The organism is Azospirillum brasilense, from assembly GCF_022023855.1.
GTDB classification, from domain to species: Bacteria; Pseudomonadota; Alphaproteobacteria; order Azospirillales; family Azospirillaceae; genus Azospirillum; species Azospirillum brasilense_F.
In genome coordinates, this window is sequence record NZ_CP059452.1 from 175172 (window position 1) to 405857 (window position 230686).

A 230686-nucleotide genomic window follows, 5' to 3' on the forward strand; every position below is an offset into this window, starting at 1 on the left:
CGACAGGGCGCCGCTCCACACCGCGAACCGCTCCGGCCGCGACCAGACGATCTTGCCGGCCGCCGCGTCCCAGGCGATGAAGTTGCCCATGCCACCGTGCGAGTTCGGCGTCGGGTACATCGACACGGTCGAGCCGACATAGGCCTGACCGGCCGTGTAGGAGACGGAGAACGGCTCGTAGTCCATGCAGATGTGGTTGGTCGGGACGTAGAACAGCCCGGTGTCCGGCGAGAAGGAGGCCGGCTGCTGGTCCTTGGTGCCGAGAGCCGCCGGGCACACGGCCGCGGTGTTCTTGTCCTCGCCGTTGGCGAAGGTGCTGTATTTGTCGACGACGTTCGGCCGTCCGGTCTTCATGTCGACGTCGGTCGCCCAGTTGACCGTCGGGTCGTATTTCTGCGCGACGAGCAGCTCGCCGGTCGCCCGGTCCAGCGTGTAGGCGAAGCCGTTGCGGTCGAAGTTGACCAGGACCTTGCGCTGCTGGCCGTTCATGTTGATGTCGGCCAGGATGTTCTCATTGACGCCGTCGAAGTCCCACTCGTCGAAGGGCGTCTTCTGGTAGACCCACTTCGCCTCCCCGGTGTCGGGATCGCGGGCGAAGATGGTCATCGACCATTTGTTGTCGCTCTTGGCCCGGTCCTTGTCGACGGCCCGCTGCGTCGGGTTCCAGGTACCAGGGTTGCCGGTGCCGTAATAGATCAGGTTGAGCGCCGGATCGTAGGTATACCATCCCCAGGTCGTCCCGCCGCCGCGCTTCCATTCCTCGCCCGGCCAAGTCGAGACGCCGAGGTCTTTCTGCCCGATCGGCTTGCCCATCATCATCGTCTTCGACGGATCGATCTTCACGTCGGCATCGGGACCGGTCGAGAAGGCCCGCCACACCATCTTGCCGCTGTTCGTGTCGTATGCCGTCAGATGCCCGCGCACCCCGAACTCGCCGCCGCTGATGCCGACGAAGACCTTGTCCTTGACCACCAGCGGGGCCGCCGTCAGGGTCTCGCCCTTGGTGTGGTCGCCGTTCTTGGCCTTCCACATCTCCTTGCCGGTCTTGGCGTCGAGTGCCACCAGCGTGTTGTCCGCCTGGGCCAGGAAGACCTTGCCGTCGGCGACGGCGACGCCGCGGTTGACGGTGTCGCAGCACATCACCGGGATGACGGTCGGGTCCTGGACCGATTCATATTTCCAGATGACCCGCCCCGGGTTGTTGAGGTCCAGCGCGAAGACCTTGTTGGGGAACGGCGTGTGAATGTACATCACGTCGCCGACGACGATCGGCCCGCCTTCATGGCCGCGCAGAACTCCGGTCGAGAACGACCACGCGACCTGGAGATTCTTGACGTTGTTGGTGGTGATCTGGTCGAGGGGGCTGTACCGCTGCCCGGCATAATTGCCGAGCTGGGACGCCCAGTTGTTGGGGTTCGCTTCATTCTTGAGAATACTGTCGTTCGCAGAAACCGAGCCGGCGGCGACGACAGCGACAGACGCCAGAAGCCAGCGAGACAACACCTTCATGACGATCCCTCCCGTTGTAGCGCTTATTGTTACCCAAAAACCAATGGGCTTCTTGCTTATGGGCGCGACACTGATTGCAAAAGGGCGTTGTCGCGCGGATGTTGTTGCGCGGTATGTTCGGTTCTGAATTCAATATTCAGAAAAGCTGACGCCAAATTGGTACTTAATGCTATATTGGGACCATCTTCTCGTCAAGGCTCTGCCGAATAGAAAAAACCAAACAATCGCCCTATGCCAGATTTATCCAGGAACGACCACAAATTGGGAGTAAGTGGATAATCCTTCAAAACATGATTTTGTAATTTATTTATTTGCAGTTTCGAGCGCTAATTTTGTGCAGAGCAGCAATGTTTGCTGCAAAGCAGCGCGGCCCGATTCGTGACGTCGGCTGTTGATGCATGCGTTCCGGCCTTCGTCCGCCTTGGCGGAAGCGCCGAAGGTGCCGGCTCATCGAGCTTTCGCACAGGAAACGCGAACCATGTTTGAACTGGTTCTGGTGATCTGTCTGGCCGTGCGGCCGGACCACTGCGCCATCGAGCGTCCACTCTCCTTCGAACGGTATCCGACCGCGGTGGAATGCACGCACAACAGCTACGTCCACGTCGTGCATTGGCTCTTGGAACATCCCAATTGGAACGTTCGCCAATGGCGGTGCGAGCAGCCCGGGGCCTGACGTCAGCGCAGGTTGCTTCAAGGACAGGAAACACTTCACTCAACGTTCCGTTGACCTGCGGCGCGCCGACTCCAGACTTGCGCGAAGGCTCCTCTGGACCTTGCGGCCCGTTCCGCTTCATCCGTTGCATCAACGGCTTCGGAAACTCCTAACGTTTAGGCATTGGTTAACCTTCGATGCCTAATGATTCGGCGCCCTGTGGCTTGGCTCATTTCCGAGCAGCCGGAATCCCGCAATCCTGTCCTCGTCCTGGGCATGGCATGCGGCTTGCTCTCGCTGATCCACACGATGTTGGCACAGCCGTGCCGTTGCGTTTTGGAGCGCCCGATGTTTGTTACCCTGTCGATGATCTTCTGCCTGGCGTCCGACCCGACCCAGTGCCGGACCATCAACCCGATGGTTCCCGACACCGAACCCCTGACCATGTCGAGCTGCCCGATCGCCGGCCAGATCGAGAGCGCCAAGTGGATCAATGACCACCCGAAGTACGAGCTTCAGCGCATCCAGTGCACGGTGGGCAAGCGGTTCAAGCAGCAGGGCGCGTGAGGGATTGACGGGGACGGCTCGGTGCCGTCTCACGCCAGCGCCGCGGCTCGCCGCAGGTCGGCCACGAACGCCGCCTGCGCCCGCCGCCGTTCCTCCTCCCCCGGAAGCCTCAGCAGGTAGGACGGGTGGACGGTGACGAAGCCGTTCCACCCGTCGAAGGCCATCGGTCCGCGCTCGCGCAGCACCGCAACGGGCCGGCCGGTCATCGCCAGGGCCGCGGTGGCTCCCAGCGCGACGACGAGGCGGGGACGGACGAAGCCAAGCTCCGTCATCAGCCACCAGCGGTAATGCTTGACCTCGCCGGCGGTGGGCGACTGGTGGATGCGCCGCTTGCCGCGCTGGGTGAACTTGAAGTGCTTGACGGCGTTGGTCAGGTAGAGGCCGCCGCGGTCGATCCCGGCCTCCTCCAGCGCGGCGGTCAGCAACTGGCCGGCGGGGCCGACGAAGGGGCGGCCCTCGCGGTCCTCCTGGTCGCCCGGCTGCTCGCCGACGATGGCGATGGCCGCACCTTCCGGCCCCTCGCCCAGCACCGCCTGCGTCGCCCCCGGCACCAGCGGTTCGGAGCGTTGGATCAGGCGGTTCAGGTCGGCGAGGCTGTCCGGGGCTTGCCGGGCCATCGCCGCCACGGCCTTCTCGGGCATGCGGCGGCGCGGGACGGCGGCCTCCGCCTCCAGCATCGCCTGAACGCGGGCGGGGGCGGAGCGGACCATGGCCGGGATGGCCGCCGTCTCCGGCATGTTGGCCCAGTATTTCCGCGGCATCTCCGCCCGCATGGCCGTCGGGTTGACCCGCGCCGGGTTGAAGGTGCTCTCGTAATAGCGTTGCCAGCCCTCGGCGAAGCGGTCATCGACAAGACGGTCATGGGCCGGCGCGTCCGGACGCTCGGCGGGCGGGCCGCTCATCAGGCGCCGGCGGTCCCAGTGCAGCGAGCCCTTCGGGGTGAGGATCGTCCACGCCATGCTTTCGAAGCGCTCGACGAAGAAGGGGGCGACGGCTTCGACGATGTGATGGTCGGGTTCGAACCACGCGACGTAACGCTCCTCCCCATCCGGGCCGGGCAGGGCGCGGAAGCGCAGGAAGGCGTGCATCTTGTGGATGTCCCGGCGAACCGCCTTGTCGAGCCGTTCCAGCAGGTGCACCAGCGGGTCGGCGTGCTGGTCGAGCAGAGCCCGCTCACCGTTCAGCACGCGCCAGACCAGCCGGTAGAGCAGGGCGTAGCGTTCCGGATCGCTGTGGCAGACGACGGTTTCGATCAGCCGACCGACCGCCTGGGGCAGGAAGACCCGGGCGCCGTCTTCGGACGGCGGGGCGTCATCACCAAACAGCGACGGCGCGCCGACGCTCCACAGCACTTCGTCGGGCGCCGTCCGGGCGGCGGCGAGCCGGCGCACCGCTTGGCGGAAGCCGTCGAGATCCGCCCCTTCCCGCAAGGTGATCGTGTGCATCGTCAGAACAGGCTCAGTTGGCTGGACGGCGTGACCAAGCGCTGGCGCAGGTCCAGCCGGTCGGTCAGCCCGCCCGCGGGGTGGTAATCGGCGGCGATCAGGAAGGGGCGGGCGCGCCGCAGCCCGCTCGACAACCGCCCCAGATCCTCCATGCGCAGGCGGGTGTGGCGGCGCGCCGACAAGATCTTGTCCACGGCGCGCGCGCCCAGCCCCGGCACCCGCAGCAGCATCTCGCGGTCGGCGCGGTTGACGTCCACCGGGAAGCGCTCGCGGTTCTTCAGCGCCCAGGCCAGCTTGGGGTCAATGCCGAGGTCGAGCATCCCGCCTTCGCCGCCGGACGCGATCTCCTCCACGGTGAAGCCGTAATAGCGCAGCAGCCAGTCGGCCTGATACAGCCGGCTCTCCCGCTGCAAAGGCGGCGGCTTGACCGGCAGCACAGAGCTGGCCTCCGGGATCGGGCTGAAGGCGGAGTAGTAGACGCGGCGCAGCCCGTAGCGCTGGTAGAGCGTGCCGCTGGTCTCCAGGACGGAACGGTCGGTGGCGTCGTCGGCCCCGACGATCAACTGGGTGCTCTGGCCGGCGGGGGAGAAGCGGCGCCGCTCCTCCTTGGCCTCGACGATGCGCTCGTTGACCTGCCCCATCACCGCCTTGATGGTGCCGCCGTTCTTCTCCGGCGCGAAGGCCTTCAGGCTGTGGTCGGAAGGCAGTTCGAGGTTGATCGACAGGCGGTCCGCCCACAGCCCGGCCTGCTCGATCAGCCAGGGGCTGGCTTCGGGGATGGTCTTCAGGTGGATGTAGCCGGCAAAGCCGTGGTCGCGCCGCAGGGTCCGCGCCACCAGCATCATCTGCTCCATCGTGTGATCCGGCGAGCGGATGATGCCGGAGGACAGGAACAGCCCCTCGATGCAATTGCGCTTGTAGAAGCCGAGGGTCAGTTCCACCACCTCCTCCACCGTGAAGCGGGCGCGGCGGACGTTGGAGGAGCGCCGGTTGATGCAGTACATGCAGTCGAACAGGCAGTGGTTGGTCAGCAGGATCTTCAGGAGCGAGACGCAGCGCCCGTCTGGCGTGTAGGCATGGCAGATGCCGGCGCCGGTGGTCGAGCCCAGCCCCTCCTTGCCGCCGCGCCGCGGCTTGGCGCCGGACGAGGCGCAGGAGGCGTCGTATTTCGCCGCGTCGGCCAGAATGCCGAGCTTCTCGATCAAGGCGTCGTCCATCATCCCATCCCACGCTGCTTGCATGTTCTTAATATGTTCTCACGGGGTGGGGAGGCAAGCGGCGTGTGCGGCGCCGGGTGGGACAAAGTCCGATCAGGGCCTCTCGGGCAATCTTGGATGGCAGCGACGCGGGACCACATATCCGGGATGACCTCGAACTCGCCGTTGCGGCTCGGCCGCCGCACCGTCCTTGCCGCCGTCGCTGCCGCGTCCCTCGGCGGCCTGATGCGCCCGCTGCTTGCCGCCCACCCGGCGGCTGGGGCCGCGTTCGATCCGGTGCTGCTGGACCGCGCGATCAAGCGGGCGGCCGGACTCGACCAGATCCATGCGTTGGTCATCGGGCGGAACGGCGAGGTGGTGTCGGCGGAGGCTTTCCGCGGACCGGCGGTGAACCGCGCTGTGAACGTGAAGTCGGTGTCCAAGACCATTGCCGCCTCGCTCGCCGGAATTGCCATCGACCGCGGGGTCCTGCGCGGCGTCGATGTCACCCTCGCCGAGGCGGCGCCGGGACTGGTTCCGGCGGGCGTCGATCCACGGGTGCGCCGGATCACCATCGCTGACCTTCTGACCATGCAGGCCGGTCTGGAGCCGACCTCCGGGCCGGGCTACGGCCGCTGGATCAACAGCCGCAATTGGATCGCCGACGCGCTGCGCCGTCCCTTCGTCACCGAGCCGGGCGCCCGCATGCTCTATTCGACCGGGAGCTACCATTTGCTGGGCGCGGCGCTGTCCAGCGCGTCGGGGCGCAGCCTGCTGTCCCTGGCGCGGGACTGGCTGGGCGAGCCGCTGGGGATCGAGGTGCCGTCCTGGACGCGCGACCCGCAGGGCTTCTATCTCGGCGGGAACAACATGGCGCTGTCGCCGCTCGACCTGTTCCGCTTCGGCGAGCTGTGGCGGCTGGGCGGCCTGTGGAACGGGCAGCCGGTCATCAGCACCGCCTGGGTGGAGGCGTCGTGGGTGCCGCGCACGCGCTCCCCCTTCTCCGGCGACGACTACGGGTACGGCTGGTTCCTTGCCGAGGCGAAGGGGCACCGCATCGCCTACGCGCGCGGCTATGGCGGGCAGATGCTTTATCTGGTGCCCAGCCTGGGGCTGACGGTCGTCGTCACCTCCGACCCCACCCGCCCGGCGCGGTCGGATGGCCATGTCGGCCTGCTCAACGCCCTGCTGACCGACGACATCATCCCGGCGGCGGAAATGGCCTGACCGACCGGCGGGTCAGGCGGACAGCGCATCGCCGCGCAACCGCTGCATCACGTTCCGTCGCGGCAGCCAAGCCACCAGCACGGCCCCGACCGCCGCCATCGCGGCGATGGTGCCGAGAAAGGCGGCCAGGGGAACAGCGCCTCCGGGGAGGGGAGCGCCCTCGGCAAGGCCGGCGACCACCGCCGCGCCGCCGACCCAGCCGAGCGGCACCGCGACCGCGGCGACGGCGGCGCCCAGGAGGACGAACTCCAGCACCACCGCCTGGACCATCGAACGCCGCCCGACCCCGAGGGCGTGCAAGATCGCCATTTCCTGAAGCCGCCGCCGGGCGCTGCTGGCGATGGCGCCGAGAAGGACCACGGCCGCCGCGCCGAGAGCGACGGCGGACAGGCCGTCGAGAAGCCCGCGCACGGTCTGGACGGTCGAGCCGAGCGTCTCCAGCACCTCCGCCACGCGGATCGTGGGGGCTTGCGGGATCGCCTGCACCACGGCCGCCTCCACCGCGGGAACCGCTTCGGGCGGCGACCAGACGGCGGCGACAAGGCTGTGCGGCGGCGGTTCGGGGAAGGGGGAGAGGAGAACCGGGAAGTCCAGGTCGAGCCGCGTCCAGTCGATGCGCCGGAGGTTGGCGACCGTCGCGGTCACCGGGCCGCTTGCCAGGGCCAGCGTGAGGCGGTCCCCCACCGACAGCCCCAGCCGGCGGGCGACCTGCGCGTCCAGCGAGGCGAGCGGCGGGCCGGTATAGCTCTCGGGCCACCAGCTCCCCGCGACGATCCGGTCAGTGGGGGCTGGGCGCGCGCGCCAGGACAGGCCGCGGTCGCCGCGCACCGCCCAGCCGACGGAGCGCGGGGCGTCCGCCTCGGTGATGGCGACGCCGTTGAGGCGGCTGATCCGGGCGTGCAGGAACGGCGCCGTCTCGACCCGTTCGACGCCCGGGAGGGCGTACAGGTGTTCGCTCAGGCGCTTTCCGTCCGGCGGGTGAATGTTCAGAACGACGACGGAAGGCGTCTGCGCCGGCAGCGTCGCCGCGACATGGCCGGTCGCCGACCGTCCGACCACGCCGACCGCCACCAGCAGGGTCAGGCCGATGCCCAGCGCGACCGCCACCGGGACCGTCGGCGCGCCGGGCCGACCGAGGTTGGCGACGGCCAGCCGGACCACCGGTCGCCGTCCGCGCGCCAGCCGGCGGGCCATCCCCGCGAGTCCCCGCCCCAGCAGCGCGAAGCCCGCCGCCACCAGCCCGGCGACAAGGAGGAAACCGGCGACCGCGAGCGGCATCCCCGTCCAGGCGGCGAGAAGGCCGGCGAGCCCCAGCCCGAGCAGCGCGACGGCGCCACGGGTCCGCCAGCCCACGGAACGCGTCCGGTCGTCCACTACCCCCCGCCAGATCGCCGCGGGGCTGGTTCCGGCGGCGCGGGCCAGCGGCGGCACGGCGCAGAGCAGGGCCGCCAGCAGCCCGACCGCCCCCGCCAACAGCAGGGCTGCCGGATCGACGGCGCCGCCCGTCTCCGGCATCCAGTCGAGCGGCAGCGCGTTCACGGCCATGGCGGCCAGCAGGGCGCCGGTGCCCAGGCCGATCAGCAGCGCCACGCCGACCACCGCCAGCGTCTGGATCAGGAAGGCGGTGAAGAGAAGGCGTGGCGGACCGCCCAGCGCCTTCAGCGTGGCCAGGACCGGCAGCCGCCGGGCGAGGTGCGCCGACAGCGCCCGGCTGACGCCGACACCGCCGATCAGCAGGATCGACAGCGACCCGAGAAGGAACAGCGCGCGGGCGAGATGCACGGTGCGGTCCACACCCGGAATGCCGTGGGCGGCGTCGACGATCCGCCATCCGGCGTCGGGGAAGCGGCGCTCCAGATCGCGCAGGACGGCGTCAGAGCGGGCCGTTTCCGGCAGGAGGAGGCGATAATACCAGTAGACGGGCATCCCCGGCTCGGCGAGGCCCGTCGCGTTCAGCGCCCGGCGATCAATGACGACGCGCGGGCCGAGGGAGAAGGCGCGGAAGGTCCGGTCCGGCTCATGTTCCAGAACGGCGCGGATCGCGACCTCGGCGGCACCGAGCCGCAGCCGGTCGCCGACGCCCAGCGCCAGCGCGTCGAGGAGGTCGGCGGACACCGCCGCTCCCCATCGCCCGTCCCGATGGGCCAGCGCCTCGGCGAGGGAAGCGGCGCCGGACACCGCCGCCGTGCCAACCAGCGGGTAGCTTTCCTCGACCGCCTTCAGCTCGACCAGGGCGTGGGCGTCGCCGCTCACGGTCGAGGCAACGGGTCGCAGTTCCGCGGTCTCGCCGACCCTGCCCATCGTGTCGAGGATGGCCCGCTGCTCCGGCGTCGCCGGGGCGTGGAACAGGCGCAGGGAGAGATCGCCGCCGACCGCCTCGCGCGCGGTGGCCCGCATTCCGTCCAGCACGCCGCCGCTGAGCGAGCCGACGGCGGCCATCATGGCGGTCCCCAGGGCCACGCCAAGGACAACGATCCAAAGTCCGGCGACGCCGCCCCGCAGGTCCCGCCAAGCCAGCCGCAACGCGATGCGCAGATGAGTCATGGCGGACATATCGTGAAGGTCCCGCCGGCCGGCAACCGTTTTGGCCGCCTCGCTGTCGCGTTTGAAGTTCCCCTCTCCCCTCCGGGGAGAGGGTCATAAAGGCGATTGCGGGCGCTGCTATCCCCGGATGTGCAGCCGCCGCCGGTGGCGGGGCGGCAGGGGATGGGCGGACTGGACCGCCGCCAGGGCGCGCAGGCGCTCCGCAAGCGTCGGCGGAAAGGGCGTCACCTTGCGGGTTCCCAGATCGACGTGGATCGAGAGTTGTTCCATGGTCGCCGCGACCGTGCCGTCGTCGGCCCGGCGGATCTCCAGCAGGCTCAGCAGCCGCTTGTCGTCGGCGTCGAGCAGCCGCAGGGCCACCTGCAAGGGCGTTCCGGCGCGCAGCTCCCGCCGGTAATGCACCGCCACGTCGACAACGAACAGGCCGAGCCCCTTATCCCGCGTGTAGGTCTCGCCCAGCCCCCATTGCTCCATCAGGGCGTAGCCGACCTCGTCGAACAGGGCGACGTAGCGCACCATGTTCATGTGGCCGTAAAGGTCGATCCAGCTCTCGTCGACGGTGTGCACGCCGGACAGCAGGATGTCGGACGGCAAGTTGTCCGGCGGCAGGGCGTGGTCCTGGGTCATGTAAGTGCCTTACAGGGTGGAGGTCTGGTCCGGCGGGAACACGCCGCGCAGCCATTGCCGGATGGCCGAGATCACCGGCGTGTTCCAGCGGTGGACCGGGGCGATGAAGTAATAGCCGCCGATGGTGACGTTGCTGTCCACCATCTCCACCAACTCGCCGTTGGCCAGCGGCTCGGTCACCAGCAGGTCGCTGACCAGCGCCACCCCGCGTCCCAGCCGGGCCGCCTCGATGGTCAGGTGCGCCTGCCACAGCCGAGGGCCGCGCAGCCGGGGGATGTCGGCGATGCCGGCCTCCTCCAGCCAGGCTTCCCACATGCCGGTGGACTGCTCGTGGATCAGCGGCAGGCCGACGAGGTCGGCGGGCGTGCGCACGTCGGGGTAGCGCGCCTTGAACTCCGGGCTGGCGATGGCGAGGATGCGCGGCCGCGCGAACATCTCCGAGCGCAGCCCGTCGGCGACGGAACCGCCGTCCTCCAGATACATGATTTCCGCGTCGGCCTCCTCCCGGCTGAAGTCGGGGCGGGTCGAGGTCGGCTGAAGGATCACCTCCCGCCCGGTCAGCGCCTCCTCCAGCTCGGGCAGGCGGGCGAGCAGGCAGCGCGACGCCAGCCCGGCGAGGCAACAGATGTGCACCGCCTCCATCCCGCCGTTGCGCAGCTCGTTGCTCGCCTCGCCGATCAGGTCGAAGGCGCGGCGGAGCTGGGCGGCGTAGCGGATGCCCTCGCGGGTCAGGGACAGGCCGCGCCCCGACTTCGCCACCAGCTTCACCCCCACCGCCTGCTCCAGATTCTGGATGTGGCGCGACACCACCGTGTGGGACACCGCCAGCTCGTCGGCGGCGGCCCGCACCGTGCCCTGCCGGGCGAAGATGTCGAAGGCGCGGAGGGCGAGAAGGGGCGGAAGGCGGCGCGCCATGCGGACCTTTGGGCTGTGGACGGAAGCCGGGGCGAGATTGGGGGCGATCCCGGCGGCAGTATGAAACATTTCCGCCAGCACCGCACGCGCCCCTTCGCCGCCCGCCGCCCGCCGCTCTCCCCCCGCGCCGCCGGCCATCACACCACCGCGTCGCGACGGAAGGCGCCGATCTCGTCGGGGCTGAAGCCGAGATCCGCCAGGATGGCGTCGGTGTGCTCGCCCAGCCGCGGCGCCGGGCTTTCGGCGGGCAGCGGGGCCTCCGGCATGGTGATCGGCACGGCGGCGAAGCGCTTGCCCGAGCCCTCCGGCACCTCCACGACCATCTTGCGGTGGACCACCTGGGGATCGTTCAGCGCGTCCGGCACGCTGTTGATCGGGCTGGCCGGCACGTCGGCGTCCTCCATCGCGTCCAGCCAGGCGTCGCGCCCGCGGGTGAGGAAGACCTCGCGGAGCAGCGGCTCCAGCTCCGCATGGTTGGCGTTGCGGGCCGAGCCGGTGGGGAAGCGCGGGTCGGACAGCAGATGCTCCAGCCCCATGGCGCGGCACATCCGGTCCCACTGCTCGTTGGTGTCGACGCAGATGGCGATGGGCTTGTCGGCGGTGGGGAAGGCCTGGAAGGGGGCGATCAGCGGGTGGCGGCTGCCCAGCGCCCGCGGCGTCTCCCCGGCGTTCAGGAAACGGGCGATGGCGTTCTCCATCAGGGCGAGCTGGCAATCGAGCATCGCCACGTCGATGAAGCTACCCTCGCCGGTGCTCGCCCGCTTCTGAAGGGCGGCGAGGATGCCGACGGCGGCGAACAGGCTGGACCCGATGTCGCCGATCGACGCGCCGACCCGGCAGGGATCGCCGCCCGGCTCGCCGGTGATGCTCATCATGCCGGACATCGCCTGGGCCACCACGTCGAAGCAGGGCCGATGGCGGTAGGGGCCGTCCTGCCCGAAGCCGGAGATCGAGGCGTAGACCAGCCGCGGATTGACCGCCTTCAGGTCGGTGTAGCCCAGCCCCAGCCGGTCCATCGCCCCGGCCCGGTTGTTCTCCACCAGCACGTCGCAGGTGGCGACGATTTTCTTGAAAATCTCCTTCCCCTTTTCCTCCTTCAAGTTGAGCGTCAGACTCCGCTTGTTGCGGTTGACGCTGAGGAAGTAAATGCTTTCCTCCTCGCTGAAGGGGGCAATGATACGGGTGAAATCGCCCTTGCCGGGACGCTCGATCTTGATGACCTCCGCTCCCAGCGCGCCGAGCAGCCACGTGCTGTAGGGGCCGGCCAACATGTGCGTGAGATCGACCACGCGCACGCCGGCCAGGGGGCCTTCGCGGCGTTGCGTATCGGTGTTGAGCATGCATGATCCTTCGGATGGCCGGGCGCCGCGCAGGCGGTCCGGGCGGGGCCGCGCGCCCGGCTGGAAACCGGTCCGGCCCAGGGCGGCGGCGGGAATGCGATACCCAAAGGCTTGCGCCACGGCGGCCGGAAAACAATCGCTTAGTTTGGCCCAATCCGGTGCATGGAAGGCACCGTTCCGCGGATTCGTTGGGCGCAGCATTGGTGCGTTCCGTGCACCGGACCGCATCGTTTTTTCTGCTTGTGACACGAACTGTGTCCGGTAGTCTTGATCTTGCCGGGAGCGGATCGGCCTGATCGAAAACTCTGCCGGCCATCGGATAGTCTTCATGATTTCCGAGGCGGGCGGCCTCTTTACTCTCATCGCCTGTCCACTGAAGCCGCTCGGCGCGCGTCGCGGCAGCGATGCGCGGCCTTCCACAACCAGGAAAGGACAACCCGCGCGTGATCGATCTTTCGGGAAAGGCGGCCATCGCCGGCGTTTTTGAATCGCCCCGCCGGGATGCGCCGCGCGTCCACCCCTTCGCCCTTCAGATGGAATGCATTCTCGGCGCGCTGGATGACGCCGGGCTGACGCTGAAGGACGTGGACGGGCTGTGCGCGGCCTCCGGCGACTGGGCCGAGGGCGGCAGCACCATGGATGTGGTCGAACTGGCCGAATACATCGGGATCGCGCCGACCTACGTGAACAGCACCGACGTCGGCGGCTGCTCCTACATCCTCCAGGCCGGGCAGGCGGCGGCGGCCATCGCCACCGGGCTGGCCGAGGTGGTGGTCATCAGCTACGCCGCCTGCCCGCGCTGGTGGCCGCTGAGCAGCCCGTCCTTCGACCCCTTCGTCTTCCCCGCCGGCCCTGGCCAGTACGAAATTCCCTACGCGCCGACGCTGATTTCAACCTACGGCCTGTTCGCCCGTCGCCATATGGATCTCTACGGCACCACGCCGGAACAGCTTGCCCAGGTGGCCGTGACCTTCCGCGAGCACGCCGCGAAGAACCCCGACGCCCGGCTGCGCAAGCCGATCACGGTGGACGACGTGCTGGCCTCGCCGATGATCGCGTCGCCGCTGCATCGGCTGGACTGCTGCGTGGTGACCGACGGCGGCGGCGCCGTGGTGATGACCAGCCGGGAGCGGGCGCGCGACCTGAAGAAGCCGCCGGTCCATCTGGTCGGCTACGGGGCTGCCGTGGCGCGCACCCAGAACAGTCAGATTCCCGACGATCTGACCACCCCGGCGGCGCTGTCCGGCCCGCGCGCCTTCGCCATGGCCGGGGTGACCCCCGGCGAGATCGACGTGGCGCAGATCTACGACGCCTTCACCATCACGCCGATGCTGGCGCTGGAGGATCTGGGCTTCTGCGGGCGGGGCGAGAGCGGCGCCTTCGTCGCGGACGGCAACCTGACGCTGGGCGGCAGCCTGCCGACCAACACCGACGGCGGCGGCCTGTCGTCCAACCACCCCGGCAAGCGCGGCATCTTCACGCTGATCGAGAGTGTCCGCCAGCTTCGTGGCGAGGGGCCGGGCGTCCAGGTGTCCGACGCGCGCATCGCCCTGGCCCATGGGCTGGGCGGCACCTTCTGCTCCGCCGCCACCGCCATCCTTGCCCGGTAAGGTGCCCCGATGACCGCCCCAACGACCAGCATGACCATCCCGCCCGTCCAGGACGAGACCTCCGCCCCCTTCTGGGAGGCGGCGCGCGAGGGGCGCTTCCTGATCCAGCGCTGCCCGGAGACCGGGCGGTTCCAGTGGTACCCGCGCGCCCATTCCATCCACGCCCCGCACGCCCGCCCGGAATGGGTCGAGGCCAGCGGGTGCGGCGAACTGCTGACCTATTCGGTCGTCCATCGCGGCAACCAGCGCGGCGATCCCTACGTCTGCGCCCTGATCCGGCTGGAGGAGGGCGTCACCGTCTTCTCCCGCGTCGAGGGGGTGGCGGAGGCCGATCTGCGGGCCGGCCTGCCGCTCGCCGTGGCCTTCCACCAACTCGACGAGGCGACCAGCCTCCCCGTGTTCCGCCCGCGGACTTCCGACTGAGGGTGCCTTGACATGACCGCCATCCATCTCGACGACATCAAGCCGGGCGACCGGACGCGCTCCTCGCGCGTCACCGTCACCGAGGCGCACATCGTCTGGTTCGCCGGGCTGACCGGCGACTTCAACCCGCTGCACATGGACGCCGAGGCGGCCAAGGCCAACGGCTTCGGGCGGACCATCGCCCACGGCATGCTGACCCACTCGCTCAGCACCGGGCTGCGCTCCGCCATCGACGACTGGGCGATCCTCGCCTTCCTGGAGACGCGCCGCCGCTTCGTCGGTCCGGTCTTCGCCGGCGACACCGTGCATTACGAGGCCGAGGTGGCGGAGGTCCGTCCCAGCGCCTCCAAGCCCGACCGCGGCATCGTCCGCGTCGCCATCACCGTGAAGAACCAGCGCGGCGAGACCGTGCAGGAGGGCGAGGACGTGCTCTCCATCGCCCGCAAGGAGGCGCAGGCATGAGTGCCGCCACCCATTATCCCCGCCGCCTCGCCGGCCGTGTCGCCTTCGTCACCGGCGGCGGCGGCGGCATCGGGCGCGCCGTCTGCGAGCGGCTGGCCGCGGAAGGGGCGGCGGTCGTCGTCGCCGACATCGGGGCGGAGGCCGCCGAGAGTGTCGCCGCCGCGCTGCGCGCCGAAGGAGCTCAGGCCCACGCCACCGCGCTGAACGTCGCCGACCGGGAAAGCTGGGGCGCCGCCGTTACCGGCTTGCCCGAGGCTTTCCAGGGCGTGGACATCATGGTCAACGTCGCCGGCATCGTCCGCGACCGCTCGCTGCCCAAGATGACCGACGCGGAATGGAGCGCCGTCATCGACGTGAACCTGCGCGGCACGTGGCTGGGATGCCAGACGGCTTTCCGGCTGGTCGGCGACCGCGGCTGGGGGCGCATCGTCAACATCGCCTCCACGGCGATCCTCGGGACCTTCGGGCAGGCCAACTACTCCGCCTCCAAGGCCGGGGTGGTCGGGCTGACCCGCACCGCTGCCCTGGAAGGCGCGCGCCGCGGCATCCTGGTCAACGCCGTAGCTCCGGGGGTCGTGGAAACCGCCATCGTCGAGGGCGTGCCCGACGCGGTGCGCTCGCAATGGCTGGAGAAGACGCCCATCGGGCGCCTGGGCAAGCCGGCGGAGATCGCCGCCGTCGTCGCCTTCCTGGCGTCCGACGACGCGGCCTACGTCACCGGCCAGACCATCGTCGCCGACGGTGGGGCGACCACCGGCGACTACTGATTTCCGCTCAAGAACGAAGAACGACGCCGAAACGGCGGTACCGCAACAACAAGACAGGGATTGGCAACATGATGGAATTCTCGCGCCGCCGCCTTCTCCAGACCGGCGGACTCGTCGGCACCGCCCTGGTGACCGGCGGGCTGGCCGGCACCGCCTTCTCGCGCATCGCGTCGGCGGCGGACGACCCGCTCTACGCCGCCGCGAAGAAGGAAGGCGCCCTAACCCTCTACTGGGGCTCCTACGAGCAGCAGACGATGGAGGCGATCCGCGACGCCTTCAAGGCCAAGTATCCGGGCATCGAGGTGAACCTGCTCCGCCAGGCCTCGCAGACCGTCTACACCCGCCTGCGCATGGAGCTGCAGAGCGGCGTCCACGAGTGCGACTCCCTCGGCACCACCAACATGCTGCACTACACGGAGCTGAAGAAGATCGGCGCGCTGGCGCCCTTCGAGCCGGTGGACGGGGTGCACATTCCGGACGCCTTCCGCACCCTCGACCCCGACAAGATGTTCCATGTCGGCGCCATCAGCCTGACCAGCATCAACTACGCGCCGGGCAAGGTCCAGACCCCGCCGGCCAGCTGGCAGGCGCTGCTGGAGGACCAGTGGCAGGGCAAGATCACCACCGGCAGCCCGGCCTTCTCCGGCGACGTGGCGAACTGGGTGGTTGCCATCCGCCGCAAGTACGGCGACGACTTCCTGCGCGCCTTCGGCAAGCAGAAGCCGAAGGTCGGCCAGTCCAACGTCGACACCGTGACCGACATCCTGGCGGGTGAGCGGGTCGTCGGCTCCGGCGCGCCCTTCAGCTACACGCTGACCCAGAAGGCCGCCGGCAATCCCATCGACGTGGTGGCGCCGGCCGACGACGCCATCCTGAACCTGGGCGTCACCGGCATCCTGGCGAAGGCCCCGCACCCGAACGCCGCCCGGCTGTTCACCAACTTCCTCTACTCCACGGAGGTGTCGATGATCCTCCAGAAGAACTACTGGCCGACGCTGCGCAAGGACGTGCCCTGGGCGGAGGGGCGGTCGCTGGACCAGTTGAAGTGGACCCGCAACACCGGCGACGACCTCGGCCCGGAGGTCGCGGAAGGCATCGCCAAGTGGAAGGAACTGGTGCGCTGACATCATATCCCCTCTCCCCCCTGGGGAGAGGGTTAGGGTGAGGGGGTTGCGCTTGTGCCGGACGTGCCGCCACGCGCAACCCCCTCACCCGGCGCCTTTGGCGCCACCCTCTCCCCGGAGGGGCGAGGGATAGTACGGACAATGGAGGCGGACCCTATGGGGGTCATTTCAACGGACAGCCCAGACAGCGCAGCCGCGGCGATCGCGCGCCCGGCGATGGCCCGCGTGCCGCTCGCCAGGACCGTGGTCTTCGGCGCCGTCGCCCTACTTCTCTTCCTGCTGGTGGTCCTGCCCTTCGGCTGGGTTCTCAACAACAGCTTCCACGACGACCTGACCGGCGCCTGGACGCTCGGCAACTACGCGCGGATCTTCCAGTCGGCGGAGCTTCTGGAACCGCTGTTCAATTCGCTGGTCCTCGCCGTGGCGACGGCGGTGATCGCGGTCGGCATCGGCGTGCCGCTGGCCTGGCTGGTGTCGCGGACCGACCTGCCGTTCCGCCGCACCATCCGTGTGCTGACGCTGACCGCCTTCGTCACCCCGTCCTTCATCGGGGCGACCGGCTGGATTCTGCTGGCGGCCCCCAATTCCGGCTGGTTGAACACGCTGTGGCGCTCGCTCGCCGGGGCGGAGGCGGGGCCGCTGCTGAACATCTACTCGATGACCGGGGCGATCTTCATCTGCGGCATCTACACCGTCCCCTACAGCTTCACCATGGTATCGAGCGCGCTTGACGAGATGGCCGTGGAGCTTGAGGACGCCGCCGCCACGCTGGGCTCCGGCACGCTGCGCACCATGCTCAGCATCACCATCCCGCTGGTCACCCCGGCGGTGATCGCCAGCTTCATCCTGTCCTTCATCCAGGGGCTGACGCTGTTCGGCGTCCCGGCCTTCCTGCTGACGCCGACCGGCATCCCGGTGGTGACGACCAAGCTGGCCGAGTTCTACCAGCTCTTCCCGCCAGAAATTTATATGGCCGCTGCCTACTGCATGCCGCTGCTGCTGGTCACCGCCATGCTGTTCTGGATGCGCCGCCGCATCCTGGGCCGCAAGCAGTTCGTCACCATCTCCGGCAAGAGCCGAGCGGGGCGGCGGATCGCGCTGGGTGCCGCCCGCTGGCCGGCCTTCGGCGCCGCCCTGCTGCTGCCGCTGGTCTCGGTCTTCCTGCCCTATGCGGCGCTGCTGCTGGTGTCGCTGACCCGCGCCTGGGGCCAGGGCCTGTCGTGGGAGAACCTGTCGCTGCACTGGTACTGGTGGGCGCTGTTCGGCAATTCGGAGACGCACACCGCCATCGTCAACTCGCTGCTGTTCTCGACGCTCGCCGCGACGCTGTGCGTGATGCTCGGCACCGTGGTCGCCTACATCGTGGAGCGGCGGATGGTGTTCGGCGCCAGCCTGTTCGGCGCGGTGACGACCGTTCCCATCATCATCCCCGGCATCGTCATGTCGGTCGGCTTTTTCGCCGCCTACACGCGGGCGCCGCTGAATCTCTACGGCACGCCGCTTCTGCTGGTGGCGGCCTTCGCGGCGACCTTCCTGCCCATCGCCTACGCCCATGGCGGGTCGATCCTCAAGGGCATCGGGCCGGAGCTGGAGCGCGCCGCCCGCAGCCTGGGCGCCGGAGAGGGGCGGACCTTCCTGTCGATCACCATCCCGCTGATGGGTGGCGGGCTGCTGTCGGGCTGGTTCCTGGTCTTCATCCCGATCATCCGCGAGCTATCGGTGGCGGTCTTCCTCATCACGCCCAAGACCAACGTGATGACCACCCTGATCTACAACGCCAAGGACGGCGGCAATTACGAGGCCGTCTGCGCCATGAGCGTCCTTCTCCTCCTCATCACGCTGGCGCTGGTGGCCGCCGCCGGTCCCCTGACGCGCCTGACCACCGTGCGCCGCACGTCCCGCAAAACCGGCCGTAAAACCGCCCCGGCGGAAGGAGTTCTCCCCACATGAGCGGGATCCGCATCAAGAACCTCCGCAAGTCCTTCGGCACCTACACCGCGCTGCACGGCATCGACCTGCAGGTCCCCAACGGCACGCTGCTGGCCCTGCTCGGCCCGTCGGGCTGCGGCAAGTCGACCACGCTCCAGCTCCTCGCCGGGTTCGAGGCGCCGACGGAGGGCGAGATCTGGGCCGACGACGTGCTGCTGTCCTCGGCGCGCGGGGTGTTGCCGCCGGAAAAGCGCGGCATCTCCCTGGTCTTCCAGAACTACGCGGTGTGGCCGCACAAGACAGTGGCGGAGAATGTGGCCTTCGGCCTCGCCATCCGCCGCCTGCCCAAGGCGGAGATCGCCGAGCGGCTGGACCGCACGCTGCGCACCGTCCGGTTGGAGGCGTTGCGCGACCGCTACCCGTCGGAGCTGTCGGGCGGCCAGCAGCAGCGCGTGGCGCTGGCCCGCGCGCTGGCGGTGGAGCCGCGCATCCTCCTGCTCGACGAGCCGCTGTCCAACCTCGACGCCCATCTGCGCGAGGAGATGCGGTTCGAGATCCGGCAGGTCCATGACCTGCTGGGCCTGACCACCGTCTACGTCACCCACGACCAGTCGGAGGCGCTGGTCACCGCCGACCGCATCGCCGTCATGAAGTCCGGCCACCTCCAGCAACTCGGCTCGCCGGAGGACATCTTCGAGCGGCCGTCCAACGCCTTCGTCGCCACCTTCATCGGCGCCAACAACGAGCTGGCCGGGACCAGCGAGGGCAGCGGCGCCATCCGCGTCGGCGGCCATGTGCTGACCGCGCCGGACCGTAGCGGGGCGGCGCACGGGGGGGCGGTGTCGCTGTGCGTGCGGCCCTCCCAGGTCCGGCTGTTCGGCGCCGAGGAGACGGGGGTGCCCACCGAGGGCTGCAACGTGCTGTCCGGCACGGTCCAGCGCTCCGCCTATCTGGGCGAGTACCGCGACGTGCTGGTGGATCTGGGGGGCGGCCGGACGCTGCGCGCCTTCATTCCGCCCGCGCAGAGCTTCGCTCCGGGCAGCGTGGTGACGGCGCTTCTTCCCATCGGATCCTGTCAGATCCTCGGGCCGGCGGCCTGAACGCCGCCTGAACCAAAGAGAGTTCCGAACGATGACCATCGCCACGACCGGCGAGGCCGGCGCCTTGCCTGAAATCCTGACCGAGCGGCGCGGCGCCGTCCAGTGGGTGATCTTCAACCGGCCCAAGGCGCGCAACGCCATCACCCCCTGGATGGAGGACCGGCTGATCGAAATCTGCCGGGAGGTCGACGCAGACCCGGCGGTGAAGGCACTGGTGCTGACCGGTGCGGCCGGCGACAAGCCCGCCTTCATGGCCGGCGCCGACCTGTCCTGCCTGCAGAGCGTCAAGACGCCGGAGGATTACACGATCCTGGAGGACCGTGCGGAAACCGCGGCGATGGCGCTGGAGGCGGTGCGCGTTCCCACCATCGCCGCCCTGGCCGGCGCCTGCGTGGGGGAGGGGGCGCTGCTCGCCGCCTGCTGCGACGTGCGCATCGCCACGCCGTCGGTGCGCTTCGGCTTTCCCATCGCCCGCACGGTCGGCAACTGCCTGAGCATCAAGAACCTCGCCCGGCTGGCCGCCATCCTCGGCACCGCGCGGACCAAGGAGATGATCTTCAGCGCCCGCCTGCTGAGCGCCGACGAGTTGGCCGGCGCCGGTGCCCTGCGCGGCGTCGTACCGGACGATGACCTTACCGACCGCACCCAGGAGCTGGCCGAGGAACTGGCGGGCCTCGCCCCGCTGACCCTGTGGACGACGCGCGAGGCGTTGCGGCGCTGGCGCGACCATGGGCTGCCGGCGGACGGCGACGCCGACTTGCTGCGCCTTTGCTACCTCTCCGCCGACTATCAGGAGGGCATCGCGGCCTTCCTGGAGAAGCGCCGCCCGGTCTGGGTGGGGCGGTAGGGGCGTCAAAGCCATCGCATTTCGCCTTCATAACCCTCTCCCCTCTGGGGAGAGGGTGGCCCGCAGGGCCTCTCGCGCTGGCCAGAGGCCAGCGCTGACGGCGGCAGGCGGATGCCTCTGGCATCCGCTGAGAGCCGGTGAGGGGGATGTGCCTGGCGACACGTCCGGCAAAAGCGCAACCCACTCACCCTAAACCCTCTCCCCTGAGGGGAGAGGGGATGCCCTTGCCGCCATCCACACCCTTCACTATCCTGGCGCCGCACCACGCGCCCATGCGGGCGTTCAGCCGCCATGGGACTCGCCTGTCATGCCGACCTCGCCCGACGACCTTCCGAGCGGCGCTCCCGACGTTGTGGCGCTGGAGCGGCGGTTGCGGGCCGCCCCCGACGATCTCGCGGCGACACAGGAGCTGGCCGGGCGGCTGTTCCAGACCGGCCGCGCGGCCGACGCCGAGCCTCACGCCCGCAACGCGGTCCGGCTGGCGCCGGAGGATGCGCGCTCCCACACGCTGATGGCGCTGGTGCTGGCCGACACCCACCGGCCCCAGGCCGCCGAGTTCCATTACCGCCGGGCGTTGGCCCTGGCGCCGCCGGACGCCGCGACGGTCGCTAATCTCGCCTGGAGCCTGACCCGGCAAGGCCGGCTGGAGGAGGCGCGACGGATCTACCGACGGGCCGCGGCGCTGCACCCGTCCATCGCCCTGACCTGGCACGGCTGGGCGCAGACCGAGGACGCCGCCCGCGATCTATCCGCCGCGCAACGGCTGGTGGAGCGCGCCCGGCGGCTCGACCCCGGCCACCGTGGCGCCGACACCTTCGCGGCGGCCCTGCTGGCCCGGCAAGGGGACGGCGAACGGGCGCTTGCCGTCCTGGACGCCTCGGCGGCCCGTCATGGCGGCCCCGACCCCGACGCGCTGTTGGAGACGGGGCGCATCCTGGACCGGCTGGGCCGTCACGATGAGGCCTTCGCCGCCTTCGCCGCCGGCAAGGCCCTGCTGCGGCAGGCCGGGCGCCGCTACGGCGAGGAGGAGGCGGTGGACCTCATCGCGCGCCTCGCCACCTTCTTCGTGGCGCCGCGCCTGCGCCTGGTGCCGCGGCCCGCCGCTCCCGTCGCCGGAGCGCAGCCGGTCTTCATCGTCGGCGCCCCGCGGTCCGGCACCACGCTGGTCGAGCAGATCCTGTCCTGCCATCCCGCCATCGCCGCGGGGGACGAGCTGCCCTCGCTCGGCGCGGTGGTGCGGGCTCTGCCGCAGACGCTGGGCAGCCCGCTCGGCTATCCCGAAGCGCTGTCGGAGCTGTGGATGGGTGACCAGCGCGACGGGCTGGAGCGGCTGCGCGACGCCTATCTGCGCCACGCCCGCAAGCTGGTTCCGGCCAAGCCCGGCCACACGCTGTTCACCGACAAGATGCCCTTCAACGAGACGCATCTCGGTTTGATCGCGCTGATGTTCCCCTCAGCGCCGGTGGTTCATGTGCTGCGCCACCCCCTGGACGTCGTGCTGTCGATGATGGGCACCAACCTGACCCACGGCTTCCACTGCGCCAACGCTGTCGAAACGGCGGCCCGCCACGTCCTGCGGGTGTTCGATCTGGTCGAGCATTACCGGCGGGAAATGCCGCTGCGCTACCTGCCGTTGCGCTACGAGGATCTGGTGCGGGAGCCGGAACCGGCGGTGCGGCGGTTGCTGGGCTTCCTCGGGCTGGGCTTCGACCGGCGCTGCCTGCGCTTCGAGGAGAACCGGCGCCACGCCCGCACGCCCAGCCACGCCCAGGTCGCGGAAAAGCTCTACAGCCGCTCCGTCGGCCGCTACCGCGCCTATATGGACCAGCTGAAGCCGGTGGTTCCGATCCTGGAGCCGGTCATTCTCGGCCTGGGCTACAGCCTTTAGCCGCGATGCCGAAAACGCCATCCGACAGCGACCTGTGCGAGATCCGCCGCCGCGACGGCCGGCTGGACGAGGCCGCCGCCCATGGCCGCCGCGCCGTCACCATCGATCCTTCCGATCCGGCGGGCTGGTACAATCTGGGCTTGGCTCTCTACGACCGGCTGGAGGTCGAGGCGTCCATCGCCTGCGAGCGGCGGGCCGTCCGCCTCCGCCCGGACTGGCCGGGGGCGCATTTCGAATTGGCGGAGGGGCTGCTGCTCTCCGGGCAATGGGAGGAAGGCTGGCGGGAGTATGAATGGCGCTGGCGCCTTCCCGGCGTGCCGCCGCCGGTCCCGCCGGCCATTCTGAAGCGGTTTGGGGACGCCATCCCGAAACCCTGGGACGGCAGCGTCTTGCCCGGTGGCACTCTGCTGCTGGTCGCCGACCAGGGCTTCGGCGACACCATCCAATTCGCGCGCTACCTGCCGATGGCGGCGGCGCTCTGCCCGAATCTCGTGGTGGCGTGCAGCCCGGACATGCTTCCGGTGATCCGCGCTCTTCCCGGCGGGCACCGGACCGTCACCGCCTGGGAGGAGGCGCCGCCCTTCGCCGCCCACGCCGCGCTGTCCAGCCTGCCGGGGCTGTTCGGAACGAGGCCCGACAGCGTTCCGCCGCCGTTTCCCGGCCTGCGGGCCGAGCCGGAGCGGGTGGAGCGCTGGACGCATCGCCTGGACGGGCTGCTCCCCCACGGCTACCACCGCGTCGGGCTGGTCTGGGCGGGGCGCCCGACCCATGGCAACGACCGCAACCGCTCCCTGCCTCTCGCGCGGCTGGCGCCGTTCTTCGCTCTGGAAAAAACGGTTCTGGTGTCGCTCCAGAAGGGGCCGGCGCAGGCCGAGGCCGCCCGCTACTACGGGGCGGCGCCGCTGGTCGATCTGGGGCCGGAGCTGGAGAGTTTCGCCGACACCATGGCGGTGCTGGCGCAGCTCGACCACGTGGTCTGCGTGGACACGGCCGTCGCCCATCTGGCCGGGGCGATGGGGCGTCCGACCGCGGTGCTGCTGCCCTGCGCGCCGGATTGGCGTTGGCTGCTCGGCCGTAGCGGCACGCCCTGGTATCCCACCGTCACGCTGCACCGGCAGCCGGCGCCCGGATGGTGGGACCCCGGACAATGGGATGAGGCCATCCGCGGCGCCGTCGCCGCCGTGACCGGAGGCAAACTCAGGGCTTCAGGGCGGCCAGCCCGTCGGTGATGCCCTTGGTGGAGATCGGGAAGGCCACCGCCTGAGTTCCGCCATAGGGACGGACGGCGATCTGCGCCCCCTTGGAGCGGCGCAGCGCGGTCAGTGTCGCCTCGTCCATCGGGGCGTTGGCGAGGCAGCCGTCCTGGATGCATTGCTGGTAGGTCAGCGGCAGCGGCTTGCCGTCGTCGATGGTCAGCGCCGCCCCGGCGCGCAGATCGACGCCCAGCGGCAGGATGACGACCATCACCCCCTTGCCGTCCGGGGCGAAATAGCCCACCGACGCCTTGAGGATGCGGGTCGCCTGCTTGGCCTCCTTGTTCTCCATCACGCGGGTCTGCGACAGGAAGCAGCGCGGCTTGCCGTCGGGGGGCGTCTCGCATTCGGTCTGCCAGTCGCCGAAGGTCTTGCCCGGCTCCACCGCACCGGCGGGCACCCCGCCTGTAAGGAGGAGGGGGAGCGCCGCCAGAGCCCCCATGATGATCGCCTTGCGCATCGCCGTTCCAGTCCTCACAGCTTCCATTTCAGGCCGGCGGTCGCCGACACCGTATTCTCGCGGGCGCGGATCGCGTCCTGGACGCCGATGGTGGCGGTCAGCCGGTCGTCCAGCGCCACGCCCAGCCCGGCACCGATCACCAGGGCGTCGCGGCCCGGCTTGCTGGCGTCGGCGGTGAAGGCCACCCCGCCCAGACGGTTGGTGGTGGAGGCCGTGGCGTCGGCGAAGTCATGCTCCCACGCCAGGGCGGCGTTCGGCAGCAGGCGCCAGCCGCCCACGGTCACGCTGGTGCCGGCGCGCACACCGACCGCGCTGCGCAGGCTGGTCCAGCCCGCCGCCTCGACGTCCAGCGCCACGCCGCCGCCGGACTCGCGGAACGCCTCGCGGGTGAAGCGGTCGAAGCGCAGGCCGGCCCGCGGCTCGATCCAGGCGCTCTCCGACCCGGCGAAGGCCATGCGGTGCCCGGCGGCGATCTCCACGGAGAAATCATGACCATCCGCGCTGCCGCTGGCGCCCTGGCCCAACGTGCCGAAGGCGATCCCGCGCGAGGCGTCGTAGTTGGCGTAGCCGTAACCGATGGCGCCCTCGACAAAGGGGCTGTCCGCCGTGCCGCGCAGGCTCCAGGAGCCGTAGAGCGTCGCCTGATAGCTGTCCACGTCGGCCTTGCCCAGCCCGTCGCGCGAGGTGACGCGGTTGCGCAGGTAGCCGAGCGCCACGCCGCCGCTCACGCCGTTCTCGTAGCTGTGGTCGGCGCCGAGCAGGAAGCCGCCGATCCGCTCGGTGGTGCCGGCGGCGTTGCCGTCCGAGCCGGTCCGGCTGTAGGCCGCCAGCGGCTGGCCCCACACGCCGCCCGACCCACGGGTTTCGCCCGTCTCGCCGACGGCGCGCGTGCCGTTGCCGCCACCGGCCAGCCGGACGCCGGACAAGGATGCCGCGCCGCCGCGCAGTGCCGAGAGGCGGCCCTCCACCGCGCTGCCGAACAGGCGGCGGCTGGTGCGGTCGGCGGCCAGCGTGTCGGCGTGCAGCTTGCCCGAGAGCTGGTCGAGCGCCCCGGCGATGCCGCTGCCCGGCAGGCCGTAGAGGCCGCTGAACAGCGGGGCGGCGACGCCCTCCAGCCGCGCCCCGGCGGCCGGGCGCAGCGCGTCCACCGCCGCGCCGGCGGCCTGCTGATTGCGCGTGCCGCCGCGGACCGCGTAGTTGGTCGGCGTGACCACCAGCCGGACGGTGGTGGCGTCGTACAGCGTGTCGAAGCGGGTGCCAGCCTCCAGCCCCGCCGCCGGCTGCGTCACGGCGGCGAAGCCGCCGGTCACGCCGCCGACCGCCTGGACGATGGTGAAGCTCTGGCCCAGCGTGGCGGTGTAGGCGTTGGTGGCGTCGCCGCTGATGCCGCGCAGCAGCGGAGCCAGCGTGCCGGCGGCCGTGAAGGACGCCCCCTGCACCCGGATCTGGTCGTGGTTGCCGGCGCCGAAGCCGGCGGTCGGGCCGTCGATCTCGGCGTTCAGGACGCTGGTGCCGGTCAGGGTCACCGCGGACTGGAAGGTTAGCACGCCGGGGGAGTTGCCCGGCGAAACGGTGCCGGCCAGCGTGGCCGGGCCGCGGACGGTGCCGCCGCCGCTGAAGGTCGAGCCGGCGCTGGTGGTCAGCGAGCCGGAGACCACGCCGTTCACGGTCGCCGAACCGCCATTCCCCACATCGACCGCGCCGGTGATGCCGGTGGCAGCCACGGTGACGGTGCCGTCGCCCACCGTGACCGGGGCCATGACGGCGCCGGCCAGGGTGGCGCTGCCGCCGGACGTCACGGTGACCGCGCCGTTGACCGCGCCATAGGCGGCGACGGTCAGGGTGCCGCCCTGCACCGCCAGGGTGCCGCCGACGCCACCGCCCTCGACGACGGTCATGGCGCCGCCGCGGGCCACCGTCACCGGGACGGCCACGACGCCGCCGACCGTGGCGCTGCCGCCGTTGTTCAGGGCCAGCGTGCCGCCCGCGACCACGCCGCTCTTGGCGATGGTCAGCGCCGCGCCGTCGCCGACCGACAGGCCGCCGGCGTTGGCGAGCTGGCCGGAGACGACCACCGCGCCGGAGCCGGACGCGGCCAGCGCGCCGCTGCCGCCGACAGCGCCGGCCAGGGTGACGGTGCTGCCGTTGGGGGCGATGGTGCCGCCCTGGCTGGTCACGGTGACCGACTGTCCGACGGTCAGCGGCGACGCCGGGCGCAACGTGCCGCCGTCGAAGGTGACCGAGTTGCCCTGGACCGCGCCGTCGCTGTTGGTGAAGCTGGGGCGGCTGGTGTCGATCACGCCGGTCGCCGGAGGCGTCGGCGTCGGCGTCGGAGTGGGCGTGGGATTGGGGTTCGGCGTCGGGCTGGGATCGGGGTTGGGATTCGGGTTAGGGTTCGGATTGGGCTCCGGCTCAGGTTCGGGCTCGGGCTGCGGCGTCACCTTGGTCAGGGTGAGCTGAATCCGGTTGTTCGCCGTGTCGAAGGTGGCCGTCGGGGTCAGCGTCGCGTCGCTGCCGGTGATCGCGGTGAAGGCGCCGGACACACCACCCGTCGCGGTCACGATGGTGTAGGTCGTGCTGTCGCCGTAGCCGCCGCCGGTGGAGGTGACGGACAGGTCGCCGCCGACCGTGGCGGTGCCGGTGACGGCCAGCTTGCTGGCTGCGGAGGAGGTTGTCCGGATCGCCAGCGTGCTGCCGCTCTGCTGCGTGTAGTTGCCGCTGACCGTCAGGGTGCCGAGCGCACCGGAGCCGCCGGGGGTCACGGTCGTCCCGGACGGGCTGGTCACGTTGCCGACGACCGTTCCGGTGCCCGTCAGCGTCGTGCCGCTGCCGAGTTGCAACCCGGTGGTGAGGGAGCCATTGACGCGCAGCGTGCCGGCCTGAAGGTTCGTGGTGGTGGCGGTGCTCACGCCGCCCAGCGTCCACTCCGTTCCGTTGACGTTGAGGGTTGTCAGGCCGGAGACCGGCCCGGACAGGGTGCCGCCGCCCTCCAGAAGAAGGACTTGGTTTTGTCCCCCGGCCTGGATGCCACCGACCAGCACGCTGCCGTCCTTCAGGTTGATGAAGCTGCCCGCCCCGATGCCGAAGGTCTTGATCGCGCTGAAACCGCTTCCGGCAGCGATGGTGCCGTGGTTGACGATGGTCGACGGGCCGGTGACAGACAGCACGTCGCCGGTGCCGATGATCGTGCCGTAGTTGGTGACGGTGGACTGCTTGGAAATGGAGGCGGCTGAGACCGCCGCATAATCCGTCTGCATGGGGTCCGTCGTCGGCCGCACGTTTTTGATCAGCGCGGCGCTGTTGGACGGGGACCCGTTGGTGAGGGTGAGGGCGTGGGAGCTTTCGATGGCGGACCAATTGCCGATGATCGTTCCGGTGTTTTCGATGACCGACGTCAGCGAACCCGCCGAGTTCGCCAAGAGGATGCCGTGGTAGGTCTTCGGCACCGAGATCAATCCGGAATTGATGATGGTGCCGTAGGTTTGAGCGTAGATGCCGTCGGCCTGATAGAAGTTGGTGTCGACCGAAATCTTGATCGTGCCCTGGTTGGTCAGGGTCCATCCGCCGGACGACTGGACCCACACACCGGTGGTCAGGTCGGTGTACTGGTTGCCGGTGCCACTGTCGACCACACCGCCGGTGCTGGTGATGAGGATGTTGCCGGCGGTTGGATAAAAGGTCTGGTTCTGGACCGTCGACAGCGTGTCCATCGGCGCCGCGTTCGCGGCCAGCGACACGCCGAGCGCGATGGGGGCGGCGACCATCGCCGGCAGGCGCCCGCCCGACATCAGACTTTGGCGGAGCGACTCGAGGGGAGACGGCGACGGCGGCATGGGCGATTCACCTTGCAAGCGGGGTGTAAGCGTTACGACCAATGGTTTACACCGTTCGATCATAACGGGTGCGCCGCTTTGTCGCCAAGACAAAATATACAAATGCATAAAAATTTGAGATTTGATTTTTACCCAATCTTGTAAATTATGCAGGAAAAGAGCTGGTTAATTTATGTATACTTGCATAGTGAAGGTTGAAATGTGGTCTCGTCCGTTGGGGAGTGGGCAGGTTTAGTCAGGTTTTGCGGAATGTTGGCGTGTTCTCAATTAACGATTTCAAGAATGGGCTGATTTGAAAATGCAGAAAATTGTCAAAAACCGTATTCACATCGGACCGCAGCCCCGCTTCGGCCGTGTCGATGTGGCAAATTCCCACACCGGAGGTTAATGGGTGGAGCGGTGCCGGCCCGGCGGTCGCTGCGCCTTCGCAGGCCGCCGGTCCGGATGCGATCAGAGGAGCCGGGCGTTCAGGGTGATCTCCGTTCCGGTCAGCGCCTTGGACACCGGGCAGTTCTTCTTCGCCCCTTCGGCCTGCTGGCGGAAGGTCTCGGCGTCGATGCCGGGAATCTCGGCCTCGCAGTCCAGTTCGATCTTCGTGATGGCGAACCCATCGCCGGCTTTGTCGAGGTGGACGCGGGCGGTGGTGTGCACACGCGTCGGCGTGTGCCCGGCCTTGGACAGGCCGGCGGACAGCGCCATGGAGAAGCAGCCGGCATGGGCGGCGGCGATCAGCTCCTCCGGGTTGGTGCCGGTGCCGTTCTCGAAGCGCGACGGAAAGGAGTAGGCGCCTTCGAACGCGCCGCTGCCCAGCCGCATGGTGCCCGAGCCCTGGGCGAGGTTGCCGCGCCATTCCGCATCCGATTGCCGCACAGCCATGGTGATCTCCCGATCCTGTGATTGTTGGACGAACCACCGCTCAAGTTAGAGCCAACCGGAGGAACGGCAATCGCCACAGGAGTTAAGCAAGAGGAGCGTTTGGCATCCGAAAAGCACCCAGGGCATACGGAAAAGCAGAGGAAGGCGCAGAACAATTAAGGTTTTGTGGCGTTGTCCCGGCACTGGGAAAGCCAGAGGTTGAATGGGGGTAGGAGGAATGAGCATGCGCCAACCGGATTGGCAGATCGCGGCTGGAACAGCGCCACGGGGCGGCGATGCCCCGGTGGTCAGCGCCGCCGACATCCGGGCGCTTCTGGCCGACAGCGGCTGGCTGGCCACCGACGCCTCCACCCTGTCCGACGAGGATGATCTCTACTCCGCCGGATTGACCTCCCACGGGTCAGTGAACCTGATGCTGGCGCTGGAGGAGCGCTACGGCGTCGAATTCCCGGAACATCTGCTGCGCCGCCGCACCTTCGAGAGCATCGCGGCGATCCGTTCCGCGGTCGCTGGCCTGCTGGACGGCGCGCCGGGCGGGATGGGGGCCGGATGAAGGCTCCCGCGCCGGACAGCCTGCCTGCCATGGCGGCCGAGGCTGCCGCCGGAGCCGCGTCCGAGGCCGCCGCCATCGCCGGGCGCCATGCCGACAGTGTGGACCGCGAGGCGCGCTTTCCCGCTGAAGCCTTCGCCGCTTTGCGCGATGCACGGCTGCTCGGCCTGATGGTGCCGCGGGCCTTCGGTGGCGGCGGTGGCGGTCTGACCGACGCCGCGGCGGTGGCCCACGCGCTGGCCCAGACATGCCCGTCCACCGGGCTGATCTACGCCATGCACCAGATCCAAGTGGCCTGCCTCGTGCGCCATGGGCAGGGCAGCGACTGGCATCGTGGCTTCCTGGAGCGGTTGGCCGGGGAGCAGCTTCTTCTCGCCTCCGCGACGACCGAGGCCGGGATCGGCGGGGACGTACGCTCCAGCGCCTGCGCGGTGACCGGCACGGTGGAGGGCGAGACAGGCGGTGCCTTCCGGCTGGAAAAGCAGGCGACGGTCATATCCTACGGGATGGAGGCCGATGCGATCCTGGTGACGGCGCGGCGAACGGCGGACTCGCCGCCCTCCGATCAGGTCATCGTTCCGGTGCTGCGCGGGCAGACCCACTTGGAGGAGATCGGCGGCTGGGACACGCTGGGCATGCGGGGCACCCGCAGCGTCGGCTACCGGCTGGTGGCGGAGGCGGAGCGGGCGCAGATCCTGCCGCTGCCCTACGCCGACATCTCAGCCCGCACCATGCTACCGGTGACCCACATCCTATGGAGCAGCGTCTGGCTGGGCATCGCGACGGATGCGGTGGCGCGGGCCGCCGCCTTCATCCGGGCGGAGGCGCGCAAGCGTCCCGGCACCCCGCCGCCGGGGGCGCGGCGGCTGGCCGAGGCGACCGCCGGGCTCCAGGCCATGCGCGGCATGGTGCGCGGTGCGCTCGCCCGGTTCGAGGAGGCGGCGGACAATCCCGACCGCCTCACCTCCCTGGGCTTCGCGGTCGCCATGAACACGCTGAAGACCGAAGCGGCGGAGATGGTGGTGCGGATCGTGGGGCAGGCGATGCTGGCCGGCGGCTTGGCCGCCTACCGCAACGACAGCCCCCACAGCCTGGGCCGCCACCTGCGCGACGCCCACTCGGCGCCGCTGATGATCAACAACGACCGGATCCTGGGCAACACGGCGAACCTGCTGCTGGCGCACAGGGACAACGGTTCTCTCTTCGGCTGAGGCTTTCTCGGAACGGAATGCGGCGGATGGACATGCGGGCAGAGGGCACACCGGTGGAGAATGGGCAAGCGGCGTTCCGCGACGCGCTGATTGCGGTCGGGCTGCTGATCCCCACGGGGGTCGATGGGCTTTATGGCCGCAGCGGCGTCTTCGAGGACGTCGTGGAGCGCTTCAACGACCTGATCACCACCTGGGGCGGCGAAGACGGGGCGGACGTCATGCGCTTCCCTCCGGGAGTTGCCCGCCATCAGTTCGAACAGAGCGGCTATCTGAAGAGCTTTCCGCATCTGGCCGGTACCGTCCACGCCTTCAAGGGCGATGAGCGCGCCCATCAATCCCTGTTGCGCCGGCTGGAGGAGGGGGAGGAGTGGACCGACGCCCAGATGGCGACCAACGTCGTCCTGACCCCCGCCGCCTGTTACCCCGTCTACCCCACCATCGCGGAGCGCGGGCCGCTGCCCGCCGATGGCGCGTTGGTCGACGTCTATTCCTACTGCTTCCGCCATGAACCGTCGCTGGACCCGGCGCGGATGCAGATGTTCCGGATGCGCGAATATGTGTGCGTCGGCACGCCGGAGCAGGTGATGGGCTTCCGGCAAAGCTGGGTGGAGCGGGGGCGGGCGCTGATGGAATCGCTGGCCCTGCCGGTGGCCGTCGATCTGGCGAACGACCCCTTCTTCGGGCGGGCCGGGCGGATGCTGGCGGCCAGCCAGCGCGACCAGGGCCTGAAATTCGAACTGCTGATCCCCATCGCGTCGGCGGAGCAGCCCACCGCCTGCCTCAGCTTCAATTACCACCAGGATCATTTCGGGCTGCTGTGGGATCTTCGCACCCCGGACGGCGCGGTCGCCCATACGGCCTGTGTCGGCTTCGGGATGGAGCGGGTCGCGCTGGCGCTGTTCCGCCATCATGGCTTCGACGTGAAAGCGTGGCCCGCCGCCGTGCGCGCCGCTCTCTGGGGTTGAGCGGGCAGGGGAGGCCGGGCATGGCGCATCCGCTCGACAGGCCGGACCGCGACTGGGCGGAGACCAACTGCTACACCGACCTGTGGATCGGGCTGCTGCGGGCGTTGGGGATGGAGCCGATGGCCTCCCTGGCCTTCACCGTCGCCCAGGATTTCGAAGGCGACCAGTTCACCTTCTTCAAGGTGCCGCCGGAAGACCTGCGCCGCCTCTACGGGCTGGAGGTGCAGGAACTCGCCCTCTACGACCGGGTGGAGGCTCACGCGGCGGTGCAGGTGGCGCGCGGGCGTCCCGTGCTGGTCGAGGTGGACGGCTATCACCTCCCGGACACCCGTGGAACGTCGTATCGCGCGCAGCACGTCAAGACGACCATCGCGATCCTCGGCATCGACGCGGGTGTGCGGCGGCTGGACTACATCCACAATGCCGGGCGCTTCATGCTGGAAGGGGAGGACTACGACGGCCTGTTCGCCCCCGCTCCACTGTTCCCCTACGTGGAGTTCGTGAAGCGCAGCGGCCCGGCCTTGGAGGGGGAGGTCCTGATGGGCGCGTCCCGCGGGCTGCTGTCCCTCCATCTGCGCCGTCGCCCGGCGGGAAACCCCATCACCGCCTTCCGAGCCGCGCTGCCGGAGCATCTGGAGGTTCTGGCCGCCCGGCCGATGGACTATTTCCACCTCTACGCCTTCAACACGCTGCGGCAGGTCGGGGCGAATTTCGAGCTTCTGGGGATGTATGCGCGCTGGATCGGCGGGCCGGCGGACGCGGCGGAGGCCTGCGCCACCCTTTCCGCGACCGCCAAGGCGCTCCAGTTCCAGCTCGCGCGCGGCGTGCACCGGCGGCGGTTCGGCGATCACTCGGAGCCGCTGGAGGCGATGGAGCGCGCCTACGACCGCGCGCTCGGCGCGCTGGCCCGTAGCTGTGGGTGACGGAGGATGGCGCGCCTCCACGCCGTGACGGGCCGCAGCGTGACGCCCCTGTCCGCGGGGTGGGAGCTGTGCGTGACCGAGCCGGGGATGGTGCCCAGCGGCGACTGGCTGCCCGCCCCAGTGCCGGGCACCGTCGCCCAGGCGCTGCGCGCTGCTGGGCTCTTTCGGCTGGGCGATCCGCTCCCCCTGCACGACCGTGACGTCTGGTACCGGTTGCGGCTGACCGGTGAGGGGGCCTGCACGCTGCGCTTCCACGGCCTTGCCACCGTCGCGGAGGTCTGGCTGGACGGAAAGCGCATCCTGTCCAGCGACAGCATGTTCCAGAGCCACGACGTTCCGGTGACGCTGCGCGGGACGCACGCGCTGCGCCTCGTCTTCCGCGCCCTGAACCCGGTGCTGAAGGCGCGAAAGGGGCGCGGGCGCTGGCCGGTCCGGCTGGCCGAGCCGGCAGGACTGCGCGCGGTGCGGACGACGCTGCTGGGGCACATGCCCGGCTGGTGCCCGCCCGTGCCGGCGGTCGGCCCATGGCGCCCGGTGGAGCTGATCACAGAGGATGGACCGTTGCGCGTCCGCTCGGCGGATCTGCGGGCCACGCTGGAGGGGCGGGACGGGCGCCTGTCCCTGACGATGGCGGCGGATTGGGGCGGCTCCGCTCGGCCGCCGGGCTGGCTGGAGGTGGGGGAGGCGCGCGCTCCGCTCCGCTGGACCGGGCCGGAGGAGCTGAGCGGTGAACTCCGTCTGCCGGAGATCGAGCCCTGGTGGCCGCACAGCCACGGCAAGCCGGCGCTCCACACCGTGCGCGCGGCGATCGGCGACGAGAGCATCGAATTGGGCCGCACCGGCTTCCGCCGCATCGAGCGCGAGCCCGGCGACGGCTTCGCCCTGCGCGTCAACGGCGAGCGGGTCTTCTGCCGCGGCGCCTGCTGGAGCAGCCCCGACATCGTGGGCCTGCCGGGGACGCGGGACGCCTACACCCCCTGGCTGGAAACGGCGCGGCAAGCCGGCATGACCATGCTGCGGGTGCCGGGCATCGCCGTATACGAGGCCGACGCCTTCTTCGACCTGTGCGATGAGATGGGGGTTCTCGTCTGGCAGGACTTCATGTTCGCCAACTTCGACTATCCGGCCGACGAGCCGTTCCTCGACGGTGCCCGACGGGAAGCGGCGCAATTGCTCGACCGGGTGCAGGCCTCGCCGTCGCTGGCCGTGCTGTGCGGCGGCAGCGAGGCGGAGCAGCAGGCGGCCATGCTCGGCCTGCCGCGCGAGCGTTGGAGCCAGCCGGTGTTCGACACCGTCCTGCGGGACGAGGCGGAACGGTGGCGGCCCGACGTGCCCTACGTGACCAACTCCCCAACCGGCGGGCCGCTGCCCTTCGCCGCCGACGCCGGCGTGACCCACTATTACGGCGTCGGGGCCTATCTCCGCCCGCTGGAGGACGCGCGCCGGGCGAATGTCCGTTTCGCCTCCGAATGCCTCGCCTTCGCCAACATGCCGGCGGCCGGGGCGCTGCCCGGCGTGCCGGCGGTCCACGACCCGCGCTGGAAGACGCGCGTGCCGCGCGACCCTGGCGCTCCGTGGGATTTCGAGGATGTGCGGGACCATTACCTGCGGACGCTGCACGGCGTCGATCCCATGCTTCTGCGTTACGAGGACCCTGACCGCTACGCGCGGCTGTCGCGCGCCGTGACGGGTGAGGTGATGGAGGCCGTCTTCGCGGAATGGCGTCGGGTCGGCTCTCCTTGCGCGGGCGGGCTGATCTGGATGTTCCAGGACGTCTGGCCGGGGGCCGGCTGGGGCGTGGTCGATTCCGCGGGTGTGCCGAAGGCGGCGTGGCACGCCTTGCGCCGCGCCTTTCGGCCCGTGCAGGTCCTGCTGACCGACGAGGGGGTGAACGGGCTGTCGATCCATCTGCTGAACGAGACGGCGGAGCCGGTGGAGGCGGAGCTGATCCTGACCGCCCTGCGGCGGGGCGGGGTCCCGGTGGTGCGGGCCGAGCGGGCGGTCACCCTGCCACCGCGCAGCGCACAGGCGGTTCCGGCGGCGTCTCTGCCCGATCGCTTTGTCGACCTGACCGGCGCCTATCGCTTCGGTCCGCCGGTGCACGACGCCGTGGTGGCGGCGCTGTCCGACCCGCGGTCCGGCGCGCTGCTGGCGGATGCCTTCCATTTTGCCCGGGGCGGCCTGATGGAGCGCGCTGAGCTGGGCCTCGGCGCCCGCGTGGAGCGAACGGACGAGGGCTGGGCGCTGATCCTGTCGAGCCGGCGCCTCGCTCGTTCCGTTCACATCGAGGATGACGGGTTCCGGGGGGAGGAAGAGTGGTTCCATCTGCCGCCGGGAGCCGAGCGTCGGTTGCGGTTGATCCAACGCCATCCCGGCGCCGCGGTGCCCGATGGCGAGGTCCATGCGTTGAACGGTTTGGACCCGACGCGCTACCGGTGGACCGCATGACGCCCGATAGGCTCACATCCGACGCTGCCGCACCCGTTCTGTTCGAGGGCTGTTTCGGCTGGCTGCACCCAGCTGACGGGCGGCGCGGCGTCGTGCTGTGCGCGCCCTATGGCGGGGAGGCGCTGGCCACCCATCGGCCATGGCGCGGCTTTGCGCAGGCTCTGGCCGCGGCGGGGCTGCCGGTTCTGCGCTTCGATTATCCCGGCACCGGAAACAGCACCGGTGACGAGGACGATCCGGCCCGGCTGGAGGCGTGGCTCGACGGCATCCGCGTCGCCGCCGCCCACCTGCGCGCCGTCGCGGGGGTGGAGGAGGTGGCCCTGGTGGGGTTGCGGCTTGGCGGGCTGCTCGCCGCGGTGGCGGCGCGCCGGGCGGCGGCGGACGCCTTGGTCCTGCTCTCTCCCTTCCCTTCGGGCCGCGCCTTCCTGCAGGAATTGCGGGCGGTGGCGCTGCTTGCCGATCGGCCGGCGGGCGCCCCGCCGGCGGTGGGGCCGGAGGGGATCGACAGCGCCGGCTTCCGCCTGACCCTGGAGACGGCGGAGGCGTTGCGTGGGCTCGACCTCGCGCGGCTGACCGAGGCCCCGGCGCCGCGCGTGCTGATCCTCGACCGACCGGAGGGCCGCGCCGCCGCCGTGGCGGAGCGGTTCCGCGCGCTTGGCGCCGCCGTGGAGGAGGCGCCCTTCCCGGATCACGCGCGGCTGATGACCAGCGTCCAGCACGCCGCTTCGGACTGTTCGGCCTTCGCGCGGGCGGCGGCTTGGCTGTCGTCGGATCCGCCGCCCGCCGGAACGGCCTCCACCGCGCAACCGACCGAACGCCGTTTGCGCCTTGCCGGCGCGGTGGAGCGCCCGCTCCGCTTCGGTGCCGGCGCTGGTCTGTTCGGCATCCTCTGCGAACCCGACACCGCGACCGCCGCCGAGCGGCCCGCCGTGCTTCTGCTGAACAGCGGCGCCACGCCGCACAGCGGTACCGGGCGCATGTCGGTGCGGCTGGCCCGCCGGCTGGCGGCGCGGGGGATCGCGTCGCTGCGGATGGACCTGGGCGGGCTGGGGGACAGCGCGTCGAAACCGGGGCGCCGCGACGGGCTGATCTATTGCCGCGACATGGTGGAGGACGCGCAGGCCGGGTTGGACGCGCTGGCGGCGGTGGGGCATGATGGCACCGCCGTGGCCGTGGGGCTGTGCGCCGGAGCGGCGGTGGCGCTGCACGTCGCGCTGGCCGACCCGCGGATCGTCGGGCTGGCGCTGGTCAATCCGGGCCGCTTCGTTCTGGGAGACGGGGTGACGCAGGAGGAGGCCATCGGCAGCGCGGTGAAGCCGGCCGCTGCCTATCTTCCCCGGCTGACCGAGGCGGCGGTGTGGCGGGCCATCCTGTGCCAGGATCGCAAGGCATCGCGCGTCGCCCGTGGCCTGTCGGAGCGCGCGGCCCGCCGCCTGCGCATCGGGGCCGGGCGGTTGCGCGCCGGGCTGACGGGGCGTGGCTACGCCCGCGACGATGTGCTTCACGCCTTCCAGGAGCTGACCGACCGCGGAGTCCGCACGCTGATGGTGCACAGCGCGGGCGACGTGACGCTGGGCGAGTTGGAAGCCCAGGCCGGGACGGACGGCGGACGGCTGCGCCGGATGGGCGGGCTGTGGATGGAGCGCCTCGCCGGGGCCGACCACAGCCTGATGGAGCGTGCCGCGCGTGAGCGCTTCGCCGACCTGCTGGATGAACTGCTGGACCGCCTGGGCACGGGCGCGACGGGCAGCATGCGCGGGAAGGGCCCCGGCCCACCGGAAGGGACCGGGGCTCTCCGCGTCAATCACGCGACGGGAAATAGCCCAGCATGAAGATGAAGAAGAACAGCGACTGGTAGGGTTGCAGGTTGTTGATGGCGACCGGACTGGAGACGACGCCGCCACCCGGGCTCACCGCCACGGTGGCGCCCGTGGGACCGCCGCTGACCGTGCCTTGCGTGGAGAGCGCGCCCGACAGCGAGCTTCCGGTGGGCGGCGTCGGCAGGCTCGAAGCCGGGATGTAAGGGCCGTCGAGGACAACGTCGTAGCTGGGGTCGATGAACTGTCCACCCAGCACCGCGGGAATGGCGGACGGGATGTTGGTGGTGCCGACGGCGGGGTTCAGCGGGACGGTGACCGTCGCGTTGAACGGCACGGTGCCGCCCGCGCTGCCGCCCTGGAAGGCGGCGCCGTGGGTGTGCGCCGGCAGATTGGTGCCGATGATCGTCGTGAACTGCGTGCCGCCCGCATTGCCGGTGTTGATCGTGCTGCTGGTGTAGGGGCTGGTCCCCGGCCCCACCATCACGCGGCCGCGCAGGTCCGGCAGGTTGAACGTCGCATTGTTCGGCCCGCTGCCGAAGGCCCCGGCCGTGATCGCCCACAGGGCTTGGAACTGGGCCGAGTTGACCGCTTGTCCCAGGCATTGCTGTGTGTTCACGGGGGCGAAGTTGCCGGCGAATGGAAAGACGGACCCTATATAGAAATCCATGGCGAAATCTCCGGTGGTATCGATGCGCTGGGACGGACGGTGCGCGGTGCCGTGCGATGGCGTTGGACGGCCGGGGCTCAGTTCAGGATCAGCTCGAAGCAGCCCCGCTCGGGATCGCGCGGAATGACCCGCACGATGTAGAAGGGGCCCAGCGGTCCCATCGTCGGATGGTCGATCTGGAAATAGCCGTTCCACAGCTGGCTGGGGCCGTAGGTTTCGAACAGAGCCGAAAAGGACGTGCGTTTCGCCCAGCGCGGCGTGCATTCCGGACGCGGCGTCAGTTTCGTCAGCTCGACGTCCATGATCACGGACCCGTCCTCCGGGGCCACGAAACGGAACGTCTGGCCGAGGTGCGGGGCGAACATCTCGTGGGAGATGGTTGCGATGTCGATGGTCATCTCAAAGGTCCGGGCTCAAGTTCTGAAAGTGCGGCTGGCGTTCCGGGCATGCAAAGCCAACGCGCCGCATCCGTCCATCCGGTGTTCAACGATCAGGGGAGTTCCCCCGGATCAGTCGCGCATCGGGAAGATGCCGCTGGTGACGATCAGCATGGTCAGCGCCAGATAGGGCTGCATGTTGTTCACCGGAGTCGGGTTGGTGACGCCGCCGCCCGCCGAAATGCTGACCGTGCCCGTCAGTCCGCCCAGCGTGACGGTTCCGGAGGCCGAACCGACCAGAGCCGAACCGCTCGGCGCGGTGCCGGAACTGTAGGGGCCGTCCATGGTGACGCCAACGCCGCCGGGATCGCCGAGCTGGAACGCGCCGAGATAGTTGTTGCCGCCCACCGGGGTGCTGCTGGCGCCGACGACGGTGCTCACCGGGATGGCCGCGGCGGCGGTGACGGTCGCGCTGGTGCTGCTGCCGGACGGCGTGAAGGTCGCGGCGTGCGTGTGCGCCGGGAGATTCTGCAGGGTGATCGCGTTGTTCGCGACGCCGCCGAAGTTCCCCGGATTGAGCGTCAGGTTGTTGAGGTAGGGGCTGGTGCCCGAACCGATCATCACACGGCCGCGCAGGTCCGGCAGGTTGAAATTGGTCGTGCCGTTGCCGCCGTACATCGCGCCGGTGACCGCGAACAGGGCTTGGTTCTGGCCCACCTGCATCTGCTGCCCCAGACACTGGGCGGTGTATTGGGGGGCGTAGGCGCCGGTGAACGGGAAAATCAGGCCGAGGTAGACTTCCATGGCGAAACCTCCTGTGTATGAAACCGGTTGCGGCGGCCTGTGGCCAGCGTCCCTCTAAGGACGTGCCACGCCGCCGAATGTGATAGAAAGCATACCGACATATTCTCCTGAACGGCTAGAGCCTGAGCAATAGACGATACAAAAAGTTACTTTTTTTGATTGTTATCTTTGCATTGCGACCCTGTGGTTGCATATTCATGTATGTGTTTGGCTGCAGCCGGATCGCCGCCGATGCGTCCGCTCGGTCGTCCGCGGTTATGGCTGCCCCGCACCGGACCGGCGCAGAAGCGGACGACTCGAACGGCACCCTCCGCCGTGATGGTCCGCAGCGGCGATTCTTGCGTCGTGCCCGCATCTTCGGCTATTCAAGGCGCACGCTTGTGCTACCGGAGGGAGTGTGGCCGATGGCCGTTCTGAATGGGTCGCTGCCGCTGCTCGGCGGGTTGACGGTGCGGTTTCCCCGCCCTTCGGACGACGACTTCCTGATGGGCCTCTTCATGGACGCGCGCCCCTGGCTGGCCAAGGCGCATCATGACCGCGACTTCATCCGGACGCTCTACGAACAGCAGTACGGCGCGCGGCGGATGGGGCAGGAAAGCCGTTATCCGGAGCATCTGGATTTCGTCGTCGAGAAGACGGGGCAGCCGGTGGGGCGGATCGTCATGGATCTGGGGCGCTACGACTGGCGGGTGTCGGAGGTGGAGATCCATCGTCTGGCCCGCGGCAAGGGCATCGGCACCGATCTGCTGCGCAGCTTCCAGGGGACCGCGGCGCAAATGCGCATTCCAATCACCTTGTCGGTGGCCGAGGTCGACACGCGCGTTCATTGGTTCTATCACCGGTTGGGCTTCGATCTTCTGGCGAAAACATCGCCGTCCCTTGAGCTGATCTGGCTGCCGCCCGGTCATCCGGGGATTCAGCACTTGCCGCCGCAGATCCTGCCGGCCCAGATGCAGCAGGGCGGCGCGTCCTGACGCTGGTCTCTTGGTGACGCGGTCGGGCGGTCCGCTTCATCTGTGGCGAGTACTGGGACGGTCGTGGCGTTCCGGACCTGTGACATCGGTGCGCGGTGTTTTGCACGCAAATGTTTGACTTCGCCACACCGTTCGCTCTCCAGGAGCGAAATCGCTGCGTGAAAAGCATACCAATATATGCGCTCATTTCAGGAATGAAATAAAGCGCACAGCACAGAAACAAATGCGTCAAATTATGACGCGCTGTTCTCCTTGATGATGCGAATCGGCGCAAAACAGGCGTCTCTTTTGCTGTCTTTATAGACGCATGCGCTGTCAACCACTGCGAAAAGGTGGTATTCTCCCGCAAGCTATTCACTTTTTGGTGACCGCTTTGGACGTAGGGTCGGGCGGTGTCGCGTATGGCGGGAGACGGATGATGGCGCGCAAGCGTGGTTCGAACGGCAACGGTGTGACTGGGCGGTCCGGCAAGACGCACAAGCCGTCCTCATCGATGTTCGCGATGGCTCTCGAACCACGCTTCATGTTCGACGCGGCAGGCGCCGTCACGGTTGCCGAGGTCCATCACCAACCCGATCAGCCCGCGCCGGGCGACAAGGGCGCCAGCAAAGCCACCGATACCGACAAGCTCGTCGATTGGGTCATTAAGGAGTCGACCGTTCCCGCCGCGTCGTCGTCCCCAGCCGCCTCCACTCCATCACCCACCGAACCTGCGGCGGTGACGGCGCGGCTCGCCGGGCTCCAGGGAGTGGCCCGGTCGGTGGTGTTCGTCGACACCAGCGTGTCCGATTACCAGACGCTGCTCAAGGACATCGCGCCCGACGCCAAGGTCGTCCTGCTCGACTCCCAGCAGGAGGCGCTCGGCCAGATGGCGAAGGCACTGTCCGGGATGTCCGGCCTGGATTCCGTCCAGATCGTCAGCCACGGCAACGAAGGCCATCTCTACATCGCCGGCCGTGCCTATTGGGCGGACGGGCTGGCGAATCGCGCGCAGGATCTCCAGGCGATCGGCACCGCGCTGAAGCCCGGCGGCGACATTCTTTTCTACGCCTGCAACGTCGGCGCCGGACAGGCGGGGCAGGAGTTCGTTCAGACGATCCATCGGCTCACCGGAGCCGACGTGGCGGTGTCCAGTGACGAGACCGGCAACGCCGCCGGGCAGAACTGGACGCTGGAGGTGCGGAGCGGGGCCATCGAGGCGGCGATTCCCTTCGCTCGCGCGTCCATGGAGACCTTCAGCGGCCGGTTGGGAACCGTCGTCGTCACCTCGGCGACCGGGACAGCGGCCGGATCGCTGAACGATGCAATCAAGAATGCGACCCAAGCGACCATTATCGAGTTCAGCCCGACGCTGGCGTCCGGCACGGTTTCCCTGGGTGTCACGACGGCCCTTCTGTCGGCGGCGGCTCAGGACTTGACGATCAATGGCGACGTGAATGGCGACGGTATTGCCGATATCACGATCTCTGGTGACGGAGATGCCAGCAACACGACCACGACGGCGGACTACCGGGGCATCGCCTTCAACGCAGCAAGCAAGACGCTGACGATCAAAAATTTGATTTTCGAACGTTTTTACACGTTAAGCGCCGCTCAAGGCGTTCTGACGCTGCAGAACGGGTCGCTTGAAGTGGATGGTGTGACCTTCAGGAACAATTTGAGCAACGTCATCGCTACATTGAATACAGCGACATCCTTGACGATTAAAAATTCCGTTTTTCGTGAAAACACGAGCGCCGTGGCTGGCACGGCAGCTTTTTCGGTCATCAAATCGCAGGTGGCAGGAACGTTCACTGTTGAGAACAGTGTCTTTGTAGACAACAACTACGTCATGAACGCAGGCTCGAATTCGTCTGACTATCCGGGCGGCATCATCATGCATCAGAGCATTGTGTCGGCTTTTACAACAAATATTCGCAACGTCACCATTGCCAACAACAGCTATATAAACAACGATGCTGCGGCTGCGGGTATAAAGACGGCGGCGATCGGCCTCTTTTTCGACCCGAAAGTAACGGGCACATCCACGGCAAACGTTTATAACACGATCATTGCGGGAAATACGGGAAAGCTTGGCACCACAAACTTTTCTGATCCGAACGCCATCATTTACAACAGCGCCAAAATCACCCTGAATGCGGGCAACAATTATCAGAATGCCATCACCGGCACCGCAACGTTCGTCGACTCCAGCAACGCCACCGTCAGCCTGCGCGACTATCGTCCGGCATCGTCCGCGACAACCTTCATCAACACCGGCGACAGCAGCAACGCGAACCGCTACGGCGGGAGCTACGACATCCGCGGCATCGACCGCATCCGTGACGGTGCGCTCGACCTCGGTGCGTACGAGGTTCACTGGAACGCCGGAGCGCCGACCGTCGACCTGAACGGGGCGGGAGGTGGAAGCGACGAGTCCGTCAGCAGCGGGACTCCCAGTTCCGGCGTGCTTATAGCGCCCAGCGCCACCGTGGCGCAGACCGACAGCGACACCCGTCTGCTCGGCGCCACCGTTGCCTTGAGCGGCGTGGTCGATACCGGAAACGAAACGCTGACCCTCTCCACGGCGGATATCAGCACCGCCAAGATGTACGGCATTGCGGTGCTCGCCAACGACGGCGCCACGATCACCCTGAGCGGTGCGGCGTCCGTGGCGAACTATCAGGCGGTGATCCGTCTGATCCAGTACAAGAACACCGCCGGCAGCTTCACCGCGGGCGCCCGCACCGCCACGGTCACCGTCAACGACGGCGAAACGACCAGCACCGCGCGGACCAGCACCATCACCCTCGGCACCGTCGTCGACACCACGCCGCCGACCGTCTCCAGCATCGCGGTGTCCGGAACGCCAGCGGCCAACGCGTCCTCGGTCAGCTACACCGTGACTTTCAGCGAAGGCGTGTCCGGCGTGGACGCTGCCGATTTCACCCTGGCGACGACCGGCACGGCCTCCGGCACGATCGGCACCGTCACCCAGGTGTCGGCCAGCGTCTACACGGTTTCGATCACCGGTATCTCCGGTGCCGGCACGCTGGGGCTGAACCTGAAGGGCACCGGCACCGGCATCAAGGACACGGCGAACAACGACATCGCCGCGGGCTTCACCGGTAGCACCCACACGGTGGACCAGGTGGCGCCAACCTTCGACGTCGCTGCCGCCACATCCAGCATCACCAACACCGGCTTTACCCTGTCCGCCAGTCTCAACGAGGCGGGGACCATTTACTATGTCCTGGTTCCCCGCAATGCGACCGCCCCGACCGCCGCGGAAGTGGAAGCGGGCACGGCTTCCGGCGGCGGAACGGCGCTGAAGTCCGGCAGCCTGAGCGCTTCGTCGTCCCCGTTCGATGGCAGCGGATCGATCACCGGGCTGACCGCCGGTACCAACTACGACCTCTATGTCGTAGCGAAGGACAGCGCCGGGAATCTTATGAGTGCGCCAGTCAAGATCAATGTCTCAACGACGGGGGGATCTTCGAACGGCGCGCCGGTGAACAGCACGGTTCCGACGGTGTCGGGGACGGCGACGGTGGGCAACGCGCTGACCGGAGCGATCGGCACTTGGAGCGATCCGGACGGCGACCCGCTGGGCTACACCTACCAATGGTACCGGGCGGACGACAGCAACGGGACCAACGCCGCCTCGATCAGCGGGGCGACGAGCTCCAGCTACACGCTGACCACGTCGGACGCGCACAAATACCTGCGCGTGGCTGTGATCGCGAACGACGGCAACTCCAACACGACGACCGCCTACTCCGCCTACACGGCGATCCTGAACAGCGCACCGGTGAACAGCGCGGTGCCGAACGTGACGGGCACGGCGACGGTGGGCAATGCTCTGTCGACGACCAACGGCACCTGGAGCGATGCGGACGGCGACGGCCGGAGCTTCAGCTACCAATGGTACCGGGCCGACGACAGCAACGGGACCAACGCCGCCTCGATCAGCGGCGCGACGAGTTCGAACTACACGCTGACCACGTCGGACGCCCACAAGTACCTGCGCGTGGTGGTGACGGCCAATGACGGGAAGGGCGGCACGCAGACGGCGACCTCCGCCTACACGGCGATCCTGAACAGCGCGCCGGTGAACAGCGCGGTGCCGAACGTGACCGGCACGGCGACGGTGGGCAACGCGCTGTCGACGACCAACGGCACCTGGAGCGATGCGGACGGCGACGGCCGGAGCTTCAGCTACCAGTGGTACCGGGCCGACGACAGCAACGGGACCAACGCCGCCTCGATCAGCGGCGCGACGAGCTCCAGCTACACGCTGGCGGCGGGCGATCTGAACAAGTACCTGCGCGTGGTGGTGACGGCCAACGACGGGAAGGGCGGCACGCAGGCGGCCACGTCGGCTTACTCATCGCAAGTGGCGGCGGCGGGCAACGGCGCGCCGGTGAACAGCACGGTTCCGACGGTGTCGGGGACGGCGACGGTGGGCAATGCGCTGACCGGAGCGATCGGCACTTGGAGCGATCCGGACGGCGACCCGCTGGGCTACACCTACCAATGGTACCGGGCGGACGACAGCAACGGGACCAACGCCGCCTCGATCAGCGGGGCGACGAGCTCCAGCTACACGCTGACCACGTCGGACGCGCACAAATACCTGCGCGTGGCTGTGATCGCGAACGACGGCAACTCCAACACGACGACCGCCTACTCCGCCTACACGGCGATCCTGAACAGCGCACCGGTGAACAGCGCGGTGCCGAACGTGACGGGCACGGCGACGGTGGGCAATGCTCTGTCGACGACCAACGGCACCTGGAGCGATGCGGACGGCGACGGCCGGAGCTTCAGCTACCAATGGTACCGGGCCGACGACAGCAACGGGACCAACGCCGCCTCGATCAGCGGCGCGACGAGCTCCAGCTACACGCTGGCGGCGGGCGATCTGAACAAGTACCTGCGCGTGGTGGTGACGGCCAACGACGGGAAGGGCGGCACGCAGGCGGCCACGTCGGCTTACTCATCGCAAGTGGCGGCGGCGGGCAACGGCGCGCCGGTGAACAGCACGGTTCCGACGGTGTCGGGGACGGCGACGGTGGGCAACGCGCTGACCGGAGCGATCGGCACTTGGAGCGATCCGGACGGCGACCCGCTGGGCTACACCTACCAATGGTACCGGGCGGACGACAGCAACGGGACCAACGCCGCCTCGATCAGCGGGGCGACGAGCTCCAGCTACACGCTGACCACGTCGGACGCGCACAAATACCTGCGCGTGGCTGTGATCGCGAACGACGGCAACTCCAACACGACGACCGCCTACTCCGCCTACACGGCGATCCTGAACAGCGCACCGGTGAACAGCGCGGTGCCGAACGTGACGGGCACGGCGACGGTGGGCAATGCTCTGTCGACGACCAACGGCACCTGGAGCGATGCGGACGGCGACGGCCGGAGCTTCAGCTACCAATGGTACCGGGCCGACGACAGCAACGGGACCAACGCCGCCTCGATCAGCGGCGCGACGAGTTCGAACTACACGCTGACCACGTCGGACGCCCACAAGTACCTGCGCGTGGTGGTGACGGCCAATGACGGGAAGGGCGGCACGCAGACGGCGACCTCCGCCTACACGGCGATCCTGAACAGCGCGCCGGTGAACAGCGCGGTGCCGAACGTGACCGGCACGGCGACGGTGGGCAACGCGCTGTCGACGACCAACGGCACCTGGAGCGATGCGGACGGCGACGGCCGGAGCTTCAGCTACCAGTGGTACCGGGCCGACGACAGCAACGGGACCAACGCCGCCTCGATCAGCGGCGCGACGAGCTCCAGCTACACGCTGGCGGCGGGCGATCTGAACAAGTACCTGCGCGTGGTGGTGACGGCCAACGACGGGAAGGGCGGCACGCAGGCGGCCACGTCGGCTTACTCATCGCAAGTGGCGGCGGCGGGCAACGGCGCGCCGGTGAACAGCACGGTTCCGACGGTGTCGGGGACGGCGACGGTGGGCAATGCGCTGACCGGAGCGATCGGCACTTGGAGCGATCCGGACGGCGACCCGCTGGGCTACACCTACCAATGGTACCGGGCGGACGACAGCAACGGGACCAACGCCGCCTCGATCAGCGGGGCGACGAGCTCCAGCTACACGCTGACCACGTCGGACGCGCACAAATACCTGCGCGTGGCTGTGATCGCGAACGACGGCAACTCCAACACGACGACCGCCTACTCCGCCTACACGGCGATCCTGAACAGCGCACCGGTGAACAGCGCGGTGCCGAACGTGACGGGCACGGCGACGGTGGGCAACGCGCTGTCGACGACCAACGGCACCTGGAGCGATGCGGACGGCGACGGCCGGAGCTTCAGCTACCAATGGTACCGGGCCGACGACAGCAACGGGACCAACGCCGCCTCGATCAGCGGGGCGACGAGCTCCAGCTACACGCTGACCACGTCAGACGCTCACAAGTACCTGCGTGTCGTGGTGACGGCCAATGACGGGAAGGGCGGCACGCAGACGGCGACCTCCGCCTACACGGCAATCACCAACAGCGCGCCGGTGCTGAGCACGGACGCGCGCAGCCTGACCGCCATCGACGAGGACGCCACCAGCAACAACGGCGACACCGTGGCGGCTATCCTGGCCTCCGCCGGCACGGCCACCGATGTCGACGGCAACGCGCTGGGCATTGCGATCACCGCGATCGACAGCAGCAACGGCACATGGCAGTACAAGACCGGGGCCGGGACCTGGACCACCATCTCCGGGGTCTCGAGTGGGTCGGCCCTGTTGCTCGCCGGCACCGACCGTGTGCGCTTCGTCCCGAACGCCGATTACAACGGATCGGTCGTCAACGGCATCACCTTCAAGGCGTGGGATCAGACCTCCGGCACGGCTGGCACGACGGTCGGCAACGACACCACCGCGAACGGAGGGTTGGGCGCCGGCGGCCAGTTCAGCGCCGCCAGCGCGACGGCGGACATCGCCGTGACCGCAGTTAATGACGCTCCTGTGCTGACCGACACCGTCCTGACCCTTCCAAGCGTCGCCCAGGCGGCAGGCGCGCCGAATGGCGCCGTCGGCGTTGCCGTCTCGTCCCTGGTTGCGCTCGGCGGAAACGTGTCCGATGTGGACAGCGGCGCCGTCACCGGCATCGCGCTGGTCGGCATCGACGTCTCGGAAGGCGGGACCTGGTACTACAGCACCGACGGCGGCACCAGTTGGACCGCGGTCGGCACGGTGAACGACAGCGGAAGCGCGCTGCTGCTGCGCACCACGGACCGGCTCTACTACCGGCCGACGGGGGCCAACGCCGGCGTCCTCAGCGCCGCGATCACCTTCCGTGCCTGGGATCAGACCAGCGGTACCGCGGGGGCCAAGGTGGCGACCGCGGGCGGTGGAGGGATTTCCGCCTTCTCCGCGGCGACGGACACCGCCAGCCTCTCGATCACCCCGGCTGCCCTGGGGAGCGCCGTGACCCTCGCGCCCGCGTCGGACACGGGCAACAGCAACACGGACAACATCACCAAGGCGAGCAGCGTCACCTTCAACGGCAGCGGCGCCAACGCCAACGCCAACGCCAACACGACGGTGCGGCTCTACGCCAACGGCTCGCTCGTGGCGACGACCACGGCCGACGCGTCGGGCGCCTACAGCTTCGCCGGCGTCGATGTGTCCGGCCTCAGTGGTGCGGTCGATTTCACCGTCCGTCAGGTCATCGCCGGGATGGAGAGCGCCGACTCCGCCATCCGGACCGTCACCTTCGACCGCACGGCGCCGACGGTCGCGATCACCACGGTGACGGGCGACAATGTGCTGAACGCGGCGGAAAGCGCCGTGGCCCAGACAGTGGCCGGAACCACCACGGGTGTCGAGGACGGCCAGACGGTCACGGTGACCCTGAACGGCAAGACCTACAGCGCGACGGTGACCAACAACGCGTGGAGCCTGTCCATTCCCCCCGCCGATCTGCAGGGGCTGACGGACGGGGGCCATTATGCCATCACGGCCGACCTGACGGATGTGGCGGGCAACGCGGCGGTCCAGGCGACGCGCGGCGTCTCGGTCGACCGCACGCCGCCGACCCTCGCCATCGCCACGGTGGCGGGCGACAACGTGCTGAACGCCGCGGACAGCGCGGTGGGACAGACGGTGTCGGGCGTCACCAACGGTGTCGAGGACGGCCAGACGATCACGGTGACGCTGAACGGCAAGACCTACAGCACGACGGTGACCAACAACCGCTGGGGCCTGACGGTCCCCTCCACCGACCTGTTGGCGCTGACCGACGGCACCAGCTACACCGTCACCGCCAGCCTCACCGACGCGGCGGGCAACCCCACCCAGGCGACCCGAAACGTATCGGTGGACCGCACGCCGCCGTCGGTGGTCAGCGTCACGCCTCCCCCGGCGCGGACGTATCTGCCGGGCGAGACGGTCAGCTTCTTCGTGCAGCTCAGCGAAGCGTCCATCATCAACGGCGGCAATCCGGTTCTGGAACTGGCGGTTGGAAGCGAGATCCGGAACGCCGTCTACAACGCGGCCGGCAGCACCGGCACGCTGCTGCGGTTCGACTATGTCGTCCCGGTCGGCGACCGCGCGCCGCAGGGCATCGCGGTCCTGGGGCTGGCGCTGAACGGTTCGATCGTGACCGACGCGGCCCAGGGGCCGCTGGTGACGACCCTGAAGGGTGTCGGCGACACCAGCCAAGTGCGCATCGACACCCCGATCCCGGCGAAGCCGGTCGGGACGGCGCTGAGCGGCCTGTCCGACTCCGGCGTGTCGGCGACGGACCGGCTGACCAACGTGACGAGGCCGACGCTGTCCGGCACCGCGGAGGCGAACGCCACCGTGACCGTGCTGGTGGACGGCAAGGCGGTGGGGACCACTGTGGCTGATGAGAACGGCTTCTGGGTCCATCGCCTCCAGACGGCGCTGACCGACGGGACGCACAGCATCACGACCACGGCGACCAACCGGTTCGGCATCGTCAGCGATCCGTCCGACGCGTTGGCCGTGGTGATCGACACCGCGGTGCCGGTGGCGCCGGCACCCTTGGTGACCAGCGCCACCGTCGCCGGTGCGACGGGAGGCGAGCGGATCTCCGGGATCGCCACGCCGTCCCTTGCCGGGACGACGGAGGCCGGCAGCACGGTGAACGTTCTGGTCGACGGCAAGGTCGCCGGAACGGCGGTCGCCGACGCCAACGGCGCATGGACCTTCCAGTTCACGGCGGCGCTGGCCGACGGCACCCACAGCGTCCAGGTGCAGGCCACCGACAGGGCCGGCAACGTCAGCAGCCTGTCGGCGGTCACCACCCTGACCATCGACACCACGCCGCCGCTCGCCCCGACGGTGACGCTGAACACCACCGCCGGCAACACGCCGGTCGTGCAGGGCACCGCCGAGGCGAACAGTCTGGTCACCGTGACGGTCAACGGGCAGGCCGTCGGCACGGCGCGCGCCAGCGCGTCCGGCGCTTGGCAATTGGCCCTGGCCTCTGACCTGAGCGTCGGCAGCTATGTGATCGCGGCAAAGGCGAGCGATGCCGTGGGCAACACCGGCAACGCCGGCACGACCACCTACTCGGTGGCCCCGCCGCCCCCGCCGCCGGCCGTGGTGGCGGCGGCCTCCACAGGGAACACGACGACGGCGGCGTCCTCGTCCAACTCCGCGGTCGCAACGGCCGCCGGGACCGGGACCGCGCAGACGACCGGGCCGACGCTGGGCACAGCGCCGACCCTGCCCGGGTTGCAGACGAGCAGCGACGCGGGCCGTGTCATCACCAGCTCGTCGATCGGCAACGGGAGCGGTGCGGGCAACGGGAACAGCAGCACGGATGCCGGGCGCTCGATCACCATCGGCAACATAGGCAACTCGACCAGCAGCGACGCCGGGCGCTCGATCACGATCTCCGCCATGGGCGGTGCGCCGTCCGGCGGCGGCACGGCCAGCTCGTCGAGCGGGGTTCTGGGCGGCGGTACCGGTGGGTCCAGTGGCTCCGGGTTGAGCGGCGTCGTCAGCGGCGGCAGCGGCCTGGGCAGCGGCGGCCTTGGTGGGGGTGGTCTCGGCGGCGGCGTCGGCGGCGGTTCCGGCTTGGGTGGCTCCGCTTCGGGCGGAATCGGCGCCGGATTGGGTGCCACGGGCGCCGGAGCCGGTATTGGTGGCGGTCCAGGCGTTGGCCTCGGCGCCGGCGGACCAGCGATGGGCGGACCGGCGACGGGTGGGCCGGCCACCGGTGGACCGGCGACAGGCGCCGGAGCGGGCAATGGCGGCCTGAATGGTGGCGTCGGCGGCCCGGTCGGCGCGCCCGGCACGGCGTCCGGTGGCACGCCGGGCGGCAGCACGGCCCCAGGGGGCGCCGGCACCGCCGCCGGCGGGCTTGGTGGCGCACCGGGCAACCGGCCCGGCGGCGCGACGGGGCCCGGTTCGACGATCGAGAACGCGCCGACCAACCGACCGGCTGGCCAGGGGGGAGCGCAAGGTCGGCCCCAAGGGCAAGGACAGCCGCCGGCAGGCGACGCGCCGGCGGGTGGCGATCCGAGCAACGCTCCGGCCGCGCCGGACGGTTCGGGGCAGGCCCCCGGCCCGCGGGCCGACCTCGACGGGTCTTCGCCGGCCCGGCCGGCCTTCTCCCGCCAAGTGGCTCAAATCCATGGCGCCGCCGACGCCCAGACGGCGGCACTGCTCGCCGCACTCACCTCGCATGTCCCGCCGGGAAGTCGGGCGGCTTAGCGCCTCCCGCGCCTCCCACCGCCTTCATCTCCGCCTAAGCTTTTCTTTTCAAATGGATTGCCGACGAGAATGACCCGGTTCGCTTCCTCCCTCCGGCCGCGGGGCCACAAGGTCCGCGCGTCCTTCGCCCTGGCCACCGCCGCGCTCCTCGCCAGCGGATGTTCCATCAGCCCGAAGCCTCTGACCGATGATGAGAATGTGTCCCGTCTGCGCGAGGACATGTCGGTTATCATGGCGCCGCAGGAGCCGATCGCCGGCCCGGTGTCGATGCACGAGGCGATGGCGCGGGCCATCAAGTACAACCTCGACGAACGCGTGAAGCTGATGGAGATGGCGGTCGCCAACCAGCAGCTCGACCTGTCGCGGTTCGACATGCTGCCGCGTCTCGTGGCGGGGGCCGGCTACACCGGGCGCAACAACGAATCCGGGTCGGAAAGCCTCAATCTCGCCACCGGCCGCCGCACCGGCGAGAGCACCACGGCCACGGACCGGCACCGCCGGACCGCCGACTTGGGCTTCACCTGGAACATTCTCGATTTCGGCGTCAGCTACCTGCGCGCCCGCCAGAACTCCAACCTCGTCCTGATCGCCGACGAGCGCCGCCGCCGCGTCGTCCAGGGCATCCTCCAGGACGTGCGCACCTCCTACTGGCGCGCCGTCGCCGCGGAGCGGTTGCTGAAGCGGATCGAGCCGCTGGAGAAGCGCATCGAGGCGGCGCGCAAGAACGCGAACGACCTGGAGGCCCAGCGCGTCCAGGCTCCGTTGCAGACCCTGTCCTACCAGCGCGCGCTGGTCGACACGCTGCGCCAGCTCCAGACCCTGCGGCGCGAGCTGGTTGCCTCCAAGTCGCAGCTTGGCGCCTTGATGGGCCTGCCGCCGGGCGAGAACTTCACCCTTCAGATGCCGCCGGACGTCACCGGCAAGGACGTGCCGGCGATCACGGCGTCGGTCGAATCCCTGGAAACCTACGCGCTCCTCAACCGTCCGGAGCTGCTGGAGGAGTCCTACAATGCCCGCATCACCGCCGACGAGACGCACCGCGCCCTGCTGAAGCTGCTGCCGGGCATCGACCTGAACGCCGGCCTGCATTTCGACAGCAACAGCTTCCTGCTGAACCAGCGCTGGGCCGATTACGGGGCGCGGGTGTCGTGGAACATCCTGTCCCTGGCCTCGGCCCCGGACACCCACGCCTTCTCCAAGGCGCAGGAGGAACTGGTCGCCTTCCGCCGTCAGGCTTTGAGCGTGGCGGTGCTGAGCCAGGTGCGCGTGGCGATGGTGCAGTTCCGCGAGCTGTCGCAGGAGTTCTCGCTCAACGCCGACCAGGCGTCAATCGACCGCCGCATCCGGCAGCAGTACGTCAACAGCAGCACGGTCGGCCAGCAGGGCGACATGAGCGTCATCCAGGCCGAGGTGTCGGAACTCGTCTCCGATCTGCGGCGCGATCTCGTCTACGCCGACCTGCAGAACGCCTACGCCCGCGTCATGGTGTCGGCGGGCGTCGATCCCATGCCGGAGGCCGTCCCGTCCCAGGATCTGACGACGCTGCGTCAGGCCGTGTCCGACGGGTTGGGCGCCTGGCAGCAGAAGGCAGGCGGCACGGCGCGGCTCCAGGATCTGCTGGTTCCCGCTGCCACGACCTCCGAAAAGGCACCGACGGAGAAGGCTCCGATTGAAAAGGCGGCCGAGCCGCAGACCGAACCGAAGACCGCTCCGCTTGCCGCGCGCAACGACGAGCCGGCGGAGCGCAAGGCTGCGGTGCCGGAGCGCGTGACGGTGGCCGAGCTGCCGCAGGCCGCCTCCATGGCCGCGCCGATGACGGTGTCCTACAGCCCGTCCTCACGGTCGGAGCCGGCGAAGGTCTATTCGGTGCCGTTGAGCGCGCTGGCCCCGATGGGGCGTGCCTCCGCGCGTTGATGCCGACGGGGTGGCGCACCGGCGCCGCCCCCCTTCGGCTGTGCCGGTGCACTGGTGCTGAAACAAATAAGCGTACAGGACCGCTTGCCGATCCTGGATCGTTGCGCTTCCGGAGCAAAGGGTGCAGAAAATCTCTGCCATGATGTGCCGCTTTCGCCCCTCACGCTTCCTCGCTGCGCTGTCTATCGCGCTGCTTTCCCTGCCGCTTGCCGCCGCGGATCCGGCGCCGGCCCCCGAAGGCGGCGTACGCGCGTTGATCGAGGCGCGGCAGCACGCCGTCCTTTCCAGCGAGATCGCCGGGCGCATCGGGCGGATCACCGTGGAGGCGGGCCAGTCCTTCAAGGCGGGGCAGACGCTCATCGCCTTCGATTGCAGCCATTATCAGGCGGCGGTCGACGCGGCCCGCGCCAACCTGCGCGCCGCCGACGTCACGGTGCGGCAGAGCCGCCGGCTGGAGCAGCTGAAATCCATCGGCGGGGCCGAGGTCGAGATGGCCGAGGTCAAGGCCGAGGCCGCCCGCGCCGATCTGCGCAAGGCCGAGATCGAGGTCCGTCGTTGCGACGTGAAGGCCCCCTTCGACGGCAAGGTGGTGGAGCAGCGGATCCGTGAGCATGAGTCGGTGCCCGCCGGCACGGCCCTGCTCGAAGTGCTGTCCGACCGCGATCTGCGGGTCGAACTGATCGTCCCGTCCTCCTGGCTGGTCTGGCTGAAGCCCGGGCAGCGGTTCGAGCTGCGCATCGACGAGACGGGCGAGGCTCTTGACGGCGAAGTCACCCTGATCGGCGCCCGCGTCGACCCGGTCAGCCAGTCGTTGAAGGTCACGGGCAAGCTGCTGACGGACAAGCAGGGCAATGCCCCGAATCTGGTCGCCGGCATGAGCGGAACCGCCCGCTTCAACCCGGCGGAGGAGGCCAAAGGTGCCCGATGACGTCACATCCGTCCGGATGGAAGCGGCCAACCCGCTGAACAGCCTCCTGCTCCTCCTGAATTTGCAACAGGAGGCCCGGCAGGCCCAGAACCCGGAAGCGCTGCGCTTCCTCATGGTGAACCAGACGCGGCGGATGATCGCCTACCAGCAGGCGATCTTCCTGACCGTCGCGCCGTCGGGCAAGGCGCGGCTTGAGGCGGTGTCCAACGTCGCCGTTCCGGAGCGCGATGCCCCCTTCACCCGCTGGCTGGAGGCCGCGGCGTCGGCCATCGCCGCGGGAGCGGAGGCGCGCAGCCTGCACGGCATCGCCCCCACGGAGGTGCCGCCCGCGCTGGCCCGCGACTGGGGCCAGTGGGGACCGGCGCAGGCGCTGTGGGTGCCTCTCCCGGGTCCGGACGGCACCTTGACGGCGGTGTTGTGGCTCGCCCGCGACGATGCGTGGACGGAAGGGGAAAAGGTGCTGCTCGGGCAGCTTTCCGGCGGCTATGGACACGCCTGGTGGGCTTTGACCCAGGCTGGGCGCCGCTCCGGAGTGCGGGCGCGCAAGGGAATTTGGGCGCTGGCGGTGGTGGCGACCCTGGGGGCCGTTCTGGCCATTCCGGTTCCGCAATCGACGCTGGCACCGGCGGAGGTGGCGCCGCGCGACCCGCTGATCGTCAGCGCGCCGCTGGAGGGCGTCATCGAACGCTTCCACGTCCAGCCGAACGAGCCGGTGACCAACGGTCAGCCTCTGTTCACGTTCGAAGCAACGGTTTTGAAGAGTCGTCTGGAAGTCGCGCGCAAGGCCCTGGCTTCGGCGGAGGCGGAGTTGCTGACCGCCTCCCAGGGGGCCTTCACCGACCCGCAGAGCAAGGCCCGCATCGCCCAGTTGAAGACCCAGGTGGAACTGCGCCGGGCGGAGATGGATTTCGCCCGCGACCTGATGGATCGCGTCACCGTTAAGGCGGAGCGGACGGGCATCGCCGTCTTCACCGACGCCAACGATTGGCTGGGCAAGCCAGTGGCGGTTGGCGAGCGCATCCTGACCCTGGCCGACCCGCAGGCTGCCGAGGTTGACGTGCATGTCCCGGTCAACGACGCGATCGTGCTTCAGGAGGGGGCCGAGGTCAGCCTCTATCTGAACGTCGATCCTCTGCGCCCGCTGCACGCGACCGTCTCGCACGCCAGCTACGAGCCGGGGCTGACGCCGGGCGGTGTCCTGGCCTACCGCGTCCGCGCCGATCTGGTGCCGGACCAACCGACCCCGCGCATCGGGCTGCGCGGCACCGCCAAGATCCAGGGCGAGCGGGTGCCGCTGGCCTTCTACCTGTTCCGCCGCCCGCTGGCGTCGCTGCGCCAGACCGTGGGGCTCTGAGCCATGGGCGCCGCCGCCATCGGCATGGCGACGGGGCCGGCGGCGGTCACGCCGGTGGACCCGCTGGACAGCGTGCGGCTGCCGCCGTTGCGCGAAGAGTTGCAACTGCTGCCGGCTCCACCGGCCGTGGACGGATCGCCCTGCTGGACGATCCACGATCCGGTGCGCAATCGCTATTTCCGCATCGGCCATGGCGCCTTCGAGGTCATCGCTCGCTGGCATCACGGGTCGCCCCGTGCCATCGCCGCCGCAGTGGCCGCCGAAACGGTCCTGGAGCCGGAGGCGGAGGATATCGTCGGCCTCTACAAATTCCTGGCCGGCAGCAACCTGACCCAGGGCGCCGACGTCGATTTTCTGGCGAAGCAGACGGCGGCGCGGCGCACGTCCTGGTGGACGTGGCTGTTGCACAACTACCTGTTCTTCCGCATCCCGCTGGTCCGCCCCGACGCCTTCCTGAACGCCACGGTGCGCTACGTCGCGCCCTTCTACAGCCGTGCCTGGTTGTGGACGGTGATCGGTGCGGGAATTCTGGGCCTCATCCTGGCGATGCGCCAGTGGGACAGCTTCGCTCACACCTTCCTGCACTTCTTCACGCTGGAGGGCATGGCGCTCTACGGCCTGACCCTGCTGGTGACGAAGACGCTGCACGAGCTGGGGCACGCCTACACCGCGAAACGCTTCGGCTGCCAGGTGCCGACCATGGGGGCCGCCTTCCTGGTGATGTGGCCGGTGCTCTACACCGACACCAGCGACGCGTGGCGGCTGGTTTCCCGCCGCGCCCGGCTGCACATCGCCGCGGCGGGCATGCTGACGGAACTGGCGCTGGCCGCCTTCGCCACGCTGGCCTGGAGCTTCCTGCCCGACGGGCCGCTGCGCAGCGCCGCCTTCTTCGTGGCGACGGTGAGCTGGGTGACGACCCTGACCATTAATCTCAGCCCCTTCATGCGGTTCGACGGCTATTACCTGCTGGCCGACGCGCTGGATGTGCCGAACCTTCAGGACCGAGCCTTCGCGCTGGCCCGCTGGCGGCTGCGGGAATGGCTGTTCGGGCTGGGCGACGAGGTGCCGGAGCGGTTCGATCCGTGGCTGCACCGGGTGATGCTGGCCTACGCCTTCGCCACCTGGGTCTACCGGCTGGTGCTGTTCATCGGCATCGCGGTCCTGGTCTATCACGTTTTCATCAAGGTGCTGGGAATCGTGCTGTTCGCGGTGGAAGTCGGCTGGTTCATCCTGCGCCCGCTGGTCAACGAGGCGAAGGAATGGTGGGAGCGGCGGGGCAGCCTGCGGCCCAACCGGAACCTCCTGATGACTCTGGGCGGCCTGAGCGCGCTGGTCTGGCTGGCCTTCGTCCCGGTCACCGGCACCATCGCCGTACCGTCGGTGTGGCGGGCGGAGGGTTTCTCAACCCTGTTCGCCCCGGTCCCGTCGCGCATCGCGGAGGTGCTGGTCCAGCCCGGCCAGCGCGTGGCGGCGGGCGACCTGCTGTTCCGCCTCGAAGCGCCGGAACTGACCAGCAAGCTGCAGCAGTCGGAACTGCGCATCGCGCTGGCCCAGGACCGCATCGACCGCATGCTGGCCGCCCGCGACGGACTGGACCGGGTGCGGGTGATGGAGGAGGATCTGGCCGCAGGCTTGGCCGACCGGCAGGGTCTGCTGGACGGTCTGGCGCGTCTGGAAATCCGTGCGCCCATCGCCGGAACGGTGGTTGATGTCGCCGACGCGCTGCGCCCCGGGCGCTGGGTGGGACCATCGCTGGCGCTCGGCCAGATCGTCGCTGATGGCGGTGGGGAACTGGTCGGTTATGTGGCCGAGAATGACCTCACCCGCGTCTCTGTGGGGGCAGATGCGGTGTTCCTCGCTGACGATCCGTTGCGTCCCCGCATGGAAGCGCGGGTGGCGGTGGTGGACCGGGTGAGCGTGAAGGGGCTGGACGTTCCCGCCTTGGCCTCGATCCACGGCGGTCCGATTGCCGTAGAAAGTCAGACCGGCCCAGCGATGGGACGCACGAACGCCGAGGCTGCGCGCTCCAACCTGAAGCCGGTGGAGGCCGTCTACCGGGTGACCCTGGCGCCGCTGGACCGGACGCAGGCGGGACCCGCCCACCAGATGCGCGGCGTGGCCCGCGTGGAGGGCGAGGCGCGCAGTCTGGCCGACCGCTTCTGGCGCACCGCGCTGGCCGTGCTGATCCGCGAAACCGGGTTCTGACGAGAAGATTGCCCGTCAGGGAGCGATTGCCCACCGCCCGTTGGCCATCTTGCAAAAGGTCAGTCTGTAGGGCTGGACGGTCCGCCGGATGAAGTTGGCCTGAACATCCCCGCAGGGCGCACCGTCGCGCTCGTGGATCTTCTCCACGACCACATCGCCGCGCACCCCGGTCTTCGGATTGTTCCATTCGGTGCGCCGACCCGCTTCCATCGGGGTCAGGGCGTCGCTGAGCGCCTTGCGGAACAGGTCCCAATCCTCGTCCGTCAAATCCACCCCGCCGCGTCCGCCCAGGAAAAGGCCGAACTGTGCCTGCGCCGGGGCGGCGACGGCCAGCGTCGCGACCAGCGCGGCGGCGTGGAGCCCAAAGGCAAAGGACGGGATGGGTAACAGGCGCATGCGGCGGCTCCTTACGACCGTTTTCGAATCCGGGCATTTTAAGAACGATTGATGATGGCCGCATGTGAAGGCAGGTCACGAACCGGGGTGTTACGGTAACATACGTGTCGCTGCTTGGCGCGCCGCGGACTCCGGCCTTTCCGATGTTCCGAAACCTTTCCAAGTCCGGGCCATGGCCTGCTATTCGCTGCACGGCCGTCCGGTGGGCAACGGTAACGCACTGGCTTCCCGACCAGGGGGCGGACGAGCGTTTCTGATCGCCGGTCAAACCCTTCGGCGCGGACATTTCCGCCCGATGGGCACCGCTCCATCGCTCTCCGGCAGGATGGCCCCGCAGAATGGCCCCTATGAACGAAGATTTGGGGACGCGCCGCACGTTGGCCCGGTGGCCGGTCCTTGCCTTGCTTGCCGCCCTGCTGTTTGCGGCCTTGCCGTCCGGATGGGCCGTGGCACAGACGCCCGATGCCCATACCTCCACGCCCGGAGGACCGGCGACGGCGCTGGAGGTGTATGCCGCGCGTCTGGAGGCGGTCGCCGCCACCTATCCACAGCTTCCCACCATCCTGTCGGACGCCTTTGCCCGCCCCAACGGGCGGGAGGCGGCGGTGCACCCGCTGCGCCTGCTGCGCGGCTTGGTGATCCTCTTCGCGGCGGGGACGGCGGCGTTGCTGCTGACGGGCCGGGTCCTGGCGGGGCCGCTCCGCAAGCTGGAGGCGGACGGCGGAGCGCCGCTGCTGACCGGCGCGTTGCGCTTCGTGCTGGGGCTGGTGCCGGTGGGCGCCTTCGCGCTTGGCGTGCTGGTCGTCTACGCGATCGTGCGGCCGCCGCATCCCGCGGCTCCAGCGGTCCTGCTCGCGGTGCTCCAGGCGGCGCTGACCGTGCTGCTGACGGACCGGCTGATCCGCTTCCTCTGCGCACCGAGGCGCCCCAGGCTGCGCCTGATCCCGCTGGAGGACGCCGACGCGCGCGCTCTGCACCGCACGGGCGTGGTCACCGTGACGTTGGCCGCTACGGTGCTCGGGCTGATCGATCTTCTGCTGGCGCTGGGGGTCGGCGGGAACGCCATCGTCGCGATCGGCCTGCCGCTGAGCACCGTGCCCTTCCTGTATCTGCTTTACCGTGTGTGGCGCGGACGTGCTCCGGTGGCACGGGCAATCGCCCGCCCATTGGGCGTCGAGGTGAAGGACCACCCCACGCTTGGGCTGTGGGCGGTGGCGGCATCGGTCTATCTCGTCGTCTTGTGGCTGGTCGTCGCGGCGGCGGCGGTGCGGCTGGAGCCGGCGACGGGGCCGCGGATGCTTGCCAGCCTGCTGGTGGCGCTGGCCGTGCCGGCCATCGCGCTGATGGCCCAGCGCCCGCTCGCCCGCTTCTACCGGGGGGAGGAGACGGATGCGGGGAAGGCCGCGGTGGCGCGGGTGATGCGGGCGTTGTGGTCGGCCCTGTTCGTCGTCGGTGTCTTCGCCACCGCAGCCATCTGGGGATTTCGGGTGGAGCAGGCGACCGGAGCGACCGGCATCGCCCTGCGACTGCTGTTCAACGTGACGGTCGTGCTTCTGCTGGGCTACGTCGCCTGGACGATGGTGGTGCGGATGATCGATCGGACGCTGGAGGAGGCCCGGCACGACGGGGCGTCGTCGCGCGGGCAGCGGTTGGCGACGCTGCTGCCGCTGTTGCGGAAGTTCCTTCAGGTCGTGCTGGTCGCCATCGTCGTCATGATCGTCCTCTCCTCGCTGGGCATCGAGATCGGGCCGCTGCTCGCCGGCGCGGGGGTGGTCGGCATCGCCATCGGCCTCGGCGCGCAATCGACCATCGCCGACATCCTGGCCGGCGTCTTCTTCCTGCTGGAGGACGCCTTCCACATGGGCGACTATGTCGAGGTCGGCAACCTGCGCGGCACGGTGGAGGGCATCTCCCTGCGCTCGCTGAAGCTGCGCCACCACCGCGGCGCGGTGCACACGCTGCCCTTCGGCCAGATCAAGGCGTTGACCAACTACAGCCGCGACTGGGCGTTGATGCGTCTGGAGTTCCGCGTCCCGCCGGAGACCGATATGGGGCTGGTCAAAAAACTGGTGAAGGACGTCGGCAAGGAGCTGTCCGCCGACCCGGAGATGGGGCCGAGCTTCATCGAACCGCTGAAGTCCCAGGGCGTGCGGCGGGTGGAGGACGACGCGGCGATCATCGGCGTCAAGTTCATCACCAAGCCCAACGAGCAGTTCGTCATCCGGCGCGAGGCCTACCACCGCCTGATCCGCGCCTTCCAGGATCACGACATCCATCTGGTCGGGCGCGGCGTGGTGGTGCGGGTGGACGATCCGGAGGCGGCCAACCGGATCATCGGCTTCGCCGCCGCCCAGGCCATGAACGGCACCGGCAAGGAGAGCGGAGCGGCGGAGTGACGCCCGTCACGCCGCCGGCGTAACCGACAGCCAGGCCGCGATGACGAAGGCGGGCAGGCGGCCGAGCGCAGCGTCGTCCCGGCCGGTCTCTTCCTGCCACGTCCGGTGACGGTCCAGCGCGGTCCGCAGGACGGTCGCTCGCTCCGCCGCGGGGACGGCGGACAGGGCGGTGTCCAGGCTGGTCAGATAGGGCGGGAACTCGGCGTTGGGACCGGCGAGGCCGCGCTCTGTCCCCTCGGGGTCGAACCACACCTCGGCGGCGGCGGTGTCGGCACTGGGCGGGACGACCATGCCGCCGACATAGCCGGTGGGCTGGACCACCTTCCATCCCTTGCGGCTCGGCCCGGTGGTCCAGCCGAGCGCGCGGGCGACCTCCATCGTCGCGGAGCGAGTGGGCGCCTGCCGGGTGATGCGGTCCAGAAGGTCGGTCAGGTCGGCGGCATGCATCGGGGCGCTCCTTCGATAAACCTCTAGGCGATGAACCCTCAGGCGAAAAACCCTTCGGCCATGAACCAGCCGGATGGTCCTCAACGTACAACATCGGTGGCGGGCAGGGCGATGACAGCCTATCTGGGAAACGGCCCATCAGGCGAGAGGGAGCGGTGCGGAAAAGAATGACGGCCACCATCCTGGTGATTTTGATGACGCTGGTCCTGCTGCTGGCCGGTCCGGCCTTCGTGATCGCGTCGGGAACGGCGACGCTGGGGGTCGACTGGAGCCGGGCGGACCGCAAGTCGGTCGGCCTCGCCCCCGATCCCGCCACGACGCAGGAGGCGGTGGTGCAGGTCTACGCCGCCCGCGCCCTGTCCTGGCGCGGCGCCTTCGGCACGCACCCGTGGTTCGCGGTGAAGCCGGCGGGGGCGTCGGCCTACACCGTTTATGAGGTGATCGGCTGGCGGGTCTACCGCGGCCTGCCGGCGGTGGCGGTCAGCAAACGCGATCCGGACGGGCGCTGGTTCGGTTCGGCCCCCGCCGTGCTGGCCGAGCTGCGCGGCCCCGCCGCCGAGGCCGCCATTCCCAAGATCGCCGAGGCCGCCCAGAGCTACCCCTACGCCGGGGAATACCGAATCTGGCCCGGCCCGAACAGCAACACCTTCGCCGCCTGGGTGGGGCGGGCGGTGCCGGAACTGCGGCTCGACCTGCCCTCCACCGCCCTGGGCAAGGACTATCTGGGCACCGGCCTGATCGCGCGGGCGCCCAGCGGCACGGGCTGGCAGGTCAGCCTGTTCGGCCTTGCCGGCCTCCTCCTGGCCCAGGAGGAAGGGTTCGAGGTGAACCTGCTGGGCATGACCTTCGGGGTCGATCCCTTCGATCTCGCGGTCAAGATCCCGGGCGTCGGGCGGTTGGCACTGAACGCCCCCGCCCCGACGGCCCCGGCCGCTGAAAGCCCGCCGCCGGGCTGAGCCTCAGTTCTCCTCGGCCGCCGACATGCCGGTGCCGGCGGGGCCGAGCGGCGGGTTGCCGCGCTTGAGGCCGAGCCGGGTCATGCAGTCCCACGCCTCCTCCGCCGTGTCGGCGATGTCGAACAGTTCCAGGTCGCCGGCGCTGATCATGCCGTGGTCGGCCAGGGCGCGGAAATTCACCACCTCGTTCCAATAGTCGCGCCCGACGAAGACGATGGGCAGGCGGGAGGCCTTGTTGGTGTTGCGCAGGTTCAGGATCTCGAACGCTTCGTCGAAGGTGCCGAAACCGCCGGGGAAGATCGCCAGCCCGTTGGCGCGCATCGCCAGATGCATTTTCCGGATGGCGAAATAATGGAAGCGGAAGGTCAGTTCCGGCGTGCTGTAGGGGTTGGGGTGCGGTTCCTGCGGCAGGCTGATGTTGAAGCCGATGCTCGGCGCCCCGACCTCCTGCGCGCCGCGGTTGGCGGCCTCCATCAGGCCGGGACCGCCGCCGGTGGCGATCACGTTGTCCCGCTGCCCGTCCTCGGTCGGCGCCAGGGCGCCGCCGCGCTCCGACACGATGCGCCCGAAGGCCCGCGCCTCCTCGTACCAGGCCGCCTGCTTGGCCCGCCGTTCGGCCTGTTGCCGCTCCTCCAGCGTCCGGGCGTCGCGGAGAAGCTGCTCCGCCCGCTCGGGCGAAGGCACCCGCGCGCTGCCGTAGACCACGATGGTGGAGCGGATGCCCCAGGCCTTCAGCTCCGATTCCGGCTTGGCGTATTCGAGCATGAAACGCACCCCGCGCATCGGCTCGCTCAACAGGAAATCGCGGTCCTCGAAGGCGATGCGGTAGGCGGCGGATTCGTGGTTCGGCCTGCTGTCCTTCATGCTGTGCTCCGGGTGGGGACGGGGAACGGCTTCTGGTCATGTGGGGTCGCGGGCGATCCATTGCCCGGACTCAAAAGATTTGCATTCGAAGCAATTGTGCCGCAGACCGGAGGGAGGCGGAAGGGAAAGCGGTTCCGCGTCTTTCCATAAGCCTTGGCCCTGCCCACATCATGGTTCAGGGGCGTCTGCGCCCGACCTTCAGCGTCTTATCCGCGTCTTGTTCGTAAGGGGTGACGTTGAGCAGCATCGAGCCGCCATGGCCATCGGATGAGCGCGCCCGGATGGACCGGCTGAAGAGCTACGGCGTGCTGGACACGCCGCCGGAGGCGTCCTTCGACCGTCTGGCCCGGCTCGGCGCTCGCCATTTCCGCATGCCCATCGTGATGGTCAATCTGGTGGACGAGACGCGGCAGTGGTCCAAGGCCGGCTATGGGCTGGATACGATGGTCATTGAGCGGCGACTGTCCTTCTGCGCCCACACCATCCTCCATGACTCGGTTCTGGTCGTGCGCGATGTGCTAGAGGACGAGCGCTTCGCCGACCATGAGTTGGTCGCCGGGCCGCCGCACCTGCGTTTCTACGCGGGGGCGCCGCTGATCACGCCGGACGGGCTGCGCATCGGAACCTTCTCCCTGCTCGATCACAAGCCCCATCCGGAGTTCAGCGCGGAGGACGAGCGGGATCTGGAGGAGTTCGCCCGCCTCGCCATGCACGAGTTGGAAACCCAGGCCGCCCATCGCGCTGCCCTGGCGGCCGAGGCGCTGCTGCGGGACAAGAACGCCCTGCTGGAAAGCCTTCTGGAGAGCGTCACCGACCCGATCTTCGCCAAGGACCGCGAGCGCCGCTTCACCCTGGTCAACTCCGCGACCGCGCGCCTGTTCGGACGGGCGCGGGAGGAGGTAGCGGGCCTGACGGACGAGGATCTGTTCCCGCCGGAGGAGGCCGCACGGCTCGACGACCTGTGCGGGCGAGTGATCGCCACCGGACGGGAGGAGACGGTGGAGGAGGAGTTGCCCTTCCCGACGGAGGAGGGGAAACGCGTTCTGATGATCAGCGTCATGCCCCTGCGCGACGTCTGGGGTGCGGCCATCGGCGTCGTCGGGGTGGCCCGCGACATCACCGCCCGCAAGCGCGCGGAGGAGGCGCTGCGGTCGAGCGAGGCGCGGTTCCGCACGCTGGTCGACAACACGCCACTGCTCATGTGGATCAACCGCTCGGACGGCACCCCCGAATACTACAACGAGGAATTGCGCGCCTACACCGGTCAGGACCCGGACGCCATGTCCGCCTGGAAGGGATTTCATCCGGACGACCGCCCCGCCTATCTGGAACTGAGGACGCGCTCGATCGCTGCGGGCACGCCCTATCAGAGCAACATCCGGATGCGGCGCGCCGACGGGGCATGGCGTTGGCACCAGTGCCGCGTGGTGCCGGTGCAGGAAAGGGGCGCCATCGTCTCCTGGATCGGCACCGCGGTGGACATCCACGACATCCGGCGCGCCCAGCAGGCGGCGGAGGAGGCCGATCGCTCGAAGGGCCGCTTCCTGGCGGCGGCCAGCCACGACCTGCGCCAGCCCATGCAATCAATCCTGCTGTTCGCCGGCGCGCTGGGCCCCCATGTCACCGGCGAGGCCGGGCAGCGGGCGCTCGACCGGCTCCAGCAGGGGCTGGACACGCTGAAGGATCTGCTGGACAGCCTGCTCGACGTGTCGCGCCTCGATGCCGGGGTGGTGGCGCCGCAGATTGAGGACTTTCCGGTCGCCGACCTGCTCGGCCCACTGTCCGCCGCCTATGCCCCGCTGGCCGAGGCCAAGGGGCTGGATTGGCGGGTCGTGCCCTTCACCGGGACGGTGCGCAGCGACCGCGTCCTGTTGGGGCGAATGCTGCGCAATCTGGTCGACAACGCCATCCGCTACACCGACCGGGGCCGCGTCATGGTCGATTGCCGGCCCCAGGGAACGCGCCTGTGCATCGAGGTGCACGACACTGGCCAGGGCATCCCGCCCGACCAGCGGGAGCGCATCTTCGAGGAGTTCCACCAGATCGGCAACCCGGAGCGCGACCGCGACCAGGGCCTCGGCCTCGGTCTCGCCATCGTGCGCCGGCTGTCGCGTCTGCTCGACCATCCAGTGGATCTGGTGTCGCGTCCGGAGCGCGGCTCGATCTTCTCGGTCAGCGTGCCGCTGGTCCGCCACGACGAGCCGCGTCTTCCGCCCCCCGCCACCCGGATGGCGCGGACCGACGCCATGACGGCGACCGGGGACGGGCGGCTGGCCGTGGTCGTGGAGGACGACGCCATCGTTCTGATGGGGCTGGCGGTGATGCTCGGCGAATGGGGGTTCGAGGTGCTGACCGCCGGGAGCACCGGCGAAGCGCTGGAGCGCCTGCGCGGCGGGCGGCGGCCCGACATCGTGCTGGCCGATTACCGGTTGCGCCAGGGCCGCGTCGGCACTGAGGCTATTCTGCGCATCCGCGACCTGTTCGGCGCCGACGTGCCGGGCCTCATCGTCACCGGGGAGATCGGGCCGGAACCGCAGCGCGACGCCGCCCGGCACGGTCTCGGCCTGATGCACAAGCCGGTGACGCCGCGCCTTCTCGAAGCCGTGCTCGCACGCCATCTTGGAGCCATCGGGCCGGCTTGAGCGTTGCTATCACCAGCGGCGCCGACGGCGCCGCGCCGTGCGAAGGTTATGGAGGAGACAACAGAGTGCCATCCCTGTCGAAAGGCCTTGCCATGGTCGCCGTCGCGGCGGCGCTCGCCGGGTGCCAGTTTCCCGGCTTCCCGTCGCCGCAGCAGACGGCCACCCTGCCGCCCCCGACCGTGCCGAAGCCGCCGCCCGAGGAGCGCGGGATCTGGATCGTCGGCAGCCCGTCCATGCGGGGGGCGGTCGGCACCGCGGCCAGCCGATTCAACAGCACGCCCGACACCCAGCCGCGCCTCGTCGCCGAGGGCACCAACAGCGGATTCCGCAGCTTCTGCGCCGGGGTGGGGCTGGAGCATCCCGACATGGTGGTCTCCGACCGCCGCATCGGGGCCGAGGAGCAGAAGCGCTGCCGGGCCAAGGGCATCACCATGATGGAGTACGAGCTTGGTCCCAAGCAGTTCGTCTACGTCAAGGACGCCCACATGATGACCATCCCCGGCGTGCGCGACTTCACGGACAGCTGGGGCGTGAAGGGCAAGCCGGTGCGCGGGGCCTGATCAGCGGCCTGCGGCGGCGTCGGCAGCGGCCTGCTTGCGGAAGAAATCCACCCCCATCTGGATGCTGCGCCCGATGTTGGCCGCGCGGTCCTCGAAGAAGGCGGCGGCCTCGGGCGTGCAGACCTCGGCCGTCGTCTCGCGGAACAGCTCCAGCCAGCGCTCGAAATGCGCCGGCCCGATGTCGAAGCGGACATGGGCGGGCAGGGGGCGCCCGTCGTAGCGGTGGGTCAGCAGGGCGACCGAGGACCAGAAGTCGATCATCTTCTGGAGATGCGGCTCCCAGTCGGTGATCGCCGCGCCGAACACCGGGCCGAGCAGGGCGTCGTCGCGGATCTTGCCATAGAAGGTGCGGACGAGGGCTTCGATCATCGCCTCGTCGATGCCGGTCTTGGCGACCCGCTCGGCGATGGTGGCGGATTGGGGGGTGGGTGCGGTCTGGTCCAAGGCGGTGGCGTCCCGAAAAAACATGAGGCGAACAAGACCCCGCACCATACCCGTCCCGGCGGCACACCGCCACCCGTGCAGGGCATTGAACTCCCTCTCCCCTGAGGGGAGAGGGTTATGAACGTCGAACGCGCTCTCCGCACCCTTACCGGATGATAACCACCACCAGCCGCTTCGGCCCGTGGACGCCGTAGGCCAGCGTCTGCTCGATGTCCGCCGTCTTCGACGGGCCGGAGATCAGCAAGGCGTTGGTCGGCATGCCGTCGGCCCAGCGGTTCTCGGTCATCGCCTGCCAGAAGGTGTCGTACAGCGCGTCGGCGCGCAGCAGCGCCAAGTGCATGTGCGGCACCAGCGACATCAGCCGCGGCTCCTCCGGCGTCGGCCAGACGATCAGGCTGCCGGTGTCGGCGATGGCGCCCAGCGTCGTGGTGATGCCGGCGTCGATGCCGTCGAACAGCCGCTCCTTGAAGGTCTCGACCCGGTCGGCGTAAGGGATCAGCTCCGGACCGCCCGCCATCCCGGACGCCGTCCATTCGGCTGACAGGCGCGCCCCGGCCTCGGTCGCCGGACCGAAGAGCAGGTTGCGGGTACCCTGCGCCTTGAGGAAGGCCTGGACGTCGGTGGGCCAGTCGGCCTCCGTCGTCTCCAGGAATTCCGTATGGACGGCTTCCATCATGCGCTTGATGCGCTCCAGCCGTTCCGCGCCGTCCCAGCGCTTGTTGCGCAGGACGGCGAAGTCGGACTCCGGCGGGGGCAGCGGGTGGGCGTCGCGCCCGGCGCGCAGCTTGCCCAGGATCGCATTTCTGGACTCAGACATCGGGAATCCCCTTCTCGCGGGCGAGGGCATGGAGCGTGCGGCTGGCGAAGCGCGGCTTGGACCGCACGTTCGTCCACTCCTTCAGCAGCGGCAGGCTGGCGGGGGCGGCGTTGCCCAGCTTGGCCAGCAGCGCCGTCGCGAACTGGTAGGCGAGCGGCGAGGCGTAGGTCATCGACCAGCCCTTCCACACCATCGCCTCCGCCTTGCTGGCGTGCGACCCGGCGCCCTTCACGGCGTCGCCGGGATGCACGGCCTCCGACCGCAGGCGGCCCATAATCTCCACGATGGGGATCTTGACCGGGCAGATCTCGACGCAGGCGTTGCACATGGTGCAGGCGTGCGGCAGCTCGCCCCGCTTCTCCAGTCCTTCCACCTGTGGCATCAGGATCGAGCCGATCGGGCCGGGGTAAGGCGCCTGATAGGCGTGGCCGCCGACCTTGGTGTAGACCGGGCAATGGTTCATGCAGGCGCCGCAGCGGATGCAGCGCAGCGTGTTGCGCAGCTCCTCGTCGGCGTAGATGCCTGACCGCCCGTTGTCGAGGATCACCAGATGGATCTCGTTCGGGCCGTCCTTCTCACCCTCCTTGCGGGGGCTGGAGATCATGTTGACGTAGGTGGTGATCGGCTGGGCGGTGGCGGAGCGGGTCAGCAGGCTGATGACCGGCGGCACGTCCTCCAGCTTCTCGACGACCTTCTCCAGGCCCATGACGGCGATGTGGACGGGCGGCACTGTGGTGCTCATGCGCCCGTTGCCCTCGTTCTCCACCAGACAGAGTGTGCCCGTCTCCGCCACCGCCATGTTGACGCCGGAAATGCCGACGTCGGCGGTCGCGAACTTCTTGCGCAGGACGCGGCGGGCGAGGTCGGTGAGCTGGGCCACGTCCTCGGTGTATTCCGCTTCCTTGATCTTCTGCTTGAACAGGTGGGCGATCTGTTTGGTGTTCATGTGGATCGCCGGCATGATGATGTGCGAGGGCATCGCCTCATCAAGCTGGACGATGTATTCGCCGAGGTCGCTTTCCAGGCTTTCGATGCCGTGCTTTTCCAGGAAGGCGTTGAGGTGCATCTCCTCCGACACCATCGACTTGCCCTTGACCACCAGCTTCGCGTTCACGCGCTGCATGATGGACAGGACGATGGCGTTGGCCTCGTCGGTGGTCGACGCCCAATGGACCTGGATGCCGTTCTTCGTGCAGTTGGCTTCCAGCTTCTCCAGCAGTTCCGGCAGCTTGGACAGGGCGCGCAGCCGGACCGAGGCGCCGAGCGTCCGCACCCCGTTCCACTCGGCGGTGTCGGCGAACTGCACCGCGCGCTTGGACATCAGCCCGTCCATGGCGCGGCGGAAGTTGCCGCGAAGCTGCTGGTCCTGAAGCGCCGCGCTGGAGGCCTTGGCAAAATTGATGCTGGTCTCACCCATGGGTGCGCTCCTTCAGGAACTGGGCGATGTGGACGCCGCGGACCGGCTTCTTGCCGCCTTCCAGCGCGCCGGAGATGTTCATCAGGCAGCCGCAGTCGCCGGACACCACGGCCTTGGCCCCGGTGTTCTCGATGTCCGCCACCTTGTCGCCGACCATGGCGGCGGAAATCTCCGGATGGCGCACCGCGAAGGTGCCGCCGAAGCCGCAGCATTCCTTCTCCCGCTGCAGTTCGACCAGTTCGACGTTGGCGAGCTGGCGCAGCAGGGCCTTCGGCTCGTCGGTCACGCCCATTTCGCGCTGGGCGTGGCAGGAGGCGTGCCACGTGATCTTCACCGGCGGCCCCTGGTCCTCGAATTTGACCTTGAGAACCTGGACGAGGAATTGGGTCAGCTCCCACACGCGGGACGCCACCTGACAAGCGCGGGCCTCGTCCGGCTCGCCCTTGAACAGGTCGGGCCAGTGCTTGCTCATCATGCCGGCGCAGGAGCCCGACGGCACGACGATGGGCCAGTCGCCGGGGAAGTAGTCGAGCTGCGCGCGCGCGACCTTCAGCGCCTCCTCCCGGTAGCCGGAGTTGTAGGCGGGCTGGCCGCAGCAGCTCTGCCCCTGCGGGAAGACGACGCGGACGCCCTGCGCCTTCAGCAGCTCCATGCCGGCCATGCCGGCTTCCGGGTAGAACAGGTCGACCAGACAGGTGCCGAAGAAATAAACGCTGTCAGGGCGTTCGATGGCGGGCCGTTCGATGTCGGTCCGGCTTATGGTGCCGTCGTGGCTCATGATTTTCCTCCCTCCCGCCTCAGAACGCGGGTTCCGACGCGCGCGTGGAGGCCGTGGCGGAAGCCTTCGGCGTCGAGCAGGCATCGACCAGATAGACGATGGAACGGTACGGCAAGCCGGAGTGGTCGGACAGGCCGATTTCGCAGGTCCGGCTGTTCGAATAGCCGGCCTTGGCCCCGGCGGGGATGTCCTTGGACAGGTGGCGCAGGGCGTGGGCGTTCAGCTCCGGCGTGGTGAAGCCCTTGTCGCCGGCGAAGCCGCAGCAGCCGACATCCTCCGGCACCACCACCTGGGTGGCGCAGGCGGCGGCCACCGCCTTCATCTTGGCATCCAGCCCCATGCGGCGGGTGGAGCAGGTCAGGTGCAGCACCACCGGCTCCGTCTGCTTGGTGAAATTCAGGCGATCCAGCAGATGGTCGTGGATGAACTCCACCAGATCCAGGACCTGGAGCCCGGCGTCCTTCAGGTGCTTCTTCAGCCGGAAGGAGCAGGGGCTGGTGTCGAGGACCACCGGGGCCATGCCGTTGGCGCTGGCCGCCCAGATGGCGCGGACCATTTCCTCCGCCTTGGCGTCGGCCTGGGCGGCGAGGCCCTTGCTCTCCAGCGGCATGCCGCAGCACAGCGAGGACAGCTGCTCCGGGTAGGCGACGCGGTAGCCGGCCTTCTGGAACAGCGCCTCCACTTTCACCGGCAGCGGGGTCTTCTCCGGATCGTTGGCGGCGGGACCCATGCTGCGGCTGGTGCAACTCGGCACATAGACGACGGTCGGCGCGTCAGCGGACGCCTTGGCCTGGGGCAGCGGCGTGAAGTTGGTCGGGGTGGGCAGGGCGCGCGGCAGATGCGGCAGGCGCTGGCCGGTGACGGTGCGCAGCTTCTCGAACAGCCCATTCGCCGTGTCGTCGCCCAGCGTTCGCTTGGCCAGATCGGCGAGCTTCAGGCCGGCGCGGGCGACGCTCAACGCCCCGGCGGTGTGGCCGGCGACGTAGGTGCCGAACCCCTGGGCCACCGCCCCTCGACGGTCGCCGCGGATCGCCTTGATGAGCAGCCCCGTCTCGATCCCCACCGGGCAGGCGGTGGAACAGAGTCCGCAGGCCGCGCAGGTGTCGATGCCCTGGTAGTCGTAAGCCTCGTGCAGCGCGCCGAGCCGAGCCGCGTCTGCGCCCGTGGCCTCAAGACGCGAAATCTCGCGCCAACCGACGATGCGCTGGCGGGGGGAGAGCGTCATCTTGTGCGACGGGCAGGTCGGCTCGCAGAAGCCGCACTCGATGCAGGTGTCCACCAGCGGATGGGCGGCGGGCATCGCCTTCAGGTTCTTGAGATGCGCCTCGGGGTCGTCGTTCAGGATGACGCCGGGGTTCAGCAGGCCCTGCGGGTCGAGCAGCGCCTTGATTTCCTTCATCAGGCCATAGGCCTGCGGACCCCACTCCATCTCCACGAAGGGGGCCATGTTGCGGCCCGTGCCGTGCTCCGCCTTCAGCGAGCCGTCGTACTTGCGCACCACCTGATCGCACACCGCGTCCATGAAGCGGCGGTAGCGGTCCACCTCCTCGTCGGTGTCGAAGGCCTGGGTGAAGACGAAGTGCAGGTTCCCTTCCAGCGCGTGGCCGAAGATGATCGCCTCGGTGTAGCCGAATTTCAGGAACATCGCCTGAAGCTCGACCGTCGCCTCGGCCAGCCGGTCGAGCGGGTAGGCCACGTCCTCGATGATGACCGTGGTGCCGACCTTGCGCATGGCGCCGACCGCCGGGAACAGGCCCTTGCGGATCTTCCAGTAGCTTTCGCCCAGCTTGGCGTCGGTGGTGAAGGTGGGCGGGAACAGGGTCTGGGTCTGGGCGATCACCGCGCCGACGGCGGCGATGTTGGCGTCCAGCGCCGCCGCATCCTCGCCGCGGATCTCCACGAGCAGGGCGGAGGCGTCCGGCCCCAGCCCGCCGATGAAGTCCGGCATGCCCGGCTTGCCCTCGACCGAGCGCAGCGAGGCGCGGTCCATCAGCTCCACCGCCGAAACCGGCGTCGGCTTCATCAGCGCGACGGCGCGGCAGGCCTCCCCGATGTCCGGGTACATCAACAGCGCGTTCGCCTTGTGGGCGTGTTCCGGCACCGTGTTGTAGGTGATCTCGGACAGGAAGCCGAGCGTGCCCTCCGACCCGATCATCAGGTGCTGGAGGATCTCGACCGGCTCCTCGAAGTCCACCAGGGCGTTGAGGCTGTAGCCGGGTGGTGTTCTTGATGCGGAACTTATTGCGGATGCGCCCCGCCAGCTTGTCGTCGGCGCGGGTGCGGGCGGCCAGATCGGACAGGCCGGACAGCAGCGCGCCGTGGCTGACAGCGAAGGCGGCGCGGCTGGCGGCGTCGCCGGTGTCCAGCAGCGTGCCGTCGGCCAGCACCAGCCGCATGGAGGCTAGCGTGCGGTAGCTGTTCTGGGCGGTGCCGCAGCACATGCCGCTGGCGTTGTTGGCCGCGATGCCGCCGATCTTGGCGGTGGCGATGGAGGCCGGGTCCGGACCGATCTTGCGCCCGAAGGGAGCGAGCTTGCGGTTCGCCTCCGCCCCCGATGACACCGGGCTGGAGGGTCACCGTCGCCGCACCCGGTGGGATGGTGCAGCCGCGCCAGCTGTCGCCCAGCAGGACCAGGACGGAATCGGTGACCGCTTGGCCTGACAGGCTGGTGCCGGCGGCGCGGAAGGTCACCGGGGTCTTCAACTCCCGGCAGAGGTTGAGCAGCCGCACCACCTCGCCCTCGGCCTCGACGATGGCGACGATCTTCGGGATCAGGCGGTAGAAGCTGCCGTCGGTCCCGTAGGCCAGCGTGCGCAGCGGGTCGGTGACGAGGCGTTCGTCCGGCATGAACTCCCGGAGGGCCGCGTGCAGGCGGTCATAGGGCGCGGGCAGCATCGGTTCTCGGGGCCTCCGGATCAGGGACCGCGCGACGACTCCTCCGTGATCGCCGGTCCGGGTTGCGGGTGCTGGGGCGACGTTTGTTTCCGCCCGTCGGACGGACGGCTTGTTGTGTGCCACAGTCAGTACGTCGGATAATCGATTTGCTGGGTGGCCGCAATGGTAAAATGAATTGACCAAACGCAGCGCTGCGCTGCTGCAATGCACAAAGAAAGCGGCGCCTCCCGACCGGATGGAAGGCCGAGCGGCGCCGTAGGGAATAAAGCTCGGCAGTGGATGACGCCCCTTCTCCCCGGGGGGAGGAGAAGGGGGTCGGACTTCGACGCTTACGGGATCATCCAGGGCAGGATGTAGGCCTGGATCATGGTGATGACGCCGATGATCGCGACGAAGAACAGGCTGTGCTTCACGGTGAAGCGGAACAACTCGGACTCGCGGCCGACCAGACCCACCGCGGCGCAGGCCACGGCGATCGACTGAGGGGAGATCATCTTGCCGGTGACGCCGCCGGTCGTGTTGGCCGCGACCATCAGCACGTCGGACACGCCCACCTGCTGCGCCGTGGTGGCCTGCAGGCCGCAGAACAGCGCGTTGCTCGACGTGTCGGACCCGGTCAGGAACACGCCCAGCCAGCCCAGGATCGGCGAGAAGAACGGGAACAGGAAGCCCGTGCCGGCCAGCAGCAAGGCTAGGGTCGAGGACAGGCCCGAGTAGTTGGCGATGAAGGCGAAGGCCAGGACCATGCCGATCGAGTAGATCGGGCGCTTCAGCTCGCTGACCGTCTCGACGAAGGTCTTCACGCCGTCGGCCGGGCGCATCTTCAGCATGACCATCGTGATGATCGCGGAGATCAGGATGGCCGTGCCGATGGCCGCCAGCAGGTCGAGCTTGTAGACGGCGTCGATGGGCTTCGGCGAGGCGACGATCGGGGCGGCCTTCAGGACCAGCTTGTCCAGACCGGCAATCGGGAAGTACAGCACCGTGTCGGCCAGCGCGCCGCCCTTGGCGAACAGGGCCTTGAAGGGCTTCAGGCTCCAGATCGTGACGATCACGGTCAGGATCAGGAAGGGCGACCAAGCCTTGGCGATCTCACCGGCGCTGTAGCCGCGCTGGGCGTTGAACTCGCTCGACGCCATGGCGCCGACCGACTGCGGCACCGGACCCGACGCCAGCGGCGAGTTGGCGAAGCGGAAGATCGCCTTCGGCTTCCAGAACTTCAGGAAGACAGTAATGCTGACGAGGCTGACCAGGGCGGAGGTGATGTCCGGCAGCTCCGGCCCGATGAAGTTGGCGGTAAAGTACTGGGTGACGGCGAAGGTGCCGCCGGCGACCAGGATGGCGGGCCAGGTCTCGCGCACGCCCTTCCAGCCGTCCATGATCATGATGATCCAGAAGGGCACGAAGACGGACAGCAGCGGAAGCTGGCGGCCGGCCATGGCGCCGATCTTGAACGGGTCGAGCGAGGTGACCTGACCGGCGACGATGATCGGAATGCCCATGGCGCCGAAGGCCACCGGGGCGGTGTTGGCGATCAGGCAGAGACCGGCGGCGTAGAGCGGGTTGAACCCCAGCCCGACCAGCAGCGCCGCGGTGATGGCGACCGGCGCGCCGAAGCCCGCCGCACCTTCCAGGAAGGCGCCGAAGGAGAAGCCGACCATCAGCATCTGAAGCCGCTGGTCCTCGGTGATTGACACCACCGACGAGCGGATGATCTCGAACTGACCGGTCTTGACCGTGATCTTGTAGAGGAACACGGCCGCCACGATGATCCAGGCGATGGGCCACAGGCCGTAAAGGAAGCCGTATCCGGCGGACGCCAGCGCCATGCCGACCGGCATCTTGTAGAACAGGATGGCGACGGCCAGCGAGATGGCGACGGTGATGGTGCCCGCGATGTGGCCCTTCATGCGCAGAACGGTCAGCGCGATGAAGAAGAAGATGATCGGCAACGCGGCCACAAGTGCCGAAAGCCAAAGGTTACCCGCGGGATCGTAGACTTGTGTCCAGGGCTGCATGTTTCCTACCTATGCCGCAGATTCTCGGTTCTGCGCTTTGGCCTGCGACCGTGAGTGGAGCCCGGACCCGCGCGTCTTATCCGGACGCGCGCCGCCTGTCATTCCACGGCCGATCGGTCGTGGAGATCAGTTTTTTCTTGGGTTGGGCTCCGGTCAAAACTTATGACCAAAGGCTCAGAACGGATACATTGGGTCGCAATGGTTGGCAATAGGGAAAATTCAATTTACCGTCAGCGTGGCGAGGGACTTTTTCTTGCCCGTGGTATTACCACCTGAACCCTTCGATAGCGCTGCGATCGGGAAACGGTGCCATGGGTGCGGTTGGGCTGGACGCGCGAAAGCCGTGACGATATCTAACCTTCGGGACCGGATGGGATTTCTGCGGATGCAGGGCAAGGGGCAGGGCAAGGGAATGATAAAGCCGGCCAAATTGGCGGACGCCATCGCGGATCATCTGGAGACGCTGATCCGGGAGGGCGTGCTGCGTCCGGGGGAGAAGCTGCTGCCGGAACGGGACCTGGCGCTCAAGCTGGACGTCTCGCGCCCGTCGCTGCGCGATGCCCTGGAGAAGCTGGAGGAGCGCGGGCTGCTCGTCTCCGGGCGCAACGGCACGCACATCGCACAGTTCCTGGCGCCCATCGCCGCCCCGCTGGCGGCGCTGCTGCAATCCGATCCGGACGCGCCCTTCCATTATCTGGAGTTCCGCAGCTCCATCGAGGCCGCCGCCGCCAAGCTGGCCGCGCAGCGGGCGACCGACCTCGACCGCAAGGCGATCCGCGCCCTGGCCCAGCGCATGCGCGACGCCCATGGGAAGGATGATCCGTCGGAAGAGGCCGATGTGGACGCACAGCTTCACCTCGCCTTCTACGAGGCGGCGCACAACACGGTGATGTTGCACATCATGGGCGCGCTGTCGGAGATGCTGCGCAACGACGTGTTCTACAACCGCGATCGGCTCTACACCCGGCCCGGTGTGCGCGATCTGCTGCTGGACCAGCATCTGGCCATCGTCGACGCGGTGCTGGCCGGCGATGCCGAGGCCGCCCATGCGGCGGCGGAGGCGCACGTGATGTTCACGCTGCACACCCTGCGGGAAATCCGCGAGGACGACACGCGGCTCGAGGCCTCCCTGCGCCGCATCGGGCGCACCGACCTGATCGAACCCGCCGAACGGACCTGAGTCCCGTCCGGTCGTCCCTCATTCGGGAACCCGAGGGCCATTCTTGGTTTTACACGGCTGTAGGCCAAGGGAGGTCCAGCCGTGCCCACCGCAACGCCACTCGTCGAAACGCTGCCGTCCATCATTCCCTATTGCGGCGCTCCGCCGGTGCCGGACGGGTTCTGGAGCGCCTGGAACGGCGACCCGGTCCTGCTGTCCGTCTTTGCCCTGGCCGCCGTGGGATACGCGGCACTGGCAAAGCGGCATGGGGCGGCCATGGAGCGGCACCAGCCCTGGTCCTTCGCCGCCGGGTGGCTGGTGCTGTTCGCCGCCTTCGTGTCGCCGCTGTGCAACCTGACCTCCGCCCTGTTCTCGGCGCGGGTGGTCCAGCATCTTCTGACCATCCAGGTCGCGGCGCCCCTGCTGGTCCTGTCCTGGCCGATGGGCGCGGTGCGCTGGCCCAGTTGGGCGCGGACCCTGGCGTCACCCCTGGCCGTTCCGGAAATCGCCTGGGGTCTGTTCGGGCTGTTCCTCTGGGTGTGGCACCTGCCGGGCCCCTACATGGCGGCGCTTCGCTTCGACGCGGTGCTGTGGGTCATGCACGCCAGCCTGCTCGTCGGCGCGGTTGCCGCGTGGCGGACGGTGCTGGCCCCGGACGGCCCGGCGATGCGGGGGAGGGGCTTGCTGTCGGCCTTCGGCACCTCGGTCCATCTCGCCATCCTGGCGGCGCTGCTGATTTTCGCCCCGCAGCCGCTGTTCTTCTACCATCTGGACACGACGGCGCCCTGGGGCCTGTCCGCCCTGGCCGACCAGCAACTCGGCGGCCTCATCATGGGGGTGGTCGGGGCGGCGGTCTATGTGGCGATCAACCTCTACGCCCTGGCGCGCTGGCTGATGGTGCCCGAGCGGCAGCGCACCTGACGTGACGCTGCCGTTGCCGCCGCAACCCTCACGGACGCGCGGACACCGCCCCCGCGGTTCGCAGGCTTAGGGCGTCGTGCAGCGAGGCGGCCAGGGTGCGGGCCACGCAGTCGTAGCCGAAGTCGTTCTGATGGATGCCGTCCGGTCCGACCAGATCGTGCATGGCGGCCTGCCGGGTTTCCACCCACTGGCGCATCACCGCGTAGCGGTGGAACAGGCCAATCCCTTCCTCCGCCGCGACGCGGGCGATGCGGGCCTCCATCTCCTCGTGCCGGAGCTTCGCCAGCATGGCCGGGGCGTATTGCAGGTCCATCAGCACGACGTCCAGACCGGCGCCCTTCAGCGTCCGCACGCCGCTGCGGATCACCTGTTCCGCCGCGTCGGGATCGTCGCCGCGCAGGACGGTGTTGGCCGCAACCTGCCAGATCACCAGATCGGGCGTTTCGTCCAGAACGTCGCGCTGGAACCGCTTCAGCATGTCGGGTCCGGTCTCCCCGTTGGCGCCCTTGTTGAGGACGGTCAGGGCGAGCCCGGGATAACGCGCGCCCAGATGCTCGGCGAGCCGCGCCGGATAGCTGTGCTCCGCTTTGCTGGCTCCGGCCCCGGCGGTGGAGGACGAGCCGATGGCGACGATGCGCAGCGGCCCGCCGGCGGCCAGCGCCCGCGCGCTGCGCGGCAGCGGAACGGCAAGGTCGGCGGTCTGCACGGACACGGCGCAAGCCGCTGCCCTTGCCGGCTCGGGCTTGGCCGTCAAGCCGGCGAGGAAAGGGACCAGGGACAGCAGGGCGGCTGAGAGGACGGCGGCCCTCCGGCCACGAGTCCGGGGGGCGGGCGTGCCTGTCACGGAGCGGGTCTCCCGGCGCGGTCGATCATGGTGGACACGGTGTCGGCCAGGATGCGGCCGAGGCAGCGGTGAACGAACTGGTAGGCCTGCAGCTTTTCCTCCTTGGAGTCGGGGGTGAAGCCGACGCGACCCTCCTCGAACCAATGCCGCATCATCTCGAAACGGGGGAAATGGACCACGTCGCTGTCCTGCGACACCCACTCCACATAGTCCAGGTAAGGCTGGAAGGTGATGAGCTGCGTCGTCTGCGGGCTGTACTGCATGTCCATCAGGATCACGTCGGCGCCGCGCCCCTGGGCCGCCGCGATGCCTTGGCCCAGCGCCTCCCCGAAGCTGTCGGGTCCGATGTTCCGCATGGCGTCCGCCGTCCCCACCTGCCAGACCAGCAGGGAGGCGGAGGAAGAGGCCAGTTCCCGGTTCAGGATGGGCAGCATCTCCTGTGCGGTCGCCCCCGGCGCGTTGCGGACGGTCACGCTGACCTTGCGGTCGGGCATCCGGGCCGCCAGTTCCTTCTCCAGCTGGGCCGGATAGGCGGTGTCGGGTCGCGAACCCGCCGAGTTCAGCACCAGGATGGGCAACGCGCCGCCGCGCTTCAGCCGTTCCCAGGCGCGCGGCAGGGCGCCGTCGATGGTGTAGACGGTTTCCGGAACAGCGCAGGGATCGCTGGGGGCCTCCGACGCCGCCTGCGCGACGCCCATGCCGATGGTGGCGGTCAGTCCCGCGAGGACGGCCAGGGTCAAGACGGTCGCGCGCTTCATGCGCTCGGGTCCTTGGCTGGGGCCATTGGGGCGTCAGGGACCAATGGGGCGGCGGGTGCCGCGGGCGGGGCGGATGCCGATTGGCGTGGCGGCCGTCCCACGGACTGATACCAGGTCAGCACCCGCGCGGAGGCCACCATCACGGCGATTCCGGCGAGTGTGACCGAAAACTGGGCCAAAAGCGAGGCGGACCAGTGGTTCAGCACCGTCTGGCCGGCGAAGGACAGGAAGATGCCCAGGCAGAAGACCTGAAGCGACTGGCGCCCGCACAGGATCACCGGCGCCAGTGCCGGCCAGCGCAGCCACGCGCTGTCGAACCGCGCGATCTGAAGAACGACGTAGGCCAGCGCGCAGAAATGCGCGAGCCGCAACAGGTCGAGGTCGGTCTTGCTGATCGGGTAGAGGATCTCCGCCAGCCACACCGGCATCAGCGCGGCCATCGGCGCGACCTGCCAGGAGATCACCAGCAGCAACGAGGCGAACAGATACCCTCCCGCCAGCCACAGCAGCGCCGTCCGCCGCGTCGTCAGGGCGGCCGCCACCCCGGGCAACCGCTGCATGGTGGCCCCCAGCACGAACAGGAGCTGCCAGGCGAAGGGGTTGAAGAACCAGACGCCGCCGTCCGGATAGGTCGGCAGGTTCCAGTCCAGGATGCGCGCCACCGTGTAGAGCGTGACCGACCCGGCCAGCAGGACCAGCGGCCAGCGCCGCAGCACCGGCAGCACCACCGGAAGGGACAGCAGCAGCACGATGTAGAGCGGCAGGATGTCCAGGTTGGCCGGCCGGAACTTGAGCGCCAGCGCCTGCACCAGCGACACCGCGGGATCGGCGAAGAAACCGGCGATGCCCATTTCCTCGGTGAACAGGGGGTTGTCGAAGACCCGCGCGGTGTAGGCGACCTGCGCCGTGAAGGCGATGAACAGGAAAAGATAGGCGATGTAGAGCGTCCAGCAGCGGTCCAGCACCTTGGCCGCCGCGAACCGCCAGCCGTGCTTGTCCAGTATCCGTGAATAGACCAGCGACGATGTGTAGCCGGAGATGAAGACGAACACCTCGGTCGCATCGCTGAGGCCAAAGTTGCGCATCGTCACCCAGGCGATCTGATTGCCCGGGATATGGTCCACGAAGATGAACCACAGGGCCAGCCCGCGGAAAAAGTCCAATCGAAGATCGCGTATCCCGCCCGACGCCACCGCCTTGTCCCGCTCTGGTTTCGTGTGCGGTGCACCGTGGCACGGCGCCCCGGTCTTGGCAATCGGCGTCCTGCAGAGGGCCACAGCGGCCGCATTTGGGCTTTACCGGCCCCGGCGAGAAGAGGGAGGGGTCAAATTCAAGCGTCGGCGTCGGCCTTGCGCACCCGCACATGGCTGTCGTGGAAGGCGGCGCCGCCGAAGGGCGCAACCGGGTCGGCGCCGGTCAGGCTGTTGATGCCGCGTCCGCCCTCGTGCGCCGCGTTGGGCCAGATCGATTCGGCGATCACCACGCCCCGCCGCACCCCGTCGAACAGCCGAGCGTGCAGGAGCACCGCGCCGCGACCGTTGGCGGCCTCCACCCGGTCGCCCTCCGCGATGCCCAGCGTCGCCGCGTCCTCGGGGTGCAGCATCAGGCTCGGGCGGCGCTCCCGCCCCGCGGAGGTCGGGGTCTCTGTGAAGCTGCTGTTCAGGAAGTTGCGGGCCGGTGCGGTGACCAGCCGGAAGGGATGCTTGTCGTCCGCCTCCTCCGTCACCGCCCAATGGTCGGGGAAGGTCGGCATGGCATCGACCGGGCCGAAGGTGGACGGGGCGGCGTAGGGGACCTTGGGCCAGTCCGGCTTCAGGCGGAACTTGCCGTCGGGCCAGCGGAAGCCCTTCACGAAATGCGCCGTCTCGAAGTCCGGCTGCACGTCGAGGAAGCGTTGGGATTCCAGCGCCTCCAGCGTGCCGTGGCCGGACGCCCGCAACGTGGCGTCGATCAGCTCCCGCTCGGTCATGGCGAAGCCGGGGTGGGAGTCGCTGCCCAACCGCCGCGCCAGTTCCCCGATGACGGCGTGGTTGGGCCGGCAGTCGCCGGGCGGATCGACCAGCTTGGGCCCGAGCAGGATGTGCTGGTTGCCGCCCGCCTGATAGAGGTCGTCGTGCTCCAGGAACATGGTGGCGGGCAGCACGATGTCGGCCATGCGCGCCGTCTCGGTCATGAACTGCTCATGCACGCAGACGAACAGGTCGTCGCGGGCGAAACCGCGGCGCACACGGGCCTGATCGGGGGCGATGGTCACCGGGTTGGTGTTCTGGATCAGCAGCGCCGTCACCGGCGGGCCGCCGGTCAGTGCCTCCGGGTCGCCCTCCAGGATCGGACCGATGCGCGACTGGTCGAGCATGCGCACGGTTGGGTCGCGCAGGTCCAGCCCCTCGATCAGCGTCTTGTTCCAGCCGTAGATGCCGCTGTTGGAATGGAAGGCGCCGCCGCCCTCCACTTTCCAGGCGCCGCTGACCACCGGGATGCAGGAGGCCGCGTGCATGTTCACCGCCCCGTTGCGCGAGCGGGTGAAGCCGTAGCCCAGCCGGAAATAGCTGCGCGGCGTCCGCCCGACCAGCCGGGCGAAGGCCTCGATCTCCGCCGCCGGCAGGCCGGTGATGGCCTCCGCCCACTCGGGCGTCCGGCTGGCGAGATGCGCTTCCAGCCCGGCGGGGTCGTCGGCGTGGCTGGCGAGATAGCCGCGGTCGGCCAGCCCGTCGCGGAACAGCACGTGCATCACCGCGCAGGCCAGCGCCCCGTCGCTGCCCGGACGGATCAGCAGGGGGATGTCCGCCTGCTCCATGGTCGGGGTGCGGTAGACGTCGACCACGGCGATCTTCGCCCCGCGCTCCTTGCGGGCGCGGACGGCGTGGGTCATCACATTGACCTGGGTGGACACGGCGTTGGTGCCCCAGATCACCACAAGGTCGGATTTGGCCATCTCGCGCGGGTCGGCCCCGGCCAGCTTGCCGGTGCCGGCCAGCCAGCCGGCCCAGGCCGGGTTGGTGCAGATGGTGGCGAAGAAGCCCGACCAGCGCCGGGCGTGGCGCAGCCGGTTGATGCCGTCGCGCTGCACCAGTCCCATGGTGCCCGCGTAGTAGTAGGGCCACACCGTCTCCGGCCCGTGCCGGCGCTCCGCCTCCAGGAATTGGTCGGCGACGATGTCCAGCGCCTCGTCCCAGGAAATCGGCTCGAACTGGCCGGAGCCCTTGGGGCCGGTGCGGCGCAGCGGCTGGGTCAGCCGGTCGGGATGGTGCACCCGCTCGGCGTAACGGGCGACCTTCGCGCAGATCACCCCAGCGGTGTAGCTGTTGTCGGCGGCGCCGCGGATGCGCCCGATGCGGCGCTCGTCCAGCACTTCGACCTCCAGCGCGCAGGTGGACGGGCAATCGTGCGGGCAGGCCGAGGCGTGGAGGCGGGGGGCGGGGCGGTTGGACATAATTCTACAAATGGGTGCGGGACGGGATCAGGGAAGGGCGGCGGTGCTGTGCAGCGTCACGCGCAGGCCGCCGTGCGAAACCGACGGGCCGGCCGGCTGGAAGGGGAGGCCGGTGGCCTGGGCCAGCGACGCCTCGTTGGTGACGAGACCGACCCGCCAGCCGGAGAAGCGCGACAGCAACGTCTGCCCCAGCGCGCCGTAGAGGGCGAACAGCGGCTTCTTCTCGCCGATCCGCGCGCCGTAGGGCGGGTTGACGATGACGAGGCCCGGCGGACCCTCCGGCGGCATCAGGTCGCTGACCGCGTGCTTCTGGAAGTCCGTCAGGGCGGCGACGCCCGCGCGCTCGGCGTTGGCGCGGCTCATGGCGATGGCCCCGCCGTCGCGGTCGCTGCCGTAGAAGCGGACGGCGGGCGCAGCGCCCGTGCCGCCCGCCGAACGCATCGCCTGCCACGCCGCGTCGTCGAAGGAGGCGAGCTGTTCGAAGGCGAAGCGGCGGCTGCGGCCGGGGTGAAGGCCGGCGGCGATCTCCGCCGCCTCGATGACGAAGGTGCCGGAGCCGCACATGGGGTCGACCACCGGCTCGGTGCCGTCGAATCCGCAATGGTGCAGGAACAGGGCGGCCAGCGTCTCGCGCAGCGGGGCCTTGTGGATCTCCTCCTTGTGGCCGCGCTTGTGCAGGGACTCGCCCGACGTATCGACGCTGATGGTGCAGAGGTCGTCGTCGATGCGGGCCTTGATGGAGACCTCGGCCTCGGCGGAGATGGGGGCGCCCAGCTCTTCGGTGATGGCGCGCTCGATGCGCTGGGCGGTCGCCCCGGCGTGGTAGATGCGCGAGCCCTTGCAGGACGCCTCGACGCGGACCGGCACGTCGGGGCGCAGGAACTCGGCCCAGGGCACCCGGCGCGCCCGCTTGTCGAGCTGGGCGAGGTGGAAGGCGCGGAAGGAGGCGACGCGGGCCAGCACGCGGGTCGCCCCGCGCAGCTCCAGGTTCGCCCGCCAGACCTCCGGCCAGCCGCCGCGGACGGTGACGCCGCCCTTGATGGCGGTGGCGTCGCGGAAACCCTTGGCCTTCACCTCCGCGCAGAGCACGGATTCCAGGCCCGGCGCGGTGACGATGAAGATCTCGAAATCGGTGCCGGTACGGTCGGCGGCGGTGTCGCTGGTCATGGCCCCTAGATATCCCGAAGCCCCGCCGCCTTCGACATCTTTCTGGCAACTGGCCCCCTAACAACTGGCCTTGCCGATGGCGGCGGTCAGCCGCTCGTAGCCGGCGCGGGTCAGATGCACCGGATCTTTGTAGAGCGGGCAGGCGCCCTCCGCCGGGCAGGCGTCGCGCAGCGGGGTGTCGGCGTCCACCACGCGCAGGCCGGGAGCGGCGAGGGCGGTCAGCCGCCGGTTCACTTCGGCGACGCGTTCGGCGAAGATGGCGTTGCCGTCGCGCCGCGGCAGCAGGGTGAGAAGCGTGACGCAAGCGCCGGGCGCGGACCGCTTCACCTCCGCCGCGATGGTCCCGATGGTGCCGGCGATCTCCGCGGCGGAGCGGTTCGGCAGGTCGTTCGTCCCGACCAGGATCAGCGCGGACCTCAGCCCCATACCTGGCCCGAAGGACTGCCGCACCCGCCACAGCAGGTTTCCCGTGGTGTCGCCCCCGGCCCCGAAATTCATCGGCTCCGTGTCGAACAGCCGGCGGGCGAGGTCGGGCGGCCAGCCGGCGATCAGGGAATCCCCCAGCAGCATCGCCTTCGGGTCCTGCCGCCGCAGCGTTTCCATGCGCGTCACCAGCCAGTCCGGGTAGGGCGGCTGCGTGCGCGGCCCGACAGTCGTTTCGCCGTGCGCCGGGACGGCCAGGACCACCAGCAGTGTGGCGATTCCGGCCCATCCCGCTTGGGTGATCCGACTCACGCCGCCTTCGCCGGAAGAGCGACGGCCGGGACCTGCTCAGGATGCAGGGCGGGCGGCGAGAGGTCCAGCACGGCGCGCTCCCCCTCGGTCAGCGGGCGCACGGCGTTCACGATCAACGCGACGGTCAGCGGACCCTTCGTGGCGGGGGCGTCCAGCACGAGGTCGGTGGCCCGGCCGGGATGCACCTCGAACCGCTCCTCGGCCAGAGTCGTGCCGCCCTCCGTGGCGATGGAAACCGCGACGCGGAGCGGGACGGAGTCCCGAAGGGGGCAGCGCAGGGTGGCGCCGAGATGGAAGGGACCGGGTGCGTGCACGCCGGTCCAGCGCAGCGTGGTGCCGGGTCGCTCCGGATCGGGGCCGTGCAGGCGGAACAGGCCCTCGTAAGGGCGGCACCAGCTGTTTCCGTTCAGCAGGTGGGCGGTTCCGGCGCGCAGGTCGCCCGTGATGGGCTTGCTCATGTCCTGATCGGGGCCGAGGGGGAAGCGGAGTTGCACCAGCGTGTCCGGCGTGCCGATGCGCAGGGCGGCGTGGCGCTGCGTCCAGTCGTGGCAGGGGAACAGGCGCAGCGCGCCCTGGACGATGGAGAACCACGCCGCGGCGTCGATGTCGTCCGCCTGATGATAGGGGGCGAAGCGGGTGACGTAGCCGCGCATCAGACCGGGCCGCTGCCAATCCACGCGGCCGATGCGGGTGGGATCGTCCGTTGCCTGAACCTCCAGCAGGGCGAAGTCGTCGTGGCCCGCAAGGGCGGCCAGCGCGTCATGCAGCCCATCGATGGTGGCGGGGGCGATGCCGGGATTCGACTTCACGACGAAGATCACCCCGCCCAGCGCCGCCCGCGCGGTGAACTTGGCCTGAAGATACTGGATCTTGCGCGTTTCCCGGCGGTGCAGGGCGCGCCGTGTCGCCTCGTCGTCGCGGAACGCCAAGCGCCCGCCGGTCATGTCGGACTTCATGTCGCTGTGCCAGCCGATGCCATAGGCGGAATCCAGCACCATGCCGGTGCGCAGCGGCGACAGGTTCTCGAAGCGGTACATGCCCTCAAAGTTGGCGCGCAGCTTGGCGAGAAGCTGGTCCGGCTTCATCGAGGCCCAACGGAACAGGCTCCCCGCCTCGCAGGACAACCGGCGCAGGACGAAGCCAAATTCGCAATTGTCGCCGAGACTTTCGAAGCGCAGAAGGTCGTCCGCGCCGACGCCGATGGTCATGCCGATGGTCATGCTGCTGTCCCGTTTCGCTGCCAAGCCGTGGGTTTCGGCAAGCCTAGCGCGAGCCGGTCGGGACGCGTCAACGGGTGGTGGCGATGGCGCCGAAAAGATCACCGCGAATTCGAGGTAATTCCTAAACCGTCCGGGTGACCTTGAGCAGATGGCGGGGCCGGTCGGGGTTGAAGCCGCGCGCCACCGCCAGCCGGGCCATGAAGGGGTAGAAGGCCTGGATCGCCGCGATGGGATCCAGCACCGGGTGCAGCGGCGGCGGCAGGGGCAAGGGCGTGTCGGCCAGAGCGAGCGCCTGCCCCTCGGCGGAGGCGACCAGCAGATGGGCGCCGGCCTCCTTCAATGCGCGGGCGGTGTCCAGCACGCCGTCCAGCGTCTCGTCCCGCACCGCCACCACCAGCACGGGGAAGCCCGGCTCGACCAGCGCCATCGGGCCGTGCATCACCTCCGCCGCGCTGAAGGGTTCGGCGTGGGCGGCGGCGGTTTCCTTGAACTTCAGCGCCATTTCCTGGGCGATGGGATAGCTGCGGCCCCGCGCGACGATCAGCAGGCTGGATACAGATTCCAGCACCGGCTGCGCCGCCGACCAGTCCGCGGCACCGGCCCGTTCCAGTTCTTGGGGGCAGCCGTGAAAGAGCGTCGAGAAGCGTCCGGTCATCCGTCCAGACGGCGGTCAGCCGGGCGATGGCCGCGAGGCTGGCGACGAAGCTCTTGGTCGCGGCGACGCTGCGTTCCGGCCCGGCGTGCAAGGGCAGGGGATGGGCGACCCGCTCCGCCAGCGGCGAGTCCCCGGCGTTGACCAACGCCGCCGTCAGCGCGCCGCCGGCCCTCGCCATTTCCGCGACGCGCAGCAGGTCGGGGCTCTGGCCCGATTGGGAGATGGCCAGAACGAAGGCGTCCTTCACCCGAAGACCGGCGCCATAGGCCGTGACGACCGACGGCGCCGCCGAGGCGGTGACCAGCCCCAGCGCCGTTTCGAACAGGTAGCGGGCGTAACCGGCGGCGTGGTCGCTGCTGCCCCGCGCGATGGTCATCGCGAAGGGCGGCGGCACGGCCCGCAGCCGATCTGCGAGGGCCGCCACCGCTTTGACGTCGGAGTCCAGCAGGCGCCGAACCGCCGCGGGGGCGGCTGCGGCTTCCTGCATCATCAGGGGAGTGCTGGTCATGGGTCGGCCTCCGTTCCAGGCCGATCATAACACGGTCTTCCGGCCAACCTCACGCCGGGCCGGACGGTGCCTTCGCCAGAACGGCGGCGTCGGAGGTGTCCACGTCCTCGACAGGGGCGGGCTCGGCCTGGGGCGGTTTCCAGTTGCGCAACCGGCTCACCATCGCGCCGGCCTGGGTCTTCCAGCGGTCGGCCTGGGCGCGCATCGATTCGCCGCCCTGGACCAGCAGGCGGCTGGGCAGCGGGCCGGGCGTCTCGAAGGTGCCGATGTGAAGCGTCTCGACCGGATGCTTGCCGGCGAGACCGCGCTTGAACTGGTAGACGCCGGGGTTGGTCTGGGCGTTCACCCCGTGCAGGTCGTAGCGCAGCCCGCCGTTCGCCTTGATCCACAGCATCGCCCGCCATTGCAGCAGGTAGGCGGCGTTGACCCGCAGCCCGGCCTCCAGCGTGGCGGAGTTCTGCATCTGCCCGGTGGTGCCGAACAGCGACACGACGACCCCGGCCACCGGCCGCCCCTCGTGCATGGCGAGGAAGGCGCGCATCTTCTGGCGCGGCGGCAGCGCCTCGTTGATGCGGGTGAAGGTGCGGCTGTCGTAGGCCTTGAAGCCTTTGCGGCGCTGCGTCTCGACGAAGATGTCGTCGATGGTTTCCAGCAGTTCGGTATGGGAGCCTTCGACGACCTCGATCCCCATCCGCTCGGCCTTGTTCAGCCCGCGCCGCCAGTGGTGGGACACATTGGAGCGCAGGCCCGCTTCGTCCGGCGTCAGGTCGGTGATGAAGGTGCGGTAGGGGGCCTTCTCCTCCCGGAACCGCATCCCCAGCGAGGCCAGGGCCTCCGTCACCGTCTCCCCGTCCGCCTGGGAGACATGGGGCAGCAGGCGCAGCAGCAGGCCGCGCCGGTCGGTGTATTCCGCCTTCAGCGCGTGCAGCGCGGTCATCAGGGCGGCGTGGTCCGGTCCCTGGCCGCGCGGGTGCCACATCGGCCCCCACATGACCAGCGCCAGGCCGCCGATGCCTGGGACGCGGCGCAGCAGCACCTGCACCGCGGCCACCGGGCGCCCGTCGCGCCGCACGACGAGGTGGCTCAACTCCCGCCCGGCGTGGGCGATGCGGCCATAATCCCAGGTCTGGAAGATGTTGGCGTCGTCGAAGCCATCGAGAATGGCGTACCAGCCGCTGCGGTCGACCCGGTCGATCTCGATGGAGGACGCGGGGCACAGGACATCGCCACCAAGCGCGTCGGTGTACATTCAGGTTTCTCCCCTGGAATTCACGGCGATCGTTTCTTGTGGAAGCGTTTGGTAACGGTAGGGCTGTTGGTCACACGGTTCCGCCGGAGCGGTAGAAGGTGCTGAAGGCGGGGCGGGCCGAGAAGGCCGCCTGCGGGATGTCGAGCAGGCGGCGCAGCCGGTCGCGCACCGCCGGTTCCAGGACCGCGGCGACCAGCAGGGCCACGGCGATGGACAGGGCGCCGCCCGTCACCGCGCCGGCCATGGAGGAGACCCCGGCCTGCATCGCCAGCGCCTTGGCCGAGCCGCCGATCACCTCGTGCAGCAGGTAGAGCGGGTAGGTGGCCAACCCGACCACGCGCAGCAGGGCCAGCAGGGACGGCGGCAGCGTGGCGATCTCCGCCCGCCAGCGCGCCGAGGCGGCGATGGCGAGGAGCGACGCTCCCCAGATCAGCAGCGGGTTCATCCACAGATCGGCGAGGTTCAGCGGGACGGGGGAGCGCTCCACGAACTCCAGCGACCGGGCGGTGATCTCCAGCGGTGCGGCGATCAGGGCCAGCAGGGCGCCGGCCATGCCCGTCCGGGTCAGCTTGCCGCAGGACCACAGCCACAGGAAGATCCCTAGCGCGAAGAACACGCCGTGGCGCAGCAGCGTCATGTTCAGCATGCCGTATTCGAACTCCAGGAACGGCAGGCTGACGACGCTGAAGACGTGCAGGCTGTAGACGCCGAGATAGGCCGAACTGGCGGCGGTCAGCGCGAGGGCGAACTGGGGCAGCCGATGGAAGTTACCGCTGAACAGCAGCAGGAAGACCGCGGCGTAGAAGGCGATCTCGACCGGCAGCGTCCAATAGGCCGACGCGATGTAGGGGCCGGCGGGCGCCAGCGAGAAGGAGGCGATGAAGCGCCGCGCCAGATCCGGGTCTGCACCGGGCATGAGTACAAGGGCGACGAGGCACAGGATGGAGCAGACCCAGGCCGCCGGATAGAGACGCAGCAGACGCGACCGGATGAAGGCGATCGGTGTGGCGTTGTTGGCCGAATTGGCGATGACAAAGCCCGACACCACGAAGAAGACCTGCACTCCGGCCCAGCCGGACCACATGACGTCGGCGACCGCGGGGTCGCGCCAGGTCAGGTGGAAGCCGGTGACCAGCAAAGCCGCGGCGAAGCGGACCATGTCGATCCCATAAACGTAATCGGCCCCGGACCTGTGACGGGCAGACCCGTCTCCCGGCAGAGTTTGCATGATCGGCGATTCAGGCACGATTCCTCCCTTCCTGCATGGGACGTGCCCATGTGCAGGTTCTCGACGTCTGTTGATTCCGGAAGACGGGCGTAGTGCGGCCTCAGGACGCAACTTGCGTGCTGCTGGGGAGCATACTCGCTGGTGGGCGCGGAAACAGAGGCCCGAACGGATTCAACAGGAAATCTGCGGGAGTATACTGTTCAGATGACCGGTCGTTACCGAAGCCATGGCACAATGGGGTGGTGCAGAGCGCGAACGGTCCACCCGATCCCGGGCGTTTTACTTTGAAGGGATGCTCCGAAGAGCGAAAGGCACACGGCCCGCCCCCGGTCAGGCCGGGAACGGGCCGTGTGCTTACCGGCTGGGCGGTTTGCCGCCAGTGCCGGACGGCGGGTGCCTTACTGGTAGTTCAGGCCGCCGTTGATGTTCAGGGTCGAGCCGGTGACGTAGCCGGCAATCTCCGACGCGAGGTAGGACACCGCGCCGCCGATCTCGTCCGGACGGCCCAGGCGCTTCATCGGAACGCTGTCGGTGATGGCCTGGCGGATGTCCTCACGGATGGCCATGACCATATCGGTGCCAATGTAGCCCGGGGCGATGGCGTTGACGGTGACGCCCTTGGTCGCCAGCTCGGCGGCCAGCGCCTTGGTGAAGCCGATCACGCCGGCCTTGGCGGCCGAGTAGTTGGTCTGGCCAGCCTGGCCCTTCACGCCGTTCACCGAGGAGATGTTGATGATACGGCCCCAGCCGCGCTCGGCCATCTTCGGCGACACCTGCTGGGTGACGTTGAACAGGCTGCTCAGGTTGGTGGCGATGACCGCATCCCACTGGGCCTTGTCCATCTTCGCGAAAAACTTGTCGCGGGTGATGCCGGCGTTGTTCACCAGGATGTCCACCGGGCCCAGGTCGGCCTCGATCTTGGCGACCATCGCCTTGCAGCTTTCGAAGTCGGAAACGTCGCCTTCCGCCACGTAGAACTTGAAGCCGAGGGCTTCCTGCTGGCCCAGCCAGGCGGCGGCCGGCTCGAAGTTCGGCAGGCAGTTCGCCGCCACGATGTAGCCGTCCTTGGCCAGGGCCTGGCAGATGGCGGTGCCGAGACCGCCCATGGCACCGGTGACGAGCGCGATCTTCTGAGACATTACAATCGCTCCAGTAATAGAAACGGCCAGCTCCTGGTGAGGCAAGCCCGCTGGTGAACCGCAGAAGCAAAGGGGTTGCTTCTTGTTACGGATGCTGTCGTGCCGATGGTCCTTAAGGAGGAGCCATCAACCGCGGCGGCAGGCATAACATAGAACAAGTCCGGCTCCGGGCCAATGCGCTGCAACATCGCAGATGCGAGCGGGTGCGATTTTTCACAGGAATGTCAATAAGAAATGAATTTTCAGAGCCTTACTGCACCGCACCAAGTGGTGTGACCAGTTGGATTCGGCTCAAATCTGTACGATTCGTTCGCCGGCCTTGAGCGCGAGCGGAAACAGCTTGGGCGCCACCGCCCCGAGAAGCCAAGGCCGCAGCTTCGCCAGAGCGGCCGGCGCCGCCAGCAGCACGAGCGTCGCGCCGCTGTGCGCCCATTGGCCGGCGGTCATCCGCTCGAACCCGTTCCACAGCAGGACCGCGCCGCTGCACAGCCCGGCGACGGCAGTGACGGCTTCCCCCAGCGCCTGGAGCGCGTCGATTCCCCACAGCGGGTTCGTCGTGGTGACCCGCTCCACCAGACGGCGCAGTTGAGCGGTCAGGCGCGCCGCGGACGCGGCGTCGAACCTTCCATTCTCGACCGCGGCCCGGGGCAGGGCGACCAGGACGTCGCCGTCGGGCTGGATCGACACACGGACCGGAATGGTGCGCAAGCCGGCACCATTGTCGGGTGACGGCGTGGCGACCGGCACGCGCAGCCCGATCGTCCGTCCACCCTGGGCGAAGAACTGAAGAGTCAGCGCAATGCCATGCCCGCGCCGGGGAATCAGGCCGGCCTTGCCCCGGCGCAACCGCCCGACCATCTCGGTCAGGGCGTCACGCCGCCAGGCGAAGCCATGCGGGAGGTCGCTGAGGAAGCGCCGGCGCAGCGGGCTACCCCGTGTCTCCCACCAGGGTGTTCACGGCCTTCCCGGCGAACCGGCCCAGAGCGTCGATCAGGAAGCTCCAATAGCGGAAGGAGACGTCCACCGCGTCCTTGTGGACGCCGATCATGACGCTGCTGCCGGCGTTGTCCCGGCCCTTCAGCAGGCGGGTGACCACGTCGCCGTCGATCTGGATCGTCGACTGCATGACCACCAGCTCGGTCCCGACGTCCCACGCCTTGCGGATGGTCACCGCGTCCGCCGTCTTCAGCGCCGGCATGCGGCGGACCTCCTCGGCCATGCCGCGCAGATAGCTGACGGTGTCCAGTCCGCGCCGCCGCAGCACGTCGTTGATCTGGTCGGAGTTGCGCTGGATGCGCATCAGGATCGGCGGCGCGTCCCCGTCGATCATCGCGGCGGCGGACACCACGTCGGCGGTGGCGCCGGGCTGCCGGGCGGCGTCCAGGGCGCGGTCGGTCATCTCGCGCAGCCAGCTCGCCACCTCGCGCAGGTCGTCGAAGACCTTCAGCGTGGTGCCGCGGGCGGGGTCGTTGCCCGGCAGGTCGCGGCTGAAGAAGAACGGGTCGTAGCGGTCGGGCCGGGCGGTGTCGGATGGCGGGGCGAACGGGGCCAGCCCCCAATGGAACGTCTCCGAGATCCGGCCGGCCCAGGGGGCGAGGATCGCCGTCTCGCGGCTGCCGAAGGTGTCCAACTGCTCGCACAGGAAGACATAGTATTCCTGCGCCAGATCGATCAGCGCATCCCCCGCCAGCGGCATCTTTTCCGCCGAGATGCCGGTTTTCAGCACAGTATTGATTTCGAGCGCGAGAAGGTTGCGCGCCAGATCGACGAACTGGGACATCGGCCACCTTGCTGGGTTGGGGGGAGGGCGTCGGGGAGGTGGCTGCGGTGCGGCGACGTCCCGCCGCCCGGAAGGCGGGTCAGCCGGTGCGGCCGGAGATCTGGACGGCCAGATCGCGGATCGCCTTCAGGTTGGTGCTGACGATGTCGCTGCTCTTGGTCACCTGGGCGAGATGAAATTCGGTCAGGCTGTGGTAGGCGGTGTTGGTCGCGAAATCACGGCTGACCAGGTTCTCGATGTCGCCGGTGACCAGGTTGACCTGGGTCTGGAACGCCTCGATGGTCGTGCCGGCTTTTGGACGGCAGGTGAAGCCGACCTGGTTGGGATCGTCCTGGACAACGTCGATGTCGGCGATCGCGGTCACCACCGTCAGCGTCACCAGCCGTTCCAGCTTGTCCGCGATGGTGTTCAGCAGGGAGTTCGCCTTGCCCTGCTCGTTCTGGATGACCGCGGCGCCGCTCGGCGGCGCTGCGGACGGCGCTGCGGGCGCCTGAACCGCCGGCAACTGAATGGTCGAAGCGGTCGGTTCGGCGACGGCGGTATCGGACATGGCTGCACCCTTCTGGGGATGGATGGCGTAACATTACCAAGCATCGCGCAAGAGTCGAGTTCTGTCCAATGACCACCATCGCCACGAAAGTGTGACGAAAAATTTCTAATTCACGGATTTTCGTGAGGCGCTCACTCGTGAAGCAGCGCGTCGATGGCGTCGCGCAGGTCGCGCAGCTCCCGCCGCTGATCCTCGGCCAGCGCATGGCCGGACGCGCGCAGGTTGTGGATCTTGTTCACATTGCTGCGCAGCGCACGCAAGGCGGGGGCCGCGGACGGGGTGGCCGGGAGGGCCGCCTTGCGCTCCTGCTTGGCGTTTCGCACGTCCTTGACGGTCAACCCGTCGCCGGCCCGCTTCCAGAGCGCGAGTTGGATCGCCTCGTCGGGCAGCTCGGCCAGCTCCATGAGGAGGGAGACGGAGACGGCGGTCCGGTCCGGAGCCTCCTCCAGGATGCGGGCGGGCAGGCGCAGGATGCCCAGGAGGCGGGCCACATACTCCTGCGACTTGCCGATCAGGACGGCGGCCTGCTCCTGCGTTAGCCCCTTGTCGCCGATCAGCCTGGCGAGAGTCAGTGCAAGGTCGATGGGGTGCAGGTCGACGCGCTGGGCGTTCTCGATCAGGGCCAGTGCCTGAACGTCGTCGGTGTCGATGACCAGCGCCGGGATGGTCTCCCGCTCCAGGACGCGGAAGGCCCAGTAGCGCCGTTCCCCGGCCACGATCTGGAAGCGGTCGGGGGCGACCTCCCGCACGTTGATCGGCTGCAGCAGGCCCCGCTCGCCGATCGAGGCAGCCAGCGCCGCGATGTCGGCCCCGCGGGCGTTGCGCCGCGGCTGGTCGGGGTTGGGCTCCACCTGATCCAGTGGGATTTCGCGGTGGCGCATCTTGCCGGACAGGCCGAACAGGGCGGCGTTGCTGCCCCCGCCGCTGCCGGTGCGGCTGAGCGCCCGCTTGAACAGGCCGGCGTTGGAGGTGTCGAGCTTACGCGCCATGGCGCATCTCCTCCCCGGCGAGCGCCAGCAGGGCGTCGGCGATCTCGCGGTAACTCTCCGCGCCCGCGGAGTTCGGGTTGTAGGCAAGGCCGGGGCGCCCGGCCATCACGCTCTTGGAATAGTCGGCGGCCCGCTTGACCGGGGAGAACAGGTGGAGCTGCTCCGCAGCGGCAAGCTCGCGCAGCTCCTTCATCACCGTCTCGTCCTGGAGGCGGCGCGGGCTGTACATGGTCGGCAGGATGCCGAGAATCTGCAGGCGCGGGTTCACCAGCTCGCGTACGCCGGCGATGGTCTCGAACAGCTGCGGGATGCCCATCATCGACAGCATCTCCGTCTGGGTCGGAATCAGCAGCTGGTCGGCGGCGTTCAGCACCGAGACGGTCAGTTCGCCCAGGTGCGGCGGGCAGTCCAGCACCACGAAGTCGTACTGGCCGGCAAGCTGCGCGATCTTGGCGCGCAGGATCAGCGTGCCGTTGGGCTGGCGCAGCAGCTCCCGATCGGTCGCCGCCAGCGAGATGGAGGAGGGCAGCAGATCGAAGGCGCTGTCGCAGACCGGGGTCATGAACTCCCGCATCGGGCGGCTGGCCTTCAGCGCGTGGGTCAGGGTCGCCTTGGCCAGTTCCCGCTCGTGCGGATCGACGCCCAGATGCACCGTGGCGTTGGCCTGTGGGTCGCAGTCGATCAGCAACACGCGCCGCCCCGATTGGGCGAGCAACCACGCGACGTTGACGCAGGTGGTCGTCTTGGCGACTCCGCCCTTCTGGTTGGCGGCGCAGAACACCACCGGGGCTGCCCGCACCGCCGCCGCAGGGATGCCCACCGGCTCCGTCACGCTCTTCAGGGCGCCCGCGACGATCTGCGGAATCCGCTCCGCCCCGGTTTCCCAGCGGGAGATCTTGGCGCGGTCGTAGCGCCGATTCAGCCGTTCGTTCAGCCAGCCGACCAGAGCCTGCTGGTTCATGCCGCGCTGTTCGCGGTAGCGGCGCAGCTCCTCGCCGCTCATCTCGTGGGCCACGGGGGCATCCCTTATTTGGGGTGATCGCACGGGCACCATGAGTCATGTTGATGGTGGTGTCAACATCCGTGCCGCACATGTGATGACGATCCGAAGCGGAAACAGAACTGCGGCTCGGAGTGGAACAAGGGGGGCGTGCTGCGGCTTTCCTGTGCTGCGAAAGGCCGCTATGGTCGCGGCCGAAAATCCTGCGCCAGGAATCGTGAGGGAAACCCAATGGACGCCGACTCCATCCGCGCCGCCTACCGGCGCTACGCGCGCTTCTACGACCCCGTCTTCGGGAACCTGCTGGCATCCGGCCGGCACGCCGCCGTGAAGTGGATCAACCGGCGGGGCGGCTTGCGCGTTCTGGAGGTGGGTGTGGGCACAGGCATCTCCCTGTCCGACTACCGCAAGGACAACCGCGTGGTCGGCATCGACCTGTCGTCGGACATGCTGCGCGTCGCCCAGGACCGGGTTGACCGCGAGCGGCTGGAAAATGTGGAGGGGCTGCTGGAGATGGACGCGGGCACGCTGGCCTTCGCCGACGGCAGCTTCGACCTCGTCGTCGCCATGTATGTGATGACGGTGGTCCCCGACCCGCAGGGCACGATGAACGAGCTGGAGCGCGTCTGCCGTCCCGGCGGCGACATCCTGATCGTCAACCACTTCGCCGCCGACAAGCCGGGCATCCGCCGCTCGGTCGAGAACTGGATGGCGCCCTTCTCCAAGAAGCTGGGCTGGCGGCCCGACTTTACCCTCGACACGCTGATGTCCGGTTCCCGCCTGAAGGTGGAGGAGTTGCAGACCGTTCCGCCCTTCGGCCTGTTCAGCCTCCTGCACTGCCGCCGCGAGGCCGCCACCCCCGCCTGATGTGGCACACCCGTGCAGGGAACTCGACCGCGGCCATTGCAGTTTCCCTTCCGGACCTGGATCGACCGGGAATGGAAGGGGCTCCATGGCGCGGCGGTGCGCGTTGCTCTTGGCAGGGGTGTTGACGGCCCTCTCGGCGCTGCCCGCCGCCGGGGCGACGGTGACTCTCGCCTGCAGCGGGCTCGGCATCAGCTTCGACCTGTGCCGCGACGGCGCGCAGGAATGGGCACGGCGCAGCGGCAACGAGGTGCGCTTCGTCTCCCCGCCCAAGGGGGCGAGCGAGCAGCTGGCGCTCTACCAGCAGCTTCTCGCCGCCGGGTCGCCGGACATCGATGTGTTCCAGATCGACGTGGTCTGGCCGGGCATCCTCGGCACCTACTTCATCGACCTGAAGGACCGTGCCGGGCCGGACACCGTCGGCCGGCATCTTCCGGCGATGATCGAGGCCGCGACGGTCAAGGGGCGGCTGGTCGCGATGCCCTGGTTCGCCGACGCCGGGGTCCTCTACGCCCGCAAGGACCTGCTGGAGGCCCACGGGCGCCCGGTGCCGGAAACTTGGGAGGAGCTTCAGGACACCGCCGCCCTGATCCAGCGGGCGGAACGCGCCGCCGGGCGTGACCGGATGTGGGGCTATGTCTGGCAGGGCCGCGCCTATGAAGGGCTGACCGTCAACGCGCTGGAATGGATCGCCAGCCGCAACGGCGGCACCATCGTCGCCCCCGACGGCGCCATCACCATCGACAACCCGCAGGCCGCCGCGGCGCTGGCCATGGCCCGCGGCTGGGTCGGCTCGATCAGCCCGCCCGGAGTCCTCAACTACATGGAGGAGGAGGCCCGCGGCGTCTTCCAATCCGGCAACGCCGTGTTCATGCGCAACTGGCCCTACGCCTGGACGCTGGTCAACGCGGCGGACAGCGCGGTCGGCGGCAAGGTCGCCGTGGTGCCGCTGCCCAAGGGCGGACCGGAGGGACGTCACGCGTCCACGCTGGGCGGGCAGATGCTGGCGGTCAGCAAATACTCCGCCCATGCGGACGAGGCCGCGGACCTGGCGCTGTATCTGACCGGTTTGGACGAGCAGAAGCGCCGGGCCATCCACGGCGCCTCCAACCCGACCATCCCGGCGCTCTACGAGGACGCGGAGGTGGTGGCCGCCAACCCCTTCTTCGCGGAGCTGGCCGAGTCCATCACGAACGCGGTCAACCGCCCGGCCCAGGCGACGGGCATGCGCTACAACCAGGTGTCGGCGGAGTTCTACGCCAACGTCCACGAGGTGCTGACCGGGCGCCGCGACGCCAAGGCGATGCTGCCGGACCTTGAGCAGGCGCTGGTCCGCGTCAGCCGGGGAGGGCGCTGGTGAGCGGTGTGCCGCAATCCAGTCTGGAGCGGCAGAGGCGCCGCGCGGCGTGGCTGTTCCTGTTGCCGATGCTGGTCGTTCTGGCGGGGGTGGCCGGCTGGCCCTTGTTCCGCACCGTCTTCTTCTCCTTCACCGACGCGACGCTCGCCACGCTGGACGGCTTCCAGGGGGTGGGGCTGGACAATTACCTGTGGCTGATGCGCGACCCCGTCTGGTGGCGGGCGGTGTGGAACACGCTGGTCTTCACCGTGGTGTCGGTGGGGATCGAGACGGCGCTGGGGCTGGGCATCGCGCTGATCCTGAACGCGCATCTGCCGGGGCGCGGGCTGCTGCGCGCCGCCGTGCTGATCCCCTGGGCGATCCCCACCGTGGTGTCGGCCCAGATGTGGGGCTGGATGTTCCACGACCTCTACGGCGTGGTGAACGCGATCCTGATGGGGCTGGGGCTGATCGCCGAGCCGCGGGCCTGGACCGCCGATCCCGATCTGGCCTTGCCGGTGGTGATCGCGGTCGATGTCTGGAAGTCCACGCCCTTCATGGCGCTGCTGATCCTGGCCGCCCTCCAGATGCTCCCCCGCGACCTCTACGAGGCGGCGCGGGTGGACGGGGTGCATCCGGTGAGGGTGTTCGTCCGCATCACCCTGCCGCTGATCCGTCCGGCGTTGATGGTGGCGGTGCTGTTCCGCACGCTGGACGCGCTGCGCGTGTTCGACCTGATGTATGTGCTGACCGGCAACAGCCGCTCCACCATGTCGATGTCGGTCTACGCCCGGCAATATCTGATCGACTTCCAGGACGTGGGCTACGGCTCCGCCGCGGCGACTGTGCTGGTCCTGGTGCTGGCGGTAGCGACGGTGCTGGCGGTGACGCTGGGCCGCGTGCGCGTCGATGCGGGGAGGTGAGGGGATGGGCCTGAGACGCATCGCCTTTGCTCTTGTGGTTCTGGGGATCGTCGTCTGGGCGGTGTTTCCCTTCGCCTGGGCCATCGTCACCTCGCTGAAGGCCGGCAGCGCACTGTTCACGGCGGAGGCTTGGCCGTCGCAGCCCTCGCTGGCGAATTACGGAGCGATCTTCCGGGAGCAGCCCTTCGGGCGGAACATCCTGAACTCCCTGCTGGCCGCCTCGGCGGTGGTGGCGCTGTCGCTGGGGCTGGCGGTGCTCGCCGCCTACGCGCTGGGGCGGGTGCGCTTCCGCGGGCGGGGGCTTCTGCTGTTCGTGGTCCTGGGCGTCTCGATGTTTCCGCAGGTCGCCGTGCTGTCGGGCCTGTTCGAGCTGGTGCGCTGGCTCGGCCTCTACAACCGGATCGGGTCGCTGGTGCTGTCCTACCTGATCTTCACGCTGCCCTTCACCGTCTGGGTGCTGACCACCTTCATGCGCGAGCTGCCGAAGGAGCTGGAGGAGGCCGCCATGGTGGACGGCGCCGGCCCCTTCGTGATCGTGACGCGGGTGTTCCTGCCGCTGATGGGGCCGGCGCTGGCGGCGACCGGGCTGCTCGCCTTCATCGCCGCCTGGAACGAGTTCCTGTTCGCCCTGACCTTCACCCTGACCGACGACGCGCGCACCGTGCCGGTGGCGATCGCGCTGATGTCGGGGGCCAGCCAGTATGAGCTGCCCTGGGGCCAGATCATGGCGGCGTCGGTGGTGGTGACGGTGCCGCTGATCGGGCTGGTGCTGCTGTTCCAGCGGCGGATCGTCTCCGGCCTGACCGCCGGCGCTGTGAAGGGGTAGGGCGATGGCGGGCGTCACGCTGCGCGGGGTGCGCAAGAGATTCGGGCGGATCGAGGTCATCCACGGCGTCGACCTGGAGGTCGCGGATGGCGAGTTCGTCGCCTTCGTCGGCCCGTCCGGCTGCGGCAAGTCCACCCTGTTGCGCCTGATCGCCGGGCTGGAGGAGCCGAGCGGCGGGGACCTGTCCATCGGCGGGCAGCGGGTGAACGACCGGCCTCCGGCGGCGCGCGGCATCGCCATGGTCTTCCAGTCCTACGCGCTCTACCCTCACATGACGGCCTACGAGAACATGGCCTTCGGCCTGACGCTGTCGCGGACCGACAAGGGGACCATCGCGGAGCGGGTGCGCGACGCCGCCCGGCTCTTGCAGATCGAGGAGCTGCTCGACCGCAAGCCGCGCGACCTGTCCGGCGGGCAGCGCCAGCGCGTCGCCATCGGGCGGGCCATCGTGCGCGAGCCGCAGGTTTTCCTGTTCGACGAGCCGCTGTCCAACCTCGACGCCGGCCTGCGCGTCCAGATGCGCCTGGAGATCGCCAAGCTGAAGGCCGATCTGCGCGCCACCATGATCTACGTGACCCACGATCAGGTGGAGGCGATGACGCTGGCCGACCGCATCGTCGTGCTGAACGCCGGGAGGGTGGAGCAGGCCGGCACGCCGCTGGAACTGTACCACCGCCCGCGCAACCGCTTCGTCGCCGGCTTCATCGGCTCGCCGGCCATGAACTTCCTGGATGTGGTGTCGGAGGGGCGGGCGGACGGGTCGGTGCGGGTGTGGCTGCCCGGCGGGGTGCCGCTGGATGTCGCCGTGGATGGTTCAGCGCCGGCGGCGGGCACGCCGCTGACCCTGGGTGTGCGGCCGGAGCATGTCGGTCTGGCCGACGGCGGGGCCGGGCTGGTCGCCACCATTCTGGCCGTGGAGCGGCTGGGCGGCGAGACGCATTGCCACGCCGCGCTGGAGGACCGGCAAAGGCTTCTGGTCCGCCTCGACGGCGACCGGCCGGTGGCGGCGGGCGAGCGCTTGCGCTTGAACCTGCGGGGCGAAACCGCGCATCTCTTCGGTCTGGACGGGCAGAGGCTCTGAGTGCGGAGGCGGGGAGAGCCGCCTCGCTTTCGAATGAACTTGCGGGCGAAGCTGCGGTCGGCTTGAATGCCGCCATGGACATCATGACTCCCCGGCAGACCGACATCCTGGCGCTCGCCCGCACGCAGGGGCGCGTGCTGGTCGACGATCTGGCCGCCCGCTTCAACGTCACGCCTCAGACCATCCGCAAGGACCTGAACGAGCTGTGCGACCGCCGCCTGCTCCAGCGGGTCCACGGCGGCGCCGTCGCAGGGTCGGGGGTCGAGAATCTCGGCTACGAGGCGCGGCGGCTGATCGCCCAGGACGAGAAGCGCGCCATCGGACGCCGCGCCGCGGAGCTGGTGCCCGACAGTTCCTCCCTCTTCATCAACATCGGCACGACGACGGAGGAGGTTGCCCGCGCCCTCCAAGGGCGCAGCGGGCTGGTGGTCATCACCAACAACATCAACGTCGCCAACCTGCTGCGCCCCGAGCCGCACATCGAGGTGATCGTGGCCGGCGGCGTGGTGCGGCGGTCGGACGGCGGCATCGTCGGCGAGGCCGCCATCGACTTCTTCAACCAGTTCATGGCCGACTTCGCGGTGATCGGCGCCTCGGCCATCGACGAGAGCGGGGCGCTGCTCGACTTCGACTACCGCGAGGTGCGGGTGTCGCAGGCGATCATGGCGAACGCCCGCCACGTCATCCTGGTCGCCGACCGCGGCAAGCTGGAGCGCACCGCCCCAGTGCGCATCGGCCACATCTCGCAGGTCCACACCTTCGTCACCGACGCCCTGCCCTCCGACCGGCTGGCCCGCATCTGCCGGGAAGCGGGCGTGCGGGTGGAGGAACTGTTCCCCGACCGCGCAGCGGAGCCGGAACCCCAGGACTGATGCCTACACCAGCCAGACCCAGGCGGTGACGACGGCGAGCAGCGACGCCGTGGAGGCGACGCCGATGGGCAGCGCCAGCCGATAGATCGCGGACTCCGCCTTGGTCAGCCCCAGGAGGCTGGAGGCCAGAACGATCCGGCCCGGCGTCAGCAGCGTGCAGACGCTGCCGGCCACCACCTGGATCGCGGCGGCGGCGATCAGCGGCAGGCCGCTGCCCGACGCCAGATTGACCTGGATGTGCATCATCAGGGCGTTCGACGCCGTGTTGGAACCGGTCAGCATCCCCGTCGCCGCCCCCAGCACCGGCACGGCCAGAACGGCGGCGGAGCCCGCCACCGCCTGCCACGCCTGCCCGAAGGCCGCCGCCCCGCCGGAGGCGGCCATGAAGGCGGCCAGCTCCACGAAGACCAGGGTCGCCGCCATCGGCACCAGCGCCGCGCGCAGGGCGGGACCCGCCACCGCCAAGGCGCGCCCGCGCGGCAGGCCCGCCAGCATGACCAGGGCAATGGCGACCAGCCACGTCGAGGGGTGGCGCAGCAGGGGCATCGGCGCCAGCCCGCCGAAGGGATCGAGCACCAGCCAGTTGGCCGTCCAGTCGGACAGCGGCGGCACCAGCCGGGTCGCCATCAGCCCGCCGACCAGAACCACATAGGGCCACAGCAGGGCCAGCAGCCGCGACAGGCCGGCGGCGTCGCGCGGCAGCCGCCGCGCCTCCACCGCCAGCAGAAGCACCGCTGTCGCCAGCCCGCCGCCCAGCTCCGGCGCCACGAAGCGGTTGGTCAGCCAGAGCAGCCCGGCCAGCGCCAGCATCAGGGCGACGTCCCTGGCCCGGTCGGTCAGGCTGGAGGTCAGGCCGGCGCCGTGGATCAGCCGCCAGAACACCAGCAGCAGGCTGGGCAGCACGACCACCATCAGCGCCGCGCTGGCGGTGCCCAGTTCGGTGAAGGACACGCCGATCAGCTCCGCCCCGACCCGCGTGCCGACTCCCAGCGCGCCCCAGGGGGCGAGCATCTGGCTGAACAAGCCCAACGCCGCGGCGTGGGCCGGCGGCAGGTTCAGCGGGCGCAGCATGGCGAGCGCCACCACCAGCCCGACGCCGAACCCCGTCACCGATTCGGCGAAGGGACCGGCGAGCAGGCAGGCGACGAAGACGGCGCGGCGGCGCTCGGCCGGTGTCTTTGCCTCGACCTGCGCCTCGGCCTTGACGGCGCGGGCCTCAAAGGCGCGGTGGAACAGCAAACCTGCCGCAATGATCGACATGGCGTGCCACGCCAGCCACGCTCCCTCGCCGGCCTTCAGCGCCACGGCGGGGAGCAGGCCCGGCAGTTGGGCCAGCCAATCCGGAGCGGTGGTGCCGCTCGGCTGCGCCACCATCAGGGCCGCCATGAGGACCCCGGCGGCCAGCGCCATGCCCGCGGTCCCGGCGGTCAGCATGCTGACACGCCGCGACACGAGCAGGGCGACGGTGGCGGCGAGCGGCAGGAGATGGAGGGTCAGGGGCATGATCGACACTGGGGGCCGTGGTTGAAGCGTGCTGATATACTAATATCGGCACGCTTGGGCCAGCCCCATCGGTCTTTGCGCGGCTGCCCCGCGCGCCCGGCCCGTCCTCCTGGCGGTTCAGGTGCCCTTGGCGCCGCGCAGCAGGGCGACTTCCGCCAGCAGGTCGTCGATGGCGGCGAGTGCGAAGTCCAGCGCGGCTTGGTCGGTCAGCCGGCCGTCCTTGATCTTCTCGTGAACCGTGCCGATGACCACCTGCGGGCGGGCGATGACCCGACCCATCATGCCGGACAGTGTCTCGCGCATTTCGTGCTGGGCGCGCACGCCGCCGGTGAAGGCGGGGGAGGCGGTCATGATGAGGATCGGCTTGCCCCGCACCGGCGATTTCATGGCCGGGCGCGACGCCCAGTCCAGCGCGTTCTTCAGAACGCCCGACATGCCGTAATTGTATTCCGGGGAGATGATCACCAGACCGTCGGCCGAGGCGATGGCGTCGCGGAGCGCAGTGGCCGCGGCGGGGGTGTTCTCCGCGTCCAGATCGGGATCGTAAAGTGGGATGTCGTTCAGGGGGAACAGCGCCATCTCCGCCTTGCTGCCCGCCTTGTCGCCCAGCGAGTCGGCGATCGTGCTCAGCACCGCGGTGCAGTGGGAGTGACGGCGGATGCTGCCGGAAAGGCCGAGAAGGCGGACGGGCTTGGCGGTGTCGGTCATCGTGGCTGTCCTGTCGCGGTTTGAGGTGGGTGCCCGTTCCAACGGTGCGCACGGAGGATGGTGCCGTCCCCGTCCCCGCGCCGCAACCCGCGGGATCAGGGGCCGGACCACGCCTCCGCTCCGGATCGGGGCGGACTCAGTAGAATCCACAATAGGGGAAAGCAGCGCTGCGAATACGCCTAAAATGCAAGATAAATCGCTGCTTTTTCCAGCGCTTGCAAGGCACTAGCGGGTGGGATGCGGCTCAAGCGAGGCTGGTGACGGGCTGAGACGGTGCGACAATATGGTGATGTTTTTCGGCCATTAATACAGTAGAAGTAGCACTTAAGTAGTGTTTGTGCGTGTTCTCCGCGACGGGGTGCTGGCTTATGCGCGACAATGGACCGGTTACGAACCGCGAAATCGAAATGGCCGACGACATGCTGCTTGTGTCGCGGACCGACACCCGCGGCAAGATCACGTTCGTCAATAAAGCATTTGTTGATATTAGCGGTTTCTCAGAAACGGAATTACTCGGCTCGCCTCATAATCTTGTGCGCCATCCGGACATGCCACCGGCGGCCTTTGCCAACCTGTGGGAAACCATCAAGGACGGCAGGCCGTGGGAAGGGCTGGTCAAGAACCGGTCCAAAAGCGGCGACCATTATTGGGTCAAGGCGAACGTCACCCCGATCACCGAGAAGGGCGTGGTGACGGAGTACATCTCCATCCGGTCCAAGCCGAACCGGGAAGCGGTGGCGGAGGCGGAGCGCATCTACGCGGAGATCCGCGCCGGGCGCGGCCAGCAGTATGGCCTGCTGGACGGCCAGATCGTCCGCCGCGGTTTCGGCGTCTGGCTGGGTGACTTGGCGTCGAGCATCGCCGGGCGCATCGTGGCAACCACCGGTCTTCTGTTGCTGACCGTCATGGTCCTCGGCTGGCTGAGCCTGACCGGCAGCGACAGCGTTGAGGTTTTCGCCGGGCTGATGCTGTTCGGTCTGCTGGTGGCCGGCGTCGGGACGCTCAGCGTTCTGGGCACGGTGCGGCGCCCGCTCGGGCTGGTGGAAACCCATCTCGACGCCATCGCCCGCGGCGACCTGATGACCAACGTCCCCAGCTCCGGCGTGGCGGAGTTCGCCCGCATCCGGTCGCAGATCCGCGCCGTGAAGGCGAAGCTGAACTATTCGACCCAAGAGCGCGCGGAGCGCCAGCGCCAAGCGGAGGAGGAGCGCATCACCGCTCTCCAGTCCATGGCAGAGACGGTGGAGCGCGAGGCCAGCCATGCGGTGGAGCAGGTGGCCCTGCGCACCGGCGGCATGGCCCAGGACGCCGACGCCATGGCGACCTCCGCCGAGCGGGTCAGCATCAACGCGCAGAACGTCGCCGCGGCGGCGGAGGAAGCGCTGGCCAACGCCCAGACGGTGGCGGCGGCGACGGAGGAACTGGCGGCCTCGATCCGCGAAATCTCCGCGCAGATCGCCCATTCCAGCGCGGTCACCCGCCGCGCTGTGGAGAACGGCCAGCGCACCCAGGGCACCATCCAATCGCTGTCCGAGGCGGTGGGCCGCATCGACGAGGTGGTCAAGCTGATCACCGACATCGCCAGCCAGACCAACCTGCTGGCGCTCAACGCCACCATCGAGGCGGCGCGCGCGGGTGAGGCCGGCAAGGGTTTCGCCGTAGTGGCCCAGGAGGTGAAGAACCTCGCCAACCAGACCGCCCGCTCCACCGAGGAGATCACCCGCCTGATCGCGGAGATCCAGGGTGTGACCAGCACCGCCGTGGGTGCGGTGGCGGAGATCGGCGACACCATCGGCGAGATCGACCAGATCTCCAGCGCCATCGCCGCCGCGATGGAGGAGCAGGCCGCCGCCACCCAGGAAATCAGCCGCAACGTGGTGGAGACCTCCAACGCCGCGCAGGAGGTGTCGGTGCGCATCGCCGCCGTCTCCAGCGACGCCGACCAGACCGGTTCGCAGGCCTCGGGCGTGCGGGCCGGCTCGGACGAGGTAGCGACCAGCATCGACGAGTTGCGCCGCGTGCTGGTGCGCGTCGTCCGCACCTCCACCAGCGACGCCGACCGCCGCCGCAGCCCGCGCTACCGGGTGAACGAGGCCTGCGGCGTCGTGGTGCAGGGGCGTGACCAGTCCGGCACCCTGACCGACCTGTCGAACGGCGGCGCCATGCTGAGCGGAATCGGCGGTCTCGGCGTCGGCGACCGCGGCACCCTGCGGCTCGACCGCTTCGGTTTGACCGTCGCCTTCGAGGTGCGGGCCATCGATAAGACGGCGATCCATGTCCGCTTCGCCGAAAGCGACGTCGCCCTGCCGCGCTTCCGCGACACCTTCGCCCAGTTGACCCGCGGGCTTCAGCCGGTGGCGACGGCGGCGGCCTGACGAAGGGCGGCCCGACCAGCGGCAGGCTTGCCTGAAAAAACAACGGCCCGGCGTTCCGCACGCCGGGCCGTTGTCGTTTCGGGCCTTCCTCGTCAGCCTTCTGGCTTGTCCACGCTGTAGCGGAAGTCGCAATGGCTCGCGCCCTGCATGATCGTCTGCGTCCGCTCCATCTTGATCGACGGGTCGTAGCCCGTGCAGAAGGCGGCGTCGCGGTTGCAGGACAGCAGGTGGCCGATGTGGCCCAGCCCCATTTCCCGGTACATCTCGGCGTAGCGGCAGCGGGTGACGTTGTAGTCGAACCGCGTCTCGTCCTGGTGCAGCACCTCCAGCCGCAGCGCGTCGTCCTTCGTCCACAGGGGCTGGAGGTCGGCGAAGCTCGTCAGGCTGGTGCCGTTCGGCTCGGTGGCGGCGAAGGCCGCGGCGGATTCGACGGCGGCGCGGGTGATGGCGGCGCCCAGGATCTCCTGCGCCACTGCCTCACCCAGTCGGGCGGCCATTTCCTCGTAGACCGGCTTCAGGATCGCCGCCTCGATCCCGCGGCGTTCCAACATGCCCATCACGGGCTTGGCCGGGGGCGTGTCGGTCGGTTCGGTCATCACTGTCTCCGTCAATGCGCGTGCCCGCCGAGATAGGCTTCGGCGATGCGGGGATCGTCACGCAGTTGGGCGGCCGGTCCGGCCAGCACGATGCGCCCGTCCTCCATCACCGCCGCGTGGTCGGCGACCCGCAGGGCGGCGCGTGCGTTCTGCTCCACGAGCAGGATCGACACGCCCTCCGTCCGGATGCGCTGCACCAGATCGAAGATCTGCGCGACCACCATCGGGGCCAGCCCCAGCGACGGCTCGTCGAGCAGAAGCAGGGCCGGGCGGCGCATCAGGGCGCGAGCGATGCACAGCATCTGCTGCTCGCCGCCCGACAGCGACCCGGCGTTCTGGCGCAGGCGCTCCCGCAGGACCGGGAACATGTCGAGCATCCGGTCCAGTTCGCCCAGCCCGATGTCGCCGCCGCCGAGCACCAGATTCTCCCGCACGCTCATGTTGGAGAAGATCTGGCGGCCCTCCGGCGCCTGCGACAGGCCGAGCTTGACGATGCGGTGGGCGGGCAGGTTGGCGATGGCCTCGCCGCGGAAGGTGATGCTGCCCCGGCTCGCCCGGTAGACGCCCGAGATCGCCCGCATCAGCGTCGTCTTGCCGACGCCGTTGGAGCCCAGCACGGCGACGATGGCGCCCTGCGCCACGGTCAGGTCGATGCCGTGCAGGATCTCCTGCGGCCCCATGGTGACGTGCAGGTTCTCGATCGTGAGAATCGGGCCGTTGGATTGCGGCTGGGTCATGCGTCCACCCCCAGATAAGCTTCCAGGACCGCCGGATCGCGGCGGATGGCGTCGGGCGGGCCGTCGGCGATCTTGCGGCCGGAGGCGAGCACGAGGATGCGCTGGCAGATGCTCATGACCAGGGTCATGTCGTGCTCCACCAGCATGATGGTCAGGCCGGTGCCGTGCAGCCGCTTGATGAAGTCGGCCAGCGCGCGGGTCTCGGTGTCGTTGAGGCCGGCGGCCGGCTCGTCGAGGATCAGGAAGCGCGGCTGCATCGCCAGCGCGCGGGCGATCTCCAGATACTTGCGCTGGCCGTAGGGCAGGTTGGCCGCCAGTTCGCCCGCCACATGGGTCAGGCCGACCGCCTCCAGCGCCTCCCAGGTGCGGCGGCTGATCTCGGCGGAGCGGGCGCCGCCCCCGGCGAGGGAGCCGAACAGGGCGCCGAGCGCCCCCTGCGGAAGCGCGCCCACCGCGCCCACCGACACGTTGTCGAAGACCGACATGTTCGGGAAGACGCGCAGGTTCTGGAAGGTGCGGCTGATGCCCAGCCGGGCCACCTGGTTGGTCTTCAGCCCGCTGATGGTCCTGCCGTCGAAGGCGACGGTGCCCGACGACAGCGGCGTGAAGCCGGAGATCAGGTTGAACAGGGTGGTCTTGCCGGCGCCGTTCGGGCCGATCAGCCCGACCAGCTCGCCCTCGTCCACATGACCGGTCACGTCGTTCACCGCCAGCACGCCGCCGAAGCGGCGGCTGACGTTGCGGATGTCGAGAAGATGGGTCATCGCCAGCCGATCCCTTCGCCCTTCACGGTGTTGCGCCACGCCGCGCCCAGCTGGCGCCGCGCGAGCTGGAGCGCGGAGACCTCGCCCAGCAGGCCCTTCGGCAGCAGGAGGATCGACAGGAACATCACCAGACCGACCATGATGTTGCGGAAGTCGCCGAAGGCGCGCAGCCCCTCCGGCAGCAGGATCAGCAGAAGCGCGCCGATCACCGCTCCGGGCAGGCTGCCCAGGCCGCCCACCACCACCATTGCCAGGATCAGGATGGATTCGGAGAACTTGAAGTCGCCCGGCGAGATGTAGCCGGTCATGTGCGCCCACAGGCTGCCCGCCACCCCGGCGAAGAAGGCCGACAGGGTGAAAGCCTCCATCTTCAGCCGCGCCGTGCTGACGCCCATGGCGTCGGCGCACTGATCGTCCTCGCGGATCGAGCGCAGCGCGTTGCCGTAGTAGGAGTGGCTGAGCCGCCCGATCGCCAGCACGCACAGCGCCACCACCGTCGCCACCGTGTAGTAGGTGGCGAGCCGGCCCGACAGGCTGAAGCCGAACAGTTCCAGACCCTTGGTGACGATGATGCCGTTGGGACCCTTGGTGAACTCCACCCAGTTCAGCATGACCAGATAGAGCATCTGCCCGATGGCCAGCGTCGCCACGGCGAAATAGATGCTGACCAGCCGCATGGTCGGCAGCGCCACCAGGAAGGCGATCAGCGCCGCCACCAGACCGGACAGCGGCAGGGTCACCGTGAAGCCCAGCCCGAACTTGGTCGAGAGCAGGGCGGCGGTGTAGGCGCCGACCCCGTAGAAGGCGGCGTGCCCGAGATGCAGCAGCCCGGCCACCCCGGTGACCAGATGCATGGAGGCGGACAACAGGATGAAGATCAGCGCCAGATTGGCGATCTGGTAGAAATAGCCGCGGTCGAAGCCGGCCAGCATGGCCGGCAGCCCCACGAAGACCAGCAGGGCGAGGAGGAGCGGTATCAGCAACCCCCGCCCGCGCGGCGGCGCCGACAGGTCAGACACGTTCACGGCGTGCTCCGAACAATCCGTTGGGGAAGAAGATCAGGGTCAGGATCAGGAAGCCGTAGGCGACCATGTCCGACCAGCCCGACGACACGAAGGTCGTCGCCATGCTCTCCGAGATGCCCAGGATCAGGGCGCAGATCACCGCACCTGGGATCGAGGACAGCCCGCCCATCACCATGGCGACAAAGGCCTTGATGCCGGGCACGAAGCCCATGGCGGGGAAAATTGCCCCGTAATAGAGCCCCGTCAGGATGCCCGCCGCCGCCCCCATCATCGAGCCGACGACGAAGGTCATGATGATGGTGCGGTCGGTGTCGATGCCGACATACTTAGCGCCCAGCGGGTTGTTCGACACCGCCCGGATCGACAGGCCGATGCGGGTGCGGGTCAGCAGATACTGGAGACCGATCAGCATGGCCGCGGCCACGCCGAAGATGATGAAGTCGCCGGTCACCAGGATCACCGGCCCGATGCGCACCGGAGTGTTGATCAGATACTCGAACGGGACGGAGCGCATCTGCGACCCGAACACGATCTCCAGCGCCTCGCGGACCACGATGGACACGGCGAGCGAGGAGAGCAGGGTGGATTCGCGCATCGCCCGCGACTTCAGCGACGCCTCGTCGGTGAAGCGGCGGAAGGGTTTGAAGGCGATCCGCTCCAGCGAGAATCCGGCCATGGCGCCGATCGCCAGGGCGATGAAGATCACCGCGAAGATCGGCGGGGCCGTCGCGGAAATCAGCACCAGCCCGGCGAAGGCGCCCAGCGTGTAGACCTCGCCATGGGCGAAGTTGACGACGTTCAGCACGCCGAAGATCAGCGTGAAGCCGATCGCCATCAGCGCGTAGGTCATCCCCAGCGACAGCCCGATGGCGAGCTGCTGGAGGTAATATGGGTCGATCATGCGGGCCGTTCGCTGGAGATCGTTAAAGCGGGTTGGAAACCGCTTTGGACCGCGACGGCGGTCCCGGTCGCATGTGCGACCGGAGCCCACCGGCGAATGAGGTGATATGAGCCTAAAGCGAACGGAAGTTCGCTTTAGGCCATCGGGTCGGAAGGAGGGCGCCGGTCAGTCGGCGACCGGCACGAAGGCGCCGCCCTTGACCTCGACCTTCACCAGCTCCTTCTCGGCCTCGCGGTCGGCGCTGAAGCTGGTCTTGCCGGTCACGCCGGCGAAGTCCTTGGTCTGGGCCAGGGCGTCGCGCACCTTCTCGCGGGTCGGGTTCGGGTAGGCCTTCTCGACCGCGGCCAGCATGATGCGCACGGCGTCATAGGCCTGGGCCGGGAACTGGCCCGGAACCGCGCCGTTGGAGGCGGCCTTCCACTCCGTCACGAAATGCTGGATGTGCGGGGCCGGGTCGGTCGGCAGGAAGTTGGAGGTCAGGTGCACGCCCTCCGCGGCTTCGCCGGCCAGCTCGATCAGCTTCGGGCTGTAGGCGGCCGAGGTGGAGTAGACCGGGGTCTTGATGCCGAGCTGCTGCACCTGACGCAGGAACTGCGCGCCGTCCTCGTAGAAGAAGCCGGTGTAGATGGCGTCCGGCTTTGCGCGCTCCAACTTGCTGATCAGCGAGCGGTAGTCCTTCAGGCCGCGGTTGAAGAACTCGGAGAAGACCACCGTGCCGCCGTTGGCCTTCACGCCGTCGGTGAAGCCGGAGACGACGGACTGGCCCCAGTCGGTCTGCTCGGCGATGACGGCGATGTTCTTGTAGCCCTTGGACAGCATCCACTTGGCGTTGTAGGGGCCTTCCTGCGCCTGGGTGGCGATGTTGCGGAACTGGTACTTGGAGATCTTGGTGTAGTCGGGGTGCGAGGCCGTCTGCGAGAGCTGCGGCATCCCGGCGTCCTTGTAGACCTGCGCCGAGGCCATCGACACGCCCGAGGTGAAGTCGCCCAGCACGCCGACGATCTCCTTGTCGTCCACGAACTTGCGGGCGATGTTGGTGCCCTCCTTGGCGTCGGAGCGGCTGTCCTCGAAGACGATCTCCGCCTTGAAGGGCTTGCCGGACGCGTTGAACTCGGTCAGCGCGATCTCGGCGGCCTTGCGGAAGTCCTGGCCGTACTGGGCAGTCTCGCCGGTCAGCGGCAGCTGGTAGCCGATCTTCACGGTGTCGGCGGCCAGGGCGGTGCCGGCAAGCGCACCGGTCATCAGGGCGGCGAGGGAGGCGGTCTTCAGGGCGGTCATCGCGGGTGAACCTTTCTTGTGAAGGCCGGCTTCGAGGCCGGTGTTGGGCAGCGTCGTACGGTTGGGTGGCTTACTCGGCGGATCAGGCGGCCTTGGGGCCGGGCAGGACCTTCAGGCGGCAACAGCCCTCGTCGCCGGGCTTCCAGGTCTCGCCACGGAAGACGAAGCCGGCCGCCTCGAACAGGCCGCCGTCGATGGCGCCGGCCATGTTGCAGAGCAGCTCCAGATCCTCGTCGGACTTGCCCTGGGCCTGCCAGGCCTCCTTCAGGGGGCAGCGGTGGAAATGGATCTCCAGCGCGTCGCCGTCGCAGCGCTTGATCTCCGGCGCGAACATGGAATCGCGGTTGGGAATGCCGTCGAGGAAGGCGTGGCACAGGCCGGCCAGGTCGTCGGGGCCGTGCGCCGCGTACTTCACGCCCATCGCCTCGCCCAGGCGGCGGGTCGCCTCGCGCCCGATGTCCAGCGCCGTGTCGGTGCCATAGCGCTCGCGCAGCACGTCGAACATGTGGGCATAGGACGCGGCCCGCATCGCGTAGGCGTTGCGGAGCTGCGTGGCGTGGTCCGGGGCGGCGGGCGGCTTGGTGTCTTCAGTCATCGTCAGATTTCCCGGATGTCGTTCCAGCGGTATTGCAGGAGTTTGAACGGACCGATGCGTTGCAGCAGGTCGTTGAAGGGCAGGGGGCGCGGCTCGGTCAGCGGCAGCGCCAGCTCTGCCGGATCGCGGCCCAGCGCAGCGTAGGCCAGCTCCCGCCCCAGCGAGACGGACAGGGCGACGCCGCGCCCGTTGCAGCCCGCCCAGGTGAAGGCGTTGGGGCCGAGCTGGTGGACCCGCGGGGTGTAATCGGTGGTCATGGCGATCCGCCCGTTCCACACATGGTCGAACCGCAGGCCGCGCAGGGTGGGGAACATTGAGGCCAGCCGGAGCCCGACGATGCGCCGCAGCCGGTCCGCCCCGTCGATGGGAACCAGCAGCGCGCCGCCGCTGACCAGCCGGTGGTCGGCGGTGTAGCGCATGAAGCGCAGGTCGCCGTGGGTGTCCGACATGGCCTGACGGCCCGGCAGGATGCTGCGCCGCTGCGCCTCGTCCAGCGGCTGGGTGGCCATCTGCCAGGACAGGACGGGCACGACCTCCGTCCGAATCTCCGGGAAGACGGCGGCGGCATAGCCGTTGGTGCCCAGCACCAGGGCATGGGCGGTCACCGAGCCGTCCGGCGTGCGGGCGACCCAGCGGTCGCCGCGCCGCTCCACCGACAGGACGGGTGAGTTGATATAGACCGACGCGCCGCCCTCGACCGCCTTGCCGGCCAGCCCGCGGGCCAGCGCCAGCGGGTTGACGTGGCCGCCGCTGCGGTTCATCCAGCCGCCGTAATAGGCGTCGGTGCCCAGCAGATCCGAAATGCCGGCGCGGTCGAGAAGCTCCACCGGGGCGCCGCGGCTGCCCCACTGCCTCGCCCGCCGTTCGGCGATGGCGATGCGGCCCGGCGAATGGACCGGCTGCACCCAGCCGGTCTGCTCGGCCGCGCAGTCGATGCCCAGACGGCGAATCAGGGCGAAGAGGGTCTCGGCGCTGTCGCGGATCAGCGCGACGAAGCGTTCGCCCCGCTCCGGCCCGAACTTGGCGACGAGGTCTTCGGGGTCGGGGCGGGTCAGGGTCGGGATGACCTGCCCGTTGTTGCGCCCGGACGCGCCGCGCCCGATCTCCGACGCCTCCAGGACGACGGCACGCTTGCCCGATTCGGCGGCGTGCAGGGCCGCCGACAGGCCGGTGAAGCCGCCGCCGATCACCAGCAGGTCGGCTTCCACCGCGTCTTTGAGCGCCGGAAGGGCCGGCGGCGGCGGGGCCGTGGCCTCCCACAGGGAGTCGGGCCGCTGCCAGATGCCGCCGGTTCCAGGAACACCGGTCTTGTTCTCTATCGCCTTCACCGTGCCTTGTCCCACGTCTGTCGGGTGAAATCGGCCCGATCATGGGACAAATTGCATACTCGGGCAATTACCATGGACGGGGCGCGGTAATTTTCCTGTTTCATACACAAACCATAGGGAGATAGGAATGGTTTGTACAAGCTGGCCCGCAGTGTTCGCCTTGAGCATTTGTAACCCTTTCCCCTTTGGGGAGAGGGTGGCCCGTAGGGCCGGTGAAGGGGCTGCGCGTGGCGGAACGTTCGGCACAAGCGCAACCCCCTCACCCTAGCCCTCTCCCCAGAGGGGAGAGGGGACTCTCGCTTGCCGTCACGCCGCGCGCGGCAGCACCGTTTCGGCCAGACGCACCCAATAGCTGAGGCCGATGGGCAGGACCGCGTCGTTGAAGTCGTAATGCGGGCTGTGCAGGTTGCGCCCGCCGTCCGACGACCCGGCGCCGACCCAGACGTAGCAGCCGGGCCGCTGCTGCAGCATGAAGGCGAAATCCTCAGCACCCATGCTGGGCATCGGGTCCAGGTCCAGCCCCGATTCGCCGACGACTCCGGCGGCGGCGCGGCGGGCCAGTTCGGTCGCCCCGGTCTCGTTCACCGTGGAGGGGTAGCGGCGCTCGTAGCGCAGCTCCGCCTCGACCCCGAAGCCGCTGGCGATGGCCTTGGCCAGTTCGCCCATGCGCCGCTCTACCATGTCCTGCACCTCCTTGCGGAAGGTGCGGGTCGTTCCACGCAGGACGGCGGTGGCGGGAAGGACATTCCACGTATCGCCGGCGTGGAACTGCGTGACGCTGACCACGGCGGAATCGACGGGATGCACGCTGCGGCTGGCGATGGTCTGCCAGGCGTTGACGATCTGGGTGCCGGCCAGGATCGTGTCGGTGCCCAGATGGGGCATGGCGGCGTGGGTGCCCTTGCCGGTCAGGGTCAGTTCGAAGATGTCGTAGGCGGCCATGATCGGGCCGGGGCGCAGCGCGATCTTGCCGACCTCCAGGCCCGGCCAGTTGTGCATGCCGTAGACCTGATCGACGGGGAATTTCTCGAATAGCCCGTCCTCGACCATCACGCGCCCGCCGCCCTCGTTCTCCTCCGCGGGCTGGAAGACGAAGGCGATGGTGCCCTGGAAGTTCGGATGCGCCGACAGGTGGCGCGCCGCGCCCAGCAGCATCGCCGTGTGCCCGTCGTGCCCACAGGCGTGCATCCGCCCCGGATTGCGGGAGGCGTGGGGCAGGTTGGTCTGCTCGTGGATGTGCAGGGCGTCCATGTCGGCGCGGAAGGCGACCGCCGGCCCCTCGCCGTTGCGCAGCACGCCGACCACGCCGGTCTTGGCGAGGCCGCGGTGAACCTCCAGCCCGAAGGAGGCCAGCTTCTCCGCGACGAAATCGCTGGTCCGCTCCTCCTCGAAGGCCGTTTCCGGGTGGGCGTGCAGGTCGCGCCGCCACGCGGTCATGTCGGCCGTCAGCGCCTCCGTCCCGTCGATCGTCCTCACCATGTCCCTGGTTCCCTGTGTTTCATGAGTGTGTGCGAATGATCTTGCCCAAAAAAGCACCCGCCGTGCAAAGCGTGTGACGATGCGGTGCCGTCACATCACCCTTGCAGGACCGCGCCGTTCCGTGCAGGATGTGAGTGAACATTCACTCATGATGCCCGCCGCCAACGGGAACGCCATGTCCAAAGATGTCCGCAACGATGCCCGCCACAAGGTCCGGGACGCCGCCATCGCGCTGTTCGCCCAGAAGGGGGTGAAGGCGACCACCATCAAGGACATCGCCCGCGCCGCCGGGGTGTCGGAGGGGGCGCTGTACCGCCATTGGGCCAGCAAGGAGGATCTTGCCGCCGCCCTGTTCGCCGCCGAATACACCGCCCTGTCGCATGACCTGCGCGCGGCGGCGGGGAGCGGGCCGGCGCCGCAGCGGCTGCGCCGCGTCATCGTCTGGGCCTTCGGGCTGGCCGAGGCGGCGCCGGACCGCGCGCGCTTCCTCCTGCTGTCGCAGCACGACGCACTGCCGTTGGTTCCCGAAGGCTTGGAAACGCCGGTGGACGTGGTCTGCGCCATCGTCGGCGACGGCATCGCGGAGGGAAGCATCGTCGATGCCGACCGCGAGGCCCTGGCTCACACCGTCATCGGCGCCATCGTCCTCAACATCCAGTCGCACGTTTACGGACGGCAGACGGTCCCGCTCGGCACGCTGGCCGACACGGTCGCCGACGCGCTGCTGCGCGGCCTGTCCATCGGAAAGGGAGCCTGACGCATGAGCGAACTCGGCCTTCTCGCCACGCGGCGCTTCCTGCCGCTGTTCGTGACGCAGTTCCTCGGCGCATTCGGCGACAACGTGCTGCGCGGCGCCATCGCGGTCCTGGCCGTCTATGGCATGGCGGGGACGGCGGGCGACGGCGCGCTGATCTCGACGCTCGCCGCGGCGGCCTTCACCGTGCCCTTCCTGCTCTTCTCGGCGACCGCCGGCCAACTGGCCGACCGCTTCGACCGCACGCTGATCGCCCGCGCCGTGAAGGTGGCGGAGATCGGCCTGATGGCGATCGCCGCCTGGGGCATCATGCGCGCCGACCTCGGCGTGCTGATCGCCGCGCTGGTCGGCATGGGCGCCCACTCCACCGTCTTCGGGCCGGTCAAGTATGGCCTGCTCCCCGATTTGCTGAAGCCGGAGGAGCTGACCGCCGGCAACGGTCTGGTGGAGGCCGGGACCTTCGTGGCGATCCTGCTGGGCACCATCGCCGGCGGTTCGCTCGCTCTGGCCCACCCGCTGGCGCTTCCGGGACTGCTCGGGGCAACGGCGCTGGGCGGGCTGGCGGCGTCGCTGCTGATTCCGCGGGCCGGCAACGCCGACCGGACGGTGCGCGTCGGGCTGAACCCGGTGTCGGTCACCCTGCGCGTGCTGCGCGCCACCGCGCAGGACCGCGTGTCGATGCGGGCCATCTATGGCATCTCCGTCTTCTGGGGCGTCGGCGCGGTCGTCATGGCGCAGTTCCCGGCCATCGCGCGGGAGACGCTGGGGACGGACAGCGAGGGGGCGACCCTGCTGCTGGCGGTCTTCGCTGTCGGCGTGGCGGTCGGCTCGGTCTATGCCGGGCTGGGGCACCGGGTGCCGTCGCGCTCCGACGCGCGCCGCGCCGCCCTGGCGGGCCTCGTCGCGGCTGTGGCCGGGGCGGCGCTGCCTTTCCTGACGCCCGACGTTCCGTCGGCGGCGCCGCTGTCGGCGCTGGCGCTGCTGGCCCAGCCCTGGGCGATGCCGCTGCTGGCCGACCTGTTCCTGATCGCCGCGGCGGGCGGCGCCTTCGCCGTGCCGCTCTACGCGCTGATCCAGCATCGCGCGGCGGCCTCGGCCCGCGCCCGGGTGATCGCGGCGGCCAACGTGGTCAACGCGCTGTTCATGGTGGTCGGCTCGGGCATCGCGGCGGCCATGTTGGCGCTGGGCATCACGCCGTTGACCGTCGCCGCCTGGGGCGGAGCGAGCATGCTGGCCGCCGTCGTCCTGGCGCTCGCCATCGACGCGGTGGGCCTGGGACGGGCGCTGGCCCGCGCCTTCTTCCGGCTGGCCTTCCGCGTCGAACTGCGCGGAGCCGAGCATCTGGAGCGGCTGGAGGGGGCGGCGGTCGTCACGCCGAACCACCAGTCCTTCCTGGACGGCGCCCTGCTGGCCGCCTTCCTGCCGGGGATGCGCTTCGCCGTGGACAGCTTCATCGCGCAGCAGGCCTGGGCCAAGCCCTTCCTGGCGCTGGCCGACCATGTGACCATCGACCCGACCAAGCCGATGGGCACACGCCTGCTCGCCCGCACCCTGGCCGAGGGCCACAAGATCTGCATCTTCCCGGAGGGGCGGATCACCGTCACCGGCTCGCTGATGAAGATCAACGGCGGTCCCGGCATGCTGGCCGACAAGGCGGGCTGCCCCATCGTGCCGGTCTGCATCGAGGGGGCGCAGCGCTCCATCCTGTCGCGGATGCACGGGCGGCTGCGGCTGGGGCTGTTCCCGCGGATCACCATCACGGTCATGCCGCCGGTCGCCACCCCGGACGTGACCGGGCTGGCCGGCAAGAAGCGGCGGGCGGCGCTGAAGTCCTGGCTGTCGCGCGTCATGACGGAAACCGTCTTCGCCGCCGGGCAGCGGCCCGACACGCTGGCGCTCGCCCTGCTGGAGGCCGGGCGGAAGACCGGCTGGGGCAAGGCGGCGGTGCAGGACGGCGACTTCACCACACTGTCCTACCGCGCCCTGACCGCGCGTTCCCTGGTGCTCGGCCGCATCCTGGCCCGCGGAACCGAACCGGGGGAGGCGGTGGGCGTGCTGCTGCCGACCGCCTCGCCGACCGCGGCGGTGTTTTTCGGACTGGCGGCCTATGGGCGGCCGGCGGCGATGCTGAATTTCACCGCCGGGGCGGAGGCCGTGAAGGCGGCCTGCCGCGCCGCCAGGCTGCGCCGCATCGTCACCTCGGCCCGCTTCGTGGAGATGGGGCGGCTCGGCCCGCTGGTCGAGGCGCTGGCCGCCGAGCACAGCATCGTCTATCTGGAGGACGTGAAGCGCGGGCTGGGCATCGGCGACAAGCTGCGGGCGCTGGCCGCCTCGGTGGCGCCGGAGCGCTTCCTGCCCCCGCAGGGCCAGCCGGACGACGTGGCGGCGATCCTCTTCACCTCGGGGTCGGAGGGGCCTCCCAAGGGCGTGGCGCTGACCCACGACAATCTGCTCGCCAACATGGCTCAGGTGGCCTCGGTCGTCGACTTCACGCGGCAGGACGTGGTGTTCAACTGCCTGCCGGTCTTCCACTCCTTCGGGCTGCTCGGCGGGATGCTGCTGCCGATCCTGAACGGGGTGAAGACGGTGCTTTACCCCAACCCGCGCCACGTCCGGCTGATCCCGGAGCTGGTCTACCAGACCAACGCCACCGTGCTGTTCGGCACGGACTTCTTCCTGAACGCCTGGGCGCGGGCGGCGGACCCCTACGATTTCCGCTCGCTGCGGCTGGTCTTTGCCGGGGCCGAGCGGTTGCAGGAGGAGACGCGCCGCACCTACACGGAACGGCTGCGGGTGCATCTGCTGGAAGGCTATGGCACCACCGAAACCGCCCCGGTGATCGCCGTCAACACGCCGGCCCGCTTCCGCCCCGGCACGGTCGGGCAGGCCCTGCCCGGCATCGAGACGGAGCTGCTTCCGGTCCCCGGCGTGCCGGTGGGCGGGCGGCTGCGGGTGCGCGGGCCGAACGTCATGAAGGGCTACATGCGCGCCGACAACCCCGGCGTGGTGGAGCCGCCAGAGGACGGCTGGCACGACACCGGCGACATCGTGGACATCGACGCCGACGGCTTCATCCGCATCGTCGGGCGCGTCAAGCGCTTCGCCAAGGTGGCCGGTGAGATGGTCCCGCTGGGGCTGGTCGAGGAATTGGCGCTCCAGGCCGAACCGGACGCCGCCCACGCCGCCATCGCCCTGCCGGACGCCCGGCGCGGCGAGCGGATCGTCCTGGTCACCGCCGGCACCGGTCTGACGCGCGACGCGCTGGCGTCGGCGGCCAAGGCCAAGGGAGCGCCGGAGATCGCCATTCCCCGCGACGTGCTGCGGGTGGAGACGATCCCCCTGCTCGGCACCGGCAAGACCGATTACCCCGCCGTCAGCCGGCTGGCCGCGGAAATGCTGGCGAGAGAGACGGCCTGACGAACGGTGAGGTCAGGGGCGGCAGGCGACGTGCAGCCCCTTGCCCACCGGGAAGATGGTCGTGCCGAAGCCGGGCAGGGCCTCCACCGCCGCGATGTAGCCGGCGATCTCCTGCGGGTGGGACAGGGCGTTGTCGGCGAGCAGCAGGCAATCCGGCTCCAGCTTCGGCAGCAGGAGGCGAAGCTGCTCCGGGGCGCTCCAGCGGTCGGCGTCGAAGAACACGCAGTCGAAGGGGCCGTCCAGCCCGGCCACCGTCTCCGTCGCGTCGCCGACCAGCAGGTTGACGCGGCTGGCCAGCCCGGCGCGTTCCAGGTTGGTGGCGGCCTGGGCGCTCTTGCCCGGATCGCGTTCGATGCTGGTCAGCGGGTCGGTGGCGCCGATGGCCTGCAACGCCGCGGCGAGCCACAAGGTGCTGACGCCGTTGGAGGTGCCGATCTCCAGCACCCGGCGCCGCCGGCCGCTGCGCACCAGGATGTGCAGAAGCTCCGCCGTCTCGCGCTCCAGATTCAGCATCTTGCGGGCGCGGTCGCCCTCGCGCGCGTCGTTGTCGCGCCCATAGCTCTCAAGATCGCGGAGCACGCGGTCGACGGCGTCATCCAGCAGCATGGTGTTGGTCCCGGTGGCGGAGGTAGGGCCAAGACCCTGCGCCGAGTGTGGCCGTGGGGTCAATAGAAAGCCCTCTCCCGCCATGTTGCAGGAGAGGGCTTTGCGGTTGGAGCGGTCACGCCGCTTGGTTGAGCTGCTCGGCGCGTTGCGGAGCGATCTTCAGGCGGGTGGCGAGGTAGGTGAGATAGGCGCGTTCCGCCTCATGCTCACGGTCCACCGCCATCAGCGAGGCCAAGTAGACCTGCTCCGCCATGTCCGGATCGGTGACGGAGCGGACCAGCGAGTCGAGCGACTGCGGCTGGGACAGTTCGCGCTCGACGATCTCCCGTTCCTCCGCCCCGCCGCCGGCCTCGTCCAGGGCGGACATGACGCGCTGGCGCTCGGCCGGGGAAATCTCGCCGTCGGCGTTGGCGGCGGCGATCATGGCGCGGATCAGCAGCAGGGCGTGCTGGTCCTCCATGGCGAGTTCGGGAAAGGCGCCCTCGCCGGCGCCCGCCGGGGCGGCGTCGGGCGGGGGAGCGGTGCGCTGCTGGAAGACCTGGGACAGCCGCTCGCCCAGCGATCCGCCGCCGGAAGCGCCGGCCCCGCCGAGGATGCCGCCGAGGATTCCCCCCGGCGTGTTGCCCGAACCGGACGGCGGCGCCCCCCATGGGCTGGTCCCCGGCTGCCCGGAGCGGGCCGGCGTCTGTCCGGAGGAAGGCTGCGCGGAGGGCGGCATATTCTGCTGCCGCTCCTGATAGGCGCGGTAGGCGAGGTAGGCCAGCGCGCCCAGCCCGGCCATGGGGCCGACGCCCATGCCGCTACGGGCGTGCATCGCCGATCCTGAGCCCATCCCCGACCGGTTCAGGATCGACCCCAGATCCTGCGGGCTCCTGCGGCTGTGCCCTCCCATGCCGGTGGCCAGAAGGGTGCCGAGGATGTTCTGAAGATTCGCCATGGCGCGCCTCTCTCCTAATCGGTGTCCGTGTCGATGCAGCTTTGCGCCTCATCAACAGACGAAAGGGATTGGCGTCACGGCACAGCTAAGGGTGCCAATGATGGGCCTGGCCGGCCGATCCCTCTTCTATGACGGCTTCTATGCCAGAGGTGGGGTGGCTTTCGAACAGGCTGTGCAGGACACTGACTTCCGCTATCGTGGCGCGCATCAGAGCGCAGCAAGCGCCGACGCCCGCCGTTGGCGGGCGGCATTTTGGAGGAGACGCCCATGACCTTCGACCGGACTGCGGAACCACCCCCGCTGGACTTGTCGCCGACGCCGTACGCTCCGCCGCTACCGGCCGCTCCGGCCTGCGGGTCGCTGTGGAACGATTATCTTCACCGCCTGCTGGGCACTGCGCACGGCTGCCTCGCCGCGAACGACGACGAATCCGATCCGGAGCCCGCCTGCTGCTGCGCCGCCGGATGATGCCGTGAAACCATGACCGGGAGCGGTCGGGTGCCCGTCAGCGGGCGCCCGCCGCCTCGATGATCACCGCCGCCACCGCGTCGGGCCGGGAGGCGTGCGGGATGTGGCTGGCCCCGACCTCCACCGTCCGCGCGCCGATGCGCTCGGCGGTCGCCCGCAGGAAGGCCGGAGGAAGCATCCGGTCCTCGCTGGCGACAATGTACCAAGACGGCTTGTGCTCCCACGCCGCAGCGGTCACCCGCGTGCGGAAGCAGCCGGCATGGACCGGCCCCTGCGTCGCGGCCAGCAGCGCCGCCTCCGCCGCCGGCACATCCTGGGCGAAGTTCGCTGCCAGACTTTCCGCCGACAAATGCAGATAGCCCGCACGGTCCATCGACACGCTGGACAGGCCCGGCGAGGGCGGGAAAGGCTTCAGCGTGTCGTTTGGCGACTGGCCGATCCCCGGCGCGAAGGCCGCCACATAGACCAGCGCCTTCACCTTGTCCTGATTCCCGATCTGGGTGATCACCGCCCCGCCCCAGGAATGGCCGACCAGCACCACTGGCCCTTTGGTGCGGTCGATGGCGCGCTGGACGTGGGCGACATCCTCGTCCAGCGAGGTCAGCGGATTCTGCACGGCGATCGCCTCCAGCCCCTGGGCCTGGAGCAGGGGGATCACGCGGCTCCAGGCGGAGCCGTCCGCGAAGGCGCCGTGGACGAGGATGACGGAAGTGGCGACCGGGTCCATGGACCGATTCCCGTGACAGTGACCGACCCTATCCTCTGAGCACGCCCGCGCCCGCCTGTCCAGCGTGGAGCCTCCGCTTTTCCTCCCTGCGGAAAAGCCGCCCGGACTCTGGGGTCAAACGGTGTCTTGCTGCGGAGCGGGATGAAAATTTCCCAAAATCGACCTTGAAGCTAAGATTGTTCTGGGATACGGTATACCAACAGTGAGTCGGGGCGATTGTCCACCCCTTCCGCCAAGCCAATCCGTCCGTATCGCCAGCCCGAGCCCTTGAGGTGAGCCATGGTCAAGACCCTTTCCGCCGTCCGTTCCGGAAGCCGTCCGAACGCCGTCCGCGGTGTCGACGATGCCGTTCCCGCCGGCGTCGTGGTCGCCCTGCGCCCCGATCATCGGCCGTCCGATCATCGCCTTTCTGATCATCGGCAGCGGGCCGCGGTGCTGGCGGCGACCACCGGCGGGCGCGGCCCGCGCATGGACATGCTGACGATCACCCACAGCCGGGGGCCGGCGGAGGATCGCGGGGCGGAACTCATCCACATCGACGGCCCCTATGCGGACGTTCTGGCCTACATCGCCGACTCGCCGGAGTGTGTGGTCTGCTTCGACACGCTGCACGGCGGCATGGCCCGCGCGCAATTGTCCGTGCCCTGACATTGTCCGTGCGCTGAGTGGGCGCCGGGTCCTGCTGGAGAGCGAACCGATGAACGCTTGTATGATGATTGATTGTATGACGACGCCCTTCTCCGGGCAGGAACTGGCTTCCGCGATCATCGCGGCGGCGCTGTCGCTCCCATCGGCCAATGGCCGACTCCATCTGCCCAACGGTGCCGTGCTGTGCGACCCGGCAGCGCTGGAGCGGGAATTCGCGCTGGCCGCGCAGGGGCTGTCCCACTGGCTGGCGCAGAACGAGCCGCACATCGCCGAGGCCGCACGGGCCAGCCGGTTGAAGATCGGGGCCGGAGTCATCCGCGCCGCCGTGGCGACCCTGGATCACGCCGGGCGGCGTTGCGGCGAATTGAGCAACCGCGGGGAGCGGGCGCTGTCCATCGATTTCAGCGCCGTCTGCGACCGGGTTCAGGAGCGTCCGGGCCTGATCGCCCAGACGGTGGCCGCCGCCGCCGCCGGCCACACCAGCCACGCCGTCGCCGCCTGAGGACGGCGACCGCCGAAGGTTGGACGTTAAAGCAGGGTGTGCTCGACCAGGATCTTGGTGCCGATGGCGAGCAGGCCGAGGCCGCCGATCAGTTCCGCCCGGCGGCCCAGCAGCGGGCCGGCGGCCCGGCCCAGCAGGACGCCGCCGAAGCCCATCAGGAAGGTGACCACGCCGATCAGGCTGGCGGTCACCGCGATGTTCACGTCCGCCATGGCGAGGCCGACCCCCACCGCGCTGGCGTCGATGCTGGTCGCCACCGCCACAGTCAGCAGGGCCAGCCAGCCCGAGCGGGCGGCGGCAGCCTCGTCGTCCTCTTCCCCGGCGAGCGCGTTCCGGATCATCGAGCCGCCGATCAGCAGCAGCAGGCCGAAGGCGATCCAGTGATCCACCGCCTGGACAAAGCCGGCGAAGGCCGAACCCACCGCCCAGCCGATGGAGGCCATCGACAGCTGGCAGAGGCCAAAGGCGAAACCGACCCGCAACGCCTCGGACAGGCCGGGACGCTTCTGAACGGCGCCACGGCCCAACGCCGCGGCGAAGCTGTCCATGGAAAGGCTGACGGCGAGGACGAGGGAGGTCACACCGAGCATGGCAACGAACTCCGGCCAAACGGACACGACAGCACGGCTACCCCCGGTTGGCCTTCGGGAGCGTCCGCACCATCGGTCTTGCCGAACCGGCCGGACTCTGTCCGGCTGCCGCGTGCGCCACGGGACCGCCTGAGGCAGGATGATCCCGAGTCTGTTGGCGCACGCCCCTCTCGCTAGAGGGTGGCTACTCCCCAATGACGGGGCGGACCCTAACGCCGGAGAGTCTGGGTGTCAATCTATATGAACAGCTGTTCATATATATTTGAATCGCTCTAATAAGGATGGGCCGCGCTCCGCCGCGGGTGAGGCATGGTGCAGCGCAGAACGATTTGTTAAGAGCCTCTGACGCTTTTATTCCGCTGCGGTTCGTTGGGGTACGAAACGCTCGGATTCAATGGGCATCATTGGGCGCGGGGGTTCGCCATGGGGTTGCTGACGGGGGTCGGCTCGCTGTCGCTTTCGGGCAAGACGGTGTCGCTGTGTGTCGGTGGGCTGGTCGTATTGACGAGCGCCACCTTCGCTGTCAACGAAACGTTGCTGAGCCGCTACGCGGAGCGCATGGCGGTCGAGCGGCAGGAAACGAACATGCGCGTCGCCTGGGACGTGCTGAACCAGTACGGGAGCGACATCAGCGTTCGCGACGGCACGCTGTATGCCGGCGACCGGGCTCTGAACGGTTTCTTCGAGCCGGTGGACCGGGTGAAGACGCTGGTCGGCGGCACCGCCACGCTGTTCATGGGCGACACGCGGGTCACCACCAACGTCCAGAAGCCGGACGGCGGGCGCGCCGTCGGCACCAAGCTGGCCAAGGGACCGGTCTATGATTCGGTGCTGGTCCGGGGCGAGCCGTACCGCGGGCAGGCCGACATCCTGGGCGTTCCCTTCTACACCGCCTACGACCCGATCAAGGACCGCGCGGGCAAGGTGGTCGGCGTGCTCTATGTCGGCGTGCCGAGGGCAGAATTCTTCGCCCCGATCCGCGACACCCAGACGATGATCGGCGGGCTGGGCGCCGTGGTGACGCTGCTGGTGGCCGGCGGCAGTCTGCTGCTGTCGCGGCGCATCTTCCGCCCGCTGTCCGCCATGCGCGGCGCCATGGAGCGGCTGGCGACGGGAAACCTGTCGGTCGAGATCCCGGCGCTCGGCCGCAAGGACGAGATCGGCGGCATGGCCCGGGCGCTGAGCGTCTTCAAGGAGAACGCACAGCGGGTCGCCCGGCTCGACGCCGCCCAGGCGGAGGAGCGCGCCCGCGCCGAGCGGGACCGCCGCGACGCGCTGGAGTCGGTCGCCCGCAACTTCGAAGGGACGATGCTGAGCGTCGTCGAGACGCTGAGCGCCACCACGGCCCAGCTTGAATCCAACGCCCAGCGCCTGCATGGCATCGCCGAGAGCAGCAGCGGGCAGGCCGCCGCGGTCAGCGGTGCGGCGGGCGAGGCCAGTGACGACGTGCGGACCGTGGCCGGCGCGACTGAGGAGCTGACGGCCTCCATCGTCGAGGTGTCCCGTCAGATTGACGAGTCCTCCCGCATGGTCCGCAACGCGGTGGAGGAGGTGGAGCGCACCAACCACACGGTCGAAGGGCTCGCCGCCGCCGCCGGCAAGATCGGGGAGGTGGTGACGCTGATCCAGAGCATCGCCGCGCAGACCAACCTGCTGGCGCTCAACGCGACCATCGAGGCGGCGCGGGCGGGGGAGGCCGGCAAGGGCTTTGCTGTCGTCGCCAACGAGGTGAAGGGGCTCGCCAACCAGACCGCCAAGGCGACCGACGAGATCGCCCAGCAGGTCGCGGAGATCCAGGCGGTGACCGGCAGTGCGGTGACGGCTATCGGCGGCATCGGGCGCACGGTGGTCGCGGTCAACGATCTGGTCGGCCGCATCGCCGGTTCCGCCGACCGCCAGAACGCCACCACCGGTGAGATCGCCCGCAGCGTCCAGCGCGCCGCCGACCGCACGTCGGAGGTGACCCACAGCGTCCGCGACGTGTCGGCCTCCGCGCACGAGACCGGCACCATGGCGTCGGAGGTGCGCTCCGCCGCCGCCGACCTCGGTCGGCAGGCGCTGGCCCTGCGCGAGCAGGCCGGCGCGTTCCTGCGGCAGATCCGCTCGGCCTGAAGAAAGGGTTCCGCCCGTGTTCCGCAACCCGCGTTCGCTGCTGTTCGTGTTCTTCTTCGCGTCCCTGGCGGCGTTGCTGGTCTTCAGCGGCGACCCGCCGGACGGTGGGCGGACCGACGCGAACCGGGATTTCCTGGCGGCCTGCGAGGCCAGCCCCTTCGCCGCGCAGAACACCGGCTCCACCGAGGCGGCGGTGCGGGTGTGCTCCTGCATCCTGTCCTGGCACCGCAAGGAGGGCGAGGCCACCGGCCGGCCGCTTCCCGCTGCGCTCTATGGCGGGGAGGGGGGAGCCGGCGCCGCGGCGGTGGCGGTGGACGAGCGGGCGCGGGCCTCCTGCCTGTCCGGGCGCGTGACGCCCTGATCATCGGAGACCCGCTTTTTTGAGAATCGTCCGCAGGACGGGGCGGCCGGGGCTTTTCCTTCGGCCCTGCCGCACCCATCCTATGGCGCTATGAGCACGCACGATACCCGCAATCCCTGCACGAAGCTCTGCCGCTACGACGCGGCGGACCGCTGCATGGGCTGCTTCCGCACCCGCGCGGAGGTGAGGCACTGGAAACGCCTGCCGGACGAGACGAAGGCGGCGATCAACGCCCGCATCGCCGCGCGCGGCGGCACCGTCTCCAAGAAGGACGGCAAGCGGGCGAAGAAGCTCGACAAGAAAATCCGCAAGCTGGATGCGAAGCTTGCCACCCTGCGCGCCCGCCGGTTGGAACTGGAGGGAGCGGTCGTCAAAGCGGCGGAGTGAACACCGCCTCAACCGATCCCGGCGTGCCGTTCCACATACAGCAGCAGGGCGGGATAATAGTGCCTCTGTGACGCCGTCAGTTCCTGGCAGTAACGGCGGGCCATGCCGTTGGAAAGCCAAGCATCAAGCTCGCCGTTCTCGCGTTTCTGGGCGATGACGCGGTCGATCTTGTCCATGATCTTGTGGATCACGTCCGTTCCTTTTCGGGTGTTGATTTGCCATGGGAGGGGCAGGCGCCGCAGAGGCAGCGCCGTCGATTGCCCGTTCAATATGAACCTCGGAGCGGTGGTGAGCTGCGCATTATGGGCATGCCTGCGTACCGCATTGCACAAAAGTCCGTCTGCGCCACCCGGTCCGCGCGCGGGTCTGCCCTTCGCAGGCGCTCGTTGACCAGCTTCCCGGCGCCGTCCCATTCTGCACGTCGAAGGAAGAAAAACGGGGAGGACGTGCGGTGGGGATGGCGGTGGACCGCCGCGCCGCCGCAGCCATCATCATGACCGCTATCGCCATGACCGAACGCCGTGCGGAGCTGGACGGCGGCGCCTCCGCCACGCTGGTCCTGCTCTGCCTGCTCTGGGGCTTGCAGCAGGTCGCCATCAAGGTCGCCATGACCGGATTCTCGCCGGTGCTCCAGGGCGGGTTGCGCTCGCTGGGCGCGCTGGCGCTGCTGTGGGCCTGGGCGGCGTTGCGCGGCATGCGCCTGTTCGAGCGGGACGGCACGCTGGGGCTGGGCCTGCTGGCCGGTGCACTGTTCGCCGGCGAATTCCTGCTGATCTACACCGGGCTGTCCTACACCACGGTGTCGCGCAGCATCCTGTTCCTCTACACAGCACCCTTCCTAGTGTCGGTCGGCGCGCATCTGCTGCTGCCTGGGGAGCGGATGCGCGGCGTACAGGCGGCCGGGCTGGCCTGCGCCTTCGTCGGGGTGGCGGTGGCCTTTGCCGACGGGCTGCGCCTGCCGACGAACCGCGAGATGATCGGCGACCTGATGGTGCTGGCGGCGGCGGTGCTGTGGGCGGCCACCACCCTGGTCATCAAGGGCAGCAAGCTGGTCCGCGCCAGCTCGACCAAGGTGCTGTTCTACCAGCTCGCCGTGTCCGGGGCGGTGATGCCGATGGCCTCGCTTCTGATGGGCGAGGCGGGGGTGACCGCGCCCGGCCCGCTGGCCCTGGCCTGCCTCGCCTTCCAGATCGTGGTGGTGGCCTTCGCCTCCTACCTCGCCTGGTTCTGGCTGGTCGCCCGTTACCCGGCGGCCCGCCTGTCGGCCTTCACCTTCCTGACGCCGCTGTTCGGCGTGCTGTCCGGCGCCCTGCTGCTGGGCGAGCGGGTCAGCGCGAGCCTCGCCGCGGCGATGCTGCTGGTCTGCGTCGGCATCTGGCTGGTGAACCGCCGCGCGCCCGCCGCGGGCGCCTAGAAAGACGGGAACCGGCCCGGCCGCCATCGGTTGGCTCTGCTGTCCCAGCACAAGCAGCGGAGCCGGTTTCATCATGGATTTGAACGGAAAAGTCGCCCTTATCACCGGGGCCGGGTCGGGCATCGGCAAGGCGTCCGCCACCCTGTTCGCCGGCGCCGGGGCAAGCGTCGGCGTGCTCAGCCGTACCGAGGACGAGATCCGCAAGACGGCGGAGGAGATCACCGCGGCGGGCGGCAAGGCCATCCCCCTGGTCGCCGACGTCGCCGACAGCGAGGCCGTGAAGCGGGCGGTGGACCGGCTGGTCCAGGAATACGGGCGGCTGGACATCGTCTTCGCCAACGCCGGGATCAACGGCGTCTGGGCGCCCATCGACGAGCTGACTCCGGAGGAATGGGACCGCACCATCAACATCAACCTGCGCGGCACCTACCTGACGCTGCACCACGCGGTGCCGCATCTGAAGAAGGCGGGCGGCGGGTCGGTGCTGGTGACCGCCTCGATCAACGGCACGCGGGTGTTCAGCAACGCCGGCGCCACCGCCTATTCCTGCACCAAGGCCGCGCAGGTCGCCATGGTCCAGATGCTGGCGCTGGAACTGGCCAAGCACCGCATCCGCGTCAACGCCATCTGTCCGGGGATGATCGACACCGCGATCCAGGACAACACCCAGGCGCGCAACACCGAGAAGGCCGAAGAGGCCGCCGAGTATCCGGACGGCGAAATTCCGCTGACCCGCGGCAAGCCGGGCAGCAGCGCTGACGTGGCGGAACTGGCGCTGTTCCTGGCGTCGGACCGGTCGAAGCACATCACCGGCACCCCCGTCTGGATCGACGGCGCCGAGTCCCTGCTGATCGGCTGAGGGACCGCTCATGGCGGACAGCTTCATGGCGGACGGCTTCGCGTGGTGGCAGAGCGGGGTGATCTATCAGGTCTACCCGCGCTCCTTCCAGGATTCGAACGGCGACGGGGTGGGCGACCTGCCGGGCATCCTGGCCCGGCTTGACCATCTCCAAGCGCTCGGGGTGGACGCACTGTGGGTGTCTCCGATCTACCCGTCGCCGATGGCCGATTTCGGCTACGACGTGTCGGACTACACGGGCGTCCACCCGCTGTTCGGGACGATGGAGGATTTCGACCGGCTGCTGGCGGAGTTGCACCGCCGGGGGATGAGGCTGATCCTGGATTTCGTGCCCAACCACAGCTCCGACCGGCACCCGTGGTTCCAGGCCAGCCGCTCATCCCGCAGCGATCCCAAGCGGGACTGGTACATCTGGCGCGACCCGGCCCCGGATGGCGGCCCCCCCAACAACTGGCTGTCGGAGTTCGGCGGCGCCGCCTGGGAATGGGACGCGGCGACCGGCCAATACTATTACCACGCCTATCTGAAGGAGCAGCCGGATCTCAACTGGCGCAACCCGGCGCTGCACGACGCCATGCTCGACGCGTTGCGCGTCTGGTTCGACCGCGGGGTGGACGGCTTCCGGGTGGACGCCATCCATCACCTGATCAAGGACGCGCGGTTCCGCGACAACCCGCCGAACCCCGGCTGGCGGGAGGGCATGTCGCCCGTGCGGCGGGTGATCCGCCTCCACACCGTGGACCAGCCGGAGGTGCACGACGCCATCGCCGCCATGCGCCGGGTGGCGGACGGGTACGGCCCCGACCGGCTGCTGATCGGCGAGGCCTATCTGCCCATCGACCAGCTCATGGCCTATTACGGCGCCGACCTGACGGGCTTTCAGCTTCCCTTCAACTTCCATCTGCTGTCCACCCCGTGGGAGGCGAAGGCGCTGGCCGCGCTGATCCGCACCTACGAGGCCGCCCTGCCGTCCGGCGGCTGGCCGAACTGGGTGCTCGGCAACCACGACCGCTCCCGCGTGGCGAGCCGGCTGGGTGCGGGGCAGGCGCGGGTGGCGGCCATGCTCCTGCTGACCCTGCGCGGCACGCCGACGCTCTACCAGGGCGACGAGATCGGGATGACCGACGTGCCCATTCCGCCGGACCGCGTGCAGGACCCCTGGGAGAAGAACATCCCCGGCCTGGGGCTGGGCCGCGATCCGGTGCGCACGCCGATCCCCTGGGACGGCAGCCCGCAGGGCGGTTTCACGACGGGCGAGCCCTGGCTGCCGCTCGGTCCCGACCATGACCGGGTGAACGTCGCGGCGCAGGCGGCCGACCCGTCCTCCATGTTGGCACTGCACCGCGCCCTTCTGGCTCTGCGGAGGGCGGAGCCGGCCTTGTCGGTCGGGCGCTACGAGCCGGTGTCGGCAGAGAACGACATCCTGTCCTATGAGCGCCGCCATGGAACCGGCCGCTTCCGCATCCTGCTGAACCTGTCGGCCGGGGAGCGGACGGTGGACGCGGTGCCGGACGCTGCCCATATCCGGCTGTCCACCCATCTCGACCGCGGTGGGGAGCCGGTGTCCGGCGCCCTGCGCCTGCGGCCCGACGAGGGGGTGGTGATCGGCTTCAACGACAAGGGAAAGGGTGGGGAATGAGCGGGGACGTGAAGAACAACGCGGCCAAGAACCGTTACGAGCTGACCGTGGGCGACGCCACCGCGGTGGTGGAGTACGAAAAGCGCGACGGGGCCATCGTCTTCACCCACACGGAGGTTCCGGAGAGCATGGCCGGGCAGGGCATCGGCTCCGCGCTCGCGCGCGGCGCGCTGGAGGACGCGCGTTCCAGCGGGCAGAAGGTTGTGCCGGTCTGCCCCTTCGTGGCCAAATACATCCAGCGCCACCCGGAGTACCAGGATCTGGTCGTCGCGGAGGGCGGACCATCGACGTGAGGCGTTCGCCGTGAAACGGATTCTCCTGGCCGCCGGCCTGCTGTTTCTTCTGCCGGCGGCGGGCCGGGCCGCCACGCTGGAGCTGGACTTCGCCGCCTATGGCGGCGGCGTCTCCCTGGCGCGCGGCAGCGTCGTGTTGACGGAGGAGGCGGAGGGAGGCGCCAGCCGCTACCGGGCGGCCTTGGAGGCAGAGGCGGTGCCCTGGCTCGGCCTCTTCACCAATTTCCGCTACCACGCCGAGTCCGCTGGGCGGCTGGAGGCCGGTGCCGCCCAGCCGGACCGTTTCCGCGGCGAGCGCCGGCTGCGCCGCAAGCAGGACATCATGACGCTGTCCTTCGGCCCCGACGGGGTGGATGTGACGGCCGATCCCCCGCTCAGCCCCGACAAGGCGGCGCGGGTGCCGCCAGACAGCCGCCGGGGCAGCATCGATCCATTGAGCGCCGGGGCGGCGGTGATCCTGACCGCCAGCCGGGCGGGCGGCTGCGGCGGACGCTACCCCGTCTATGACGGGCGGCGCCGCTACGACATCATCATGACACCGCAGGGCGAAGGCGACCTGCCGTCGTCGCGCTACCGCATCGCCACCGGAACGGCGGAGGTCTGCGCGGTCACCGTCCGCCCGGTTGCCGGCTTCCAGGGCGACCGCGACCGGGACCGCTTCTTCGCCGAGGGGGTGGAACGCAAGGCGACGGTGTGGTTCGCCCGTGCGCCGGAGAGTGGGCGTGTCGTTCCCGTGACGGTGGAGGTGCCGACCGACACCATGACGGTGCTCGTCCACACCGTCGGCGTGAAGGCCGGCCTGTAACCGGAGTTACGGATTCGCGGCGAGGCGCCACTGGCCGTCGTCGCCGCGGCAGGCGGTGCCGGTGGCGGACTCCTGGCGGCCCTCGATGGTCACCTTGTGCTGGAACTCCTTGCACTCCCGCCCGGCGGAATCGCGCCCGGCGCGGATCGGGGTGATGGTGCCGCTGGTGTTCGTGCTGTCCGGGCTGTTCCAGCGGATGGTCTGGCCGACTGGCGCGTCCAGCGCGCGGGTCTCCGCGCTCTGCGCCGCGTTGCGGCTGCCCGGGCTCAACTGCTCCATCAGATAGCCGCCGGCGAAGTAGCCGAGCAGGCCACCGGCGCCGATGGCCAGCAGGTTGCCGCTGCCCTTGCCGATCTGCGACCCGGCGAGCGCCCCGACGGCGGCCCCGCCGAGTTTGCCCAGCAGGTCGTTGTCGATGCCGAAGGTCGTGTTGCCGCCGCTGCTCTGCGGGTTGGTTTGGGTCGGCGCGCCGTAACCGCCCTGGGTGAACACCTGCGCCGCGGCCGGCGCGGCGGTCAGGGGCAGGGCGACGGACAGGCCAAGGCACAGGACCGAGGCGAAGCGAATCCCGGACAGGCGGACAGCGGACACGTCGGCTACTCCTTTATTGCAACGCGATGGTCATCTGAACACCACGGCCCCGCTCACGGTTGAGGCAAAAGGGCGACAATGACCTTCGACGAAGATGGCAACAGTCAGGCGCGCTTCAACTCCGGGAAGGCATCCGCCACGCTGCCATCCAGCGCCTTTCGGACGGCGCGGGCGAGGTCGCGGTCGCGGTAGGGCTTGATCAGGAATTCCGCCCCCGGCCCCTCGCCCGTCAGCCCTCCGGCCACGCCATGGGCGTAGCCGGAGGCGTAGAGCGCCTTCAGGGCGGGATGGCGCCGCTGCGCCTCCTGGGCCAACTCCAGCCCGTTCATGCCGCCCGGCATCACCACGTCGGTGAACAGCAGGTCCACCCGCGGCTCCCCGGCCAGCACGGCCAACGCCTCCGGCCCGTTCTCCGCCTCGACCACGGTGTAGCCCAGATCCTGAAGGGTCAGCACGGCGACCTGACGCACGTCGCGGTCGTCGTCCACCACCAGGATCACCTCGCCCTGGCCGGGCAGCGGACCGCTGTCCTCGGTCTCCTCGGACGCCTTCGCCTGATGGACAGCCGCCGGGGCGCAGGGCAGATGGAGGTGGAAGGAGGTGCCGCGTCCCGGCTCGCTCTCCACCCGGATCAGCCCGCCCGACTGCTTCACGAAGCCGTGGATCATGCTGAGCCCCAGCCCGGTGCCTTTGCCGATCTCCTTGGTGGTGAAGAAGGGTTCGAAGGCGCGGGCCAGAACCTCCGGCGGCATGCCGCAGCCGGTGTCGCTCACGGTCATCCGCACATAGCGTCCGGGGCGCAACTCCGCATCCCCCTCTTCGGCCTCCACCATCGCGGTGGCGATGGTCAGTCTTCCGCCCGCCGGCATGGCGTCGCGCGCGTTGATGACGAGGTTCAGCAGGGCCGATTCCGCCTGAGTGCGGTCCACCAGAGCCGGGCAGAGGGACGGCGCGCTGTCGATCTCGACGGTGATCGCCGAGCCCAGAGTGCGCTCCATCAACTCGCCCATGTTGCGGACCAGCGCCTCCATGTCCACGCTCTCGGGGTGGAGCTGCTGGCGCCGCGCGAAGGCGAGCAGCCGCCGCGTCAGGTCGGAGCAGCGCAGCGACGCCTGAAGGGCCATCTCCACCCGCCGCGCCGCCTTGGGGTCGTCGAAGGCCATGCGGCCCAGCCGCTCCAGGCTGCCGATGACCACGGTCAGCATGTTGTTGAAGTCGTGGGCGATGCCCCCGGTCAACTGGCCGATGGTCTCCATCTTCTGGACATGGGCGAGCTGGAGCTGAAGCTCCCGCGTGTCGGTGACGTCCAGCACCGTGCCGCAGAGCTCCGGCGACCGCCCGCCCTCGCCCGGCAACAGCATGGCCTTCTCCAGGAGCGTGCGGTACTGCCCGTCGGCGGCGCGCCAGCGGTATTCGACGGTGGACACGCCGCCCTGCCGCATCGCGTCGAACTGGACGGCGGCGCGCTCGCGGTCGTCCGGGTGCAGGCGCGATTCCCAGAAACCGCCGTCCGTCAGGAAGCGTTCAGCGGGGAAGCCGAACAGCGCCTCGACATTCTCGGTGACATAGCGGAAGGGCGTGCCGCGCTCCGGCCCGGCGGTGTAGAGCAGGATCGGCAGGGAGCGGGCGATCATCGCCTGCCGCTCCTCCGATCGGCGGAGCGCCTGTTCGGCCTCCAGCTTCTCGGCCCGCACGCGGTAGTTCTCGGCCATCAGCCGCTCGCGCAATGCTGCTTGGCGCTTGACCTCCTCCGTCTTGCGGTACAGTTCGACGAATACAGTGACCTTGCTGCGCAGGATGACCGGGTCCACCGGCTTGAACATGTAGTCGACCGCCCCCGCGGAATAGCCGCGGAAGATGTGCATCTCGTCCTTGTTGATGGCGGTCAGGAACAGGATGGGGATGTGCCGCGACTTGCGGCGGTTGCGGATCAACTCCGCCGTCTCGTAGCCGTCCATGCCGGGCATGTGGACGTCCATCAGGATCGCCGCGAAGTCCTGGTCGAGCACGCGCTTCAGCGCCTCCTCGCCGGAGCGGGCGAGGATCACCGTGGCGTCGAGGTCGGCCAGGGTCTCCCGCATCGCCAGCAGGTTCCGCGGATCGTCGTCCACGACGAGCACGCGGACCTCCGGCGGCGGCAGGGTGGCGTCCTCGATCTCGGTGATGCTGGGAATCTGGGTGTGGGGCATGGGCTTCTCCTCACTCCCGTCCGGCGTTGTGGCCTACGGCGGGGCCGTCGTCCTGCCGGCGTCCGGCCCAGACCCGCAGCAGCGACAGCAGGTGGTCGATGTCCACCGGCTTGGCGAGATAGTCGGTCGCTCCCGCCTCGATGCACTTCTCGCGGTCGCCCTTCATCGCCTTGGCGGTGACGGCGATCACCGGAAGGCCGCGCCCGGCTGCGGTGGCGCGGATTTCCCGGATGGTCTGATAGCCGTCCATCAGCGGCATCATGATGTCCACCAGCGCCACGTCGAGGTCGGGGTGCGCCTTCAGCAGGTCCAGCCCCTCCGGCCCGCTCTCGGCGTGCAGCACCGTCATGTCGTGGGCCTCCAGGACGCTGGCAAGCGAGAAGATGTTGCGGAAATCGTCGTCCACGATCAGCGCCTTGCGGCCCGCCAGCACTGGGTCGCGCTGGCGGATCTGGTCGAGCGCGTTGCGCTTGTCGTCGGGCAGCCGGTCCACCGCCCGGTGCAGGAACAGCGCCGTCTCGTCGAGCAGCGAGTCCGCGGAATGGACGCTGCGCAGCACCACCGTTTCGGCCAGCCGGCGCAGCCGCGCCTCATCCTCCGGCGCGATGGCGTCGCTGACATAGGCGACGACCGGCATCCAGGCGGTGGAATCACGGGTGCGCAGGCTGTCGATCAGCTCAAAATCGCTGGGCTGGGGGATGGTCAGGTCGAGCACCATGCAGTCGAACCGCTCGTGCGCCAGCAGGGCGCGGGCGGCCTCGGCGGAGGTGACGGTGCTGATGTCGATGTCGTCACCGCCCCCGCCCCCGACGCCCTTGTCGTGGTCGATCAGGCCGGCGATGCCGCCGGTCTCCGGGTTGGGAACCTTCTCGACGATCAGCAGCCGGCGCTGGTGGCGCTCCACGAAGCCCTTGACCTTGGCGAGTGCCGCGAAGATCGCCTCGCGGTCGGCCGGCTTCTCGGTGTAGTCGAAGGCGCCCATGGCGAGGCCGCGGCGCCGCTCCTCCTTGGCGGAGATGACGTGGACCGGGATGTGGCGGGTGTGCGGATCGCGCTTCAGCAGGTCGAGCAGCGCCCAGCCGTCGATGTCCGGCAGGCCGATGTCCAGCATCACCGCGTCCGGCCGGTATTTGCGGGCCATCGGCATAGCCGGGCTTCCGGCGTGGGAAAGGATCGCCTTGAAGCCCTTCTCCCGCGCCAGATCGACCAGGATCGAGGCGAACTTCACGTCGTCCTCGACGATCAGAACCACCGGATCGCCGGGGCGGATGCGCTCGCGGTCGTCGGCGACGGGGTGGTGCTGCGGCAGCGCCAGCCGCTCCTCCGGCCCCGGCACCACGATGGGCCGCGTCGGCGTCGGGAAGGGCGCCAGCTTCGGCGCCGGGTCGCCGTAACGGGCGATGTCGAACTCCATCGGCACGTAGAGCGTGAAGGCGCTGCCCGCCCCGGACTCGCTCTGCACGCGGATCTCGCCGCCGAGCAGGCGGGCGATCTCGCGGCTGATCGACAGGCCGAGGCCGGTGCCGCCGTATTTGCGGCTGGTCGTTCCGTCGGCCTGCTGGAACGCCTCGAAGATGATGCGCTGCTTGTTCTCGGGAATGCCGATGCCGGTGTCGACGACGGTGAAGGCCAGCACCCCCTCCGCCGCATTCAGCACGGGGTGGGCAGCGCTCCAGCCCTCGCCGGCCAGCCCGACCCGGAAGGTGACGCCGCCGGTCTCGGTGAACTTGAAGGCGTTGGACAGCAGGTTGTTCAGCACCTGCTCCAGCCGCTTCTGGTCGGTCTGGATGGCCGCGGGCAGCGGCGGGGTCATGTCGATGTCGAAGCGCAGCCCCTTCTCCTCGGCGAGCTGGGCGAAGGTGCGCTCGACATGGCCGCGCAGGTCGTCCAGCACCACCGCGCCGATCTCCAGCGTGACCGTGCCGGATTCGATCTTCGACAGGTCGAGGATGTCGTTGATGAGGTTCAGCAGGTCGGACCCGGCGGCGTTGATGGTGCGGGCGAACTCCACCTGCCGGGGGGTCAGGTTGTGGTCGCCGTTGTCCGACAGCAGCTTGGACAGGATCAGCAGGCTGTTCAGCGGGGTGCGCAGCTCATGGCTCATGTTCGCCAGGAACTGCGACTTGTATTTGGAGGTGAGGGAGAGCTGCTCCGCCTTCTCCTCCAGCGCCTCGTTGGTCTGGCGCAGCTTTTCCTGCTGGGCCATCAGCAGCTCCTCCGACTGGCGGAGCGAGGCGGCCTGATGCTCCAGCCGCTCGTTGGTGGTCTTCAGCTCCTCCTGCTGGCTCTGCAGCTCGGCGGTCAGGCGCTGCGACTGCTTGAGCAGCCCTTCGGTCCGCATGTTGGTGGCGATGGTGTTGAGGACGATCCCGATGCTTTCCGTCAGCTGCTCCAGGAAGGAGCGGTGCGTCTCGCTGAAATGGCCGAAGGAGGCCAGCTCAAGCACGGCGTTCACCTCGTTCTCGAACAGCACGGGCAGGACGATGATGTTGAGCGGCGCCGCCTCGCCGAGGCCGGAGCTGATGCGCACATAGTCCTTCGGCACGTTGGTCAGCAGGATCGGCTTTTTCTCGTGGGCGCACTGGCCGACCAGTCCCTGTTTCAGCGTGAAGCGGGTGCCCAGCCCGTCGCGCTCCTTCAGGGCGTAGCTGGCGACCAGATCGAGGACCGGCTCGTCGCCCTCTCGGCTGGTGACGTAGAAGACGCCGTGCTGGGCGTTCACCAGCGGCGCGATCTCCGACAGGATCATGTTGGTGACGGTCACCAGATCGCGCTCGCCCTGGAGCATTCGGGTGAATTTGGCGATGTTGGTCTTCAGCCAGTCCTGTTCCGCGTTCTTCTGCGTCGTGTCGCGCAGGTTGCGGATCATCTCGTTGATGTTGTCCTTCAGGGAGGCCACCTCGCCCGACGCCTCGACGGCGATGGAGCGGGTGAGGTCGCCCTTGGTCACCGCGGTCGCTACCTCGGCGATGGCGCGGACCTGGGTGGTCAGGTTGGCGGCGAGCTGGTTCACGTTGTCGGTCAGGTCGCCCCACACGCCGGTGGCGCCGGGGACCTTCGCCTGCCCGCCCAGCTTGCCTTCGATGCCGACCTCGCGCGCCACGTTGGTGACCTGATCGGCGAAGATGGCCAGCGTCTCGATCACGCCGTTGATGGTGTCGGCCAGCGCCGCGATCTCGCCGCGCGCCGCGACGGTCAGCTTGCGCTTCAGGTTGCCCTCGGCGACCGCCGTCACGACCTCGGCGATGCCGCGCACCTGACCGGTCAGGTTGGCGGCCATCATGTTGACGTTGTCGGTGAGGTCCTTCCAGGTGCCGGCGACGCCCTTCACTTGGGCCTGTCCGCCCAGCTTCCCTTCGGTGCCGACCTCGCGGGCGACGCGGGTGACCTCGCTGGCGAAGCTGTTGAGCTGGTCGACCATCGTGTTGATGGTGTCCTTCAGCTCCAGGATCTCGCCCTTCACGTCGACTGTGATCTTGCGCGACAGGTCGCCGTTGGCAACGGCCGTGGTCACGTCGGCGATGTTTCGGACCTGATTGGTCAGGTTGCCGGTCAGCAGGTTGACGTTGTCGGTGAGGTCCTTCCAGGTGCCGGCCACACCCTTCACCTGGGCCTGACCGCCCAGCTTGCCCTCGCTGCCGACCTCGCGGGCGACGCGGGTGACTTCCGAGGCGAAGCTGTTGAGCTGGTCGACCATCGTGTTGATGGTGTCCTTCAGCTCCAGGATCTCGCCCCTCACGTCCACGGTGATCTTGCGCGACAGGTCGCCCTTCGCCACCGCCGTGGTGACCTCCGCGATGTTGCGGACCTGGCTGGTCAGGTTGGTGGCCATCGCGTTGACGTTGTCGGTGAGGTCCTTCCAGGTGCCGGCAACGCCCTTCACCTGGGCCTGTCCGCCCAGCTTTCCTTCGGTGCCGACCTCGCGGGCGACGCGGGTGACTTCCGAGGCGAAGCTGTTGAGCTGGTCGACCATCGTGTTGATGGTGTCCTTCAACTCGCGGATTTCGCCCTTCACGTCCACGGTGATCTTGCGCGACAGGTCGCCGTTGGCGACGGCGGTCGTCACGTCGGCGATGTTGCGGACCTGATTGGTCAGGTTGCCGGTCAGCAGGTTGACGTTGTCGGTGAGGTCCTTCCAGGTGCCAGCCACACCCTTCACCTGGGCCTGTCCGCCCAGCTTTCCCTCGCTGCCGACCTCGCGGGCGACGCGGGTGACTTCCGAGGCGAAGCTGTTGAGCTGGTCGACCATCGTGTTGATGGTATCCTTCAGCTCGCGGATTTCGCCCTTCACGTCCACGGTGATCTTGCGCGACAGGTCGCCCTTCGCCACCGCTGTGGTGACGTCGGCGATGTTGCGGACCTGGGCCGTCAGGTTGGCGGCCATCAGGTTGACGTTGTCGGTGAGGTCCTTCCAGGTGCCGGCGACGTCCTTCACCTGGGCCTGTTCGCCCAGCTTGCCTTCGATGCCGACCTCGCGCGCCACCCGCGTCAGCTCCGCCGAGACGGTGACGAGCTGCTCGACCATCCGGTTGACCGTCCGGGCGGTCTGGAGGAAGTCGCCCTGGAGCGGACGCCCGTCGACCTCCAGCGGCATCGACTGCGACAGGTCTCCTTTGGCGACCGCGCCGATGACGCGGGCCATCTCCCGGGTCGGCTGGGTCAGGTCGGCGACCATGGCGTTGACGCTGTCCACGCAGGCGCCCCAGCCGCCCGAGGCAGTGGGCAGGCGCACCCGCTGGCCAATGCGACCCTCCTTGCCGATGGCGACGCTGACCCGGCCGACGTCCTCCACCAGGGCTTCGTTCATCTCCACCACGTCGTTGAAGGCGGCGGCGATCTCGCCGTCCAGCCCATCCAGGTCGAGCGGCAGGCGCACGGAGAAGTCGCCCTTGCGGAACTGGCGCAGCGCGCGCAGGAGAAGCTGGGAAGAAAGCCGGTCGTGAGCGTCGGTCATCGTCATGACGCGAGGGTCCCTAAGAAGTCCAGGCCTGTGTCTCGGGCGTCCCCTCGCGCAGGATCGACGGCGCGCCCGGCGGAACGCCGGAATGGCCGCGCGCCGGAGCGGTGCAGCCATGGGACGGCAAGCGGAAGGCGGCGGGGGCTAATGCCGGGGGGCGGCGTTGTTCAGCAGGGTCTTCAATTGGCGCTCGTCGTAGGGCTTCTGGATGAAGCCGTGCGGGCCGGCGGCGCGGGCGCGCTCCAGCAGGACGGGATCGCTGGCCCCGGACATGAAGATGCTGCCCACGGCGAAGCGCTCGCGCAGGGCGTGCGCGGTCTCGATGCCGTCCTGCGGACCGGCGAGGCCAATGTCCACCAGGGCCAGGGCGGGGCGCTCCCGCTCGGCGATCTTCAGCGCGTCGGCGGCGTTGGCGGCGACGCCGCACACCTCGTAGGACAACTCCTCCAGCATATCGGTCAGATACATGGCGACGATCGTCTCATCCTCGACGACCAGGACCCGGACGGGGGTTGTGGCTGCGGAGGGCGCGGTCCCGTCCGCCCCGGCCCCTGGTGACCTGTTGATCGGGTTGGTCATCCCTTATCCCTCTTGTCGTTCTGCCGGCTGCGGTGCGGGAACGGCGCCGATCGGACGCCTATCCTGCCCGCCGCCGAAACCCGAGCGGAGACGTCGGATGCCGGCGAAGCTGACCGGGACGAGTAGCACGGAGGGGTGAGGCAATTAAGGGAGAAAAGGTCAAATACCCCCAACAGGTTATACCCAGTAGGGTGACTGCACTCCAAAAGAGAGCAAGCATATTCCTTAAATTCAATATGGAATAGCGCGAATCCGGTGCGTTTGGACCGTCTTTTCTTGGGTTCGATTGAAATGTGCGGTGGAAACGCGCGGCAGCTATGTAGAGATGTGCAGCATTTTTAACAATTTTGCAAGTAATTTTGCGCGTAAACTTGCTACTGTCCACGAGGCGGGCGTGGAGTCGATTGCAGGGGTTCTGGGGAGCGGGATGAGCGGTGCCCCGACAAGCGGGCCGGGTGATGGGACAGACCTGAGCCTGGAGGATCTCGCGCAGGCCATCAGAGCCCACCGGCTCTATCTGGCGGCGCGCCCAAACGGTTTGCGCCTTCAATTGAAGGCGGCGGACCTGACCGGCTTCGACCTGACGGGGCTGCTCCTGTCGGACGCTATTCTGACCGGAGCGAATTTCCGGCGCAGCGTCCTCCAGCGTTGCAACTTCGACGGAGCGGATCTGTTCGGCGCCAGCTTCGTCTCCGCCGATCTGCGGGAGGCCTCGCTGGTCGGGGCGGACATGCGCGGGGCGAACTTCACCAAGGCCTGTCTGCGCAACACCCTGTTCGAGCGGGCGGACCTCCGTCCCGGCCAGCTCGTGCTGTGGAAGGACCGGCGCAAGGCCCGGCAGGAGGCGGCGCTTCGCGAAGCCGTGCTGGTCAACGCGAATTTCACCGACGCCGATCTGACTGGCGCCAACCTGACCCGCGCCAGCCTGGAGGGGGCGGACTTCAGCAACGCCGCCCTGTTCGGCGCCAACCTCAGCGGCGCGGATCTGCGCGGCGCCGATTTCAGCATGGCGAAGCTGAAGGGCGCCATCCTCAACAATGCCGTCGTTGCCGGTGCCACCTTCCAGGGCGCCGACCTGCGCGACGCCGAACTGCGCAACGTCTCCATGGCCACCGCCGATTGGGCGGAGGCGCGGATGATGGGCGCCATCTACCACCGCAACCAATCGGACTTCCCGCCGGAAATCCGGGAGGGGCTGGACGGCCATGTCCGCTGGATCAACAGCAACGGCAAGCAGGGCAAGCGGTTCGACGTGTCGGACGGGGCCTTCGTCGGGGCCGATTTCGATGGCTGCGACCTGAGCGGGGCGATCTTCCGCAACTGCGACTTTACGCGGGCGAGCTTCCGCGACAGCAAGCTGCAGATCGCCCAGTTTCCCAGCTGCCGCATGCGGGAGGCCTGTTTCGAGAATTCGGAACTGTCCGGCGCCTGCTTCGAGGGCTGCGACCTGACCCGCGCCATGATGCGCAACGCGGTGATGCGGGCCATCGAGCTTCTGGCGGCGGATGGCCAGTCCACCGGGCGCCTGTGGCCGACGAATCTGCGCAACGCCCAACTGGCCGACAGCGACATCCGCGGCGCCGATCTGCGCGGTGCACGGTTGGCCGGGGCGGACCTGACCAACTGCAATCTGTCGGGAGCCGACCTGCGCGACACCGACATCGAGAAGGCCAACACCACAGGAACGACGCTGGTCCATTGCCGGTTGAAGTGACCAGAAATTTTAATCCCGAAAAATTTTCGAAAAGAGTCGGGCATTTTGTCGCAGGGGCTACCCTCCGCCCATTCCCGGCATTGTGCATACCAGCATGCGGGGATTAAAACGCCGGCCGAGGTGGCGGCTGGTTTCCCAAGCCGCTTGTCATGATCGAGGCCAAGTAACGGACCGGCGGACGCCGCGCGCCGATGCGACGAATATTGATCGTGGCGAAGCGAAGAACGCAGGACGTCCTGCGGGCCTTGGGTGGCCGTGCCTGTCTTTTGGGCATTGGAAATCGAGGATAGTGCAATGAAGCGTAATGTTGCCGTTCTGGCCTTCGGCCTGTTCGCCGCCCTTCCCGGCATCGCCTCGGCGCAGGACGCCGATGCGGGAGAGAAGGTGTTCAACCAGTGCAAGGCCTGCCACACCATCGAGGCCGGCGGCCCCAACCGCGTCGGCCCGAACCTGCATGGCGTCGTCGGCCGCGCGTCGGGCTCCATCGAGAGCTTCAAGTATTCCGATGCGATGAAGGGCGCCGGACTTGCCTGGGACGAGGCCAATCTCGACAAGTACCTGACCGATCCGAAGGGCACGGTCCCCGGCAACAAGATGGCCTTCGCCGGCGTGAAGAACGAGCAGGCCCGCAAGGACCTGATTGCTTTCCTCAAGAAGAACAGCTGACACGTCCGCAAGGACATGCGCTGCGGGAACGGGAGGGGCGACGGCCCCTCCTGCGTCCGGCGCCCGGCCGTAAGGTCACGCCCGTCCGGTTAGGGCCGCCCGTCTCCCTGCGGTCCATCCTATGAGGATGGCACCTATCAACCTGCCTTTGTGGACAGGGGGCCCGTAAAAACGCTCATCGTCAGGCACAAGGAGAACAGGAGGCTGTTGGGGGACCCGTGTGTCCCAACGCAAGATTGCATATCGGGAGGTCGGAATGCCCATGCTGCGAACCGCGGCCCTTGCCGCCGTGTCCATCCTCACGCTCGCCGCCTGTTCAAGCGAGCCGGGCCTCGTGCCACCGATGGGCAGTTCCGGTGCCTCCACGTCCCAGATGGGAAGCACCGGGTCTGGCGCCTCCTCGACGTTGACGGTGGCGGACCAGTCCTTTCTGACCCAGGCGGCCTACGGCGGCTTCGGCGAGGTGGCGATGGGCACGCTGGCCCAGCGGCAGGCGTCCAGCGCCACCGTGCGCGACCTCGGCCGGCGCATCGCCGCCGACCACACCCAAGCCAACCAGGAACTTGCCCGGCTCGCCCAAGCCAAGGGCGTCATGCCACCCACCGCCCCGGACCCGGGCCGGCAGGCGGTCGCCGACGCGTTGGCCTCGCTTCAGGGCACCGCATTCGACCGGCAGTATCTGCAGCAGCAGATCGCCGAGCACGAGGTGTCGATCGCCCTGTTCAACGCGCAGTCCCAGGGCGGGACTGATCCGGACGTCCGGGCCTTCGCCGCCAAATGGTTGCCCGGCCTGCAAATGCACGCGCGCGAACTGCGCGCGCTCGGCAACCCGCTGGCACAATTGCCGTAGCGGCGGGCTTGGCCCGACGATCCGCCTCAGGCGACCGCCGGAAGCGGGTGCAGGCCCGCGGTGAGACGTTGGACGTCCGCGGCGAAGCGGTCGGCGACGTCCGGCGTCAGTTCGAACCGGACATGCAGATCCTGCTCCTTGCCCCCCAGCACCGCGAAGGGGATGGAGACGGTGCAACTGGGAATGGTCAGCACGCCACGGCTGCCGACCTGCGACCGGTCGAGACCGCGGATCGTGGCGCCGCCTTCCGACAGGTTGGTGAGCTGTCCCGATAGCGATCCCACCGCCCCGGCGATGGTGCAGGGCAGATTGACCTCGAAGCGCGGGGCGCGGCGGCGGTCCACCTCCGGCGTGGCGGTGCGCACGGCGCGGACCAGCATCTCGCGGAGTTGGTCGATGCTTCCCGCCACGTCGGACGCCACCCGGCGCACCTCGTCGGCGCGACTGCCGGTCACCGCCGCCTCCTCCGACACGTGGGCGATGCGGGACGACACCTCCTGCGCGGCGGCGGCGGTCTGGCCGACGTTGCGCGAGATCTCGCTGGTCGCGGCACCCTGCTCGTCCATGGCGCTGGCGATGCTGCTGGCGACGCCGTCGATCTCGGTGATGGTCCGCCCGATGTCCTGCACCGCGTCGACGGCACCGGCGGTCATGCTCTGCAGGTCGGTGATCTGGCGGGAAATCTCTTCCGCCGACTTGGAGGTTTGGGTGGCGAGGTTCTTCACCTCCTGAGCCACCACCGCGAAGCCCTTGCCGGCCTCGCCGGCGCGCGCCGCCTCGATCGTTGCGTTCAACGCCAGCAGATTGGTCTGGCTGGCGATGTCCTGGATGAAAGTGGCGACCTCCCCGATGTGGCCGATGGCCTCGGACAGGGAGAGCACCACGTCCTCGGTCTTGCGGCCGCTTTCCACGGCGCGGCGGGAAATCTGGCTGGCGAAGGTGACCTGGCCGGTGATCTCGGCGATGGAGGCGGTGAGCTGGTCGGTGGCCGCCGCCACGGCCTGGGCGTTGCCCAGCGCCTGTTCCGCCGCAGCCGCCACGCTTTGCGAGTTGGCGGAGACGGTCTCGGCCGAGCTGGCCATCGCCTGGGCGTTGCTGTCCATCGAGACGGACCGTTCGGCGACGCGGTCCACGGCGGTGCGGGTTTCCTGCTCCACCGTGCGGGCCATGGATTCCAGGGCGGCGATCTTGGCGGCCTCGGCCTCGCGGCGCTCGCGCTCCTGCGCCTCGCGCAGGCGCTGGTTGTCGATGCCCTTCTGGCGGAAGACCTCGACGGTCTTGGCCATGGCGCCGATCTCGTCCTGGCGCTCCAGGCCGGGGACCGTCACCTCGTAGCGCTCGTCGGCCAGCTGGAACATGGTGCCGCGGATCTGGTCCAGCGTGCGGAACTGGCGCCGGACCACCAGCAGCATCACCAGGGCCATGACGACGGTGATGACCGCCGCCACCTGGATGATGTTGGGGACCACCTCCTCCAAAACGCGCAACGCGACGCTCTTCTTGAGGCCGACGAACAGGACACCGATGACCTCGCCGTTCTGGTCGATGATCGGGTCGTAGGCGGTGAAATAGGCTTCGCCCAGGATGTCGGCCTCACCGCGGAAGGGCTCCTTGCCGTCGATGACGGCGCTGTAGACGGGGCCGCGCGCCAGCTTCGTCCCGACGGCCCGGCTGCCGTCCGGGTTGTGGATGTTGGTTGCCACGCGGGTGTCGCCGCGGAAGATGGTGGCCACGCCGCCGGTCACGCTGCGGACGGTGTCGACGATGTCGTTCGCGCCGTCCAGCTTGAAATCGTCGATGTACAGCGCGCCGTCCTTGAGCCGGTACTCGGATCCTTTCTGGTCGAGCAGCATCCGGAAGTTGGTGATCGCCTGCTCCCTCCGCTCCGCCGCGTCCTTGCTGATGCTGGAGGTGACCTTGACGATCGTCGCGTAGGTCAGGGCGCCGGACAAGGCAATCAGGCCGAGCGTGCACAGAATGGTCAGCTTTGTCGCAAGGCTGAGCGTGCGGAGGGGATTCATCGGCCGAAAACTCCTTGAAAAATCGTCGGGTCGCCCCGGAAGCACCGGGAAGGCGGGGCATTGGTAACCTTTGTCGCGCATTTGTAACAAATAGTTTCGTCAACCTCGGGACGCACCGGATTCATGCAATGTGAAGGTGCTGTTGCGGCTTTCGTCAGCTGTCTTGAGAAAAGTGTTTGTATTTCAAGGTTTATTCATTGCGTTCATGTTGCGCATTGAGCAAAATAAACCATCTGTTAATCATGAAGTGGGACAGCATGTCGCACGCGAATTCCTTTTAGAGATACCTTCGGTGTAGAGGAAATGTTATCGGTTGGCGTTCGTTCATTACAGAATACAAACATTCGCCATGCCGGACACCCTGCACGCCCTTGACGTCACCAAGACCGCCTATTTCGATTTGGGACCGGATTCGGTCGGCAGTCTGCGGCAGGCGTTGCCGATCATCTCCAAAGCCCTGCCGGGAATTCTGGACCGCTTCTACGCCCGCACGATGGCCCAGCCCGAACTGGCCGGCCTGTTCGCCAATCCGGCGCAGGTCGAAGGGGCCAAGCGCGCCCAGATCGCGCACTGGACCCGGCTGTTCGAAGGCCGTTTCGACGATGGCTACAAGGAGTCCGTGCGCGCCGTCGGCATCGCCCACCACCGCATCGGGCTGAGCCCGAGCTGGTACGTCGGCGGCTACGCCTTCATCCTGGGCGAGATCATGGCCGCCCTGGCGCAGAGCATGGGCGGCACGCTGCTGACCGGCAGCCGGCTCGGCTCGATCGTGACCATGCAGCGCGCCGTGGTGTCGGCGGTGCTGATGGATCTGGACGCCGCGCTGTCCATCTATTGGGACCGCCTGATCGACGAGCGGCTCCAGGCGGTGGATGCGATGGTCGATTCCATCGACCACGAAGCCAACGAGGTGGTGGACAGCGTTGCCAGCTACACCGCGGATCTGCGCCGCACGGTCGGCGATCTCGACGGCGTCTGCGCGGCGGTGAAGGACAGCATCACCGGCACCTCCACCGACACAGCGGAGGCGCTGGATGCCGCCCAGACCGTCGCCGCGGGGGCGGAGCAGCTTCAGGCCGCGGTCGGCGAAATCTCGGAGCAGGTCGGCGGAGCCTCCCGGATCGCCGGGGAGGCGGTGGAGAAGAGCGGCGAGGCCCGCCAGATCATGGCGCAGCTCAGCACCGCGGCGCAGGAGATCGGCGGCATCCTGAACCTTATCCGTGCCATCGCCGGGCAGACCAACCTGCTGGCGCTGAACGCAACCATTGAGGCGGCGCGGGCCGGGGAAGCCGGCAAGGGCTTTGCCGTGGTGGCGACCGAGGTGAAAAATCTCGCCGGGCAGTCGGCCAAGGCGGCGGACGAGATCGCCGCCAAGGTCGGCGCCATCCAGGCGGTGGCCGAGCAGGCAATCACCGGCATGGACGGGGTGGCCACCACCATCACCACCATGCAGGAGATCAATTCCTCGATCGCCGCGGCGGTGGAGGAGCAGTCCTCCGCCTCGCGCGAGATCGCCCGCAACATCGGCGAGGTCGCCGGTATCTTCCGCGGCATCGCCAGCCGGATGACCGAGGTCGGCGGCGAGACGCAGCGTGCCACCACCGTGGCCTACACAGTCGGCGAAAGCGCCAACCGCATGCAGGAGGCGCTGGACACCCTGCCGTCCCTGCTGGCGCGGGCCATCCGCACCTCCTCCGATCTGGCGAACCGGCGGCACACGCGCCGCCGCCCGGTTCTGCTGGACGGCAGCGTGGACCAGACGCCGGCGCTGGTCCGCGACATCTCCGAATGCGGCTGCTACGCCGAGACGAAGGGGGCGGCGCCCACCGGCGGGCAGGTCACCGTGTCGCTTCCCGGTTACAAACTGTCCCTGCGCGGGTCGGTGGTGGCGCGGCACGACAACCGGCTGCACATCCGCTTCGACGAGCGCAAGATCGGCCGCGAGGAGGTTGACCGGATGAGCCGCGACGGGGTGGGCGAACTGGTCCGGCTGGCCAAGCAGGACCATCTCGCCTTCGTGGACAAGATCATGGAAGCGGTGGGCGGCCAGCGCACGCTTCTGCCGGCGGACCTGTCCACCCATCACTCCTGCCGCCTCGGCCGCTGGTACGACAGCGTGAACGATCCCCGGACGATGCGCCTGTCGACCTACAAGGGCATGGCCACCCCGCACCGGACCGTCCATGAGTCGGGCCGCGAGACGCTGCTCGCCCTCCAGGCCGGCAACCGCATGGAGGCCGAACGCCACGCCGCCGAGATGAAGCGGGCCTCGGCGGAGGTGGTCCGTCTGCTCGACGAGATGGAGCGCGATTTCGCCCGGACCCTCGCCGAGGCCGCCGAGTAGCCGGTTCCTTCGGACGTTGCGGTCCCGCCGGACCTCAACGCCCGGCGGTGTCCGGTGGGGCTTCCGGCGCGCTGTTCTCCGGAGGCGGCTCGTCCAGGGTGGACAGGCGGGCGGCGAGGCCGTCCGGCTCCTTGGCGGCGGTGCTGGCCACGGAGTTGGCGGCCGTGTTCGACTTGGCATCGTCGCCGGTGTTCAGGATGACCGGCAGCCCATCGCGCCCACCGATGATGATGGTCTTGGCGTTCGATGACGTGGCGAAGGCCCGCGTCGCCTCGATGCCGCGCAGGCGCAGATACTCCGGCGTGATGTTGCGGGCGACGATGTCCTGGAAGTCGCGCACGCCCTCCGCCTCGATCCGCTTGCGGTCGCGTTCCTTGGCCTCGCGGGCGATGCGGAAGTCGTATTCCTCCATGATCTGCTGCTGCTCGATCTTGCGGTCGATGGCTTGGCGGACCAGCGGCGGGAAGCTGACCCCGGCCACCAGCACGTCCTCGATCCGGATCATCACGGAGCTGTAATCATCCGCCGTCGTGCCGGGGGGCAGCTTCAAGGATTGCAGATCGGTCGGCGGGGTGGGGAACTGCTGGCGGGCCTCCCGCAGCAGGAAGCCTTGGATGTCCGCCCGATTGATCGAGTAGAAGTTTTCCGGATTGTGCTTCGACACGAATTCGTAGACGAGGCTGGCGATCTCCGGATGCACCAGCTTTTCCGCGTAATCGTCTCCGGCCAGCTTGTGGACCAGACCGGCGGCGGGCGGGTTGACGCGGTAGCGCAGCGCCACGTTCACCGTCATTGACATGCCGTTGGCCGCCACCGCCTCATAGGTGCGGGTGTCGGTGCGCAGGCGCACGTCGTACATCGTCACCCGGTCCCACGGGAAGATCAGGTGGGTGCCCTCGCTGTAGACCCGGTCGGTGACCGTGCCGCCGAAGAAGCGCAGCCACAGCACGCCGACATGGCCGGACGGCACCTCGACGAAGACGGCGGGCGCGATGGCGAGGAAACCCAGGATCAGGGTCAGCGTCAGCGCGTAGATCGACACGCTGCGTCGCTTCAGCCAAAGGCCGGCGCGCTGCGGCAACGGCGCGCGGACGAGGCCGTCCCCGGCGGACTGGTCCAGCGTGGTCATCGCGGTCTCGTCGTCAGCATCTTCTCACGTTCCCGCGCGCTGGGCCGACCCACCGCCTGGATCACGAAGTTCACCGGCGGAGTCAGGAAAAGGGCCAGCAGGAAATGGCCGATGAAGCCGATCGTGGTGTTGCGGCCCATGACGGCGCACACCAGACAGGCGAGGAGATAGAGCATGACGAGGACAAGGGGCATGCGCGTCCGGCCTTGGAATGGGAGCAGGGCGGAAGGGTGACGGCGGCCGGAGGGGAGCGGGGAAGCGCGGAGGCGTCCCCGCCCGTCCTCCCGGTCTGTGGCGGCCGGGTGCGGCGGCCGGATGCGGCGGTCAGGCCGCGGCCGGGGCCGCCTCCGGCGTCGCGCCCTTGCGGCGGCGGGCCTCCTCGAACTTCTCGCGGAAGTAGGTCTTCACCTTCTCCGGCTGGAAGGTCAGGAAGGTGCCGCCCGACGCGAAGTGCTGCTGGAAGACCTTGCCCAGCGCGTAGGTGAAGGCGCTGTTGAAGGCCGGCTGGGTGGCCAGCCGCGTCACCGTGCCGATCACCGGCACCGAGCGCAGAGCCATGTTGAACGCCATGGAGCCGAGCAGGCTGCCGCCCAGGGCGGTCGGGGCGACCGTGGCGAACAGCGTGCCGACCGCGGACCGGCCGATGTCGCTGCGGAAGTCGACGCCGTGCAGTTCCGACAGCTCCTTGAGCAGGCGGAGCTGGACGACGGCGAGCGCCGCGGTGTCCACGAAGTTCAGCGGGATAACGCCCGCCGCTGCGGACAGCAGCACATGCTTGCGGATGATCTCCGCCGCCTGCGCCTCGGTGGAGACCGGAGCGGCCGGAGTGGCTTCCGGAGCGGCTTCGGAGGTGCTGGCGGTTGTGCTGGCGGTTTCGGGGGCGGCCGTCACGGCCTCCGGAGCCGGGGTGGGGGCCGGGGCGGCGGCCGTTTCCGGCTTCGCCTTGCCGCCCGTTGTTTCCTTCTCACTGACCATGCTGTGGTGCTCCAAAAAGGGACGTTGTCGAGAGAAAATCAGCAATGAACGCCGCGCACCGGCTGGTCTGCGGCGACAGTCGGCCCCGAAGGGACGGCCCGCTCCGAAAACGCCGCCGGTGATTGCCGGCGGCACCGTCATATGGGCTAACGAATGCGGTTGTTTTCGTCAAAGTATTTGCCATCAAAAAGAATTTCGGCGCTCAATGGGTGTTTCGAAAACGCTCCTCTGTTAGATATCGGACAATCGACGCGCGCTGCTCGTGCAGGAAAAAATGGCCGCCGGGAAGCGTGCGCAGGCTGAACCCCGCCCCCGCCAGCCGCTCCCACCCGGCAACCTCCGCTTCCGTGGCCTCCTCATCCTCCGCCCCGGCGAAGGCCAGGATCGGCACCGGAAGCGGTGGTGGACCAGGTTCGAGGAAGGCGTCGGACATCGCGAAGTCGGCGCGCAGCATGGGCAGCATCAATTCCATCAGGTCGTCGCAGGCCAGCACCTCGGGCGGGGTGCCGCCCAGCGCGGCAAGACGGCTGAGGAAGGCCGCGTCGTCCAGGCCTTGGACGGGGGGCCGCCGCGACGCGAGGTGCGGTGCCCGGCGCCCCGACACGGCCAGCACGGCGGGTGGATGGCCCCGCGCCACCAGAGCGCGGGCGGTGGCGTAGGCCAGCGTGGCGCCCAGCGAGTGGCCGAACAGGATCAGCGGCCGATCGTCCAGCGGTGCCAGTGCGGCCATCAGGGCAGGCACGGCGTCCTCGACCCGATGCAGCGGCGGCTCGCCGATGCGGCTCTCCCGCCCCGGCAGGCGCACGGCCAGCAGCTCGGTGTCCGAATCGACGGCCGAGGCCCAGTCGCGGAAGACGGCGGCTCCGGCCCCGGCGTAGGGGAAGCAGACCAGGGAGCGGAGCGGCGCCGAAACCGCTCGGAAACCTTGAAGCCAGGAGGACAGGGGCGGGCTCATCACGCTGTCTCCAGCGCGAACAGGTGATGGTGGCCGTGGCCTTCCTCGATGCGGCCCTCGTTCATGTGATAGACGCGATCGGCGAGGCCGAACCAGCGCTCGTCGTGGGTCACGCAGATGACGATCTTGCCCAACGCCTTCAGCTCCGGCAGCAGCTCCTCGTAAAAGACGCGGCGGAAATGCGGGTCTTGGTCGGCGGCCCATTCGTCCAGCACGATGACCGGCTTGTCCTCCAACTGCGCGACCACCAGGGCGAGGCGCTTGCGCTGGCCGGTGGACAGGGCGACGGTGCTGAAGCCGCCATCCGCGACCGTCACCTTGTCCTGCATCTCCAGCCGCTCCAGCAGGGCGCGGACGCGTGCCGGGTCGGGATCGGCGACACCGTAGAGGCGGCGCGACAGGTGGTAGTCGGAGAAGATGGCCGAGATCATGTCGCGGTAACTCTGCATCCGCTCCGCCGGCACCGGCTCCCCGTCGGCGAGGAGTTGACCGCCGCTCAAAGGCATCAACCCGGTCAGCAGGCGCAGCATGGTGGATTTGCCGGAGCCGTTGCCGCCGGTGACGAAGGTGATCTCGCCCGCCCGGAATTCCGCCGACAGCGGCCCGACTGCGAAGACCGGCGTGCCCTCGCCGTCGTGATAGGCGAAGCTGGCGTCCTTCAGCGCGACGCTGGCGGGCGGGCCGGGCAGCCGCTCCGCCCTTTCGTCCGGGGCGCTGCCGGCGGCGGTGCGCAGCCGCTCCTCCATCGCCTCGATGTTGGACAGGGCCATCTCGGTCTGGGAGACCAGTGGAGTGACGAAGGAGACGGTGCTGACCGGCCCGACGATGAACAGGGCCGCCGTGGTCGCCGCCACCACCACCGCGTGATAGCCGGTGGTGAACAGCGGCACGACGAAGACCATCATGCCGATCAGCGTGTAGAACATCGCCTCGACCAGCGCGAAGTTGCGGCCCCACCGTTCCTTCATGTCCACGTTCACTGCGCGCGCCCGGGACGAGGCGTCGGCGAGGTCGCGGATCAGTCCGTCGCCGCGGCGGCGGTTCATCCGTACCTCCTTGAAGCCGCGCAACAGGTCGGTCAGCCCGTCGAAGACACGCGACTCCGCCGCTGCCGCCTCCACCATGCTGCGGCGCAGGCGCTGCACCCGCGCGACCTTCACCGCCACGGCGATCCCGGCGAAGGCGAAGGCCATCACGCAAGCCAGCGGCGACAGCCAGGCCAGATAGACCGCCAGGAAGACCAGCATCACCGCCTGCTGCCCGCCGATCGCCAGAAGCGGCAGGGTCTGGGCCAGCGTCTGGGTGTCCTGGGTCAGCACGCCGTGCAGCGATGCCCGTCCGATGCGGTCCACGGTCACGAGGTCGGCGCGGCGCACCAGATCGAACAGGCGCAGCCGGATCTTGTGGATCAGCCGCTCGGCGTCCTGGGACGCGGTGATCAGCGCGTAATTGTGGGTCACCCCGAACAGCGTCACCGTGACCGCGTACATCACCAGAAGTCGCGGGTTGACGATGCCCTTGGCCGCGTCCTTGGCGGCGACGTCGACCAGCCAGAGCAGCGCCGCGGTCGCGATCGCCGACAGGACGTTCATCAGGGCGAGCGTGCGCAGATTCTCCGGAAGCTCGCGCAGGACGATGGCGGCCAGCCTCATGCCACGCCCTCCGCCCTGTGGGCGAGTTCAGTCAGGCGGCCTTCCTCCATGTGCAGGCGGCGGTCGGCGACGTCGAAGTAATGGTCGTCGTGGGTCACCGCCACGATGGTCAGACCGCGCCGCTTCAGTTCTGGCACGACCTCCCGGTAGAACTTGAAGCGGAAATGCGGGTCCTGGTCGGCCGCCCATTCGTCGAGGATCAGGATCGGCGCCTTCTCCAGGACCGCGCCGACGAGACCCAGCCGCTTGCGCTGCCCGGCGGACAGGTCGCGCCGCCCGAAGCGGTCGCCTTCCACGGCGGTGACCCGCTCCATCTCCATCCAGCGCATCAGCTCGGCGGCCTCCACAGGGTTGATGGCGTCCTGGCCGTAGAGGCGGGCGAACAGGTGGAAGTCGGCGAAGACGGTCGCCATCAGCTCGCGGTAGGCGGCGATGCGTTGTGGACCGACCGGCACCCCGTCCACCGTGATCCGCCCGCGCAGCGGGTGGTAGAGGCCGGTCAGCAGTTTGATGAAGGTCGATTTTCCCGACCCGTTGCCGCCGGTGATGAAGATCACCTCCCCGCGCCGGATGGCCAGGTCGAAGGGGCCGACCGCGAAGGGCGGCTCGCCCGGCGGGGCGGGGAAGGCGAACTCCAAACCCTCCATCCGCAGTTCGGCGAAGTTGACGGGCACGGGCAGGGCGGGACAGTCGCTCCCGGCCTCCGCCAACTCGGCGAGCTGGCCTTCCAGAGCCATCATGCGCCCGGCGGCGGCCTCCGCGGCGCTCATCACCGCCAGCGACTGCATCAGCCCGAAGACCGGGGCCGACATGAAGAAGATGGCGGCGGTGATCTTCACCAGCTCCGCCGAAATGGCGCTGGAGTAAGACGGCACGACGAAGACGACCACGCCCAGCATCAGGTTGAAGGCGCATTCGCCGAACACGAACTGCTGCCAAGTGTGCAGATGCACCGCGCCGCGGGCCATGATGGTGCGGCCGGACACGGTGCCGAAGGCGGCGTTCAGGTCGCGGCTGCGGGCGCTGTTCAGCCGCTGTTCCTTGAAGCCGTCGAACAGGTCCGACACGCCTTCGAACAGGGCGGCCTCCTCCGCCATCATGGCGCGCTGTCGTTCCTCCAGCGCGCGGCCCAGCCGGATGTAGAACCACGTCCCGGTGCCCAGAAGCCCGCCGATCAGCAGGAAGGCGACCAGCGAGATGGTGGCGATGTAGAGCAGGATCGTCCCGGTCAGCAGGACCGAGCGCACCGTCAACGCCAGGAACTGCGAGTTCTGCGAAATGAGCTGGCTGCTCTGCGTCACGCTTTCGAACAGCGGGGTCTGGCCGAAGCGTTCCAGCTTCCACAGGTCGGCGCGGCGGATCTGGTCGAGCAACCGCATGCGCAGCGTGTCCACCACCTCCTCCGCGTCCGCCGACAGGTGGGCGACCATGCGGCCTTCCAGGAGCATGTAGAGGAGGACGCTGGCGACGAAGGCGGCGGCCAGCGGCACGTTGACGAAGTCGGCCTTCTCCGCGGCGATCTCCTCCGCCCCCCGGTTGACCAGGGCGAGCACCAGCGTGGAGAAGAGGGCCGAGCCCAGGGCGTAGAGAACCAGCCGGCGCAGTGGCGCCGGTCCCAGCCGTCCCAGAAGGCGGAGGAGGTTCATCGCGCCTGATCCTGCGGCGCGGAATCCTGCAGCGCGCCATCGTCGATGCGGATGCGCAGCGCGTGACGGTCCGGGTCGGCGAAGGCGCCACGGCCATGGAGCGCCTCGTGGTTGTTCATCGCCAGCAGGCTGTCGGACTCCATGAAGGTCTCCAGCCGCCGCGCTGGGTTGTCCAGCTCCGCCTGGAGGATGGCGAGCGCGCGGCGGACCTCCGGCGTGTCGTGCTCCGGGCGGGCGGCCAGTCCGCGGCGCAGCGTGTCGGTGCGGAAGCGGATGAGCGGACGGTCGCCGAAGATGGTGGCGAAGGTCACCTCCACCGCGTCCCGCGACCCGCTGCGGGTGAAGGTGGCGGGGATGCGGAAGGGCAGTGCCGTTTGCGACAGCAGGTCCAGCGCCCAGCGCCCCTCGTCGCTGCCGCTCAGGGCCTCGCGGACGCAGCGGGCGTCGCGCAGGCTGGACCGCCCGCCGCCGCAGGCCGCCGCCTGGGCGAAATAGAGCAGCATGTAGCGTTCGGGGTTCGGGAAATACTGGGTGTCGGTGTGGAAGTCGGCCTCGTCGGCGTGTTCGGAGAAGGTGGAGGCGCCGCCGCTGCGGACCAGCTCGGGGCGGAGCTTGATGTCCCACACCACCTTGCGGTCGCGGTCGGTCGCGGTCGGCGCGCCGATGCCGACGGCCAGCGCGTAGAGCAGGCGGCGCCGGGTGTCCAGGTCGTGGCGGCCGAAATGGGCGCGGCGGATCAGCACGCCGCTGTGGCTGCTCTCCAGCCGGTCGCGGATCGCCGTGGCCAGGGCGGACAGGCCGGGCGCAGCCTCCGCCAGTTCGCCGCGCAAGTCCGCCTCCCGCCCGTCCGGGACGAGAGCGGTGGCGTCGGTCTGCGTCCCGTGGCGGGCGGCCAGGACGGCGAGGACCCGCCCGGTCTCCGCGTCGGGCAGCGGCTCCACGGTGAACTCCCCGGTGCGGAAGCCGAGGTCGTGGACGTGGTTCAGCATGGTGGCTCCGGAGGCGTTCATCGGGAGAAAAGATCCGCGGCGGCGCGCAGCATGTCGGCCTGCCCGGCGCGGGGGACCGGCGGCCAGCCGAAGCCCATGCGGCCGAGCAGTGCTTGCGTGCGTTCGGAGGTCAGCTCCTGCCGCCGCCCGCGCGCCTGGGGGGAGCGCCCGCTGTAGAGCCCGAAGCCCTCCAGCGTCTGGGCCAGGGCGCCGTCCATGTCGGGTTCGCCGATGGCGCGCTCCAGCCGGTCGAGCAGCGCGCCGAAGCCGACCGCCTGCACAGCACCCGCCATGCCCGCCGCCGAGGTGACGAAGTCGGCCAGCGTGTCGCGGCGGTGGTTCTCAACGTGATGCGTTTCGTTGGCGAGGCCGGCGGCACCGGCCAGCAGAGCCACTGCGCGGGTCACGCGATCGACGTGGCACAACCAGACGTGCGAATCGTCGGGCACCACCCCCAGCCGCACGAAGGCGGCCAGTTGCCGGAAGAAGGCGTTGTCCCGCAGGTTCAACTGCAACGGTCCGCCCTCCGCCGCGAAGACGACGTTGCCGACGCGGTGGATGCTGGCGTTGCGCAGGTCGCCGCGTGCCGCCGTGACCAGCCGCTCCGCCTCCTGCTTGCTGCGGACATAGTAGTTTTCGTCGAGCGTCTCAGGCACCGCGTCGTACTCGGTGACGAGTGTGAAGCCGTCCTCCGGCGCCTTGCCGGTGACCGACAGGGTGGAGATCAGGTGGAAGTCCGCCGGGTCGTCGCGCCGGGCGGCGGCGAGGTCGAGAAGCCGGCGCGTCGCCTCCACATTGTCGGCGTGGAACTCCGCGTAGTGGCCGAAATGGTTGACGTTGGCCGCGCAGTGGAAGACCGCCCTCACCCCCTCCGCCAGTGCGCCGTGCACCGTGGGGGTGAGGCCCAGCCCGTCGCGCCGCAGGTCGCCAGCCCGGACGGTCAGCCGCGGATTGCCGATCAGCGCCGCCCCGCCCACCGTCCCGAAATAGCCGGCCAGCACGCGGTCCAGCCGGGCGCGGGCGGCCTCGTCGTCGCCCCCGCGCACCAGTGCGGTCACCCGCCGCGCCGGATCGGACAGAAGTTCCCGCAGCAGGTAGGCGCCCAGATAGCCGGTGGCGCCGGTCAGCAGCACATCGCCATAATCGCGCCGCTCCGTCCCATCGAAGGCGTCGTAGGCCGCGTTGCGCGCCTCGTAGGCTTGCTGCTGCTCGGCCAGCGCCCGGTCGCGGGCGGCGTCAAAGGTGGGCAGGGTCGCCTGATAGTCCCGCCAATGGGATCGGACGGCGGCGATGACGCGGTGCAGATGGTCCGGCTGGGGCCGCAGGCGCAGCGCGAAGTCGGCGAGCACCGGGGCCTCGTAGAGGTCGTTGATCCTGCAGGCGAATTCGCGGCGCAGGCGATTGACCACGGCGATCGCCCGCAGGCTGTCGCCGCCCAGCTCGAAGAAGCCGGCCTCGCGCCCCGGAACGGGCCGCTGGAGCTGCTCCGCCCACAGCTCCGCCACCCGCTGCTCCACCGCGTTGCGCGGCGGGGTGTAGGCGCTGGAAGCCGTGCCTTCGGAGGGTGCGTGGTCGGCCAGCGCCTGCAGCAGGGCCTTGCGGTCGACCTTGCCGGCCACCGTCACCGGGATCGCCGGCACCCGGATCACCGCCGCCGGCACCATGTAGGCGGGCAGCGCCGCCGCAGCATGGGCGGCCCAGGCGGCCTGCGTCGGCTCCGCGGCGTCGGGGGCGAGGCTGACGAAGGCCCACAGCGTCTGGGCGCCGCCCGGCGGCGTGTCCACCAGGGCCACCGCCTGCTGCACGCCAAGGTGGGATTCCAGCCGGTGCTCGATCTCGCCCAGCTCCACGCGCTGGCCGCGCAGCTTCACCTGACTGTCCGACCGGCCGAGGACCAGAAGCTCCCCGTTGGGCAGCCAGCGGCCGAGGTCGCCGGTGCGGTAGCGGCGGCCTTTCGCCGTCTCTACGAAGGCGGCGGCGGTCAGGTCTGGCCGGTTCAGGTAGCCGATGGCCAGCCCCAGGCCGCTCAGCCAGACATGGCCGATGGCGCCGGGGGGCACCGGTTCCCCATCCTCGTCCAGGATGTGGATGGCGGTGTTGGGCAGCGGGCGCCCGGCGCTCATCCACGGCGAGTCCGGGGACAGAATGCCGATGCTGGCGGCGGCGGTGTTCTCGGTCGGGCCGTAGCCGTTGATGTAGCGCAGCCGGGCCGAGTAGTGCAGGGCATCGGTGGCGTTGGGCGGCTCGCCCACCGTCATCAGGATGCGCAGGGTCGGCAGGTCCGCCTGCTCGAACAGCCGCAGGTAGGAGGGCGGCAAGGTGGCGGAGGTGACGCCCAGCCGTTCTATCTTGGCGCGCAGCCCGGCGGTGTCGTCCATCTCGGCGCGGCGGATCGGAACCAGCGCGCCGCCGGTCGCCCAGGTCATCACGGAATCGGAGATCCAGGCGTCGAAGGAGGGGGAGGAACTGAGAAGCGTCCGTTCGTCCGGCTGGACGCCCATCATCCGCGCCATCGACAGGCCGAGGTTCAGCATACCGCCATGATGCAGCACGACCCCCTTCGGCACCCCGGTCGATCCCGAGGTGTGGATGATGTAGGCGGGATCGCCGGGACCGCTGCGTTCCCCGGCCTCCGGCTCATGGGCGTGGGAGGCGCGGAAATCCCCGGTCAGGGATTCCGGGCGGAGGACGGCGTATCCGGCCTGCGCCAGCGCGTCGGGAAGGGCGTGGCCGTCCAGCGCCACGACAACGCGGATGGCGGCGTCGCGGGCGATGAAGGCCAGCCGGTCCGCCGGCAGGTCGCGGGTCAGCGGCAGATAGGCCGCCCCGGCCTTCCAGATCGCCAGCACCGCTTCGGGCAGGGCGGGCGAGCGCTCCGTCAGGACGCCGACCGCGTCGCCGATCCGCACGCCTTGCGCCAGCAGCGCGTGGGCCAGCGCGTTGGCGCGGGCGTTCATCGCGGCGTAGCTGACCGCGCCGTCATCGGTGATGAGGGCCGGGCGATCCGGCTGCGAGCGCGCCAGCGCGGCGAACTGGTGGTGGAAGCAGGGAACCGGGTGCGGCATCGCCGGGCCGTGTTCCCACGCGGCGAGCCGCGTCTCCTCGTCCGGCAGCAGGGCGGGCAGCGGTTCGCCCGGCGCCCGCTGCGGATCGGCCAGCCGCCGTGCCCAGCCGGCCAGCGCCGCGGTCCAGGCCTGCGCGGTCTCCCGATCATAGAGGGCGGCGTTTGCGTAGAGCTGGAGGACCAGCCCGCCGTCCGCCTGCCCCTCATGCATCAGGACGAGGTCCTGGGCGGGGGCGCTCTGGCGCAGTTCGTACTGGATATCGGGGCCATGGAAGGCGTCGATGGCCGCGAAGCGGAGCCCATCGCCCCGCGGGGCGGCCATGACCGGATTTTCCGTCACCGCCAGATCGAACAGCGGGTAGCGGGCCGGATGATGCGCCTGCGGGTGGCTGCGGCGGAACTCCTGGTGGATGCGCGCGAAAGGCTGACGGCCATGGCGCAGCGCTTCCGCCAGACGGCTCTGCGTCGCCCTGACCGCCTGCTCCAGCGGCTCGCCCCGGTCGACCTGGAAGGGCACCGGCAGCATGTTGATGCAGTAGCCGACGACGCCCGCCTCCTCCGCCGTCTCGCGGGTGGACGCGGCGGTGCCCATCAGGAACGCCGTCCGGCCGGTGCGGCGGCGCACCTCATGCGCCATCAGCGTCATCATCAGGGCGTGCAGGCTGGCACCGTTGCGCCGGGCGAGGGCGCGCAACGCTTCTGCCACGTCCGGGGTGAGGCGGACGCGGTGGCAATGGCTTCCCTTGGCCGTCTCCGCGCTGCGCACGGCCGGACGCGGCCGGTCGAGCGGCCATTCCTCGAAGGCGGCGGGGTCGATTCCGGCGAGCAGGCGCCGCCAATGCTCCGTGTCCGCCCGGGCGGCCTCGCTGGTGAGATAGGCCTCCTCCCGCGCTGCGGAGCGGCCGAAGCCGGGGGCGCGGCCGGGCAGGGACTCCCCGCGCAGCAGCGCGGCGAGGTCGTTCGTGAGCAGGCCGAGCGACAGGCCGTCGCCGATGGAATGGTGCAGGGCCAGCCAGAACAGGGCGCCGCCGTCCGCCACCCGGACAAGCCCGGCCCGCCACAGCGGCGGAGCGGCCATGGCGAAGGGTTCGGTCTGGCGCTCCCGGATGTGTTCCAGGGCGGTGGGACGGTCGGGCGCCGTCGAAATGTCCAGACCGATGGTCGTCGAATGGACAGTCCGGCGTAGCGTGCCGTCCCCGTCCTCCTGGAAGCCGGTGCGCAGGGCCTCGTGCCGCTCGGCCAGGGCAGTCCAGGCGGCTTGCCAGCGGTCGTCGGCCGGGGTGTCGCCCTCCACCGCCAATGTCAGGGGGATGTTGAAGCCGCGGGTGTCCAGCCCGGCCTGCTCGGCCACCCAGAACTCCCGCTGGCCTTCGGTCGCGCGGTCGGATTCGGCGTCGGATGGGGCATCCGCGGGAGCAGCGGCGGCGAGGCGGGCGGCAAAGCCGCGCAGGGTCGGTTCGGTGAACAGGTCGCGGGCGGAGACGGGGCGCCCCAGCTCCGTTTCCAGAGCGTGGGCGACGGCGATGGCGAGCAGGCTGTGGCCGCCGAGCGCGAAGAAATTGTCGTCGCGCCAGACCGGACCGCGGCCCAGCCGCTCCGCCCAGACGCGGGCGACGGTTTCCTCAAGTCGGCCTTGCGGCGGGACCTGCACGCCCTGCGGGGCGTGGCCGGCGATCAGCCCTAGCAGTGCTGCGCGGTCCACCTTGCCCGACGCCGTCACGGGCACCGTATCCACCGCGATCACCCCGGCCGGGATCATCACCGCGGGCAGCCGGTCGGCCAGCCAGCCGCGCCAGGAGTCCTCGGCTGGCACCGGCTTGCCGGGGATGGGGCGGACGAAGGCCCACAGGCTCTGCGCCGCGCCGGCCTTGCCCTGCACCAGGGCCACCGCCTGCGCGATGTCGGGGTGGCTTCCCAGCGCCTGCTTGATCTCGCCGAGTTCGATGCGGATGCCGTTCAGCTTCACCTGATCGTCGATGCGGCCCAGCACCTCCAGCTCGCCGTCGGCGCGCCAGCGCCCGAGGTCGCCGGAGCGGTAGAGCCGCCCGCGTCCCGTCCCGATGAAGGCCGCCGCTTCCTGCTCCGGGCGGTTCAGGTAGCCGCGGGCGAGGTTGGCACCGCCCAGCCAGATTTCCCCCACCGCCCCCGGCGGCACCGGGCGGCCCGCCGCGTCGCGGATGTGCACCGACGTGTTGGGCAGCGGACGGCCGACGGGCAGGAAGCCCCGGTCCTCCGCGCCCAGCAGCCCCATGGCGCTGGTGATGGTGTTCTCGGTCGGGCCGTAGGCGTTGTAGTAGCGCAGCCGCCCGGCGTAGGCGCGCACGTCCGCCGCAAGGGGCGCCTCGCCGCCGGTCACCAGGATGCGCAGGGACGGCAGCTCCGCCCCGTCGAACAGGCGCAGATAGGTCGGGGTGAGGTCGGCGACGGTCACCCGCTGCTCCGCCAGGAAGGCGATCAGGCGGGCCGGGGCGCTCAACATCTCGTAGGGAACGGCGCATAGCGCCGCCCCGGCGGCCAGCGGCACGCCGATGTCCGACAGCGACACGTCGAAGGAGGGCGAGGCGAACATCAGCGTCCGGTCCTCGGCGGTCAGGCCGAAGGTCTCGACGGCGCCCAGCACCATGTTCACATAGGCGCCGTGGCTGACCGGCGTGCCCTTGGGGCGGCCGGTGGAACCGGAGGTGTAGAGGATGTAGGCGGTGTCCTCCGGCCCCGTCGCGGCTTGCGGCCGGTGGGCGTGAGCGGTGCGGAAATCGGCGGAGAGACCCTCTGGACGCAGAAGCGGCAGGGCGGACAGCGCGTCAGGCACGGCGACGCCGTCCAGCGCCAGCAGCAGGGCCGCCCCGGCGTCTCCGGCGATGAAGGCCAGCCGTTCGGCCGGCAGGTCGGCGGCGAGCGGGAGATAGACCGCTCCGGCTTTCCACACGCCCAGCAGGGCGGCGGGCAGGTTGGGGGAGCGGCCGGTCAGGACGCCGACCACGCTGCCGCGCTCCGCCCCGCGCTCCAGCAGGGCGTGGGCGATGGCGTTGGCCTCCGCCTCCACCGCGCGGTAGGTCAGAACGCGGTCGGTGGTGATGACCGCCGGGCGTCCGCCCTGGCCGGTGCCGGGCTGGTCGATCAGCCGTTCGAACAGCGTGTGGAAGGGCAGCGCCGGGCGCTCCGCCGCCGGGCCGTGCTCCCACGCCGCGAGCGTCATCTCCTCTTCCGGCAGCAGTTCGGGCGGGGTCGCCTCGGCGCGGGCGACGTCGCCCCCCAGCCAGCGCGCCCAGCCGCTCAACGCCTCGAACCAGCGTTCCGCCGTGTCCTTGGCGTAGAGCGCGGCGCTGACGTGCCATTGCAGCAGCAGTCCGCCGTCGGCCAGCCCTTCATGGATCAGCACCATGTCCTGGCCCGGCGAATGGCCGGTGCGTTCGTAGGCCAACCCCTCGTGATTAGGACGGACGAAGCGCAGCGGGCCGGCGGCAGGGGCGCCCTGCGGATTCTCCGTCACCGCGATGTCGAACAGCGGGTAACGCGCCGGGTCGCGGTGCTGCGGACGATCCGCCCAGAAGCCGTGGCAGATCCGCGCGAAGGGCAGGCGGGCGTGCTGCAGCGCCCCGGCCAGGGCCGCTTGGGTGGCGCGAAGCTCCGCGGCGAAAGGCAGCCCGGCAGCGGGCCGGAGGGCCAGCGGCAACATATTCACGCCGTAACCGACGACCCGCGCATCCTCGGCGGTTTCCCGGATGTCGCCGGTGGTGCCGATGGTGACGGCGCCGCGCCCGGTGCGTCGCCGCACCTCGCGCGCCAGCAGGGTCAGCAGGACGGCGTGCAGGCTGGCCTCGTGCCGACGGGCGACGGTCTTCAGCCCCGCGGCGGTGGCCGGATCCAACCGCAGCTCGAAGCGGTGGCTGCCCGGTGCGACCCCGGCAGCGCGCGGCGTGTCGAGCGGCCAGTCGTCGAACGCCTCGGCGGGCAGGGCGGACAGGTGCTGCCGCCAATGAGCCTCGTCTAAGGAGCGGTCCGGGCCGTCCAGATAACGCCGCTCGCGGGCGGCCATGGCGGTGTAGCGGGCAAGCAGAGGAGGCAGGAGCTTGCCCGCCAGCAACGCGGTCAATTCCTCCAGCAGGATGCCGACCGAACGTCCGTCGCCGATGGAATGATGCATCGCCATCCAGAACAGCGGTGCACCGCCGTCTGCCAGCGTCACCAGCCCAGCGCGCCACAGCGGCGCGGTCGCCATGGCGAATGGTTGACCCTGGCGGGCGCGGATATGGGCCAGTGCCGCAGCGCGGTCGGGTTGCTTGGACAGTTCTGGAGTGACGTCGATGGTGGGGGTGATGCAGCGGCGCAACCGTCCTTCGACGTCCTCGGCGAAGGTCGTGCGCAGCGCCTCGTGCCGCTCGGCGAGCGCCGTCCAGGCGTCCGACCAGCGGGCCACGTCCGGAAACTCCCCCTCCACGGTGCGGATCACCGGGATGATGAAGGGCCGCGTGTCCAGCCCCGCCGCCTCGGCCACCCAGAACTCGCGCTCCCCTTCGGTGGCGAGGTCGGATTCGTCGGCCTGCGGCGTGTCCGCATCGCGCAACTCCGCCACCTTGCGGGCGAAGCCGGCCAGGGTCGGGGCGGCGAACAGGGCGCGCGCCGGGACGGCCACACCCAGGTCCTGGGACAGCCGGTGCGCGATGGTCACCGCCAGCAGGCTGTTGCCGCCGAGCGCGAAGAAATTGTCGCCGCGCGTGACCTCCTCGCCCAGCAGACCGCCCCACAGGGCGGCAATCCGGCTTTCGAGCCCGTCCAGCGGTGCCAGCCGCTCCGCCCTGGCGGCGTGGCCATCGGAATGGGAATGGGCGAGGCGGAGCAGGGCGTCGCGGTCGATCTTGCCCGCCGGTGTCAGGGGGACGCTGTCCACCGCCGTCACGCTGGCCGGCACCATGAAGGCGGGCAGACGGTCCGCCAGGAAGGCGCGCCACGCCTCCTCGTCGGGCAGGGCGGCGCCGTTCTTGGCGCGGACGAATGCGCGCAGAGCCTTGGTGCCTTCCGCCGCGGCGTCTACCAGGACGACGGCCTGTGCGGCGGCGGGGTGGGCCAGCAGGTCCTGCTCGATCTCGGCAAGCTCGACGCGCTGGCCGTGCAGCTTCACCTGATGGTCGATACGTCCGCACAGGACCAGTTGACCGTCCGCCATCCAGCGGCCCAGATCGCCGGTGCGGTAGAATCGGCCTTCCGCTGTCTCGGCGAAGGCGCGCGCGGTCAGCTCCGGGTTGTTGAGGTAGCCGCGGGCGAGGCCCACCCCGCCCAGCCACACTTCTCCTGGCAGGCCCGGAGGAACCGGCGCGCCGTCCGGACGACGCAGCGTGATGCGGCAATTGGGCAGTGGGCGCCCGGCGGGCACCGGCCCGCCGCGTCCGCTGTCGGGTAGGATGCGGCCCATGGACGCGAGGATGCTCGCCTCCGTCGGGCCATAGGCGTTCCAGAAGGCGAGATCGGCGGCGTGGTGGCGGGCATCGTCGGCGTTCGGTGCCTCTCCGCCGGTCAGCAGGACACGCAGGCCGCGGAAAGGCTTCTCCTGGCTGACCCGCAGGTAGGAGGGAGCGTGGAAGGCCACTGTGACGCCCAGCGCCGCGTAGGCGTCCTTCAACGCCCAGGGGTCGTCGCGCTGGTCCGGCGGCACGGGAACCAGCGCCATCCCATGAAGCAGCGCCAGCCCCAGTTCCCACAGCGAGGCGTCGAATCCCGGCGTCGCCGCCAGCGCCATGCGGTCGTCCGCCCGCAGGCCGACCGTCTCCCCGGTCGCAAGCGCGGCGTTGATGAAGCCATCGTGCCGGACCGCCACGCCCTTCGGATGCCCGGTGGTGCCGGAGGTGTAGATGATATAGGCGAGGTCGTCCGGCGCCCCAGCCACGGCGGTCGGTGTGGCGGAGCCTTCGAGGATGTCCGAGCGGATCAGCGTCGGCACGGCCTCGGCCAGGGCGGACGGGACGGGCTGGCTGTCCAGCGCAATCAGCAACCGGACGCCGGCGTCGCGGACCATGTAGGCCATGCGCTCCGGCGGCAAGTCGTGGGCCAGCGGAAGATAGGCCGCCCCCGCCTTCCAGATTCCGAGCACCGCCGCAGGCAGGCCCGGCGAGCAGCCGGTCAGCACCGCCACGGCCTCCTGCCGCGCCACACCGCAGCGCAGCAGGGCGGCGGCGATGCGGTCGGCGTCCCGGTTCAGGTCGCCATAGGTCTGCACGTCGCTGAGGGTGACCACGGCGGGGCGGTCAGGATTGCGGGCGGCGATCTCCTCGAACAGCTCATGGGCGCGGCGGGCCGGGCGCGGGCGCTCCTCGCCGTGCTCCCAGCGGTCGAGAAGGGCCGTCTCCTCCGGGAGCAGCGCGGGCAGCGGGGATTCCAGCCGTGCCGGGGCGGCGGCCAGCCAGCGCGCCCAGGCGGCGAAGCCAGCCAGCCAGGAGCGCGCAGTGGCTTCCGTATAGACATCCGGGTTCCACAGCAGCGCCAGTTCCAGCCCGTCACCGTCCTCCGCAGTCACCGGCTCGTGGCTGAAGGCGAGATCGAGGCCGGCGGAGGGGTGGGCAAGCGCGCCGGGCAACCGGCGTGGGGACAGCGACAGGCCGCTGGCGGGATCGGCGCTGGTTCGCGGAGGGTTGGCGGTCAGCGCCACCGAGAAGAGGTTGGGGCGGGCTGGCGGCAGCGCGTCGGGCCGGCGCTGGCGGAACTCCCGCTGGATCAGGTTGGCGGGCAGACCGGCGTGTCCGACTGCCTCCGTCAGCGCCTCCTGGGCGGCGCGAACCTGTCCGGCCAGTGCCGCTGCGGCGCTGGGCAGGACGACCGGCACGAGATTGACGAAATGCCCAACGCTGTCCTCTGCTCCCGCCGGGCGCAGCGAAACGCCGGTACCCAGGATCAGGTCGCTCCGCCCGCCACGCCGCCGCACCTCGGCCGCCAGGATCGCCAGCAGCAGCCCGTGCAGACCGACGCCCTGCGCCTTCGCGATGGCGGCGAGGGCCGTGGTGGTCGCGGCGTCCAGCCGCTCCGCCAGGGGTGGGGTGGGGCACCCGCCGGGCGTGGTGGGGCGGGGTTGGTCGAGCGGAAGCTCCTCAAGCGCCTCTAGTGGCAGGGCGTCCAGCTTGGCGTTCCAGAAGGCACGGTCCTGCGCCGCCCCGTCGGAACGAAGGTGGCGCGCCTCGTCCTGCGCCGCCAGTGCGATGCCGTGCGGCGCCGATGGCAGGGGACGGCCCAGCAGCAGGGCGAGGACATCCTCCTGCACCGTGCGGGCGGACTGGCCGTCCACCACGGCATGATGCAGCACGAACCAGAACAGCGTCTCGTTACCGGATTCGACGAGCATCAGGCCCGCGCGGGCCAGCGGCGCCTGGGTCAGGGCGAAGGGCGTCTCGGCGTAGCCGGCGATCAGTTCCCGCGCCTCCTCCGGAACGTGGCAGCGGTCGATGGAAAAGCCGGCAGAGGGCGGCAGGGCGGTGGCGGGAACTGTGCGCCAGCCCACCCGCCCTTCGGTGTCGGCGTGGAAGGCGGTGCGCAGGGCGGGGTGACGCTCCAGCAGGGCGGCCCAGGCGGCGCGCCAGCGCTCAACCTCCGGAACCGGGCCGCGCACCGACAGGACGCGCACGACGTGCGATCCGGCGGCGGCGAGGCCGAGCTTGGCGGCGACCCAGAAATCCTCCTGTCCGGCTGTGGCAGGACCTTTGCTCAGGTCCAGCGGGGCGGTGTCCTCGTTCTTTTGTTCCGCGATGCGGCGGGCCAACGCCTCCACCGTCTGAGAGGCCAGGATTACCGGCACCGTCACCGGATGGCCGAGCGCATGGAGGCGCTGCCCGACCGCGATGGCGAGCAGGCTGGTGCCGCCGATGGCGAAGAACGGGTCGTCCCGCATCACCGGGCGGGTGTCCAGCACCTCCTCCCAGACCGCGGCAATGGCCCGCTCCAGATCGCCTTGCGGCGGCGTTCCGCCCGTGCCACGCGCGGCGGTCAATGCCTTTTCGGCGAGCGCCAGCAGGGCGCGGCGGTCGGTCTTGCCGGCGGAGCTGATCGGCATCCGCGCCACGGCCTTCACCTGCGCGGGCACCATATAGGCGGGCAGGCTGCGGCCGAGGAAGGCGCGCCAGTCTTCCGACTGCGCCGCCTCCGGATCGGCGCTCTCGACGATGGCGGTCAGGCGGCCCTGGTGCTGAAGGGCGGCGGCGCGGCTGACCAGCGGGTGGCGCAGCAATGTGCGCTCGATCTCACCCAGCGACACCGACTGGCCGGACACCTTCACCATGTCGTCGGCGCGGCCCAGCGTCTCCAGGTCGCCGTTTTCGTTCCAGCGCCCAAGGTCGTGCGTGCGGTAGGCGCGCCCGAAGCGCGTCTCGACGAAATTCTCCGCCGACAGCTCGGGCTGGTTCAGGTAGCCGCGCGAGACGCCCCGCCCGATGACATGGATCTCGCCGACCTCGCCGTCGGGGACCTCGTTGCCTAGGCGGTCCAGCAGATGGACGGCGTTGTTGGTGAAGGGGCGCCCGCTGGGCAGCGGGCCGTCGCCGTCCGGATTCACCTTGTGCATGCAGATGGTGCCGCAGACCTCGGTGGCGCCGTGCATGTTCCAATAGTCGAGGTGGCGGGCGTAATGCCGCGCGTCGTCTGGGTTGGGCCGCTCCCCGGCGGTCAGGATCATGCGCAGCCCCGCCGGAACCGCGCCGCGCAGAAGCCGCAGATAGGATGGCGTGAACAGCGCGATGGTAACGCCCAGCCGGGCCATATGGTCGAGCAGCCGCGCCGGATCGTCGATCAGCGCGCGCGAAGCCGGGACATAGGCTGCCCCGGAGAGCAGCGGCAGGCACAGTTCCCGGAAACCCAGGATGAAGCCGGGGGAGGTGGACAGCAGCACCCGGTCACCCGGCCCGACGTCCTGCGCTTCCGTGTGGCCGAGCGCCAGATTCACGCAGGCGTCGTGCTGGATCAGCACGCCCTTCGGCTGTCCGGTGGAACCGGAGGTGAAAAGGATGACCGCCAGCCCATTCGCCGGACCGGGCCGGTCCGGGCGCTCCGCGGACTTGGCGAGGCTGTCGCCGTCCAGGGATTCGGGGCGCAGGACGGCCTGCGGTCGTTCCGTGTTGCCATTGACGGACAGGGTATCGGCCAGCGCGTCCGGTATGGGCAGCCCGTCGAGGGCGATCAGCAGCCGCATCTCTGCTTGACGCGCCATGTTCGCCAGCCGTTCCGGCGGCAGGTCGGCGACCATCGGCACATAGACGCCGCCCGCCTTGAGAATGCCGAGGAACGCTCGCGGCAGATCGCCCGATCGCTCCGCCAGAACGCCGACCGGCTCCTCCCTGTCCAGCCCCAGTGCCAGCAGCGCGTGGGCCAGAGCGTTGGCAGCCGCGTCCAGCCCGGCATAATCGAGGATGCCAGCCTCCGTCACTATCGCCGGAGCGGTGGGGTGCCGCTCGGCAAGCCGTTCGAATCCCTCATGCAGACGAAAATCGGGCCAGATTTTGACCGGTCCGAAACTGTTGGACAGATGAAGGCGGTCGTTGGGGAGGTGCGGCGTGGTGTCGGGCATCGAAGTCCCCACAAATCCTTCGGCGTTGCAATGATCCGACGGGAAAATTCGCGGCGAATTTTTACAGAAACGTCATATGCGTCCCAAAAAGGGATTAGACCGCCGAGAATACGTCTAAAAGGAGGATTGTCAATGAATGATACAACTAAGAGAGATTCTGACAATCGGGAAAGCCGCATTACGGATATGGAATGAATCCGCGCACACCCGTGTGTGGTTATTGGGTTCCGACGGACATCGCTTCCGTCACGGCGAGGGGGATGGGATGCGGCGGGTTGATCAAAGGTTGCAGCGTCGGCCCGCAAGAGCGGAATCCGCTCTGATCCTGTTGATGGAAGGAGCGTTCACATCACGGGGGAGGGATCGGATGAGCAAGGCGGAGTCCAAGAAGCAGCAGATGGCTGCGGGTGCGGCGCTGGCCGCCAAGCGTGGGGAGCAGCCAGAATCCAGCCTGCGCGGGGCGTCGAAGGAAATGGCCAAGTCGATGAGCGAGAAAGAACTGCGGGAGATGGCCTCCGCCAAGCGCAAGGATCTGCCCGCCCGCAGTTCAAAGGATGACGCAAAGGATTGATGTCAGGCTGTTTCTGCGAAACTGACGGGGGTGGCCCCGTCAGTTCTGTTCCTGCGGACGGAAGGTGGCGACGCGGTAGGCGTACCAGGCGGCGATGGCGGCGATGACCAGCTTGGCCACCGGGTCCATCCATCCCGACACCTTGTCGTACTGGCCCTCCAGCAAATAACCCGCCCCGGCGAGAACCAGCGACCACAGCGCCGTTCCGATGCTCGAATAGGCCATGAAGCGGGCCAGACCCATCCCGGCGATCCCCGCGGGAACAGAGATCAGCGTGCGCACCGCCGGGATCAGGCGCCCGATCAGTACCGACGCCCCGCTGTGCCGGCGGAACCAGCCCGTCGCCTCATCAACCTGCGCGGGCGCCACCGTCAGCCAGCGGCCATGCCGGGCGGCCAGCCGCTTCAGCCGTTCGCTGCCCAGCCACAGCCCGGCGTAGTACCAGAACAGCGCGCCCGCCACAGAACCCAGGGTGCCAGCCAGAACCACCAGCGGCAGGCTGAGGTCCCCGCGGGCGGCGACGAAGCCGGCCAGCGGCATGATGAGTTCCGATGGGATGGGCGGAAAGACGTTTTCCAGCAGCATCAGAAGCGCGATGCCGGCGTAGCCGCCGCTTTCGACCATGTCTGCGATCCACTCGAACACGCGGTCCTCCGGTTCCGGTTGCCTGGATAACCCGCCAGCATCGCCGGAGTTCATCGCCTCTCCCAACGAGGGAGGGGAGGATGGCATCATGGTCTTTCGTATCGCTTTCACTTTTTTCGTATTGCGGCCTGCTGAACCCTCGGCTACCGTTTGAAACGAAAACAAAGGCGCAGACCGCAAGGGGCGGGCGCACAGCGGAGAGGAGGGATGGATGGCCGGGGTCTACGACCTTGCCATCGTCGGCGGCGGCATCAACGGCTGTGGCATTGCGCGCGATGCCGCGGGGCGGGGCTGCACCGTCTATCTGTGCGAACAGAAGGATCTGGCGTCGGGCACGTCCTCGGCCTCGACGAAGCTGATCCACGGCGGCCTGCGCTACCTGGAATATTACGAGTTCCGGCTGGTCCGCGAGGCGCTGCGCGAGCGCGAGGTGCTGTGGCGCATGGCGCCGCACATCATCTGGCCGCTGCGCTTCGTCCTGCCCCATCTGCCCGGCCTGCGGCCCTCCTGGTTCCTGCGGCTCGGCCTGTTCCTCTACGACCATCTCGGCGGGCGGGAAAAGCTGCCGGGCACGCGCGGGCTCGATCTGCGGAACCATCCGGCGGGGAAACCGCTGAAGCCTGGTTTCGGTCGCGCTTTCGAATATTCGGATTGCTGGGTCGACGACGCGCGTCTGGTGGTCCTGAACGCGCAGGACGCCGCGCGCATGGGCGCGACGATCCGCACCCGCACCCGCTTCTTGAGCGCCGTCCGCGAGGACGGGCTGTGGACCGTGACGGTGGAGGACGCGCGCAGCGGCCAGCGCAGCAGCATCCGCGCCCGCGCGTTGGTCAACGCCGCCGGCCCCTGGGTGTCGGAGGTGATGCGGCAGGGGGCGCGGTCCACGGTGGACGCGCGCATCCGTCTGGTCCAGGGCTCGCACATCGTGGTGCCGAAGCTGTTCGACCACGACCGCTGCTACATCTTCCAGAACGCTGACAAGCGCATCGTCTTCGCCATCCCCTACGAGCGCGACTTCACCCTGATCGGCACCACCGACAACGACTACCAGGGCGATCCGGCGGACGTCCGCGCGTCGGAGGCGGAGATCGCCTATCTCTGCGCCGCCGCCGGGGACTATTTTGCCAAGCCGGTGACCCCGGCCGACGTGGTGTGGACCTATTCCGGCGTCCGCCCGCTCTACGACGACGGCGCCTCGACGGCGCAGGCGGCGACCCGCGACTATGTGCTGGCGCTCGATGCGCCGGGCGACGGCAAGGCGGCGCTGCTCAACATATTCGGCGGCAAAATCACCACCTACCGCCGTCTGGCCGACGCGGCGATCACCAAGCTGGCGCCATTCCTGCCGAAGCTCGCAGCAGGAGCCTCGGACTGGAGCAGTGCCGGGACCCTGCCGGGCGGCGATTTCCCGCCGGACGGCGTCGCGGCGCTGGTCGCCGAGCTGCGCGGGAGGGCACCGTTCCTCCCGCAGCCTCATCTGGAGCGGCTGGCGCGCACCTACGGCACCCACGCCCGCCGGATTCTCGACAGCGCCGCGCGGCCGGAGGATCTGGGCCGCGACTTCGGTGGCACCCTGACCGAAGCCGAGGTCCGCTACCTGATGACGGAGGAATGGGCGGAGAACGCCGAGGACGTGCTGTGGCGCCGGACCAAGCTGGGGCTGCGGCTGGACGCCGCCCAGGCGCAGGCGCTCGACGCCTTCATGACGGAGGAGCGCAGCCGGAGGGAGAGGGCATCCGACGCCGCGGAATAGGGGGTGCCGAATAGCGGGCTGGAAACAGGGCGACAAGAACCATCTCAATAAAGAAAAAATGAATATTGGGGAGGAAGGCCGGTGGGCTTGGTTCTGGACAAAGTCAGCAGGCATGTCGGCGGCCACGTTCACCTTGAGAACGTGTCGCTGAGCCTGGAGCGCGGGTCGCTGAACGTTCTGCTGGGGCCGACCCTGTCGGGCAAGACGTCGCTGATGCGGCTGATGGCCGGGCTGGACGTGCCCAGCGCCGGGCGCGTGCTGGTGGACGGGGTGGACGTGACGGGGCGGCACGTCCGCGAACGCTCCGTCGCCATGGTCTACCAGCAGTTCATCAACTATCCGTCCCTGACCGTCTACGAGAACATCGCCTCCCCCCTGCGGGTCGCCCGCCGGCCCAAGGACGAGATCGACCGGAAGGTGCGGGAGGCCGCCCGCCTGCTGAAGCTGGAGCCCTATCTGCAACGCACGCCGCAGCAGCTTTCCGGCGGCCAGCAGCAGCGCACCGCCATCGCCCGCGCCCTGGTCAAGGAGGCGCAACTCGTCCTGCTCGACGAGCCGCTGGCCAACCTGGACTACAAGCTGCGCGAGGAACTGCGGGAGGAGTTGCCGAAAATCTTCGCCGCGACCGGCGCGGTCTTCGTCTACGCGACGACGGAGCCGGCGGAGGCGCTCCTGCTCCGCGGCAACACGGCGACGCTGTGGGAGGGGCGGCTGGCGCAGTTCGGGCGCACGCCGGACGTTTACCGCCGCCCGGCCAACCTGACCAGCGCGCGCGTCTTCTCCGACCCGCCGCTCAACACCATGCGGGTGCACAAGCGCGGTCTGCAGATCGTGCTGGCGACCGGCGAGCACGGGCCGGCGCGCGGCGTCCTGGCGGAACTGCCGGACGACGACTACACCATCGGCTTCCGCGCCGACCACCTGCACCTGACACGGCCCCACGCCGACGCGATGTCCCTGAGCGGTGCCGTGGCGGTCAGCGAAATCACCGGTTCGGAGAGCTTCGTCCACATCGACCTGCCGCGCACCGATGGCGGAACCGACCGCTGGGTGGCCGTCACCCGCGGCGTTCTGGAGGTCGAGCCGGGCGAACGGATCGAGTGCTTCATCGACCCGCGGCGGCTGTTCGTGTTCGGCCATGACGGGCGGTTGGCCGCGGCGCCGCCGCTGGTCATGGCGGCGTGACGGGAGGGCGGACGGCATGGCGCGCATCGACCTTCAATCCCTCGGCCACAGCTACACACCCAACCCGAAGAGTGACGACGACTACGCGCTGAAGCCGATGACCCATGTGTGGGAGCAGGGCGGGGCCTACGCGCTGCTCGGGCCGTCGGGCTGCGGCAAGACCACGCTGCTGAACATCATCTCCGGTCTGCTGACCCCCAGCGAGGGGCGGGTGCTGTTCGACGGCAAGGATGTGACGGCGCTGCCGACCGAGGCGCGCAACATCGCCCAGGTCTTCCAGTTCCCCGTCGTCTACGACACCATGACGGTCTATGAGAACCTCGCCTTCCCGCTGCGCAACCGCGGCCTGCGCGGGGCGCCGCTCGACGCGCGGGTGCGCGAGATCGCCGGGCTGCTCGACCTGACGGCGGACCTGAACCGGCGCGGGCGGAATCTGACCGCCGACGCCAAGCAGAAGATTTCGCTGGGGCGTGGGCTGGTCCGCCCGGACGTGGCGGCCATCCTGTTCGACGAGCCGCTGACCGTCATCGACCCTCATCTGAAATGGGAGTTGCGGTCGAAGCTGAAGGCGCTGCACCGTGCGCTCGACCTGACGATGATCTACGTGACCCATGACCAGACGGAGGCGCTCACCTTCGCCGACAAGGTGGCGGTGATGCATGACGGGCGCGTCGTCCAGGTGGGCCGCCCGCAGGAGCTTTTCGAGCGGCCCGCCCACGTCTTCGTCGGCCATTTCATTGGGTCGCCGGGCATGAACGTCCTGCCGGCCGAGGTGTCGGGCCGCGCCGCGCGGGTCGGCGGGCACGTCATCGCGCTGCGCCGCGGCTATCCGGCCCTGAATGGCAAGGCAAAGATCGAGATCGGCGTGCGGCCGGAATTCGCCACGCTGGCGCCCGCCGGGGCCGGCGGCGTGCCGGTGCGGGTGCGCCGGCTGGACGATCTGGGGCGCACGCGCATCGCGCGGGTGGAACTGTCGGGCCTGCCGATGGCGGCGACGGTGCCGGAGGATCTGACGCTGGCGGGGGACGAGGCGTCGCTGCTGCTCGACCCCGCCATGGTGCATGTCTACGCGGACGGAACGCTTGTGGAAGGGGAGGCGGCGTGATGGACAAGCCCGTCAACCAGGGGGCATGGCTGCTCGTCCTGCCGGTTCTGCTGATCGTCGCCTTCTCGGCCATCCTGCCGCTGATGACGGTGGTCAACTACTCGGTGCAGGACACCTTCGGGAACAACCAGTTCTTCTGGAACGGCATCGGCTGGTACCAGGAGCTTCTCGACCCCTCCACCGACCTCGGCGGGCGCTTCTTCGACGCGCTGTGGCGCAACCTGCTGTTTTCGCTGCTGATCCTGCTGATCGAGGTGCCGCTGGGCATCGCCGTGGCGCTGAGCATGCCGCGCCACGGTTGGCGGGTGGCGGCGACGCTGGTGGTGCTGGCGCTGCCGCTGCTGATCCCGTGGAACGTCGTCGGCACCATCTGGCAGATCTTCGCCCGCGAGGACATCGGCCTGCTGGGCTGGGCGGTCAACCGGCTGGGCATCCCCTACAACTACACGGCGGACCCGCTGTCGGCCTGGGTGACCATCGTGACGATGGACGTCTGGCACTGGACCTCGCTGGTGGCGCTGCTCTGCTACGCCGGCCTGCGCTCCATCCCGGACGCCTTCTATCAGGCCGCAAGAATCGACGGGGCGTCGCGCTGGGCGGTGTTCCGCAATATCCAGCTGCCGAAGATGCACCGGGTGCTGCTGATCGCCGTGCTGCTGCGCTTCATGGACAGCTTCATGATCTACACCGAGCCCTTCGTGGTGACCGGCGGCGGCCCCGGCAACTCCACCACCTTCGTGTCGATCGACCTTGTGAAGCTGGCGCTGGGGCAGTTCGACCTGGGCAAGGCCGCGGCGCTGTCCATCGTCTACAACCTGATCATCCTGGCGGTCTGCTGGGTCTTCTACACGGTCATGACCCGCATGGACGCGCAACGGAATTAGCAAAGGAAACGGGCCATGCTGCGCGCACGGATCGTCCTCACGCTCTACATCCTGTTCCTGATGCTGCCGATCTACTGGCTCGTGAACATGAGCCTGAAGACGAACACCGAGATCGTCAGCGGCCTGACGCTGTGGCCCCATACTTTGACCTTCGAGAATTACCAGCGAATCTTCACCGATTCGTCCTGGTACTCGGGCTATCTGAACTCGCTGCAGTATGTGGCGCTGAACACGGTGCTGTCGATCGCGCTGGCCCTGCCGGCGGCCTACGCCTTCTCGCGCTACCGCTTCGTGGGCGACAAGCATCTGTTCTTCTGGCTGCTGTCCAACCGCATGGCCCCGGCGGCGGTCTTCGCGCTGCCCTTCTTCAACCTCTATTCGGCCATCGGGCTGTTCGACACGCCACTCGCCGTGGCGCTGGCCCACTGCCTGTTCAATGTGCCGCTGGCGGTGTGGATCCTGGAGGGCTTCATGTCCGGGGTACCGCGGGAGATCGACGAAACCGCCTATCTCGACGGCTACAGCTTTCCGCGTTTCTTCGTGAAGATCTTCATGCCGCTGGTGGCCAGCGGGATCGGCGTCACCGCCTTCTTCTGCTTCATGTTCAGCTGGGTCGAGCTGCTGCTGGCGCGCACGCTGACCTCAGTGGACGCCAAGCCCATCGCGGCGACAATGACGCGCACCGTCTCGGCCTCCGGCATGGATTGGGGGCTGCTGGCGGCGGCGGGGGTGCTGACCATCCTGCCCGGCGCGCTGGTGATCTGGTTCGTGCGCAACTACATCGCCAAGGGCTTCGCCCTGGGCCGCGTCTGACGGGAGGGAGGACGCCGCCATGGACATCGTCACCGAACATCTGGCCTGGATGGCCTGGACCTGGCAGACCGGCGCCTTCTTCGCCGTCATCGCCGGGCTGCTGACCCTGCTCACCGTCCTGGCGCTCAACCGGCCGGAGGTGGCGCGCCCCGGCGTGTTGGGGATCACCACGACGCGCGGCGACCGGCTGTTCATCACGCTGCTCGGCAGCGCCTTCATCCACCTCGCCTGGCTGGGGCTGGTGGGCGGGGAGGTGCACTACGCGACGGCGCTTTCGCTTCTCTACGCCGCGGCGGTCTTCCGCTGGGTGTGACGGCCGGCCTGTGTCGGCCGGAACGGGCCTATAACAATGGAAACGGGAGGAATAAACGATGCGTACCCTGTATCTCGCCTCCGCATCCGCGGCGGCGCTTCTTCTGTCATCGGCCCCGGCCTTCGCCGATATCGAGGCGGCCAAGCGCTGGATCGACAGCGAGTTCCAGCCTTCGACCCTGTCGAAGGAGGATCAGCTGAAGGAAATGCAGTGGTTCATCGACGCCGCCAAGCCCTTCGCCGGCATGGAGATCAACGTCGTCTCCGAGACCATCACCACCCATGAGTACGAAGCCCGGACGCTCGCCAAGGCCTTCAGCGAGATCACCGGCATCAAGCTGCGCCACGACCTAATCCAGGAAGGCGACGTGGTCGAGAAGATCCAGACGCAGATGCAGTCCGGCAAGAACATCTACGACGCCTGGATCAACGACAGCGACCTGATCGGCACCCATTTCCGCTACAAGCAGGTGGTTCCCCTCACCGACTGGATGGAGGGGGAGGGCAAGGACGTGACCCTGCCGACGCTGGACGTGAACGACTTCATCGGTAAGTCCTTCACCACGGCGCCGGACGGCAAGCTCTACCAGCTCCCCGACCAGCAGTTCGCCAACCTCTACTGGTTCCGCTACGACTGGTTCACCAACCCGGACATCAAGGCGAAGTTCAAGGCCAAGTACGGCTACGAGCTGGGCGTCCCGGTCAACTGGTCGGCCTATGAGGACATCGCTGAGTTCTTCACCAACGACGTGAAGGAGATCGACGGCGTCAAGGTCTACGGCCACATGGACTACGGCAAGAAGGACCCGTCGCTGGGCTGGCGCTTCACCGACGCGTGGCTGTCGATGGCCGGCAACGGCGACAAGGGCCTGCCCAACGGCAAGCCGGTGGACGAGTGGGGCATCCGCATGGAGGGCTGCAGCCCGGTCGGCTCCTCCATCGAGCGGGGCGGCGACACCAACGGCCCGGCCGCCGTCTACTCGGTCACCAAATACGTGGAGTGGCTGAAGAAGTACGCGCCGCCGCAGGCCGCGGGTATGACCTTCTCCGAATCCGGCCCGGTGCCGGCCCAGGGCAACGTCGCGCAGCAGATGTTCTGGTACACCGCCTTCACCGCCGACATGGTGAAGGACGGCCTGCCGGTGGTGAACGCCGACGGCACCCCGAAATGGCGCATGGCCCCGTCGCCCAAGGGCGCCTATTGGAAGGACGGAATGAAGCTGGGCTACCAGGACGCCGGGTCCTGGACCCTGCTGAAATCCACCCCGGTGGACCGCCGCAAGGCGGCGTGGCTCTACGCCCAGTTCACCATGGCGAAGTCGGTCAGCCTGAAGAAGAGCCATGTCGGGCTGACCTTCATCCGGGAAAGCGACATCTGGGACAAGAGCTTCACCGAGCGCGCGCCGAAGCTGGGCGGGCTGGTCGAGTTCTACCGCTCCCCCGCGCGCGTGCAGTGGACGCCGACCGGCGTGAACGTGCCGGACTACCCGAAGCTGGCGCAGCTCTGGTGGCAGAACATCGGCGACGCCTCCTCCGGCGCGAAGACCCCGCAGGCGGCCATGGACGCGTTGGCCGCGGCCCAGGACTCGGTGATGGAGCGTCTGGAGCGGTCGGGCGTGCAGGGCGAATGCGGGCCGAAGCTGAACAAGAAGGAGTCGGCGGAGTTCTGGTTCGCCAAGGCCGAGAAGGACGGCACCACCGCGCCGCAGCGCAAGCTGTCCAACGAGAAGCCGAAGGGTGAGACGGTGGACTACGACCAGCTCATCAAGTCCTGGCCGGCGTCGCCGCCGAAGAAGGCCGCGATGGCGCAGTGACGGTATAATAGCCCACAAAATAACCCTCTCCCCTCTGGGAGAGGGGAGGGTGAGGGGGATGTGCGTGGCGGCACGTCCGGCATAAGCGCAACCCCCTCACCCCAACCCTCTCCCCAGAGGGGAGAGGGAACGAACGAGACCATAGGAAAGACCATGTCTGAAGCCGGCCACGTCCTCGCCATCGATCAGGGCACCACCTCCACCCGCGCCATCGTCTTCGACCGGCAGGGCGTTCCCGCCGGGGTGGCCCGGCGCGAGTTCGCGCAGCATTATCCGAACGACGGCTGGGTGGAGCACGATCCGGAGGACATCTGGCGCGACACCGTGGCGGTGATGCGGGGCGCCGTGGACGAGGCCGGGCTGAATGCGTCCGACATCGCCGCCATCGGCATCACCAACCAGCGCGAAACCACCGTCGTCTGGGATCGCCGCACGGGCGAGCCGGTGCACCGCGCCATCGTCTGGCAGGACCGCCGCACCGCCGACCTCTGCCGCAAGCTGGTGGAGGAGGGCTGCGGGCCGCTGGTGCGGCGCAAGACCGGTCTGCTGATCGACTCCTACTTCTCCGCCACCAAGATCGCCTGGATTCTCGACCATGTCCCCGGCGCGCGGGAGCGGGCGGAGCGGGGTGAGCTGTGCTTCGGAACCATCGACAGCTTCCTGCTGCACCGGCTGACCGGCGGGCGGGTGCACGCCACCGACGCGACCAACGCCTCGCGCAGCATGGTCTTCGACATTCATCGCCAGGACTGGGACGACGAGCTTCTCGCCCTGTTCCGCATCCCCCGCGCCATGATGCCGGAGGTGCTGGACAGCAGCGCCGAGTTCGGCGCGACGGAGCCGGACCTGCTGGGCCGCGCCATCCCGATCACCGGCATCGCCGGCGACCAGCAGGCGGCCACCTTCGGGCAGGCCTGCTTCGAGCCGGGCATGGTGAAGTCCACCTACGGCACCGGCTGCTTCGCCCTGCTGAACACCGGCGACGAGCCGGTGGAATCGCGTTCCAACATGCTGACCACCGTCGCCTATCGGCTGGACGGGCGGACGACCTACGCGTTGGAGGGTTCCATCTTCATCGCCGGGGCGGCCATCAAGTGGCTGCGCGACGGGCTGGGGATCATCACCCACGCCTCCCAGACCGACGACATGGCGACCCGCATACCGGACAGCCACGGCGTCTATCTGGTGCCGGCCTTCGTGGGCCTGGGCGCTCCCCATTGGGACCCCGAGGCCCGTGCCGCCGTCTTCGGCCTGACGCTGGACGCCGGCCCGGCCCACATCGCCCGCGCCGCGCTGGAGGCCGTGGCCTTCCAGACGCGCGACCTGCGTGACGCCATGATCTCCGACTGGTCGGCCTCGCACAAGGCGACCTCCGACGCGCTGCGGGTGGACGGCGGCATGGCGGCGAACGACTGGCTGTGCCAGTTCCTTGCCGATGTGCTGGACCTGCCGGTGGAACGCCCGGCGGTGATCGAGACGACTGCGCTGGGCGCTGCCGGGCTGGCCGGGCTGAAGGCGGGAGTCTATCGCAATCAGGCGGCGTTGGCCGGCGCCTGGCGCTGCGACCGCCGGTTCGAGCCGCGAATGGACGCGGCCAAGCGCGCCCGCCTGTACGAGGGATGGCTGGACGCCGTGCGCCGCGTGCGCCGCGAACGCTGAGGGATAGGGGCCATGACTCTGTTGGGCGAGGATCTGCGCGGCAAGCGCGTGCTGGTGACCGGAAGCAGCCGTGGCATCGGGGCGGCGGTGGGCACCGCCTTCGCCAGCCTGGGCGCGCGGGTGGCGCTCCACGGGTCGGGCGGCAGCGATGCCGCGGCGAGGCTGGCGCTCGCCCTCACGGCGGGCGGGACGGAGGTCTATGCGGTCCATGGCGACTTCCGCGACCCGCGCGCCGTGGAGGCGGCGGTGGACGCGGCGGTGCAGGCGCTGGGCGGTTTGGACATCCTCGTCAACAACGCCGGCACCATGGTCGGGCGGGTGCCGCTGGAACGGATCGGCGACGATTTCCTGGACGAGGTGATCGACCTCAACCTGCGCTCCGTCGTCGTGGCCTGCCGGCGCGCCCTGCCAGCCCTGCGCGCCGCGGGGGGCGGGGCCATCGTCAACACGGTGTCGATCTCAGCCCGCACCGGGGGCAGCCCCGGCTCCTCGATCTACAGCGCGTCAAAGGCCTTCGTCTCGACCTTCACCCGCTCCCTGGCGGCGGAGCTGGCGCCGGACCGCATCCGCGTCAACGCCGTCTCGCCCGGCACCATCGACACCGATTTCCACCAGCGCTACTCCTCGCCGGAGAAGCTGGCGGCGACGGCAGCGCGCATCCCGCTGGGCCGGCTGGGCACGGCGGAGGATTGCGTCGGCGCCTATCTGTTCCTGGCCTCCGAGGCGCTCAGCGGCTACATCACCGGGCAGGTGATCGAGGTGAACGGCGGTCAGCTCATGGCGTGAGCGGGGCGGGCGTGAGCGGCCCCGGTTCGCCAAGCCGGTCCAGGACGAAGCGCAACCGCTCCGCCACCGGCGCCTTGGGCAGTGCGACCAGCTCGTAACCCAGCCCGCTGTAGGTTGCGACCATGGCGTCGTGGGTCGCTGCGGCTTCGGCCAGGGTCTGCCGACGCTCGGCGTCCGGCGCGAAAATCTCCGGCCAGGGCGGCGCTATGAAAACGGTCCGGTGATAGCGGAAGCGGCGGGCCGCCGTTTCCAGATGCGCGGGCACCGGACGCTTCATCAGGCGCAGATAGCCGATGACGTCCGGGATGCCGCGGTCGAGGAAGACCGTCCCCTCCTGCTCCCGCGCGAGGCGGAGGGAGCGCAGTTCCCAGCACAGCATCAATTCCGCGAAGGCCGGCGGGTCGATCCAGGGCAGCGCCGGACCGCCGATGGCCGTCTGGTCCTGGATGATGGCGCGGCCCGCCTCCACGCTGTGGGCGTAGCCTTCGCGGGCCAGCGCGTCGATCAGGGTGCTTTTTCCGGAGCCCGGGCCACCCGTGACGACGACGAAGCGGCGCGCGTCTTCACTCATGGGACGTCATCCTGTGTTGTTGGTACAGTCGCCGTGGAAAGGACGAATCATGCCGCCCAAACGCCTCCTCGTCGTCGCCCACTGCCCGTCGCCCAACACGCGGGCACTGCTGGATGCCGTACTGCGCGGGGCGCGTTCGCCGGAGGTGCAGGGGGTGGAGGTGGTGGCGAAACCGCCGCTGGAGGCCGGGCCGGAGGATGTGCTGGAGTCGCAGGGCGTGATCCTCGGCACGACCGAGAATCTGGGATACATGAGCGGGGCGCTCAAGGATTTCTTCGACCGCAGCTATTATCCCTGCCTGGAGCGCACGCAGGGGCTGCCCTACGCGCTGTTCGTCCGGGCGGGCCATGACGGGACGGGCACCTGCCGCGCCGTCGCCTCCATCGCGACGGGGCTGCGCTGGCGTCCGGTCCAGGACCCGCTGGTCTGCCGCGGCCCGTACCGCGACGATTTCGCGGCCTCCTGCGCGGAGCTGGGGCTGCTGATGGCCGCCGGGCTGGAGGCGGGGATCTTCTGACGGCCTATGCCCGGCGGAGTGGCATCTATCGGGAGTGCTATTGACGACACCCCCCATTCATACAGTCTCCTACGTGCAACGAAACAGCGTCACGCCCGATGACGCGTGCATAAGGAGGGGCCGATGGAGAGCAGCAAGGGCCGGCCGGTCTGGCGCGGCGAGGTCAAACAGGTCGGGACCATCACGGTTACCGACGACACGACCGGAAAAACCGTCAAGCTGCCGCTGCTGGAAGGCGAAACCGGCCCGCGCGCCATCGACGTGCGCAAGCTCTACGCGGAAACCGGCTATTTCACCTTCGATCCCGGCTTCACCTCCACGGCGAGCTGCGAGTCGGCGATCACCTACATCGACGGCGACGAAGGCATCCTCCTGCACCGCGGCTACGCCATCCAGGATCTGGCGGAGAACTGCGATTACCTGGAGGTCTGCCACCTGCTGCTGCGCGGCGAGCTGCCGAATCCGCAGCAGAAGGAGGATTTCGAGCGCACCATCACCTACCACACCATGGTGCACGAGCAGTTGAGCCGCTTCTACAGCGGGTTCCGCCGCGACGCCCACCCCATGGCGGTGATGTGCGGCGTGACCGGCGCGCTGTCGGCCTTCTACCACGACTCGACGGATATTCTCGACCCGCGCCAGCGGATGATCGCCGCGCACCGGCTGATCGCCAAGATGCCGACGATGGCCGCCATGGCCTACAAGTATTCGGTCGGCCAGCCCTTCATGTATCCGCGCAACGACCTCAGCTACGCGGAAAACTTTCTCTACATGACCTTCGGGACGCCGTGCGAGACCTGGAAGGTCGATCCGGTCCTGGCCCGCGCCATGGACAAGATCTTCATCCTGCACGCGGACCACGAGCAGAACGCCTCGACCTCCACCGTGCGTCTGGCCGGCTCGTCGCACGCCAATCCCTTCGCCTGTATCGCCTCGGGCATCGCGGCGCTGTGGGGTCCGGCCCATGGCGGCGCCAACGAGGCCGTGCTGCTGATGCTGGAGGAGATCGGCTCGGTCGAGCGCATCCCCGAATTCATCAAGCGCGCCAAGGACAAGAACGATCCCTTCCGCCTGATGGGCTTCGGACACCGGGTCTACAAGAACTACGACCCGCGCGCCAAGATCATGCGCCAGACCTGCTACGAGGTTCTGGACGTGCTGGGCATCAAGGATGAGCCGCACCTCGCCATCGCGATGGAGCTGGAGAAGATCGCGCTGGAGGACCCCTACTTCGTCGAGAAGAAGCTGTATCCGAACGTCGACTTCTACTCGGGCATCATCCTCAAGGCGATGGGCTTCCCGACCAGCATGTTCACCGTGTTGTTCGCGCTGGCCCGTACCGTCGGCTGGATTTCCCAGTGGCAGGAGATGATCGAGGACCCGCAGCAGAAGATTGGGCGTCCCCGCCAGCTCTACACCGGCAATCCGGGCCGCGCCTTCGTTCCGCTGAACAAGCGCGGCTGACGGAACGCCGGACCCTTACCCCACGGCGATGCGGTAGCTCAGCTCCCGCGTCGCGCCGGGGGCGAGATGCAGCAGCCCCGGCTTGTCCGCGAACTCCCCGTCGAAGTCCGCCGGGGAGGCGTGGCCGTGCCAGGGCTCGATGCACAGGAAGGGCGCGCCGGTCGGCTTCGACCAGATGCCCACTTCCCGGAACCCCTCCCAGGACATGGTGAGGGTCGGGGTGCCGGGCGCGCCGTAGCGGACGGAACGGCTGGCCGGCCGGTCGAGGATCACCGCGTCCCGCGTGAACAAACCCTCGCTCAGCGGCAGGCGGCGGCCCTCGATGGGCGTCGGCTCCGGATGGGGCGACAGCAGGCCGCCATCGACGCGGCGGATCGGTTCGGGCTCGTCGGTTTCGAACAGAAGCTCGTGCGCCTCCTTTGGAACGTTGTCCTGCAACGGCCAGAGAAAGGCCGGATGCACACCGAGCGAGGCAGGCATCGTCTCATCGCCCGGATTGGTGATGCGGTGGCGGATGGTCAGCCCTTCCGCGTCCAGCTCGAAGATCAGCTCCAAACGGAAGGCGAAGGGATAGATCGCACGGGTCTGCGCGTCGTCGGACAGCAACAGGCGGCAGAGGGACGCCGTGTGCTCCTTCCAGGCGAAGCGACGGTCGCGGGCGAAGCCGTGCTGCGTCATGCGGTAGGTCTGCCCTCTGTGGCGCAGCGTGTCGTCCTTCAGCCGGCCGACGATCGGGAACAGCACCGGCGCGTGGCGCGGCCACTCCGGACCGGCCTGCCAAAGCAGTTCCCGCCCGTCGAGGGTCAGGGAGCACAACTCCGCCCCATCGGCCTTGATCGCGGCGCCGAGGCGTCCGTTGCTGAGCGTGTGCCGGTCCATGAGACGACGTCCTTTGTGGAGATCAGTGGGGCGGATAGACCGCGGTGATGCCTTCGATGATCGTCTGGGCGGCCAGCGCCGCCAGGACGATGCCCAGAACACGGCTGACCGTGTGGATCACCGTGCGGCCGAGCAGCTTGTTCACCAGATCGGCAACGACCAGCAGCGCCATGACGCTGCCCACGGCGACCGCGGCGGCGCCCAGCACCATGCCCTGGCCGCCCAGAGTCGCGCCGTAGCGGTCCATCAGCAACAGCGTGGAGGTGATGGCGCCCGGCCCGGCGATCAGCGGAATCGCCAGCGGGAAGACGGCGAGATCGTGGGCCTCCTCCTCCGTCCGGGCGTCGTCGGCGGTGCGCTCCTTGCGCTCGGCCCGGCGCTGGAACAGCATTTCGAAAGCGATCCAGAACAGCAGCGCACCGCCGGCGATGCGGAAGGCCGGCATGCCGATGGACAGGGCGCTCAGCACCAACTCGCCCAGATAGGCGAAGAAGACGATGATGGCGAAGCTGATCAGCGGACCGCGCAGGGCGATGGTGCGCTTGCGCCGGCTGTCGAAGCCGCGGGTGAGGCCGAGATAGATCGGAACCAGCCCGATCGGATCGACCACGACGAGAAACACCACGAGCGCGCTGATGAAATCTTCCACGGACGGAACCCCGGACGGCATGACCCTGTTGACCCACCTTCTGTTAGCAAAGCCACCGCGGGCGGCCAAGGGTAGGCGCGCCGGGACCGGCGTAAAAAAAAACGGTGAATGTGAACTGCAATCCATGCTGGCGCGTGGCGTGCCGGTGGCTATAATCGTTTCACAATTCAAATTTTCTCCCCTCCCGGAGCACAGGCGTTGAGCAAGACCGTAATCGTCGTGGACGACAGCAAGCTGTCCCGCATGCATGTCCGCGGCATAATACTTCGGAACAAGCCGGATTGGACGGTCATCGAGGCGGCGAACAGCGCTGAGCTTTATGGAAAACTCGACGAAAGTGATATCCATATCGCCATAATCGACTTCAATATGCCCGGCGACAACGGCCTGGAGGCCGCCGCCCGACTGCTGCAGGCGAAGCCGGACATCCGTGTCGCCATCATCACGGCCAACGCCCAGGATTCGGTGGTGTCCGGCATCCGCGCGCTGGGCGCCGCCTTCATGCCCAAGCCGCTGGAAGAGGAGCAGATGGCCCGCTTCCTGGCCGCCTCCAGCCTGCCGCGCCGTCCTTCGTCCAGCGATGCAGCTGGCGGGGACGCCGGTTGACCGGCACGGTCCGGCCGGCGCGCGCCGATGGACCCGACCCCTATGGGCATTGACCCAAACGGCTTTGGTCTGGACGAGCTGGAACGCGACGCGCTGACGGAGCTGGGCAACATCGGCGTCGGCCGGGCATCCACGGCGCTTAGCCGGATGATCGGCGGGCCGGTGGTGATTTCCGTGCCGATGGTCAGCCTCGTCCCCGGCGACCGGGTGTGCGGCCTGCTTCAGTCGGCGATGCCGGGGGAGCTGATCGCGGTGACCGAGTGCCTGTCCGGCGCCTTTCTCGGTTCGGCCATCCTGCTGATGCCGGAACGCAGCGGCCTGCCGCTGGCCGCGGCCGCGCTGCCGCCCGGCGTCCCCAAGGAGGACGCGGCGGAGCTGGTGGAGGAGGCGCTGGCCGAGGTCGGCAACATCGTGCTGAACAGCTGCCTGTCCTCCATGGGGAATCTGCTGGGCGTCGCGGTCGGCACCACCCTGCCGCAGGTCTTGCGCGGCGTGGGGGACGACCTCCTGGAGCGCTGCGGCGTCGCCCTGACGGCGGAGGCGCAGGCCATCCTGCTCCACGTCACCTTCCGCACACCGCCCCACGATGTCGAGGGGACGGTCGTCCTGGCGCTCGATGCTGGATCGGCGGTGGAGTTGAAGGCGGCCATCGGGCGCTACATCGGCCGGGTGCTGGCCTGAGGGCGGGCAACAACCGGCAATCATCACACGCCAATCAACACGAGTCCCCGATAGGGAAACACGGGCTCACGGGGTAGGGGGTTTGGATCATGGCCTTGGTCAAGAAGAAGCGGATCGACACGGCGAGCGCCTCCCGCGACGCGGACACCGGCGAGGACGCGGTGGCGCTTCCCAATGACGCCGGTCTTCCCGCTCCGCCCGACAACGGCCTCTCGACCCGTCGCGCGGCGGAGGTGCGACGGCGCGCCCGCGCCGGAAACCGGCGGCGCAAGGCGGCGGAGGGCATCGCCGCCGCGTCGAACGAGCTTGCCAGCGGCGTGACCCAGGCCGCCGCCGCCGCCGAGGAACTGCGCAAGGCGATGGAGCAGGTGGCCGCTGGCGCGGAGGAGGCGGCGAGCGCCACCCAGCAGTCGCAGCGGATGATCGACCGCAGCGCCAGCCTGATCGGGCGGGCGCGTGGCAACGCCGAAGCCTCGCTGTCGCGGATCGAGGCGCTGCAGGCGCTGATGAAGGATGTCAGCGCCCAGATCCTAACCTCCGTCGATGGCCTGGTCCGCGCCGCTGCGCGGCAGGAGGCCGCCGTCGCACTGGTTAGCGACCTGGAGCGGCAGGCGGCGGAGATCGGCGCCATCGTCGAAGGGGTGGCGGTCATGGCCGACCAGACCAACCTCCTGGCGCTGAACGCCGCCATCGAGGCCGCCCGTGCGGGTGACGCCGGGCGCGGCTTCGCCGTCGTGGCCGACGAGGTGCAGGCTCTGGCCGAGCGCTCCGAACGCTCCGCCAACGAGATCAACCGCATGGTCGCGGAGATCCAGAAGGCGGTGGGCGCCATCGCGGAGAGCATCGTGGCCGGCGCCGACGCGTCCAAGACCGAGGTGGAGCGGGGGCGCCAGATCGCCACCCAGCTCGATCGGGTGCGCGACGGCATGGGTGACATCGCCCGCGGCTCCCAGGAGACCATCAAGGCTGCGTTGGAGGCCGATTCGGCCGGACGTGAGGCGCAGCGCGGTGCCGAAAGCGTCGCCTCCGCCGCGGAGGAGCAGGCGGCGGCGAGCGAGGAGGCGCTGAAGACGGTCGGCGAGCAGGCCAAGGCGCTCGCCCAGAGCGAGCAGGCCGCCGGCCAGCTGTCCGACCTCGCCGACGAGCTCACCGGCAGCACCGACGTCCATCGCGCCGCCGGTGATCTCGCCTCCGCCGCCGAGCAGCTCTCCGCCGCCATCGAGGAGATCAACCGCGCCGCCGCCCAGATCATGGCGGCGATCACCCAGATCTCCCGCGGCGCCCAGGCTCAGGGGGCGGCGACCCACCAGTCGAGCAGCGCCATCGCGGAGATCGAGGCCAGCGCCCGGCTCAGCCACAACCGCGCCGAGGATGCGCTTCAGCGCTGCGTCGGGCTGGAGGCGCTGCTGTCCGAGACGCAGGACATGGTGGGCGCCCTGACCGCCGGGGTGGGTGAGGCGGTGGCCGCCAGCCGCCGCACGGTGGAGCGGATCGGCGCCATGGAGCAGATCGGGCGGCGCATCGACAAGGTGGTCGACGCGATCTCGATCATCGCCATTCAGACCGGCATGCTGGCGGTCAGCGGCTCCATCGAGGCGGCGCGGGCCGGGGAGTTCGGGCGCGGCTTCACCGTCGTCAGCAACGACATCCGCAACCTCGCCCGCGACAGCTCGGAGAATGTGGAGCGGGTGAAGGACATCGTCCACGCCATCCAGGATCAGATCGGGCGCGTCCGCCGCGACATCGAGGACATCGGGACCGAGACGGCCCGCCAGTCCCTGCGCCACCAGGAGTTTGCCGGCAGCCTCGCCGCGGCCATTGCCGACCTGCGCACCGTGACCTCCGGCAGCCGTGAGATCGTCGAGAACGCCGGCGAGGTGCAGCGCGCCGTGGCGGAGGCGCAGAAGGGCGTGGAACAGGTCGCCGTGGCGGCCAACCAGGCCAACCGCTCCGCCAACGAGGCGGCCAAGGCCGCGCGGGAGCAGGCCAAGGGCGCCGAGGAACTGGCCGCCGCCATCGAGGAGATCGCCGCCATGGCCGAAGAACTGCAAGGGGCCGGCTGACCGGCCGGCGGGGAGACGACCCATGGCCGCGATCATCCGCCGAGACGGCGCGCGTTCCTTCGTCCTCTTCACGGTCGGCGGCATGGGGTTGGCCCTGCCGCTCGACAGCGTGCTGGAGATCCTGCGCCCGCCCGCGCTTGTGCCCATCCCGTTGGGACCGCCCAGCCTGGAAGGGCTGGCCCGGCGGCACGGCGCCGTGTTGCCGGTCATCGGGCTGCGCCGGATCCTGGGCCTTGATGGGGCCGGGGCCAGGGAGGGTGGAACCGACGATGGGGATACGAAGGCGGCGCGGCTGCTGATTCTCCGTCACAACGGACAGCCGGTCGGCCTGCTGGTGGACCGTGTGTCGGGCCTGTCCGCCGTGGACGAGGGCCGCATCGCCGACTCCGGGGCGACGCCCGATCCGTCCATCGACGCGGATCTCCTGGCTGGCGCCATTCTGGCCTCGGACGGACGGGACGGAGCTCTGATCCTCGATCCCGGTCCGCTGATCGAACGGCAGTTCGCCGACCTCGGGCGGATCGGCAGCCCTGCAGGGGCCGCGGATTTCAGCGCCCCAGCCCAGTTGAAAAGCAACGCTGCGGCTCCTCAGGACGAGGAACAACTCGTCGTCCTCACCGTTGCGGAGCAGGAGTTCGCGTTGCCGGTGGCAGCGGTGCGGGAAGTCGTTCCGGTCCCTGAAGCGGTGACCCGCGTTCCCCGCGCCCGCGCCCATCTTCTGGGCATGATGACGTTGCGCGACGCGTTGCTTCCCCTGGTCGGGCTGAGGGAGCTGTTCGGGCTCGACGCGGAGAAGGATCGGGGGGGCCGCGGAAAGGTGGCGGTCCTGCGCACGGCGGAGGGGCTGGTCGGTGTGGTGGTGGAGGATGTGCGGGAAATCCTGCGCGTTCCCCGCGAACGGATCGACCCGGTGCCGCCGCTGATGGCGCGGGAGGCGGAGTTCGAGGACATGGACGGCATCGCGCGGCTGGACGGCGGCGCGCGGCTGATCCCGGTCCTGTCGGCGGAACGGCTGTTCCGTCATGGCGCGGGAGATGGCGCCGGGTCGGCCGCTGGATTCGGCGGTGGCGCTCAGGGACGCGAGGGAGAGGCGGCTGTGGCAATGGAGGCGGAGCGGGCGGAGGCCTTCGTGGTGTTCCGGCTGGCCAGTGCGGAATACGGCCTGCCGGTTGGGGCGGTGCAGGAGGTGCTGCGCGTCCCCGACGCCGTGACCCCGCTGCCCAACGCGCCGGACTTCGTCAGCGGCGTGACCACGCTGCGCGGCGCCGTCCTGCCGCTGGTCGCGCTGCGCCGCCTGCTGCGCCTGCCGGAAGGGCAAGGGGGCGCTGGTGACCGGAGCCGCGTGGTGGTGATCGCCGCCGGGGCGTCCCGCGCCGGGCTTCTGGTGGACGGCATGACGGGGATCGTCCACATCCCGGACGGCGCCATCGGGCCGGCTCCCGTGGTGTCGCAGGCCCAGAATCGGCTGATCCGCCGCATCGGCGCGCTGGAGAGTGCCGGGGAGCGGCGGATGATTCTGCTGATGGACCCGGCGGAATTGCTGGATATGGACCAGCTCGCCGACTTACTGGCCGCCGTCTGATCGGAAGGTGGTCCCGTCATGCTGAAGGTTCTGGTCGTCGATGATTCGGCGCTGATGCGGCGGCGCATCGGCGATATTCTCTCGTCCGCCGGTTTCGAGGTGGAAACCGCCGCCGATGGGGCGGAGGCGCTGAAACGGCTGCCCGCCTTCGATCCGGACGTGGTGACCTTGGACGTCACGATGCCCGGCATGGACGGCCTCGCCTGCCTGAAGCGCATCATGGTCGAGCATCCGAAGCCGGTGGTGATGGTCTCGGCCCTGACCGCGGACGGGGCGGAGGTGACGTTGGAGGCCTTGAGGCTCGGGGCGGTGGAGGCAGTGCGCAAGCCGTCGGGGATTGGCGCCATCGCCGGCATCGCCGAGGAGCTGGTCGACACCGTGCGCGCCGCCGCCGGGTCGCGCCCGCGTCGGGTGCTGGGGCTGCGGGAACGGCTGCGCCGGGCGCGCGAGCGCATCGCCGGGGCGGACTTCCTGGCGGACTCTCCCGTTTCCAAGCCGCGGACCGTAGCCGACGGCGACGAGGATGGCGACGAAGGGCCGGGTGAGGGGCTGGTGCTGATCGGCGTGTCCACCGGCGGGCCGCGCACGCTGGAAGACATCCTGCCGCTTCTGCCGGTGGATTTTCCCTGGCCGGTGGTGGTGGTCCAGCACATGCCCGCCAGCTTCACCGGGCCGCTGGCCCGCCGCCTCGACACCATTTCCGACGTGATGGTGGTGGAGGCCGCAACGGCCACAGCGCTCCAGCCGGGTATGGTTTGCATCGCGCGCGGCGGAGCCGATCTTCAGATCGTCCGGCGCGGCGGACGGCTCTGCGCCCAGCCCGTCCCGGCGGACGAACGGCGGAGCTGGCATCCCAACGTGGATCGGTTGGTCGAGAGCGCTCTGCGCGCCGTGGCGCCGTCACGGCTGATCGGTGTTCTCCTGACGGGCATGGGGTCGGATGGAGCGGCCTCGATGACGGAGCTGCGCCGACAGGGCGGGCGCACCATTGCGGAGGCGGAAGCCAGCGCCGTCGTGTTCGGCATGCCGCAAGAACTGATCCGCCGCGGCGGTGCCGACATGGTGCTGCCATCCGACCGGGTGGCCCAGCAGATGACGCGGTGGGTGAGGGGGGGAGTGTGATTGGAGCGGTGGAGGAGTCGGCATGGCCCTGGTGAAGGCACGGAAGAACGGCGAAGCGACGCCTGCGACCGCAGCGGAGGGCGGCGATCCGCTGACTTGGCTGGAGGACGCTGATCCGGCCCGACGCCGACGGGCCGCCCACGCGCTCGGCGAACGTCCGGACGCCGTTCCCGCCTTGTCCGCAAGGCTGGCGCGCGAGGAGGACCCGAGCGTCCGCGAAACCCTTCTCACCGCCCTGGTCCGTACCGGCACCGCTGCGGCCGCGGCGGCGCTGGTGCCCCATCTGGCGAGCGAGGATGTCGGGCTGCGCAATGGCGTGATCGAAAGCCTTCAGCAGATGCCCGCCGCTGTGGTGATGCCGGAGGTGGCCCCGCTGCTGACGGCCGGGGATTCGGATCTGCGCATCTTCGCGGCCCAGCTCATCGGGAAGCTGCCGCATCCGGACCGGCTGGACCTGCTGGCCGGGGTGATCGACCGCGACCCGCACGTCAACGTCTGTCTTTCCGCGGTGGAGGCGCTGATGGAAAGCGGCGATCCCGCGGCCCTGCCGGTCGTGGAGCGGCTCGGCGCACGTTTTCCGGACGACCCCTTCGTCACCTTTTCCGTCGACGCGGCGCGCCGCCTGTTTTCCGGAGCCTGAATGAGCCTGCCTTCGGACAAGGGGGACGCCGCCGGCCTGAGCGCCGCGGATTACGACGCCTTCTGCCGGTTCTTGCGGGAACGCACCGGCCTGTCCTTCACCGAGGCCAAACGTTACTTCGTCGACCGCCGCGTGTCGGAGCGGATGGCGGCGGTCGGCGTCGACCATTTCCGCCAATACCTGAATCTGCTGCGCTTCCAGGCGTCGGGGGAGGAGTTGCAGCTTCTCGTCAACCGCATGACGGTGAACGAGACCTATTTCTTCCGCGAGATGTACCAGCTCGACTGCTTGGTGAACGCGGCGCTGGACGAGGTGGTACGCGGGCGTGAGCCGGGCAGCCGGGTGCGCATCTGGTCGGCCGGCTGCGCCACCGGGGAGGAGCCCTATTCCATCGCGATCACGCTGCTGGAGCGGTGGAGCCGGGTGGATGAATTCGAGATCGAACTCTACGCCTCCGACATCGACAGCCATGTGCTTGAGCGTGCACAGGAAGGCATTTATGAGGAACGGTCGCTGCAGGCCATGCCGCGGGATCTCGTTGCCAAATACTTCACCCGTCTGGACGACCAGCGCTGGCAGATCATGGAGGAATTGCGGGACTCCATCGATTTCTCGCTCGTGAACATCGCCGATCCGCGCCAGATGGCGAATTTCCGTGGCATGGACGTCATCTTCTGCCGCAATTTGCTGATCTATTTCGATGACCTGGGGCGGCGCGAGGCGACGTCGATGTTCTACGACGCGCTGTCGCCTTGCGGATTCATCTGCCTCGGCCATTCGGAGAGCATGAGCCGGATGTCCTCCCTCTTCGTGCCGCGCCGGTTCCCCGACGCCATCCTCTATCAGAAGCCCCAGAGTTAAGGAGGCCGCCCGGTGACCGATCGACCAATTCCGCAACCCCGCGTCCTCGTGGTGGACGACGCCGTGACCGTCCGGGCCTACACCCGGCAGGTTCTTGAGGCCGACGGCTTTCGGGTCGACGAGGCGGTGAACGGGATCGACGGGCTGGAGCATGCGCTGGCGTCCACGCCGGATCTGCTGATCGTCGACATCAACATGCAGAAGATGGACGGCTACACCATGCTGCGCCGCCTGCGCCAGGAGCAGACCCTGCGGGACGTGCCGGCCATCATGATCAGCACCGAATCCAAGGACAGCGACCGCGAGAAGGCACTGCTCGCCGGCGCCAACTGGTACTTCGTGAAGCCGGTGCGCCCTGCCGACCTGACGGCCGCCGCCCGCCTGCTCACCGGTCGAGAGGCACGGTCATGAGCGCGCTGTTCGAGCAGTTCGTCCTGGAATCGCGGGAGTTGCTGGAGGCGGCGGGCGCCGCGCTGTTGCGGCTGGAGCGCGACCCGACCGACAAGGCTCCGATCAATGACCTGTTCCGCGCGCTGCACACGTTGAAGGGCGCCACCGCCCTGTTCGATCTGGCGCCCTTCACCCGCATGGTCCATGCCGGCGAAGACGCCCTGATGGCGGTTCGGGACGGACGCGCCGCCATGAGCGGCGAATTGGCCGACCGGCTGCTGGCGTTGCTGGACATCGGCGCGGCCTGGGTCGATGGGCTGGAGCACAGCCAATCCCTTCCCGATGATGCCGATGCCCGCGCGCAGGCGCAGGAAGCGGGGTTGCGCGCCGCCCTTGGCGGGACGGCGGAGAGTGCGGGCAGCGGCACGCCGGCCGGATTCGCCTGGGTGGACGAACTGCCGGAGGCCGACCGGGCCAAGGCCGCCGGGCGCAGGGTCACCGCCATCGCCTACGCCCCTGCGGAGGATTGCTTCTTCGCCGGGGATGATCCGCTGGACCTGTGCCGCCGCATCCCGGACCTGCTGCTGCTGCGCATCGAGGCCACCGGGGCGTGGCCGGCGCTGACCGACCTCGACCCCTACCGCTGTGCCCTGCGCTTCCGCGCGCTGAGTGGCGCGCCGAAGGACGAGTTGACACGCCTGTTCCGCGGCGCTCCCGATCAGGTGTCCCTCGCCACGATCGCGATACCCGCCCTGACCGAGGCGGCATCCCCCGCTGCGCCGCCCAGCCTCGCCACGGCCATGCTGCGGGAGCAGGCGCGCATCCTCCGCCTGCCGGGCAGCGACGAGGAAACGGCGGCCCGCCGGGCCGCGGTGCTGCGGGCGGTGCGCAACATCCTCGCCGCCGAGGGGCGGGCCGCGGAGAGGGCGGCGCTGGATCGCGCCGCCGAAGGCCCGGTGGACGCGCTCATCCCTTGCATCGAGTCCCTGGCCGACGGCCCGGCTGCGGCGGCGCCCACTGCTCCAGCCGCCCCGGCGCGGCGGGCGCTGCGGGTCGATGCCGAACGCATGGACCGGCTGATGGCGCTGGTCGCTGAACTGGTCGTCGCCAAAGGAGGTCTGCCCCACCTCGCGCGCGAGGCACAGGAGGGGCGGAGCGCCGACGCTCTGGCCCAAAGCATCAAGGAGGCCCACAACCGCATCGACTCCATCGTGGGCGACCTGCAGGACGCGGTGCTGCGGTTGCGGCTGCTTCCCCTGTCGCGCGTCTTCGACCCGCTGCCCCGTCTGGTCCGCGACACCGCGCGGCAGCTCGGCAAACCGGTCGAACTGCACGTCTCCGGCGGCGAGACGGAGGCGGACAAGGACATCCTCGACATCCTGGGCGAGCCGCTGCTGCACCTCGTCCGCAACGGGCTGGACCATGGCGTCGAGCCGCCGGAGCGCCGTCGTGCCGCCGGCAAGCCGGAGGTTGCGGCCATCCGCGTCCAGGCTTTCCAGGACAGCGGCGGCGTGGTGGTCGAGGTCTCCGACGACGGGGCGGGCATCGACGCGGCGGCCGTGCGCCGCAAGGCGGTGACCCAGGGCGCCCTGACCGCGGAGCAGGCGGCGGGCCTGTCCGACGCCGAGGCGTTGCGCCTGATCTTCCTGCCGGGGGTCAGCACCTCGGAGACCGTGTCGGACCTGTCGGGCCGCGGGGTGGGGATGGACGCCGTGCGCAGCGCGGTGGAGCAGGCGGGGGGGCGGGTGGAGGTCGCTTCGACTCCCGGCTCCGGAACCCGCTTCCGCCTCGTCCTGCCGCTCACGATGATGGTGACGCGGCTGGTGACGGTGGAGACGGCGGGTGCGCTCTATGGCTTGCCGATGACCCTGGTGACCGGGATGCAGCGTATTCCCCACGGCGCGATCCGCCGGATGAAGCACGCGGAGAGCGTGGTCGTTCAGGACGCTGTGGTGCCGCTTCTGCGGCTGCGCCGCCTGCTCAACCTGCCGGAGGACGAGCGGGTGCGGAGCGGGGAGGCGGTGCTTCTGGTGGATCTCGGCGGGCAGCCGGTGGCGTTGGTCGTGGACGCCTTCCGGGAACGCGCCGACGTGGTCTTGAAACCGATGACCGGGCTGCTCGCCCGGCTGCGCGGCTACGCCGGCACGGCGGTGCTCGGCGACGGGCGCCTTCTGCTCGCCCTCAACCTGCGGGAGCTGGTGTGATGCCCATCCGTTTCGAGGACCGCACCGCCCGTTTCGAGGGCGCCTGCACCGTGGAAGAAGCGATCCCGCTGGCCGAATGGCTGGGCGCAGTGGAGGATCCCCGGCTGGACCTCGGTGCCTGCACCGGGCTGCACACCGCGTTGCTTCAGGTGCTGCTGGCGGCGGGGAGGCCGATCGCAGTGCCGCCGGAGGACGCCTTCCTGAAGGGCTGGGTGATGCCGGTGCTGGGCAAGCGGTAGCGCGTGAACCGCTTTCGCCTCCCGCGCCGGTGGCGGACGGCGCTTAGGAGAACAGCTCCATCGTGTCGGGGACCTTGGTGGGCGTCCGCCCGGCCAGGATGGCGCTGACCACCTCGACCGCGGAGACCAGTGAGGTTTGCGAGAAGGGCTTGGGCAGGCAGCCAACCCCGTATTCGCGCGTCGGCTCCACCTCCTCGCGGTAGGAGGTGACGAACAGGCAGGGGATGCCCAGCGCGGTCATCCGGCGGGCCGCGTCGATGCCGCTGGAGCCCTGGGCGAGATGGATGTCCACCAGGGCCAAGTCCGGCTTGACCTCCTGCGCCAGGACCAGCGCCTTTTCGCTGGTGGAAGCCGGCCCATGCACCTCGTGCCCGGCGGATTCCAGGTAGAAGCTCTGCTCCATGGCGATGAGGACCTCGTCCTCGACGAGTAGGATCTTCATCCGTTCCACTCCGCCGCGCTGTCTTCCAGGATGGGGCCGCGTACTTCCGGCATGGTCAGCGCGATGCGGAAGGAGGTGCCCCGTTCCACCGGCATCAGCGCGACCGTCGCCCCGACCTGACCGGTCAGGCTGGTGATCAAGCGCATGCCGAGGCTGCGCGACCGGCGCATGTCGAACCCGGAGGGAAGGCCGGGTCCCTGATCGGTCACGGTCAGAGCCAGCAGGTCGCCGGCCCGGTCAAGCGACACCAGGACGTTGGCGGGCGTGGACCCGCGGTGCTTGATGGCGTTGGTGATCAGTTCGTTGGCGATCAGCCCCAGCGGTGCCGCCTGATCGATGGGCAGGTCGACGCGCTCGGCCCGCACCTCGATGGAGCCCAGCGTGTCGCCGCCCGACGCGCGGGACAGATCGGCGCACAGCTCGTTCAGGTAGCTGCCGAACTCGATGGTCTGGAACTGTTCGGTCTGGTAGAGCCGGCTGTGCACCCGCGCGATGGCATCGATGCGGCTGCGGGCGTCCTGGAAATGAACCCGCTCGGCGGCCCCCGGCAGGCTCATGGTCTGGAGCGTCAGCAGGCTGGACACGAGCTGGAGGCTGTTCTTCACCCGGTGGTTCACTTCGCGCAGCAGCGTGGACTTCTGGCCCACCAGCTTGCGCAGCGCCGCTTCCATCGACTTGATCTCGGTGACGTCGATGTGCATCAGCACCGCCCCGCCGAAGGGGCCGGCGGCCATCGGCGCGGCGAGGCAGCGGTACCAGCGCGGACCGGCATCGGACAGACCCGGATATTCGATGGAGACCGGCGCCCCGCCGCGCAGCAGGCCGCGCAGCCCCTCAATCAGCGCGTCGGCATGCTCCGCCCCGCTGCGGGTGGCGGCACAGGCTTCCAGATAGTCGTCGCCGATGGCCGAGCCGTCGCCGAGGAAACCGGCCTGCGGCCCGCTTCCCGCCCAGGCCTTGTTGACCGAGATGATGTGCCCGCCATGGTCGAGAACGGCGATGTGCGCCGGCAGCGCGTCGAGCGTGGCCTTGGTCTGCTCGGCGAGCTGGCGCATGGCGAGCGCGTTGGCCTTCAACTCCTCGCGGGTGCGGCGGCGCTCGGTGATGTCGCGCAGGACGCCGGTGATGAAGCTCCGCCCTTCCGATTCCCAGCGGGCCAGCGAGACCTCCAGGTCGATGCGGGTCCCGTCGCGCTTGCGCCCGATCAGTTCCACGGGTGCAGGGCGTCCGGCCGGGTCGCGCTCCAGCAGGCCGGACCAGTCGGGGGAGCCTTCGGCGAGGAACAGGCTGACATGCTGGCCGATCAGTTCGTTGGGCGGAAAGCCGAACTGCAGGGCCGCGGCCCCGTTGGCCCATTGCACGACGCCGCGTGTGTCGGTGGTGACGATGGCGTCAGGGGCGGTGTCCACGATGGCGCGGTAGCGAGCGTCGCGCTGCTCGCGCAGAACCCGCTCCCGGTTGACCACGGCGGTGACGTCGCTCACCTGGATCAGGCAGTAGGAGGCGTTGGCGACGGAGAAGGGACGGATCAGCACATTGTGGACCATCCGTCGCCCGTCGGCGCAGCGCAGCGGGAACAGCACCGGGTTCAGCGTGTGGGACAGGACGCTGGGCGCCCCGGTTTCCAGCACGTCGCGCACCGCGTTGTGCAGCCGCGTGTCGCGCAGGGACGGCAGGGCTTCCACCAGCTCCCGCCCGTGCATGTCGGGTTCGGGGGTGCCCGACGCCCTTTCCATCCAGCGGTTCCAGAACTGCACGCGGCCATGGCGGTCCAGCACGACGATGCCGGCGTCCATCGCGTCGAGAAGGCCGTCCAGCCAGGGCATGCGCTTAAACTCGGTCGGTTCCATCGGGCGTTCCGGAGGCGATGCGGTCGATGAATCCATGGATCAGTCCCTTCAGCGACTCCAGAGACGACAGTCCCATGAGCAACGCGATGTAGCCGCGAATGCTCCGGCTGCGGATCAGGAAGTCGATGTAGAGGAACATCACCAGTTCGTCGGGGTTGGGCCCGTTGCTTTGGAAAATGCGGTCGCTGTCGCCGCGCAACACGCTGGGCAGCGAGATGTCCAGATTGTCCTTCAACGTGTTGGCCATCACGACCAGACAGCCATTGAGGATGATGTTGCCGATCTCCGCAAGCGCGTCCTGCTCCAGATCGACGATCTCCTCCAGGCTCAGCTCGCTGCCAAGGACGGCGCGGGCCAGTTCCAGGCTGTTGGTCTCGGGGAAGATCAACAGGGCGCGGCCGGAAAAGGACCCGTCGAAACGCTGCTCGACCGCGACGAGGCTCATTTTCTCGCGCGCGGCCAGGAGGCCGGCGGCGTCGTTGCGGCTGACGATCTCGATGGAGGGAACCGACAGCAGAACCTGATCGGCGACCATGCGGCTGAGGTTGGTCGCGGCACGGCCGACGCCCATGTTCACCAGCTCGGTCAGCGCGTCGCGCTCGAGGTCGCTCAGATCAACCATGCACCGACGCTCCCGTTTCCATGGACACGCCGGTGCACCGGCGCCCCCGGGCACAGTGCGACAGGAATGCCGTCAAAGTCTCCCCCGTCGACGGCATAGGCCAAATTGGGAGTGCTCTAGGCAATTCAGCAACAAGGCGCCGTCGATCCAACAATCGGTTCCTTCCATTGATCGCGGTCCGAATAAAGAGGCCATCTGTATTATGATCCAGCGCGACGCTCCGCCGCACCCTGTTGCGGGTCAGGCCGCCAGCCGGCGAATGAGATCCCGGAGGAAGCCTTCGCAGGCCGTCACCTGGGCGACGTCGATGTACTCGTTGGGCTGATGCGCCTGATCGATGGAGCCAGGGCCGCAGAGCACGGTGGACAGGCCGGCCTCCTGAAACTGCCCGGCCTCCGCCGCGAAGGAGACCATGCCGGTGTCGTTGCGTCCTGTCAGGGCGTGGCAGAGCTGGGCTGCCGGCCCATCCGGCTCCGGCGCCAGCCCCGGCACGCCGGCGAGCTGCTCGGTGCGGATGTCGCAGTCCGGGCTGATTTGCCGCATGGCGGCGCGCAGCCGCTCGCATTCCACCTCGAAGCGGTCGCGGTAGCGCGTCCAGTCGTCGCCGGGCAATGGGCGGATGTCCCAGACGAAGGAACAGTGGCGTGCGGTAATGTTGGCCGCTGTGCCGCCTTCGATGGTGCCGACCTGCAGCGTGGTGAAGGGCGGGTCGAAGCCGCAGGCGGGGTCCGCGGCGGCGGCGTTCTCTGCCGCCATGTCGCCCACGAGATTGACGAGCCGCGCCGCGGTCATCACCGCGCTGACCCCGCGGTCGATCTGGGACGAATGGACCTCGTGCCCGGTGACCGTGGTGCGCAGCACGTAGCAACCCTTGTGGGCCAGAACAACCCCCATCGAGGTCGGCTCGCCGACGATGACGGCGCTGGGGCGCGGCAACTCATCGGCGATGCGGGCGATCATGGCCGGGGCGCCGATGCAGCCGACCTCCTCGTCGTAGGACAGCGCCAAATGCAGCGGCCGCTTCAGCCCGGCCTCCAGGATGTCCGGCAGCATGGCCAGCGCCACCGCGGGGAAGCTCTTCATGTCGGCGGTGCCGCGCCCATAGAGGCGCCCGTCACGCTCGACCAGGGTGAAGGGATCGGTGTCCCAGGGTTGCCCGTCCACCGGGACGACGTCGGTGTGCGCCGACAGCACCACGCCGCCTTCGGTCATCGGACCGATGGTCGCGAACAAGTTCGCCTTGGCGCCGTCCGGGCTGGGCACCAGCCGGCTCTCGACGCCGTACCCGGCGAGATAGTCCCGAACCCAGCCGATGAGCGCCATGTTGGAACGGCGCGAAACCGTGTCGAAACCGACCAGGCGGGCGATCATCGCCTTGGAGCCGTCTTGCACCCTTACGATCCATTCTGCGGGACGGCGGCGCCGATCCCACGCTTGTGATAATCTTTAGCAGTCAGACACTGGCCCCTGCATCCTACGATGTCAAATGAGTCGTCCGGAATATGTGGGCATAGCGGCCAACGACCAACACCGGTTGAACGGTCCTCCCGCATGCGGGGTGCCGTCCAACCGGTCGCAAAGCGGAACCGCTCGGGCCGGAGCGCCGCAGGGCGAAAGGGGCAGGGCAGAGAGGGACGGGGCCGTCAGGCCGCCGACCAGACCTTCTCGGTCAGGATCGTGCGCACCAGCGTTAGCGCGCTCTCGGCGCTCTCGCGCCCGTCGAGCTTCGCCGCCACCGCCTCGATCTGGGCCGGCGGCAGGGTGGAGCGCAGGCGGCGCACCGTGTCGGTCAGGTGCTTCTTGGCGAAGCGCGCTTGGTTCCCACGCTCCGACAATTCCTGGAAGGCCAGCCGCCGGGTGGTCGCGTCGCGTCCGGCGCTGGCCGCCGTCGCACGCTCCGCCGCTGCGGCAAGCTCGTTCGAGGATTGGAGGTAGTTGCTGATGGCTTCGGTCAGGATACGGTTGGCTTGAAGCAAGGGATCAAGGGACATGCGCTGAACTCTTTGCCTTCCGTGACGGCTCTGGGCCGCAAACGGCCCCCTGCCAAGACGTTTCACCCAAAGTTAATTGGGCCGGCCGGCCCGGTTCAACCCGGCGAAGGGTTCTATGCGGACCGCAAGCCGGACCGGCGCCGGCGCGGGGCCGGCGCGGGGGCGCAACCAACGCATGGTCTATCACCGTCCGCTCTCTGTCGAGGTTGGACAAGCAATGGGCCTATGAATTTCCTATGAACTAAGGCACGCTTTCTTTGTGTACGTTTATCGTCACATAAACCGGGCACTAAAACGGGAACCCACGGGCGCAGGACGCCGTTTTCCTCGAGCGTCGATGTTTCTGCGGCCAAGCCCACTTGGACCAAAGCCCACTTGGAGACGGAAGAATGCAAGGCGATCGTGAGGACCGCATCCGCCACCGCGCCTATGAGATCTGGGAGCGCGCCGGGCGACCGGAGGGACGGGGGGAAGAGCATTGGGCGCAGGCCTGCGCCGAGATCGAAGCCGAGGACCGGACGGCCGCCACGGCGGAGCCGGTCGCCATGGTCGCGGCCGTCAAGGACGCCGCCGCGGGCGTCGTGAAGAAGGCGGTCCGCCGGACCAAGACGGCGGCGACCGAACTGCTGGGCGTCGGCCTGAACGCCGTGGTCGATGTGGTCGAGGAGGCCGTCGCGCCCAAGACGCCGCGCGCCCGCAAGACCAAGACCAAGGCCGAGCCGACTGCCGCAAACGAATCCCAGGCCGAAACCCCGGTCGCGGTTCCGGTTCCGGCGGCCCCGAAGGTGGCGAAGCCACCCCGCGCCAAGGCCGTGAAAGGGGAAGCCGTGAAGGCGGAAGCGGTGAAGCCGGTCGCTCCGCGCGGACGCCGCAAGCCGGCCGCGCCGGACACCGAACCGGCCCATTGACCCGCACCGGCCCTGCGCGTTCCTACACACAGGGACGGATGTAGGGCCGGTTCACCTCCCAAAGCTCGTCCAGGATCTTCACGGCGGCGTCGGTGGAATTCACCACCGGGTCGATCAGCAGGGCCTGGAGCGCCAAGTCCTTCGAGGCGTGGACCGCGGCCTCGACGGAGAGTTGCTGCACGCTCGCCTGGACGTGCAGCAGTTTGGCGATCGGGTCGGGCAGGGGGCCGAGCGAGACAGGGTGAACGCCCGCCGCGTCGGCCAGCAGCGGCACCTCGACCGCCAGATCGGGCGGCAGGTTGGGGATGGCGCCCTGGTTGTAGACGATCCCCGACTCAATGAAGCGCTTCTGGTTGTGCAGTACCCCGGCGATGACCTGCACCGCCCGCTCGCCCCAGGAAGGCTGCGTCCAGTCGTCGGGCACCGGGGTCGTCCCGGAGATGGTCCCGTCCATCAGCGCGTTGAGGATGCCGCGCCCGCGCTCGTCCTCCGCGAAGTCGAATCCATGCTCCCCGCCTTCCCAGCCGTAGGGGAGGTATTCGCCCATATGATCGTCGCTGCAGGTCGGCCACAGGCCGAAGCTGTTGAACAGGCGGCGGGTCAGCGGTGTGAAGGCCGGGTCGTGGGTCTTTTCCCGCTCGCGCAGCAGCGGGTAGAGGTCGCGCCCGCTCGCCTTGTCGCGGACGTGCATCAGCCATTGGAAGTGGTTCAACCCAGCGCCCCAGACCTCCACGTCCTTTTCGGCCATGCCGAGGATCTGGCAGATGAACCAGCGCGCCAGGAAGATGCCGTGGCACAGCCCCAGCGTCTTGACCTTGGTGTATTTGCCGAGGCCGAGGACGACGCGGCTTTCCGGATTCGACAGGTTGATGAACTGGGCGTCCGGGCACAGCTCCTCGATGTCGCGCGCGAAGTCGAAGATCAGGGGCAGGGTGCGCAACGTGAAGAACAGGCCGCCGGGTCCGCCGTTCTCGCCGAGCGTGTGGCGGATGCCGTGCTTCTTCGGCACCTCGAAATCGAGCTTCCACAAGCGGTTGCGGTCGATGGCGACGGAGTTGACGACGAATTCCGCGCCTTGCAGGGCGGCGCGGCGGTCGGTGGTCTGTTCGATGATCAAGCCGGCGTCGCCCTTGGCGTTCAGCAGGCGGGCGAGCGCGGTCATGCGGTCGAGCGCCGCCGGATTCGTGTCCACAAGCGTCAGGGTGCTGCCCGCAAGCTCCGTCGTGGTGAAGAGGTCGCGGTACATGCTCAGCCCGAAGGCCGCGCTGCCGGCGCCCAGGAAGACGATCTTGGTGGTTTTGGGAGTGGTAACAGCCATGGAATGCCTCCCGCCGGCGGGAATGCTGCTGTGCTGATTTGTCAGGGCAGCCGCTTTGGGTGAAGCATACACTTGTTAAGACGAAGAGACTATACCTGATGGTCAGAATAAGTGTGGTCGCCTCTTCGCTCGCGCAACATGACCTTCGCGCTCGCAACAGTGCGTCTGCAACATAATCACTTCAAGGGAGTCCCTGTCATGGCACTCATCACTTTTCCCAAGGACTTCCTGTGGGGGGCGTCCACCGCGGCCTATCAGATCGAGGGGGCAATTCACGAGGACGGGCGCGGCCCCTGCGTGTGGGACACCTTCACCGACGCCGGGCGCATCCAGGATGGCAGCAGCGCCGCTGTCGCCTGCGACCATTACCACCGCTGGGCGGAGGACATCGCCCTGTTGAAGGACGCAGGATTCAACGCCTACCGCTTCTCCATCGCCTGGCCGCGCATCCTGCCGAGCGGGGCGGGGGCGGTGAACGCGGCGGGGCTCGATTTCTACGACCGGCTGGTGGACGGGCTGCTGGCTGCCGGCATCCGGCCGATGGCCTGCCTGTACCATTGGGACCTGCCGCAGCCGCTGGAAGACCGCGGGGGCTGGCAGGGCCGGGAAATCGTCGGCCCCTTCGCCGACTATGCCCGCGTCGCCGCCGCCCGGCTCGCCGACCGGGTGAAGGACTGGATGATGCTGAACGAGCCGAACGTGGTCGCCACCCACGGCTACGGCACGGGAGAGCACGCGCCCGGCCATAAGCTGGGTGAGGTCGGCATCCTGCGCGCGCTGCACCATCAGAATCTGGCGCAAGGGGCGGCGCTCCGCGCCATATCGTCGGAACATTCCGGCCTGACGCTCGGCACCGTCATCAACCTCCAGCCCTGCCGGGCTGAGAGCGACCGGCCGGAGGACATCGCGGCGGCGGCCCGCTGGGACGCGGTGTGGAACCGGGTGGCCCTGGACGGCGTGATGCGCGGCAAGATCCCCGATCTGATGGCCGAGCGGATGAAGGACTTCGTGCTGCCCGGTGATGAGGAGGCGATCCGCTTCTCCATCGACCTGCTGGGCATCAACTATTACTCGCGCATGACCATGAAGCACGAGACAGGCCATCCGTTCGACGTGTGGTGGGGCGACGCCCATTGCGACCGCTGGACCGCCATGGCCTGGCCGGTCCAGCCCGACGGGCTCTATGACCTGCTGATGGAGTTCAAGCGCGACTACGGCAACCCCGCCGTCTTCGTCGCGGAGAATGGTGCGGCCTATGACGACGTGGTGACGCCGGACGGGCAGGTGCACGACGCGGAGCGCGTGGCCTTCCTGCGCGACCATGTGGCGTCGGTCGGCCGCGCCCTGGCCGATGGCTGCAACGTGAAGGGCTATCTGTGCTGGAGCCTGCTGGACAATTTCGAATGGGCCTTCGGCCTGTCGAAGCGGTTCGGCATCGTTCGCGTCGACTATGACACGCTGGTCCGCACGCCCAAGGACAGCTACCGCTTCCTGAGCGCGGTGGCAAAGAGCGGGCGGCTTGATCTCGCGTGAAGAACAGGAGGGCAGGCTGTGCGGAGCGATGCTCCGTCAGCCTGTTCTTCTTGTGGAGAACGAAGATTTTGGATCATTGATGGTTTGAGATCTAATAATTAGAAATGTAAGAATTTCTTATTAATTTATTCTTCACAATATTGGCTTCAGATGGTCCGGCATCACACGCCATGCGTTCAGGATCATCGGAGGGAGCCATGGGAATTTCCGACGTTTCGGCATCCTTGTTCCAGGCCACCGCTGCGGCCTCCGTGCAGGCGAAACCCACCGCTGCGAAGAGCGGTGCCACGGACGGGACGGCACCGGCCGCCGCCTCCAAGACTGACAAGGTTGATCTCAGCGATCTGGCGTCGGCGCTCAAGGGTGACGCGCTCGACCTGTTCACGAATCTCGCGGCGGAGGATCGGACCTCCCTGGGCAAGCTCGTCTCCAGCGGGGCGATGTCGGCGGACGAACTCAACGACGCGCTGTCGTCCGCCCTGAAGTCGGAGCGCAAGAAGGCGTTCTGGCAATCCGCCAGGGAGGACGCCGAGGCTGGGCGCACCCCAGAAGGCGAGGCGCGGCAGCAGAAAATGCAATCCATCACGCAGCGCATGTTCTCCGAGACGGAAACCCGGCGCGCGGCCATGTTCGCGTCGGGCATGAGCATGGAGGACCGGATGGCTGCGACGGCTCAATTGGGCGAAGAGATGAGGGCGTTGCAGAACACGTATGACCAGTTGGCGGGGATCGGTAAACCGATGACCGCCTACACGCTGAAAGGAGGCGACGAGCGCTTCTTTGCGACGTCCAAGGAACAGGCGGCCGGGCAAAAGCTTGCGGATCTGGGATTCCAATCCGGCTCTTTCGACAAGGTGCTCTCGACGCTTGCCAAGGGGTTTTCCCAAAAATATGTGGCTGAAGAAGGTAAAACGGAAATTACAATAGGATCTGCAATTAAATAGATTTTTAGGTTTTCGTGATTGGTCTTTCAAAGTTTTGCAAAGTGCGCCTATGGAGTGATCGACCGCCTGATCGTCAGTGTCTCTGAATTGTCACATCGGAGCCAAGCGGAAGCGGTGCTATCGACGGTGTCGTGTCATTACTGCGTCCGCCCATGCATTCCGTTGGAACTTACATCGCTTCAGGGTCCGGTGACGCCGAAAACGTCCGTGTGGCCATCATCGTGCCGACCTACAAGCATTCGGGCCTGCTGGTCGAGGCGCTGTCCACCGCGCTCGCCCAGGACACGGACTTCGCCTACGCCGTGGTCGTGGTCGACGACGGCTGCCCCTTCCCGGAGACCGGGCGGGTGTGCCGGGAGTTCGCGGCGGCCCATCCGGGGCGGCTCTATTATCTGCACAAGCGCAACGCCGGGCTGAGCGCGGCGCGCAACAGCGGGATCGTCTTCGCGCTGGACGCCTTTCCGGCGCTGGAGGCGGTCTATTTCCTCGATTCCGACAACCGCATCCTGCCCCATCTGCTGCAACGCATGCTGGACGCGCTCCGGGCGGCGGGACCTAAGGTCGGCTGGGCCTATCCGGACGTCGACAAGTTCGGCTTCTTCGAGTTCTGCGACATGTCCGGCGCCTACTCGCCGCTGGAGCACCTGTTCCGCAACGTCAGCGAGGCCGGCAGCATGGCGTCGCGTCGCCTGCTGGACAGTGGCGCCCGCTTCGACGAGGCGATGCGCCAGGGCAGCGAGGACTGGGAGTTCTGGCTGCAAGGGCTGGAGCGCGGCTTCCACGGCGTTCATGTGCCGGGCACCGGCTTCGGCTACCGCCGCCGCGGCGAGAGCATGCTGACCGAATCGGAGCGCGATTACCGCCCCATCCTGACCCACATCCAGAAGCGCCACCCCGCGCTGTTCGCGGTCCGGGCCGTGCTGCGGGCGGAGGCCGCCGTCGGCCGGCGCTACGCCGTTTACCTGCCCGACCGCGCCATCGTCCGCTGCGTCACCGACCCTGCGCTGGGCGAAGAGGACCTGCCGCTCGCCGACTTCGTGCGCCGCGCCCTGCGCGCGCCGGAGCGGCCCGGCTATGGGGAGTGCCCTGGCCTGCTGGCGGTGATGGACTCCGGCCTTTGCGAGTTGCTGAGGCGCCATGGCCTGCTGCGCGGCGCCTTGTGGGTCCTGGAGCGTGCGGCAGCCCAGGCGACCCTGGTGCGCGCCAAGGTAACGGCGCGGGCGGCGGAAAATGGCTGCGAACTGTCCTGGTCCGGGGCGCCCGTGGGGTTGCAGGCGGATGCGCCGTTTCCCCTGCCGGGCGGCGGGGTGGCAATAGCGATGCTGCCGACCGTGACCCTGCTCAACCTCGTACGGCGCCAGCCCGCAGGCATCCCATTGCTGGAGCGGGAGCCCTGGAAGCCCTGCGCCGAGGCCCGGCTGAGCCTCACCCTTGCGCTGCCCGGCGCGGTGCAACCGCCGGCCGGGGCCGATGCCGCCCTGTCCATGCTGCGCGAGGCGATGGCGGCGGCGTGGTCGCGGCCGTCCAACGGCGGCTGGGCGGCGGCGCCCATCGACCGCTACCGCGCCGGGGTCGCCACGCCGGGGGATGTCTACCAGACGGTGCATCGTCTGCCCTCGGTGCTGCCGCTGCTTCCCCCCGCGGGGAACCGGCGGCTCGCGGCGCTGGTCGCCGATCCCGCCGACGCGGGGGCGCTGGAGACCGCCGCCCGCATGGCCCGCTGGCTGGCCGGGAAGGGCTATGACGCGCATCTGGTGGCGCTGGGGGGCGGGGACCTGACCCTGGCCGCGGCGTTGGTTGAGGCGTTCGCGTCGGTCATCCCTCACCCGCTGCCGCTGGTGCTGCCCGAACGCCCGCTGACCCACCGCGACGCCTATCTGGGCACGCCGCTGCGTCCTTGGGATGCGGTGGAGGAGGATATGGCGGTCGGCACGTTGGCCGTCTTCGATCTGGTCGTGACCGTGCGGCACGGCGCAGTGCACCCGCTGATGGGCCGGCTGCGCGCGCTCGGCGTGACGGGCTGGGCACTTCTGGGGGCGTCCACCGTCCCGGACGCGCCGCCCCTGGCCGATGCGGTCAACGGCTGTGCCGCCTTCGAGCATGCCTACCAGACCGTCGTGCCCCTCGACGCCCGGACCTTCCGCCTCTGCCAGGCCCTGGCGTTCCCACCGGACAAGCTGCGGCGCTGGGAGGATGCGGCGGAGCCGGACGCCGATCCCGATTGGACCGCCTGCGCGCCTCTGTCCTCGTGCCTTCCCGAAACCCCCGTGGCCGCCTGAGTAAGGGTGTCATCGTCATGAAGCTCTCCGCCCCTGCGGCCCAGTTCGCCTCCCTCTACGACGGCACGCCGAAGATCATCGCCGTCGGCATGGGCACCAGTTTGGAAGCGGGCACCGTGCCCTTTCGCCTGCTGCGGCTGGTCCGTCACGACGGCGGCTATCTGCTGCTGTCCGGGGGCATCGAGCCGGAAGAGGGCGAGGCGTTGCGCGCGCTGGCGATCCCGCCCGCCGCCGTCCGGGCGCTGTGGTCCGGCGACGAGGCGGCGGGGCGGGACACCGAGCGGCTGCTCGGCTGGTGGGAAGAGGTCGGCGGACCGGACAGCGTGCCGCCGCAGATGACGGGCGATGGGTCCACACTGCTGCATGGCCTGTTGGCGCAGGCTTTCGGGGAAATCGACGGGCTGCACCGCCGCAACGCCGGGCTTCAGCAGACCTTGTCCACCTTGCGGGAGGAGTGGGGCCGCTCCGCCCGCCTGCCGCCCGAGGCGGTGGAACTTCTGGACGCCCTGCGCCTCAGCCCGCCGCGGCTAATCTTCGCCTCGCCGCGCCCGGTGGGAGCGCTGCCGGTGCCGCTGCGCCATGGCCGGAACACCGCGGGAGCGGCCGAAATCGTGCAGCGCCTGCCGGCGGGTGCGCGGGGGCTGGTGGGACTTGACCTGCATCTCGACCAGGCACCGAAGGGAAGCGGGGCGCTCGCCGTTGCCCTGGTCGGGGCGGAGACCGGCGAGACCCTTGCGGAATGGAGGCTGTCCTTCGGTGACCTGCGGTCCGGCTGGCTGTCGCTGCGCCTGCCCGCCGCCTCCACCCGGATGGATCGGCTTCTCGACCTGCGGATCGGCGCCATCGGGGTGGTGACGGAGGCGCCGCGTCTGTCGTTGGCCCAGGCCGGTCTGCTCGACGAATATGCCGTCGCGCCGCCGGCCCGCGCCGTCGGGCAGCCGGCCATGCTGGCGCTGCGGCTGTGGGGCGGGCTGCCGGGGCTGGAGTATGGCGCGGCGGCGCATCTGGCGCCGCATCCCGCGCCGGACCGTATGGTCTGGCCGCTGACCCAGCCGGTGCTGGCGCAACTGCGCAAGGGCCGCGAGTTCGAGGCGACCTTCCCCTGGTTCGGCCTGCTGCGCGGCGGGCGCGTCCTGCTCCACCCGCTCCATGGCGTCGTCACGGCGGGCCACATCCCGCTGGACGAGGTTCCGGGCGCCGTGGCGGTGCGGGCGCGGGCGGTGATCGACGATCCGCGCTGCCGCTCCCCCATTGCCTGCAAGCTGGTGGTGGCACCGCCGTCGCTGACGGTGGACGAGGCGGAACGGGAGGAAGGCATCCTTGCCTCCAGCGGCTGGACGGTGCTGGAGGAGCCGCGCCGTCCGCTCGACCTGTCGGCGGCCCTGGCGGCGCCCTGGTCGGGTCCAATGGCGCTCCATCTTTTCACCGACATCCCGGACCGCGGCCACGGTCTGTACGGACGCACCATCTTTTCCGATTTCGAAGTGGAGATTGATTCCCGCACCGCCTGGACCACCCCGCCCGCGCTGCCGGTGATGGACGGGGTTGCCGCCACGCCGTGACCGGCTATGACTTTGTGGCAGTGCATCAAACCTTTGGTGCGCTGCGGGGCAAGCTGTTGGTAATAAACTGTTCGTTAGGGTAAAGGAGGTCTTGCTTCAAGCCCAGGGGGTGGAAGGGCCATGTCGATCGCGTCCAGGACGCCGGACCGGTCCGGCTTCACCCGCCGTTTCCTTCATCTTGCCGGTGGCTTCTGGTCGGGCGGGCGGAACTGGACGGTGTGGCTCCTCGCCGGGGCGCTGGGGCTTCTGACGGTCGGGCAGGTGGTGGTTCCCATCCTGCTGAACCTGTGGAGCCAGCATCTGTTCGATGCGCTGGAGCAGCGCTCCATGGACCGCTTCGTGCTGATGATCGCGGCGGCGGGCGGGATCATCCTGTTCAACATCGTCAACACCATCCTGCATCTGCGGGTGAAGCGCCGTCTGCAACTGGGTTGGCGGACATGGCTGACGCAGAAGCTGCTGGGCGACTGGCTGACGCGCGGCCGGCAGCATCAGGTGACCTACCTGCCCGGCGACCACGACAACCCGGACGGGCGCATCGCCGAGGACATCCGCATTGCCACCGAGGCGGCGATCGATCTCGCCCTGTCGCTGTCCTATTGCGCGCTTTTGCTGATCAGCTTCACCAACATCCTGTGGCGGCTGTCCGGTTCGCCGGAGGTGACGCTGGCCGGAAGCACCGTCCACGTGCCGGGTTATCTGCTCTACATCGCGCTGCTCTACGCGGCCGTCGGGACGAGCATCGCCCTGTTGATGGGAAAGCCGCTGGTGAGGGCGGTGAACCGCCGGCAGGGGCACGAGGCCTCCTTCCGCTTCGGCCTTGCCCGCGTGCGCGAGAACGCGCAGGACGTGGCGCTCCTGCATGGGGAGTCGGGTGAACGCGACCGGTTGGCCGTGCTGTTCGGCGGGGTGCAGCGGGGCTGGAACGGCCAGACGCACGCCCTGTCCAACATGATGGTCTTCAGCGCCGCCTATTCGGTGCTGTCCGCCGTATTCCCGATCCTGGTCGCTTCGCCCAGCTACATCGCCGGGGCCATTTCGCTCGGCGTGCTGATGCAGACGGCGCAGGCTTTCCAGCAGACGGTGGGCGCCCTGTCCTGGCCCATCGACAACCTTGCCCGCGCGGCGGAATGGAAGGCGTCGGTGGAGCGTGTGCTGGGCCTGCACGAGGCGCTCCAGCGCCTGGACCGCGAGATCGATGGGCAGGGAACGGAGCGCATCACCGTGGAGCGCAGCGACGGCGAGCACTGCCTGAGCTTCCGCGGGCTGTCCATTGCCGAGCCGGACGGGCGGCGCGTGGTGGAACCCTTCGATCTGGAGATCCACCCCGGCGAGCGCGTGCTGATCGTCGGCGACGCGGCGGCGGCGGTCCGGCTGTTCCGGGCGGTGGCGCGGGTCTGGCCCTGGGGCGGGGGAGGCATCGTTCTGCCCGCGCTCACCCGCGTGTTCTTCATGGCCGAACGTCCCTATCTGCCGCACGACACGCTGCGCGCCGCCCTCAGCTACCCCCTGGGGGCGGAAACGGTCGGCGATGCCGCGGCGGCCGCGGCGCTGGATCGGGTCGGCCTCGGCCACCTCCGGGCCCGGCTGGACGAGTCCGACAGCTGGGACGAGGTTCTGGCGGTGTCGGAGCAGCAATTGCTGGGCTTCGCCCGCCTGCTGATCCGCCGTCCGGACTGGATCTTCCTGGAGGACGCCACCGACAGCCTCGATCCGCGGGCCGAGGAGGCGATGCTGCGCCTGATCGACAGTGAGTTCCCCGCCGCCACCCTGATCACCATCGGCAGCCACCCCGGCCTGGAGGCACACCACCGCCGCAAGCTGGTGCTGGAGCGACGCGATGACACGGTGCGCATGCGTGAGGAGCCCTGCGGGGACCGGAGGATCGCGGCGGTCGCGGAGTAGGGGGCGCCTTGCTACCTCTAGCGGCCTGCAATCATTGACGGTCCAACCCGATTTCACCCGCCGTTTCCGGTTCACATTCGGTGAGACGAACCTGCAATCAGCAGGCTGGGACCGAATTGCGCGCGACGGTTCGGACTGGCGCGATCGAATCGGCAGACTGCACCTGTAGTCGGACAGCTATCGTCCCGCTTGGAATTGCGTTGCTGTTGCCCGTTGCTGGTATGACGCAGTTGCCGTTTCAGGAGCTTTGGGAAGTCGCGAGGCGCCTGCAGCCGCTGTGATCGTGAGCTATGGCGGTTTGCTCTTTCGCCGGTTTGGCAGCCTGTGCGGTGTCGGTGATTCAACGGGTATTTGGCCGGCCGGCTTCAAGACAGCACAGTGGATCGCAAAATGTTTTGCGCACTGGCGAAATGATAAAATCAACGTTCTGGCATAAAGATACGGATTGACGAAAGAATCGGCCTAACGTCCGGGTGTCTACCCATCGTGGAAGTGGAGGGCAATCGCCCAAATACGGCGTGATCGCTCCCATTTTTGACCAGGATAATTTGCTTGCCCTGCGCAACAATCTTGCCTTCGCCTGAACCTGGGGGCTACCTGCCATGGCCGCTGTCACCCCGCGACCGACGGTCCACCCCTCTCGCAGGCCCTCTCCGGATTCCGGAATGGTGTGGATTGCCGGTGGCACATTCCGCATGGGCTCCGAAAGACACTATCCGGAGGAGGCGCCGGTCCATCAGGTGAGCGTGGACGGCTTCTGGATCGACCGGACACCAGTCACGAACCGTCAGTTCCGGCGCTTCGTCAAGGACACGGGCCACGTCACCGTGGCGGAGCGGCCGCCCGACCCGAGGGACTACCCTGGTGCCCTGCCGCACATGCTCAAGGCCGGGTCCCTCGTCTTCAGCCCCCCGCCTCATCCGGTTCCGCTGGACGACCTGCGTCAATGGTGGACGTTCACCTTCGGCGCCAACTGGCGGCGTCCTTACGGGCGAGGCTCCTCGATCCGGGGCCTGGAGGATCATCCGGTGGTGCATATCGCCTATTCCGACGCGGACGCCTATGCGACCTGGGCTGGTAAAAGCCTGCCGACGGAGGCCGAATGGGAATACGCGGCCCAGGGCGGCCTCGATGGCGCCGAGTTCGCCTGGGGCGACGAACTTGCTCCCGGCGGTCGGCACATGGCCAACATCTGGCAGGGTGCCTTCCCGTACCAGAACACGCGCGAGGACGGGTACGAGCGGACATCGCCGGTTACTGCCTACCCACCGAACGGCTACGGCTTGTACGACATGATCGGCAACGTTTGGGAATGGACATCCGACTGGTACGAGCCGAGGCACCCTGCCGCCGCGGCCAAGCCCTGCTGCATTCCGCAGAACCCGCTCGGCGGGCGCGAGGAGGCGAGCCATGACCCATGTCAGCCGGCTATCCGGATCCCGCGCAAGGTCGTGAAGGGCGGTTCGCATCTGTGCGCCCCAAGCTACTGCCGCCGCTACCGTCCAGCCGCCCGTCAACCGGAGCCGATTGACACGTCCATGAGTCACGTCGGCTTCCGGTGCGTCGTCCGGACCACGACCACTCCGTGAAAGCCGGCCTCGAACAACGGTGGAGGAAGGTGATGAGCAGCAAGGAGCATTCCGGAAATCAGGCACCCCCGAAAACCCCTGACGGGGGGAAACCGAACCGGCGCAACGTCCTGCTTGCGGGCACGGCGATGCTCGCGGTGACCGCGGTGGGCCCCGATGCATCGGGCCAGCCCGCATCGGCACCGCCGCAACCGGCACCACCCAATGGGCAACCCGCCGGACAGCGGCCGAACATCCTGGTCATCTGGGGGGACGACATCGGCACCTGGAACATCAGCCACAACAGCCGCGGGGCGATGGGCTATCGCACGCCGAACATCGACCGCATCGCGCAGGAAGGCGTGGCCTTCACCGACTATTACGGTCAGCAGAGTTGCACCGCCGGCCGCGCGGCCTTCCTGGGAGGAACGGTGCCGGTGCGGACCGGCATGACCAAGGTCGGCCTCCCCGGCGCCAAGGAAGGCTGGCAGACGAGCGATCCGACCATCGCCGCCCTGCTGAAGGCCCAGGGCTATGCAACAGGGCAATTCGGCAAGAACCACTTCGGCGATCGCGACGAGCACCTGCCGACCGCGCACGGCTTCGATGAATTCTTCGGCAACCTCTATCATCTCAACGCGGAAGAGGAGCCCGAAAACATCGATTACCCGAAGAACCCCGAGTTCCGGAAGCGCTTCGGACCGCGCGGCGTCATCAAGGCGACCGCCGACGGCCCGATCGAGGATACCGGCCCCCTAACCAAAAAGCGCATGGAGACCATCGACGAGGAGACGGCGTCGGCGGCGCTCGACTTCATTGATCGCCAAGTAAAGGCTGGGAAACCGTTTTTCTGCTGGTGGAACGCCACGCGCATGCATTTCCGCACGCACGTCAAGGAAGCGAACCGCGGCAAGTCTGGTCAGGACGAGTACAGTGACGGCATGGTCGAGCACGACGCCATGGTCGGAACGTTTCTCAAGAAGCTCGACGAGCTCGGCATCACCGACAACTCCATCGTGCTCTACTCGACCGACAACGGCCCACACTACAACACCTGGCCCGACGCCGGCACCACCCCCTTCCGCAGCGAGAAGAACTCCAACTGGGAGGGTGCGTACCGCGTGCCGGCCTTTGTTCGCTGGCCCGACCACTTTCTCCAGGGCGAGACGGTCAACGGCATCGTCGCCCACGAGGACTGGATGGTGACCTTCCTGGCCGCCGCCGGGATGCCGGATGTCAAGGAGCGCCTGTTGAAGGGCGACAGCTTTGCGGGCCGGCAATACCGAGCGCATCTGGACGGGTACAACATGCTGGATTACTTGAGCGGCAAAACCAAGGAATCGCCGCGCAAGGAATTCTGGTACGTCAACGACGATGGGCAAATCGTGGCCGCCCGGTACGAGGATTGGAAGGTCGTGTTCCTGGAAAACCGCGGCCAAGCCTTCGGCGTCTGGCGTGAGCCGTTCACCGAGTTGCGCGTACCGCTCTTGTTCCACCTGCGGCGCGACCCCTTCGAGAAGGCGCAGCACAACGCCAACACCTACAACGACTGGTTTCTCGATCGAGCCTTCGTCCTCGTGCCAATCCAGGGCCTCGCGGCGCAGTTCCTCCAGAGCATGAAGGACTATCCACCGAGCCAGAGTCCGGGTTCCTTCAACCTGAGCAAGATCGAGGCGAAACTGCGCGAGGCGCAGTGATCAACCACGGCACCCCGGTCGTCATCCTTGTCGGGTGGCGGCCGGGCTTGCTGCGACGGCTCCAGGCAAGGGGGGCACATGATTGGCGACCCTTCGGTCGCCCATCGCACCCTTCGTGGAGGCGCTTGTATCCATCGTGTTTGGCGTTGGCGTGCATGGAACGTCCCCTCGAAAACGATTCCAAGGCGCTCCACTGGAACGAAAGAGCTGCTTACCGTCATCGCGGCGATCTTAGCCGTGAAGGCAAAGTGACCGTTTCCAGGAGCCTGTCGGTGGACGAGGACCGCATTACCATTCCGACGCTGATTGGGGCGTTGTTCCACGATCTCTCGCCGGACAAGGAACCCAGAATTCCGATGCTGGGAGAGAAGCGGGAGTTGCAACAGCTCGTCCATCGCGGCCGCAAGCCGGTGGCCCTGTTCGTCGATGAGGCGCATGACCTGCACGGCAAGACGCTGATCGGCTGGAAGCGGCTGATGGACGTGATCACCGATGGCGGCGGCATGCTATCGGTGGTGCTGGTTGGGCATCCTACAAGCTGTGCAACGACCCACGGCGGCCGACCATGGAAGAGATCCGCTACCGCACCGTCATCTTCGAGTTCAACGGTATGGCCAATCACCAGGTTCCCTACATCCGCCGACTGCTCGCGACCTGCGCGGCCGAAGGCGTCGGGCTCGGCGACATGATCGAAGCGCGCACCCAGGAGCTTGCCCAAAGCATGCGAGCGGCCGGCCTGCCAAGCTGATCGCGATAAATTATCCCGTCTCGCGCAATGAGGGTACGATCTCAGATAATTCAGGTTTTCTGGGAGCGAGGCTCTCACCGATTGTGGGCCGGAAATGACCGATAAAATCAAGTTGGACCGTCGATGATTGCGGGCCGCTACAGCTACCGGGCTCTACCGGGAGAGCACAGCGGCTTGCAGCCGGCGCACCAGACCGGTCAAGGCCGCGCGGCGCTCCTCCCCGGACCGATTGTCGGTCAGCGTTTCCTCATGGATGCGCGTCGTCAGCGCGGACAGCTGGTCTGTGAAGCCGGCGCGGTGCTTCTCGTCGAAGAAGGGCAGAAAGACATCGGAGACGCCGAGGCGGCGGCTCAACTCTTCGATGGGCAGAACTCTGACCGGGCCGTGCCGGCGCTCCACATCCGCGAATCCCTGGATCAGGGCGATCTGGTCGAGGAAATAGGCCATGTTGCGCTGTCGCATCCAATGCAGAAGGGCAGTGGCCGTGCGCTCCAGAACCTCCCGTGTGGATTCGTTTGGGCGCAGCACGATCAGTCCGTTGCTGATGGTGTTGTAGAGATAGTCCAGGCTGTCCGGCCGATGGATGAGCATCGCCTCCTCATCCGGCGCCATGGCCTCGACAAGGCGACGCGGGTCGATCGGCAGCAGGGCGTCGATGTCGATCATCACCAGCGGTGGGCGCCCATGGAGGTCCAGCACGTCCGGTGCCCTCATCAGCCGCAGGCAGGTGTAGAGGGTGCGCCGGCTGATCGGATCGAGATCCGGCGGCGTCCGTTCCGTGCTGACGGTCAGGCGGCAGCGCCGCAGCAACGCCCGCAGGCCGGCGACCACCTCCGCGATGTCGGGGCCGGGGTCCGCGACGTGGATGTGCATCCGTTGCCCCTCGCCGCAGAAGGCATCCACCGTCAGCAGAAGGGGGGCCGCGAACAGCTTCAGGAAACGGTCGTCGCAGGCGGCGAACAGGAGAGGTCCCACGCCGCCGGCGGCCGGTTCCGATTGGAAGCCGGCCCGGTAGTCCGCAAGCTCCGCCAGCGGCACCGACCGGCAGAGGGCATCGAATTCGTCGCCGAAGGTGACGTGGCGCAGGAAGGGCAGGGCGGGGACCAGCGCCTTCAGCATTGCCCGGCCCGCCTCCTCGCTCCCCGGCATCCGCAGGAGCAGCGAACCGCGCAGAAAGTCGATCCAGGGCAGCAACTCCCGGTTTTCGATCGCCGCCGCCTGGCGGAAGTGGTCGAGCGCCCGCTTTGCGGCGTCCGGTTGCCCCGCCCCGATCCGGTCGTTCGCCACATGCATGGCGATGTACACAGGGGCTTTCCAGAACAGATGCTCCGCCCGCGCCGCGGCCATCATGCCATGGGCATGGGCGGCGAGAGCGGAGCCATTGTCTCCGCGTGCATCGAGAAGGGCTGCGTTTTCCCAAGCCGTATGGTTTGTGGGCTGCAGGGCCGCCGAGTCCCCGTAGGCCGCTGCGGCCCGGTCGGCATCGCCCGCCGCCTGCGCCGCCTCGGCCAAGTGAAATCGGTCCTGCGCGTCGTCGGGACGCAACCGGACCACCCGCGCGAGCAGGGCGCTGGCCCGGTCCGCCTGTCGCGCCGACAACAGGGCCAGCCCCAGTCCGGACAGCACCGCCGGTGCCGATGGATCGAGCGCTGCCGCCGCTTGGAACGTGGGAATGGCAGCCCCGGAGTCGCCCGCTCTCTGGAGGGTCAAGGCCAGATTGAAGGCCGCGAAGGGAGCCGCCGGGCGGAGCCGGAAGGCCCGGCGGTAGGCCGTCAGGGTGGTGTCGGACGGCTTGGGCTCGCCCGTCGCGCACCCGGCCGCGTCCAGTTCGGCGGTCGTGTGGGCGATCCCCTCTTGGGCGGCGCCGTCACCCGGATTGATGATCTGGGCGGTGCGGTAGGCGGCCAAGGCCTCGGCGTGGCGTCCGCCGGCCCGCCACAAGCCTCCGAGCGCGATCAGCGGTCCAGCCCCCGGAGCCAGGGCGAGGCCGCTCCTCAGGGCCGCTTCCGCGTCATCAAAGCGTCCGAGGGCCTTCAGGGCGAGCGCGAGGTTGGAGTGATAGGCGGCGACGTTGCTGCGGCGGGCGATGGCGTCGGTGATCAGGGACACCCCTTCCGCGGGGTCGCCGGCTTGGCTTCGCAGCACCCCGAGAAGATGCAGCACGTCGGGATGACCGGGCTGCCGCTCCAGGAGCGTCCGGTAAAGCGGCTCGGCCTCGACGAGCCTGCCGGTCCGGTGCAGGGCCACGGCGTTCGCTAGAAGCGTCTCGGAAGGAATTGGCGCGTTCATGGGGAACGTCCCTGATTTGAAGGGGCCGACTGGCTTTTCTACCCCGGGGCGGCCTTCGTGCTCAACAATCACGCCAAAAGGTGATTTCGCAGGATTGCCTTTCCCGTTGCGACAGGGTTTCCTTGAGCCGCGGTGGTCCAAGGTCAAGGCGCGGGAGCGAGAGGCAGCGGTCATGCAGGATCTTTCCTTGAGCTTCCGGCAGGCGGTGGCTCTGCATCAGCAAGGGCGCCTGCCGGAAGCGGATGCGGCGTACCGTGCCGTGCTCGACGCCGTGCCGGACCATGCGGACACGTTGCGTCTGTGGGGGCTGGTCGCCTTGCAGTCCGGTACCGCCAAGGCGGCCTGTGCGCGCCTGTCCTGCGCGGTTGCGGCCAATCCCGGCTCGGCGGAGGCCCTGCACGTGCTCGGCGGTGCGTTCCGGCAAACCGGCGATCTCGGGAAGGCGCTCGACTCCTACCGCCGCGCAACGGTGCTTCGGCCGGTCTTTCCCGAATGCCACTTCAATCATGGCAATGCCTTGATTCAGGCGGAGCGGCCGCTGGAGGCCGCGGTGGCTTACCGATTGGCGGTCGTTCAGCAACCGCTGGCGGCGAACAGCCGTCTCAATCTGGCAGGGGTGCTCAACCGCATCGGAGATCCCGCGGGAGCGGCGCTCCAGGCTCGGGCTGCGGTCGCTCTGGAACCCCATCAACCCGCGATGCTGACGGCGCTTGGCCGTGCCGAGACGGGTCTGGGGAACTCCGTCGCCGCCGAACGGACGCATGGTCGCGCCCGCCGGCTGGATCCTCGGCAGGAGCCTCTTGCCTATGAGCATGGCCTGGCCTTGTCGGCGGTCGGCCGAATCGAGGAGGCCGGCATTCTCCTGCACGCCCTGGCCCGCTCCACCGACGCCACCGTGAGGCTGGGGGCCAAGCTCGCTCTGCACCGGCTGGTGCTCCGCTGCATCGATGTCGATGACTACCGGCGAGCCGCTGCCGTCACCCTGAACGGCTGGAGCGGGCAGGGGAGCCATGGAGCGGCAATGCTGCCGATGAGAGTCCGGATCGAGACCTCCAGCGCATGCAACCTGCGGTGCCGGCACTGCACCACCGGCGTGGCGTACCACAGCACCGAACGCCGCTTGCTGAAGCCGGAGTTGTTCGAGCGAATCCTGCAGGATCTCAAGGGAATCGAGGCGCTGGTCAGTTGCGTCATGTATCTGGGCGGGGAACCGTTGATGAATCCCCAACTGGAAAGGATGATCCGGCGTTTGAGGGACGAGACGTCGATCGATCAGATCCATTTCGTCACCAACGCCATGCTGGTGACCGAAGAGCGTTGCCGCGAACTGGCGGACAGCGGCGTGGCGCGGATCATCGTCTCGATCGACGGCCGCTCGCCGGAGGAGAACGATGCCATCCGCCGGGGATCCCACTATCCCACGGTGCGCCGGAACCTGAATCTGATGCGCCGGTACCTGGAACCCGCCGGCGTACAGTTGGACATCTCCAACAACATCATGCGCCGCCCGGGGGATCCTCCGACCGCTGCGACTCCGGCCTTTCTGATCCAGGATTTTCCCGGCCTGTCGATCGCCACGAACTACGCGTACAAGTGGCCGGGCTGGACGCAGACGGAAGAGGAAGCGGCGCTGGCGGTTGAGGTGAATTCGGGTCGGCGCCGTGGTTTTTGCGGTGCGCCGTTCACGGAAACGGTGATCCGGCCCAACGGCGACGTGACGCTGTGCTGCTACGACATTTCCGGCATCGAGGTGATGGGCAACCTGAGGCAGGGCAGCCTGGAGGAGATCTGGAACGGCGAGCGCTACCGTGCGCTGAGGCTGGCCATGATGGCCGACGACGAAGACGCCTTGCCCGGCGTGTGCCGGAAATGCCCGGTCTACACGGGGGAGGAGATTCAGGAGCGGCCGGCGAACCTGCCCGTCCCCGGCGTGGCTGCGGTTTGACCGCCCAGCGGCCCACCGATCAGCGCGGAGTACCATTTCGCGGATTCCTTCGGCGTCCGCGCCTGCGTCTCGAAGTCCACATGGACGATGCCGAACCGCGTTCCGTAGCCGCCCCCCCACTCGAAGTTGTCGAGCAGCGACCACACGAAATAGCCGCGCACGTCGGCCCCGTCCTTCAGCGCCCGGCCCAACTCGCCGATGCAAGCCTGCAGATAGTCCAGCCGCTCCCGGTCCATCACGATCCCCTGCGCGTCCGGGGATTCCGGCGCCTTGGTGCCGTAGCCGTTCTCCGTCACGTAGATCGGCAGGCGGTAGCGCGCGGCGGCGTGCATCAACGCCTCGTGGAAGGCGCTGGGCTGGAGCGGCCAGCCGATGTCGGTGCGCGGCATGCCCTCGGGTGGGGCACCGAATCCGCAACCCCAGACGGCACCCGGTTCGGCCTGGGCGAAGAGGGGGGCGTAGTGGTTCATGCCGAGCCAGTCCACCGGCCGGCAGATCCGCGCCATGTCGCCCGCCTGGACATAGGGCTCGATGGCCCGGGCGATGCGCGGCGGGTAGCGGCCCAGAATCTGGGCGTCGGGGAAACACAGATTCCACAGCTCGTCGAACAGGGCCGCCGCCTCTACGTTCTCGGGCGCCGGGTCGGCGGGGCGGCAGGGCTGGAAACTGTGCACCGCCCCGATGGAGGCGCCCGGCACCAGAGCGCGCAGCACGTCCACGCCGGCCCCATGGGCAAGGTTGGTGTGGTGGATGACCTTCAGATGCTCACCGCGGTCGGACACGCTGGGGGCGCCCCAGCCGAGCGCGTAGCCGAACAGCGTGAAGACGGAGAACTCGTTGAAGGTTGCCCAGCGCCTCACCCGGTCGCCGAAGCGGCGGGCGCAGAGGACGGTGTAGTCGGCGTACCAACCGGCGCTGTCCCGGTTCGCCCAGCCGCCGAGGTCCTGCAACGCCTGCGGCAGGTCCCAATGGTAGAGGCAGGCCCAGGGCTCGATGCCCGCCTCCAGAAGCCGGTCGATCAGACGGTCGTAGAAGTCCAGCCCAGCTTCGTTGGCTATCCCGCGTCCCCGCGGCAGCACCCTGGGCCACGCCATGGAGAAGCGGTAGGCGCCGACCCCGATGTCGCGCATCAGCGCCACATCCTCGGCGTAGCGGTGGTAGTGGTCGCAGGCGACGTCCCCGGTGTCGCCGTTGTCCACCCGGCCCTTCAGGCGGCAGAAGCTGTCCCAGATGCTGGGCGCCCGCCCGCCTTCCGCCGCGGCTCCTTCGACCTGAAAGGCCGAGGTCGAGGTTCCCCAGAGGAAACCTACAGGAAAGTCGGGGGTGAGAAGGGGCATCGCTCGCCGTTCCACAGCCTTATGTTCCAAGGGAGACCGCTCCGTCGAACCGTTCAATCGTCATTATGCCTGTTTCTTGACCATTCCGCCAAAGGTAGTATGGGTATGGCAATTGGGGCGGATGGAGTGGACGATGGCGGACCTGCCGAAGGATTTTGTTTGGGGCGTCTCCACCTCCGCCTATCAGATCGAGGGCGGCACGGCGGAGGACGGTCGCGGACCCAGCATCTGGGACACGCGCTGCCGCACGGCGGGCGGGGTGGTGAACGGCGACACCGGGGACGTCGCCTGCGACCACTACCACCGCTACGCCGAGGATGTGGCGCTGATGCGCGACATCGGGGTCGGTGCCTACCGCTTCTCCGTGGCGTGGCCCAGGGTACTGCCACGGGGACGCGGGATAGCCAACGAGGCTGGGCTGGACTTTTACGACCGCCTGATCGACGCGGTGCTGGAGGCCGGAATTGAGCCCTGGCTGTGCGTCTATCATTGGGATCTGCCACAGGCGCTGCAGGATCTCGGCGGCTGGGCCAACCGGGACAGCGCCGGCTGGTACGCCGATTACACGACTCTGCTGGCGCGGCGTTACGGCGACCGGGTGAAGCGCTGGATCACCTTCAACGAGTTCTCCGTCTTCACGCTGTTCGGCTACGCCATTCCCTGGGCGGCTCCCGGCATCACCGACCGGGACCAGCATCTGCGGGCTATCCATCACGTGAACCTTGCCCATGGGGCCGGGGTCGACGCGATCCGGGTCCTGGTGCCCAGTGCTTCCATCGGCGCGGTGCACAACCGCCAGCGGGTGCTGCCGGAAGGCGGCAAGCCGGAGAACGCGGAGGCCGCCGCCCTGCTGGACGAGCATTGGAACCTGACCTTCTGCGACCCCCAGCTTCTCGGCCATTACCCCCCGCGCGTCGCGCGCGCCATCGAGCCTTACGTGAAGGCCGGCGACATGGCGCGGATCTGCCGGCCCATGGACTGGTTCGGGCTGAATCACTATGGCCCGATCTTCGCCCGCGTGAATCCGGACACCACCTGGGGCTATGGCTGGGGTGAAGCCCCACCCGATTCGCCGACATACGGTGTCGGATGGGCGGTTTTCCCCGACGCCTTCCGCGACGAGCTGCTGGAGATCACCCGCCGCTACCGCATGCCCATCGTCATTACGGAAAACGGTTGCGGCGGCAGCGATTCGCCGGACGAATCGGGCGTCATCGTCGATCAGCACCGAATCAATTATCTGCAGCTCTATAACGCCTCAATGCATGAAGCGATTCGCGGCGGAGCGGATGTGCGCGGTTACTTCGTCTGGTCGCTTCTGGATAATTTCGAGTGGGGAAGCGGTTACGGCAACCGTTTCGGCATCGTCCATGTCGACTTCGAATCGCAGAAACGCACGCCGAAAGCCTCTGCCCGTTGGTACGCCGACCTGATAAAGCGCGCGCGTTCCGCCACCTGAACGGGCGGCGATTTTATCATCGAAGCCTACTATTTCCATTCGACTGGCAGGCCCGTCCGCGTGTCCTGCATGAAACACATTACACATTTGCATGTTAAACCTGATGCACAGGCTTGCGCTTTGCGCATCACTTTGCCCATCCTCCGTCTTGGATCATTCGTTCTCGAAGGAAACTGACATGCAAAGCAGCGACACCGACGGTTCTGAGAATTCGGCCACCGATCTGGTTGCCATGACGGGTAAGATCGTTGCGTCTTATGTCCGCTCGAACCAGATCGCGGTGAATGATCTTCCGAACCTCATCCGGATCGTCCATCAAAGTCTGTCGGGCACCGGCCGTCCGGTGGAACCGGAAGCGGTTGAGCTGCGTCCTGCGGTGCCGGTGAAGAAGTCGGTGATGCCGGACTACATCGTCTGCCTTGAGGACGGCAAGAAACTGAAGATGCTGAAGCGCTATCTGCGCACGGCTTATGGAATGACGCCCGACGAATACCGCCGGAAGTGGGGCCTGCCCGCGGATTATCCGATGACCGCCCCGAACTATGCGGAGCAGCGTTCTGCCTTCGCGAAGTCGATTGGTCTCGGCAAGAAGGCCGCCGCGCCGGTCAAGCCGGCCCGCCGTGGCCGCGCCAAGAACGTCGCCTGATCGCATCTATGCCCCGAATCGCCCCTTTCCCGCGCTTGGGAAGGGGGCGGCGGGCATGACCGCCGGTTTTGCCCGCAGCGGCTTCAGCGTTGCGCGATCCGCGGCGTAGCCAGGCTGTTCAGGCTGGTGATCCATTCCGACAGGGTGACGAAACGGCAACCGCGGGTGCGCAGAAGGCCGATGGCCCGGGGAAGCGCTTCCGCCGTCGCGTTGTAGGTGGTGTGCATCAGGACAACGCTGCCGATGGTGCCGGTGGCTTCAAGCTGGGCCATGATCTTGCCAGCGTCGCGGGTGAACCAGTCGCGCGTGTCGACGTTCCACAGCGCCGGGCTCATTTTCTCCTGATCGACGGCCGTCAGCGTGTCGTTGTTCCAGCGTCCGGCGGGCGGGCGGAACAGCACCGGATCGGCGCCCGCAGCGGCCAGGATGCGGTTCGTTTCCGCAATCTGCGCCCGCTGGGCCTCAGTGGTCAGGGTGCGCATGTTCGGGTGGGTCAGGCTGTGATTGCCGACCTCGTGGCCTTCCTGGACGATTCGCTGAATGATCCGCGGGTGGCGGACCGCGACGTTGCCGATGGGGAAGAAGGTTGCCCGCACCCCCTCGACGCGCAGGATGTCGAGGATGCGCGGGGTCACCGCCGGGTGCGGTCCATCGTCGAAGGTCAGGGAGCAGAGGTTCCAACGACTGGCTTTCAGCGCTCCGATGTCCACCCGGGCATCGTTGCCGGGGACGATGGCGGCGATTCGCGACAGGCGGGCGGCTTGCCGCTCGATCTCCTGCATTTCCCGGCTCTGGTCCGGGCTGTAGGTCACGACACCGTTGTGGTCGTTGTCCTCAACGGCGGCAGGCGCCGCCGTTGCCGGTTGCTCAACGGCGGCATCCACCACGAGGCAGCTGCCACCACCGCCGACGATTCGGCGGCAGACGAAGTTTGGGTCGAGATCGGGCAGGGGAGCGGCCCGCAGGACGAAACCGGAGTCGGGAACCTCAGGCTTCTGCATGAAGACTCGGGGAACGAGGTCGGCGACCATGTCGGGTTGGCGCCGGACAACCGCCTTCCAGGCAACCCAGGCGTCGGCCTCTGTTCGGTAAACGCCGAATTGCAGCATCTTGGCCGACGGCTTCCCATCCGCGTCCTTCCGCACCGTGGTGACGGTTGCCAGATGCGACGGGTCCGCCGCTTGGGCCGGTATCGCGACCGCACCACAGAGCGCGGATGCCATAAGGCTCGCAGCCAAAAGCCGAAAACGGGACTGCCTCCGCGCCATGGCGGGGCCGAACATGTGGGAGGTGGAGAGGCCCGAACCTGAAATCATGTGCGATCGACCATCAACATCGCCGCAGTGAGATCAGGTGTGGGCGATACCTCTTATGAGATAGAGCAAAATTTATCACGTCTCCATAAGGATCGGCGCCAAGAGGTCGTTGTCACGGATTTCCCTGGCTTATTTTCCATAATGCTCCTTATGGAATTTAAGCGCTCACTCAACTAAGCCCCCCAAAAAAACTCCAAACACCGGATTCGTGCTTCTGCTCTCCGCTCCAATGGGTCGACCTTGCGTATCCCTCCTCAGCGACGCCGAAGGAGCGTCACGCCGTCACCCACGGGCAGCATGCACAGGGCCGCCCTTTCGTCTTCCAGACGGGCCGCATTGAAAGCGCGGATGGCCTCGGTCTTATACTTGCGATCGCTGGGGTCGGCGACCCGCCCGCGCCACAAGGTGTTGTCCACAACGATCAGGCCGCCGCGCCTCACAAGGGACAGACAGCGCTCGTAGTAGGCATCGTAGTTTTCCTTGTCCGCGTCGATGAAGGCGAAATCGAACGACTCGCCCCCTCCATCTGCGAGGAGCTTGTCCAGGCTGTCGAGCGCCGGTCCGATGCGCAAGTCGATCTTGTCCGCAACCCCGGCCTCGGACCAGATCGCGCGGGCCTGCGAGGTCCACTGCTCGTTGACGTCGAAACTGATGACGCGTCCATCGTCCGGCATTGCCAGCGCCACCGTCAGCGCGCTGTATCCGGTGAACGTTCCGATGTCCAAGGTCCGGCGCGCGCCGATCATTTCGACGAGAAAAGCCAGGAGTTGGCCTTCCTCCGGCGCGATCTGATAATGGGCCTCGGTCAGTTTGGCTGTCTCGGCGCGCAGTTTCGCCTGGATGGTGGTCTCACGCAGGGAAGCGTCGAGCATGTACCGGTAGATGGCCTCGGGCATGAAGATCGACTGCACGGTCAAGGAACCCGCTCCCCACTCTGGCCGCCCGCTCCTTGCGGGCGGTCGTTCACATGTGGGGAGCCTTGGCGATTCCGAAAGCTTTTCCCCCGTGTCTCCGATGGACGCACCCGCAGCTTGTCAGTCGAGAGCCCGTCCGAAAGCGAAGCGCAGGGCGTCGGCCACGGCCAGCGGCAGCATCGAGCCGTGGCTTTCCTCGACGAAGTCATGGAAGGCGAGCCGCAAACCCGGAACCGTCGCAAGGGTGGCCGCAACCTCCCTCCCCGTCTGCCCGGAACGCAGGCGCTTCAACCGCTCGGCATCCGCCGGCGGCAAAGGGCGTTCCACCAGCTTGCCGGACGTCTCGATCAGCAGCGCCGTGCCGGGCGCCACGCCCGCGCGCGCTGCTCGATCGAGGAACGCCGCCTGCTCCTTCAGGATGGCCTGCCCGTTCCACCAGATCGCCGGGTCGGCCGCGACATAGGTCTGGAACAGGTCCCCCTTGGTGTAGAGAACGTAGAGGGAGAACAGCCCGCCCAGCGAATGACCGAACAGGGTCCGGCGCTGTCGGTCGATGGGCAGACGCGTTTCGACCGTTGGAATCACCTGCGTCTCAACGAAGGCCAGGAAATCGTCGCGCCCGCCGGTTTCGATGACGGAGGCTCCGTCCCGCGATGGCGGAATGAACTCCGGCGGGGTCGGCGGTGTCAGGTCGCGGTAACGACGGAGGACGTCGAACGGCCCGTCGATCGGATAGCCGATTCCGACGATCACCGCAGAACCGTAGGGCTCCGGCGGGGTCGGACCGATGACCGTCTCCATCATCGGCACGGTCGCGTTGCCATCCAGGAGGTTGATGACCGGATAGCCGCCCGGTGGCGGCGGTTCGACGGGGCGGACGAGAAACACCCGGTAATCCAGGCCCGTCCGGTCGGCGCGGAGATCGAAAGATTCCACCTTGCGGGCCTCCTTCACGGATTCGGCCATCACGGTTTCCACCGGCGCGGCCTGGACGCCGAAGCCGGACAAGGCCACCAGCAGCATGGTCGTGGCAAATCGGAGCATCGGCATCGGTTCCTGCGCAATCGAACGGTGTGGACCGGCGCATCGGTTGGAACCGTGCTCGCGGCGCCATGTTGTTGCACGGTCAGCAGCAGGAGAGCAACGCGATGAGAAAGCTCCTTTCCGCAACGGCGGTCGCCCTCGTCATGGTCGCAGCCGGCCCCTCGCTCGCCCAGCAGAGCGCCGCCATCGCCAACCCAGCCAACGCCTACCGGGAGGTGAAGGACGACAACGTCATGGTGCCGTCCCTCAAGCGGACGGTCGGGCAGCTGGACGATATGGATGTCATGGGACCGGATGGCACGAAGATCGGCGAGGTCGAGGAGGTGCTGATGGACGCCTCCGGGCAGCCGGTCGCCGTGGTGGTGGACGTGGAACATGGCGTTGGGATCGGCGACAAGGAGGTCATCGTCGGGCTGGACCAACTGCGCGACGACGGGCGCAGCCTGACGACGGCGCTGTCGAACGCGCAGTTCGGAACCCTACCGATCTGGGACGATTGAGGCTGATCCAGCCTATCGATAATGCGTTACTGCGGCGCCATGCGGATGGCGCCGTCCAGCCGGATCACCTCGCCGTTGAGCATCTCATTCTCAAGGATGTGCTGCACGAGCCGGGCGTATTCGGAAGGCTGGCCGAAACGCTTCGGGAAGGGCACCGTGGCGGCGAGGCTGTCCTGGACCTCCTGCGGCATATTCAGCAGCATCGGCGTGCCGATCAGGCCCGGCGCGATGGTCATCACGCGCACGCCGCTGCGCGCCAGATCACGGGCGGCGCAGATGGTGAGGGCGACGATGCCGCCCTTCGACGAGGCGTAGGCGGCCTGCCCGATCTGGCCCTCGTAGGCGGCGACGGAGGCGGTGTTGACGATCACGCCCCGCTCCCCCGATTCCAGCGGGTCGAGCGTGCCCATGTCCGCGGCGGCGAGGCGCAGCATGTTGAAGGTGCCGATCAGGTTGACCTCGATCACCTTGCGGAAGTCGTCCAACGCCATCGGGCCGTCGCGCCCGACGATCCGCTTGGCCGGAGCGACGCCCGCGCAGTTCACCGCGATGCGGGCCGGGCCATGGGCCGCGCGTGCCTCCGCCACGGCCTTCTCCGCCGATTCCGCGCTCGACACGTCGCACAGCAGGCCCAGGCCGCCGATCTCCTCGGCCACCTGCTTGACCGCCGCCTCGTTCATGTCGAGCACGGTGACCTTGGCGCCCAACTTCGCCAGATGGCGCGCGGTTTCCGCCCCCATGCCGGAGGCGCCACCGGTGACGATGGCGGCCTGACCGTTGATCTGCATCGCGCTCTCTCCCTGATGTCGTTACTGAAGTCCCCTCTCCCCTCCGGGGAGAGGGTTAGGGTGAGGGGGTTGCGCTCATGCCGAACGCCTTACGTTGCACATCCCCCTCACCGGCCCTACGGGCCACCCTCTCCCCAGAGGGGAGAGGGTTAGGTCACATCCCGCCCGGGTAGTTCGGCCCCCCGCCGCCCTCCGGGACGACCCAGTTGATGTTCTGGGTGGGGTCCTTGATGTCGCAGGTCTTGCAGTGCACGCAGTTCTGCGCGTTGATCTGCAGCCGCGGGTCGCTGCCGTCCTCCGCCCGCACGATCTCGTACACCCCGGCCGGACAGTAGCGCGTTTCCGGCGCGTCGTAGAGCGCCAGATTGACCGCGATCGGCACCGACGCGTCCTTCAGCGTCAGGTGCGCCGGCTGGTCCTCCTCGTGGTTGGTGTTCGACAGGTACACCGACGACAGCCGGTCGAACGACACCACGCCATCCGGCTTGGGATAGGCGATCTTCGGCATCTCCGACGCCTTCCTCAGCGTCTCGTGGTCGCCGTGCCGGTGGTGCAGCGTCCACGGCGACTTGCCCTTGGTCGCCGTCTCGTAGGCCGCGTTGGCCAGACCCGCCCACAGCCCCTTCTGGAAGCCCGGACGGATGTTGCGCACCGCATGCAGCTCCGACCACACCCAGGACGCCTTCAGCTTCTCCGGATAGGCCACCGCCTCGCGCGCCGGAGCGTCGGCCGACAGCAGCTCATGCACCGCCTCGGCGGCCAGCATGCCCGACTTCATCGCGGTGTGGTTGCCCTTGATCTTGGGCACGTTGAGGAAGCCCGCCGCATCGCCGACGATCACCCCGCCGGGGAAGGTCAGCTTGGGGATCGACTGGAATCCGCCTTCGCTGAGCGCCCGCGCACCATAGGCGATGCGCCGCCCGCCCTCGAAGGTCGGGCGGATCGCCGGGTGGGTCTTGTAGCGCTGGAATTCCTCGAAGGGCGACAGGTGCGGGTTCTCGTAGTCGAGCCCGACCACGAAGCCGACCGACACGAGGTTGCCCTCCATGTGGTAGAGCCAGGAGCCGCCGTAGGTCTTGGGGTCCATCGGCCAGCCGATGGTGTGGACGATCAGGCCGGGCTGGGATTTCTCCGGCGCGACCTCCCACAGCTCCTTGATGCCGATGCCGTAGGTCTGGGGATCGGCGTCGCGGCGCAGGTCGAAGCGCTCGAACAGCGTCTTGGTCAGCGAGCCGCGGCAGCCCTCGGCGAAGATGGTCTGCTTGGCGTGCAGCTCCATGCCCGGCGTGTAGTTGGCGGTCTTCTCGCCGTCCTTGCCGATGCCCATGTCGCCGGTGGCGACGCCCTTGACCGCACCGCTGTCATCGTAGAGCACCTCCGCCGCGGCGAAGCCGGGGTAGATCTCCACACCCAGCTCCTCGGCCTGCCCGGCCATCCAGCGGGCGAGGTTGCCGAGGCTGATGATGTAGTTGCCGTGATTGTGCATCTGCGGCGGAGCGAAGGGCGACTTGAGGGCCTTGGTCTGGGTGAGGTAGAGGAAGCGGTCCTCACGGGCCGGGGTGGTCAGCGGCGCGCCCTTCTCCTTCCAGTCGGGGATCAGCTCGTCGAGCGCGTGCGGCTCGAACACCGCGCCGGAGAGCAGGTGGGCGCCGACCTCCGAGCCCTTCTCGACGACGCAGACCGACAGTTCCTGGCCCGCCTCGTTGGCGAGTTGTTTCAGGCGGATGGCCGCGCTCAGGCCCGACGGGCCGGCTCCGACGACAAGGACGTCGTACTCCATCACCTCGCGCGGATCGCGAGCCATCTCGTCAGCCATTTCTTCTTCTTTCCTTGCTTCGTGCGAACAATGTCAGTGCGACAACAGAACGGGAAGGGTCATCTGGCGCAGGATCTGGCGGGTGTTGCTGCCCCGCCCGAACAGCGGAAACAGCGATCCGCCGTAGCCGCCGAAACCGCCCATCACCAGAAGATCGGCGCCATGGTCCGAGGCGCGCGACAGTACGGCGTCCATGGGGGTCATGCTGGCGATGGTCATGCGTTCCTGCGTGGCCGTCACGCCATGGCTCGCCAGATGCTCCAGGATATCGACCTGCGGGACGTTGCCGCCCCCTTCCGCCCGTGGCTGGGTGTGGAAGGCGAGCAGGAGCACAGAACTCGCCTGCTTCAGCAGCGGCAGCGCGTCGTTGACGGCGCGGGTGGCCTCGCGGCTGCCGTTCCAGGCGATCACCGGGCGGTCGGCGAGCTGCGGGTAGCTGCCGCTGTGCGGCACGACCAGGATCGGGCGCCCGGCGTTCAGCACCACCTCCTCGAGCAGGTCCGCCGGGACGCGGCTGTCCTCCGGGTCGTGCTGGCCGAAGACGGCGAGGTCGACGTAGCGCGAGCAGATCACCGTCTCGGCGATCACATGGCCGTACTCGCCGTGGCTGAGCTGCCACCAGCGGGTGGTTACCCCGGCCTCGCGGGCCTTCTCCTCGAACATGTCCCGCGCCCGCTGCGCCGCTTGGGTCAGCGCCGGGCCGGCCTTGCGCGTGACGATGCCGGCGCCGGAGCTGTCGCTCTGCGCGAACAGGCCGGTCAGCGTGGCGCCATGCTTCTGCGCCAGGGTCAGGGCGACGGTCAGCCGCTCCCCGCAGCGGTCGCTGTCGTCCACATGCACCAGCAGGTTCGTGAAGCTCATGGCGCCCTTCCCTTCCCTCTTTCCCCGTGTTTTACGCACATCCCCGCGCGCGAGCGACCTTCGAGGCGGTCGGTCGGCCGATGGCATCGCTGATATAAGCGCCAGCCGCCACCAGCCGGTCGAGATCCACCCCCGTCCCGACGCCCAGCCCGTTCAGCATGTAGAGCACGTCCTCGCTCGCCACGTTGCCTGACGCCCCCTTGGCGTAGGGGCAGCCGCCCAGCCCGGCGACCGAGCTGTCCACCACCGCCACGCCCATCTCCAGCGCCGCCAGGATGTTGGCAAGCGCCTGGCCGTAGGTGTCGTGGAAATGCACGGCGATGCGGTCCATTGGCACACGCTCCGCCACCGCCGCGATCATCGCCTGGGCCTTGGACGGCGTGCCGGTGCCGATGGTGTCGCCGAGCGAGACCTCATAGCAACCCATCTCGAGCAGCCGGCCGGCAACCTCGGCCACCGCCACCGGGGCGATCTCCCCCTCGTAGGGACAGCCGAGCACGCAGGAGACGTATCCGCGCACCGGCACGCCCTGCGCCTTCGCCTGCTCCAGCACCGGAACGAAGCGGTCGAGGCTTTCGGCGATGGAGCAGTTGATGTTCTTCTGGCTGAAGCTCTCCGACGCGGCGGCGAAGACCGCCACCTCGTCGGCGCGTGCGGCGAGCGCGCCCTCCAGCCCCTTGGCGTTCGGGGTGAGCGCGACGTAGCGCACCCCCTCCTTGCGGCGGATGCCGGCGAAGACGTCCGGCGTGTCGGCCATCTGCGGGACCCATTTGGGCGACACGAAGCTGCCGGCCTCGATGGCGGTAAGCCCGGCATCGGTCAGCCGGTCGACCAGACCGATCTTCACCGCCGTCGGGACGATCTGCTTCTCGTTCTGGAGGCCGTCGCGCGGGCCGACCTCCACCATGCGGACGCTCTTGGGCAGGCGCATGCTCATCCCTCCGCCACGTCGAGGACCAGCAGGTCCACGCCTTCAGACACCTGATCGCCCGCCGCGAAATTGACGGCGCTGACGGTGCCGGCGGCGGGGGCCTTGATGGTGTGCTCCATCTTCATCGCTTCCAGAAGCATCAGCGGCGCGCCCGCCTCCACCGTCTGGCCGGGCTCGACCAGCACGCGGACAACGGTGCCCGGCATCGGCGCGGTGAGGCGGCCGGACCCGCCCTCCTGCTCCGCGGCACGGGCGGTCGGGTCGTCGAGATGCAGGCGCCACACCGCCCCGTCCGACAGGATGGTCAGGTCCAGACCTTGGCAGACCACCGTGGCGCGGGTGCGCACCGCGTCGATGGTGGCGGTCAGCGTCTCGCCGTCGAGAGTCACCCGCTCCGCCCGGATGGCCGGGCGGCCCTCCACCTCGATCTCGTAGCCTTCGGGGCGGAAATGCAGGGTCAAGGCGCGCGGCGTGTCGCCATCCATCAGGCGCAGGTCGTGGTGGTTGTCGTCGTTGAGACGCCAGCCGCTGGCCGACAGCCAGGGCGACCAGGGGTCCGACGCGGCGCGGCGGGCTTTGCGGGCGTCGGCGTTGCGGCGGAGCAGCACGCTGAGCGCCGCGATGGCCAGCCCGCGGTCCGGCACCGGGGCCGGCGGGGGCAGCAGGTCGGCGCGGTGCCGCTCGATGAAGCCGGTGTCGATCTCCACCGCCCGGAAGGCCGGATGCCCGGCGATGGCGCCGAGGAAGGCCACGTTGGTCGTGACCCCGACCACCTCGTAGGCGGCGAGCGCCACGCGCAGGCGGCGGAGTGCCGCGTCGCGGTCCTCGTCCCAGACGATCAGCTTGGCGATCATCGGGTCATAGAACATGGTGACCTCGTCGCCCTCACGGACGCCGGTGTCGACGCGGACATGGTCGTTTTCGGCGGGCGGACGCAGTCGGACCAGCTTGCCGATGGCCGGCAGGAACTCGCGCTGCGGGTCCTCCGCGTAGAGACGCGCCTCGAAGGCGTGGCCGCGGCGGGTGAGTTGGTCCTGCATCAGCGGCAGCGTGCCGCCGGCGGCGACGCGCAGTTGCCACTCGACGAGGTCCTGGCCGGTGATCTTCTCGGTCACCGGATGCTCCACCTGGAGGCGGGTGTTCATCTCGATGAAGTAGAATCCGCCATCCTCGTAGAGGAATTCCACGGTGCCGGCGCCGACGTAGTTCACCGCCTTGGCGGCGGCTACCGCGGCCTCGCCCATGCGGCGGCGCAGGTCGTCGGGCAGCGCCGGGGCCGGGGCCTCCTCGATCACCTTCTGGTGGCGGCGCTGGATGGAGCAGTCGCGCTCGAACAGATAGACGCCGTTGCCGTGGGTGTCACAAAAGACCTGGATCTCCACATGGCGCGGACGGCCCAGATACTTCTCCAGAAGCACGCTGTCGTCGCCGAAGGCGGCCTTGGCCTCGCGCTTGGCGCCGGCCACCGCGTCGGCGAACTCGCCGGCGGCGCGGACCACGCGCATACCCTTGCCGCCGCCGCCCGCCGAGGCTTTGACCAGCACCGGATAGCCGATGCGCTCGGCCTCCGCGGCCAGCGTCTCCAGGTCCTGGGCCTCGCCGTGGTAGCCGGGGACCAGCGGCACGTCGGCCTGGGACATCACGCGCTTGGATTCCGCCTTGGAGCCCATGACGCGGATGGCCTCGATCGGCGGGCCGATGAAGACCACGCCGGCTTCGGCGCAGGCGGCGGCGAAGCCTGCGTTCTCCGACAGGAAGCCGTAGCCGGGATGGATGGCCTGGGCGCCGGTGCGCTTGGCGACATCAAGAATGACGTCGCCGCGCAGATAGCTCTCGCCGACCGGCGCCGGGCCGATGCAGACGGCCTCGTCGGCCATCTCCACATGCATGGCGCGGGCGTCGGCCTCCGAATGGACGGCGACGGTGCGGATGCCCATGCGGCGGGCGGTGCGGATGACGCGGCAGGCGATCTCGCCACGGTTCGCGATCAGAATCTTGTCGAACATGCCTGTCTCAACCATGGGCCTCAGCTCCGCCACGCGGGTTCGCGTTTCTCCAGGAAGGCGCCGACGCCCTCCCTCCCCTCGTCGCTCGCGCGCTGGCGGGCGATGCGCTCAGCCGTGTCGTGGACCAGCGTGTCGTCCAGCGGACGGCGCGCCACGGCGCGGATCAGCTCCTTGGCCGCGGTCTGCGAGGCCGGGCCGCATTGCAGAAGGTTGCGAACCATCACCTCCACGCAGGCATCCAGCTCCGTCGCCGGGACGGTCTGGTGCAGCAGGCCGAACCGCAGCGCCTCGGCAGCGGAGAAGCGCTCCGCCGTCAGGAAGTAGCGGCGGCAGGCACGCTCGCCCATCGCGGCCACGACGTAGGGGCTGATGACCGCGGGGATCAGGCCCAGCCGCACCTCGGTCAGGGCGAAGCTGGCGGTCTCGGCGGCTATGGCGATGTCGCAGGCGGCGACCAGCCCCACCCCGCCGCCAAAGGCCGGCCCCTGCACCACGGCGATGGTCGGCTTCGGGCATTCGTCCAGCGTGCGCAGCATGGTGGCGAGGCCCATGGCGTCCTGGACGTTCTCGCCATGGCTGTAGCCCGCCATCTTCTTCATCCAGCCGAGGTCGGCCCCGGCGGAGAAGCTCTTGCCCGCGCCGCGCAGCAGGATGACACGGACGTCCGGATTCGATCCCAGGCTGAGGAAGGCGTCGGTCAGGTCGGTGATGACCTGCTCGTTGAAGGCGTTGTGGACCTCCGCCCGGTTCATGGTGACGGCGGCCACGCCGCTGGCGGCGATGTCGATCAGAATGTCGCTCATGCTCGTCGTCCCCCCGCTCACATCCGGAACACGCCGAAGGTGGTCTTCTCGACCGGGGCGTTCAGCGACGCCGACAGGCCGAGGCCGAGCACCATGCGGGTGTCCGCCGGGTCGATGATGCCGTCGTCCCACAGCCGGGCGGAGGCGTAGTAGGGATGGCCCTGGTCTTCGTACTGCTGGCGGATCGGGGCCTTGAAGGCCTCCTCCTCCTCCGGCGCCCAGCTCCTGCCCTGGGATTCCATGGCGTCGCGCCGGACTTGGGCGAGCACGCCCGCCGCCTGCTCCCCGCCCATCACCGAGATGCGCGAGTTTGGCCACATCCAGAGGAAGCGCGGGCTGTAGGCGCGCCCGCACATGCCGTAATTACCCGCGCCGTAGCTGCCGCCGATGATGACGGTGAATTTCGGCACCTTGGCGCAGGCGACGGCGGTGACCAGCTTCGCGCCGTCCTTGGCGATGCCGCCCGCCTCGTACTTCCGCCCGACCATGAAGCCGGTGATGTTCTGCAGGAAGACCAGCGGAATGCCGCGCTGGCAGCACAGCTCGACGAAATGCGCGCCCTTCAGGGCGGATTCGCTGAACAGGATGCCGTTGTTGGCGATGATGCCGACCGGATAGCCGAAGATATGGGCGAAGCCGCAGACCAGCGTCGTGCCGTAGAGCGGCTTGAACTCGTCCAGCACCGAGCCGTCGACCACGCGGGCGATGACCTCGCGCACGTCGAAGGGCTTGCGCGGGTCGCTGGGGATCACGCCGTAGAGTTCCCGCGGGTCGTAGGCCGGCTCCTGCGGCTCGCGCAGGTCCATGTCGATGCGCTTGCTGCGGTTCAGGTTCGACACGACCTTGCGCGCCATGGCGAGCGCGTGGGCGTCGTTCATCGCGTAATGGTCGGTCACGCCGGAGGTGCGGGAATGCACGTCCGCCCCGCCGAGATCCTCCGCCGACACCACCTCGCCGGTCGCCGCCTTCACCAGCGGCGGGCCGCCGAGGAAGATGGTGCCCTGGTTGCGCACGATGATCGCCTCGTCCGACATCGCCGGGACATAGGCGCCGCCCGCCGTGCAGCTTCCCATGACCACCGCGATCTGCGGGATGCCCTGGGCCGACATGTTGGCTTGGTTGAAGAAGATGCGGCCGAAATGGTCACGGTCGGGAAACACCTCGTCCTGGTTGGGCAGGTTGGCGCCGCCCGAATCGACCAGATAGATGCAGGGCAGGTTGTTCTGCTGCGCCACTTCCTGGGCGCGCAGGTGCTTCTTGACCGTCAGGGGGAAGTAGGTCCCGCCCTTCACCGTGGCGTCGTTGACGACCACCATGCATTCCTGCCCGGCCACGCTGCCGATGCCGGTGATGATGCCCGCCGCCGGAATGTCGTCGTCATAGACCTTGTAGGCGGCCATCTGCGACAGCTCCAGGAAGGGCGATCCCACATCCAGAAGCTGGCGGATGCGCTCGCGCGGCAGCAGCTTGCCGCGGGACAGGTGCTTGTCGCGGGCCTTGGCGCCGCCGCCCTGCTTGATGGCGCCCACCTTCTCGCGCAGGTCGGCGACCAGGGCGGACATGGCGTCGGTGTTCGTCTGGAACTCGGCGGAGCGCGGGTTCAGGGCGCTCTTCAGGACGGTCATGGCCGTCGTCCTCCCGTCTCTTCTTGTTCTACTGCATCAGGGCGCGGCTGATGACCAGCCGCTGGATGTCGCTCGTGCCCTCGTAAATCTGGCAGACGCGCACGTCTCTATAAATGCGCTCCACCGGGAAATCGTTCAGGTAGCCGTAGCCGCCGTGGATCTGGATGGCGTCGGAGCAGACGCGCTCGGCGATCTCGGAGGCCAACAGCTTCGCCATGGCCGCTTCCTTCAGGCAGGGCTCGCCCGCGTCGCGGAGGCTCGCGGCGTGCAGGACGAGCTGGCGCGCGGCCTCCACCTTCGTCGCCATGTCGGCCAGCCGGAAGGCCACCGCCTGATGCTGGATGATCGGCACGCCCATGCTCTGCCGCTCCTGGGCGTAGCGGGTGGCGTGGTCGAGCGCGGAGCGGGCCATGCCCACCGACTGCGAGGCGATGCCGATGCGCCCGCCCTCCAGGTTGGCGAGCGCCACCCGGTAGCCGCCGCCCTCCGCGCCCAGCATCAGGTCGGCGGGGACGCGGCAGTCCTCCAGGACGATCTGGCAGGTGTCGGAACAGCTCTGGCCGAGCTTCTCCTCGACCCGCGTGACCTGGAAGCCGGGGGTGTCGGTCGGCACGATGAAGGCGGTGATGCCCTTCTTGCCGGCGTCGGGGTCGCTGACCGCGAAGACGATGGCGACGTCGGCGTTCTTGCCGGAGGTGATGAACTGCTTGGTGCCGTTAAGGACCCAGTGGTTGCCGTCGCGGCGGGCGCGGGTCTTGATGGCGGCGGCGTCGGAGCCTGCCTGGGGCTCGGTCAGGCAGAAGCAGCCGAGCTGTTCGCCGCGGGCCATCGGCTTCAGGAAGCGGTCCTTCTGCTCGGCGCTGCCAAACTTCAGGATCGGCATACAGCCGACGGAGTTGTGCACGCTCATGATGGTGGAGATGGCGCCGTCGCCCGCCGCGATCTCCTCAATGGCGAGCGCGTAGGCGATGTGGTCGGTGCCGGCGCCGTCGAACGCCTCCGGCACCAGCATGCCCATCAGGCCGAGCTTGCCCATCTCGGCCAGTTCCTCCTTGGGGAAGGCGCCGGTGCGGT

Annotated in this window: 178 protein-coding genes, 2 pseudogenes and 1 riboswitch (2 of these 181 cut by a window edge); of the genes and pseudogenes, 90 read left to right on the plus strand and 90 right to left on the minus strand. The window is 68.9% G+C overall.

The window, feature by feature from the left end; genetic code table 11:
* Window positions 1–1509, minus strand: partial view of a methanol/ethanol family PQQ-dependent dehydrogenase gene (locus H1Q64_RS27415; RefSeq protein WP_137142395.1) — the 5' portion only. Its footprint begins 375 nt before the window's first position; only the first 1509 of its 1884 coding nucleotides appear in the window; its start codon is at window positions 1507–1509; its stop codon lies off the left edge, out of view.
* A gap of 478 nt (window positions 1510–1987) precedes the next feature.
* Here H1Q64_RS27415 and H1Q64_RS27420 point away from each other — a divergent pair, with 478 nt between their 5' ends.
* Window positions 1988–2182 carry a hypothetical protein gene (locus tag H1Q64_RS27420; protein WP_237907580.1) on the plus strand — a complete coding sequence of 65 codons (195 nt, stop codon included), beginning with the start codon at window positions 1988–1990 and terminating at the stop codon, window positions 2180–2182.
* 327 nt (window positions 2183–2509) lie between these two features.
* Complete coding sequence (locus tag H1Q64_RS27425; RefSeq protein WP_035680398.1) at window positions 2510–2728, plus strand: hypothetical protein; 219 nt, start codon at window positions 2510–2512, stop codon at window positions 2726–2728.
* Window positions 2729–2757: 29 nt separating this feature from the next.
* On the opposite strand, the gene H1Q64_RS27430 is transcribed toward H1Q64_RS27425, so the two are convergent.
* Window positions 2758–4173, minus strand: a complete 1416-nt coding sequence (locus H1Q64_RS27430) for a UdgX family uracil-DNA binding protein (RefSeq protein ID WP_237907581.1) — start codon at window positions 4171–4173, stop codon at window positions 2758–2760.
* A gap of 2 nt (window positions 4174–4175) precedes the next feature.
* On the minus strand, window positions 4176–5390 hold the full coding sequence (locus tag H1Q64_RS27435) for a putative DNA modification/repair radical SAM protein (protein ID WP_237907582.1): 1215 nt from the start codon (window positions 5388–5390) through the stop codon (window positions 4176–4178).
* Between the two features lie 147 nt (window positions 5391–5537).
* Here H1Q64_RS27435 and H1Q64_RS27440 point away from each other — a divergent pair, with 147 nt between their 5' ends.
* Window positions 5538–6596: a serine hydrolase domain-containing protein gene (locus tag H1Q64_RS27440; protein ID WP_237907583.1), complete on the plus strand. Its 1059-nt coding sequence runs from the start codon at window positions 5538–5540 to the stop codon at window positions 6594–6596.
* Between the two features lie 12 nt (window positions 6597–6608).
* Here H1Q64_RS27440 and H1Q64_RS27445 read toward each other — a convergent pair whose 3' ends face one another.
* The 4 genes from H1Q64_RS27445 to H1Q64_RS27460 form a co-directional block, all read right to left on the minus strand.
* Window positions 6609–9149 carry an ABC transporter permease gene (locus tag H1Q64_RS27445; protein ID WP_237907584.1) on the minus strand — a complete coding sequence of 847 codons (2541 nt, stop codon included), beginning with the start codon at window positions 9147–9149 and terminating at the stop codon, window positions 6609–6611.
* Between the two features lie 108 nt (window positions 9150–9257).
* Entirely contained in the window at window positions 9258–9767 is a 510-nt protein-coding gene (locus H1Q64_RS27450; RefSeq protein ID WP_237907585.1) for a thioesterase family protein, read from the minus strand.
* Window positions 9768–9776: 9 nt separating this feature from the next.
* Window positions 9777–10682, minus strand: a complete 906-nt coding sequence (locus H1Q64_RS27455; protein ID WP_094305700.1) for a LysR substrate-binding domain-containing protein — start codon at window positions 10680–10682, stop codon at window positions 9777–9779.
* Window positions 10683–10819: 137 nt separating this feature from the next.
* Window positions 10820–12022 carry a CaiB/BaiF CoA transferase family protein gene (locus tag H1Q64_RS27460; protein ID WP_237907586.1) on the minus strand — a complete coding sequence of 401 codons (1203 nt, stop codon included), beginning with the start codon at window positions 12020–12022 and terminating at the stop codon, window positions 10820–10822.
* A 404-nt stretch (window positions 12023–12426) separates the two neighbouring features.
* On the opposite strand from H1Q64_RS27460, the gene H1Q64_RS27465 reads away from it, so the two are divergent.
* The 10 genes from H1Q64_RS27465 to H1Q64_RS33905 all read left to right on the plus strand — a co-directional run bounded on the left by H1Q64_RS27465 (window position 12427) and on the right by H1Q64_RS33905 (window position 23401).
* The gene (locus tag H1Q64_RS27465; protein WP_419468874.1) at window positions 12427–13632 is read left to right on the plus strand and encodes an acetyl-CoA acetyltransferase; all 1206 of its coding nucleotides are present in this window, start codon (window positions 12427–12429) and stop codon (window positions 13630–13632) included.
* A gap of 9 nt (window positions 13633–13641) precedes the next feature.
* Window positions 13642–14055, plus strand: coding sequence for a Zn-ribbon domain-containing OB-fold protein (locus tag H1Q64_RS27470; protein WP_237907588.1), 414 nt, complete (start codon window positions 13642–13644; stop codon window positions 14053–14055).
* A 12-nt stretch (window positions 14056–14067) separates the two neighbouring features.
* The gene (locus H1Q64_RS27475; RefSeq protein ID WP_014242262.1) at window positions 14068–14517 is read left to right on the plus strand and encodes a MaoC family dehydratase; all 450 of its coding nucleotides are present in this window, start codon (window positions 14068–14070) and stop codon (window positions 14515–14517) included.
* On the plus strand, window positions 14514–15284 hold the full coding sequence (fabG, locus tag H1Q64_RS27480; protein ID WP_237907589.1) for a 3-oxoacyl-ACP reductase FabG: 771 nt from the start codon (window positions 14514–14516) through the stop codon (window positions 15282–15284). Before H1Q64_RS27475 ends, fabG begins: the two co-directional genes overlap by 4 nt.
* A 68-nt stretch (window positions 15285–15352) precedes the next feature.
* Window positions 15353–16408 carry an ABC transporter substrate-binding protein gene (locus H1Q64_RS27485; RefSeq protein WP_237907590.1) on the plus strand — a complete coding sequence of 352 codons (1056 nt, stop codon included), beginning with the start codon at window positions 15353–15355 and terminating at the stop codon, window positions 16406–16408.
* A gap of 156 nt (window positions 16409–16564) precedes the next feature.
* Window positions 16565–18358, plus strand: a complete 1794-nt coding sequence (locus H1Q64_RS27490; protein ID WP_237907591.1) for an ABC transporter permease — start codon at window positions 16565–16567, stop codon at window positions 18356–18358.
* A complete protein-coding gene (locus H1Q64_RS27495; RefSeq protein ID WP_237907592.1) occupies window positions 18355–19437 on the plus strand; it encodes an ABC transporter ATP-binding protein in 1083 nt (360 codons plus the stop codon). Before H1Q64_RS27490 ends, H1Q64_RS27495 begins: the two co-directional genes overlap by 4 nt.
* 31 nt (window positions 19438–19468) lie before the next feature.
* Window positions 19469–20284, plus strand: coding sequence for an enoyl-CoA hydratase (locus H1Q64_RS27500; RefSeq protein WP_237907593.1), 816 nt, complete (start codon window positions 19469–19471; stop codon window positions 20282–20284).
* 307 nt (window positions 20285–20591) lie between these two features.
* A complete protein-coding gene (locus tag H1Q64_RS27505) occupies window positions 20592–22172 on the plus strand; it encodes a tetratricopeptide repeat-containing sulfotransferase family protein (protein WP_237907594.1) in 1581 nt (526 codons plus the stop codon).
* Between the two features lie 5 nt (window positions 22173–22177).
* Window positions 22178–23401: a tetratricopeptide repeat protein gene (locus H1Q64_RS33905; protein ID WP_269145435.1), complete on the plus strand. Its 1224-nt coding sequence runs from the start codon at window positions 22178–22180 to the stop codon at window positions 23399–23401.
* On the opposite strand, the gene H1Q64_RS27520 is transcribed toward H1Q64_RS33905, so the two are convergent.
* From H1Q64_RS27520 to H1Q64_RS27535, 3 genes are all read right to left on the minus strand, one after another.
* On the minus strand, window positions 23370–23885 hold the full coding sequence (locus tag H1Q64_RS27520; RefSeq protein ID WP_237907595.1) for an invasion associated locus B family protein: 516 nt from the start codon (window positions 23883–23885) through the stop codon (window positions 23370–23372). The two genes, H1Q64_RS33905 and H1Q64_RS27520, sit on opposite strands and share 32 nt — an antisense overlap.
* 14 nt (window positions 23886–23899) lie before the next feature.
* Entirely contained in the window at window positions 23900–27718 is a 3819-nt protein-coding gene (locus tag H1Q64_RS33910; RefSeq protein ID WP_269145436.1) for an autotransporter domain-containing protein, read from the minus strand.
* A 450-nt stretch (window positions 27719–28168) separates the two neighbouring features.
* The gene (locus H1Q64_RS27535; protein ID WP_237907596.1) at window positions 28169–28594 is read right to left on the minus strand and encodes an OsmC family protein; all 426 of its coding nucleotides are present in this window, start codon (window positions 28592–28594) and stop codon (window positions 28169–28171) included.
* 223 nt (window positions 28595–28817) lie between these two features.
* Here H1Q64_RS27535 and H1Q64_RS27540 point away from each other — a divergent pair, with 223 nt between their 5' ends.
* From H1Q64_RS27540 to H1Q64_RS27565, 6 genes are read left to right on the plus strand one after another with little or no spacing between them, the layout of a single operon-like run.
* Entirely contained in the window at window positions 28818–29147 is a 330-nt protein-coding gene (locus H1Q64_RS27540; protein WP_419468875.1) for an acyl carrier protein, read from the plus strand.
* Window positions 29144–30355 carry an acyl-CoA dehydrogenase family protein gene (locus tag H1Q64_RS27545; protein WP_419468876.1) on the plus strand — a complete coding sequence of 404 codons (1212 nt, stop codon included), beginning with the start codon at window positions 29144–29146 and terminating at the stop codon, window positions 30353–30355. Before H1Q64_RS27540 ends, H1Q64_RS27545 begins: the two co-directional genes overlap by 4 nt.
* A gap of 17 nt (window positions 30356–30372) precedes the next feature.
* Window positions 30373–31320 (plus strand): amino acid--[acyl-carrier-protein] ligase, encoded by a 948-nt coding sequence (locus tag H1Q64_RS27550; RefSeq protein ID WP_419468877.1) that lies wholly within the window; start codon window positions 30373–30375, stop codon window positions 31318–31320.
* Between the two features lie 20 nt (window positions 31321–31340).
* The gene (locus H1Q64_RS27555; RefSeq protein WP_237907598.1) at window positions 31341–32243 is read left to right on the plus strand and encodes a DUF1839 family protein; all 903 of its coding nucleotides are present in this window, start codon (window positions 31341–31343) and stop codon (window positions 32241–32243) included.
* 6 nt (window positions 32244–32249) lie between these two features.
* Window positions 32250–34691: a glycoside hydrolase family 2 protein gene (locus tag H1Q64_RS27560; protein ID WP_237907599.1), complete on the plus strand. Its 2442-nt coding sequence runs from the start codon at window positions 32250–32252 to the stop codon at window positions 34689–34691.
* Window positions 34688–36523: an alpha/beta hydrolase gene (locus H1Q64_RS27565; RefSeq protein WP_237907600.1), complete on the plus strand. Its 1836-nt coding sequence runs from the start codon at window positions 34688–34690 to the stop codon at window positions 36521–36523. Before H1Q64_RS27560 ends, H1Q64_RS27565 begins: the two co-directional genes overlap by 4 nt.
* On the opposite strand, the gene H1Q64_RS27570 is transcribed toward H1Q64_RS27565, so the two are convergent.
* The 3 genes from H1Q64_RS27570 to H1Q64_RS27580 all read right to left on the minus strand — a co-directional run bounded on the left by H1Q64_RS27570 (window position 36492) and on the right by H1Q64_RS27580 (window position 38359).
* A complete protein-coding gene (locus H1Q64_RS27570) occupies window positions 36492–37178 on the minus strand; it encodes a phage tail protein (protein WP_237907601.1) in 687 nt (228 codons plus the stop codon). The two genes, H1Q64_RS27565 and H1Q64_RS27570, sit on opposite strands and share 32 nt — an antisense overlap.
* Window positions 37179–37255: 77 nt before the next feature.
* Complete coding sequence (locus H1Q64_RS27575; protein ID WP_237907602.1) at window positions 37256–37576, minus strand: DUF6916 family protein; 321 nt, start codon at window positions 37574–37576, stop codon at window positions 37256–37258.
* 111 nt (window positions 37577–37687) lie between these two features.
* Complete coding sequence (locus H1Q64_RS27580; protein WP_237907603.1) at window positions 37688–38359, minus strand: phage tail protein; 672 nt, start codon at window positions 38357–38359, stop codon at window positions 37688–37690.
* Between the two features lie 404 nt (window positions 38360–38763).
* Between H1Q64_RS27580 and H1Q64_RS27585 the strand changes: the two genes are divergently transcribed.
* From H1Q64_RS27585 to H1Q64_RS27610, 6 genes are all read left to right on the plus strand, one after another.
* Window positions 38764–39333: a GNAT family N-acetyltransferase gene (locus H1Q64_RS27585; RefSeq protein ID WP_014242284.1), complete on the plus strand. Its 570-nt coding sequence runs from the start codon at window positions 38764–38766 to the stop codon at window positions 39331–39333.
* A gap of 502 nt (window positions 39334–39835) precedes the next feature.
* Window positions 39836–50035: a DUF4347 domain-containing protein gene (locus H1Q64_RS27590; RefSeq protein WP_237907604.1), complete on the plus strand. Its 10200-nt coding sequence runs from the start codon at window positions 39836–39838 to the stop codon at window positions 50033–50035.
* Window positions 50036–50104: 69 nt separating this feature from the next.
* A complete protein-coding gene (locus H1Q64_RS27595) occupies window positions 50105–51949 on the plus strand; it encodes a TolC family protein (protein ID WP_237907605.1) in 1845 nt (614 codons plus the stop codon).
* Between the two features lie 121 nt (window positions 51950–52070).
* Window positions 52071–52877 carry an efflux RND transporter periplasmic adaptor subunit gene (locus H1Q64_RS27600; protein WP_237907606.1) on the plus strand — a complete coding sequence of 269 codons (807 nt, stop codon included), beginning with the start codon at window positions 52071–52073 and terminating at the stop codon, window positions 52875–52877.
* Window positions 52867–54231 carry an efflux RND transporter periplasmic adaptor subunit gene (locus tag H1Q64_RS27605; RefSeq protein ID WP_237907607.1) on the plus strand — a complete coding sequence of 455 codons (1365 nt, stop codon included), beginning with the start codon at window positions 52867–52869 and terminating at the stop codon, window positions 54229–54231. Before H1Q64_RS27600 ends, H1Q64_RS27605 begins: the two co-directional genes overlap by 11 nt.
* 3 nt (window positions 54232–54234) lie before the next feature.
* Window positions 54235–56436 (plus strand): HlyD family efflux transporter periplasmic adaptor subunit, encoded by a 2202-nt coding sequence (locus H1Q64_RS27610; protein ID WP_237907608.1) that lies wholly within the window; start codon window positions 54235–54237, stop codon window positions 56434–56436.
* A gap of 15 nt (window positions 56437–56451) precedes the next feature.
* Here H1Q64_RS27610 and H1Q64_RS27615 read toward each other — a convergent pair whose 3' ends face one another.
* Window positions 56452–56832, minus strand: a complete 381-nt coding sequence (locus H1Q64_RS27615; protein ID WP_237907609.1) for an RT0821/Lpp0805 family surface protein — start codon at window positions 56830–56832, stop codon at window positions 56452–56454.
* A gap of 446 nt (window positions 56833–57278) precedes the next feature.
* Here H1Q64_RS27615 and H1Q64_RS27620 point away from each other — a divergent pair, with 446 nt between their 5' ends.
* The gene (locus H1Q64_RS27620) at window positions 57279–59228 is read left to right on the plus strand and encodes a mechanosensitive ion channel family protein (protein ID WP_237907610.1); all 1950 of its coding nucleotides are present in this window, start codon (window positions 57279–57281) and stop codon (window positions 59226–59228) included.
* 6 nt (window positions 59229–59234) lie between these two features.
* On the opposite strand, the gene H1Q64_RS27625 is transcribed toward H1Q64_RS27620, so the two are convergent.
* Window positions 59235–59675 carry a hypothetical protein gene (locus tag H1Q64_RS27625; RefSeq protein ID WP_237907611.1) on the minus strand — a complete coding sequence of 147 codons (441 nt, stop codon included), beginning with the start codon at window positions 59673–59675 and terminating at the stop codon, window positions 59235–59237.
* A gap of 167 nt (window positions 59676–59842) precedes the next feature.
* Here H1Q64_RS27625 and H1Q64_RS27630 point away from each other — a divergent pair, with 167 nt between their 5' ends.
* Entirely contained in the window at window positions 59843–60631 is a 789-nt protein-coding gene (locus tag H1Q64_RS27630) for a DUF3750 domain-containing protein (protein WP_237907612.1), read from the plus strand.
* 3 nt (window positions 60632–60634) lie between these two features.
* Here H1Q64_RS27630 and H1Q64_RS27635 read toward each other — a convergent pair whose 3' ends face one another.
* Window positions 60635–61495, minus strand: coding sequence for an LOG family protein (locus H1Q64_RS27635; protein ID WP_237907613.1), 861 nt, complete (start codon window positions 61493–61495; stop codon window positions 60635–60637).
* 281 nt (window positions 61496–61776) lie between these two features.
* Here H1Q64_RS27635 and H1Q64_RS27640 point away from each other — a divergent pair, with 281 nt between their 5' ends.
* Together H1Q64_RS27640 and H1Q64_RS27645 are read left to right on the plus strand one after the other, a co-directional pair.
* Window positions 61777–64137 (plus strand): PAS domain S-box protein, encoded by a 2361-nt coding sequence (locus H1Q64_RS27640; RefSeq protein WP_237907614.1) that lies wholly within the window; start codon window positions 61777–61779, stop codon window positions 64135–64137.
* 65 nt (window positions 64138–64202) lie between these two features.
* Entirely contained in the window at window positions 64203–64697 is a 495-nt protein-coding gene (locus tag H1Q64_RS27645) for a substrate-binding domain-containing protein (RefSeq protein ID WP_237907615.1), read from the plus strand.
* Here the strand turns inward: H1Q64_RS27645 and H1Q64_RS27650 are convergent, their stop codons facing one another.
* The 6 genes and pseudogenes from H1Q64_RS27650 to lldP form a co-directional block, all read right to left on the minus strand.
* A complete protein-coding gene (locus tag H1Q64_RS27650) occupies window positions 64698–65141 on the minus strand; it encodes a group III truncated hemoglobin (protein ID WP_237907616.1) in 444 nt (147 codons plus the stop codon).
* A gap of 145 nt (window positions 65142–65286) precedes the next feature.
* Complete coding sequence (locus H1Q64_RS27655; protein WP_237907617.1) at window positions 65287–65958, minus strand: LutC/YkgG family protein; 672 nt, start codon at window positions 65956–65958, stop codon at window positions 65287–65289.
* Window positions 65951–67375 carry a LutB/LldF family L-lactate oxidation iron-sulfur protein gene (locus H1Q64_RS27660; protein WP_237907618.1) on the minus strand — a complete coding sequence of 475 codons (1425 nt, stop codon included), beginning with the start codon at window positions 67373–67375 and terminating at the stop codon, window positions 65951–65953. The genes H1Q64_RS27655 and H1Q64_RS27660 overlap by 8 nt, the downstream gene beginning before the upstream one ends.
* Window positions 67368–68153 carry a (Fe-S)-binding protein gene (locus H1Q64_RS27665; protein ID WP_237907619.1) on the minus strand — a complete coding sequence of 262 codons (786 nt, stop codon included), beginning with the start codon at window positions 68151–68153 and terminating at the stop codon, window positions 67368–67370. The genes H1Q64_RS27660 and H1Q64_RS27665 overlap by 8 nt, the downstream gene beginning before the upstream one ends.
* Window positions 68154–68172: 19 nt before the next feature.
* Window positions 68173–71048 (minus strand): annotated as a pseudogene (locus H1Q64_RS27670) (FAD-binding and (Fe-S)-binding domain-containing protein).
* A 329-nt stretch (window positions 71049–71377) separates the two neighbouring features.
* Window positions 71378–73066: an L-lactate permease gene (gene lldP, locus H1Q64_RS27675; RefSeq protein ID WP_237907620.1), complete on the minus strand. Its 1689-nt coding sequence runs from the start codon at window positions 73064–73066 to the stop codon at window positions 71378–71380.
* A gap of 370 nt (window positions 73067–73436) precedes the next feature.
* Here lldP and H1Q64_RS27680 point away from each other — a divergent pair, with 370 nt between their 5' ends.
* Both H1Q64_RS27680 and H1Q64_RS27685 read left to right on the plus strand, forming a co-directional pair.
* A complete protein-coding gene (locus H1Q64_RS27680) occupies window positions 73437–74246 on the plus strand; it encodes an FCD domain-containing protein (protein WP_237907621.1) in 810 nt (269 codons plus the stop codon).
* Window positions 74247–74327: 81 nt separating this feature from the next.
* Window positions 74328–75146: a cytochrome c oxidase assembly protein gene (locus H1Q64_RS27685; protein WP_237907622.1), complete on the plus strand. Its 819-nt coding sequence runs from the start codon at window positions 74328–74330 to the stop codon at window positions 75144–75146.
* Between the two features lie 28 nt (window positions 75147–75174).
* On the opposite strand, the gene H1Q64_RS27690 is transcribed toward H1Q64_RS27685, so the two are convergent.
* The 16 genes and pseudogenes from H1Q64_RS27690 to H1Q64_RS27765 all read right to left on the minus strand — a co-directional run bounded on the left by H1Q64_RS27690 (window position 75175) and on the right by H1Q64_RS27765 (window position 92416).
* Window positions 75175–75858: an SGNH/GDSL hydrolase family protein gene (locus H1Q64_RS27690; protein WP_237907623.1), complete on the minus strand. Its 684-nt coding sequence runs from the start codon at window positions 75856–75858 to the stop codon at window positions 75175–75177.
* Between the two features lie 128 nt (window positions 75859–75986).
* The gene (locus tag H1Q64_RS27695; protein WP_237907624.1) at window positions 75987–76748 is read right to left on the minus strand and encodes a hypothetical protein; all 762 of its coding nucleotides are present in this window, start codon (window positions 76746–76748) and stop codon (window positions 75987–75989) included.
* Window positions 76745–77911, minus strand: a complete 1167-nt coding sequence (locus H1Q64_RS27700; protein WP_237907625.1) for an OpgC family protein — start codon at window positions 77909–77911, stop codon at window positions 76745–76747. The genes H1Q64_RS27695 and H1Q64_RS27700 overlap by 4 nt, the downstream gene beginning before the upstream one ends.
* Before the next feature lie 167 nt (window positions 77912–78078).
* Window positions 78079–80181, minus strand: coding sequence for a molybdopterin-containing oxidoreductase family protein (locus H1Q64_RS27705; RefSeq protein WP_237907626.1), 2103 nt, complete (start codon window positions 80179–80181; stop codon window positions 78079–78081).
* Window positions 80182–80208: 27 nt separating this feature from the next.
* Window positions 80209–81348, minus strand: coding sequence for a THUMP domain-containing class I SAM-dependent RNA methyltransferase (locus H1Q64_RS27710; RefSeq protein ID WP_237907627.1), 1140 nt, complete (start codon window positions 81346–81348; stop codon window positions 80209–80211).
* A gap of 57 nt (window positions 81349–81405) precedes the next feature.
* The gene (locus tag H1Q64_RS27715) at window positions 81406–82083 is read right to left on the minus strand and encodes an SGNH/GDSL hydrolase family protein (protein WP_237907628.1); all 678 of its coding nucleotides are present in this window, start codon (window positions 82081–82083) and stop codon (window positions 81406–81408) included.
* Entirely contained in the window at window positions 82080–83303 is a 1224-nt protein-coding gene (locus H1Q64_RS27720; protein ID WP_237907629.1) for a hypothetical protein, read from the minus strand. Before H1Q64_RS27720 ends, H1Q64_RS27715 begins: the two co-directional genes overlap by 4 nt.
* Window positions 83304–83424: 121 nt before the next feature.
* A pseudogene (locus H1Q64_RS34180) lies at window positions 83425–84466 on the minus strand (SIS domain-containing protein).
* Between the two features lie 49 nt (window positions 84467–84515).
* Entirely contained in the window at window positions 84516–85715 is a 1200-nt protein-coding gene (locus H1Q64_RS27730) for a lipid II:glycine glycyltransferase FemX (protein ID WP_237907630.1), read from the minus strand.
* A gap of 70 nt (window positions 85716–85785) precedes the next feature.
* Entirely contained in the window at window positions 85786–86874 is a 1089-nt protein-coding gene (locus tag H1Q64_RS27735; protein WP_237907631.1) for an acyltransferase family protein, read from the minus strand.
* Window positions 86875–87341: 467 nt separating this feature from the next.
* Window positions 87342–88082 (minus strand): beta-ketoacyl-ACP reductase, encoded by a 741-nt coding sequence (locus H1Q64_RS27740; protein WP_149163848.1) that lies wholly within the window; start codon window positions 88080–88082, stop codon window positions 87342–87344.
* A 291-nt stretch (window positions 88083–88373) separates the two neighbouring features.
* Entirely contained in the window at window positions 88374–88940 is a 567-nt protein-coding gene (locus H1Q64_RS27745; protein WP_237907632.1) for a hypothetical protein, read from the minus strand.
* A 70-nt stretch (window positions 88941–89010) separates the two neighbouring features.
* Complete coding sequence (locus tag H1Q64_RS27750) at window positions 89011–89862, minus strand: hypothetical protein (RefSeq protein WP_237907633.1); 852 nt, start codon at window positions 89860–89862, stop codon at window positions 89011–89013.
* A 79-nt stretch (window positions 89863–89941) separates the two neighbouring features.
* Entirely contained in the window at window positions 89942–90412 is a 471-nt protein-coding gene (locus H1Q64_RS27755; RefSeq protein WP_237907634.1) for a hypothetical protein, read from the minus strand.
* Between the two features lie 131 nt (window positions 90413–90543).
* Window positions 90544–91401, minus strand: a complete 858-nt coding sequence (locus tag H1Q64_RS27760) for a ParB/RepB/Spo0J family partition protein (RefSeq protein WP_237907635.1) — start codon at window positions 91399–91401, stop codon at window positions 90544–90546.
* Window positions 91391–92416 carry an AAA family ATPase gene (locus H1Q64_RS27765; protein ID WP_237907636.1) on the minus strand — a complete coding sequence of 342 codons (1026 nt, stop codon included), beginning with the start codon at window positions 92414–92416 and terminating at the stop codon, window positions 91391–91393. The genes H1Q64_RS27760 and H1Q64_RS27765 overlap by 11 nt, the downstream gene beginning before the upstream one ends.
* Before the next feature lie 216 nt (window positions 92417–92632).
* Between H1Q64_RS27765 and H1Q64_RS27770 the strand changes: the two genes are divergently transcribed.
* From H1Q64_RS27770 to H1Q64_RS27795, 6 genes are all read left to right on the plus strand, one after another.
* The gene (locus H1Q64_RS27770; protein WP_237907637.1) at window positions 92633–93268 is read left to right on the plus strand and encodes a class I SAM-dependent methyltransferase; all 636 of its coding nucleotides are present in this window, start codon (window positions 92633–92635) and stop codon (window positions 93266–93268) included.
* An 85-nt stretch (window positions 93269–93353) separates the two neighbouring features.
* On the plus strand, window positions 93354–94625 hold the full coding sequence (locus tag H1Q64_RS27775; protein WP_237907638.1) for an ABC transporter substrate-binding protein: 1272 nt from the start codon (window positions 93354–93356) through the stop codon (window positions 94623–94625).
* Window positions 94626–94690: 65 nt separating this feature from the next.
* Entirely contained in the window at window positions 94691–95524 is an 834-nt protein-coding gene (locus H1Q64_RS27780) for a carbohydrate ABC transporter permease (RefSeq protein WP_237907714.1), read from the plus strand.
* A gap of 4 nt (window positions 95525–95528) precedes the next feature.
* Complete coding sequence (locus H1Q64_RS27785; RefSeq protein ID WP_237907639.1) at window positions 95529–96350, plus strand: carbohydrate ABC transporter permease; 822 nt, start codon at window positions 95529–95531, stop codon at window positions 96348–96350.
* 4 nt (window positions 96351–96354) lie between these two features.
* A complete protein-coding gene (locus H1Q64_RS27790) occupies window positions 96355–97431 on the plus strand; it encodes an ABC transporter ATP-binding protein (protein ID WP_237907640.1) in 1077 nt (358 codons plus the stop codon).
* A 74-nt stretch (window positions 97432–97505) separates the two neighbouring features.
* Window positions 97506–98303 (plus strand): DeoR/GlpR family DNA-binding transcription regulator, encoded by a 798-nt coding sequence (locus tag H1Q64_RS27795; protein ID WP_237907641.1) that lies wholly within the window; start codon window positions 97506–97508, stop codon window positions 98301–98303.
* Window positions 98304–98306: 3 nt separating this feature from the next.
* Here H1Q64_RS27795 and H1Q64_RS27800 read toward each other — a convergent pair whose 3' ends face one another.
* Both H1Q64_RS27800 and H1Q64_RS27805 read right to left on the minus strand, forming a co-directional pair.
* Window positions 98307–99806 carry an L-lactate permease gene (locus H1Q64_RS27800; protein WP_237907642.1) on the minus strand — a complete coding sequence of 500 codons (1500 nt, stop codon included), beginning with the start codon at window positions 99804–99806 and terminating at the stop codon, window positions 98307–98309.
* 117 nt (window positions 99807–99923) lie between these two features.
* Complete coding sequence (locus H1Q64_RS27805) at window positions 99924–100514, minus strand: NADPH-dependent FMN reductase (RefSeq protein ID WP_237907643.1); 591 nt, start codon at window positions 100512–100514, stop codon at window positions 99924–99926.
* 419 nt (window positions 100515–100933) lie between these two features.
* On the opposite strand from H1Q64_RS27805, the gene H1Q64_RS27810 reads away from it, so the two are divergent.
* Window positions 100934–102889 carry a methyl-accepting chemotaxis protein gene (locus H1Q64_RS27810; RefSeq protein ID WP_237907715.1) on the plus strand — a complete coding sequence of 652 codons (1956 nt, stop codon included), beginning with the start codon at window positions 100934–100936 and terminating at the stop codon, window positions 102887–102889.
* A 92-nt stretch (window positions 102890–102981) separates the two neighbouring features.
* Here H1Q64_RS27810 and H1Q64_RS27815 read toward each other — a convergent pair whose 3' ends face one another.
* The 9 genes from H1Q64_RS27815 to H1Q64_RS27855 form a co-directional block, all read right to left on the minus strand.
* Window positions 102982–103485, minus strand: coding sequence for an L-2-amino-thiazoline-4-carboxylic acid hydrolase (locus H1Q64_RS27815; RefSeq protein WP_237907644.1), 504 nt, complete (start codon window positions 103483–103485; stop codon window positions 102982–102984).
* A gap of 11 nt (window positions 103486–103496) precedes the next feature.
* Window positions 103497–104222, minus strand: coding sequence for an ABC transporter ATP-binding protein (locus H1Q64_RS27820; protein WP_237907645.1), 726 nt, complete (start codon window positions 104220–104222; stop codon window positions 103497–103499).
* Entirely contained in the window at window positions 104219–104986 is a 768-nt protein-coding gene (locus H1Q64_RS27825; protein WP_014242469.1) for an ABC transporter ATP-binding protein, read from the minus strand. Before H1Q64_RS27825 ends, H1Q64_RS27820 begins: the two co-directional genes overlap by 4 nt.
* On the minus strand, window positions 104983–106011 hold the full coding sequence (locus tag H1Q64_RS27830; protein WP_237907646.1) for a branched-chain amino acid ABC transporter permease: 1029 nt from the start codon (window positions 106009–106011) through the stop codon (window positions 104983–104985). The genes H1Q64_RS27825 and H1Q64_RS27830 overlap by 4 nt, the downstream gene beginning before the upstream one ends.
* A complete protein-coding gene (locus tag H1Q64_RS27835) occupies window positions 105998–106912 on the minus strand; it encodes a branched-chain amino acid ABC transporter permease (protein WP_040136279.1) in 915 nt (304 codons plus the stop codon). The genes H1Q64_RS27830 and H1Q64_RS27835 overlap by 14 nt, the downstream gene beginning before the upstream one ends.
* A 165-nt stretch (window positions 106913–107077) precedes the next feature.
* Complete coding sequence (locus H1Q64_RS27840) at window positions 107078–108190, minus strand: ABC transporter substrate-binding protein (RefSeq protein WP_237907647.1); 1113 nt, start codon at window positions 108188–108190, stop codon at window positions 107078–107080.
* 82 nt (window positions 108191–108272) lie between these two features.
* Window positions 108273–108785, minus strand: coding sequence for an L-2-amino-thiazoline-4-carboxylic acid hydrolase (locus H1Q64_RS27845; RefSeq protein WP_145624366.1), 513 nt, complete (start codon window positions 108783–108785; stop codon window positions 108273–108275).
* A 2-nt stretch (window positions 108786–108787) separates the two neighbouring features.
* Window positions 108788–110113: an NAD(P)/FAD-dependent oxidoreductase gene (locus H1Q64_RS27850; protein ID WP_237907648.1), complete on the minus strand. Its 1326-nt coding sequence runs from the start codon at window positions 110111–110113 to the stop codon at window positions 108788–108790.
* Between the two features lie 306 nt (window positions 110114–110419).
* Window positions 110420–111592, minus strand: coding sequence for a M20 aminoacylase family protein (locus H1Q64_RS27855; protein ID WP_237907649.1), 1173 nt, complete (start codon window positions 111590–111592; stop codon window positions 110420–110422).
* A 175-nt stretch (window positions 111593–111767) separates the two neighbouring features.
* Between H1Q64_RS27855 and H1Q64_RS27860 the strand changes: the two genes are divergently transcribed.
* Together H1Q64_RS27860 and H1Q64_RS27865 are read left to right on the plus strand one after the other, a co-directional pair.
* Complete coding sequence (locus H1Q64_RS27860) at window positions 111768–112349, plus strand: TetR/AcrR family transcriptional regulator (protein ID WP_237907650.1); 582 nt, start codon at window positions 111768–111770, stop codon at window positions 112347–112349.
* A gap of 3 nt (window positions 112350–112352) precedes the next feature.
* Window positions 112353–115763 carry an acyl-[ACP]--phospholipid O-acyltransferase gene (locus H1Q64_RS27865; protein WP_237907651.1) on the plus strand — a complete coding sequence of 1137 codons (3411 nt, stop codon included), beginning with the start codon at window positions 112353–112355 and terminating at the stop codon, window positions 115761–115763.
* A gap of 12 nt (window positions 115764–115775) precedes the next feature.
* Here H1Q64_RS27865 and H1Q64_RS27870 read toward each other — a convergent pair whose 3' ends face one another.
* Together H1Q64_RS27870 and H1Q64_RS27875 are read right to left on the minus strand one after the other, a co-directional pair.
* A complete protein-coding gene (locus H1Q64_RS27870) occupies window positions 115776–116369 on the minus strand; it encodes an O-methyltransferase (RefSeq protein ID WP_237907652.1) in 594 nt (197 codons plus the stop codon).
* 115 nt (window positions 116370–116484) lie between these two features.
* Window positions 116485–117306 carry a tellurite resistance TerB family protein gene (locus H1Q64_RS27875; protein WP_237907653.1) on the minus strand — a complete coding sequence of 274 codons (822 nt, stop codon included), beginning with the start codon at window positions 117304–117306 and terminating at the stop codon, window positions 116485–116487.
* A 267-nt stretch (window positions 117307–117573) separates the two neighbouring features.
* On the opposite strand from H1Q64_RS27875, the gene H1Q64_RS27880 reads away from it, so the two are divergent.
* Entirely contained in the window at window positions 117574–117774 is a 201-nt protein-coding gene (locus tag H1Q64_RS27880) for a hypothetical protein (RefSeq protein ID WP_237907654.1), read from the plus strand.
* 37 nt (window positions 117775–117811) lie between these two features.
* Here the strand turns inward: H1Q64_RS27880 and H1Q64_RS27885 are convergent, their stop codons facing one another.
* Window positions 117812–118501: an alpha/beta fold hydrolase gene (locus H1Q64_RS27885; protein ID WP_237907655.1), complete on the minus strand. Its 690-nt coding sequence runs from the start codon at window positions 118499–118501 to the stop codon at window positions 117812–117814.
* A gap of 279 nt (window positions 118502–118780) precedes the next feature.
* Here H1Q64_RS27885 and H1Q64_RS27890 point away from each other — a divergent pair, with 279 nt between their 5' ends.
* Entirely contained in the window at window positions 118781–119149 is a 369-nt protein-coding gene (locus tag H1Q64_RS27890) for a hypothetical protein (RefSeq protein WP_237907656.1), read from the plus strand.
* A gap of 76 nt (window positions 119150–119225) precedes the next feature.
* Window positions 119226–119651, plus strand: coding sequence for a hypothetical protein (locus H1Q64_RS27895; RefSeq protein WP_237907657.1), 426 nt, complete (start codon window positions 119226–119228; stop codon window positions 119649–119651).
* 26 nt (window positions 119652–119677) lie between these two features.
* On the opposite strand, the gene H1Q64_RS27900 is transcribed toward H1Q64_RS27895, so the two are convergent.
* The gene (locus tag H1Q64_RS27900) at window positions 119678–120241 is read right to left on the minus strand and encodes a manganese efflux pump MntP family protein (RefSeq protein WP_114856783.1); all 564 of its coding nucleotides are present in this window, start codon (window positions 120239–120241) and stop codon (window positions 119678–119680) included.
* A gap of 84 nt (window positions 120242–120325) precedes the next feature.
* Window positions 120326–120446: riboswitch (yybP-ykoY riboswitch) on the minus strand.
* Window positions 120447–120664: 218 nt separating this feature from the next.
* On the opposite strand from H1Q64_RS27900, the gene H1Q64_RS27905 reads away from it, so the two are divergent.
* From H1Q64_RS27905 to H1Q64_RS27915, 3 genes are all read left to right on the plus strand, one after another.
* Window positions 120665–122353, plus strand: a complete 1689-nt coding sequence (locus H1Q64_RS27905) for a methyl-accepting chemotaxis protein (RefSeq protein WP_237907658.1) — start codon at window positions 120665–120667, stop codon at window positions 122351–122353.
* A gap of 16 nt (window positions 122354–122369) precedes the next feature.
* A complete protein-coding gene (locus tag H1Q64_RS27910) occupies window positions 122370–122714 on the plus strand; it encodes a hypothetical protein (protein WP_237907659.1) in 345 nt (114 codons plus the stop codon).
* Between the two features lie 90 nt (window positions 122715–122804).
* A complete protein-coding gene (locus tag H1Q64_RS27915; RefSeq protein WP_237907660.1) occupies window positions 122805–123101 on the plus strand; it encodes a DUF1289 domain-containing protein in 297 nt (98 codons plus the stop codon).
* Between the two features lie 8 nt (window positions 123102–123109).
* On the opposite strand, the gene H1Q64_RS27920 is transcribed toward H1Q64_RS27915, so the two are convergent.
* Window positions 123110–123292: a hypothetical protein gene (locus tag H1Q64_RS27920; protein WP_035680584.1), complete on the minus strand. Its 183-nt coding sequence runs from the start codon at window positions 123290–123292 to the stop codon at window positions 123110–123112.
* Between the two features lie 317 nt (window positions 123293–123609).
* On the opposite strand from H1Q64_RS27920, the gene H1Q64_RS27925 reads away from it, so the two are divergent.
* From H1Q64_RS27925 to H1Q64_RS27945, 5 genes are all read left to right on the plus strand, one after another.
* On the plus strand, window positions 123610–124515 hold the full coding sequence (locus tag H1Q64_RS27925) for a DMT family transporter (RefSeq protein WP_237907716.1): 906 nt from the start codon (window positions 123610–123612) through the stop codon (window positions 124513–124515).
* 73 nt (window positions 124516–124588) lie between these two features.
* A complete protein-coding gene (locus H1Q64_RS27930) occupies window positions 124589–125374 on the plus strand; it encodes an SDR family oxidoreductase (RefSeq protein ID WP_237907661.1) in 786 nt (261 codons plus the stop codon).
* Between the two features lie 25 nt (window positions 125375–125399).
* Window positions 125400–127013, plus strand: coding sequence for an alpha-amylase family glycosyl hydrolase (locus H1Q64_RS27935; RefSeq protein WP_237907717.1), 1614 nt, complete (start codon window positions 125400–125402; stop codon window positions 127011–127013).
* Entirely contained in the window at window positions 127010–127306 is a 297-nt protein-coding gene (locus H1Q64_RS27940) for a GNAT family N-acetyltransferase (protein ID WP_014242492.1), read from the plus strand. Before H1Q64_RS27935 ends, H1Q64_RS27940 begins: the two co-directional genes overlap by 4 nt.
* Before the next feature lie 10 nt (window positions 127307–127316).
* Entirely contained in the window at window positions 127317–128111 is a 795-nt protein-coding gene (locus H1Q64_RS27945) for a DUF3108 domain-containing protein (protein ID WP_237907662.1), read from the plus strand.
* A gap of 6 nt (window positions 128112–128117) precedes the next feature.
* Here H1Q64_RS27945 and H1Q64_RS27950 read toward each other — a convergent pair whose 3' ends face one another.
* The 4 genes from H1Q64_RS27950 to H1Q64_RS27965 all read right to left on the minus strand — a co-directional run bounded on the left by H1Q64_RS27950 (window position 128118) and on the right by H1Q64_RS27965 (window position 136427).
* A complete protein-coding gene (locus H1Q64_RS27950; protein WP_237907663.1) occupies window positions 128118–128702 on the minus strand; it encodes an RT0821/Lpp0805 family surface protein in 585 nt (194 codons plus the stop codon).
* A gap of 104 nt (window positions 128703–128806) precedes the next feature.
* Complete coding sequence (locus H1Q64_RS27955; protein WP_237907664.1) at window positions 128807–130891, minus strand: response regulator; 2085 nt, start codon at window positions 130889–130891, stop codon at window positions 128807–128809.
* Window positions 130892–130901: 10 nt separating this feature from the next.
* Window positions 130902–135845, minus strand: coding sequence for a HAMP domain-containing protein (locus H1Q64_RS27960; RefSeq protein ID WP_237907718.1), 4944 nt, complete (start codon window positions 135843–135845; stop codon window positions 130902–130904).
* Between the two features lie 147 nt (window positions 135846–135992).
* Complete coding sequence (locus H1Q64_RS27965; protein WP_237907665.1) at window positions 135993–136427, minus strand: response regulator; 435 nt, start codon at window positions 136425–136427, stop codon at window positions 135993–135995.
* A 427-nt stretch (window positions 136428–136854) separates the two neighbouring features.
* On the opposite strand from H1Q64_RS27965, the gene H1Q64_RS27970 reads away from it, so the two are divergent.
* The 3 genes from H1Q64_RS27970 (at window position 136855) to H1Q64_RS27980 (ending at window position 139657) form a co-directional block, all read left to right on the plus strand.
* A complete protein-coding gene (locus H1Q64_RS27970; protein ID WP_237907666.1) occupies window positions 136855–138141 on the plus strand; it encodes a pentapeptide repeat-containing protein in 1287 nt (428 codons plus the stop codon).
* Between the two features lie 294 nt (window positions 138142–138435).
* A complete protein-coding gene (locus tag H1Q64_RS27975) occupies window positions 138436–138807 on the plus strand; it encodes a c-type cytochrome (RefSeq protein ID WP_237907667.1) in 372 nt (123 codons plus the stop codon).
* 256 nt (window positions 138808–139063) lie between these two features.
* Window positions 139064–139657 carry a DUF4142 domain-containing protein gene (locus H1Q64_RS27980; protein ID WP_237907668.1) on the plus strand — a complete coding sequence of 198 codons (594 nt, stop codon included), beginning with the start codon at window positions 139064–139066 and terminating at the stop codon, window positions 139655–139657.
* A gap of 26 nt (window positions 139658–139683) precedes the next feature.
* Here H1Q64_RS27980 and H1Q64_RS27985 read toward each other — a convergent pair whose 3' ends face one another.
* Window positions 139684–141678, minus strand: a complete 1995-nt coding sequence (locus tag H1Q64_RS27985; RefSeq protein WP_237907669.1) for a methyl-accepting chemotaxis protein — start codon at window positions 141676–141678, stop codon at window positions 139684–139686.
* Between the two features lie 349 nt (window positions 141679–142027).
* On the opposite strand from H1Q64_RS27985, the gene H1Q64_RS27990 reads away from it, so the two are divergent.
* The gene (locus H1Q64_RS27990) at window positions 142028–144022 is read left to right on the plus strand and encodes a methyl-accepting chemotaxis protein (protein ID WP_237907670.1); all 1995 of its coding nucleotides are present in this window, start codon (window positions 142028–142030) and stop codon (window positions 144020–144022) included.
* Between the two features lie 34 nt (window positions 144023–144056).
* Here the strand turns inward: H1Q64_RS27990 and H1Q64_RS27995 are convergent, their stop codons facing one another.
* From H1Q64_RS27995 to H1Q64_RS28030, 8 genes are all read right to left on the minus strand, one after another.
* Window positions 144057–145151 (minus strand): prohibitin family protein, encoded by a 1095-nt coding sequence (locus H1Q64_RS27995; protein ID WP_237907671.1) that lies wholly within the window; start codon window positions 145149–145151, stop codon window positions 144057–144059.
* Window positions 145148–145345, minus strand: a complete 198-nt coding sequence (locus tag H1Q64_RS28000) for a hypothetical protein (RefSeq protein ID WP_174440791.1) — start codon at window positions 145343–145345, stop codon at window positions 145148–145150. The genes H1Q64_RS27995 and H1Q64_RS28000 overlap by 4 nt, the downstream gene beginning before the upstream one ends.
* A gap of 130 nt (window positions 145346–145475) precedes the next feature.
* Window positions 145476–146126, minus strand: a complete 651-nt coding sequence (locus tag H1Q64_RS28005; protein WP_237907672.1) for a YcjF family protein — start codon at window positions 146124–146126, stop codon at window positions 145476–145478.
* Between the two features lie 202 nt (window positions 146127–146328).
* Window positions 146329–147081, minus strand: coding sequence for a thioesterase II family protein (locus tag H1Q64_RS28010; RefSeq protein ID WP_237907673.1), 753 nt, complete (start codon window positions 147079–147081; stop codon window positions 146329–146331).
* Window positions 147081–148733, minus strand: coding sequence for a cyclic peptide export ABC transporter (locus H1Q64_RS28015; protein ID WP_237907674.1), 1653 nt, complete (start codon window positions 148731–148733; stop codon window positions 147081–147083). Before H1Q64_RS28015 ends, H1Q64_RS28010 begins: the two co-directional genes overlap by 1 nt.
* Window positions 148730–150379 carry an ATP-binding cassette domain-containing protein gene (locus H1Q64_RS28020; protein WP_237907675.1) on the minus strand — a complete coding sequence of 550 codons (1650 nt, stop codon included), beginning with the start codon at window positions 150377–150379 and terminating at the stop codon, window positions 148730–148732. The genes H1Q64_RS28015 and H1Q64_RS28020 overlap by 4 nt, the downstream gene beginning before the upstream one ends.
* Complete coding sequence (locus H1Q64_RS28025) at window positions 150376–151389, minus strand: TauD/TfdA family dioxygenase (protein WP_237907676.1); 1014 nt, start codon at window positions 151387–151389, stop codon at window positions 150376–150378. The genes H1Q64_RS28020 and H1Q64_RS28025 overlap by 4 nt, the downstream gene beginning before the upstream one ends.
* A complete protein-coding gene (locus H1Q64_RS28030; protein WP_237907677.1) occupies window positions 151386–163970 on the minus strand; it encodes a non-ribosomal peptide synthetase in 12585 nt (4194 codons plus the stop codon). The genes H1Q64_RS28025 and H1Q64_RS28030 overlap by 4 nt, the downstream gene beginning before the upstream one ends.
* A 367-nt stretch (window positions 163971–164337) precedes the next feature.
* Between H1Q64_RS28030 and H1Q64_RS28035 the strand changes: the two genes are divergently transcribed.
* Window positions 164338–164541, plus strand: a complete 204-nt coding sequence (locus H1Q64_RS28035) for a DUF3008 family protein (RefSeq protein ID WP_237907678.1) — start codon at window positions 164338–164340, stop codon at window positions 164539–164541.
* A 39-nt stretch (window positions 164542–164580) separates the two neighbouring features.
* Here H1Q64_RS28035 and H1Q64_RS28040 read toward each other — a convergent pair whose 3' ends face one another.
* On the minus strand, window positions 164581–165186 hold the full coding sequence (locus tag H1Q64_RS28040) for a DedA family protein (RefSeq protein ID WP_237907679.1): 606 nt from the start codon (window positions 165184–165186) through the stop codon (window positions 164581–164583).
* A gap of 211 nt (window positions 165187–165397) precedes the next feature.
* Between H1Q64_RS28040 and glpD the strand changes: the two genes are divergently transcribed.
* From glpD to H1Q64_RS28085, 9 genes are all read left to right on the plus strand, one after another.
* The gene (glpD, locus tag H1Q64_RS28045) at window positions 165398–166939 is read left to right on the plus strand and encodes a glycerol-3-phosphate dehydrogenase (protein ID WP_237907680.1); all 1542 of its coding nucleotides are present in this window, start codon (window positions 165398–165400) and stop codon (window positions 166937–166939) included.
* Window positions 166940–167020: 81 nt separating this feature from the next.
* Entirely contained in the window at window positions 167021–168124 is a 1104-nt protein-coding gene (locus H1Q64_RS28050; protein ID WP_040136345.1) for an ABC transporter ATP-binding protein, read from the plus strand.
* 16 nt (window positions 168125–168140) lie between these two features.
* The gene (locus tag H1Q64_RS28055; protein WP_237907681.1) at window positions 168141–169229 is read left to right on the plus strand and encodes an ABC transporter ATP-binding protein; all 1089 of its coding nucleotides are present in this window, start codon (window positions 168141–168143) and stop codon (window positions 169227–169229) included.
* Window positions 169229–170113: a carbohydrate ABC transporter permease gene (locus H1Q64_RS28060; protein ID WP_059399526.1), complete on the plus strand. Its 885-nt coding sequence runs from the start codon at window positions 169229–169231 to the stop codon at window positions 170111–170113. The genes H1Q64_RS28055 and H1Q64_RS28060 overlap by 1 nt, the downstream gene beginning before the upstream one ends.
* A 15-nt stretch (window positions 170114–170128) precedes the next feature.
* On the plus strand, window positions 170129–170926 hold the full coding sequence (locus tag H1Q64_RS28065) for a carbohydrate ABC transporter permease (protein WP_237907682.1): 798 nt from the start codon (window positions 170129–170131) through the stop codon (window positions 170924–170926).
* 19 nt (window positions 170927–170945) lie between these two features.
* The gene (locus tag H1Q64_RS28070) at window positions 170946–171239 is read left to right on the plus strand and encodes a DUF2160 domain-containing protein (protein ID WP_237907683.1); all 294 of its coding nucleotides are present in this window, start codon (window positions 170946–170948) and stop codon (window positions 171237–171239) included.
* A 58-nt stretch (window positions 171240–171297) separates the two neighbouring features.
* A complete protein-coding gene (locus tag H1Q64_RS28075; RefSeq protein WP_237907684.1) occupies window positions 171298–173052 on the plus strand; it encodes an ABC transporter substrate-binding protein in 1755 nt (584 codons plus the stop codon).
* A gap of 153 nt (window positions 173053–173205) precedes the next feature.
* Window positions 173206–174711 carry a glycerol kinase GlpK gene (gene glpK / locus H1Q64_RS28080; RefSeq protein ID WP_237907685.1) on the plus strand — a complete coding sequence of 502 codons (1506 nt, stop codon included), beginning with the start codon at window positions 173206–173208 and terminating at the stop codon, window positions 174709–174711.
* Between the two features lie 12 nt (window positions 174712–174723).
* A complete protein-coding gene (locus H1Q64_RS28085; RefSeq protein ID WP_237907686.1) occupies window positions 174724–175497 on the plus strand; it encodes an SDR family NAD(P)-dependent oxidoreductase in 774 nt (257 codons plus the stop codon).
* On the opposite strand, the gene H1Q64_RS28090 is transcribed toward H1Q64_RS28085, so the two are convergent.
* Window positions 175487–176068, minus strand: a complete 582-nt coding sequence (locus H1Q64_RS28090; RefSeq protein WP_237907687.1) for an AAA family ATPase — start codon at window positions 176066–176068, stop codon at window positions 175487–175489. The genes H1Q64_RS28085 and H1Q64_RS28090 overlap by 11 nt on opposite strands.
* Before the next feature lie 49 nt (window positions 176069–176117).
* On the opposite strand from H1Q64_RS28090, the gene H1Q64_RS28095 reads away from it, so the two are divergent.
* Both H1Q64_RS28095 and gltA read left to right on the plus strand, forming a co-directional pair.
* Window positions 176118–176585: a flavodoxin family protein gene (locus tag H1Q64_RS28095; RefSeq protein WP_237907688.1), complete on the plus strand. Its 468-nt coding sequence runs from the start codon at window positions 176118–176120 to the stop codon at window positions 176583–176585.
* A gap of 123 nt (window positions 176586–176708) precedes the next feature.
* Entirely contained in the window at window positions 176709–178049 is a 1341-nt protein-coding gene (gene gltA, locus H1Q64_RS28100; protein ID WP_237907689.1) for a citrate synthase, read from the plus strand.
* 15 nt (window positions 178050–178064) lie between these two features.
* On the opposite strand, the gene H1Q64_RS28105 is transcribed toward gltA, so the two are convergent.
* Window positions 178065–178928: an aldose 1-epimerase family protein gene (locus H1Q64_RS28105; protein WP_237907690.1), complete on the minus strand. Its 864-nt coding sequence runs from the start codon at window positions 178926–178928 to the stop codon at window positions 178065–178067.
* Window positions 178929–178950: 22 nt separating this feature from the next.
* Entirely contained in the window at window positions 178951–179577 is a 627-nt protein-coding gene (locus tag H1Q64_RS28110; RefSeq protein WP_237907691.1) for a MarC family protein, read from the minus strand.
* Window positions 179578–179775: 198 nt separating this feature from the next.
* Between H1Q64_RS28110 and H1Q64_RS28115 the strand changes: the two genes are divergently transcribed.
* The 10 genes from H1Q64_RS28115 (at window position 179776) to H1Q64_RS28160 (ending at window position 189965) form a co-directional block, all read left to right on the plus strand.
* Window positions 179776–180183 (plus strand): response regulator transcription factor, encoded by a 408-nt coding sequence (locus tag H1Q64_RS28115; RefSeq protein ID WP_237907692.1) that lies wholly within the window; start codon window positions 179776–179778, stop codon window positions 180181–180183.
* 42 nt (window positions 180184–180225) lie between these two features.
* Window positions 180226–180864 (plus strand): chemotaxis protein CheC, encoded by a 639-nt coding sequence (locus tag H1Q64_RS28120; protein ID WP_237907693.1) that lies wholly within the window; start codon window positions 180226–180228, stop codon window positions 180862–180864.
* A gap of 89 nt (window positions 180865–180953) precedes the next feature.
* On the plus strand, window positions 180954–182927 hold the full coding sequence (locus H1Q64_RS28125) for a methyl-accepting chemotaxis protein (RefSeq protein ID WP_237907694.1): 1974 nt from the start codon (window positions 180954–180956) through the stop codon (window positions 182925–182927).
* A 22-nt stretch (window positions 182928–182949) separates the two neighbouring features.
* The gene (locus H1Q64_RS28130; protein WP_237907695.1) at window positions 182950–184509 is read left to right on the plus strand and encodes a chemotaxis protein CheW; all 1560 of its coding nucleotides are present in this window, start codon (window positions 182950–182952) and stop codon (window positions 184507–184509) included.
* Between the two features lie 18 nt (window positions 184510–184527).
* The gene (cheB, locus tag H1Q64_RS28135; protein WP_237907696.1) at window positions 184528–185631 is read left to right on the plus strand and encodes a chemotaxis-specific protein-glutamate methyltransferase CheB; all 1104 of its coding nucleotides are present in this window, start codon (window positions 184528–184530) and stop codon (window positions 185629–185631) included.
* Between the two features lie 22 nt (window positions 185632–185653).
* Window positions 185654–186271, plus strand: coding sequence for a HEAT repeat domain-containing protein (locus tag H1Q64_RS28140; RefSeq protein WP_237907697.1), 618 nt, complete (start codon window positions 185654–185656; stop codon window positions 186269–186271).
* Window positions 186272–187132, plus strand: a complete 861-nt coding sequence (locus H1Q64_RS28145) for a CheR family methyltransferase (protein ID WP_237907698.1) — start codon at window positions 186272–186274, stop codon at window positions 187130–187132.
* A 12-nt stretch (window positions 187133–187144) separates the two neighbouring features.
* Entirely contained in the window at window positions 187145–187543 is a 399-nt protein-coding gene (locus H1Q64_RS28150) for a response regulator (RefSeq protein WP_237907699.1), read from the plus strand.
* Window positions 187540–189726, plus strand: coding sequence for a chemotaxis protein CheW (locus H1Q64_RS28155; RefSeq protein ID WP_237907700.1), 2187 nt, complete (start codon window positions 187540–187542; stop codon window positions 189724–189726). Before H1Q64_RS28150 ends, H1Q64_RS28155 begins: the two co-directional genes overlap by 4 nt.
* Window positions 189726–189965: a hypothetical protein gene (locus H1Q64_RS28160; protein WP_237907701.1), complete on the plus strand. Its 240-nt coding sequence runs from the start codon at window positions 189726–189728 to the stop codon at window positions 189963–189965. The genes H1Q64_RS28155 and H1Q64_RS28160 overlap by 1 nt, the downstream gene beginning before the upstream one ends.
* A gap of 43 nt (window positions 189966–190008) precedes the next feature.
* On the opposite strand, the gene H1Q64_RS28165 is transcribed toward H1Q64_RS28160, so the two are convergent.
* The 5 genes from H1Q64_RS28165 to H1Q64_RS28185 all read right to left on the minus strand — a co-directional run bounded on the left by H1Q64_RS28165 (window position 190009) and on the right by H1Q64_RS28185 (window position 194870).
* A complete protein-coding gene (locus tag H1Q64_RS28165) occupies window positions 190009–190407 on the minus strand; it encodes a response regulator (protein ID WP_014242548.1) in 399 nt (132 codons plus the stop codon).
* Window positions 190404–192293, minus strand: a complete 1890-nt coding sequence (locus tag H1Q64_RS28170; protein ID WP_237907702.1) for a PAS domain S-box protein — start codon at window positions 192291–192293, stop codon at window positions 190404–190406. The genes H1Q64_RS28165 and H1Q64_RS28170 overlap by 4 nt, the downstream gene beginning before the upstream one ends.
* Complete coding sequence (locus H1Q64_RS28175; protein WP_014242550.1) at window positions 192238–192879, minus strand: chemotaxis protein CheC; 642 nt, start codon at window positions 192877–192879, stop codon at window positions 192238–192240. Before H1Q64_RS28175 ends, H1Q64_RS28170 begins: the two co-directional genes overlap by 56 nt.
* A 240-nt stretch (window positions 192880–193119) precedes the next feature.
* Window positions 193120–194271 carry an acetylornithine deacetylase gene (argE, locus tag H1Q64_RS28180; protein WP_237907703.1) on the minus strand — a complete coding sequence of 384 codons (1152 nt, stop codon included), beginning with the start codon at window positions 194269–194271 and terminating at the stop codon, window positions 193120–193122.
* Window positions 194272–194522: 251 nt separating this feature from the next.
* The gene (locus H1Q64_RS28185; protein WP_014242552.1) at window positions 194523–194870 is read right to left on the minus strand and encodes a hypothetical protein; all 348 of its coding nucleotides are present in this window, start codon (window positions 194868–194870) and stop codon (window positions 194523–194525) included.
* A gap of 389 nt (window positions 194871–195259) precedes the next feature.
* Between H1Q64_RS28185 and H1Q64_RS28190 the strand changes: the two genes are divergently transcribed.
* A complete protein-coding gene (locus tag H1Q64_RS28190; protein WP_237907704.1) occupies window positions 195260–195778 on the plus strand; it encodes a DUF2934 domain-containing protein in 519 nt (172 codons plus the stop codon).
* 22 nt (window positions 195779–195800) lie between these two features.
* On the opposite strand, the gene H1Q64_RS28195 is transcribed toward H1Q64_RS28190, so the two are convergent.
* Window positions 195801–197096, minus strand: coding sequence for an alpha-glucosidase/alpha-galactosidase (locus tag H1Q64_RS28195; protein WP_237907705.1), 1296 nt, complete (start codon window positions 197094–197096; stop codon window positions 195801–195803).
* Window positions 197097–197294: 198 nt separating this feature from the next.
* On the opposite strand from H1Q64_RS28195, the gene H1Q64_RS28200 reads away from it, so the two are divergent.
* The 8 genes from H1Q64_RS28200 to H1Q64_RS28235 all read left to right on the plus strand — a co-directional run bounded on the left by H1Q64_RS28200 (window position 197295) and on the right by H1Q64_RS28235 (window position 209273).
* On the plus strand, window positions 197295–198629 hold the full coding sequence (locus H1Q64_RS28200) for a GH1 family beta-glucosidase (RefSeq protein WP_237907706.1): 1335 nt from the start codon (window positions 197295–197297) through the stop codon (window positions 198627–198629).
* 197 nt (window positions 198630–198826) lie between these two features.
* A complete protein-coding gene (locus tag H1Q64_RS28205) occupies window positions 198827–199573 on the plus strand; it encodes a hypothetical protein (protein WP_237907707.1) in 747 nt (248 codons plus the stop codon).
* 209 nt (window positions 199574–199782) lie between these two features.
* The gene (locus H1Q64_RS28210; protein WP_237907708.1) at window positions 199783–201852 is read left to right on the plus strand and encodes a glycosyltransferase family A protein; all 2070 of its coding nucleotides are present in this window, start codon (window positions 199783–199785) and stop codon (window positions 201850–201852) included.
* A gap of 17 nt (window positions 201853–201869) precedes the next feature.
* Window positions 201870–203414, plus strand: coding sequence for a DUF6212 domain-containing protein (locus H1Q64_RS28215; RefSeq protein WP_237907207.1), 1545 nt, complete (start codon window positions 201870–201872; stop codon window positions 203412–203414).
* A 120-nt stretch (window positions 203415–203534) separates the two neighbouring features.
* Window positions 203535–205319, plus strand: coding sequence for an ABC transporter ATP-binding protein/permease (locus H1Q64_RS28220; RefSeq protein WP_237907208.1), 1785 nt, complete (start codon window positions 203535–203537; stop codon window positions 205317–205319).
* A gap of 665 nt (window positions 205320–205984) precedes the next feature.
* Window positions 205985–206908, plus strand: coding sequence for a formylglycine-generating enzyme family protein (locus H1Q64_RS28225; RefSeq protein ID WP_237907209.1), 924 nt, complete (start codon window positions 205985–205987; stop codon window positions 206906–206908).
* Window positions 206909–206940: 32 nt separating this feature from the next.
* On the plus strand, window positions 206941–208584 hold the full coding sequence (locus H1Q64_RS28230; RefSeq protein ID WP_419468867.1) for an arylsulfatase: 1644 nt from the start codon (window positions 206941–206943) through the stop codon (window positions 208582–208584).
* A 155-nt stretch (window positions 208585–208739) separates the two neighbouring features.
* Entirely contained in the window at window positions 208740–209273 is a 534-nt protein-coding gene (locus H1Q64_RS28235; protein WP_419468868.1) for a hypothetical protein, read from the plus strand.
* A gap of 212 nt (window positions 209274–209485) precedes the next feature.
* On the opposite strand, the gene H1Q64_RS28240 is transcribed toward H1Q64_RS28235, so the two are convergent.
* Window positions 209486–211621 (minus strand): tetratricopeptide repeat protein, encoded by a 2136-nt coding sequence (locus H1Q64_RS28240; protein WP_237907210.1) that lies wholly within the window; start codon window positions 211619–211621, stop codon window positions 209486–209488.
* A 172-nt stretch (window positions 211622–211793) separates the two neighbouring features.
* Here H1Q64_RS28240 and H1Q64_RS28245 point away from each other — a divergent pair, with 172 nt between their 5' ends.
* Window positions 211794–213566, plus strand: coding sequence for a radical SAM protein (locus H1Q64_RS28245; protein WP_237907211.1), 1773 nt, complete (start codon window positions 211794–211796; stop codon window positions 213564–213566).
* On the opposite strand, the gene H1Q64_RS28250 is transcribed toward H1Q64_RS28245, so the two are convergent.
* Window positions 213518–214903, minus strand: a complete 1386-nt coding sequence (locus tag H1Q64_RS28250; RefSeq protein ID WP_237907212.1) for a GH1 family beta-glucosidase — start codon at window positions 214901–214903, stop codon at window positions 213518–213520. The two genes, H1Q64_RS28245 and H1Q64_RS28250, sit on opposite strands and share 49 nt — an antisense overlap.
* Window positions 214904–215036: 133 nt before the next feature.
* On the opposite strand from H1Q64_RS28250, the gene H1Q64_RS28255 reads away from it, so the two are divergent.
* Window positions 215037–216362 carry a GH1 family beta-glucosidase gene (locus H1Q64_RS28255; RefSeq protein WP_237907213.1) on the plus strand — a complete coding sequence of 442 codons (1326 nt, stop codon included), beginning with the start codon at window positions 215037–215039 and terminating at the stop codon, window positions 216360–216362.
* Window positions 216363–216540: 178 nt separating this feature from the next.
* A complete protein-coding gene (locus H1Q64_RS28260) occupies window positions 216541–217008 on the plus strand; it encodes a MucR family transcriptional regulator (protein ID WP_237907214.1) in 468 nt (155 codons plus the stop codon).
* Window positions 217009–217091: 83 nt separating this feature from the next.
* Here H1Q64_RS28260 and H1Q64_RS28265 read toward each other — a convergent pair whose 3' ends face one another.
* The 3 genes from H1Q64_RS28265 to H1Q64_RS28275 form a co-directional block, all read right to left on the minus strand.
* Entirely contained in the window at window positions 217092–218231 is a 1140-nt protein-coding gene (locus H1Q64_RS28265) for a polysaccharide deacetylase family protein (RefSeq protein ID WP_237907215.1), read from the minus strand.
* A 347-nt stretch (window positions 218232–218578) separates the two neighbouring features.
* Entirely contained in the window at window positions 218579–219241 is a 663-nt protein-coding gene (locus H1Q64_RS28270; protein ID WP_237907216.1) for a class I SAM-dependent methyltransferase, read from the minus strand.
* 117 nt (window positions 219242–219358) lie between these two features.
* A complete protein-coding gene (locus H1Q64_RS28275; protein ID WP_237907217.1) occupies window positions 219359–220282 on the minus strand; it encodes an alpha/beta hydrolase in 924 nt (307 codons plus the stop codon).
* 104 nt (window positions 220283–220386) lie between these two features.
* Between H1Q64_RS28275 and H1Q64_RS28280 the strand changes: the two genes are divergently transcribed.
* The gene (locus H1Q64_RS28280) at window positions 220387–220782 is read left to right on the plus strand and encodes a PRC-barrel domain-containing protein (protein WP_237907218.1); all 396 of its coding nucleotides are present in this window, start codon (window positions 220387–220389) and stop codon (window positions 220780–220782) included.
* Between the two features lie 26 nt (window positions 220783–220808).
* Here the strand turns inward: H1Q64_RS28280 and H1Q64_RS28285 are convergent, their stop codons facing one another.
* The 8 genes from H1Q64_RS28285 to H1Q64_RS28320 all read right to left on the minus strand — a co-directional run.
* The gene (locus tag H1Q64_RS28285; RefSeq protein ID WP_014242576.1) at window positions 220809–221570 is read right to left on the minus strand and encodes an SDR family NAD(P)-dependent oxidoreductase; all 762 of its coding nucleotides are present in this window, start codon (window positions 221568–221570) and stop codon (window positions 220809–220811) included.
* A 154-nt stretch (window positions 221571–221724) separates the two neighbouring features.
* A complete protein-coding gene (locus tag H1Q64_RS28290; RefSeq protein ID WP_237907720.1) occupies window positions 221725–223374 on the minus strand; it encodes an electron transfer flavoprotein-ubiquinone oxidoreductase in 1650 nt (549 codons plus the stop codon).
* Window positions 223375–223419: 45 nt separating this feature from the next.
* Window positions 223420–224247, minus strand: a complete 828-nt coding sequence (locus H1Q64_RS28295; protein ID WP_237907219.1) for a universal stress protein — start codon at window positions 224245–224247, stop codon at window positions 223420–223422.
* A 31-nt stretch (window positions 224248–224278) separates the two neighbouring features.
* Entirely contained in the window at window positions 224279–225178 is a 900-nt protein-coding gene (locus H1Q64_RS28300; protein WP_237907220.1) for a hydroxymethylglutaryl-CoA lyase, read from the minus strand.
* 2 nt (window positions 225179–225180) lie between these two features.
* The gene (locus H1Q64_RS28305) at window positions 225181–227184 is read right to left on the minus strand and encodes an acetyl-CoA carboxylase biotin carboxylase subunit (protein WP_237907221.1); all 2004 of its coding nucleotides are present in this window, start codon (window positions 227182–227184) and stop codon (window positions 225181–225183) included.
* A 20-nt stretch (window positions 227185–227204) separates the two neighbouring features.
* Window positions 227205–227987, minus strand: coding sequence for an enoyl-CoA hydratase/isomerase family protein (locus H1Q64_RS28310; RefSeq protein WP_237907222.1), 783 nt, complete (start codon window positions 227985–227987; stop codon window positions 227205–227207).
* Between the two features lie 17 nt (window positions 227988–228004).
* On the minus strand, window positions 228005–229612 hold the full coding sequence (locus H1Q64_RS28315; protein WP_237907223.1) for a carboxyl transferase domain-containing protein: 1608 nt from the start codon (window positions 229610–229612) through the stop codon (window positions 228005–228007).
* A gap of 28 nt (window positions 229613–229640) precedes the next feature.
* A protein-coding gene (locus H1Q64_RS28320; RefSeq protein WP_237907224.1) for an acyl-CoA dehydrogenase family protein crosses the window boundary here: on the minus strand, window positions 229641–230686 show its 3' portion. 88 nt of this gene lie beyond the right edge of the window; only the last 1046 of its 1134 coding nucleotides appear in the window; its start codon lies off the right edge, out of view; the stop codon is at window positions 229641–229643.

Excerpts from the sequence above, each read along its gene's own strand:
- H1Q64_RS27420 (WP_237907580.1), top strand. The coding sequence starts at position 1,988 with ATGTTTGAACTGGTTCTGGTGATCTGTCTGGCCGTGCGGCCGGACCAC.
- H1Q64_RS27425 (WP_035680398.1), top strand. The coding sequence starts at position 2,510 with ATGTTTGTTACCCTGTCGATGATCTTCTGCCTGGCGTCCGACCCGACC.
- H1Q64_RS27430 (WP_237907581.1), bottom strand. The coding sequence starts at position 4,173 with ATGCACACGATCACCTTGCGGGAAGGGGCGGATCTCGACGGCTTCCGC.
- H1Q64_RS27435 (WP_237907582.1), bottom strand. The coding sequence starts at position 5,390 with ATGGACGACGCCTTGATCGAGAAGCTCGGCATTCTGGCCGACGCGGCG.
- H1Q64_RS27440 (WP_237907583.1), top strand. The coding sequence starts at position 5,538 with ATGACCTCGAACTCGCCGTTGCGGCTCGGCCGCCGCACCGTCCTTGCC.
- H1Q64_RS27445 (WP_237907584.1), bottom strand. The coding sequence starts at position 9,149 with ATGTCCGCCATGACTCATCTGCGCATCGCGTTGCGGCTGGCTTGGCGG.
- H1Q64_RS27450 (WP_237907585.1), bottom strand. The coding sequence starts at position 9,767 with ATGACCCAGGACCACGCCCTGCCGCCGGACAACTTGCCGTCCGACATC.
- H1Q64_RS27455 (WP_094305700.1), bottom strand. The coding sequence starts at position 10,682 with ATGGCGCGCCGCCTTCCGCCCCTTCTCGCCCTCCGCGCCTTCGACATC.
- H1Q64_RS27460 (WP_237907586.1), bottom strand. The coding sequence starts at position 12,022 with ATGCTCAACACCGATACGCAACGCCGCGAAGGCCCCCTGGCCGGCGTG.
- H1Q64_RS27465 (WP_419468874.1), top strand. The coding sequence starts at position 12,427 with ATGCGCGGCCTTCCACAACCAGGAAAGGACAACCCGCGCGTGATCGAT.
- H1Q64_RS27470 (WP_237907588.1), top strand. The coding sequence starts at position 13,642 with ATGACCGCCCCAACGACCAGCATGACCATCCCGCCCGTCCAGGACGAG.
- H1Q64_RS27475 (WP_014242262.1), top strand. The coding sequence starts at position 14,068 with ATGACCGCCATCCATCTCGACGACATCAAGCCGGGCGACCGGACGCGC.
- fabG (WP_237907589.1), top strand. The coding sequence starts at position 14,514 with ATGAGTGCCGCCACCCATTATCCCCGCCGCCTCGCCGGCCGTGTCGCC.
- H1Q64_RS27485 (WP_237907590.1), top strand. The coding sequence starts at position 15,353 with ATGATGGAATTCTCGCGCCGCCGCCTTCTCCAGACCGGCGGACTCGTC.
- H1Q64_RS27490 (WP_237907591.1), top strand. The coding sequence starts at position 16,565 with ATGGGGGTCATTTCAACGGACAGCCCAGACAGCGCAGCCGCGGCGATC.
- H1Q64_RS27495 (WP_237907592.1), top strand. The coding sequence starts at position 18,355 with ATGAGCGGGATCCGCATCAAGAACCTCCGCAAGTCCTTCGGCACCTAC.
- H1Q64_RS27500 (WP_237907593.1), top strand. The coding sequence starts at position 19,469 with ATGACCATCGCCACGACCGGCGAGGCCGGCGCCTTGCCTGAAATCCTG.
- H1Q64_RS27505 (WP_237907594.1), top strand. The coding sequence starts at position 20,592 with ATGCCGACCTCGCCCGACGACCTTCCGAGCGGCGCTCCCGACGTTGTG.
- H1Q64_RS33905 (WP_269145435.1), top strand. The coding sequence starts at position 22,178 with ATGCCGAAAACGCCATCCGACAGCGACCTGTGCGAGATCCGCCGCCGC.
- H1Q64_RS27520 (WP_237907595.1), bottom strand. The coding sequence starts at position 23,885 with ATGCGCAAGGCGATCATCATGGGGGCTCTGGCGGCGCTCCCCCTCCTC.
- H1Q64_RS33910 (WP_269145436.1), bottom strand. The coding sequence starts at position 27,718 with ATGCCGCCGTCGCCGTCTCCCCTCGAGTCGCTCCGCCAAAGTCTGATG.
- H1Q64_RS27535 (WP_237907596.1), bottom strand. The coding sequence starts at position 28,594 with ATGGCTGTGCGGCAATCGGATGCGGAATGGCGCGGCAACCTCGCCCAG.
- H1Q64_RS27540 (WP_419468875.1), top strand. The coding sequence starts at position 28,818 with ATGCGCCAACCGGATTGGCAGATCGCGGCTGGAACAGCGCCACGGGGC.
- H1Q64_RS27545 (WP_419468876.1), top strand. The coding sequence starts at position 29,144 with ATGAAGGCTCCCGCGCCGGACAGCCTGCCTGCCATGGCGGCCGAGGCT.
- H1Q64_RS27550 (WP_419468877.1), top strand. The coding sequence starts at position 30,373 with ATGCGGCGGATGGACATGCGGGCAGAGGGCACACCGGTGGAGAATGGG.
- H1Q64_RS27555 (WP_237907598.1), top strand. The coding sequence starts at position 31,341 with ATGGCGCATCCGCTCGACAGGCCGGACCGCGACTGGGCGGAGACCAAC.
- H1Q64_RS27560 (WP_237907599.1), top strand. The coding sequence starts at position 32,250 with ATGGCGCGCCTCCACGCCGTGACGGGCCGCAGCGTGACGCCCCTGTCC.
- H1Q64_RS27565 (WP_237907600.1), top strand. The coding sequence starts at position 34,688 with ATGACGCCCGATAGGCTCACATCCGACGCTGCCGCACCCGTTCTGTTC.
- H1Q64_RS27570 (WP_237907601.1), bottom strand. The coding sequence starts at position 37,178 with ATGGATTTCTATATAGGGTCCGTCTTTCCATTCGCCGGCAACTTCGCC.
- H1Q64_RS27575 (WP_237907602.1), bottom strand. The coding sequence starts at position 37,576 with ATGACCATCGACATCGCAACCATCTCCCACGAGATGTTCGCCCCGCAC.
- H1Q64_RS27580 (WP_237907603.1), bottom strand. The coding sequence starts at position 38,359 with ATGGAAGTCTACCTCGGCCTGATTTTCCCGTTCACCGGCGCCTACGCC.
- H1Q64_RS27585 (WP_014242284.1), top strand. The coding sequence starts at position 38,764 with ATGGCCGTTCTGAATGGGTCGCTGCCGCTGCTCGGCGGGTTGACGGTG.
- H1Q64_RS27590 (WP_237907604.1), top strand. The coding sequence starts at position 39,836 with ATGGCTCTCGAACCACGCTTCATGTTCGACGCGGCAGGCGCCGTCACG.
- H1Q64_RS27595 (WP_237907605.1), top strand. The coding sequence starts at position 50,105 with ATGACCCGGTTCGCTTCCTCCCTCCGGCCGCGGGGCCACAAGGTCCGC.
- H1Q64_RS27610 (WP_237907608.1), top strand. The coding sequence starts at position 54,235 with ATGGGCGCCGCCGCCATCGGCATGGCGACGGGGCCGGCGGCGGTCACG.
- H1Q64_RS27615 (WP_237907609.1), bottom strand. The coding sequence starts at position 56,832 with ATGCGCCTGTTACCCATCCCGTCCTTTGCCTTTGGGCTCCACGCCGCC.
- H1Q64_RS27625 (WP_237907611.1), bottom strand. The coding sequence starts at position 59,675 with ATGCATGCCGCCGACCTGACCGACCTTCTGGACCGCATCACCCGGCAG.
- H1Q64_RS27630 (WP_237907612.1), top strand. The coding sequence starts at position 59,843 with ATGACGGCCACCATCCTGGTGATTTTGATGACGCTGGTCCTGCTGCTG.
- H1Q64_RS27635 (WP_237907613.1), bottom strand. The coding sequence starts at position 61,495 with ATGAAGGACAGCAGGCCGAACCACGAATCCGCCGCCTACCGCATCGCC.
- H1Q64_RS27640 (WP_237907614.1), top strand. The coding sequence starts at position 61,777 with ATGGACCGGCTGAAGAGCTACGGCGTGCTGGACACGCCGCCGGAGGCG.
- H1Q64_RS27655 (WP_237907617.1), bottom strand. The coding sequence starts at position 65,958 with ATGTCTGAGTCCAGAAATGCGATCCTGGGCAAGCTGCGCGCCGGGCGC.
- H1Q64_RS27660 (WP_237907618.1), bottom strand. The coding sequence starts at position 67,375 with ATGGGTGAGACCAGCATCAATTTTGCCAAGGCCTCCAGCGCGGCGCTT.
- H1Q64_RS27665 (WP_237907619.1), bottom strand. The coding sequence starts at position 68,153 with ATGAGCCACGACGGCACCATAAGCCGGACCGACATCGAACGGCCCGCC.
- lldP (WP_237907620.1), bottom strand. The coding sequence starts at position 73,066 with ATGCAGCCCTGGACACAAGTCTACGATCCCGCGGGTAACCTTTGGCTT.
- H1Q64_RS27680 (WP_237907621.1), top strand. The coding sequence starts at position 73,437 with ATGGGATTTCTGCGGATGCAGGGCAAGGGGCAGGGCAAGGGAATGATA.
- H1Q64_RS27695 (WP_237907624.1), bottom strand. The coding sequence starts at position 76,748 with ATGAAGCGCGCGACCGTCTTGACCCTGGCCGTCCTCGCGGGACTGACC.
- H1Q64_RS27705 (WP_237907626.1), bottom strand. The coding sequence starts at position 80,181 with ATGTCCAACCGCCCCGCCCCCCGCCTCCACGCCTCGGCCTGCCCGCAC.
- H1Q64_RS27710 (WP_237907627.1), bottom strand. The coding sequence starts at position 81,348 with ATGACCAGCGACACCGCCGCCGACCGTACCGGCACCGATTTCGAGATC.
- H1Q64_RS27720 (WP_237907629.1), bottom strand. The coding sequence starts at position 83,303 with ATGACCATCGGCATGACCATCGGCGTCGGCGCGGACGACCTTCTGCGC.
- H1Q64_RS27730 (WP_237907630.1), bottom strand. The coding sequence starts at position 85,715 with ATGTACACCGACGCGCTTGGTGGCGATGTCCTGTGCCCCGCGTCCTCC.
- H1Q64_RS27735 (WP_237907631.1), bottom strand. The coding sequence starts at position 86,874 with ATGGTCCGCTTCGCCGCGGCTTTGCTGGTCACCGGCTTCCACCTGACC.
- H1Q64_RS27740 (WP_149163848.1), bottom strand. The coding sequence starts at position 88,082 with ATGTCTCAGAAGATCGCGCTCGTCACCGGTGCCATGGGCGGTCTCGGC.
- H1Q64_RS27745 (WP_237907632.1), bottom strand. The coding sequence starts at position 88,940 with ATGGTCGGGCGGTTGCGCCGGGGCAAGGCCGGCCTGATTCCCCGGCGC.
- H1Q64_RS27750 (WP_237907633.1), bottom strand. The coding sequence starts at position 89,862 with ATGTCCCAGTTCGTCGATCTGGCGCGCAACCTTCTCGCGCTCGAAATC.
- H1Q64_RS27755 (WP_237907634.1), bottom strand. The coding sequence starts at position 90,412 with ATGTCCGATACCGCCGTCGCCGAACCGACCGCTTCGACCATTCAGTTG.
- H1Q64_RS27760 (WP_237907635.1), bottom strand. The coding sequence starts at position 91,401 with ATGGCGCGTAAGCTCGACACCTCCAACGCCGGCCTGTTCAAGCGGGCG.
- H1Q64_RS27770 (WP_237907637.1), top strand. The coding sequence starts at position 92,633 with ATGGACGCCGACTCCATCCGCGCCGCCTACCGGCGCTACGCGCGCTTC.
- H1Q64_RS27775 (WP_237907638.1), top strand. The coding sequence starts at position 93,354 with ATGGCGCGGCGGTGCGCGTTGCTCTTGGCAGGGGTGTTGACGGCCCTC.
- H1Q64_RS27780 (WP_237907714.1), top strand. The coding sequence starts at position 94,691 with ATGCTGGTCGTTCTGGCGGGGGTGGCCGGCTGGCCCTTGTTCCGCACC.
- H1Q64_RS27785 (WP_237907639.1), top strand. The coding sequence starts at position 95,529 with ATGGGCCTGAGACGCATCGCCTTTGCTCTTGTGGTTCTGGGGATCGTC.
- H1Q64_RS27790 (WP_237907640.1), top strand. The coding sequence starts at position 96,355 with ATGGCGGGCGTCACGCTGCGCGGGGTGCGCAAGAGATTCGGGCGGATC.
- H1Q64_RS27795 (WP_237907641.1), top strand. The coding sequence starts at position 97,506 with ATGGACATCATGACTCCCCGGCAGACCGACATCCTGGCGCTCGCCCGC.
- H1Q64_RS27800 (WP_237907642.1), bottom strand. The coding sequence starts at position 99,806 with ATGCCCCTGACCCTCCATCTCCTGCCGCTCGCCGCCACCGTCGCCCTG.
- H1Q64_RS27805 (WP_237907643.1), bottom strand. The coding sequence starts at position 100,514 with ATGACCGACACCGCCAAGCCCGTCCGCCTTCTCGGCCTTTCCGGCAGC.
- H1Q64_RS27810 (WP_237907715.1), top strand. The coding sequence starts at position 100,934 with ATGCTGCTTGTGTCGCGGACCGACACCCGCGGCAAGATCACGTTCGTC.
- H1Q64_RS27815 (WP_237907644.1), bottom strand. The coding sequence starts at position 103,485 with ATGACCGAACCGACCGACACGCCCCCGGCCAAGCCCGTGATGGGCATG.
- H1Q64_RS27820 (WP_237907645.1), bottom strand. The coding sequence starts at position 104,222 with ATGACCCAGCCGCAATCCAACGGCCCGATTCTCACGATCGAGAACCTG.
- H1Q64_RS27825 (WP_014242469.1), bottom strand. The coding sequence starts at position 104,986 with ATGACCCATCTTCTCGACATCCGCAACGTCAGCCGCCGCTTCGGCGGC.
- H1Q64_RS27835 (WP_040136279.1), bottom strand. The coding sequence starts at position 106,912 with ATGATCGACCCATATTACCTCCAGCAGCTCGCCATCGGGCTGTCGCTG.
- H1Q64_RS27840 (WP_237907647.1), bottom strand. The coding sequence starts at position 108,190 with ATGACCGCCCTGAAGACCGCCTCCCTCGCCGCCCTGATGACCGGTGCG.
- H1Q64_RS27845 (WP_145624366.1), bottom strand. The coding sequence starts at position 108,785 with ATGACTGAAGACACCAAGCCGCCCGCCGCCCCGGACCACGCCACGCAG.
- H1Q64_RS27855 (WP_237907649.1), bottom strand. The coding sequence starts at position 111,592 with ATGGTGAGGACGATCGACGGGACGGAGGCGCTGACGGCCGACATGACC.
- H1Q64_RS27860 (WP_237907650.1), top strand. The coding sequence starts at position 111,768 with ATGTCCAAAGATGTCCGCAACGATGCCCGCCACAAGGTCCGGGACGCC.
- H1Q64_RS27865 (WP_237907651.1), top strand. The coding sequence starts at position 112,353 with ATGAGCGAACTCGGCCTTCTCGCCACGCGGCGCTTCCTGCCGCTGTTC.
- H1Q64_RS27870 (WP_237907652.1), bottom strand. The coding sequence starts at position 116,369 with ATGCTGCTGGATGACGCCGTCGACCGCGTGCTCCGCGATCTTGAGAGC.
- H1Q64_RS27875 (WP_237907653.1), bottom strand. The coding sequence starts at position 117,306 with ATGGCGAATCTTCAGAACATCCTCGGCACCCTTCTGGCCACCGGCATG.
- H1Q64_RS27880 (WP_237907654.1), top strand. The coding sequence starts at position 117,574 with ATGACCTTCGACCGGACTGCGGAACCACCCCCGCTGGACTTGTCGCCG.
- H1Q64_RS27885 (WP_237907655.1), bottom strand. The coding sequence starts at position 118,501 with ATGGACCCGGTCGCCACTTCCGTCATCCTCGTCCACGGCGCCTTCGCG.
- H1Q64_RS27890 (WP_237907656.1), top strand. The coding sequence starts at position 118,781 with ATGGTCAAGACCCTTTCCGCCGTCCGTTCCGGAAGCCGTCCGAACGCC.
- H1Q64_RS27895 (WP_237907657.1), top strand. The coding sequence starts at position 119,226 with ATGACGACGCCCTTCTCCGGGCAGGAACTGGCTTCCGCGATCATCGCG.
- H1Q64_RS27900 (WP_114856783.1), bottom strand. The coding sequence starts at position 120,241 with ATGCTCGGTGTGACCTCCCTCGTCCTCGCCGTCAGCCTTTCCATGGAC.
- H1Q64_RS27905 (WP_237907658.1), top strand. The coding sequence starts at position 120,665 with ATGGGGTTGCTGACGGGGGTCGGCTCGCTGTCGCTTTCGGGCAAGACG.
- H1Q64_RS27915 (WP_237907660.1), top strand. The coding sequence starts at position 122,805 with ATGAGCACGCACGATACCCGCAATCCCTGCACGAAGCTCTGCCGCTAC.
- H1Q64_RS27925 (WP_237907716.1), top strand. The coding sequence starts at position 123,610 with ATGACCGAACGCCGTGCGGAGCTGGACGGCGGCGCCTCCGCCACGCTG.
- H1Q64_RS27930 (WP_237907661.1), top strand. The coding sequence starts at position 124,589 with ATGGATTTGAACGGAAAAGTCGCCCTTATCACCGGGGCCGGGTCGGGC.
- H1Q64_RS27935 (WP_237907717.1), top strand. The coding sequence starts at position 125,400 with ATGGCGGACGGCTTCGCGTGGTGGCAGAGCGGGGTGATCTATCAGGTC.
- H1Q64_RS27940 (WP_014242492.1), top strand. The coding sequence starts at position 127,010 with ATGAGCGGGGACGTGAAGAACAACGCGGCCAAGAACCGTTACGAGCTG.
- H1Q64_RS27955 (WP_237907664.1), bottom strand. The coding sequence starts at position 130,891 with ATGCCCCACACCCAGATTCCCAGCATCACCGAGATCGAGGACGCCACC.
- H1Q64_RS27960 (WP_237907718.1), bottom strand. The coding sequence starts at position 135,845 with ATGACCGACGCTCACGACCGGCTTTCTTCCCAGCTTCTCCTGCGCGCG.
- H1Q64_RS27965 (WP_237907665.1), bottom strand. The coding sequence starts at position 136,427 with ATGACCAACCCGATCAACAGGTCACCAGGGGCCGGGGCGGACGGGACC.
- H1Q64_RS27970 (WP_237907666.1), top strand. The coding sequence starts at position 136,855 with ATGAGCGGTGCCCCGACAAGCGGGCCGGGTGATGGGACAGACCTGAGC.
- H1Q64_RS27975 (WP_237907667.1), top strand. The coding sequence starts at position 138,436 with ATGAAGCGTAATGTTGCCGTTCTGGCCTTCGGCCTGTTCGCCGCCCTT.
- H1Q64_RS27980 (WP_237907668.1), top strand. The coding sequence starts at position 139,064 with ATGCCCATGCTGCGAACCGCGGCCCTTGCCGCCGTGTCCATCCTCACG.
- H1Q64_RS27985 (WP_237907669.1), bottom strand. The coding sequence starts at position 141,678 with ATGAATCCCCTCCGCACGCTCAGCCTTGCGACAAAGCTGACCATTCTG.
- H1Q64_RS27990 (WP_237907670.1), top strand. The coding sequence starts at position 142,028 with ATGCCGGACACCCTGCACGCCCTTGACGTCACCAAGACCGCCTATTTC.
- H1Q64_RS27995 (WP_237907671.1), bottom strand. The coding sequence starts at position 145,151 with ATGACCACGCTGGACCAGTCCGCCGGGGACGGCCTCGTCCGCGCGCCG.
- H1Q64_RS28000 (WP_174440791.1), bottom strand. The coding sequence starts at position 145,345 with ATGCCCCTTGTCCTCGTCATGCTCTATCTCCTCGCCTGTCTGGTGTGC.
- H1Q64_RS28005 (WP_237907672.1), bottom strand. The coding sequence starts at position 146,126 with ATGGTCAGTGAGAAGGAAACAACGGGCGGCAAGGCGAAGCCGGAAACG.
- H1Q64_RS28010 (WP_237907673.1), bottom strand. The coding sequence starts at position 147,081 with ATGAGCCCGCCCCTGTCCTCCTGGCTTCAAGGTTTCCGAGCGGTTTCG.
- H1Q64_RS28015 (WP_237907674.1), bottom strand. The coding sequence starts at position 148,733 with ATGAGGCTGGCCGCCATCGTCCTGCGCGAGCTTCCGGAGAATCTGCGC.
- H1Q64_RS28020 (WP_237907675.1), bottom strand. The coding sequence starts at position 150,379 with ATGAACCTCCTCCGCCTTCTGGGACGGCTGGGACCGGCGCCACTGCGC.
- H1Q64_RS28025 (WP_237907676.1), bottom strand. The coding sequence starts at position 151,389 with ATGAACGCCTCCGGAGCCACCATGCTGAACCACGTCCACGACCTCGGC.
- H1Q64_RS28030 (WP_237907677.1), bottom strand. The coding sequence starts at position 163,970 with ATGCCCGACACCACGCCGCACCTCCCCAACGACCGCCTTCATCTGTCC.
- H1Q64_RS28035 (WP_237907678.1), top strand. The coding sequence starts at position 164,338 with ATGAGCAAGGCGGAGTCCAAGAAGCAGCAGATGGCTGCGGGTGCGGCG.
- glpD (WP_237907680.1), top strand. The coding sequence starts at position 165,398 with ATGGCCGGGGTCTACGACCTTGCCATCGTCGGCGGCGGCATCAACGGC.
- H1Q64_RS28055 (WP_237907681.1), top strand. The coding sequence starts at position 168,141 with ATGGCGCGCATCGACCTTCAATCCCTCGGCCACAGCTACACACCCAAC.
- H1Q64_RS28060 (WP_059399526.1), top strand. The coding sequence starts at position 169,229 with ATGGACAAGCCCGTCAACCAGGGGGCATGGCTGCTCGTCCTGCCGGTT.
- H1Q64_RS28065 (WP_237907682.1), top strand. The coding sequence starts at position 170,129 with ATGCTGCGCGCACGGATCGTCCTCACGCTCTACATCCTGTTCCTGATG.
- H1Q64_RS28070 (WP_237907683.1), top strand. The coding sequence starts at position 170,946 with ATGGACATCGTCACCGAACATCTGGCCTGGATGGCCTGGACCTGGCAG.
- H1Q64_RS28075 (WP_237907684.1), top strand. The coding sequence starts at position 171,298 with ATGCGTACCCTGTATCTCGCCTCCGCATCCGCGGCGGCGCTTCTTCTG.
- glpK (WP_237907685.1), top strand. The coding sequence starts at position 173,206 with ATGTCTGAAGCCGGCCACGTCCTCGCCATCGATCAGGGCACCACCTCC.
- H1Q64_RS28085 (WP_237907686.1), top strand. The coding sequence starts at position 174,724 with ATGACTCTGTTGGGCGAGGATCTGCGCGGCAAGCGCGTGCTGGTGACC.
- H1Q64_RS28090 (WP_237907687.1), bottom strand. The coding sequence starts at position 176,068 with ATGAGTGAAGACGCGCGCCGCTTCGTCGTCGTCACGGGTGGCCCGGGC.
- H1Q64_RS28095 (WP_237907688.1), top strand. The coding sequence starts at position 176,118 with ATGCCGCCCAAACGCCTCCTCGTCGTCGCCCACTGCCCGTCGCCCAAC.
- gltA (WP_237907689.1), top strand. The coding sequence starts at position 176,709 with ATGGAGAGCAGCAAGGGCCGGCCGGTCTGGCGCGGCGAGGTCAAACAG.
- H1Q64_RS28105 (WP_237907690.1), bottom strand. The coding sequence starts at position 178,928 with ATGGACCGGCACACGCTCAGCAACGGACGCCTCGGCGCCGCGATCAAG.
- H1Q64_RS28120 (WP_237907693.1), top strand. The coding sequence starts at position 180,226 with ATGGGCATTGACCCAAACGGCTTTGGTCTGGACGAGCTGGAACGCGAC.
- H1Q64_RS28125 (WP_237907694.1), top strand. The coding sequence starts at position 180,954 with ATGGCCTTGGTCAAGAAGAAGCGGATCGACACGGCGAGCGCCTCCCGC.
- H1Q64_RS28130 (WP_237907695.1), top strand. The coding sequence starts at position 182,950 with ATGGCCGCGATCATCCGCCGAGACGGCGCGCGTTCCTTCGTCCTCTTC.
- cheB (WP_237907696.1), top strand. The coding sequence starts at position 184,528 with ATGCTGAAGGTTCTGGTCGTCGATGATTCGGCGCTGATGCGGCGGCGC.
- H1Q64_RS28140 (WP_237907697.1), top strand. The coding sequence starts at position 185,654 with ATGGCCCTGGTGAAGGCACGGAAGAACGGCGAAGCGACGCCTGCGACC.
- H1Q64_RS28145 (WP_237907698.1), top strand. The coding sequence starts at position 186,272 with ATGAGCCTGCCTTCGGACAAGGGGGACGCCGCCGGCCTGAGCGCCGCG.
- H1Q64_RS28155 (WP_237907700.1), top strand. The coding sequence starts at position 187,540 with ATGAGCGCGCTGTTCGAGCAGTTCGTCCTGGAATCGCGGGAGTTGCTG.
- H1Q64_RS28160 (WP_237907701.1), top strand. The coding sequence starts at position 189,726 with ATGCCCATCCGTTTCGAGGACCGCACCGCCCGTTTCGAGGGCGCCTGC.
- H1Q64_RS28165 (WP_014242548.1), bottom strand. The coding sequence starts at position 190,407 with ATGAAGATCCTACTCGTCGAGGACGAGGTCCTCATCGCCATGGAGCAG.
- H1Q64_RS28170 (WP_237907702.1), bottom strand. The coding sequence starts at position 192,293 with ATGGATTCATCGACCGCATCGCCTCCGGAACGCCCGATGGAACCGACC.
- H1Q64_RS28175 (WP_014242550.1), bottom strand. The coding sequence starts at position 192,879 with ATGGTTGATCTGAGCGACCTCGAGCGCGACGCGCTGACCGAGCTGGTG.
- H1Q64_RS28185 (WP_014242552.1), bottom strand. The coding sequence starts at position 194,870 with ATGTCCCTTGATCCCTTGCTTCAAGCCAACCGTATCCTGACCGAAGCC.
- H1Q64_RS28190 (WP_237907704.1), top strand. The coding sequence starts at position 195,260 with ATGCAAGGCGATCGTGAGGACCGCATCCGCCACCGCGCCTATGAGATC.
- H1Q64_RS28195 (WP_237907705.1), bottom strand. The coding sequence starts at position 197,096 with ATGGCTGTTACCACTCCCAAAACCACCAAGATCGTCTTCCTGGGCGCC.
- H1Q64_RS28200 (WP_237907706.1), top strand. The coding sequence starts at position 197,295 with ATGGCACTCATCACTTTTCCCAAGGACTTCCTGTGGGGGGCGTCCACC.
- H1Q64_RS28205 (WP_237907707.1), top strand. The coding sequence starts at position 198,827 with ATGGGAATTTCCGACGTTTCGGCATCCTTGTTCCAGGCCACCGCTGCG.
- H1Q64_RS28215 (WP_237907207.1), top strand. The coding sequence starts at position 201,870 with ATGAAGCTCTCCGCCCCTGCGGCCCAGTTCGCCTCCCTCTACGACGGC.
- H1Q64_RS28220 (WP_237907208.1), top strand. The coding sequence starts at position 203,535 with ATGTCGATCGCGTCCAGGACGCCGGACCGGTCCGGCTTCACCCGCCGT.
- H1Q64_RS28225 (WP_237907209.1), top strand. The coding sequence starts at position 205,985 with ATGGTGTGGATTGCCGGTGGCACATTCCGCATGGGCTCCGAAAGACAC.
- H1Q64_RS28230 (WP_419468867.1), top strand. The coding sequence starts at position 206,941 with ATGAGCAGCAAGGAGCATTCCGGAAATCAGGCACCCCCGAAAACCCCT.
- H1Q64_RS28235 (WP_419468868.1), top strand. The coding sequence starts at position 208,740 with ATGGAACGTCCCCTCGAAAACGATTCCAAGGCGCTCCACTGGAACGAA.
- H1Q64_RS28240 (WP_237907210.1), bottom strand. The coding sequence starts at position 211,621 with ATGAACGCGCCAATTCCTTCCGAGACGCTTCTAGCGAACGCCGTGGCC.
- H1Q64_RS28245 (WP_237907211.1), top strand. The coding sequence starts at position 211,794 with ATGCAGGATCTTTCCTTGAGCTTCCGGCAGGCGGTGGCTCTGCATCAG.
- H1Q64_RS28250 (WP_237907212.1), bottom strand. The coding sequence starts at position 214,903 with ATGCCCCTTCTCACCCCCGACTTTCCTGTAGGTTTCCTCTGGGGAACC.
- H1Q64_RS28255 (WP_237907213.1), top strand. The coding sequence starts at position 215,037 with ATGGCGGACCTGCCGAAGGATTTTGTTTGGGGCGTCTCCACCTCCGCC.
- H1Q64_RS28260 (WP_237907214.1), top strand. The coding sequence starts at position 216,541 with ATGCAAAGCAGCGACACCGACGGTTCTGAGAATTCGGCCACCGATCTG.
- H1Q64_RS28265 (WP_237907215.1), bottom strand. The coding sequence starts at position 218,231 with ATGGCATCCGCGCTCTGTGGTGCGGTCGCGATACCGGCCCAAGCGGCG.
- H1Q64_RS28275 (WP_237907217.1), bottom strand. The coding sequence starts at position 220,282 with ATGCTCCGATTTGCCACGACCATGCTGCTGGTGGCCTTGTCCGGCTTC.
- H1Q64_RS28280 (WP_237907218.1), top strand. The coding sequence starts at position 220,387 with ATGAGAAAGCTCCTTTCCGCAACGGCGGTCGCCCTCGTCATGGTCGCA.
- H1Q64_RS28285 (WP_014242576.1), bottom strand. The coding sequence starts at position 221,570 with ATGCAGATCAACGGTCAGGCCGCCATCGTCACCGGTGGCGCCTCCGGC.
- H1Q64_RS28290 (WP_237907720.1), bottom strand. The coding sequence starts at position 223,374 with ATGGCTCGCGATCCGCGCGAGGTGATGGAGTACGACGTCCTTGTCGTC.
- H1Q64_RS28295 (WP_237907219.1), bottom strand. The coding sequence starts at position 224,247 with ATGAGCTTCACGAACCTGCTGGTGCATGTGGACGACAGCGACCGCTGC.
- H1Q64_RS28300 (WP_237907220.1), bottom strand. The coding sequence starts at position 225,178 with ATGCGCCTGCCCAAGAGCGTCCGCATGGTGGAGGTCGGCCCGCGCGAC.
- H1Q64_RS28305 (WP_237907221.1), bottom strand. The coding sequence starts at position 227,184 with ATGTTCGACAAGATTCTGATCGCGAACCGTGGCGAGATCGCCTGCCGC.
- H1Q64_RS28310 (WP_237907222.1), bottom strand. The coding sequence starts at position 227,987 with ATGAGCGACATTCTGATCGACATCGCCGCCAGCGGCGTGGCCGCCGTC.
- H1Q64_RS28315 (WP_237907223.1), bottom strand. The coding sequence starts at position 229,612 with ATGACCGTCCTGAAGAGCGCCCTGAACCCGCGCTCCGCCGAGTTCCAG.